General features: G+C 64.4%; 202 protein-coding genes (2 of these 202 cut by a window edge). 124 read left to right on the top strand and 78 right to left on the bottom strand.

All coding sequences use genetic code 11. From position 1 onward, the window contains the following. A protein-coding gene (locus NHH88_12695; protein USX16581.1) for an ornithine cyclodeaminase family protein crosses the window boundary here: on the top strand, positions 1-524 show its 3' portion. 418 nt of this gene lie to the left of the window's left edge; the window shows 524 of its 942 coding nt (coding positions 419-942); its start codon lies beyond the left edge, outside the window; it ends in the stop codon at positions 522-524. 11 nt (positions 525-535) lie between these two features. On the opposite strand, the gene NHH88_12700 is transcribed toward NHH88_12695, so the two are convergent. Genes NHH88_12700 through NHH88_12730 form a run of 7 tightly spaced genes read right to left on the bottom strand, consistent with a single transcriptional unit; the run spans position 536 to position 5,749 of the window. Further along, on the bottom strand, positions 536-1,504 hold the full coding sequence (locus tag NHH88_12700; GenBank protein ID USX16582.1) for a hypothetical protein: 969 nt from the start codon (positions 1,502-1,504) through the stop codon (positions 536-538). A gap of 41 nt (positions 1,505-1,545) precedes the next feature. After that, a complete protein-coding gene (locus NHH88_12705; GenBank protein ID USX16583.1) occupies positions 1,546-2,511 on the bottom strand; it encodes a hypothetical protein in 966 nt (321 codons plus the stop codon). 45 nt (positions 2,512-2,556) lie between these two features. Beyond that, a complete protein-coding gene (locus tag NHH88_12710; GenBank protein USX16584.1) occupies positions 2,557-3,516 on the bottom strand; it encodes a hypothetical protein in 960 nt (319 codons plus the stop codon). 47 nt (positions 3,517-3,563) lie between these two features. Further along, a complete protein-coding gene (locus NHH88_12715; GenBank protein ID USX16585.1) occupies positions 3,564-3,995 on the bottom strand; it encodes a hypothetical protein in 432 nt (143 codons plus the stop codon). Continuing rightward, positions 3,992-4,870 (bottom strand): curli production assembly/transport protein CsgG, encoded by an 879-nt coding sequence (locus NHH88_12720; protein USX16586.1) that lies wholly within the window; start codon positions 4,868-4,870, stop codon positions 3,992-3,994. Before NHH88_12720 ends, NHH88_12715 begins: the two co-directional genes overlap by 4 nt. Further along, positions 4,867-5,316 (bottom strand): curli assembly protein CsgF, encoded by a 450-nt coding sequence (locus tag NHH88_12725; protein USX16587.1) that lies wholly within the window; start codon positions 5,314-5,316, stop codon positions 4,867-4,869. The genes NHH88_12720 and NHH88_12725 overlap by 4 nt, the downstream gene beginning before the upstream one ends. Before the next feature lie 16 nt (positions 5,317-5,332). Next, on the bottom strand, positions 5,333-5,749 hold the full coding sequence (locus NHH88_12730) for a curli production assembly/transport protein CsgE (GenBank protein ID USX16588.1): 417 nt from the start codon (positions 5,747-5,749) through the stop codon (positions 5,333-5,335). Positions 5,750-5,972: 223 nt separating this feature from the next. On the opposite strand from NHH88_12730, the gene NHH88_12735 reads away from it, so the two are divergent. Beyond that, the gene (locus NHH88_12735) at positions 5,973-6,305 is read left to right on the top strand and encodes an SMR family transporter (GenBank protein USX16589.1); all 333 of its coding nucleotides are present in this window, start codon (positions 5,973-5,975) and stop codon (positions 6,303-6,305) included. 213 nt (positions 6,306-6,518) lie between these two features. On the opposite strand, the gene NHH88_12740 is transcribed toward NHH88_12735, so the two are convergent. Beyond that, positions 6,519-7,541 carry a DJ-1/PfpI family protein gene (locus tag NHH88_12740; protein ID USX16590.1) on the bottom strand — a complete coding sequence of 341 codons (1,023 nt, stop codon included), beginning with the start codon at positions 7,539-7,541 and terminating at the stop codon, positions 6,519-6,521. Between the two features lie 140 nt (positions 7,542-7,681). Here NHH88_12740 and NHH88_12745 point away from each other — a divergent pair, with 140 nt between their 5' ends. The 9 genes from NHH88_12745 to NHH88_12785 all read left to right on the top strand — a co-directional run bounded on the left by NHH88_12745 (position 7,682) and on the right by NHH88_12785 (position 16,770). Then, the gene (locus tag NHH88_12745; GenBank protein ID USX16591.1) at positions 7,682-8,788 is read left to right on the top strand and encodes an S-(hydroxymethyl)glutathione dehydrogenase/class III alcohol dehydrogenase; all 1,107 of its coding nucleotides are present in this window, start codon (positions 7,682-7,684) and stop codon (positions 8,786-8,788) included. 70 nt (positions 8,789-8,858) lie between these two features. Further along, the gene (locus NHH88_12750) at positions 8,859-9,542 is read left to right on the top strand and encodes a transglycosylase domain-containing protein (protein ID USX17332.1); all 684 of its coding nucleotides are present in this window, start codon (positions 8,859-8,861) and stop codon (positions 9,540-9,542) included. A 153-nt stretch (positions 9,543-9,695) separates the two neighbouring features. After that, positions 9,696-10,271 (top strand): TerD family protein, encoded by a 576-nt coding sequence (locus tag NHH88_12755; protein USX16592.1) that lies wholly within the window; start codon positions 9,696-9,698, stop codon positions 10,269-10,271. 215 nt (positions 10,272-10,486) lie between these two features. Continuing rightward, on the top strand, positions 10,487-11,533 hold the full coding sequence (locus tag NHH88_12760) for an ATP-grasp domain-containing protein (GenBank protein ID USX16593.1): 1,047 nt from the start codon (positions 10,487-10,489) through the stop codon (positions 11,531-11,533). Then, a complete protein-coding gene (locus NHH88_12765) occupies positions 11,530-12,708 on the top strand; it encodes a phosphoribosyltransferase family protein (protein ID USX16594.1) in 1,179 nt (392 codons plus the stop codon). The genes NHH88_12760 and NHH88_12765 overlap by 4 nt, the downstream gene beginning before the upstream one ends. Further along, entirely contained in the window at positions 12,686-13,438 is a 753-nt protein-coding gene (locus NHH88_12770) for a hypothetical protein (GenBank protein USX16595.1), read from the top strand. Before NHH88_12765 ends, NHH88_12770 begins: the two co-directional genes overlap by 23 nt. Further along, positions 13,435-14,595: a cysteine protease StiP family protein gene (locus NHH88_12775; protein ID USX16596.1), complete on the top strand. Its 1,161-nt coding sequence runs from the start codon at positions 13,435-13,437 to the stop codon at positions 14,593-14,595. The genes NHH88_12770 and NHH88_12775 overlap by 4 nt, the downstream gene beginning before the upstream one ends. Then, a complete protein-coding gene (locus tag NHH88_12780; GenBank protein ID USX16597.1) occupies positions 14,588-15,529 on the top strand; it encodes an HpcH/HpaI aldolase/citrate lyase family protein in 942 nt (313 codons plus the stop codon). The genes NHH88_12775 and NHH88_12780 overlap by 8 nt, the downstream gene beginning before the upstream one ends. 5 nt (positions 15,530-15,534) lie before the next feature. Continuing rightward, the gene (locus NHH88_12785; protein USX16598.1) at positions 15,535-16,770 is read left to right on the top strand and encodes a TerD domain-containing protein; all 1,236 of its coding nucleotides are present in this window, start codon (positions 15,535-15,537) and stop codon (positions 16,768-16,770) included. A gap of 222 nt (positions 16,771-16,992) precedes the next feature. Here the strand turns inward: NHH88_12785 and NHH88_12790 are convergent, their stop codons facing one another. The 3 genes from NHH88_12790 to NHH88_12800 form a co-directional block, all read right to left on the bottom strand. Then, entirely contained in the window at positions 16,993-18,384 is a 1,392-nt protein-coding gene (locus NHH88_12790) for a chemotaxis protein CheW (GenBank protein ID USX16599.1), read from the bottom strand. A gap of 3 nt (positions 18,385-18,387) precedes the next feature. Continuing rightward, the gene (locus NHH88_12795; GenBank protein ID USX17333.1) at positions 18,388-20,421 is read right to left on the bottom strand and encodes a PAS domain-containing methyl-accepting chemotaxis protein; all 2,034 of its coding nucleotides are present in this window, start codon (positions 20,419-20,421) and stop codon (positions 18,388-18,390) included. 224 nt (positions 20,422-20,645) lie between these two features. Beyond that, the gene (locus tag NHH88_12800; GenBank protein USX16600.1) at positions 20,646-21,788 is read right to left on the bottom strand and encodes a DSD1 family PLP-dependent enzyme; all 1,143 of its coding nucleotides are present in this window, start codon (positions 21,786-21,788) and stop codon (positions 20,646-20,648) included. Between the two features lie 96 nt (positions 21,789-21,884). Here NHH88_12800 and NHH88_12805 point away from each other — a divergent pair, with 96 nt between their 5' ends. Then, positions 21,885-22,796 (top strand): LysR family transcriptional regulator, encoded by a 912-nt coding sequence (locus tag NHH88_12805; GenBank protein ID USX16601.1) that lies wholly within the window; start codon positions 21,885-21,887, stop codon positions 22,794-22,796. An 8-nt stretch (positions 22,797-22,804) separates the two neighbouring features. Here NHH88_12805 and NHH88_12810 read toward each other — a convergent pair whose 3' ends face one another. The 3 genes from NHH88_12810 to NHH88_12820 all read right to left on the bottom strand — a co-directional run bounded on the left by NHH88_12810 (position 22,805) and on the right by NHH88_12820 (position 24,677). Beyond that, a complete protein-coding gene (locus NHH88_12810; protein ID USX16602.1) occupies positions 22,805-23,764 on the bottom strand; it encodes a sensor domain-containing diguanylate cyclase in 960 nt (319 codons plus the stop codon). Between the two features lie 163 nt (positions 23,765-23,927). Beyond that, positions 23,928-24,446, bottom strand: a complete 519-nt coding sequence (locus NHH88_12815; protein ID USX16603.1) for a hemerythrin domain-containing protein — start codon at positions 24,444-24,446, stop codon at positions 23,928-23,930. Positions 24,447-24,479: 33 nt separating this feature from the next. Then, positions 24,480-24,677, bottom strand: a complete 198-nt coding sequence (locus NHH88_12820) for a hypothetical protein (GenBank protein ID USX16604.1) — start codon at positions 24,675-24,677, stop codon at positions 24,480-24,482. 239 nt (positions 24,678-24,916) lie between these two features. Between NHH88_12820 and NHH88_12825 the strand changes: the two genes are divergently transcribed. From NHH88_12825 to NHH88_12850, 6 genes are all read left to right on the top strand, one after another. Continuing rightward, positions 24,917-26,929, top strand: coding sequence for an ATP-binding protein (locus NHH88_12825; GenBank protein USX16605.1), 2,013 nt, complete (start codon positions 24,917-24,919; stop codon positions 26,927-26,929). 247 nt (positions 26,930-27,176) lie between these two features. Beyond that, positions 27,177-30,149, top strand: a complete 2,973-nt coding sequence (locus tag NHH88_12830) for a DUF4982 domain-containing protein (protein USX16606.1) — start codon at positions 27,177-27,179, stop codon at positions 30,147-30,149. Positions 30,150-30,224: 75 nt separating this feature from the next. Beyond that, the gene (locus NHH88_12835) at positions 30,225-30,935 is read left to right on the top strand and encodes a GntR family transcriptional regulator (GenBank protein USX16607.1); all 711 of its coding nucleotides are present in this window, start codon (positions 30,225-30,227) and stop codon (positions 30,933-30,935) included. 44 nt (positions 30,936-30,979) lie between these two features. After that, complete coding sequence (locus tag NHH88_12840; protein USX16608.1) at positions 30,980-31,621, top strand: TetR/AcrR family transcriptional regulator; 642 nt, start codon at positions 30,980-30,982, stop codon at positions 31,619-31,621. 117 nt (positions 31,622-31,738) lie between these two features. After that, positions 31,739-32,584 (top strand): oxidoreductase, encoded by an 846-nt coding sequence (locus tag NHH88_12845; protein ID USX16609.1) that lies wholly within the window; start codon positions 31,739-31,741, stop codon positions 32,582-32,584. Between the two features lie 21 nt (positions 32,585-32,605). Then, on the top strand, positions 32,606-33,607 hold the full coding sequence (locus NHH88_12850; protein ID USX16610.1) for an NADP-dependent oxidoreductase: 1,002 nt from the start codon (positions 32,606-32,608) through the stop codon (positions 33,605-33,607). A gap of 134 nt (positions 33,608-33,741) precedes the next feature. Here NHH88_12850 and NHH88_12855 read toward each other — a convergent pair whose 3' ends face one another. Further along, positions 33,742-35,073, bottom strand: a complete 1,332-nt coding sequence (locus tag NHH88_12855; GenBank protein USX16611.1) for an MFS transporter — start codon at positions 35,071-35,073, stop codon at positions 33,742-33,744. A 42-nt stretch (positions 35,074-35,115) separates the two neighbouring features. Continuing rightward, entirely contained in the window at positions 35,116-35,760 is a 645-nt protein-coding gene (locus tag NHH88_12860; protein USX16612.1) for a 4-carboxy-4-hydroxy-2-oxoadipate aldolase/oxaloacetate decarboxylase, read from the bottom strand. 102 nt (positions 35,761-35,862) lie between these two features. Here NHH88_12860 and NHH88_12865 point away from each other — a divergent pair, with 102 nt between their 5' ends. Further along, on the top strand, positions 35,863-36,765 hold the full coding sequence (locus NHH88_12865; GenBank protein USX16613.1) for a LysR family transcriptional regulator: 903 nt from the start codon (positions 35,863-35,865) through the stop codon (positions 36,763-36,765). Positions 36,766-36,832: 67 nt separating this feature from the next. Here NHH88_12865 and NHH88_12870 read toward each other — a convergent pair whose 3' ends face one another. From NHH88_12870 to NHH88_12880, 3 genes are all read right to left on the bottom strand, one after another. Continuing rightward, a complete protein-coding gene (locus tag NHH88_12870) occupies positions 36,833-37,528 on the bottom strand; it encodes a Crp/Fnr family transcriptional regulator (GenBank protein ID USX16614.1) in 696 nt (231 codons plus the stop codon). 141 nt (positions 37,529-37,669) lie between these two features. Next, positions 37,670-38,386, bottom strand: a complete 717-nt coding sequence (locus NHH88_12875) for a succinate dehydrogenase iron-sulfur subunit (protein ID USX16615.1) — start codon at positions 38,384-38,386, stop codon at positions 37,670-37,672. A gap of 28 nt (positions 38,387-38,414) precedes the next feature. Beyond that, positions 38,415-39,434: an SDR family oxidoreductase gene (locus NHH88_12880; GenBank protein USX16616.1), complete on the bottom strand. Its 1,020-nt coding sequence runs from the start codon at positions 39,432-39,434 to the stop codon at positions 38,415-38,417. Positions 39,435-39,673: 239 nt separating this feature from the next. Here NHH88_12880 and NHH88_12885 point away from each other — a divergent pair, with 239 nt between their 5' ends. The 9 genes from NHH88_12885 to NHH88_12925 all read left to right on the top strand — a co-directional run bounded on the left by NHH88_12885 (position 39,674) and on the right by NHH88_12925 (position 52,123). Beyond that, the gene (locus NHH88_12885) at positions 39,674-40,900 is read left to right on the top strand and encodes an efflux RND transporter periplasmic adaptor subunit (protein USX16617.1); all 1,227 of its coding nucleotides are present in this window, start codon (positions 39,674-39,676) and stop codon (positions 40,898-40,900) included. 11 nt (positions 40,901-40,911) lie between these two features. Further along, positions 40,912-44,256 (top strand): efflux RND transporter permease subunit, encoded by a 3,345-nt coding sequence (locus tag NHH88_12890; protein ID USX16618.1) that lies wholly within the window; start codon positions 40,912-40,914, stop codon positions 44,254-44,256. Then, on the top strand, positions 44,253-45,677 hold the full coding sequence (locus tag NHH88_12895) for a TolC family protein (protein USX16619.1): 1,425 nt from the start codon (positions 44,253-44,255) through the stop codon (positions 45,675-45,677). Before NHH88_12890 ends, NHH88_12895 begins: the two co-directional genes overlap by 4 nt. Positions 45,678-45,802: 125 nt before the next feature. Continuing rightward, positions 45,803-46,387, top strand: coding sequence for a PEP-CTERM sorting domain-containing protein (locus NHH88_12900; GenBank protein USX16620.1), 585 nt, complete (start codon positions 45,803-45,805; stop codon positions 46,385-46,387). Between the two features lie 68 nt (positions 46,388-46,455). Beyond that, the gene (locus NHH88_12905; protein ID USX16621.1) at positions 46,456-47,691 is read left to right on the top strand and encodes a cyanophycinase; all 1,236 of its coding nucleotides are present in this window, start codon (positions 46,456-46,458) and stop codon (positions 47,689-47,691) included. 208 nt (positions 47,692-47,899) lie between these two features. After that, the gene (locus tag NHH88_12910) at positions 47,900-50,476 is read left to right on the top strand and encodes a TonB-dependent receptor (protein ID USX16622.1); all 2,577 of its coding nucleotides are present in this window, start codon (positions 47,900-47,902) and stop codon (positions 50,474-50,476) included. Between the two features lie 73 nt (positions 50,477-50,549). Next, complete coding sequence (locus tag NHH88_12915) at positions 50,550-51,023, top strand: DUF4262 domain-containing protein (protein ID USX16623.1); 474 nt, start codon at positions 50,550-50,552, stop codon at positions 51,021-51,023. Positions 51,024-51,112: 89 nt separating this feature from the next. Further along, complete coding sequence (locus tag NHH88_12920; protein ID USX16624.1) at positions 51,113-51,454, top strand: YciI family protein; 342 nt, start codon at positions 51,113-51,115, stop codon at positions 51,452-51,454. A 123-nt stretch (positions 51,455-51,577) separates the two neighbouring features. Then, a complete protein-coding gene (locus NHH88_12925; GenBank protein USX17334.1) occupies positions 51,578-52,123 on the top strand; it encodes a M23 family metallopeptidase in 546 nt (181 codons plus the stop codon). Positions 52,124-52,271: 148 nt separating this feature from the next. Here NHH88_12925 and NHH88_12930 read toward each other — a convergent pair whose 3' ends face one another. Further along, on the bottom strand, positions 52,272-52,778 hold the full coding sequence (locus NHH88_12930; GenBank protein USX16625.1) for a MarR family transcriptional regulator: 507 nt from the start codon (positions 52,776-52,778) through the stop codon (positions 52,272-52,274). A 22-nt stretch (positions 52,779-52,800) separates the two neighbouring features. Between NHH88_12930 and NHH88_12935 the strand changes: the two genes are divergently transcribed. The 8 genes from NHH88_12935 (at position 52,801) to NHH88_12970 (ending at position 63,945) form a co-directional block, all read left to right on the top strand. Further along, positions 52,801-53,523, top strand: coding sequence for a siderophore-interacting protein (locus NHH88_12935; GenBank protein ID USX16626.1), 723 nt, complete (start codon positions 52,801-52,803; stop codon positions 53,521-53,523). 96 nt (positions 53,524-53,619) lie between these two features. After that, on the top strand, positions 53,620-54,237 hold the full coding sequence (locus NHH88_12940; GenBank protein ID USX16627.1) for a TetR/AcrR family transcriptional regulator: 618 nt from the start codon (positions 53,620-53,622) through the stop codon (positions 54,235-54,237). A 108-nt stretch (positions 54,238-54,345) separates the two neighbouring features. Further along, entirely contained in the window at positions 54,346-54,591 is a 246-nt protein-coding gene (locus NHH88_12945) for a hypothetical protein (protein USX16628.1), read from the top strand. A gap of 300 nt (positions 54,592-54,891) precedes the next feature. After that, positions 54,892-55,446: a gluconokinase gene (locus NHH88_12950; protein USX16629.1), complete on the top strand. Its 555-nt coding sequence runs from the start codon at positions 54,892-54,894 to the stop codon at positions 55,444-55,446. Between the two features lie 102 nt (positions 55,447-55,548). Continuing rightward, positions 55,549-58,602, top strand: coding sequence for a TonB-dependent receptor (locus tag NHH88_12955; protein ID USX16630.1), 3,054 nt, complete (start codon positions 55,549-55,551; stop codon positions 58,600-58,602). A gap of 21 nt (positions 58,603-58,623) precedes the next feature. Next, positions 58,624-59,988 (top strand): GntP family permease, encoded by a 1,365-nt coding sequence (locus tag NHH88_12960; protein USX16631.1) that lies wholly within the window; start codon positions 58,624-58,626, stop codon positions 59,986-59,988. A gap of 11 nt (positions 59,989-59,999) precedes the next feature. Next, positions 60,000-63,053 (top strand): SMP-30/gluconolactonase/LRE family protein, encoded by a 3,054-nt coding sequence (locus NHH88_12965; protein USX16632.1) that lies wholly within the window; start codon positions 60,000-60,002, stop codon positions 63,051-63,053. Next, positions 63,043-63,945, top strand: a complete 903-nt coding sequence (locus NHH88_12970) for an alpha/beta hydrolase (GenBank protein ID USX16633.1) — start codon at positions 63,043-63,045, stop codon at positions 63,943-63,945. The genes NHH88_12965 and NHH88_12970 overlap by 11 nt, the downstream gene beginning before the upstream one ends. A gap of 131 nt (positions 63,946-64,076) precedes the next feature. Here the strand turns inward: NHH88_12970 and NHH88_12975 are convergent, their stop codons facing one another. After that, positions 64,077-65,057: a hypothetical protein gene (locus NHH88_12975; GenBank protein ID USX16634.1), complete on the bottom strand. Its 981-nt coding sequence runs from the start codon at positions 65,055-65,057 to the stop codon at positions 64,077-64,079. Between the two features lie 79 nt (positions 65,058-65,136). After that, positions 65,137-65,319 (bottom strand): DUF3606 domain-containing protein, encoded by a 183-nt coding sequence (locus NHH88_12980; protein USX16635.1) that lies wholly within the window; start codon positions 65,317-65,319, stop codon positions 65,137-65,139. Between the two features lie 270 nt (positions 65,320-65,589). Here NHH88_12980 and NHH88_12985 point away from each other — a divergent pair, with 270 nt between their 5' ends. The 4 genes from NHH88_12985 to NHH88_13000 are packed head-to-tail and all read left to right on the top strand — an operon-like array spanning position 65,590 to position 69,893. Further along, positions 65,590-67,740: a TonB-dependent receptor gene (locus tag NHH88_12985; GenBank protein USX16636.1), complete on the top strand. Its 2,151-nt coding sequence runs from the start codon at positions 65,590-65,592 to the stop codon at positions 67,738-67,740. A gap of 1 nt (position 67,741) precedes the next feature. Next, positions 67,742-68,038: an iron uptake protein gene (locus NHH88_12990; GenBank protein USX16637.1), complete on the top strand. Its 297-nt coding sequence runs from the start codon at positions 67,742-67,744 to the stop codon at positions 68,036-68,038. A gap of 9 nt (positions 68,039-68,047) precedes the next feature. Continuing rightward, positions 68,048-69,583 carry a PepSY domain-containing protein gene (locus NHH88_12995; GenBank protein ID USX16638.1) on the top strand — a complete coding sequence of 512 codons (1,536 nt, stop codon included), beginning with the start codon at positions 68,048-68,050 and terminating at the stop codon, positions 69,581-69,583. Beyond that, positions 69,576-69,893 carry a DUF3325 domain-containing protein gene (locus tag NHH88_13000; protein ID USX16639.1) on the top strand — a complete coding sequence of 106 codons (318 nt, stop codon included), beginning with the start codon at positions 69,576-69,578 and terminating at the stop codon, positions 69,891-69,893. The genes NHH88_12995 and NHH88_13000 overlap by 8 nt, the downstream gene beginning before the upstream one ends. Positions 69,894-69,909: 16 nt before the next feature. On the opposite strand, the gene NHH88_13005 is transcribed toward NHH88_13000, so the two are convergent. The 8 genes from NHH88_13005 to NHH88_13040 all read right to left on the bottom strand — a co-directional run bounded on the left by NHH88_13005 (position 69,910) and on the right by NHH88_13040 (position 78,014). Next, complete coding sequence (locus tag NHH88_13005; protein USX16640.1) at positions 69,910-70,092, bottom strand: DUF3606 domain-containing protein; 183 nt, start codon at positions 70,090-70,092, stop codon at positions 69,910-69,912. Between the two features lie 144 nt (positions 70,093-70,236). Then, positions 70,237-71,400: an FAD-binding oxidoreductase gene (locus tag NHH88_13010; protein ID USX16641.1), complete on the bottom strand. Its 1,164-nt coding sequence runs from the start codon at positions 71,398-71,400 to the stop codon at positions 70,237-70,239. Beyond that, the gene (locus tag NHH88_13015) at positions 71,401-72,777 is read right to left on the bottom strand and encodes an FAD-dependent oxidoreductase (GenBank protein USX16642.1); all 1,377 of its coding nucleotides are present in this window, start codon (positions 72,775-72,777) and stop codon (positions 71,401-71,403) included. It abuts the gene before it with no gap. Continuing rightward, positions 72,759-73,067, bottom strand: a complete 309-nt coding sequence (locus tag NHH88_13020) for a (2Fe-2S)-binding protein (protein ID USX16643.1) — start codon at positions 73,065-73,067, stop codon at positions 72,759-72,761. The genes NHH88_13015 and NHH88_13020 overlap by 19 nt, the downstream gene beginning before the upstream one ends. After that, on the bottom strand, positions 73,064-74,920 hold the full coding sequence (locus tag NHH88_13025) for an ABC transporter ATP-binding protein (protein ID USX16644.1): 1,857 nt from the start codon (positions 74,918-74,920) through the stop codon (positions 73,064-73,066). Before NHH88_13025 ends, NHH88_13020 begins: the two co-directional genes overlap by 4 nt. Continuing rightward, complete coding sequence (locus NHH88_13030) at positions 74,917-75,714, bottom strand: ABC transporter permease (GenBank protein ID USX17335.1); 798 nt, start codon at positions 75,712-75,714, stop codon at positions 74,917-74,919. Before NHH88_13030 ends, NHH88_13025 begins: the two co-directional genes overlap by 4 nt. Before the next feature lie 59 nt (positions 75,715-75,773). After that, a complete protein-coding gene (locus NHH88_13035) occupies positions 75,774-76,730 on the bottom strand; it encodes an ABC transporter permease (protein USX16645.1) in 957 nt (318 codons plus the stop codon). A 9-nt stretch (positions 76,731-76,739) separates the two neighbouring features. Further along, a complete protein-coding gene (locus NHH88_13040) occupies positions 76,740-78,014 on the bottom strand; it encodes an FAD-binding oxidoreductase (GenBank protein ID USX16646.1) in 1,275 nt (424 codons plus the stop codon). A gap of 315 nt (positions 78,015-78,329) precedes the next feature. Between NHH88_13040 and NHH88_13045 the strand changes: the two genes are divergently transcribed. From NHH88_13045 to NHH88_13060, 4 genes are all read left to right on the top strand, one after another. After that, a complete protein-coding gene (locus NHH88_13045) occupies positions 78,330-79,817 on the top strand; it encodes an aldehyde dehydrogenase family protein (protein USX16647.1) in 1,488 nt (495 codons plus the stop codon). A gap of 220 nt (positions 79,818-80,037) precedes the next feature. Further along, positions 80,038-82,200 (top strand): TonB-dependent siderophore receptor, encoded by a 2,163-nt coding sequence (locus tag NHH88_13050; protein USX16648.1) that lies wholly within the window; start codon positions 80,038-80,040, stop codon positions 82,198-82,200. Between the two features lie 17 nt (positions 82,201-82,217). Continuing rightward, the gene (locus tag NHH88_13055) at positions 82,218-82,970 is read left to right on the top strand and encodes a DUF4198 domain-containing protein (GenBank protein USX16649.1); all 753 of its coding nucleotides are present in this window, start codon (positions 82,218-82,220) and stop codon (positions 82,968-82,970) included. A 16-nt stretch (positions 82,971-82,986) separates the two neighbouring features. After that, positions 82,987-83,364 (top strand): hypothetical protein, encoded by a 378-nt coding sequence (locus NHH88_13060; GenBank protein ID USX16650.1) that lies wholly within the window; start codon positions 82,987-82,989, stop codon positions 83,362-83,364. Positions 83,365-83,498: 134 nt separating this feature from the next. Here the strand turns inward: NHH88_13060 and NHH88_13065 are convergent, their stop codons facing one another. Then, positions 83,499-84,428, bottom strand: coding sequence for a glyoxylate/hydroxypyruvate reductase A (locus NHH88_13065; protein USX16651.1), 930 nt, complete (start codon positions 84,426-84,428; stop codon positions 83,499-83,501). 227 nt (positions 84,429-84,655) lie between these two features. Here NHH88_13065 and NHH88_13070 point away from each other — a divergent pair, with 227 nt between their 5' ends. Further along, positions 84,656-85,321 (top strand): haloacid dehalogenase type II, encoded by a 666-nt coding sequence (locus tag NHH88_13070; GenBank protein ID USX17336.1) that lies wholly within the window; start codon positions 84,656-84,658, stop codon positions 85,319-85,321. 50 nt (positions 85,322-85,371) lie between these two features. On the opposite strand, the gene NHH88_13075 is transcribed toward NHH88_13070, so the two are convergent. Further along, positions 85,372-86,937 (bottom strand): ABC transporter substrate-binding protein, encoded by a 1,566-nt coding sequence (locus tag NHH88_13075; GenBank protein USX16652.1) that lies wholly within the window; start codon positions 86,935-86,937, stop codon positions 85,372-85,374. A gap of 285 nt (positions 86,938-87,222) precedes the next feature. On the opposite strand from NHH88_13075, the gene NHH88_13080 reads away from it, so the two are divergent. Beyond that, positions 87,223-88,443: a heparan-alpha-glucosaminide N-acetyltransferase domain-containing protein gene (locus NHH88_13080; GenBank protein ID USX16653.1), complete on the top strand. Its 1,221-nt coding sequence runs from the start codon at positions 87,223-87,225 to the stop codon at positions 88,441-88,443. A 2-nt stretch (positions 88,444-88,445) separates the two neighbouring features. On the opposite strand, the gene NHH88_13085 is transcribed toward NHH88_13080, so the two are convergent. From NHH88_13085 to NHH88_13110, 6 genes are all read right to left on the bottom strand, one after another. Continuing rightward, entirely contained in the window at positions 88,446-88,829 is a 384-nt protein-coding gene (locus tag NHH88_13085; GenBank protein ID USX16654.1) for a cupin domain-containing protein, read from the bottom strand. A 19-nt stretch (positions 88,830-88,848) separates the two neighbouring features. Then, on the bottom strand, positions 88,849-89,808 hold the full coding sequence (locus NHH88_13090; GenBank protein ID USX16655.1) for a M14 family metallopeptidase: 960 nt from the start codon (positions 89,806-89,808) through the stop codon (positions 88,849-88,851). Beyond that, a complete protein-coding gene (locus tag NHH88_13095; GenBank protein USX16656.1) occupies positions 89,805-91,304 on the bottom strand; it encodes an NAD-dependent succinate-semialdehyde dehydrogenase in 1,500 nt (499 codons plus the stop codon). The genes NHH88_13090 and NHH88_13095 overlap by 4 nt, the downstream gene beginning before the upstream one ends. A 142-nt stretch (positions 91,305-91,446) precedes the next feature. Further along, positions 91,447-91,944 (bottom strand): Lrp/AsnC ligand binding domain-containing protein, encoded by a 498-nt coding sequence (locus NHH88_13100; protein ID USX16657.1) that lies wholly within the window; start codon positions 91,942-91,944, stop codon positions 91,447-91,449. Positions 91,945-92,028: 84 nt separating this feature from the next. After that, the gene (locus tag NHH88_13105; GenBank protein ID USX16658.1) at positions 92,029-93,408 is read right to left on the bottom strand and encodes an aspartate aminotransferase family protein; all 1,380 of its coding nucleotides are present in this window, start codon (positions 93,406-93,408) and stop codon (positions 92,029-92,031) included. Positions 93,409-93,547: 139 nt separating this feature from the next. Then, entirely contained in the window at positions 93,548-94,408 is an 861-nt protein-coding gene (locus NHH88_13110) for a GNAT family N-acetyltransferase (GenBank protein USX16659.1), read from the bottom strand. Between the two features lie 266 nt (positions 94,409-94,674). On the opposite strand from NHH88_13110, the gene NHH88_13115 reads away from it, so the two are divergent. Continuing rightward, positions 94,675-95,046, top strand: a complete 372-nt coding sequence (locus NHH88_13115) for a copper resistance protein CopC (protein USX16660.1) — start codon at positions 94,675-94,677, stop codon at positions 95,044-95,046. 1 nt (position 95,047) lies between these two features. Then, positions 95,048-95,956 (top strand): CopD family protein, encoded by a 909-nt coding sequence (locus tag NHH88_13120; GenBank protein ID USX16661.1) that lies wholly within the window; start codon positions 95,048-95,050, stop codon positions 95,954-95,956. Between the two features lie 124 nt (positions 95,957-96,080). Here the strand turns inward: NHH88_13120 and NHH88_13125 are convergent, their stop codons facing one another. After that, positions 96,081-97,265: an ABC transporter substrate-binding protein gene (locus NHH88_13125; protein ID USX16662.1), complete on the bottom strand. Its 1,185-nt coding sequence runs from the start codon at positions 97,263-97,265 to the stop codon at positions 96,081-96,083. Between the two features lie 205 nt (positions 97,266-97,470). On the opposite strand from NHH88_13125, the gene NHH88_13130 reads away from it, so the two are divergent. Continuing rightward, a complete protein-coding gene (locus NHH88_13130; protein USX16663.1) occupies positions 97,471-98,562 on the top strand; it encodes a porin in 1,092 nt (363 codons plus the stop codon). A 198-nt stretch (positions 98,563-98,760) separates the two neighbouring features. On the opposite strand, the gene NHH88_13135 is transcribed toward NHH88_13130, so the two are convergent. Then, on the bottom strand, positions 98,761-99,600 hold the full coding sequence (locus NHH88_13135) for a helix-turn-helix domain-containing protein (GenBank protein USX16664.1): 840 nt from the start codon (positions 99,598-99,600) through the stop codon (positions 98,761-98,763). A gap of 174 nt (positions 99,601-99,774) precedes the next feature. Between NHH88_13135 and NHH88_13140 the strand changes: the two genes are divergently transcribed. The 7 genes from NHH88_13140 (at position 99,775) to NHH88_13170 (ending at position 105,776) form a co-directional block, all read left to right on the top strand. After that, positions 99,775-100,440: a 3-oxoacid CoA-transferase subunit A gene (locus tag NHH88_13140; GenBank protein USX16665.1), complete on the top strand. Its 666-nt coding sequence runs from the start codon at positions 99,775-99,777 to the stop codon at positions 100,438-100,440. A gap of 5 nt (positions 100,441-100,445) precedes the next feature. Then, positions 100,446-101,108: a CoA transferase subunit B gene (locus NHH88_13145; protein ID USX17337.1), complete on the top strand. Its 663-nt coding sequence runs from the start codon at positions 100,446-100,448 to the stop codon at positions 101,106-101,108. A gap of 15 nt (positions 101,109-101,123) precedes the next feature. After that, positions 101,124-102,326, top strand: a complete 1,203-nt coding sequence (pcaF, locus tag NHH88_13150; GenBank protein ID USX16666.1) for a 3-oxoadipyl-CoA thiolase — start codon at positions 101,124-101,126, stop codon at positions 102,324-102,326. A gap of 97 nt (positions 102,327-102,423) precedes the next feature. Then, positions 102,424-103,290, top strand: a complete 867-nt coding sequence (locus NHH88_13155) for a branched-chain amino acid ABC transporter permease (GenBank protein USX16667.1) — start codon at positions 102,424-102,426, stop codon at positions 103,288-103,290. 44 nt (positions 103,291-103,334) lie between these two features. Further along, positions 103,335-104,327 (top strand): branched-chain amino acid ABC transporter permease, encoded by a 993-nt coding sequence (locus tag NHH88_13160; protein USX17338.1) that lies wholly within the window; start codon positions 103,335-103,337, stop codon positions 104,325-104,327. After that, positions 104,324-105,082 carry an ABC transporter ATP-binding protein gene (locus NHH88_13165; protein ID USX16668.1) on the top strand — a complete coding sequence of 253 codons (759 nt, stop codon included), beginning with the start codon at positions 104,324-104,326 and terminating at the stop codon, positions 105,080-105,082. The genes NHH88_13160 and NHH88_13165 overlap by 4 nt, the downstream gene beginning before the upstream one ends. Next, the gene (locus NHH88_13170) at positions 105,075-105,776 is read left to right on the top strand and encodes an ABC transporter ATP-binding protein (GenBank protein USX16669.1); all 702 of its coding nucleotides are present in this window, start codon (positions 105,075-105,077) and stop codon (positions 105,774-105,776) included. Before NHH88_13165 ends, NHH88_13170 begins: the two co-directional genes overlap by 8 nt. A 100-nt stretch (positions 105,777-105,876) precedes the next feature. Here the strand turns inward: NHH88_13170 and NHH88_13175 are convergent, their stop codons facing one another. From NHH88_13175 to NHH88_13190, 4 genes are all read right to left on the bottom strand, one after another. Then, positions 105,877-106,338, bottom strand: a complete 462-nt coding sequence (locus NHH88_13175) for a cache domain-containing protein (GenBank protein USX16670.1) — start codon at positions 106,336-106,338, stop codon at positions 105,877-105,879. A gap of 92 nt (positions 106,339-106,430) precedes the next feature. Further along, a complete protein-coding gene (locus NHH88_13180) occupies positions 106,431-107,375 on the bottom strand; it encodes a PDR/VanB family oxidoreductase (protein ID USX16671.1) in 945 nt (314 codons plus the stop codon). Between the two features lie 5 nt (positions 107,376-107,380). After that, a complete protein-coding gene (locus NHH88_13185) occupies positions 107,381-108,400 on the bottom strand; it encodes an aromatic ring-hydroxylating dioxygenase subunit alpha (GenBank protein ID USX16672.1) in 1,020 nt (339 codons plus the stop codon). Between the two features lie 22 nt (positions 108,401-108,422). After that, positions 108,423-109,601, bottom strand: a complete 1,179-nt coding sequence (locus tag NHH88_13190) for an ABC transporter substrate-binding protein (GenBank protein ID USX16673.1) — start codon at positions 109,599-109,601, stop codon at positions 108,423-108,425. Positions 109,602-109,729: 128 nt separating this feature from the next. Here NHH88_13190 and NHH88_13195 point away from each other — a divergent pair, with 128 nt between their 5' ends. The 3 genes from NHH88_13195 to NHH88_13205 all read left to right on the top strand — a co-directional run bounded on the left by NHH88_13195 (position 109,730) and on the right by NHH88_13205 (position 111,715). Next, positions 109,730-110,629, top strand: coding sequence for a LysR family transcriptional regulator (locus NHH88_13195; protein USX16674.1), 900 nt, complete (start codon positions 109,730-109,732; stop codon positions 110,627-110,629). A 124-nt stretch (positions 110,630-110,753) separates the two neighbouring features. Beyond that, positions 110,754-111,119 (top strand): DUF4844 domain-containing protein, encoded by a 366-nt coding sequence (locus NHH88_13200; GenBank protein ID USX16675.1) that lies wholly within the window; start codon positions 110,754-110,756, stop codon positions 111,117-111,119. Between the two features lie 176 nt (positions 111,120-111,295). Further along, positions 111,296-111,715, top strand: a complete 420-nt coding sequence (locus tag NHH88_13205; GenBank protein USX16676.1) for a DUF4177 domain-containing protein — start codon at positions 111,296-111,298, stop codon at positions 111,713-111,715. Here the strand turns inward: NHH88_13205 and NHH88_13210 are convergent. After that, complete coding sequence (locus tag NHH88_13210) at positions 111,708-112,232, bottom strand: MarR family transcriptional regulator (GenBank protein USX16677.1); 525 nt, start codon at positions 112,230-112,232, stop codon at positions 111,708-111,710. The genes NHH88_13205 and NHH88_13210 overlap by 8 nt on opposite strands. A gap of 130 nt (positions 112,233-112,362) precedes the next feature. Here NHH88_13210 and NHH88_13215 point away from each other — a divergent pair, with 130 nt between their 5' ends. The 3 genes from NHH88_13215 to NHH88_13225 are packed head-to-tail and all read left to right on the top strand — an operon-like array spanning position 112,363 to position 115,578. Then, the gene (locus tag NHH88_13215) at positions 112,363-113,415 is read left to right on the top strand and encodes an aromatic ring-hydroxylating dioxygenase subunit alpha (GenBank protein ID USX16678.1); all 1,053 of its coding nucleotides are present in this window, start codon (positions 112,363-112,365) and stop codon (positions 113,413-113,415) included. After that, positions 113,412-114,374: a PDR/VanB family oxidoreductase gene (locus NHH88_13220; protein USX16679.1), complete on the top strand. Its 963-nt coding sequence runs from the start codon at positions 113,412-113,414 to the stop codon at positions 114,372-114,374. The genes NHH88_13215 and NHH88_13220 overlap by 4 nt, the downstream gene beginning before the upstream one ends. Before the next feature lie 19 nt (positions 114,375-114,393). Continuing rightward, the gene (locus tag NHH88_13225) at positions 114,394-115,578 is read left to right on the top strand and encodes an ABC transporter substrate-binding protein (protein USX16680.1); all 1,185 of its coding nucleotides are present in this window, start codon (positions 114,394-114,396) and stop codon (positions 115,576-115,578) included. Between the two features lie 63 nt (positions 115,579-115,641). Here NHH88_13225 and NHH88_13230 read toward each other — a convergent pair whose 3' ends face one another. Then, on the bottom strand, positions 115,642-116,505 hold the full coding sequence (locus tag NHH88_13230; GenBank protein ID USX16681.1) for a MurR/RpiR family transcriptional regulator: 864 nt from the start codon (positions 116,503-116,505) through the stop codon (positions 115,642-115,644). Positions 116,506-116,764: 259 nt separating this feature from the next. Between NHH88_13230 and NHH88_13235 the strand changes: the two genes are divergently transcribed. Both NHH88_13235 and NHH88_13240 read left to right on the top strand, forming a co-directional pair. Further along, positions 116,765-118,030: a C4-dicarboxylate transporter DctA gene (locus NHH88_13235; protein ID USX16682.1), complete on the top strand. Its 1,266-nt coding sequence runs from the start codon at positions 116,765-116,767 to the stop codon at positions 118,028-118,030. Then, complete coding sequence (locus NHH88_13240) at positions 118,027-119,049, top strand: porin (GenBank protein ID USX16683.1); 1,023 nt, start codon at positions 118,027-118,029, stop codon at positions 119,047-119,049. The genes NHH88_13235 and NHH88_13240 overlap by 4 nt, the downstream gene beginning before the upstream one ends. Before the next feature lie 18 nt (positions 119,050-119,067). Here the strand turns inward: NHH88_13240 and pcaD (NHH88_13245) are convergent, their stop codons facing one another. Genes pcaD (NHH88_13245) through pcaH form a run of 4 tightly spaced genes read right to left on the bottom strand, consistent with a single transcriptional unit; the run spans position 119,068 to position 122,961 of the window. Further along, the gene (pcaD, locus tag NHH88_13245) at positions 119,068-120,330 is read right to left on the bottom strand and encodes a 3-oxoadipate enol-lactonase (protein ID USX16684.1); all 1,263 of its coding nucleotides are present in this window, start codon (positions 120,328-120,330) and stop codon (positions 119,068-119,070) included. A gap of 7 nt (positions 120,331-120,337) precedes the next feature. Continuing rightward, positions 120,338-121,717, bottom strand: a complete 1,380-nt coding sequence (locus tag NHH88_13250; GenBank protein ID USX16685.1) for a lyase family protein — start codon at positions 121,715-121,717, stop codon at positions 120,338-120,340. Positions 121,718-121,735: 18 nt separating this feature from the next. Then, positions 121,736-122,257: a protocatechuate 3,4-dioxygenase gene (locus NHH88_13255; protein USX16686.1), complete on the bottom strand. Its 522-nt coding sequence runs from the start codon at positions 122,255-122,257 to the stop codon at positions 121,736-121,738. A gap of 11 nt (positions 122,258-122,268) precedes the next feature. Next, the gene (pcaH, locus tag NHH88_13260) at positions 122,269-122,961 is read right to left on the bottom strand and encodes a protocatechuate 3,4-dioxygenase subunit beta (protein ID USX16687.1); all 693 of its coding nucleotides are present in this window, start codon (positions 122,959-122,961) and stop codon (positions 122,269-122,271) included. Between the two features lie 139 nt (positions 122,962-123,100). On the opposite strand from pcaH, the gene NHH88_13265 reads away from it, so the two are divergent. Beyond that, positions 123,101-123,874: a helix-turn-helix domain-containing protein gene (locus tag NHH88_13265; GenBank protein USX16688.1), complete on the top strand. Its 774-nt coding sequence runs from the start codon at positions 123,101-123,103 to the stop codon at positions 123,872-123,874. On the opposite strand, the gene NHH88_13270 is transcribed toward NHH88_13265, so the two are convergent. Beyond that, a complete protein-coding gene (locus NHH88_13270; protein USX16689.1) occupies positions 123,871-124,764 on the bottom strand; it encodes a helix-turn-helix domain-containing protein in 894 nt (297 codons plus the stop codon). The genes NHH88_13265 and NHH88_13270 overlap by 4 nt on opposite strands. 118 nt (positions 124,765-124,882) lie before the next feature. Between NHH88_13270 and NHH88_13275 the strand changes: the two genes are divergently transcribed. Both NHH88_13275 and NHH88_13280 read left to right on the top strand, forming a co-directional pair. Beyond that, positions 124,883-126,052, top strand: coding sequence for a 4-hydroxybenzoate 3-monooxygenase (locus tag NHH88_13275; GenBank protein USX16690.1), 1,170 nt, complete (start codon positions 124,883-124,885; stop codon positions 126,050-126,052). Positions 126,053-126,286: 234 nt separating this feature from the next. Then, on the top strand, positions 126,287-126,997 hold the full coding sequence (locus tag NHH88_13280; protein ID USX17339.1) for a Crp/Fnr family transcriptional regulator: 711 nt from the start codon (positions 126,287-126,289) through the stop codon (positions 126,995-126,997). Between the two features lie 36 nt (positions 126,998-127,033). Here NHH88_13280 and NHH88_13285 read toward each other — a convergent pair whose 3' ends face one another. Further along, positions 127,034-127,228 (bottom strand): hypothetical protein, encoded by a 195-nt coding sequence (locus NHH88_13285; GenBank protein USX16691.1) that lies wholly within the window; start codon positions 127,226-127,228, stop codon positions 127,034-127,036. Positions 127,229-127,402: 174 nt separating this feature from the next. Here NHH88_13285 and NHH88_13290 point away from each other — a divergent pair, with 174 nt between their 5' ends. Genes NHH88_13290 through NHH88_13300 form a run of 3 tightly spaced genes read left to right on the top strand, consistent with a single transcriptional unit; the run spans position 127,403 to position 131,431 of the window. Continuing rightward, the gene (locus NHH88_13290) at positions 127,403-129,676 is read left to right on the top strand and encodes a TonB-dependent receptor (GenBank protein ID USX16692.1); all 2,274 of its coding nucleotides are present in this window, start codon (positions 127,403-127,405) and stop codon (positions 129,674-129,676) included. Beyond that, complete coding sequence (locus NHH88_13295; GenBank protein USX16693.1) at positions 129,676-130,638, top strand: fatty acid desaturase; 963 nt, start codon at positions 129,676-129,678, stop codon at positions 130,636-130,638. The genes NHH88_13290 and NHH88_13295 overlap by 1 nt, the downstream gene beginning before the upstream one ends. A 4-nt stretch (positions 130,639-130,642) precedes the next feature. Then, positions 130,643-131,431 (top strand): PhnD/SsuA/transferrin family substrate-binding protein, encoded by a 789-nt coding sequence (locus tag NHH88_13300; protein ID USX16694.1) that lies wholly within the window; start codon positions 130,643-130,645, stop codon positions 131,429-131,431. A gap of 100 nt (positions 131,432-131,531) precedes the next feature. Here the strand turns inward: NHH88_13300 and NHH88_13305 are convergent, their stop codons facing one another. Continuing rightward, positions 131,532-132,497, bottom strand: a complete 966-nt coding sequence (locus NHH88_13305) for an aliphatic sulfonate ABC transporter substrate-binding protein (GenBank protein ID USX16695.1) — start codon at positions 132,495-132,497, stop codon at positions 131,532-131,534. Here NHH88_13305 and NHH88_13310 point away from each other — a divergent pair. The 22 genes from NHH88_13310 (at position 132,496) to NHH88_13415 (ending at position 157,675) form a co-directional block, all read left to right on the top strand. Beyond that, complete coding sequence (locus NHH88_13310; protein ID USX16696.1) at positions 132,496-132,660, top strand: hypothetical protein; 165 nt, start codon at positions 132,496-132,498, stop codon at positions 132,658-132,660. The genes NHH88_13305 and NHH88_13310 overlap by 2 nt on opposite strands. Positions 132,661-132,711: 51 nt before the next feature. Then, complete coding sequence (locus NHH88_13315; protein ID USX16697.1) at positions 132,712-134,301, top strand: flavin monoamine oxidase family protein; 1,590 nt, start codon at positions 132,712-132,714, stop codon at positions 134,299-134,301. A gap of 25 nt (positions 134,302-134,326) precedes the next feature. Beyond that, positions 134,327-134,827: a RidA family protein gene (locus tag NHH88_13320; GenBank protein ID USX16698.1), complete on the top strand. Its 501-nt coding sequence runs from the start codon at positions 134,327-134,329 to the stop codon at positions 134,825-134,827. A gap of 113 nt (positions 134,828-134,940) precedes the next feature. After that, positions 134,941-137,244, top strand: coding sequence for a TonB-dependent receptor (locus NHH88_13325; GenBank protein USX16699.1), 2,304 nt, complete (start codon positions 134,941-134,943; stop codon positions 137,242-137,244). A 73-nt stretch (positions 137,245-137,317) separates the two neighbouring features. Then, entirely contained in the window at positions 137,318-138,244 is a 927-nt protein-coding gene (locus NHH88_13330) for a LysR family transcriptional regulator (GenBank protein ID USX16700.1), read from the top strand. Between the two features lie 129 nt (positions 138,245-138,373). Then, the gene (locus tag NHH88_13335) at positions 138,374-139,231 is read left to right on the top strand and encodes an ABC transporter permease subunit (protein USX16701.1); all 858 of its coding nucleotides are present in this window, start codon (positions 138,374-138,376) and stop codon (positions 139,229-139,231) included. Positions 139,232-139,233: 2 nt separating this feature from the next. Further along, entirely contained in the window at positions 139,234-140,097 is an 864-nt protein-coding gene (locus NHH88_13340) for an ABC transporter ATP-binding protein (GenBank protein USX16702.1), read from the top strand. 2 nt (positions 140,098-140,099) lie between these two features. Further along, entirely contained in the window at positions 140,100-141,338 is a 1,239-nt protein-coding gene (locus tag NHH88_13345; protein ID USX16703.1) for an acyl-CoA/acyl-ACP dehydrogenase, read from the top strand. After that, positions 141,335-142,450, top strand: coding sequence for an LLM class flavin-dependent oxidoreductase (locus tag NHH88_13350; protein USX16704.1), 1,116 nt, complete (start codon positions 141,335-141,337; stop codon positions 142,448-142,450). Before NHH88_13345 ends, NHH88_13350 begins: the two co-directional genes overlap by 4 nt. 13 nt (positions 142,451-142,463) lie before the next feature. After that, positions 142,464-143,432 carry a D-isomer specific 2-hydroxyacid dehydrogenase family protein gene (locus NHH88_13355; protein USX16705.1) on the top strand — a complete coding sequence of 323 codons (969 nt, stop codon included), beginning with the start codon at positions 142,464-142,466 and terminating at the stop codon, positions 143,430-143,432. Positions 143,433-143,449: 17 nt separating this feature from the next. After that, positions 143,450-144,319, top strand: coding sequence for a class II aldolase/adducin family protein (locus NHH88_13360; protein ID USX16706.1), 870 nt, complete (start codon positions 143,450-143,452; stop codon positions 144,317-144,319). A gap of 552 nt (positions 144,320-144,871) precedes the next feature. After that, positions 144,872-145,138 (top strand): TonB family protein, encoded by a 267-nt coding sequence (locus tag NHH88_13365; protein ID USX17340.1) that lies wholly within the window; start codon positions 144,872-144,874, stop codon positions 145,136-145,138. Between the two features lie 14 nt (positions 145,139-145,152). After that, positions 145,153-145,950 carry a protein TolQ gene (gene tolQ / locus NHH88_13370; GenBank protein USX16707.1) on the top strand — a complete coding sequence of 266 codons (798 nt, stop codon included), beginning with the start codon at positions 145,153-145,155 and terminating at the stop codon, positions 145,948-145,950. Between the two features lies 1 nt (position 145,951). Further along, a complete protein-coding gene (locus tag NHH88_13375; protein USX16708.1) occupies positions 145,952-146,374 on the top strand; it encodes a biopolymer transporter ExbD in 423 nt (140 codons plus the stop codon). A gap of 25 nt (positions 146,375-146,399) precedes the next feature. Continuing rightward, positions 146,400-147,413, top strand: coding sequence for an ABC transporter substrate-binding protein (locus tag NHH88_13380; protein USX16709.1), 1,014 nt, complete (start codon positions 146,400-146,402; stop codon positions 147,411-147,413). A 34-nt stretch (positions 147,414-147,447) separates the two neighbouring features. Then, a complete protein-coding gene (locus NHH88_13385) occupies positions 147,448-149,952 on the top strand; it encodes a TonB-dependent receptor (protein USX16710.1) in 2,505 nt (834 codons plus the stop codon). Further along, the gene (locus NHH88_13390) at positions 149,942-150,943 is read left to right on the top strand and encodes an ABC transporter substrate-binding protein (protein ID USX16711.1); all 1,002 of its coding nucleotides are present in this window, start codon (positions 149,942-149,944) and stop codon (positions 150,941-150,943) included. The genes NHH88_13385 and NHH88_13390 overlap by 11 nt, the downstream gene beginning before the upstream one ends. A 33-nt stretch (positions 150,944-150,976) precedes the next feature. Further along, on the top strand, positions 150,977-152,317 hold the full coding sequence (locus NHH88_13395; GenBank protein USX16712.1) for an LLM class flavin-dependent oxidoreductase: 1,341 nt from the start codon (positions 150,977-150,979) through the stop codon (positions 152,315-152,317). A gap of 28 nt (positions 152,318-152,345) precedes the next feature. Further along, positions 152,346-152,927 (top strand): cysteine dioxygenase, encoded by a 582-nt coding sequence (locus tag NHH88_13400; GenBank protein ID USX16713.1) that lies wholly within the window; start codon positions 152,346-152,348, stop codon positions 152,925-152,927. Positions 152,928-152,959: 32 nt separating this feature from the next. Further along, positions 152,960-154,579: a rhodanese-like domain-containing protein gene (locus NHH88_13405; GenBank protein ID USX16714.1), complete on the top strand. Its 1,620-nt coding sequence runs from the start codon at positions 152,960-152,962 to the stop codon at positions 154,577-154,579. 179 nt (positions 154,580-154,758) lie between these two features. After that, the gene (locus NHH88_13410) at positions 154,759-156,477 is read left to right on the top strand and encodes a methyl-accepting chemotaxis protein (protein ID USX16715.1); all 1,719 of its coding nucleotides are present in this window, start codon (positions 154,759-154,761) and stop codon (positions 156,475-156,477) included. A gap of 172 nt (positions 156,478-156,649) precedes the next feature. Continuing rightward, on the top strand, positions 156,650-157,675 hold the full coding sequence (locus tag NHH88_13415) for an aldo/keto reductase (GenBank protein ID USX16716.1): 1,026 nt from the start codon (positions 156,650-156,652) through the stop codon (positions 157,673-157,675). Here the strand turns inward: NHH88_13415 and NHH88_13420 are convergent, their stop codons facing one another. The 4 genes from NHH88_13420 to NHH88_13435 all read right to left on the bottom strand — a co-directional run bounded on the left by NHH88_13420 (position 157,676) and on the right by NHH88_13435 (position 164,257). Continuing rightward, complete coding sequence (locus NHH88_13420) at positions 157,676-159,697, bottom strand: TonB-dependent receptor (protein ID USX16717.1); 2,022 nt, start codon at positions 159,695-159,697, stop codon at positions 157,676-157,678. A gap of 7 nt (positions 159,698-159,704) precedes the next feature. Further along, positions 159,705-160,199: a hypothetical protein gene (locus tag NHH88_13425; GenBank protein USX16718.1), complete on the bottom strand. Its 495-nt coding sequence runs from the start codon at positions 160,197-160,199 to the stop codon at positions 159,705-159,707. Continuing rightward, positions 160,196-162,580, bottom strand: a complete 2,385-nt coding sequence (locus tag NHH88_13430; GenBank protein ID USX16719.1) for a M1 family metallopeptidase — start codon at positions 162,578-162,580, stop codon at positions 160,196-160,198. Before NHH88_13430 ends, NHH88_13425 begins: the two co-directional genes overlap by 4 nt. A gap of 144 nt (positions 162,581-162,724) precedes the next feature. After that, positions 162,725-164,257 carry a carboxylesterase family protein gene (locus NHH88_13435; GenBank protein ID USX16720.1) on the bottom strand — a complete coding sequence of 511 codons (1,533 nt, stop codon included), beginning with the start codon at positions 164,255-164,257 and terminating at the stop codon, positions 162,725-162,727. A 166-nt stretch (positions 164,258-164,423) separates the two neighbouring features. On the opposite strand from NHH88_13435, the gene NHH88_13440 reads away from it, so the two are divergent. Next, entirely contained in the window at positions 164,424-164,792 is a 369-nt protein-coding gene (locus NHH88_13440) for a response regulator (GenBank protein ID USX16721.1), read from the top strand. A 144-nt stretch (positions 164,793-164,936) separates the two neighbouring features. On the opposite strand, the gene NHH88_13445 is transcribed toward NHH88_13440, so the two are convergent. Together NHH88_13445 and NHH88_13450 are read right to left on the bottom strand one after the other, a co-directional pair. Further along, complete coding sequence (locus tag NHH88_13445; GenBank protein ID USX16722.1) at positions 164,937-166,619, bottom strand: alkaline phosphatase family protein; 1,683 nt, start codon at positions 166,617-166,619, stop codon at positions 164,937-164,939. 106 nt (positions 166,620-166,725) lie between these two features. After that, entirely contained in the window at positions 166,726-167,640 is a 915-nt protein-coding gene (locus NHH88_13450) for a LysR substrate-binding domain-containing protein (protein USX16723.1), read from the bottom strand. 113 nt (positions 167,641-167,753) lie between these two features. Between NHH88_13450 and NHH88_13455 the strand changes: the two genes are divergently transcribed. The 8 genes from NHH88_13455 (at position 167,754) to pcaD (NHH88_13490) (ending at position 174,694) form a co-directional block, all read left to right on the top strand. Continuing rightward, positions 167,754-168,863 (top strand): muconate/chloromuconate family cycloisomerase, encoded by a 1,110-nt coding sequence (locus tag NHH88_13455; protein USX16724.1) that lies wholly within the window; start codon positions 167,754-167,756, stop codon positions 168,861-168,863. A gap of 137 nt (positions 168,864-169,000) precedes the next feature. Beyond that, the gene (gene catC, locus NHH88_13460; protein USX16725.1) at positions 169,001-169,291 is read left to right on the top strand and encodes a muconolactone Delta-isomerase; all 291 of its coding nucleotides are present in this window, start codon (positions 169,001-169,003) and stop codon (positions 169,289-169,291) included. Positions 169,292-169,321: 30 nt separating this feature from the next. Then, the gene (gene catA / locus NHH88_13465) at positions 169,322-170,242 is read left to right on the top strand and encodes a catechol 1,2-dioxygenase (GenBank protein ID USX16726.1); all 921 of its coding nucleotides are present in this window, start codon (positions 169,322-169,324) and stop codon (positions 170,240-170,242) included. Between the two features lie 14 nt (positions 170,243-170,256). Further along, on the top strand, positions 170,257-171,627 hold the full coding sequence (gene benA, locus NHH88_13470; protein ID USX16727.1) for a benzoate 1,2-dioxygenase large subunit: 1,371 nt from the start codon (positions 170,257-170,259) through the stop codon (positions 171,625-171,627). After that, positions 171,624-172,103: a benzoate 1,2-dioxygenase small subunit gene (gene benB / locus NHH88_13475; GenBank protein USX16728.1), complete on the top strand. Its 480-nt coding sequence runs from the start codon at positions 171,624-171,626 to the stop codon at positions 172,101-172,103. The genes benA and benB overlap by 4 nt, the downstream gene beginning before the upstream one ends. A gap of 15 nt (positions 172,104-172,118) precedes the next feature. Then, the gene (benC, locus tag NHH88_13480) at positions 172,119-173,144 is read left to right on the top strand and encodes a benzoate 1,2-dioxygenase electron transfer component BenC (GenBank protein USX16729.1); all 1,026 of its coding nucleotides are present in this window, start codon (positions 172,119-172,121) and stop codon (positions 173,142-173,144) included. Next, positions 173,141-173,926, top strand: a complete 786-nt coding sequence (locus tag NHH88_13485) for a 1,6-dihydroxycyclohexa-2,4-diene-1-carboxylate dehydrogenase (protein ID USX16730.1) — start codon at positions 173,141-173,143, stop codon at positions 173,924-173,926. The genes benC and NHH88_13485 overlap by 4 nt, the downstream gene beginning before the upstream one ends. Positions 173,927-173,929: 3 nt before the next feature. After that, on the top strand, positions 173,930-174,694 hold the full coding sequence (gene pcaD / locus NHH88_13490) for a 3-oxoadipate enol-lactonase (GenBank protein USX16731.1): 765 nt from the start codon (positions 173,930-173,932) through the stop codon (positions 174,692-174,694). A 3-nt stretch (positions 174,695-174,697) separates the two neighbouring features. Here the strand turns inward: pcaD (NHH88_13490) and NHH88_13495 are convergent, their stop codons facing one another. Both NHH88_13495 and NHH88_13500 read right to left on the bottom strand, forming a co-directional pair. Next, positions 174,698-178,285: a pectinesterase family protein gene (locus NHH88_13495; GenBank protein USX16732.1), complete on the bottom strand. Its 3,588-nt coding sequence runs from the start codon at positions 178,283-178,285 to the stop codon at positions 174,698-174,700. 26 nt (positions 178,286-178,311) lie between these two features. Further along, the gene (locus NHH88_13500) at positions 178,312-178,926 is read right to left on the bottom strand and encodes a VPLPA-CTERM sorting domain-containing protein (protein ID USX16733.1); all 615 of its coding nucleotides are present in this window, start codon (positions 178,924-178,926) and stop codon (positions 178,312-178,314) included. A gap of 440 nt (positions 178,927-179,366) precedes the next feature. Here NHH88_13500 and NHH88_13505 point away from each other — a divergent pair, with 440 nt between their 5' ends. Next, a complete protein-coding gene (locus tag NHH88_13505) occupies positions 179,367-179,987 on the top strand; it encodes a hypothetical protein (protein ID USX16734.1) in 621 nt (206 codons plus the stop codon). Positions 179,988-180,150: 163 nt separating this feature from the next. Here the strand turns inward: NHH88_13505 and NHH88_13510 are convergent, their stop codons facing one another. Next, positions 180,151-180,918: a glycoside hydrolase family 6 protein gene (locus NHH88_13510; GenBank protein ID USX17341.1), complete on the bottom strand. Its 768-nt coding sequence runs from the start codon at positions 180,916-180,918 to the stop codon at positions 180,151-180,153. Between NHH88_13510 and NHH88_13515 the strand changes: the two genes are divergently transcribed. The 6 genes from NHH88_13515 to NHH88_13540 all read left to right on the top strand — a co-directional run bounded on the left by NHH88_13515 (position 180,869) and on the right by NHH88_13540 (position 188,756). Beyond that, the gene (locus NHH88_13515; protein ID USX16735.1) at positions 180,869-181,030 is read left to right on the top strand and encodes a hypothetical protein; all 162 of its coding nucleotides are present in this window, start codon (positions 180,869-180,871) and stop codon (positions 181,028-181,030) included. The two genes, NHH88_13510 and NHH88_13515, sit on opposite strands and share 50 nt — an antisense overlap. Positions 181,031-181,404: 374 nt before the next feature. Then, complete coding sequence (locus tag NHH88_13520; protein ID USX16736.1) at positions 181,405-182,940, top strand: efflux transporter outer membrane subunit; 1,536 nt, start codon at positions 181,405-181,407, stop codon at positions 182,938-182,940. Between the two features lie 61 nt (positions 182,941-183,001). Further along, positions 183,002-184,150, top strand: coding sequence for an efflux RND transporter periplasmic adaptor subunit (locus tag NHH88_13525; protein ID USX16737.1), 1,149 nt, complete (start codon positions 183,002-183,004; stop codon positions 184,148-184,150). Between the two features lie 13 nt (positions 184,151-184,163). Further along, positions 184,164-187,241, top strand: coding sequence for an efflux RND transporter permease subunit (locus NHH88_13530; protein USX16738.1), 3,078 nt, complete (start codon positions 184,164-184,166; stop codon positions 187,239-187,241). Between the two features lie 38 nt (positions 187,242-187,279). Further along, positions 187,280-188,326 carry a GGDEF domain-containing protein gene (locus NHH88_13535; protein ID USX16739.1) on the top strand — a complete coding sequence of 349 codons (1,047 nt, stop codon included), beginning with the start codon at positions 187,280-187,282 and terminating at the stop codon, positions 188,324-188,326. 13 nt (positions 188,327-188,339) lie between these two features. Next, positions 188,340-188,756: a hypothetical protein gene (locus tag NHH88_13540; protein ID USX16740.1), complete on the top strand. Its 417-nt coding sequence runs from the start codon at positions 188,340-188,342 to the stop codon at positions 188,754-188,756. A 54-nt stretch (positions 188,757-188,810) separates the two neighbouring features. Here NHH88_13540 and NHH88_13545 read toward each other — a convergent pair whose 3' ends face one another. Then, positions 188,811-189,554 (bottom strand): glucose 1-dehydrogenase, encoded by a 744-nt coding sequence (locus NHH88_13545; GenBank protein ID USX16741.1) that lies wholly within the window; start codon positions 189,552-189,554, stop codon positions 188,811-188,813. A gap of 63 nt (positions 189,555-189,617) precedes the next feature. Here NHH88_13545 and NHH88_13550 point away from each other — a divergent pair, with 63 nt between their 5' ends. Then, entirely contained in the window at positions 189,618-190,205 is a 588-nt protein-coding gene (locus tag NHH88_13550) for a TetR/AcrR family transcriptional regulator (protein ID USX16742.1), read from the top strand. Between the two features lie 11 nt (positions 190,206-190,216). On the opposite strand, the gene NHH88_13555 is transcribed toward NHH88_13550, so the two are convergent. The 5 genes from NHH88_13555 to NHH88_13575 form a co-directional block, all read right to left on the bottom strand. Further along, the gene (locus NHH88_13555; protein USX16743.1) at positions 190,217-191,674 is read right to left on the bottom strand and encodes a beta-lactamase family protein; all 1,458 of its coding nucleotides are present in this window, start codon (positions 191,672-191,674) and stop codon (positions 190,217-190,219) included. Between the two features lie 215 nt (positions 191,675-191,889). Next, entirely contained in the window at positions 191,890-194,058 is a 2,169-nt protein-coding gene (locus NHH88_13560) for a TonB-dependent receptor (GenBank protein USX16744.1), read from the bottom strand. Positions 194,059-194,208: 150 nt separating this feature from the next. Further along, complete coding sequence (locus NHH88_13565) at positions 194,209-194,535, bottom strand: hypothetical protein (GenBank protein ID USX16745.1); 327 nt, start codon at positions 194,533-194,535, stop codon at positions 194,209-194,211. 88 nt (positions 194,536-194,623) lie between these two features. After that, on the bottom strand, positions 194,624-195,325 hold the full coding sequence (locus tag NHH88_13570; protein ID USX16746.1) for a response regulator transcription factor: 702 nt from the start codon (positions 195,323-195,325) through the stop codon (positions 194,624-194,626). Between the two features lie 26 nt (positions 195,326-195,351). Then, the gene (locus NHH88_13575; GenBank protein USX16747.1) at positions 195,352-195,759 is read right to left on the bottom strand and encodes a hypothetical protein; all 408 of its coding nucleotides are present in this window, start codon (positions 195,757-195,759) and stop codon (positions 195,352-195,354) included. A gap of 231 nt (positions 195,760-195,990) precedes the next feature. Here NHH88_13575 and NHH88_13580 point away from each other — a divergent pair, with 231 nt between their 5' ends. The 6 genes from NHH88_13580 (at position 195,991) to NHH88_13605 (ending at position 203,577) form a co-directional block, all read left to right on the top strand. Continuing rightward, positions 195,991-196,266 carry a XapX domain-containing protein gene (locus NHH88_13580; GenBank protein ID USX16748.1) on the top strand — a complete coding sequence of 92 codons (276 nt, stop codon included), beginning with the start codon at positions 195,991-195,993 and terminating at the stop codon, positions 196,264-196,266. Then, the gene (locus tag NHH88_13585) at positions 196,263-198,194 is read left to right on the top strand and encodes an amidohydrolase (GenBank protein ID USX16749.1); all 1,932 of its coding nucleotides are present in this window, start codon (positions 196,263-196,265) and stop codon (positions 198,192-198,194) included. Before NHH88_13580 ends, NHH88_13585 begins: the two co-directional genes overlap by 4 nt. Before the next feature lie 2 nt (positions 198,195-198,196). Next, positions 198,197-198,607, top strand: coding sequence for a DoxX family protein (locus NHH88_13590; protein USX16750.1), 411 nt, complete (start codon positions 198,197-198,199; stop codon positions 198,605-198,607). Next, positions 198,594-199,250 carry a DUF1275 domain-containing protein gene (locus tag NHH88_13595; protein ID USX16751.1) on the top strand — a complete coding sequence of 219 codons (657 nt, stop codon included), beginning with the start codon at positions 198,594-198,596 and terminating at the stop codon, positions 199,248-199,250. Before NHH88_13590 ends, NHH88_13595 begins: the two co-directional genes overlap by 14 nt. Positions 199,251-199,487: 237 nt before the next feature. Then, positions 199,488-201,614, top strand: a complete 2,127-nt coding sequence (locus NHH88_13600; GenBank protein USX16752.1) for an EAL domain-containing protein — start codon at positions 199,488-199,490, stop codon at positions 201,612-201,614. Between the two features lie 13 nt (positions 201,615-201,627). Further along, positions 201,628-203,577, top strand: a complete 1,950-nt coding sequence (locus NHH88_13605; protein ID USX16753.1) for a diguanylate cyclase — start codon at positions 201,628-201,630, stop codon at positions 203,575-203,577. Here the strand turns inward: NHH88_13605 and NHH88_13610 are convergent. Further along, complete coding sequence (locus NHH88_13610; GenBank protein USX16754.1) at positions 203,574-204,212, bottom strand: response regulator transcription factor; 639 nt, start codon at positions 204,210-204,212, stop codon at positions 203,574-203,576. The genes NHH88_13605 and NHH88_13610 overlap by 4 nt on opposite strands. Positions 204,213-204,380: 168 nt before the next feature. On the opposite strand from NHH88_13610, the gene NHH88_13615 reads away from it, so the two are divergent. After that, entirely contained in the window at positions 204,381-205,379 is a 999-nt protein-coding gene (locus NHH88_13615; GenBank protein USX16755.1) for a LysR family transcriptional regulator, read from the top strand. An 81-nt stretch (positions 205,380-205,460) separates the two neighbouring features. Here NHH88_13615 and NHH88_13620 read toward each other — a convergent pair whose 3' ends face one another. The 4 genes from NHH88_13620 to NHH88_13635 all read right to left on the bottom strand — a co-directional run bounded on the left by NHH88_13620 (position 205,461) and on the right by NHH88_13635 (position 211,388). Then, the gene (locus NHH88_13620; protein ID USX16756.1) at positions 205,461-206,426 is read right to left on the bottom strand and encodes a tetratricopeptide repeat protein; all 966 of its coding nucleotides are present in this window, start codon (positions 206,424-206,426) and stop codon (positions 205,461-205,463) included. Between the two features lie 49 nt (positions 206,427-206,475). Then, positions 206,476-207,735 (bottom strand): D-amino acid dehydrogenase, encoded by a 1,260-nt coding sequence (locus tag NHH88_13625; GenBank protein USX16757.1) that lies wholly within the window; start codon positions 207,733-207,735, stop codon positions 206,476-206,478. An 11-nt stretch (positions 207,736-207,746) separates the two neighbouring features. Beyond that, positions 207,747-209,642, bottom strand: a complete 1,896-nt coding sequence (locus NHH88_13630) for a DUF885 family protein (protein ID USX16758.1) — start codon at positions 209,640-209,642, stop codon at positions 207,747-207,749. A 150-nt stretch (positions 209,643-209,792) separates the two neighbouring features. Next, on the bottom strand, positions 209,793-211,388 hold the full coding sequence (locus NHH88_13635; protein USX16759.1) for an FAD-dependent monooxygenase: 1,596 nt from the start codon (positions 211,386-211,388) through the stop codon (positions 209,793-209,795). A 130-nt stretch (positions 211,389-211,518) separates the two neighbouring features. On the opposite strand from NHH88_13635, the gene bla reads away from it, so the two are divergent. Together bla and NHH88_13645 are read left to right on the top strand one after the other, a co-directional pair. Next, positions 211,519-212,412 (top strand): class A beta-lactamase, encoded by an 894-nt coding sequence (gene bla, locus NHH88_13640; GenBank protein USX16760.1) that lies wholly within the window; start codon positions 211,519-211,521, stop codon positions 212,410-212,412. Between the two features lie 30 nt (positions 212,413-212,442). Further along, positions 212,443-212,988: a hypothetical protein gene (locus tag NHH88_13645; GenBank protein ID USX16761.1), complete on the top strand. Its 546-nt coding sequence runs from the start codon at positions 212,443-212,445 to the stop codon at positions 212,986-212,988. Positions 212,989-213,021: 33 nt separating this feature from the next. On the opposite strand, the gene NHH88_13650 is transcribed toward NHH88_13645, so the two are convergent. The 3 genes from NHH88_13650 to NHH88_13660 all read right to left on the bottom strand — a co-directional run bounded on the left by NHH88_13650 (position 213,022) and on the right by NHH88_13660 (position 218,690). After that, entirely contained in the window at positions 213,022-213,735 is a 714-nt protein-coding gene (locus NHH88_13650) for a polysaccharide deacetylase family protein (GenBank protein ID USX16762.1), read from the bottom strand. A gap of 32 nt (positions 213,736-213,767) precedes the next feature. Continuing rightward, positions 213,768-214,430, bottom strand: a complete 663-nt coding sequence (locus tag NHH88_13655) for a PEP-CTERM sorting domain-containing protein (GenBank protein USX16763.1) — start codon at positions 214,428-214,430, stop codon at positions 213,768-213,770. Positions 214,431-214,631: 201 nt separating this feature from the next. Continuing rightward, complete coding sequence (locus NHH88_13660; protein ID USX16764.1) at positions 214,632-218,690, bottom strand: amino acid adenylation domain-containing protein; 4,059 nt, start codon at positions 218,688-218,690, stop codon at positions 214,632-214,634. 141 nt (positions 218,691-218,831) lie between these two features. Between NHH88_13660 and NHH88_13665 the strand changes: the two genes are divergently transcribed. From NHH88_13665 to NHH88_13690, 6 genes are all read left to right on the top strand, one after another. Further along, positions 218,832-220,331 (top strand): AMP nucleosidase, encoded by a 1,500-nt coding sequence (locus NHH88_13665; GenBank protein USX16765.1) that lies wholly within the window; start codon positions 218,832-218,834, stop codon positions 220,329-220,331. 363 nt (positions 220,332-220,694) lie between these two features. After that, the gene (locus tag NHH88_13670) at positions 220,695-222,632 is read left to right on the top strand and encodes a TonB-dependent receptor (GenBank protein ID USX16766.1); all 1,938 of its coding nucleotides are present in this window, start codon (positions 220,695-220,697) and stop codon (positions 222,630-222,632) included. 1 nt (position 222,633) lies between these two features. Then, the gene (locus NHH88_13675; protein ID USX16767.1) at positions 222,634-223,299 is read left to right on the top strand and encodes a YfiR family protein; all 666 of its coding nucleotides are present in this window, start codon (positions 222,634-222,636) and stop codon (positions 223,297-223,299) included. Next, positions 223,296-226,400 (top strand): response regulator, encoded by a 3,105-nt coding sequence (locus NHH88_13680; protein ID USX16768.1) that lies wholly within the window; start codon positions 223,296-223,298, stop codon positions 226,398-226,400. The genes NHH88_13675 and NHH88_13680 overlap by 4 nt, the downstream gene beginning before the upstream one ends. Beyond that, the gene (locus tag NHH88_13685; GenBank protein ID USX16769.1) at positions 226,397-229,042 is read left to right on the top strand and encodes an EAL domain-containing protein; all 2,646 of its coding nucleotides are present in this window, start codon (positions 226,397-226,399) and stop codon (positions 229,040-229,042) included. Before NHH88_13680 ends, NHH88_13685 begins: the two co-directional genes overlap by 4 nt. A gap of 103 nt (positions 229,043-229,145) precedes the next feature. Beyond that, a complete protein-coding gene (locus tag NHH88_13690; GenBank protein ID USX16770.1) occupies positions 229,146-229,814 on the top strand; it encodes a PEP-CTERM sorting domain-containing protein in 669 nt (222 codons plus the stop codon). Between the two features lie 50 nt (positions 229,815-229,864). Here NHH88_13690 and NHH88_13695 read toward each other — a convergent pair whose 3' ends face one another. After that, entirely contained in the window at positions 229,865-230,338 is a 474-nt protein-coding gene (locus tag NHH88_13695) for a hypothetical protein (protein ID USX16771.1), read from the bottom strand. A 186-nt stretch (positions 230,339-230,524) separates the two neighbouring features. Further along, a protein-coding gene (locus NHH88_13700) for an IS3 family transposase (GenBank protein USX16772.1) crosses the window boundary here: on the bottom strand, positions 230,525-230,686 show its end. Its footprint extends 705 nt past the window's final position; only the last 162 of its 867 coding nucleotides appear in the window; the start codon falls outside the window, past its right edge; it ends in the stop codon at positions 230,525-230,527.

Consider the following 230,686-nt stretch of genomic DNA (forward strand, 5'->3'; position numbering starts at 1 on the left):
CGCCGGCCATCGCCACCGTACGGCAACTGGACGACATCATGGTCTGGGACATCAACGCCGCCGCCGCCGCGCGGACGGTGCAAGCGTTGCTGGCGCGGGGCTTGCCGGCCCGCGTAGCGCCTGCGCTGGAACCGGCCGCGCGCGCCGCCGACATCATCACTTGCGCCACGCTCGCCAGCGAACCGTTTCTGCGGGCCGAATGGCTGGCGGCGGGCAGCCACGTCGATCTGGTCGGCGGCTTCACGCCGCAGATGTGCGAGGCCGAGCCGGCGTGCTTCGCCGGCGCCTGCGTCTGGGTGGACACGGCCGAAGCCACGCAAAAGTCCGGCGACATCCTCAACGCCATCGCTGCAGGCTGCTTAAGGAGCGAAGACATACGCGGCGACCTCGCATCGCTGGCGCGCGGCCAAAACGCCGGCCGAACATCGCCCGAGCAACGTACGGTCTTCAAAGCCGTTGGCACGGCGCTGGAAGACCTCGCCGCCGCGAAGCTGGCCTTCCGACACCTTCGTGACGCAACGTAACGCCTACGCACTCAATGCTGATAAATGCCGGCGCTGTTGCCGCTGCCCGTCTGGGTGATGCTGGCGACAAAGCCCTCGCCGATCTGCGTTATCCAGGCCGTGTTCGTCATCCCGAGGGCGACGCCGGTCTGCATCGTGGAGGCCATGTTGAGGCCGCCCAACTGGGTAATGATCGAGCCGTTCGAACCGGCGGTCTGGCTGACGGTGGCGGTGTTCGCGTTGCCCGTTTGCGTCGTCGCCGCGCCGCCGGACTCGCGGATGTCGGTGACCGCTATATTTCCGGTACCGCTTTGGGTGATGTAGGCGTCGGTCGCGAAGCCCGTCGCCGTCATGCTGCCGCGCGCCTCGTTGTCGGCGCCGTTTTGGCTGATCATCATGCTGGAGTAGTGAGCATCGTCGAGGGTGACGAAAGCGCGGTTGTCGGTGCCGACTTGCTGGATCGGCAATCCCGCATGGCCTGAGAAGGTCCGGCTGACGCTGATGACATTGTCCGATCCTTGCTGCTGCGGGCGGAAGCTGAACGCCAACACGCCGTTGGCCTGGTCCTCGATCACGTTGCGCTCGCCATGCTGTTCGACCCGGATGGTCGATTCATATGCGCCGTTCTGCAACAGCGTGGCGCTGTTGCCCGTGCCGGACTGGTTGATGTACGACCAGCCGAAAAAGCCGCCTTCGCGATGCTGCAACGTGAGCCGGTTGGCGTCGCCCAGTTGGCTGATCTCGACGATCATGTGTGGCGTTTGGCTGAGCATGACGCCGCCGGTGCGGCCGGCGGGATCGCCGATCACGTTGTTATTGCCCGTCTGAACGATGGCGAGGGTGGTTTGTTCGCCGGTCTGGCGCTGCTCGACGTAGGCTTGATTGCCGCTGCCCGTTTGCGCGACGGTGGCCGTGGTGGGCTCCTGGGCGAACGAGGCGGAGACGGTCAGCGCCAGGGACAGCGCCAGGCCGACGGCGACGGCGGATTGTGGATGGTTCATGATAGCTCCTTGCGTTGCTGAAAACATTGGGGAAGGGAGATTCAGCGCTGGTGGATGGCGGCATGGTTGCCGCTGCCGCTCTGCGTGATGCTGGCCGAGAAGCCGTCGCCGGTTTGCGTGATCGATGCGGTGTTTCGCGTGTCGAACGCCGGTGAGACGGGGCCGGTCTGCGTGATCGACGCGGTGTTGGCATTTCCCGTCTGGGCGATCGTCGACAGGTTGGAATTGAGACTCTGGAGCACGCTGGCCCGGTTGCCGTTGCCCGTCTGCGTCGTGGTGGAACCGTTGTCGGTCCCGCTGGCCACCAGCGCCGCCTGGTTGCCGGTCCCGCTCTGCTCGATCAAGCTATTCCCGGTGAACAGGGTGTTGGTTTGGCTGGCGGTGGCGTGGTTGTCCATCCCCAGTTGGCGGATGTCAACGAACGAATAGTCGGCCCAGTCCTGCGTGACCGCCGCCCGGTTGCCGCTCCCTTCCTGCATCACGTCCGGCCCGCCGAAGCCGGACCAACTGCGCGTCAGTCTGGCCACGTTGTCGGAGCCGGTCTGCGATGCGGTGAAGCCGAAGGCATGGATTTCGGTGCCGGCCGCGTCGATCAGGTTGCGGTCGCCGTTCTGCTCGATGCGCATCACCGATCGGTAAGCGCTGTCTTGCTGGATCGCGGCGAAGTTGCCGTTGCCGGTCTGAGTGACAAAGGCCACATCGAAATCGCCGGAGGCCTGCCCGAACGCCGCCTGGTTGCCGTTGCCCTGTTGGCTGATGGTGACCTGTATGCGGTCGGTGTCGCGTTGCAGGATGCCGCCGGTCCGGCTGCCCGGGTCGCCGACGCGGTTGTAGTTGCCATTCTGCATAACGGTCACCAGCGATTCGCTGGTGACACGATGCTGTTCGATGTAGGACTGGTTGCCGATGCCGTTTTGCGTGAGGGCGGCGCTGGCCTGATCCTGTGCGAAGGCGTGGGAAGCGGCCAGCAACAAAACGGCGGCGACGGTGAACATGGCGGACTTCATGGCGGCTCCTTGCAGTCGATGAGGGGAAGGGTCGGCATGGCCGGCTCAATGTTGATAAATGCCGGCCGCGTTGCCGCTGCCCGTCTGGGTGATGCTGGCGACAAAGCCTTCACCGATCTGCGTGATCCAGGCGGTGTTGGGCAGCCCGGCCGGCGGCGCCAGAAGGCCGGTTTGCGTGATGGAGGCCGTGTTGAGGTTGCCAAGCTGGAGGATGGTCGAATCGTTCGAGTACTGGCTCTGATTGACCGTCGCGATGTTCTGGTGGCCGGTTTGCGTGGTAATCGAAACGATCTGGGTGCCGTCGAGGTTGGCGGTGGCCTGGTTGCCGTTGCCGGTCTGCTCGATGAGCAATCTGGTCGACAGGGTGTCGATGTGGTTGAGGGTGGCCTGGTTGTCCGTGCCCTGCTGGATGATGCTGGCCTGGGAGAAGAACGCGTTATCCTGGGTGACCGTCGCCTGGTTGCGGTCGCCTTGCTGGACTACGATCGGTCCCGAAAAGCCGGACAGGCTGGTGGTCACGATGGCGAGATTGTCGGCCCCTATTTGTACGGCGGTGGCGCCGGTCGCGAGACTGTCGCCGTTGCGGCTGTCGATCAGGTTGCGCTCGCCCTGTTGCACGATGGTTTCGACCGATTGATAGACGTTGCTCTGGACAACGGTGGCGACATTGCCCACGCCGGACTGGTCGAACATGGCGAGATTGCGGTCGCCGACGCTTTGCAACATCGTCGCCTCGTTGTTGTCTCCCGACTGGGTGACCGTGATCGCTGAGCCGTTCGTATCGCGCTGCAGGATGCCGCCGGCCCGTGCGACCGGATCGCCCACGGTGTTGTAGTTGCCGGCTTGCGTGACGGAGACGTTGGCGCTGGTGGCGCGATGCTGTTCGACATAGGATTGGTTGCCGACACCGCTTTGGGTGAGCGTGGCGGTGTTCGGGAACTGCGCGGACGCGCTGGACGCGGCCAGCAGCAAGCCGGCGGCGACGGTGGAAAGTGCGTATTTCATGATGGCTCCTTTCTAGTGGTGAACGGTGGCGGAGGCAGGCGGGATCGTCAGTGCTGAATGAGGATCGCGCGCTTGCCGTTGCCGGTCTGGGTGATGCGGGCGCTGGCATCGTTGCCGTGCTGTTGTATGTGTGCGCTGTTGGCGTTGCCGTGCTGATCGACGAGGGCGCTGTTGCCGGTGCCGCCTTGGACGACGGTGGCCTCGTTGCCTTTGCCGTTCTGTTGGAGCTCGATGCTGTTGGCGGATCCCTCCTGTACCACGGTCGCCGCGTTTTCCCTGCCGCGCTGCGCTGCCGACAGCCGGTGTTCTCTTCCGCGCTGCGTGGCCGCGATCGTGTTCATGGCGCCGTGTTGCCCGACCGTGGCCAACGATCCGCCGTTCAGCAAGCCACCGGACGGCAACTCCGAACCGGCCAGGTCGCCGGCCGTGGCCAACCGGGCGGCGAGGAGGGCGGCCACCAAAGCCAGCCGCGCGCTCATGGCATCCCCCCGGCCGCGTGGTAGCGGGTATCGCGATCCGTGGCATAGCGCTGCACCACCGGATCGGACCAGCGCGCGGGGTCCTGCAGCGCCCAGTGGCCTTCGCGCACGCCCTGGACGATCAGATGGGCCACGCCCGCCTCGATCGCCTCGTTCACGCATAGCTGGGTTGGTTCATTGCGCGTCATGCCGGCCTCCAGCTCCAGCAAATCCTTGACGTTGACGAACTTGAACACGCTCGGATGGATTTCATAGGCGTAGACGGTCTTGGTGGTCGACACGCTTTGCAGGATCTGGCCGCTGCGGATATCGATGGTGCGCAGGCTCACGGTGACCTGATCGACCCGGTACTGCGTGCTGACGCCGATGCCGAGGAAGCGTGCGCCGGCGCCGCCGGTGCGCACATTGCTTTCGAACGCGGTGATGCCGCCCTCGATCAGCACGGACGCCGCCAGCAGCGGTGGAATTTGCACCGCCGGCGTGCCGGCCGGTTGCGGCATTTCCAGCGCGCGCACGATCTTGCGTTCGGTCAGCAGGTTCTGCAGGTTTTCGCGCTCGACCGGAATGAACCAGCCCGATTCCTTGAGCGCCTTGATCAGCATCGACGACGCCCCTTGCGTGACGGCCGTGGAGAACGAGCTGTCCGGCGCCGGTTTGTATTGCCCGGTCTGGTCCCTGATGCCATACACGGCCACCGCCACCTTGCCTTTGGGCGGCGGCAGTTTGCGCAGGTCGCCGGTGGCGGCGGTCGACGGCGTCAGTTGGGCGTCCTCGCGCGCGACCGACGGCGGATGGGTGATGGCGCAGCCGGACGACAGCAGCAAGGCCGCGACCGCCGCCGCGAGCGGCGCCGCGCGCCGCGTCATGGTGTTCATTGCGCCACCTCGAACGAGGTCGAGGCGCCGGTCGCCTTGTCGGTGGTGGTGATGCGCAGCATGCCGCCGCCCAGGTCGACCACGTTGATGGTGAAGTTCTGGGTGGAGAAGGTGCCGGGCACGAGCTTGCCGTCGGCGCCGGTCAGCTTGGAGGTGGCGGCCGCCGCCAGTTGACTGAGCACCGTGCGCTCGAGCGTCTGGTTGAACTGGGCCAGCGGCGACTGGTCCAGCATCGAGCGCCCCAGCCCGTCCTTGCCGACGTGCTTGTTGGTGGCGGTGGCGGTGGCCAGCAGATGCTGGCCGTTGGTCGGGTAGCCGCCGAACGCCGGGTTCACCGGCTGGTAAATGATGTCGGTGGCGCCGGCGCCGCCGGCCAGTAGCAGGGGGAGGACGGCCGCAAGGCAGGCGGCGGTCCGGGCAGGGCGGGTCGATCGGATCATGGGCATGGCGGGCTCCTGGGTGTCAGAATTCATCGGGGGCCAGGTCGGCGTCCCCGATCAGCTTGCGCTCGACGTCGGTTTGCAGCACGGTTTGCCAGACTGCGTCGGCCGCGTTCTCGCTCAGCGAACGGATGGCGGCGCGGGCCGGTGGCAGGCGGGTTTGAAACACGCGCCGTTGCGCGAAGCCGATCCACACTTCGCTGCCCAGGCGCGCCGATGGGCGTTCGTTGATCGACAGCGAGTAGTGCTCGCTGCCTTCCTTGTCGCGCCAGGCGGCCAGAAAATACTGCGAGAAATCATTGCCGGCGATGGTAATGGTTTGCACGGTCACGACGCCCGCCGCCGGCTCGGACTCGGGATCGGCGGCCGTGGCGGCTGCGCTCCAAACGCCGCCCAACCCTAACAAGGTCGCGGCGATGACGATGTGACCAGTTGACATGTGAGCTCGCTGAGATTGGGGGGGCGGAAGGTGTGAAGTTCAGTATAGGAGCCGAGTTCCCTCGCAAATTTGACGACGATCATGCGGGCTCGTCGAGCGTCAAGAAGGCGGCTGCAATTTGTAGGGCGGAAATTACTTGATTTGCGCACAGCCTCGCAGGTTTGAACAGACTGGTTTCGAGGGCGAAACTTATGCATACTGGCCACTCAACAGGAGGTGCAGAATGAATAAATGGCTGATGCTGGGTATTGCTATCGTCGCGGAAACTATCGCGACATCGGCGCTGAAATCGAGCGAGGGGTTTTCAAAACTGGTGCCGTCGGCGATCGTGCTGGTCGGCTATGGCGTGGCGTTTTATTTCCTGTCGTTGACTTTGCGCTCGATACCGGTGGGCATTGCGTATGCCGTGTGGTCGGGTGTGGGGATCGTGCTGATCACGGCGGTCGGCTGGGCGTTCTTCGGACAGAAGATGGACGCGCCGGCATTGATCGGCATGGCGCTGATCATCGCCGGCGTGGTGATCATGAACGTATTCTCGAGCGCGGGCGCGCACTAAGCCGCGACCCGGGGCGTATAAATTCACGCGGAGACGGTATGTATTTTCGAACGCCGGCGCGCACTAAGTCGCGACCCGGAGCGTGTAAATTCGCGAGGAAACACGTAGGGCGGATTAGCGAAGCGTAATCGGCCATGCAGGCGTCGCCAACGGCTCAAAGATGGCCGATTACGGCGTTCCGCCTAATCCGCCCTACGTGTCTCCGTTGATCAGTTAATTGCCCGGTACGATGCCCGTCGTGGCGAACCGCTCCCGGTACAGCTTGGGCGTGATGCCGAGCTTTTTCTGGAACACGCGCCGCATGTGCGCTTCGTCGCTGAAGCTGGCGCGCGCGGCCACCGTTTTTATCGGCAGCGCCAGATCCGCCAGCAGCTGCGTGGCGCGCTCGAAACGGCACGCCTCGATGAACGCTTGCGTGCTCAACCCCACCTCTTGCTGGAACACGCGCGTGAAGTGCCGCTCGCTCATCATCGCCCGCTGCGCCAGCTGCGCGACCGACAACCGCTCATGTAAATTGTCCAATATCCAGTTCTGAATATCGCGGATGTTGGGCTTGGCCGTGCGCTCGCTCAGCAAATGCGCGCTGAACTGCGACTGCCCACCCGGCCGCTTCAGATACACCACCATTTCGGTCGCCACCTCCAGCGCCAGGTCGCGGCCGAAATCCTCTTCCACCAACGCCAGCGCCAGATCGATGCCCGCAGTCACGCCCGCCGATGTCCACAGATTGTCCGAGCGAATGAAAATCGCGTCCGCTTCCACCGAGATCGACGGAAAGTCGGCCTGCAGCCGGTCGGCGACGCTCCAGTGCGTGGTGGCGCGTTTGCCGTCCAGCACGCCGGCCGCCGCGAGGAAAAACGCGCCCGAACACAAGGCCGCGAGCCGCTTGAGGCGCGGCGCCGAGGCCGCCACCCACTCGACGATGTCAGGCCCGGCGGCAAGTGCGGCCTGGATGTGGCGTGCGCCGACGACGATGGCGTCGTCCGGCAGGGCCAACGGGCTCAGCGCCTTGGTGGCGTCGAGCGACATCAGGGTATCCGAGCGCACCGGGCCGATCGCGGTCGAGGCGATGCGCACGTCGTAGCCGGGCGCGCGGCCACGGCGTTGCAGGTGGAGGTTGGCGTACTCGAAAACGGACATCGGTCCGATCGCTTCCATCGCCTTGAAACCGGCATAGACGACGATATCAACTGTCCTCGCGACCGTACTGGCTGCCGTCGCTGGCTTGGCGTTCATGTGTTTGTGGTCACTGTTGGTCCTTAAAATCCGGTCATTATGGCACCATTTCCGGCCATTCTCGTCCGTGCGGGGGCGCTTGGCCCGGTGCGGGCGGCACAATGGCGGGCTCCAATATCGTCTTATCACGGGAACTGACCATGAAAACCAAAGCTGCCATCGCGTGGCGCGCCGGCGCGCCGCTGACCATCGAAGAAGTCGACCTGCAAGGCCCCAAGGCCGGCGAGGTGCTGATCGAGCTGAAGGCCACCGGCATTTGCCACACCGATTACTACACGCTGTCCGGCGCCGATCCGGAAGGCATCTTCCCCGCCATTCTCGGCCACGAGGGCGCCGGCATCGTCGTCGATGTCGGCCCCGGCGTCAAGACCCTGAAAAAAGACGATCACGTGATTCCGCTGTACACGCCGGAATGCCGCGAGTGCAAGTTCTGCCTGTCGCGCAAAACCAATCTGTGCCAGGCGATCCGCTCGACCCAGGGCCGTGGCCTGATGCCGGACGCCACCAGCCGCTTCTCGCTGGACGGCAAGCCGCTGTTCCATTACATGGGCACTTCCACTTTCTCCAACTACATCGTGGTGCCGGAAATCGCGCTGGCCAAGATCCGCGAAGACGCGCCGTTCGACAAGGTGTGCTACATCGGTTGCGGCGTGACCACCGGGGTCGGCGCCGTGCTGTTCTCGGCCAAGGTGGAGGCGGGCGCCAACGTCGTCGTGTTCGGCCTGGGCGGCATCGGCCTGAACGTGATCCAGGCGGCGCGCATGGTCGGCGCCGACAAGATTATCGGCGTCGATATCAACCCGGCGCGCCAGGAGATCGCGCGCAAGTTCGGCATGACGCATTTCATTAATCCGAACGAGGTCGAGAACGTCGTCGACAGCATTGTGCAGCTCACCGACGGTGGCGCCGACTACAGCTTCGAGTGCGTCGGCAACACCACGCTGATGCGCCAGGCGCTCGAGTGCACGCACAAGGGCTGGGGCAAGTCCTTCATCATCGGCGTGGCGGCGGCGGGGCAGGAGATTTCGACCCGGCCGTTCCAGCTGGTCACGGGACGCGAGTGGCGCGGCTCGGCCTTCGGCGGCGCGCGCGGCCGCACCGACGTGCCGAAGATCGTCGATTGGTATATGGAGGGCAAGCTCAATATCGACGACCTGATCACCCACCGGCTGCCGCTGGAGCGCATCAACGAAGGTTTCGATTTGATGAAAAGCGGGGAGTCGATTCGCTCGGTGGTGCTGTATTAATTAGTATGACAGCGGCCTGCGCCGCAGCGTAGAATTGGCATCTTTTGCTCAGTACAAGGATGTCATCGTGATGCGTTTCGCGTGCAAGACCGTGTTGGCGATATTCCTGCTGGCGGCCGCCTATTTGGGGCTGGTCGCCGTCTGGGCGTCGACATCCTTCAACGCCGTCATGCAGGCGGTGCCCGCGCCGCCGATGATGCCGCTTTCCGCGCGCCAGACCGCCATCCTGTTGCGGGTCGAGGACCCCACTTTCTTCAAACATTCCGGCGTGAGCCTGGCCGAGGGGCAGGGCGTGGCCACGATCTCGTCGGCGGTCGCGCGCGACCTCTATTTGTCCGACCGGCATTTGTCCGGCGTCTCCGGCGTGTTGCAGCGCTTTTACAGCCGCGTTTTCGATTGCTGCAAGAAGTTCGACCTGGGCCGCGACGTCATGGCGTTTGTGTTGAACGCGAAGCTGCCCAAGCGTAACCAGTTGGCCCTGTATGTGGCCGACGTTTACATGGGCAGCCAGGACGGCAAGCAGGTCATCGGGTTGTCGATGGCATCGTCAACCTACCTTGGCAAGCCGCTCGATGAGGTGAGCGAGCCGGAATTCATCGGTCTGGTGGCGATGATCAAGGCGCCGAACCAATACCATCCGATGTTGCATCCAGAGCAGCATGCCGCCCGCGCAATGCGGATTCAAACGTTGCTCGATGGAAAGTGCAAGCCGGACGGCTGGTTCGATACCGTTTATGACGCCTGCCAGCAATAGTTAATGTAAGATCGATCTAAAGATTCTATTCGGACAGTATTGATTTTCGCGCAAATGTCGCCACATACTTGGGGATGAAATTTAAAGGCCGTTCCGCGACATCCCGTCGCCGGACGAGTGTTGATAATTTGAAACTTTAAATGGGAGACCAGTATGGCGATCAGTTTGCAAAAAGGCGGTAACGTCAACCTCAGCAAGGAAGCACCCGGCCTGACCAAGGTCGTTATCGGCCTGGGCTGGGACCCACGCTCCACCGACGGCGCGGCGTTCGACCTGGACGGCAGCGCCTTCATGCTCAAGGCCGACGGTAAAGTGCGCGGCGATAGCGACTTCATCTTCTACAATAACCTCAAATCGACCGACGGCTCGCTGGTCCACAATGGCGACAACACCACCGGCCAGGGCGACGGCGACGACGAGACCCTGACCGTCGACCTGTCCGCCGTGCCGGCCGATATCGACCGCCTGTCCTTCTGCGTGACCATTCACGAAGCCGAACAGCGCAAGCAAAACTTCGGTATGGTGGGCAAGGCCTTCATCCGCTGCCTGAACGCCAACGGCAACGCCGAACTGGCCCGTTACGACCTGTCGGAAGATAGCTCTGTGGAAACGGCAATGATTTTCGGCGAGCTGTATCGCGCCGGCGCGGAGTGGAAATTCAAGGCGGTCGGCCAAGGATTCAAAGGCGGCCTCGGCCCGCTGGCGCGCTCGTTCGGCGTCAACGCTTAACACCTAGCAACTAGTATTCAACGGCGCCCGTCGCGCGCCGCACGTGCAAACCGGGAGGCGCTGGCCTCCCGGTTTGCACGTGCGCGCAAGGTCTACGCGCATGCGCGCCGCACACACGCTGTTTTTCACCATCGTTACATCATTGTTTTACATGAGGATTGCATGAGCATTTATCTGAGCACGGGACCGCACACCTTTTTGTCCGGGGCGTTCCTGTGAGCGCGCCGGAACGGGTTTGCCGCGTCTGGTATAACAGCGCCTTCTCGTCCATCGCGAACGTGCTCACGCTCATCCGCGAGGCCGACCACGCCGGTCGGTTCCATACCATTTACACGCACCCGCACGCCCATACCCCGGCGGCCGGCGCCGCGCACGAGTTCCACCTCGAGCCCAAAGGCCTGACGGCGGCCGAGTATGTCGACTGGTGCCTGGAATTCTGCCGCGAGCACAAGGTGGACGTGTTCGCGCCGGCCAAGCACGCGTCCGCGCTGAGCGCGGCGCGCGGGCGCTTCCTCGAGCATGGCATCCGCGTGCTCAGCGCGGCCGCCTCCGACAAGCTCGACATCATCGACGACAAGGCCGCCTTCTACGCCGGCGTGGATCTGCCGCTGGCGCCGCCGCCGGAATTCCGCATCTTCAAGGACATCGCCCAGTTCGAGGCCGCCCACGCGGAGCTGCGTCCGCTGCACAAGGAGCTGTGCGTCAAGCCGGCGCGTTCGGTCTACGGCCTCGGCTTCAGCGTGCTGGACGAGGAGCGCAGCAGCGCCGCGCTGCTGCTGGCCGGAACCAGCTACCGCATCGGCCTGGGCGACCTGCGCCGTGGCTTGGCCGAGCTGGAAACCTTCCGCACCATGCTGCTGATGGAATACCTCGACGGCTACGAATACAGCGTCGATTGCGTCGGCGCCAACGGCCATCTGGTCAGCGCGGTGGCGCGCAAGAAGCTGCCGCAGCCCGGCTACGGCCAGGTGATCGAGGTGCGCGCCGACATCGTCGAATCGTGCGCCAAACTGGCGGCCGATTTCGGCCTGAGCGGCATGTTCAATGTGCAGTTCCGCGAAGGCCAGGGCAGCTTGCGCCTGCTGGAGATCAACGCCCGCGCCTCGGGCGGCATCGGCATGGCTTGCCTGGCCGGGCCGAACCTGCCTTACCTGGCGTTGATCAGCTTTGTTGACGGCCATACAGGGTTCACGCCCGAGCAACTGGCGGTGCGCGACGGCATGCGCGTAGGCGAGCTGGGCACGGCGGTGGCATTGCCATGAACGGGCCTTCGCCATTCCTGGGCAGCGTCGAGGTGGAACTGCCGACCGGGACGCTGGAGCTGCGCGTCACCGGCAGCGAGTTTCCGCCCGACAGCCTGCTGGGCTTTGCCGCGCGCGACAACGCCAAGCGCGGCTTCCTGTTCCTGAGCAAGGTGCTGGGCAAGCACTGGCCGGTCACGCCGCAGCGCATGGCCGAGATCCACGAGAGCCTGGCGGCCGGCGTGCCGGAGCTGCCGGGACCGGTGGTATTCATCTCGATGGCGGAAACCGGCATCGGCCTGGGGCAGGGCATGTTCGAGGCGTGGCAACGCGCGCATCCGGACCAGCCGGCGCTGTTTATGCACACCACCCGCTACCGGGTCGGCAATGAACCGCTGATCGAATTCGAGGAGGCGCACAGCCACGCGCCGCGCCAGTTCCTGCACTGGCCGGCCGATCCGGCGCAGCGCGAGTTGTTCGCAGGCATGCGCTCGCTGGTGCTGGTCGACGACGAAGCCAGCACCGGTAACACCTTCGTCAACCTGCTGAATGCTTGCCGCCAGGTGCAACCGGACATTGGCCACTTGCATCTCGCTGTGATCACCAACTTCATGGGCGAGCAGGGCGTCGAAGCCTTGGCGCAACGCTGCGCCTTGCCGATGACCCTGGGCGCTTGCATGCATGGCAGCTACCGCTTCACGGCAGGTACGATGGAATCGGGCGCGGCGCCGGCGCAGCGTTTCGACGCCCATGCCGAGCGTGGCGCCAGCGACCAGTTCGGCCGTCGCGGCCGCACCACGGCGTTGCGCCTGCCGCAGGCGGTGGTGTCCGGCCTGGCCGCCGACATCGGCGCCGGCCACAAAGTGCTGGTGCTGGGCACGGGCGAGTTCATGCACGCCGCCTATGCGCTGGGCGCCGGATTGGTGCGCGACGGCGTCGAGGTGCTGGTGCAGTCGACCACGCGCTCGCCGATCCGCCGCTGGGGCGCGGTGGCGCACACCTTGGCATTCGCCGACAACTATGGCGAAGGCATCCCCAATTTTTTGTACAACGTCGCCCCCGGTCAGTACGACCATGTTTTTATTTGCCACGAGACGCCGCCCAACGCCGCGTTGTTCGAGCTGGCCGCGCTGCTCAAGGCGCGGCTGTTCCATTTTAAGAGTGAGGCCCTGATTGAAGAAATTCCTGTTTGCTGACCTGGACGACACACTGTTCCAATCGCTGGAAAAGTGTTCCGGCCGCGACGACCTCGAACCGGCCGCCGTGCTCAAGGACGGGGTCGCCTGTTCGTTCACCACGGCCGGCCAGCGCGCGATGTTCGAGTTCATGAATGACGGCATGACCATCATTCCCGCGACCGCGCGCAACCAGGATGCCTACAGCCGCGTCAAGATCGACTTCACCAGCTACGCCGTGATCAACTACGGCGGCGTGGTGCTGCTGCCCGACGGCAGCGCCGACCGTTCGTGGCTGGAACGCATGCGCCCGGCGATGCTGGCCGCGCAGGACGGCCTGGCCGAACTGGGCCGCCTGATCGACGCCTACGTCGAAGCCGCCGGCCAGAGCAGCCGCACCCGCATCGTCGAGGATTACTCGATTCCGTTCTATCTGCTGATCAAGGATGCCGACAAGATCGCCGCCCGCCTCGAGCCGATCGAGCGCGAGGTGGTGATTCCGTGGCTCGAGGCGCGCGGCCATGACTATTTCCTCCACCGCAACGCCAACAACCTGGCCATCCTGCCCAACGCGCTGAACAAGTCGCACGCGGTCGCCTACGTCACCGAGCTGCTGCGCGCCGAGCATGGCGCTATCCTGACCTTCGGCATCGGCGACAGCCGTTCGGACGCGCGCTTCATGGCCGCGTGCGACTACGCCATCGTGCCGCGCGGCACGCAACTGGCAGGGGTCGCCCTGGAGCCGCTATGAATTTCAGCGGCAGCTACCACGGCGACGACGTGCGCTTCCTGCTCAAGCCGCTGGCGCTGGCCTCGTTCGTCGACGTGCCCGACAAGGAACGCCTGATCCAGTCGGGACAGCGCCATTACAGCGAAATGCTGTCGCGCGAGTCGCTGCCGTCGCCGCGCTACCTGGACGTTTTCGGCCAGGCCTGCACGGCCAACCTGGAGCGCATGGCGCGCGACTGCGTGACCCTGGCCGGCCTGATCGCGCGCCGCCGCGCCGGACCGGTGACCCTGGTCTCGCTGGCGCGCGCCGGCACGCCGGTCGGCGTGGTGCTCAAGCGCCTGCTGGGCGGCGTGTTCGGCCGCGAGGTCGCGCATTATTCGCTGTCGATCATCCGCGACCGCGGCATCGACCAGGTCGCGCTGGAGTACATCCTGGCGCAGGGCCACGCGCCCGAATCGATCGTCTTCATCGACGGCTGGACCGGCAAGGGCGTCATCGCCGGCGAGCTGCACGCCAGCATGGCGGTGTTCAACGCCCGCCACCGCTGCGCCATCGACAGCGGTCTCTATGTGCTGTCGGACCTGGCGGGCGTGGCCGCCCGCGCCGCCGGCCATGACGACTACCTGATCCCGTCGAGCATCTTGAACGCCACCGTGTCCGGCCTGGTCAGCCGTTCGATCCTGAACGACGAGATCGGCCCGCAAGATTTCCACGGTTGCGTGTACTACGCCGAGTTCGAGCCGCAGGACCAGTCGCGCGTGTTCGCCGACCGCCTGGTCGAACTGGCGCAACAGTGGGCCGAAGGTCCGGCCGCCATCGACGCGGTCATCGGCCCGGCAAGCGAGCCGGCCAGCGCGACGACCGCGCCGAATGTGGCCGACCTTGAGGCCGCCACGGAGGCCGCCCGCGCGACGGCGGCGCAAGTGTCGCGCGACTACATGGAGACGGCCATGCGCGTGCACGCCATCGCCGATCGCAACTTGATCAAACCCGGTCTGGGCGAGGCGACGCGGGTGCTGCTGCGGCGCTCGCCGGACAGACTGATCGTGCGCGACGCGGCCAGCGCCGACGTCGCCCATTTGCTGGTGCTGGCACGCGAAAAAGACGTGCCCGTGCAACTCGATCCGGAGCTGCCTTACCAGGCCGTTTCCATCATCAGGAGTATCGCCGATGGTTAAGACACTAGGGGCTTCGCTGTACGTGCCGGCGACCCACAAATATCTGATGGACGTCGCCAGCGGCACGCGCCTGGGCAATGTGCGTTCGCTGATCATGTGCACCGAGGACGCGGTCGCCGACCGTGAGCTCAGCTACGCGTTGTTCAACCTGTCGCTGGTGCTGGCCAACATGCCGGTGGCGAGCCAGGCCGAGCGCTTCGTGCGCGTGCGCAACCTCGACGTGATGACGCGCGTGCTGGCCATGCCCGGCGCCGACAAGCTGACCGGCTTCGTCATCCCCAAGGCCACCCAGTACAACCTGCCGATGTACCTCAACCTGGTGCGCGACACGGCCCACATGCTGATGCCGACGCTGGAGACGGCCGAGGTGTTTTACGACGCCGAGATGCACGCGCTGCGTCATCTGATCAGCTCGCCGGGCATCCGCGAGCGGGTGGTGGCGCTGCGCATCGGCGGCAACGACCTGCTGGCGCTGCTGGGCTTGCGCCGGCCGCGCAACATGACGATCTACCGCACGCCGCTGGGCCCGGTGATCGGGCGCCTGGTGACAACGTTCCGGCCGCACGGCTTCGCGCTGACGGCGCCGGTGTTCGAACATCTGGACCTGCCGCAGCTGCTGGACGAGGAGGTCAACGAGGACCTGGCGCACGGCATGGTGGGCAAGACGGCGATCCATCCGAGCCAGATCGATCCTATTGAGAGCCATTACCGCGTTTCCGCCAGCGACCTGGAGGAGGCCTCGGCCATCCTGCGACCGGACAGCCCGGCGGTGTTCGCGATGAACCAGTCGATGTGCGAGGTGGCGACCCATCGGGCCTGGGCCGAGAGCACGCTTGAGCGCTCGCGCCTGTTCGGGTCCCATCCGGGACAGGGGCAGGAGTCGATGCAGTCCGCAACTTCGCCGGTGCTAACGAGTCAAACTATTCTGAGGTGATCGAAATGAAACAATTCTCGCGTGGACAAAAGAGCAAACTCGACGACCTGGGCTGCGGCCAGTCGTTCAACGTCGATGTGGAACTGAAGATAGGCGGCACCAGCGCCGACGTCTCGTGCTTCGGCCTCGATGCTTCGGAGCGGCTGTCGGACGACCGCTACATGGTGTTTTACAACCAGCTGGCCAGTCCCGGCGACGCCGTCAAGCTGAGCATTTCGGGCGACCGCTCCAGCTTTGCCGTCAACCTGGCGGCGCTGCCGGAGTCGATCTCCAAGCTGGTGTTCACGGCCGCCATCGACAGCGGCGCCATGCGCTCGCTGAGCCAGGGCAGCGTAACGGTCGGCGGCGTGGCGCAGTTCCCGCTGGCCGGCGCCGACTTCCAGGATGAGAAGGCGGTGATTCTGGCCGAGATCTATCGCAAGGACGGGCTGTGGCGTTTCGGCGCCGTGGGGCAGGGCTTCAATGGCGGGCTGTCGGCGTTGCTGACGCATTTCGGCGGCAGCGAGAGCGCGTCGTCTTCCGCTGCGGCGCCTTCAGCCGCGCCCGTTCCGGCTCCAGCACCGGCGCCTGCGCCGCAGGCCAAGGTGTCGCTGTCGAAGATCACGCTGGAAAAGCGTGGCGACAAGATCTCGCTGGAGAAATCGGCGTCGCGCGGTTTCGGCCGTATCCACGTCAATCTGAACTGGGCGCGCTCGGGCGCCGTCGCGCCGGTGGAAAAGGGCGGCTTCCTGTCCAAGCTGACGGGCGGAATGCGCTCGTCCAAGGGGCTGGATCTGGATCTGGCCTGCATGTTCGAGCTGAACGACGGTTCCAAGGGCGTGGTGCAGGCACTGGGCAACAGCTTCGGCAGCTTCGACGGCAAGCCATACATCCAGTTGGCCGCCGACGACCGTACCGGCGCCAATGTGGATGGCGAGAATCTGACGATCAACGGCCAGCGTTTCGACGAGATCAAGCGTGCGCTGATTTTTGCGTTCATCTACGAGGGCGCGCCGAACTGGGCGGCGACCGATGGCGTGGTGACGATCAATGTGCCGGACCAGCCGCCGATCGAGGTGCGTCTGGACCAGGGCGCCAGCCAGCGCATGTGCGCGATCGCGATGATCGAGAATATCGGCGGCAAGCTGCAGGTGACCAAGCTGGTCGATTACATCATGCCGGAGGGCGGCAAGAGCATGCACGAGGTGATGGATCGCAAGTACAACTTCGGCATGAAGTGGGTGGCGGGTAGCAAAGGCTGATAGCCTGGAGGGTGCTCCGATCTGAATCACGTAGGGCGGATTAGGCGGAACGCCGTAATCGGCCATGCATGCGTCAACGCGACGCATGCATGGCCGATTACGCTACGCTAATCCGCCCTACGTGTTTTAGATTTTTTCGGGGTATCAGGTCATCTCGGGGTATCAGGTCATTTCGGGGTATCAGGTCATTTCAGGTTGTTCAGGTCATCTCCAGCGCTCGGGTTATTTCTGGTTCGCGAGGTCCACGGTGCGGTAGCTGACCCGCTCGGTGCCCTCGCCGGTGGTGATGAACTCCACCGGCCCGGCGCCGGCCAGCGACATCCGGTACAGCCAGCCCGTATGGGGCGGAATCAGCAGCAGCACGTGCCGCACCACATACCCCGCATATCCGCTCGGCCCCTTTACCACAATAATCCGCGCGCTGGGCTTGGCCGACGACGGCTCCGGCCCCGTGCGCAGATCCATCAGCCGCACCGCCTGTCCGCGCCATTCGATGTTGGCCGACAACCTCTCCAATCCATCCATATGCTCGGCCCGCAAGGGCAGGATCTCTTCCATCGCATCAATCGACGCCGCCAACGCCTGATCGGTCTGAAACACGATATACGCGCTGGTGTTGGCGCGCTGCGCCTCCCGCTTGTCCTGGGCCGGCGCGGCGGTCTTGCTGATGCTGGCCTCCGGCGTCCTGGCGAACAGCAGCGCCGTGTCGATGACGCGGATCTCGCCGGTCCCCTCCTCGAAGATGGTGACGGCAATGCCGCCGTCCGACACGTCCGCGCCGACGATCGCCAACGGCCGCAACTCGATCGCCTCGCGCACCAGCAAGCCGAGCGTCAGCCCGTCGCGCTGCACGATGGCGAGCAGGCGGGCTTGCCCTACCTCCGGCTGGCCGAGCAGGGCGCTCACGTTGATCACCGGAATGGTGCGATCGCGCCATTTGCAATACCGGTTGCTGCCTGCCGTGCCGATGGCGAGTAGTTCGGGTAGCGGTATGACCTCGGCCAGCTCGGCCGCCGGCAGCGCCACCCGCACGTCCCCCACCGCCAGCAGCGCGCTCAGCACTTTCTCGTCTTCCGGCTGCGCATATTGGGTCGATGGAGCCGCTTCAGCGTCGCCGTCCCCGTCGGACGCATGCCAGGCCGACGCCAGCGCGATCAACCTGCCGACATCGAGGATGCTGAACACCAATCCCATGTCCGCCGATTTGACGACCGTATGGAACACTTCCTCGCTGTCGTCGTCATGGTGGACCTGCGACAAGCTCTGCGGTTCGACATCGGTCAAGCCACGGATGCTGTCGACCTTGAGGCCGATGGTGCGCCGGCCGTCGCTGAGCATCATTACGCGCTCGGCGATCTCCACGTCCGCCGGCGGCGCGCCCAGCTCCACCCAGCGCGCCAAGTCGACGACCGGCACCAGCCTCCCGACGTGCTCGGCAACGCCGCACAGCGCGCCCTGGCGGCGCGGCAGCGCGGTGAGCGCGCCCTTGGCGGGGATGGCCTGCAGCACCGCGTCGATGGCCACGCCGATGTTGATCGCGCCGACCGCGGCTACCGCCAGCCTGACCGCGCCAGCAGCCGACGCCGACGCCGTCGCCAATTCTTTAGCCGCCATGCCTTAGCGCTCCGTGGCCATGCTCTCCAGCTCCGTCAGCAACGATGAGGCGTCCTGCGTCGCCGCCGCCTGCGCCGACGTCGACGCGTGGATCTGGTCGATCGACGCGCTGGTCTTGGCGACCGACTGCACGATGCGCTCGAACGCGGCCTCGACGTCGCCCGACAGCCGCGTGCCTTCGCCGACCCGGTTGACGGTCTCGTTGATCAGCTTGGCGATCTCGCGCGTGGCCAGCGCCGATTTTTCCGCCAGCTTGCGCACCTCGTTGGCGACCACCGAGAAGCCGTAGCCATGCTCGCCGGCGCGCGCGGCCTCGATCGCGGCGTTGAACGCCAGCAGGTGGGTTTGGCCGGCGATGTCGCTGATGGTGTCGATGATTTCATGCACCGCGCCCGACGATTGCTGGATGGCGACGATCGCGTCCTTGGAGCGCGCCAGCAGTTTGCTGCCGTCGGCCGCCTCGGACTGGGTCTGGCCGGCCAGGCCGGCGCTTTGCTGCGAGCCCTGCGCGATGCCGGCGATCGACAAGGTCAGCTCGCCCAGCACGCCGGAGATGGCTTTGACCTTTTGCGTGACCATTTCCTCGCGGTTGACCTGCTCGGTTACGTCCATGGCGAACTTGACCACTTTGTAGGCCTTGCCGTTGATGTCGAGAATCGGGTTGTAGGTGGCCAGGATCCAGATCTCGGCGCCGTGCTTGCCGACCCGCTTGAAGCGGCCCGCCTGGAATTCCCCCTGGCCGAGGTTGGCCCAGAAATTCCGGTACTCCGCGCTCTTGATCAGTTCGCCGTCGCAGAACATGCTGTGGTGTTGGCCCATCACTTCCTCTTCCACATAGCCCATGGTGCGCAGGAAGTTGTCGTTGACCGAGATGATGTTGCCGCGCATGTCGAATTCGATGACCGCCTGCGAGCGGCCCAGCGCGTCGAGCTTGCCCTTGGTCTCGGCGCTGAGCATTTTTTGCTTGGTGATGTCGGTGGCGAACTTGACCACCTTCACCGGTTTGCCGTCGGCGTCGAAGATCGGGTTGTACGACGCCAGGATCCACACTTCCTTGCCCGATTTGGTGACGCGCCGGTACTCGCCGGCGTTGAACTCGCCGCGTCCGAGGCGTTCCCAGAACGCCACATACTCGGGCGAGTGAATGAAGGCGGGGTCGCAAAACATGCGGTGGTGCTGGCCGCGCACCTCGTCGAGCGAGTAGCCCATGACGGCCAGGAAGTTGTCGTTGGCCGACAGCACCTTGCCGTGCAAGTCGAATTCGATGACGGCCTGGACCCGGTCGACCGCTTGGTTCCTGCCTTCGAAGTTGGCGTTGCGCATTTTCTCGGCCGTGATGTCGGTGGCGAACTTGACCACCTTGAACGGCTTGCCGTCGGCGCCGAAGATGGGGTTGTAGGTCGCCTGGATCCAGATGGCGTTGCCTTGCTTGCCGATACGTTTGAACTCGCCGGCGTGGAATTCGCCCTGGGCCAGATGGGACCAGAAGCTGCGGTACTCGTGCGAACGGCTGAACGCGCTCTCGCAGAAGATAGAGTGGTGCTTGCCGACCACCTCGTCGCGCTCGTAGCCCATGGTCTTGAGGAAGTTGTCGTTGGCGTGCAGAATGCGGCCGGTCAGGTCGAATTCGATCTCGGCCTGCGCGCGGTCGACGGCGATCATCTTGCCCTCGAAGTCGGCGTTGCGCAAGGTCTGCTCGGTGATGTCGGTGGCGAACTTGATCACCTTGAACGGCTTGCCGTCGGGACCGATGACGGGATTGTACGAGGCCTGCAACCATACCGGCGCGCCGCTTTTGTTCAGGCGCATGTATTCGCCGCTGCTGGGGCGGCCCGCCGCCAGCTCCAGCCACAGGTCGCGATACCCGTCGGACGCGGCGAATTCCGGGGTGCAAAACATGCGGTGGTGCTTGCCGACGATTTCTTCCAAGGTGTAACCCATGGCGTCGAGGAAGTTCTGGTTGGCGTGGGTGACATTGCCCTCCAGATCGAATTCGATCAGCGCCTGGCTGCGGTTGATGGCGTCGAGCACCGACATGGCGACGCTCAAACGTGAATCGCAAGTACCGATCTCTTCAATAGAACTGTGCATGATTGCCTGACCTGTGGAAACTTCGCTATGGATGGCTAAGTGTAGCTGCGAAGAAACCCACAGGGCGAGCAAAAGCCGCCGGGGTTTTGCCGGCGGAGTCCGCATGCGTTGCTATCTCGCGTCAATTTCTCATCTGGAAAAACAATCGTTTTGCAAGTAATCGATCGGCGTCACCAGCCGTGCAAGCGGGGCCAGCGGGCGATGCCGCCGTCGCTGTCGAGCCCGTGGTATTCCGGATATTGCGCGCCGGTGGCGCAGGCGTGGTTGGGCAGGATGCGCAACTGGGTGCCGATAGGAAAGCGCGCGGCGATCTCGCCATCGACGCCATCGAGGTCGGGGCGTAGCGACAGGATGCCGTGCTCCTGGTTGGCGCCGCTGAGCACATAGCCGGCGATCGGCCTGCCATCGATGTCGCACACCTGGCCGTAGCCGAAATCCTGTTTCTGTTTTTGCGTGCCACGGTCTCGGCTCATGGCCATCCAGCCGGCATCGACGATGGCCCAGCCTTTTTCCTCCTGATGGCCGATCACCGTGGTCAGCACGCTCAGCGCGATCTCGTCCATCGCGCACACGCCGATGTTGTGCATCACCAAATCGAAAAACACATAGACGCCGGCGCGCACCTCGGTCACGCCGTCGAATGACTGCGCCGACAACGCGGTAGGCGTCGAGCCGATGCTGACGTTTGCGCAGGGCAGGCCTGCGGCGCGCAACCGTTCGGCCGCGCCGACGCAAGCCTTGCGCTCCTGCTCGGCCATGGCGACGAGCTTTATCGGATCGTCGAGCTCGTAGCTGGCACCCGCGTGCGTCATCACGCCGCCCAGCAGCATGCCGCCTTCATGCAGGTGGCGCCCGACTTCGATCAAGGTGTCGAGCTCGGGCCGAATGCCGGACCGGTGGCCGTCGCTATCGATCTCGATCCAGACTTCGAATTGCATGCCGTGTTGCTTGCCGAAGCGCACGATGGTCTCGGCCGAGGCCAGGCTGTCGGTGATGATTTTCAGGTCGCAGCCGCGCTGGCGCAAGGCCATCGCCTGCGGCAGCTTGCTGCCCACCATGCCGACCGCGTACAGGATATCGGTGGTGCCGGCCTCGAAGAACCGTTCCGCCTCCAGCAAGGTGGAGACCGTGATGCCCCGCGCCCCGGCGGCCAGTTGCATGGCCGTCACGGGCTCGCTCTTGCTGGTCTTGATGTGGGGACGGAAGTTGACTTCCATCTTGTCCATCCTGGTTTGCATGCGCGCGATGTTGCGTTGCATGCGCGGGACATCGATGATGGCCGCAGGCGTGTTGAGACCGGTAAGCGCCGACATATTTTCTCCTTGATGAATGAACCTATGGCGCTAATGTAAGTCTTATTCGTCAACTTATGTTTAAATGGAAGCCAATAAAAGCTTAAGCAAAATTGAATGATCAAGATAGAAGACCTGCGGTTGATGGCGACCCTGGCGCGCAGCGAGTCGCTGAGCGAGGCGGCCAGGGCGCTGAATGTCACGCCCTCGGCGCTGTCGATGCGCTTGCGCGGCCTGGAGCGTGAGCTGGGACTGTCGCTGGCTACCCGCACCGCGCGCATGCTGACCTTGAGCGTCGACGGCGAGCTGCTGGCGCAGGACGCAACCGCGCTGCTGTCGCGCCTTGAGCAATTGCCGGACCTGTTCGAGCGTGGCGCGCAGAGCGTCAAAGGCAAGCTGCGGGTGGCGGCGCCTTTCGGCTACGGACGCCAGCATATCGCGCCGTTGGTCGTGCGGCTGGCCCGGTTATATCCCGAACTCAATGTTCAACTGGATCTGCGCGAGACGCCCTGGCCCGAGCGCGCCGAGGCCGACATCGTGTTCCACATCGGCAGTGTGCGCGATTCGTCGTGGGTGGCCCGCACCATCGCCGAGAACGAGCGCTGGGTATGCGCCAGTCCGGCCTATCTCAACAAGCACGGCGTGCCCCGCACGCCGCGCGATTTGCTGAATCAATCGTGCATTTGCATCCGCGAGAATGGCGAGGACGTCACCCTCTGGCATTTCCGAAAGGAAAAGGGCACGGCGGACGGGCGCCTCGGCGCGCGCGAATCGGTGCGCATCCATCCGGCGATGCAAAGCAACGACGGCGGCACCGCGCGTTATTGGGCCGAGCAGGGGCTGGGCCTGGTGTTGCGGTCGCAATGGGATGTGGAGGAGGCCGTGCGCAAGGGCATGCTGGTGCGGGTGCTCGAGGAATGGCAATTCGATGCGGCGCCGATTTTGATACTGATACCGTCGAGTAAAAATATGCCGTCGCGAGTGCGGACGGCCTTCGATTTCTTCGTGGAAGCGCTGCGCCCGGCGTGACCTTGCCGCTACTTCTTGGCGGCCTTGATCGCGTACATCCGCGCATCGCCGTCGGCCAGCAGCGCTTCGATCTGCCGGTGCGCGGATGGTTCGAATTCGACCATTCCGCAGGAAAACGCCAGTGCGTAGCCGCGTCCGGCTTCCTCGTTGTACCGGTCGATAACGTCGGCAAACTTGTCGATCACCATTGCCGCGTCGGCCTCTCCGGCGCTGGTCAGCAGCACGACGAATTCGTCGCCGCCGAGTCGGGCGAACAGGTCGGTGTTGCGGAAGGTCTTGCGCATGGCGTCGGCAAAAGCGACCAGCGCGCGGTCGCCTTCGGCGTGGCCAAAGGTGTCGTTGATGGGCTTGAAACCGTCCAGATCGAGGAACGCCAGCGTCGCCGGCGCGCCCTGCCTGGCGCAAAAGTTGAGGCTATATTGCGCCATTTGCATGAAGCCGCGGCGGTTGGAAATGCGGGTCAGCTCGTCGGTGGTGGCGGCCTGGAAGGCGGTGAGTTCGTCCTCGACCATGGATGCCAGGTCGCGCAAGGCGACGGCGTCGTCCTCGTCGAATTCGTGCGGCTCGGCGTCGATGATGCAGAGCGTGCCTATCTTGAAGCCGCCGGCCGAGCGCAGCGGGCAACCGGCATAGAACCGGATATGCGGCGCACCGGTCACCAGCGGATTGTCGGTGAAACGCGGGTCGGCGAGGGTGTCGCAGATGAGGAAGATATCGTCGCCGAGGATCGCGTGGCCGCAAAAGGATATATTGCGCGGCGTTTCGCAGGCCGGCAGGCTCTCGTTCGATTTGAACCACTGGCGGTTTTCGTCGATGATGCTCACCAGCGCGATGGGCACGCGGAACATGCGCTTGGCCATGCGCGTGAGGCGGTCGAAACGCTCCTCGGCGGGGGTGTCGAGGATGTTGAGCGAGCGCAGCGCGCTCAAACGGCTGGCTTCGTTGTCGGGTATGGCGGGTGCTTGCAACCGGATCTCCTGGCGTCGTGTTACGGCTTGATGCCGATTCTACACAAGCGACTTCCCGTGGGCCAGAGAGGCCGGCAAAAGTGTTGCTATAAGGCACGCCGCCCCGGCTTGCGGGAAGCGGGGGCGGCGCACGGCCCGGAAGGGCCGATTGGGGTGGATGCGCTTAGTGCGGCAGGGAAGGGATCGGCAGTTCGACTTCTTCCTTGCGGGCGGCGATGGCCTCGCCCAGCGCGGCCATGTCGAGCTTGGCTTTGCGCGCCTTCGGGAACATTTCCTTCTCTTCTTCTTCGACGTGGTGCTCGATGTACTCCGACAGCACCTTGACCTTGGCGTCATAGAGGTCGTCGCCTGGCTCCATCTCCAGGATTTGCGCGATCAGGTCTTTGGCGGACGCGTGTTCCACGGTGGCCTCGTCGACCAGATCCTCGGCGTCGCCGCTGGCTTCACGCACGGCGGTGTAGAAGATCTCTTCCTCGGCGGTCGCGTGTTTGGTCAGTTCCAGACAGATCTGGGTAGCGAGTTTCTTTTTGCTAGCCGTCGAACGATCGCTCAGGTTCTCGTATTTTTCAAACAGTTCCTTGACGTTTTTATGGTCCTGCGTCAGCAGTTCGATGGCGTCGATGGAGTCGGTGCCCTGTGGCGCGCGGGTCGCTTTGCTCTTGGCGGTAGTCGTGGTGCTCATGTCGTTTGCCTCGTATCGGTAAGGGTGGAATGGTTATTTCGATTTCGAGCCGGAGGAAGACTTGCCGGCGGTCGGCTTTGCCGACGATGCGCTGGCCGATGCTTTGCTGCCGGACGTGGCGGACTGGCTGTTGCCTTTGCTGGTGCTGCTGTTGCCGGAGTTTTTGGCGGTGCCGGTTTCTTCCAGCTTGCTGTTGCCGCCGTTTTTGCCGCCTTGGGTTGGTTTGCTCATCATCTTCTCCTGGGATTTGACTGCAGTTTTACCGCTTAAGATTTCGCACTGAATTAGCAATGAAAAACTTTGCTATACGTCCATAGTAGACGCGCACTCAGCAATCGGATGTAGGAGCATTCCCTGTGTCGGTGTAGGTCGTGTTACCCAATAGTAGCGTGCGTCAATGCTACAATTAGACACTCTGTTAATCCACGCATCGCGTCCGTGCCCGGGCCGTATTCCTTAAAGAAATCCGCATGACGTTTGAGACTTCCCTAATCGTTCAATCGTTGCCGTTTGCCATCCTCGTGCTCGACGCCACACCGGATTTCGTGATCCGCCACGCCTCGGATGAATACCTCGCCGCCACCCTCACCACCCGCGCCGATCTGATCGGCCGGCCCCTGTTCGAGGCGTTCCCTGGGGACACGGCCGAAGCCGAAGGGCCGATACGCCTGCGCGCCTCCCTCGAATCCGTGGTGCGCACCGGCCGCACGCATGCGATGGAAGTACAGCGCTACGATGTGCCCGACCGGGGCGGGGATGGCTTCATCGTCAAGTCGTGGCTGCCGACCAACATCCCGGTACCCGGCGAGGACGGCCGCGTGCGCTTCATCCTGCACCGCGTCTACGACCTGACGGCGATCCTCGCAAGCGAGGACGGGCAGGGCGTGGGCAGCCAGCCTGAACATTTGACCCGTTCCTTGCAGGACTTGCGGCAGCTGGCCGAACTGATGCGCGAGGGGGAGGGCCGGCGCCGCAACGCCGAGGCGCGCGCGACGGAGGCGGGCGAACGCCTGGAACTGGCCGTCGCCGCCGGCGAGCTGGGCACGTTCTACTGCCCCATGCCGATGGGGAAGATTTTCTGGAATGACAAGTGCAAGGAACATTTTTTCCTGCCCGAGGACGCCGAGGTCGACTTCGACATCTTCTATAGCCGCATCCATCCCGACGACCGCGAGCGCACCCGCGCGGCGGTCGACGCCAGCATCGCCGGCAAGAAGGGGTACGACGTCGAATACCGCGTGCTGGCGCCGGACGGGCGCGACCGCTGGCTGCGCGCCAAGGGCCGCACTTATTACGACAGCGACGGCGCGCCGACCCGCTTCGACGGCATCACCATCGACATCAGCGACACCAAGCGCATCCAGGCCGAGCTAGCGCGCAGCAACCAGCAGAAGGACGATTTCCTGGCGATGCTGGCGCACGAGCTGCGCAACCCGCTGGCGCCGATCACCGCCGCCGCCGACCTGCTGGCCATCGCGCCGCCGGAGCCGGCCCGCATCGCCCGCATGAGCGAGGTGCTGTCGCGCCAGGCGCGGCACATGTCGGCCATGCTGGACGATCTGCTCGACGTCTCGCGCGTGACGCGCGGCATGGTCGAGTTGAACAAGACCCTGATTGATTGCAAGCAGGTCGTCGCCGCCGCGCTCGAACAGGTCAACCCGCTGATCGAAAAGCGCGGTCATAAAGTCAGTACGCAGATCACCTACGAGCAGGCGCGGGTGGTCGGCGACGAGAAGCGGCTGGTGCAGGTGCTGGCCAATTTGCTCAACAACGCGGCCAAGTACACGCCGGCCCGGGGCGCGATCGAGCTGGCGTTGCGGGTCGACGGCGGCGAAGTGATTGTGACGGTGGCCGACAACGGCGCCGGCATCGCCGCCGACCTGCTGCCGCATGTGTTCGAACTGTTCGTCCAGGGGGCGCGCACGCCGGACCGGGCGCAGGGCGGGCTGGGCCTGGGACTGCCACTGGTCAAGAGTTTGGTTGAGCTGCACGGTGGCCGCGTCGTCGCCAGCAGCGGCGGGCCGGGCGCCGGCAGCGTGTTCGAAGTTCGGCTGCCGCGCCATCAGGTCGCCGATGCGGGCGACGGCGCCCAAGGCGGGATGGCGCCGCAGGCGGGGCAGGCGCTGCGCATCGTCGTGGTCGACGACAACGCCGACGCCGCGTGGACCTTGGCCACCTGCCTGCGGGCGGTCGGCCACAGCGTCGAGGAAATGACCAACCCGCGCGCGGCGCTGGCCATCCCGGCGGACCGGGTGCCCGACGTGTTCCTGCTCGATATCGGCATGCCCGACATCGACGGCCACGAACTGGCGCGCCGCCTGCGCGGCCAGCCGCACACGGCGGGCACGCGGCTGATCGCCGTCACCGGCTACGGCAACGTCGAGGAGAAGGCGGGCGGCAAGGGACACTTCGACCGCTATCTGGTCAAGCCGGTCAATTTCGGCAAGCTGATGCAGTTGTTGGATGATGTGATGGCCACATAATTCAGGTAAATCAGGTAAATCACGGTAAACACGTAGGGCGGATTAGCGAAGCGTAATCGGCCATGCCTGCGTCGCCGATGGCGCAGGCATGGCCGATTACGGCGTTCCGCCTAATCCGCCCTACGTATCCCCGTCTTTGCTCAGCTTGTTGATCATTGCGTCTGGAGGGGTTTTGCTGCGTCGCTAAAATGCTAATATTTTAGTGCGGGCGGCGTGGTGTCGGCCCTATCCCTCATTGAAAGCGCATATGACCCGTCGACGTTTCCCGGCCACGACCCTGCCGGCGTTCTTGATCACCTGCTGCATCGCGCTGCCGTTCCCGGCGCAGGCCGAGCGCCTGACCTATAACTTCAATCCCGACTGGCGCCTGGCCGTCGCCGATCCGGCCGACGCGGCGCAGGCGGGCTTCGACGACCAAGCCTGGAAGCGCGTGACCCTGCCGCGCGCCTGGAACGAGGACGACGCCTTCGGCAAGGACATCGTCGACCAGTCGACCGGCGTGGCCTGGTACCGCAAACGCTTCACCCTGCCGGCGGCCGCGCGCGGCCAGAAGGTGTTCCTGGAATTCGAGGGCGCGCGCCAGGCGGCCGAGGTGTACGTCAACGGCAAGCGCATGGGGTTGCACGAGAACGGCATCAACGCCTTCGGCTTCGACATCACCGCCGCGCTGGTCGACGGCGAAAACACGGTCGCGGTGCGCACCGATAACAGCTGGGACTACCGCGAGAAGGCCACCGGCCAGCGCTACCAGTGGTCGGACAAGAACTTCAACGCCAACTACGGCGGCCTGTCGAAGAACGTGCGCCTGCACGTGACGGACAAGCTGTATCAGACCTTGCCGCTGTATTCGAGCCTGGGCACCACCGGTGTCTATGTGTACGCGAGCGACTTCGATATTCCCGGACGTAAGGCGACGGTGACCGCCGAATCCCAGGTGCGCAACGACTACGACCAGCCGCGCAGCTTCACCTACGAGGTGCGGATACGCGACCGCGAAGGCCGTCAAGTGGCCGCTTTCGGTTCGCCCGCGCAGACGCTGGCGCCGGGCGCGACGACGGTCGTCAAGGCCAGCGCGCCGGTCAAGGACCTGCACTTCTGGAGCTGGGGCTACGGCTACCTGTACGACGTGCAGACCATCCTCAAGGTCGACGGCAAAGCGGTCGACGAGCTGGCGACGCGCACCGGTTTCCGCAAGACCGGCTTCGCCGACGGCATGGTCAAGCTGAACGACCGCGTGCTGCAGATGAAGGGCTACGCGCAGCGCACCTCCAACGAGTGGCCGGCGATCGGCATGTCGGTGCCGGCCTGGCTGAGCGATTACAGTAATGGCCTGGCGCTGGCCAGCAACGCCAACCTGATACGCTGGATGCACATCACGCCGTGGAAGCAGGATGTCGAATCGCTCGACCGGCTTGGATTGATGCAGGCGATGCCGCCGGGCGATTCGGAGGCCGACGTCACCGGCCGGCGCTGGGAGCAGCGCATTGAGGTCATGCGCGACGCAATCATCTACAACCGCAATAGCCCGAGCATCATCTTCTACGAAAGCGGCAACCGTGGCGTTAGCGAGCCGCACATGCTGGAGATGAAGGCGCTGCGCGACCAGTTCGACCCCCATGGCGGGCGCGCGTCCGGCAGCCGCGAGATGCTCAGCGCGCGCCTGCAGCAGGTGGCCGAATATGGCGGCGAGATGCTGTACGTGAACAAGAGCGCGCGCATCCCGATGTGGGCGATGGAGTATTCACGCGACGAGGGCGCCCGCAAGTTCTGGGACAATCTGACGCCGCCGTTCCACAAGGACGGCGACGGCCCGCTGCACAAGGGCCAGGACGCCAGCGTCTATAACCGCAACCAGGACACGCACGCGATCGAGAACGTCAAGCGCTGGTACGACTACTGGCGCGAGCGGCCCGGCACCGGCACGCGCGTGTCGTCGGGCGGCGTCAATATCGTTTTCTCGGACAGTAACACCCACCATCGCGGCGCCGAAAACTACCGCCGCAGCGGCGAGGTCGATGCGATGCGCATACCGAAGGACGGCTTCTACGCGCACCAGGTCATGTGGGACGGCTGGGTCGACGTCGAGAAGCCGCGCGCACATATCGTCGGCCATTGGAACTACGCCGCCGGCACCACCAAGGCGGTGACGGTGATCTCCAGCGCGGACAAGGTGGAGCTGCGCTTGAACGGCAAGCCGCTCGGACAGGGGCGCCAAAGCGAACGCTTTTTGTTCACGTTCGACGACGTGGCGTGGCAGCCGGGCGAGCTGAAAGCGGTGGGCTTCGACGCCGCCGGCAAACAGGTGTGCGAAGCCGTGCTGTCGACGGCCGGCGCTCCGGCCGCGCTCAAACTGACGTCTATCACGTCGCCGTCCGGCCTGCAGGCCGATGGCGCCGACCTGGCGCTGGTACAGGTGGAGGTGGTGGACGCGCAGGGACGCCGCAATCCGGTCGCGCTGGACACGGTCAGCTTCGATCTGCAAGGGCCGGCCGAATGGCGCGGCGGCATCGCGCAGGGACCCAACAACCACGTGCTGGCCAGGACCTTGCCGGTCGAGGGGGGCGTGAACCGGGTGCTGATCCGCACCGCCACGCAGGCCGGCAAGATCGTCGTGCGCGCCAGCGCGCCCGGTCTGACAGGCGCCGAGCTGGCGCTCGATACGCTGCCGGCGGCGTCGGGGAACGGCTTGTCGACGCGTTTGCCGGGCGCGGACCTGCCAGTGCATCTGGAGCGCGGACCGACGCCGGCCACGCCGTCGTACAAGGTGACGCGGGTGGCGGTGCAACCGGCATCGGCGGAAGCGGCCAGCAACGCGGCCGATGTCGCCAACTCCTACGACGATGACGAAACCACCAAGTGGGTCAGCAAACCGGGGGAGGGCACGCCGTCCATCACCTACCGGCTGGCGCAAGCGGCCACCTTGAAAGAGATCGCGATGAAGCTGTCGGGCTGGCGCGAACGCAGCTACCCGCTCAGGATCTCGGTCGACGGGGAGGTGGTTTTCTCCGGCATGACGCCGAAAAGCCTGGGCTACGTGACCCTGCCGCTCAAGCCGCGCCGGGGCAGCGTGGTCAAGGTGGAGCTGAACGGCGTGGCCGAGGAGGGCAACGCGGTCAAGATGACGGAGGTGGCCAACCAGGCGATCGTCGACACCGGCGCCAACACCACGCCCAAGGGGGTGTTGTCCATCGTCGAAATCGAGTTTTACCGGGCGCCGTGAGCCGGGCCGCAGGGCCGGAGGGTGATGCTGATATGTTAATATATGAGCCCTTATCACACGCCAGTCTCTCCCTCTATGGCTTTGCAATCGCTGCCGGGTGCTTTTTCCTTGGATCGCACACGTAACGCCACCGCGCAGGTGTTTGAACATTTGCGCGAAAAGATCGTCACCAATGTGCTGGAGCCGGGCACCGTGCTCGCGCGGCAGCAACTGGCCGATTACTTCAAGCTGTCCATCACGCCGATCCGCGACGCGCTGCTGCGCCTTGAGGAGGAGCGCCTGGTGGACATCTATCCCCAGCACCTGACGCGCGTGAGCGCCATCGACCTGACCTCGGCGCGCCAGGCGCACGTGCTGCGGCTGTCGGTGGAGCTGGAGACCGCGCACCAGTTGTGCGGGCGCCGTCCGCCGGCCCTGGACGGCGAACTGGCCGACCTGCTGGCGCGCCAGCGCCTGGCCCTCGAGCGCGGCGACCTGGAAAGCTTCGCCCGCGCCGACCTGGAATTCCACCGGACTTTGTACATGGCGGCCGACGTTGCCGACTTATGGCATCTGGTTCGGCGGCTGAGCGGCAATCTGGATCGCCTGCGCCGCCTGCATCTTCCCCTCAACAGCAAGGCCCAGCGCATACTGGACGATCACGGTGAGATCGCCGGCGCCATCGCCGCAGGTGATTCGGAGCAGGCGCGCAACGCCGTGCGCCGCCATCTGTCGGGCACCCTGTCGGAGCTCGACGCGCTGCGCGAGAAGTATCCCGACTTCGTGTTGCCGCCTGTGCAAGGGTAATTCGTCAAAATAACGCGGGTTGGCGCGTTGCCGAAAAATGGTATATGATGATCGTCATGCAGAAGGATAAATCGACCAGCCCCCCGGCGAAAGCCAAGACGCCACAGTTGCGCGCCACGCAGGCCCGCAAGGAAGTGACGCACGAGCGCATCGTGGAAGTCGCTTCGCGGGCGATCCGCCGCAGCGGCTACGACGGCACCGGCGTGGCGGATATCATGAAGGAAGCCGGGCTGACGCACGGCGGCTTCTACGCGCACTTCGCCTCGCGCGAAGCGCTGCTGGCCGAAGCGGCAGACCGCGCGCGCGCTGAAGCCCTGGCCTGGACGGACCAGCTGTTGAAAGCCGCGCCGGAGGGGCAGGCCTTGCAGTCGCTGGCGGAAGCCTATTTGTCGGACGAGCATTTGAACGGCGTCGAACGCGGTTGCGCGGTCTCCGCGCTGGGATCGGAGATGCACCGCCAGGCGCCGGAAGTGCGGCACGTGGCCACGCGCCACATCCAGCAGTTGATCGATATCGTGGCGCGCGAAATACCGGAAGGCGGCGATCGCAGCGCGCACGACGAGGCGATGGTGAGGATCAGCACGATGGTCGGCACGGTGGTGCTGGCCAGGGCGGTGGACGATCCGGCGCTGGCGAAATCACTGCGCGAAGCGGCGCTCAAGTATTTTTCACCGGTGGGCGATTAAAGGTTGCCCACCAGGCGGCGGCCGTCCCGGCCGTTTTTTTTAAACCATAATATGATGATCGTCATATTTTATTTTAGTACCAACTCCCGCGAATGGGATCACAATGAGGGCATCACCATGAACAATAAGATTGCAATCGTTACCGGCGCCTCGTCGGGAATCGGCGAGGCAACGGCCGAGTTGCTGGCCCAAGCCGGTTATACGGTCTACGGCACCAGCCGCAAAGGCACATCGACATCGCAGCGCGGCTTCGAGATGCTGGCGCTGGACGTCACCAGCGACGAATCGGTGGCGGACCTGGTGGCCGAGGTGATGCGCCGCCACGGCCGCATCGACCTGCTGGTCAACAACGCCGGTTTCGGCGTGGCGCCGGCGGCGGCTCAGGAGAGCAGCATGGCGCAGGCGCAGGCCATCTTCGACACGAACTTCTTCGGCCTGGTGCGGATGACGCGCGCGGTGTTGCCGCACATGCGCCGGCAGCGCGAGGGGCGCATCCTGAATATCAGTTCCGTGCTCGGACTCGTGGCGATACCGTATGCGGCGCTGTACTGCGCCACCAAGCACGCGGTCGAAGCCTATTCGGAGTCGATGGACCAGGAGTTGCGCACCCAGGGTGTGCGGGTCTCGCTGATCGAGCCGGCGTACGTGAATACGCCGTTCGACGCCAACCAGTTGCAGGCCGACGCCCAACTGCCGGAGTACCGCGCGCTGCGCGCCTCGCTGGCGGACTTCGTGAAGGAATCGATGGCGAAGTCCGACCGTCCGCAGGTGGTGGCCGAGACGGTGCTGAAGGCGGCGCGCGACGCGCGTCCGAAGGTGCGCTACACGGCTGGCGCGGTGGCCGGGCGTTTGCGGGCGTTGCGCCGGTTCGCGCCGGCCGCGCTGGTGGAGGCGGCCATCCGCAAGGATATGAAGCTCGACTCGCAGCCGCCGGTCGGCCCCGTCGCCGCCGTGCTGGAATAAGAACGATCACCGGAGAGAGACATGAAGGCATTTATTATTGACCGTTACGGCAAAGCCGATGTCGTGCGCGCCAGCGAGATGCCAGAGCCCGAGCTGCGCGCCGACGACGTGCTGGTGCAGATCCACGCGGCCAGCGTCAATCCGCTGGACCTGAAAATCCGCGACGGAGCATTCAAGCTGCTGCTGCCATATCGCCTGCCGCTCATCCTGGGCAACGACATGGCCGGCGTGGTGGTGCGCGTGGGTGCTGGCGTGCGCCGCTTCAACGTCGGCGACGAGGTGTATGCGCGGCCCGACGACGACCGTATCGGCACGTTCGCCGAATTCATCACGATCAAGGAGGACTCGCTGGCGCTCAAGCCGAAGACCTTGACGATGGAGCAGGCTGCGGCGATGCCGCTGGTGGCCCTGACGGCGTGGCAGGCGCTGGTCGAAAAAGGCCGGCTGAAAAAGGGCCAGAAGGTACTGATACACGCCGGCACCGGCGGTGTGGGGACGGTCGCCATCCAGCTGGCCAAGCATCTGGGCGCCACCGTCGCCACGACCGCCAGCGCGGCCAACGCGCCCATGCTGAAACAGCTGGGCGCCGACATCGTCATCGACTACAAGAAGGACGATTTCGCGCTGCGGCTGCGCGACTACGATCTGGTGCTCGATTCGCAGGGCGGCGTGACGCAGAAAAAATCGTTGAGCGTGCTCAAACCGGGCGGCAAAGTCATTGGTATCGCCGGCCCGCCGGACCCGGACTTCGCCAAGGCGCACGGCGTGAACGCGCTGGTGGGGCTGGTCATGCGCATGCTCAGTTACGGCATCCGCAGCAAGGCCAAGGCGGCCGGCGTCAGCTACTCCTTCCTGTTCATGCGCGCCAGCGGCGAGCAGCTGCGGCAGATCGCGGACCTGATCGACGCCGGCGCCATCCGCCCGGTGGTCGACCGGGTGTTCCCGTTCGACGAGACCAAGGAGGCGCTGGCCTACGTCGAAACCGGCCGGTCGAAGGGCAAGGTCGTCATCAAAATACGATGATACCAATGCTGCATTGCCCGATCCGTTGCGGAGCCACGTAGGGCGGATTAGCGAAGCGTAATCGGCCATCGGCGAGCCGCCGACGGCGCATGGATGGCCGATTACGGCGTTCCGCCTAATCCGCCCCACGTGATTTACCTCAGTTTAAGGGGTTCGGAGATCGTCAACACCACCAGGAAGGTGAGGCACGATATCGCGGCCATGAAGCCGAACACATAGTCCCAGCCCAGGCTATCGAGCAGCATGCCGACGATCCACGGCGTGGCCGCGCCGCCCAGTTGTCCGCCCATGTTCACCACCGCGTTCGCGGTGGGGAATTTCTCCTTCGAGACGAACGCCATCGGATACACCATGTACGCCGAGTAGCCGATGCTCAGCAAGATGCCGGTCAGGAACAGCAGGAAACCGTAGGTGACCGGGTCGGCCGGCGCGTTGATCAGCACATACATCATGACGGCGGTGGACGCCGCCGAAATCAGCATGCCCGGTTTGCGGCGTTTATCGAGCACCCGGTCGGCGAACAGGCCGCCGAGGATGTTGCCGACCACCGCGCCCACCCACGGGGCCGCCGCGACAAAGCCCATATTCATCACCGAGAAATTCTTCACCGTCAGCAGATAGGTCGGTATCCATGCCAGCAGCACACTGGAGATGCCCAGCTGGCAGCAGTAACCCAGCGCGCAGCCGATGATGTTCCACGATTTGAGCACGCCGCCGGTGGTGTCCAACACCTTTTCGTCGCGCACGCGTATCAGTTTGTCGAGCCATGGAATCGGTCTGGAAGCGGCGCCCTGGCTGCGGCTATTTTTGCCGCCACCGTCCTCGGTGATGCGCGCCAGCTCCGCGCTGTTGACGAAGCGGCTCTCCGACGGCTGGTTGGCGACCAAAAAATACCACAGCACCGACAGCAGAATGCCGGGAATGGCGAACAGGATGAACACTTCCTTCCAGCCCCACGCGGCGATGATGGCGGCGCCGAGGATGGGCGTGATCACCGGCCCGAATTTAACCGACGACAGGAAGATGCCGGTGGCCGTGCCTTTTTCACGCGCGGGGAACCAGTTGTTGATGGTGGAGGTGACGCCGATCGGCAGCGGTCCCTCCGCCACGCCCAGCGCAAGGCGGCACACCTTCAATGCCAGCAGCGAGCTGACCATGCCGGTCAGGCCGGTGGCGATCGACGTCAATATCATCGAGATCGTGAACACCTTGCGGATGCCGAAGCGCGACAGCAGCCAGGCCGACGGCAGCTGCGCCAGTCCGTAGGCGATCAGGAACAGGCTGACCAGGCCACCCGCCTCGGTATTGGTCATCGCGAACTCCTTGCGCAGGAACGGCAGCGCGACGCCAAGATTGGCGCGGTCGGCGGCGGCGATGGTGTAGATGACGAAGAACAGCGCGGCGACGAACCAGCGGTATTTCGTTGGCCGAGCGGTGTCCTCCACCGTAATGGATTTGCTATGCATGATGTCTCCTGGTTTTGTGTTTTTTGGGGATTGCGCTATGGGTTAGCGCAGATTCAGGCGCTGCAACGTCTCGGCCAGGTCCAGCAGATCGACGGTCGTGGCGCCGTTTCTGATCTGCTCGCGGTAGGCCGCTTCCTTCTCTTCGCGGGCGCGGCCCGCCGCCAGCACCGCGTCGGCTTCTTCGCGCGCCACGACCACCAGGCCGTCCTGGTCGCCGATGACGATGTCGCCGGGTTGGATTTGCACGTCGCCGATGATCACGGGGACATTGATGCGGCCCGGCTGATGCTTGCCCGTGCCCTTGATCGACAGACCGCGCGCGAAGACGGGAAAGCCCGCCGCGATGATGGCGGCGGCGTCGCGCACGGCGCCGTTGATGACCAATCCGGCAAGGCCCATCTTCATGGCCTGTTCGGTGAAGACGTCGCCCCACACGCCGGCTTCGAGGAAGCCCTTGGCGTCGACCACCAGCACGTCGCCCGGCCGTGCCTTGAGCATGGCGTAGTGCAGCATCAGGTTGTCGGCGGGACGGGCGTCCACCGTGAAGGCCGGGCCGGCGACGCGCATGGCGGCGTCGATGGGTTTCATGCCGCTGTCGAGGGCGCCTTTGCCGCCTTGGGCTTCGTGCACGGTGGCGGCGCCGAGTTCGCGCAATCCGCGCAGGGTATCGGGACTGGTCGGGTTCATGGGGTGTCTCCTTGTGGTTATGGTTGTGTTGACCTTGCAAGGAGTTTTATATAAAGTGATTTAGATATCAAACATCGATTTTTGAGCCTTGGATCAAAAAAAATGAATATGACCCTGAAGACGATGCGCTACTTTTGCGAGGTGGTGGAGGCGGGCAGCGCGGCCAACGCTGCCGAGCGACTGTTCGTTGCGCCGACCGCCATCAGCATGCAGCTGGCGCAATTGGAGTCGCAGTTGGGGGGAGAGTTGTTCGACCGCTCGCGGCGGCCGATGGCGCTGACGGACCTCGGTAAGTTCTTCTATCCGCGCGCGAAAGAGCTGCTGCTGCAGATGTCGCGGCTCGATAGCGAGGCGCGCGGCATCGCCAGCGGCAGTGGTGGTTCGCTCTCGATCGGTTTCACGCGTTCGTCCACGTTCTCGCTACTGCCGCGCGTGATACGCCGGTTCCGCGCCGCCTATCCGGAGGTGCAGCTCGATCTGGTGGAGGCCTTGTCCGAATACCAGCCGGCGCAACTGCGGCAAAACCGCATCGATGTCGGATTGTCGCGTTTCATCGGCGACTTCGAGGCGCCGGACGATTTGACGCACGCGGTCAAGCTGGATGATCCGCTGGTGGCGGCGCTGCCGATCCACCATCCGTTGGCGCGGCGCAAATCGGTGACGGCGGCGGCGCTGGCCGAGGTGCCGTTCATCCTGTATCCGAAAGATCCGCTCAGCCCCTTCGGGCAGCAGATCGTGGCGATATTGAAGGCCGCCGGCGGCGCCGAGCCAACGGTGGCGCATGGCGCGGTGGAGATTTACACGGCGCTGGCGCTGGTGAGCGCGGGGCTGGGCGCGACCTTGGTGGGGCGTTCGATCGCCGACAATAAGCGCAACGACGTCGCCTTCATACCGGTGCGCGATATCCACGCCAGCACCACCGTGGTGGCGGTCACGCGCAACAACGAAAGCAGCAAGCTGGTGGCCGCCTTCCTGGACATCGTCCGCGAGAGCGAAAGTCCGTAGGCGGCGGGTTCCGTGCGGATGGAGCGGTCTATGTGGACCAGGATGGTTTTATAAGACATGCCGCCTCCTATGAAGAAATAGCGATCGCCCGCAGCGCATCGGCATCGAGTAACTCGATGCGGCGGTTCTGGACTTCCAGCAGGCCGGCCGCGCGAAACTGCGTCAGTTGACGGCTCACGCTTTCCAGCGCGAGCCCGAGGTGGGATGCGATGTCGTCGCGCGACATGCGCAGTTCGAACGCCGGCGCCGGTGGCGCCGGCGCTTGGTGGCTGGACGCCAGGTCCATTAAAAAAGCGGCCAGCCGCTGCGGCGCCTTGGCGTTACCGAGCAATAGCATGTTGGTTTGCTGGCGTGCCAGCTCGGTGCCGAACAGCGCGTGAAAACGCAGCAGCAGCGTGCTGCGCTGCTGTATCAGGCTGGTGAGCATCGCGTACGAGATCGCGCACACCGTGCTGTCGCACAGCGCGACGGCGTCGCAGCAGTAAGCGTGCGACGACAGCGCGTCCAGACCGAGCAATTGTCCCGGCAGGTAAAAACCGAGCACCTGCGGGCGGCCATCCGGCATCGGCCGTTCGGTTTTGATCTGGCCGCTTGATACGATATATAGATGTTCGAGCGGCATGCCGCGCCGATAAAGCCGTTCGTGCCGCTTGAGGTGTTGGCGGCGCGCGACCGTGTGTTCAAAGCTGTGCAGTTCCGAGGAATCGAGACCAGCCGGCAGGCAATGCTCGCGTGTGGGACATTCGCGGCAGGTGGAAGACAAGCCAGTGCTGGTCTGTTCGGAGCGGGGTACGGCTGAGGTGGACGGCAACATAGCTAGGATCTGAGGCAAGGTATGGGTAGCCTAGCAAGTCTCAAATCAAAAAAAATTGATCTGCGTCAAATTCCTCCCCCTTCGCACACGCTAAATCATACGCCGCACCAGCAGATCGCGGATTTCGCTGATCGCGGCCGCCGGATTGAGTTCCTTCGGACAGACGTCGGTGCAGTTCATGATCGTGCGGCAGCGGAACAGGCGGTAGGCGTCGCTCAGGTCATCGAGCCGTTCCGACGGGATGCTGTCGCGCGTGTCGGCGATGAAGCGGTAGGCCTGCAGCAGCCCGGCCGGGCCGACGAAACGGTCCGGATTCCACCAGAAGGTGGGGCAGGCGGTGGAGCAGCAGGCGCACAGGATGCACTCGTACAATCCGTTGAGTTTTTCGCGGTCTTCAGGCGACTGCAAGCGCTCGCGATCGGTTGGCGGATCGTGATTGACCAGGTAGGGCTTGATCGAGTGGTACTGCTTCCAGAATTCGCTCAGATCGACGATCAGGTCCCGCACCACCGGCACGCCCGGCAGCGGCCGCAGCACGATGGGCTGGCGCGTCGTCGCGATCGGCGCCACGCAGGCCAGGCCGTTCTTGCCGTTGATGTTCATCGCGTCCGAGCCGCATACGCCCTCGCGGCAGGAGCGCCGGAACGACAGGCTGTCGTCGATGTCGCTTTTGATCTGCATGAGCAGGTCGAGCACCATCGTGCCCTTGTAGCCGGCCTGCACAGTGTAGTCCTGCATGCGCGGCGGCTCTCCGGTGTCCGGGTCGTAGCGGTAGATTTTCAGGTGCACGGGACCGTTTTGTGCCATATTTTTTCTCCTATCTCAACCAGGGATGTCAGCGCGGCGCGCGCGCCAGCAGCTTCCACGCGGCGAACGCCGCGCCGCCGAACAGCAGCGCGGTCGTCAGCGGGCCGGAACGCAGGGCGATCGCGGTGTAGGGCGAGCGCTCGTGAACGCGGCTGTACCGGGTGCCCAGCCGCTGCTGCAACTCGTGGCTGTCGGGCGCGTATAAGGTGTCGCGCCGGTCGGGCAGGGCCGGGCGGTCCGATTGCTGCTGCTTGAACATGGTCGCCTTCATATAACGGTCGAAAAGGCGCGGCATGTGAAAGCTGCCGACCGCGATCATCTTCGCGGCGCCTCCCACGTAGACGTCGCGCTGCGGGTGCTGGGCGGCGTGCAGGATGGCGCCGGCGACGACCTCCGGCGCGTACAGCGGCGGCGGCAGGCGCGGCTCGTGTTGCAGGTAGTTCTTGGCGTGCACGGTCAGCATGGTGTCGATGGCGGCCGGCTTGATCAGGGTGACCGAGATCGGCACCCCGTCCTTTTCGATCTCCATGCGCAGCGAGTCGGTGAACCCCTTCACGGCATGCTTGGAGGCCGAGTAGATCCCCTGCAGCGGTATTGCGCGGTCGGACACCTCGCTGCCGACGTTGATCAAGGCGCCACCGTCGCGCTTCATGCGGCGCAGCGCCTCGAGCGAACCGTGCACCACGCCCCAGAAATTGGTCTGGAACAGGCGCTGCCGGTCTTCGTCGGTGACGTCCTCGTGACGGCCGAAGATGGAGACACCGGCATTGTTGACCCAGGTGTCGATGCGGCCGAAGCGGTCGATGGCGGCCTGGCCCAGCTTGGCGACCTCGTCGCGGACACCGACGTCGGTGGGCACGGCCAGCGCCTGCGCGCCGCGCGCGCCCAGCTCCTCGGCCCGCTGGTTGAGGGCCTCGGCGTTGCGCGCGGCCACCACCAGGCTGGCGCCGCCGTCGGCCGCCATGCGCGCCGTCGTCAGGCCGATGCCGCTGGTGGCGCCGGTGATCACTATGACTTGCTCGGACAGTCTTTTCAAAGGAACTTGCATGATCGCTCCGCACGTGAAGTGTGACGAATATTTTGTCACGGGGGATGAGCTGTGGTGTAGGACTGGCGCTTGGTGCCCGGTAGGAGGCGAAATGACGGGCTTTTCGGCTTTTTCCGAACGCTGTAGTCCCTTTGGCGGTTAAAGTTAATGACAAGCCAATATTTTTTTGTCAGAATTCAGTCACTTAATTTAGTATCAACCAGCAACTTACCGCTTGTCACCGTTATTGGGAGTCAACGATGGAAATTCTGGCCGTACTGTCACGCTCGGGCTGGGCGAAAAATTCCTTCATGTGCGGCCTCGTGCTGACCTTGGCGGCCTGCGGGAAGGGCGACGACGGCGGCCAGCATGCCGGCGGTCCGCCGCCTGTGTCGGTGGCGCCGGTGGTCCAGCGCGAGGTGCAGGAGTTCGACGAGTTCACGGCCAGGCTGGAAGCGCCGGACACGGTCGACATACGCTCCCGCGTGGCCGGGATGCTGACCAAGGTGCATTTCCGCGAGGGCCAGGTGGTCAAGAAGGGCGAGCGGCTGTTCACCATCGATCCGCGTCCGTTCGCCGCCGAGGCGGCGCGGCTGGAGGCCCAACTGCTGGCCGCGAAAACCCAGGGTGAATTGAACAGGACCGAGTTGGCGCGCGCGGAAAAGCTGGTGTCGGTGCGTGGCGTCAGCCAGCAGGAAATCGATCAACTGCGCGCGGCGCTGGCGAGCGCCCAGGCCAACGTCAAGGCGGCCGAGGCGGCGCTGTCGCAGGCCAGGCTCAATCTCGAATTCACCAACATCACGGCGCCGGTCACGGGCCGCACCTCGCGCGCCAACATCACCGAGGGTAATCTGGTCAGCGTCGGCGACCCGGTGCTGACGACGGTGGTGTCGAGCGACCGTGTCTACGCCTACTTCGACGCCAGCGAGGCGATCTACCTGAAATATATGCGCTCGGCGCGCGAAGGCTCGCGCGGCTCGTCGCGCGACACGCCCAACGAGGTGCGACTGGGCCTGGCCAACGAGGAGGGCTTCCCGCACGCGGGCAAGATGGACTTCGTCGACAATCGCCTCAATCCGGCCACCGCCTCGATGCGCGGGCGCGCCGTGTTCGACAACAAGGACGGCTTGTACACGCCGGGGTTGTTCGCGCGCCTGCAACTGGTCGGCAGCGGCAAGTACACGGCGACGATGGTGCTGGACCGCGCCATCAGCACCGACCAGACGCGCAAGGTGGTGCTCATCGTCGGCAAGAACAACATCGTCGACCAGCGCGAGGTCAAGACCGGCGCGCTGATAGGCGGCATGCGCGCCGTCACCGGCGTCAAACCCGGCGAACTGGTGATCGTCGACGGCCTGCTGCGCGCCATGCCCGGCGCCCCCGTCACGCCGCAGCAGCTCAAGGTCGACGACAAGGGCGTGCCGATTCCGGCGCCGCCCCCTGGCGCTCCGGCCGCGCCGGCCGCTCCCGCCACCGCCAAGAGCTGAGGGGCGCACGCATGGATATCTCACGGTTTTTCATTGATCGTCCGCGCTTCGCCACCGTTCTTTCGCTGTTCATTTTCCTGGTCGGCGTGCTGGCCATTTTCCAGCTGCCGATTTCGGAGTATCCGGAAGTGGCGCCGCCGCAGATCGTCGTGCGCGCCCAGTTCCCGGGCGCTAATCCGCGCGTGATTTCGGAAACCGTGGCCGCGCCGCTGGAGGAGCAGATCAACGGCCTGGAAAACATGCTGTACTTCGAAAGCCGCGCAACGGCCGACGGCAGCATGGCGCTGACCGTGACGTTCAAGATCGGCACGGTGCCGGAGCAGGCCGAGACGGCGGTGCAGAACCGCATCAACCGCGCCTTGCCACGGCTGCCGGAGATCGTTCGCACCATCGGCGTGACGACCGAGAAGCAGTCGCCCAACCTGACCATGGTGGTGCACATGGTCAGTCCCGACAACAGCCACGACGCGCTCTATCTGCGCAACTACGCCAACCTGAACGTGCGCGACGATTTGCTGCGCATACCGGGCATGGGATCGGTGCTGCAATTTGGCGCGGGCGATTACGCGATGCGCGTGTGGCTCAATCCCCAGCAACTGGCGGCGCGCGGCATGACCGCGGGCGACGTGGTCGCGTCGATCCGCGAGCAGAACGCGCAGGTGGCGGCCGGCGTGGTCGGCTCGCCGCCGTCGCCGGACGACACGGATTTCCAGTTGCAGGTCAACGCGCAGGGCCGCCTGATCACGGAAGAGGATTTTTCCAACATCATCGTGCGCAGCGATCCGGCCAACGGCGCGGTGGTGCGCATCAAGGATATCGGCCGCGTCGAGATGAGCGCCAGTACTTATTCGCTGCGTAGTCTGCTGAACAATAAGGAGGCGGCGGCGATCGCCATCTTCCAGGCGCCGGGATCGAACGCGCTGCAGCTGTCGGACGACGTGCGGGCGACGATGGCGCGCCTGAAGGCCAACTTCCCCAAGGGTGTCGACTACGACATCGTCTACGATCCGACGCGCTTCGTGCAGACGTCGATCGAGAAAGTGGTGCACACGCTGATCGAGGCGGTGCTGCTGGTGGTGCTGGTGGTGATCATCTTCCTGCAAACGTGGCGCGCCTCGGTGATTCCGCTGCTGGCGGTGCCGGTGTCCATCGTCGGCACCTTCGCGGTGCTGCTGTTGCTGGGGTATTCGATCAACACGCTGACGCTTTTCGGGCTGGTGCTGGCGATCGGTATCGTCGTCGATGACGCCATCGTGGTGGTGGAAAACGTCGAGCGCAACATCGCCGATGGCCTTACGCCGCACGCCGCCACGGTCAAGGCGATGAACGAGGTCAGTGGCCCGATCATCGCCATCGCGCTGGTGCTGTGCGCGGTGTTTATTCCGCTGACGTTCGTACCCGGCCTGTCCGGCCAGTTCTACAAGCAGTTCGCCGCGACCATCGCCATTTCGACGGTGATCTCGGCGTTCAATTCGCTGACGTTGTCGCCGGCGCTGGCGGCGCTGCTCCTGCGGCCGCACGACGCGCCCAAGGACCGCCTCTCGCGCGGCATGGACAAGGTGTTCGGCCGCTTCTTCCACTGGTTTAACTGCATGTTCCAGCGCCGCAGCGCGGCTTACAGCCGGGGCGTGACCGGTCTGCTGGGGCGCAAGTCGCTGGTGCTGGTGGTGTACGGCGTGCTGCTGGTGCTGACAGGGCTGCTGTTTACGCGCATTCCGAGTGGTTTCGTGCCGGCGCCGGACAAACAGTATCTGATCGGCGTGGCGCAGCTGCCGGCCGGCTCCTCGCTGGCGCGCACAGAGAAGGTGATCCGCGACATGAGCGACATCGCGCTCAAGGTGCCGGGCATCACCGATTCGATCGCCTTCCCGGGATTGTCGATCGCAGGTTTCTCGGCCTCGCCGAACGAGGGCATCGTCTTCTTCGGCCTGGCGCCGTTCGACAAGCGCACCTCCGGCGACCTGTCGAAGGACGCGATCCTCGGCAAGGTCAATGGCGCGATCCAGCAGATACAGGGCGCGCGCATGTTCGTGGTGCCGCCGCCGGCCGTTGACGGCCTGGGTAACGCGGGCGGCTTCAAGGTGCAGGTGCAGGATCGCGGCAGCCAGGGTGAGCAGGCGCTGTATGGCGCCGTCTGGGGCGTGCTCGGTCAGATCTACGGCAATCAAAAATCGAGCATCGGCACGCCTTATTCGACCTACGACATCAACGTGCCGCAGCTGTTCGCGGACGTCGACCGCACCAAGGCCAAGCAGATGGGCGTGCCGCTGCAGGACATCTACGACACCTTGCAGATCAATCTGGGCTCGCTGTACGTGAACGACTTCACCCGCTTCGGCAAGACCTACCAGGTGGTGGTGCAGGCCGACGCGCCGTTCCGCTCCCGCGCCGACAGCATTGCGCGGCTGGAGACGCGCAATTCGGCCGGACAGATGGTGCCGCTGGGTTCCGTCATGCAGGTCAATCCGACCTTCGGTCCGACCCGGGTGACGCGCTATAACGGCTTCCCTTCGGCGGACATCAACGGCGCCGCCAACCCGGGCTTCTCCAGCGGACAGTCGGAGGCGGAGATCGAGCGCCTGGTCAAGAGCCTCCCGCGCGGCATGTCGTACGAGTGGACCGACCTGGCTTACCAGGACCGGCTGACGCGTTCCGTGACCTTGCCGGGGCTGGACATCAAGATACCGACCCTGGGCGCGGTGCTGTTCCTGTCTGTGGTGCTGGTGGTGCTGGTGCTGACGGCGCAGTACGAGAGCTGGAGCCTGCCGCTGGCCATCATCATGATCGTGCCGATGTGTATTTTGTCGGCGTTGTTCGGTGTGTGGCTGTCGCACTTCCCGCCGTTTGGGCAGGCGGGGGATTTGAATCTGTTCACACAGGTGGCGCTGGTGGTGCTGGTCGGCCTGGCGTGCAAGAACGCGATTTTGATCGTGGAATTCGCCAAGGAGCTGGAAGAGCAGGGCAAGCCGATGGTGGACGCGGTGATCGAGGCCTGCCATTTGCGTCTGCGGCCGATTTTGATGACGTCGATTGCCTTCTGCGCCGGCGTGATACCGCTGATCCTCGGCAGCGGCGCGGGCAGCGAGATGCGCCGCGCGATGGGGATCGCGGTGTTCTCCGGCATGGTCGGCGTGACCTTGTTCGGGATTTTCCTGACGCCGGTGTTCTACGCGCTGCTGCGCAAGGGCACCGAGAAGCGTCGCGCGCATGCGGAAGAACTGCGGCGCGAAATCGACGCCGCCGCGCATCCGTTCCATGCCGGTGTCGATGATGCCGGTCCTGCGGGGGCGCCGGGCGCACCGCATGTCGTGAAGCCTGCGCCTTCCGCGCACGAACCACGCAAGGAGGACTTATGATGACGTCGCGCCGCATGGCATCCCTGCGTCCGGCCGGTCTGGCCGTCGCTGTTGCGCTGGCGCTGGCCGCCTGTTCGAGCGCGCCGCCCGCCAAGCATTTCGAACCGGTGCTGGGCGCCGGCTTCACCAACACGCCGGCCAGCGCCAGGGCCGAGGAGCCGGTCAGCCAGTTCTGGCGCGGCTTCAACGATCCCTTGCTGGACAGCCTGGTGGAGCGCGCGCTGGCGGCCAACACCGACGTGCGTTCGGCCGCAGCGAGCCTGCGCGAGGCGCGCGCGCTGAACCGCTTCGCCGACGCCAATCTGTTGCCCAGCATTGGCGTGAGCGCGGGCGCCGCGCGCATCAGGGGACCGAATGACGCGGGTGTCGTCAGCACCAACAACAACTACTCCGCCGGGCTGGATGTCAGCTGGGAGGCCGATTTGTTCGGCCGCCTGGGCGACGCCCGTCGCGCCGCCGAGGCCAATGTGCTGGTCGGCGCGGCCGGCGTGCGGGCGGCGCAGGTGAGCGTGGCGGCCGAGGTGGCGCGCAACTACTTCGACCTGCGCGGCCTGCAGGAGCAGTTGCGGGTCGCCGTCTCCTCGCTGGAGACGCAGAACGAGGCGCTCAAGCTGGTCGACGCGCGGCTCGATGTTGGCCGTGGCACGGCGCTCGACAGCGAACGCGCGCGGGCGCTGGTCAAATCGACGGCGGCCAATATCCCGGCGCTGGAATCGGCGCTGATACGCACCCGCTACCGCATCGCGGTGCTGTGCGGCCAGCAGCCGACGGCGCTCGACGCGGAGCTGGAGCCGGTCAAGCCTTTGCCGGGCTTGCAGGCGGTCGAGTTGTCGGCGATCGGATCGCCGGCGGCGATGCTGCGGCGCCGTCCCGACATCCAGTTGGCCGAGGCGCAGGTCAGCGCGGCGGCGGCGCAGGGGGGCGTGGCGCGCAGCGCGCTGTTCCCGCAGATCGTGCTTGGGGGGACGTTGGGACAGAATGCGCAGCATCTGAGCGAACTGGCGAAGGGGCCGGCCTATGTCTACAACCTGGGCGCGCAGCTGACGTGGAATCTGCTGGACTTCGGGCGTATCCGCGCGCAGATCGCCGCCGCCGACGCGCGCAACGATGGCGCGATGATCGCGTACGAGCGCGCGGTGCTGACGGCGCTGGAAGAGACAGAGGGCGCGCTGGCGTCGTACACGCGCAGCCAGCGTCAGGCCGCGTTGCTGTATGAGTCGGCGCAGTCGTCGGAGCAGGCCGCGCTGATTGCGCGTGAGCGTTTCGCGGTCGGCTCGACCGACTTCCTGACGGTGCTGGACGCCGAGCGCGAGCTGCTGGCGGCGCGCGACAGGCTGGCGCAGTCGCAGGCGGGAGCGGCCACGACGCTGGTGGCGGTGTACAAGGCGCTGGCGGGAGGATGGGACGTGCCGAGCCAATAAAGTGTGACGCGAACCCATGTTTTTTTTACATCGAACGATTTGACGGCACAAGTTAGTTATACAATTACTACGCGTTGTGTACCCAGTCTTCTGCGTTTGATCGTATTTATTTACGGGGAAAAATCATGCCAAGGTTAAATTATGTGCGGCGCCTGATGGCGCTGGTGATTGTGACTGCGGCAATGGGTTTCGGCTTCGCGAAAGCAGAGGGGACCAGTCCTGTTCCGTACCAACTGCTGATACATACGGACGACATCCCGAATTTTGACGAAAGAGGTTCCGCGAGTAATGTGGTGTGGGACTTTTACGTTGGGTCAGGAGCTTCAATTACCAGCCTCAAGTGGGATGTGAACGTGACGAGTTATGTCGGCAGCTACTTGTCCGAAATGCAAATCACCTTCAGCGATTCCCTGGGCACAGGCGTCACTTTCACGCCCGGCGATGGCGATGATTTTGACGGGACAGCAGACTACGCGGGCTTCCAGAACCTGGGCGACCTGGGACAGATTTTTGCAGTGGGTGCCGATGGCATTTTGCGCGTCGAGTTTCATGACGGATTCAAGGACCTTGCGTTTGACGAACCGGAGGGCAGGTGGAACTACGGCACGCTGTCCGTTGGTGTTTCTCCCGTGCCTGAATCACCTGTCTTTGCGATGATGCTGGGTGGGTTGTTGTTAGTCTCGGCCGTTCTCAAGCGGCGTCGTTGTTAGATCCCAGTACTTCATAGTTGTTCCCGCAGAGTGGCCAGTTCCTCAACGATCGCTACCGGAGTTCGAAAATGTTGACACGCTTTTTCTACCAGTGGATCATCCGGATTTTTTCAAATCAAGGCGCGATAATACTCGCAATGGCATCGGTTTTTTTTGCCGGTCCTGTATATGCTGGAGCAAAATTCGAACCGGCGAAACCAATCGCACTCTATTCCTATTTCGCAACGGGTGATGTGAATGCCGTTGTGACAGCACCATCGGTCCTGCCGACGCCATCATTTGTACTGATGGGTGGAGGGCCCGACGTAGATCCCGCCTTCCGATGGCTGATCCAACGGGCAGGCATCGGACCAGGTACCGGGGGAAGATTTGTGGTCATTCGGGCCACCGGAACAGAGGCATATAACCCCTACATATTTTATAGCGATGAGACGCTGTCGACCTCTAATACAATCGCTGACATGTGGGTGGGCGGCGCCTCCCTGGGCCTGACATCGGTGGAGACGCTGGTGATTCCGAGTGTGAATGCGGCGAATAGCCCGGCCGTCAATGCCATCCTGGCTAAGGCCAACGTCGTGTTTATCGCGGGTGGCGATCAGAGTGATTACATCCGTTTTTGGAAAGGTACGGCCCTCGAACAGACGTTAAAGACATTGATGCAGAAAAATGTCCCTGTCGGCGGCACCAGCGCGGGGCTAGCAGTGCTAGGACAGTTCGATTATTCCGCACTCTATAAATCTGCCACGTCGGAAGCGTCGATGCTCGATCCTTACTCCAAGGACATCACTTTCGACCCAAATCCCTTGAGTTTGCAAGGCGGTTTTATCGCACCGCCGGCGTTGGCAAGTATGATTTTCGATTCCCATTTCGATAGCCGCGATCGCATGGGGCGCTTTATCACCTTTATTTCAAGAATAGTGGCGCCAACGACAACGCCGGGCGGCACCTTCGGATGCATCGGCGGCGTGCTGCCCGCATCCTCCAGCGGCAATATGACCGCGCGCGGCATCGGCATAAGCGTCGAGACTGCATTGCTGGTCCAAGGAAATGGCAACGGGAATCCGGTTACAGCCAAGCGGGTCACCAACCCTTCGACGACAACGGAAAGTGCGGTGTATTTTGTTCGTCCCTCCGTTCCGCCAAGTGTATGCAAATCCAAAACACCCCTGACAGTCCCCAATGTCGAAGTGAAAAAGCTGGCGGACTCGAATACAGTTTTTAATATCACGGACTGGACAGGCGTACCGCTGTATAAACAGCTGGACGTCACCTCCGGCGCGCTGTTTCCTGCGGACTGGTACTGAGGGGCGCGCTGATTGGCGCCGCCCGTGGCGAACACGGAATATTTAAAACGATAATTACCTGGGAGGGAATTGAATGCCATATGAGCGCGGGAACCGGCCGGTTCCAAAGTGTATCGCCGTACGAATACTGGAGGCCTTTGGCCGCACGGCCACGGCCGGTTTGCTGGCCACGCTGGGCGTTCCGGCCGCCGCGCAAGATGCGCAACCAATGCCAAAAGTTGAAATAACCGGCTCTTCGATCAAGCGCCTCAATGCCGAAACCGCGTTGCCGGTGCAGTTAATTACCCGTGCCGACATCGAGAAAAGTGGGACCACCACGGCGGCTGAACTGCTGTCGAAGGTGTCCGCCAACGCGGCCGCGCTGACCGATGGCGCCAGTTTCAGCGACATTGCCGGACAGCGTGGTTTCAACGGCGCCAACCTGCGCGGTATCGGCGTGTCGTCAACGCTCGTATTGCTTAACGGCCGGCGCCTGGCCAACTTTGCCTCGCCGGGCGGCAACGCCGGCGTCGACCTGAACGCGATTCCGTCGGCGGCGATCGACCGGGTCGAAGTGCTCAAGGACGGCGCCTCGGCCATCTATGGGACGGATGCGATCGGCGGCGTGATCAACTTCATTACACGGCGCAATTACGAAGGCGCCGACGCCAGCGCCTACTATGCCGACACCCAGCACGGCGGCGCGCGCAAGGCGATGGCAACTTTGTCGGGCGGCATCGGTAATCTGGCGACCGATCGCTACAACGTGATGGGCGTGCTCGATTACCAGGATACGGGCAGCCTGCGCTCGTCGCAGCGCAGCTGGATCGGTTCGGCCTACCAGCCCGATATCAATCTCGATTCGGGCAGTTCGAATACGTTTCCCGCGAACTTCCGCCGCACGCGCGCCAACGGCACCAGCGCGACCGGCCCCCGGATGAATCCAAGTGCGCCGGCCTGCAATCCGCCGGCAACCGTCTACGCGCCGGAGAGCTTCGTCGGCGCGGCTGCGTGCATGTACGATTACATGCAAGACACCGAGCTCTTCCCGGATTCGAAACGCGTGTCGCTGCTTGCGCGTGGCCAGTTCGCGCTCGACAAGGACACAACCCTGTACGGCGAATTGCTCCTCAACAAAACGTCGACCACCTACCGCATCAGCGCATTGACCATCTCCGGCGAGATTTATCCCCTGGCAGGACAGTACTATCCACATGCGCTAGTGACAACCAATAAAACACCGCTCAACGTCAATATGCGCCTGAGCGAAGGCGGACCACGAACCAACGACATCGATGCCACTGCCACGCGCTTGGTGCTCGGCGGCAAGGGGATAGCGCTGGGCTGGGATTACGACATGGCGCTCAATCACAGTGTCAACAAGGTCGACGACCAGTATGTCGATGGGTACGTCCAGACGACGATGTTCGATAACGCTTTCGCGTCCGGCATCATCAATCCTTTCGGACCCTCCGGTCCTGAAGGGCGGGCCCTGCTGGCCGCCGCCAAGGTCAACGATCTGGCGCGCCACTCGCGCGGCACGACCGATTCGTTCGATGTCAAGGCCACGCGCGACCTGTTCGAGATGGCTGGCGGCAGCGCTGCCGTTGCGATCGGCGTTGAGTACCGGCGCGAAAAAATGGCGTTTACGCCGTCTGCATTGCTGATGGCGGGGGAAATTCGCGGCGAAGGCACGGCCACGCCGTTTTCGGGCGGACGCAACGTCAAGGCCGCGTATGCCGAGTTCAACCTGCCTTTGCTGACCAGCCTGGAGGCCCAGTTGGCGTTGCGCCATGACCGCTACAACGACGTGGGCTCGACGACCAATCCGAAGGTCGGCGTGCGTTGGAATCCGATGAAGCAGTTGGTGGTGCGCGGCTCGTATGGCACCGGCTTTCGCGCGCCGTCGCTTGCCGACCTGTACAGCCCTGTGCGGCTGGGCCAGGCCAACGGCATCTACAACGACCCGCTCGGCTGCATCAAGGTCGGGGCCATCGATAATACCGAAAATCCCGATTACTGCGGCCTGCAACCGGATAAGCTCAGGGGTGGCTCGCCGCAGCTGCGCCCGGAGGAGTCGAAGCAGTATTCGCTGGGCCTCGTGCTCGAACCGCGTCGCGACCTCACGGCAACACTGGACTATTGGCGCATCAAGAAAACAGATGTGATTGTCTCTCCGGAAGGGTCTTACTTCACCGATCCGGTGCGCAATGCCGCCTTCATCATCCGCGGCGAGCCCGACCCGGAACTGCCAGGTATACCTGGCCCGATCCTGTCGATCGATTCGCGGCTGCGCAATATCGGCGCGCTGGAAACCTCGGGCGTCGACCTGGGCTTCAACTGGCGCTCGCCGGCCACCGGCCTGGGCAGATTGGGTGTCACGCTCAACGGCACTTATGTGTTCGACTACAAAACGCGCGAGGCGGCCGACGGCCCCGATCTCAGCGCGCTGGGCGTGTACACCAACGACCAGGTAATCCAGCGGTGGCGTCATACGGTGAGCCTGGACTACGACCGTGGCCCGCTCAGCATGACACTGCAGCAAACCTTCCTGAGCGGCTATCGTGACCAAAACTTGCTGGCCGATGGGTCGGTCCATCGCGTCGACTCCTATTCCTTGCTCGACCTGACCGGCGCGTACCAAATTTCGACGGCGCTGAGGCTACGGGCCGGTATCAAGAACCTGCTCGACAAGAATCCGCCGCGCTCGAACCAGTTGTTCAGTTTTTCTGTCGGTTACGATCCCAGTTATACCGATCCGCGCGGGCGTCAGTTCTTCACTGCGCTGGCTTACTCGTTCAAATAGGGTATGGAAGGCATCGTGATGCAGGTCGGAACGAACCGCCTCGGCGGGCTGGCGGTGTTGATCAGGTAAAAATATGGTTCGCAAAACCGCAAGTGACACGCAAGAGAAAAAAGTGCTCGACGATATAGAGGCGTTCGGGTGGCATTGCGTGAACGTATTAGCCGAGGAGGGTCTCCCAGGCTTTTCGTTCAGTGTCGGGAACTACCATTCGTATAAGCACCCGGAGTTCATCATCTTTGGGCTGAGACCGGAGGTGGCACACCAAATATTGAATCTTGCACTTGCTGGATTGAACGACGGGGCCATTGTTGATCTGTCAGCGCCCACCGATGAGCTTCTTAACGGAAACTCATGCGTGTTCGTCAAGGTGCCCGAAGCCGAATATCATGAACATGTGGGCTTCTGCCGCTGGTATTACGAAGGGAATTCCTTTCCTCTTTATCAAATTGTGTGGCCCTCCAAGAATGGATATTTTCCGTGGCACGCAGAGGCAAGCGAGGCGTTCCGCGCTGCGCAGCCCGTGCTTGCCCACAGCGACGGCGCATGAATCTGATGCGTTGCGTGCAGCAAATGTCCGCTCTGGCGGGGGAACCGCCCTGTATGATGGTCTCCCGAGAAAAAATCAGGTGACTAACCATGACTAAATTTCTTATCTCCTTTCCAGCGAGTGCGATGGATGTTCCTGACGAAGACATGGCGGCTGTTTCCGAGGCGTCGCGTAAGGTGATCCGAGATGCCAAGGCTGCCGGCGTTTATGTTTTTGCCGGGGGCATCAATAGTGAAGTCGCCTCGCTGATGGTCGCAGCTGATGGGAGCTGCACCGACGAGACCTATCGGCAAACCAAAGAATTCGACGGAGGATTTTGCGTACTTGAGCTCCCGTCCAGGGCAGCCGCTGTCGATTGGGCGGCCAGGCTTGCTTCAGCCTGCCGTTGTGCACAGGAACTTCGTGAGTTCTACTATGATCCAGAGAGCTGAACTGAAGTTTGCGTAAGCTTGCCGTCCTTTCTGCCGGCGGGTTTGCAAGCCGTTGCGTCAAGTCTGGGAATGCACCGTTCCGTCCCCATCTGGTTGGTATTCACCGACCACACCGGAACTGATATGCGAATTTTCCTGCGCGCGCTCGTGATTGCCGTCGTCCTCATTCTCGGCCACGGTTTGCTGGAGCCAGCCATTGAACGGGCGCTCTATCCGATGCGCCTGGCGGCGATGCCCAAGCCCGGGCAACTGGCGATGCCGGTCGAGGGCGTGCAAGCGGTTGCGCTGCGCGACACCTGGGGGGGCGCTCGCGGCACGGACCGCAAACATGAAGGCATCGACATTTTCGCCGAGCGCGGCACCCGCGTGCTGTCGAGCACCGAGGGCATAATCCTAAAGGTCGGCACCAACAACCTCGGTGGCCGGGTAGTGTGGGTGATGGGGCCGGGCGGCCAGCGGCATTACTACGCCCACCTCGATCGCTATGCGAACGTCGAGGCGGGCATGCACATCGAGGCTGGCCGGGTGTTGGGCTTTGTTGGCAATACGGGCAATGCGCAAAGCACGCCGCCGCATTTGCACTACGGCGTGTACGACCTCGGTGGTGCGATCAACCCGTATCCGTTGCTGCGCGCCGAACCTCTTATGGCTGGGGGCGTGTCCGAATGACAGATGTGACCCTGGCCTTGCTGCAGTCGCTTCGATGCCTTGCCGGTGGCTGCGCATGCATGGCCGATTACGCGCTGCGCGCTCTAAGGCCTAGGGCAGTAGGCCGCCTCTTCGATGGGCCTCGGGGCGGATTGGCGGGCCCCGCCCGCTAATCCGCCCTACGTGTCTCCGCAGGTTCGGCGCGTTCAAGGTTCGTTCGCACGCGCTGCAATAGTGACAGCAGCTGCGCGCATTCTTCGTCGCTCATGCCGGTGACGGCAAGGTTCGATACCTCCGCTCCCAGCGCCTGCAAACCCTGGATTACCGTTAAACCTTCTTCAGTTAGCCGTAATCGCGCGCTGCGTCGGTCGTTTTCATCGACCTGCGCGTCAAGCAGCTTCTTGTCGCGCAACCCGCGCATCAGGCGCGCCAGCTGCGCCTTGTCGCGCCCCGAGTGCGCCACCAGCTCGCTCTGGCTGGCGCCAGGATGCCTGGCGAAAAAGCCCAACACCTTGTATTCCATGTGCGTGAGCTCGTGCCCGGTGTCGCGCAGGCTGCGCAGCTGCATCGACCGGTACATGTGCATGAGCGTGTGGATCGAGTCGAAAACGGCCTCGGCCGGACCGCTGCCAAATTGGTTGACAACGTTAACTTGTTTCTGTAGATTGGAGGACATTGTCAACTAAAAGGTGATTTGCATGAATGATAAACGTATCCAGCGTGTTCGTCACGAACTCAAGCCGCGCGAAGTCACGGTCAGCGATGTGAAGCAACTGGCGCCGAATTTCGTTAGCGTAACATTCAAAGGCGAGAGCCTGCACGATTTCGTCTCTTTGTCGTATGACGATCACGTTAAATTTATCCTGCACGACGCCGCCGGCGAGCGCGTGATGCGCGACTATACGCCGCGCCATTACGACCGCGACGCCCGCGAGCTGACCCTCGAATTCGCGCTGCACACCGAGGGCCATATGACCGATTGGGCGCGCCAGGCGCGGGTCGGCCAGCAGGCCGTCATCGGCGGCCCGAAGGGATCGATGATCATCCCGGCCGACTACACCTGGCAGATCCTGGCGGGCGACGCCACCGCCTTGCCGGCGATCCGCCGCCGCCTGGACGAGTTGCCGGCGTCCGCCGACGTGCTGGTGCTGGTGACCGGCGAGGAAGCCGCGGCGCTGAAGTTCGCCAGCGCCGCGCGCCTGCGCGTGCAGCTGGTGCCGACACCGGACGATATCGTCGAGGCGTTCCGCGCCATGCAGCTGCCCGAGGGCGACGGCTTTATCTGGTGCGCGGGCGAGGCGCAGATGGCCAAACAGGTGCGCGATATCCTGTTTGTCGACAAGGGCTTTTCGCGCGAGGCTGCGCGGATTTCGGCGTACTGGAAGAAGGGCGCGTCCGCCCATCACGAAAACCTCGAATAATCGATCAGGGAACCGGCGTCCCGGGTGACTGTTGAGTCTGTTGTTAGTGCTGACCATACCCTAAAATGTACCTTCAGGTTCGGATATGGGGTTTGCATGAAAGTACGTACGGAGGCGCGCCGCCAGGCGATCATCGAGGCGGCGGCGAAGCTGTTCCAGGAGGCGGGCTACGAAGGCGCGTCGATGAACGAGCTGGCCAAGCGCCTGGGTGGTTCGAAGGCGACGCTATACGGATACTTCCCGTCGAAGGAGGAGTTGTTCGGCGCCGTCGTCAGGACTGTCGCCACGACGCAGCTGTTCGACGCGACGCGCGAGCTGGCGGCCAATGTGGTCGGCCGCACCGCGCTGGAGATGGCGCTGATCCACTTCGGCGAGCGCATGCTGCACGTGCTGACCAACGATAAGAAGGCGGTGGCCGTCTATCGCATGGTGGTGGCCGAGGCGGGACGCTCGGACGTGGGGCAGCTGTTCTACGACGCCGGGCCGAGCGAATCGATCACGGCCCTGGCGTCGGTGCTGGAGGCGGCCATGGAGCGCGGCGAGATCCGGCGCGCCGACGCGCGGGTGGCGGCGCTGCAGTACACGGCGCTGGTGACGGCCGAGGTGACCGCCCGGATTTTCCAGCAAGACCCGCCGCAGCTGGCGCTCAAGGAGATCCAGCAAATGGTGACACGGGCGGCCGATTTGTTCTTCGCCGGTATGACGCCGCGATGACAAACCCATAGTAAAAAATGATGTGGCTAAAATGCCCAAAGTGAGAGAACGCACGCACCGGACTGGTGCAACAAGCGCACAATACCTGTCTTGTTGAAGGAGATTATCATGTCCAGTAGCCACACTTTTCGTCCCGATCTGGTGTCGTCGGAAATCGTCAAAACCGGCATCGAACTGGCGGATCGGGAAGGGCCGGACAGCGCCGCCGCCTACCTGAGCGAGCGCGGAGTGCTGGAGCCGGTGATCAACAGGGTCATCGCCGAGCCGGCGCATCGCCGCAACATGGGCCGGCTGCGCGGCAAGGATGAGAGCTTGCTGGCGGAAGAGGCCTCGCGGTACAAGTTTATCCGTTGAGCGGCTGATCGCACGGCTGACCCGGCTGTTGCGGGTCCGCCACGTCCATGTTGCACTGCCGCGAGCTGTTTAGCAGGTGTCGCCGTACCTTTCGACGGTCGCCGCGTGCTGCGATGCAATAATAATAATCCTTTACAAAATCCTCTGTTGCGCTAAAGTTCACCTACCGATGATAACGCTAACTTGATGTTGGCCGACATCCCCGGATAAATTCCCAATTCAGACAAGAGTCCGCGCCCCGATCTAGGGCGCATAACTCAGAACTGAAATGATAGCGCTAACTTCAACTTGGAGAGATGGATGGAAAGTTCCGGCAGCCCGCAGGACAGCGCGATACGCTGGGTCGTCATGGGCGTGAGCGGCTGCGGCAAGAGCACGATCGGCCAGGCGCTGGCGACGGCCCAAGGCGTCCCGTTCGTCGAGGGCGACCAGTTCCATCCGGCGGCCAACGTCGCGAAGATGTCGGCCGGACAGCCGCTGACCGACGACGACCGCGCCGATTGGCTGCTGGCGCTGCAGGCGAAGGTGGGCGAGGCGCGTCTGGCCGGCGTCGGCCTGGTGCTGTCCTGCTCGTCGCTGAAGCGTCGCTATCGCGACCTGCTGCGGGCGGCCGATCCGGCGCTGCGTTTCGCCCATCTGAGCGGCGCGCGCGAACTGATCGCCGACCGCATGCAGGCGCGCGTCGGGCATTACATGCCGTCGTCGCTGCTGGACAGCCAATTCAAGGATCTGCAACCGCTACAGGCCGACGAGGCCGGAATCACCTTGGCCATCACGGCGCCGCCGGCGCAACTGGTCGCACAGATACTGGCCAGCGAAGGCAGGGCCGCGTCCAGGGGCGACGGATTGGAGTAACGGAATACGGGGGAAGCAAAACGCAGCAAAAGGCAGCAAAACGCAGCGGACCGTCAGCAGTACCGCGCGCAAACAACTACAGACCAAGAACCGGAGACTAAAATGACTACACCTACACGTAACACCATCATGCGCCTGGCCGTCGCCAGCGCTTGCAGCTGGATCGCCTTATCAGCCCAGGCCCAAGCCCAGGTCCAGGCGCAAGCCCAGACCGAGGCTCAAGCTCAAACCCAAACCCCGCCGGCCGGCGCCGACGCGCAGGTCGCCACAGCGCAGGACACCGCTCCGGCGGCGGCCCAAGCCCAAGCCCCTGCCGCGCCGGAAGCGGCGGCGCCGGTGGAGAATGTGGTTACCGTGTCCGGTTCGCGCATCGCCGCGCGCGGCTTCACGCAGCCGACACCGACCACCACCTTGAGCGCCGACGACCTGGCCAAGGGCGCGCAGCCGAATATCTTCAACAGCATCGCCGAACTGCCAGCGCTGCAAGGCAGCACCGGCCGCACCACCAGCACCAACAGCACCAGCAGCGGTGTCCAGGGTTTAAGCTCGCTGAGTTTGCGCGGCCTGGGCGCGATCCGCACGCTGACACTGCTGGACGGCCAGCGCGTGGTCGGCGCCAACGTCACCGGCGTGACGGACGTCAGCCAGTTCCCGCAACTGCTGATCAAGCGCGTGGACGTGGTGACCGGCGGCGCCTCGGCGTCGTATGGCTCGGACGCCATCGGCGGCGTCGTCAACTTCATCACCGACAAGCGCTTCCAGGGTTTCAAGGCCAATGTGCAGGGCGGCATGACCACCTACCACGACGACAAGAACGGCACCTTGCAGGCCGCGTGGGGCAAGTCCTTCATGGACGACCGCCTGCACGTGCAGGTCAGCGGCGAATACGGCCGCCAGAAGGGCATCGAGTCGCCGGGCTTCGGCGAGGTTGGTCCGAACGGCCGCACGTGGTATCAGAATCCGGCCTTCCAGGTCCGTCCGCTGTCGCAGACCAACGACGGCAAGCCGCAGTACTATTCGGTGCTGCACGCGCAGCAGTACCAGTACGCCAAGTATGGCCTGATCACCAACGGCCCGCTGCAGGGCACCGCCTTCGGCGCGAACGGCCAGCCTTACCAGTTCAACTACGGTTCCAACGGCGTGCCGACCGGCACCGGGGCGGTGACCGGCTGTATCAATCCGCTGTGCGTCGGCGGTGACTTGAGCGGCAGCGTCGGCGCCGGCACCAACCTGGCGATGGACCTGACGCGCCAGGTGGCCTATACGCGCGTCGGCTTCGACATCAACCCGGATCATGAGATCTACATGACGGCCAATTTCGGCAAGGTGAAGTCGGCCTTCTCGCCGAATCCCGGCGCCGCCAAAAACGCCAACCTGACTATCCAGTGCAGCAATCCCTACCTGCCGGCGTCGATCGCCGCCGCTTGCGCTGCCAATAACATCACCAGCTTCCAGTACGGAACGGCCAACGCCATCTTCCCGGAAAATATCAACGTCCACCCGACGCGCCAGATGGAGCGCGTGGTCGTCGGCGGCACCGGCAAGTTCCAGTTGATGGGCAAGGAATGGTCGTATGACGCCTACGCCGAACATGGCGCCAACAAGACCGACATCATCGTCAACGACATGACGCTGAACGCCCGCTACAACGCCGCCATCGACGCCGTGCGCGGGCCTGACGGCACTATCGTCTGCCGCAATCCAATCGCCGCCGCATCCGGCTGCAAGCCGCTCAACATCATCGGCAACAACCCGGTCGACGCGGCCACCTGGAATTACATCGCGCCGGAAAACGGTCCGCGCCAGCACACCCGCCAGACCCAGGATGTCGCCAGCGTCAACTTCAGCGGCGAGGCGTTCGAGTCGTGGGCAGGTCCGATCGCCGTGGCCACCGGCGCCGAATACCGCCGCGAACACTATAAGGTCACCGGCGACCCGTACGGCAACGGCATCTTCCCGGACAGCCAGAACACCGCCCAATATCCAGCCGACCCGCTGCTGAACACCACCGTCGGTAACAACTGGTACGCCGGTAACTACCACAACGCCCAAGGCACATACAATGTCAAGGAAGCGTATGTGGAGTTCAACGTGCCGGTGCTGAAGTCCGCCACCTGGGGTGAAGCCAACCTCAATCTGGCCGACCGCCACACCAAATACAGCACCTCGGGCCATGTGGAAAGCTGGAAGCTGGGCGCCAACTGGAAGACCGGCATCGACGGCCTGCGCCTGCGCGCGGTGACATCTAAAGACGTGCGCGCACCGAATCTGAGCGAGCTGTATGCGGCGCAGGTGGTGGTCAACAACGTGGTCGCGTACCAGGGCAACACGATCGCGATCCAGCAGCGCACCGTGGGGAACACCCGTCTGCGTCCGGAGATCGCCCGCAACAACACCGCCGGTATCGTGTTGACGCAGCCATCGTGGGCGCCGGGCTTCAGCGCCTCCATCGATTACTTCGACATCAAGGTCGAAGGCGTGATCTCGGCGCTGACCGCGCAGCAGGAGGTCGATCTGTGCGTGGCCGGTAATCAGGAGATCTGCGGCGCGATGGTGCTCAACAGCCCTGTGGCGACCAATAACTACGTGACGGTGCAGGCGTTCAACCTGGCGTCGCTGCGCGTGAAGGGCTATGACCTGGAAGGCGCCTACCGCATGAATCTGAAGGGACTGGGCATCCCGGGCCGCCTCACCTTGCGTGCGCTGGTCACCCGTAACATCAGCTTCCTGACCGACCCAGGCGTCGTCGGCACGATTCCTTCGGAAGGCGCGGGCGCCAACCTGGGCGCGACGCCCAAGTGGAAGGGCTTGGCCTCGCAGTCGTGGGATACCGACAAGTACAGCCTGACCCTGACCGAGCGTTGGATCAGCAAAGGCGTATACAGCAACGAGTACATCGAGTGCCAGACCAATTGCCCAGTCTCGACGACGATCCACCCGACCATCTTCGACAACAAGATGAAGGGCGCGTTCTACGTCGATCTGGGTGGCACGTACAAGCTGGGTGACAAAACCACCGCCTACTTCAAGATCGATAATATCGGCAACGTCGATCCGGCGCCAGCTCCCCAGGCCAACCTTAGCTACGGTATCAACCCGCAGCTGTACGATGTGCTGGGCCGCGTCTACCGCGTCGGCGTTCGCTACAACTTCTAACCTCAACCCGAGGGCGCCGTCATGAACATTACCAGTCCGTTGGCGGCGCTGTTCGGCGTCACGCCAGCCGTCTGGGGCATGCTGGCCGTCGGCTTGTCCGTCGGCCTGCTGACCCTTTTGATCGCCTGGGGCAAAGTGCAGCCGCTGCTGGCGTTCGTGGTGGCCGCGCTGGCGGCGGCGCTGTTGCTCGGCATGCCGCTGGATACCATCCCCAAATCGATCGACAAGGGGATCGGCGACCTGCTTGGATCGCTGATCGTCATTGTCTGCCTGGGCGCGGTGTTCGGTAAGCTGATCGCCGACAGCGGCGCCGCCCAGCGCATCGCCAGTTACCTGATAAGCGTATTCGGTTCGGCGCGCATGCCGGTAGCGCTGACACTGACCGGCTTCGTCGCCGGGATTCCCCTTTATTACAACGTCGGTTTCGTGCTGCTGGTGCCGCTGGTTTTCTCGCTGGTGTATCAGAGCGGTCGGCCTGCGGTGGCGCTGGCGATACCGCTGCTGGCCGGGCTGTCGATCGCGCATGGCTTCCTGCCGCCGCATCCATCGCCGACCGCGCTGGTGGCGCAGTTCCATGCCGATATGGGCCGCACCTTGTTCTACGGGATGATCGTCGCCATACCGACGCTAATCATCGCCGGTCCGATCTTTGCGATGACCTTAAAGCGCATTCACAGCGAGCCGGCGCCGATGTTCCGCGCCGGGTTGCTGGAGGAGGCGCAGCTGCCTGGTGTCTTCAACAGCTTCGCCACGGCGCTGCTGCCGGTCTGGCTGCTGGCCGCCGCCACCGCGCTGACCATGGTGCCAACCGAGGACGCGGCGCTGAAGTCGGTCATCAACTTCATGGCCAACCCGATGATCGTGATGCTGATCGCGCTGGCCGTGGCGCTGGTGACGCTTGGTCTGGCGCGCGGTAAAAGTCTGCCGGCGCTGATGGCCGGCGCGCAGGACGCTTTGCGCGACATCGCGCCCATTCTGTTGGTGATCGCAGGGGCGGGCGCGCTGAAGCAGGTGCTGGTCGATTCCGGCGTGAGCGGGGAGTTGGGCAGGCAGCTGGGCGGCCTGCCGGTGCCGCCGCTGGTATTGGGCTGGCTGGTGGCCACCCTGATACGTATCTGCCTTGGCTCGGCCACGGTGGCGGGACTGACGGCTGCCGGCATCGTCGCGCCGCTGGTGGAAAGTTCGGGCATCGATCCGAGCTTGATGGTGCTGGCGATCGGCGCCGGCAGTTTGATGTGCAGCCACGTGAACGATTCCGGATTCTGGATGTTCAAGGAATACTTCGGCCTGTCGCTGAAGGACACCTTCCGCTCGTGGACGTTGATGGAGACGCTGGTTGGCGTCTTCGGGCTGATTTTCGTGTTGCTCCTATCGATCTTTATCTAAGGACTAAGCAAATGAAATTATCTTTAACGCGGTTGCTGATGGCGACCGTGGCGATGCTGGCCGTCCCGATGAGTGGTGCGCAGGCCGCATCTAAAGCTGGACCTCCGGCGTCGGTTTCCGTCTATCAGACCATGCCGGACGACGCGTTGGCCGTCAAAGTCCAGGCCACCGGCGACGGGCGCACCGACGACACGGCGGCGATCCAGAAGGCCGTCGACAGCGCCGCCAACAAGGGCGAGGGCGGCGTGGTGTTCCTGCCGTCGGGCCGCTACCGCATTACGCGCACCATCCTGATCCCGCTGGCGGTGCGCCTGTATGGCGTCGGCGCCACACGGCCGGTGCTGGTGCTGGGCGAGCGCACGCCCGGATTCCAAAAAGGCGTCGCCAACATGGTGGTGTTCACCGGCGGCGACCAATACACGGTCGGCAAGGTGCCGGTTCCCGTGGTGAGCGCGGTGCCGTTCAGCGAGACCGTGCGCGACGCGAATTCGTCGACCTTCTATTCGGCGATGAGCAATGTCGATTTTGAAATCGGCGACGGCAACCCGGCGGCGGCCGCCGTACGCTTGCGCACCGCGCAGCATTCGAACCTGAGCCACATCGACTTCCACATTGGCTCGGGACTGGCCGGCATCTACCAGGTCGGCAACGAGGGCTTCAACCTGAAGTTCTACGGTGGGCGCTACGGCATCCTGTCGGAGAAGACTTCGCCGGCCTGGCAGTTCACGCTGATGGATTCGACCTTCGAGGGCCAGCGCGACGCGGCCATCCGCGAACACGAAGCCGGCCTGACGATGATCAACGTCTCCATCCGCAATACCAAGGTGGGCATCGAGATCGATCGCGGCTACGGCGATTGGTTGTGGGGTAAGGATGTGCGCTTCGAGAACGTGTCCAGGGCCGCGATCATCATTTCGAACGAGGACAACGTCTACACCCAGGTCGGTTTCGACAATGCGGTCGCGCGCAATACGCCGGTATTCGCGCAGTTCCGCGACAGCGGCAAGAAGATCGCCGCGCCCGGCCCGATTTACCGCGTGGGTGAATTCAACTACGGCTTGATGCTGCCGGGCGTGGGCAGCACCGGCAAGTTCGGCACCAATTCCAGGATCGCGCCGTTGAGCGCCATGCCGGCCGCGCCCAAGCGCGTGCTGCGCGCGCTGCCGCCGACCACGCAATGGGCCAACGCCCGCGCCCTCGGCGCCAAGGGCGACGGCCAGACCGACGATACGGCGGCCATCCAGAAGGCCATCGACAACAACCGCGTGGTGTACCTGCCGCTGGGCTTTTACATCGTCAACGATACGATCCGCATGAAGCCGGACACCGTGATCGTGGCGCTGCATCCGGGCCTGACGCAACTGGTTCTGCCGAACGGCTCGCCGCTGTACGCCGGCGTGGACGGACCGAAGGCGCTGCTGGAAAGCGCCAAGGGCGGCGACGCCATCGTCTCCGGCTTCGGCCTGGCGACCGGCGAAGTCAATCCGCGCGCGGTCGGCCTGCTGTGGAAAGCCGGCGAGCAGTCGCTGGTCGACGACATCCGCATCCAGGGCGGCCACGGGACGCGTCTTTATGATGGCGTGCGCCGCGATCCGTATCAAAAGCGCGCAGACTTCGATCCGACCGCGCACTGGGACCGCCAGTATCCGAGCATCTGGGTGACCGACGGCGGTGGCGGCACCTTCGTCGCGGTCTGGTCGCCGAGCACCTTCTCGCAGGCCGGCTTCTACGTCTCCGACACCAAGACGCCGGGCCGCGTCTACGAGCTCTCCGCCGAGCACCATGTGCGCGCCGAGATCGTCCTCGATAACGTGGAAAACTGGGAGTTCCTGGCGCCGCAAACGGAGCAGGAGGTACGCGACGGCATGGACGCGGTGTCGCTGGAGATCCGCAATTCGCGCAACATCCTGTTCGCGAACTATCACGCCTATCGCGTCACCCGTTCGATCAAGCCGGCGCCGGCCGCCGTGAAGATGACCAATTCGAGCGATATCCGCTTCCGCAATGTGCACGTCAACGGCGAGAGCGGCTACGCCACCTGCGACGCCAATGGCTGCGACACCTATCTGCGCGCCAGTAAATTCCCGTTCGAGAACGCGTTGCTGGACGTTACGCACAAGCTGGAAGTGCGCGAACGCGAATTCGCGATGCTGGACATCGTCGCCAACCCGGTGGCGCCGCCGGCCAACCCGGTCAAAGTGGAGAAGCTGGAAGAGGGCTTTTATTCGATCGCCGGTGGCGTGGTCGATGCCAAGGGCAAGCTGTATTTCGTGGACCGCCGCTTCCAGCGCATCTACAGCTGGTCGAAGGACAAGGGCTTGGTGGTGGTGCGCGACGCGCCGCTCGATCCGATCAATCTGGCCATCGACAACAGCGGGGCGTTGATGGTGCTGTCCTCGCATGGCTTCGAGGGCACGGTGTATTCCTTCCATCCGGACCGACCGGCCGGCGAGGTCACGGTGATCAAGCCGACCCCGGTGAAGGCGCATGCCGGCGCCAAGACCGTGGTGCCGGTAAATTTCTGGCAGAACGGCGAATTCCGCGACCAGCTCAATCCCGAGACGTACGAGTTCACCACCTTGGCAGAGATGTTCGCGCGCGACGTCGCGCTGCCGAAAAAACGCGAGTATGTGTCGCCGGACGGCACGCTGGTGCTGCCGGCTTACCGCATGTTCCAGCAGGGGCAGCCGAACCATCTGGGCTGGCGCTTCTCGGATTCCCTCGATACCCATGGCCTGGTGTCGGCCGGCCGCAATGGCCGCGTGGTGTTCACCAACGGCTCCGAGAACCGCACCTTCAGTGGCGTGATCGGCACTGGTGGCGGCATCACCGATCTTAAACTGGCGGCCAATCGCGGCGGCGAGAGCGCCGCCGTGGACGCGGCGGGCAATGTGTATGTGGCCAACGGCCAGATCTTCGTCTATGCGCCCTACGGCAAGGAGATCGGCCGCATCGACGTGCCTGAGCGCCCGCTGCAATTGATTTTCGGCGGCGAGGGCGGACGCACGCTGTTCATCCTGACCCACCGCGCGCTGTACGCGACCGGAGGCTTGAATGGCGCTTAAACGTGTAGGCCGTGCGGTATTGGCGCTGCTGGTGGCTGTCTGCGCGCAGGCCGGCGCGCAGCAAACGCATATGCTTTGGCCGGACGGCGCGCCTGGATCGGAAAAGCGCCATGGCGAGCCGGAGACGGTGCAGAACACCTACGTCAGCAACATCCACGATCCGTCGCTGACGGTGGTAAAGGCCGACGCGCGCCACGCCAACGGCGCGGCCGTCATCATCGCGCCCGGCGGCGGGCATCGCATGCTGGTGTGGATGAACGAAGGCATGGTGGCGGCGAAGTCGCTGAACCGCGTGGGCGTGACGGCCTTCGTGCTGAAGTACCGGCTGGCGCGCGACCAGGGCTCCAGCTACAGCATCGAGAACGACGCCGCCGCCGATCTGCGGCGCGCGGTGCGGTGGGTGAGGGCGCACGCGGCGGAATTCGGCGTCGATCCGAACCGGCTTGGCGTGATGGGATTCTCGGCCGGCGGGGAGCTGGTGTCGCTGGTGGCCGACAATCCGGCTCCGCCGGTGTCGGCGGGCGCCAAACAGGATGCGGTCGACAAGCAAAGCGGGCGGCCCGACTTCCAGGTGCTGGTGTATCCGGGGCCGCTGGGCGTGCCGGCGAAGGCGGTGCAAAACGCGCCGCCGGCCTTCATCGTCGCCGGATCGGCAGACAAGTGCTGCGGCCCGCCGGCGGTGGCGCTGTATCAGCAACTGGTGGCGGCGGGCGTTTCAGCGGAGCTGCATATGTATGCGGACACGGACCACGCGTTCAACATGGGGCAGCGTTCGGAGAGGCTGTCGGATGTGCATTGGCCGGATCGCCTGTCCGACTGGCTGTCCGACAGCGGCTGGCTGGTCCCGCATGGAGGCAAGGCGCCGCAAGGGGTGCCATCGCCTACTCAATGAAGGTTCGAAACGCTTATGTTGTCGGTGAAGGTGGCGCTAAAGGAACTTTTTTGTTGACCTGATCTCGCTCTCAAATTCGGGAACGCCGGAAGAATGCATATTGTTCGCGGCCTCGACTTCTCCTTTGTCGTTTAGCTAGTTGGAGTGCGGATCAGCAGGAGCGCCACGAAGGCCGCAACCATTAATAATAATGTGAGACAAATTTCACGCAGGCTCAAGGCCGGCTGTCTGTATCTTTCTATAAGCTTCGCGTGGCGATCTTTTTCGACACCTATTTTCATGCCGAAATTGGCCAAGTGGATGCGCCGCCACACGTTGATGGTGCGCTCATCCACCACCATTGGTAACCATGTGGGGAAGCGCAATAGCATAAGTTCCAAAAATGGCATGTCTATGCCGAGTTGTAGGTCGTCAGGAGTTTCCTGATCGCTCAGACGTTGGAGTATTTCGCCCTGAACCAGTATTTCGTCTGCGGGCTGTGCCGCATACATCAGGTATTCTTCGAGCGCCTGATTTACTAGAAAGCCTGAATGACCGAGCAGTCTTAGAGCGCGTCTGTCAGCCATCCATCCGAACAGTTTGGCGGCAGCGACCAGCAACGTTTTATTTCCCGGTGCCCATCCCGCCGCGAGGCGCCTCGCCAGCAGACTTTCGAACATTGTTCGTGCCTCCAGGTTGATTAACCGGCTGTCTGTGCGATGCCGTTCTAACGCGGCTTCCCAATAAAATTCTTCTTGTGCGTGCAGGCTAGTCGACAGCCGGCCACATACGTCCTCGAAGTTCGCGAATACAGCCGCTGCAAGTTGCGCCGCGTCTTCTGGATTTTGCTGCAGTTGGATGGATGATGGTGGTGCAGAGCGAAACCTGACCGCCGCTTGGCGGGGACGAAAGTCGGGCACGGTCGCATTATTGACATTGCCAACCGGCCCTCGATCGAGCCACGCCAGCGCGGCATCATAGGCTTCGCGCAACGCTTGGAAGCTCGCGGCGTCGGTTTCCTGGTCGATCTGTTTGAGTTCGTGCGAATAGGCCCGCCGCACTGCTTGCTTGTCAGTATCGGAAGTAAGGCCTAAACGGGTAAGAAAAACCGGTGTGTCGCCATCGGCAAACATGCACGTCCCTGCAATTGGTTAATGAATATTTCCACTTGGAATTTTAACCTAATTGAATGTGGGTTGTGCTTTTATAAATCTATGCGGACAACCGTCGCCTCACTTCGTAGACGTTGCGGCCCACTTCGCGCACCACTTCGAGCAACTTGGCCGGCGGGACATCGAATTCGTCGGCCCAGTAGCGCACCGCTTGTGTGAGCTTAGGATTGATGGTGGTCTGGAAGCGGAAGTCCGCCGGACTGGAGCTAGGGTGTGGCTGCATGATGTTAAATAAATAGTATCGGGTTTCACAATGGTGGCAGCGATTCGGGCGCTCTACCGTGTATTACCGCACTTATGGCTGCAAATCGGGCGCTTGACCAAACAGAAAGATTTCCTGATAATGGTAATCATTCTTATTTGCAAGCCACGCGCGTTTCCCGGCGCTAGCCAGCACACCATCTGCCCACCGATCGCCGGCGATTTCCTCGGATTTCTTCTTGACCCATGTTGGTCGGTACGGGTGGTTCCATGTACCGGAGAGCCAAGCCCTGTGAAATCCCTGAATCCCACGTTGTATCCGCGCGCGCGCTTGCCGGGCGCCATCATCGCCGTGGTCGCCGCCTTGTCGGCGCCGCACACCTCCGCCCAAGTCGCCGCGAAGGCGGTTGACGACGCCGCCGTGCCGGCGGTGCTGGTGTCGGCTTCGCGCTCCAATATCGCCACCAACCAGGCGCCGCAAACGGTGGTCATCATCAAGCAGGAGGAGATCGAGCGCCAGATGGCGATATCGGGCAATTCCTCCGATGTGTTGAGCAGCGTGCTGCCTTCCTATACGCCGAGTCGCGGCAAGATGAACGGCTCCGGCGAGACGCTGCGCGGCCGCACGCCGCTGTTGCTGGTCGACGGCGTGCCGCAATCGAACCCGATGCGGCCGACCGGCCGCGAGGCGCACACGATCGACTTTTCGATGGTGGAGAGGATCGAGGTGGTGCAGGGCGCGAACGCGATCAATGGACTGGGCGCGACCGGCGGTACCATCAACATCATCACCAAGCGCCCGGAGAAGGGCGCGTTCAACCAGTCGATCGACGTGCAGACCACACTGCCGACCAGCGATGTGGGCTCGGAGACGGCCAGCTACAAGACCGCCTATCGCCTCGATGGCCGCAACGACAAGTTCGAATACCTGTTCGCCCTGTCCTACGAGGACCAGGGCCTGTACCTGGACGGCAAGGGCCGTTCGATCGGCACCGACAACACGCAGGGCGATCTGATGGACTCGCGCACCTACGATGTGCTGGCGAAGCTGGGCTACTGGATCGACGACGACCAGCGCCTGCAGGTTTCGGTCAACCGCTACAAGATCAAATCCAAGGCCGGCTACCTGGCCGTGGCGGGGGACCGCGTGCGCGGCATTCCCACCACCTCCATCGAGGGCACGCCGCCCGGCACGGCGCCGTGGAACGACGTGTGGACCTCGAGCCTGAGCTACCGCCACGCCAACCTGGCGGGCATGGAGCTGTCGGCGATGGTGTTCAACCAGGAGTTCGAGGGCCTGTTCGGCGCGGATATCTCGGCGACCTTCCAGGACCCGCTGATCGCGCCAACCGGCACGCTGTACGATCAATCGCGCTCGGTCGCCTCCAAGTACGGCAGCAAAGTGGGGCTGAGCCGCGACGATCTGCTCAACGGCCGCCTGAAGCTGACCGTCGGTTTCGACACGCTGTTCGACAAGGGCAAGCAGGACCTGTATCTGACCAGCCGCACCTACGTGCCGCAATCCGAATACCGCAACCTGTCCTTGTTCCTGCAGGGTGAATACAAACTGCTCGATACGCTGACGATGCACGCCGGCGTGCGCAAGGAGAAGGCCGATCTGGAGATCGACACTTATCGCACGCTGGCGCAGTACCGGCGCGTGCTGGTCCAGGGCGGCACCATCGATTTCAACGAGACGCTGATGAACGCGGGTCTGGTGTGGAATCCGGTCAAGGACGTGTCGCTGTTCACCAGCTACTCGGAGGGCTTCGGCATGCCGGATATCGGCCGCGTGCTCCGCTCGATTAACACCGTCGGCCAAAGCGTGGCCAACATGCGCGACCTGCAGCCGATCCTCACCAAGAGCGTGGAAGTGGGCGGACGCTATCACAGCGGCGCCTGGGATCTGGATGCAAGCCTGTTCCGCTCCGATTCCGATTTCGGCACGCGCGTGGTGCCGATCAACGGCGCCTTCATGATGGCGCGCGAGAAGACGCGCATCGAGGGCGTGGACCTGAGCCTGGGCCACCGCTTCACCAAGGCGCAACGCGCCAAGCTGTCCTACGCCTACACCAAGGGTCGTTACGACAGCGACGAAAACGGTACGCTCGACGCCAAGCTGGATGGCCTGAACGTGGCGCCGAATCGCCTGATCGCCACCTGGAGCGCGGACTGGAACGGCAAGTTCTCGACCTTCGTGCAGGCGCAGCACGCGTTCAGCCAGTCGTTCGACGATCCGGCCAAGGAGTTCGGCGGCTACACGCTGGTCGATGCGAGCGCCAACTACAAGCTCGGGAAAAATGGCGAACTGCGCATGTCGATGGCCAACCTGTTCGACCGGAGTTACATCACGTACTACTCGCAAAGCGCGCTGGTGGAGCCGAGGCGCTACTTCGCGGGTCGCGGACGCACCGTGAGCCTCGGCTACGCGCTGCGATTCTGATATGTCCGACCAGCGTCCCGGCCTTATGCCGCGCGCCGCCGTCACAGCGCTGCGTGTGCTGGGCGCGGTCGGCGGTGGCTATGCGTTGACGGCGTTAACGGTGGCCGTCGGCGCGGTGGCGCTGTCCCGCGCAGGCATGGCGCGCTCGGAGGCTGTGGCGCTGGCGGCGATGCTCGGGTTTGTGCTGTATCTGGCGTTGCTGCTGTGGGGCTTCAGCGTGCGTCATGTGGGCCGCCTGTGGCTGGCCTTTTGCTGCGGCGCGGCCGTCATGTGGGCGCTATGGCGCTTGCTGGCCTGAGGGGCGGGGATGGGCGATACCTTCACCAAATCGATGGCGGCGCTGCACACGTGGGCAGGCGTGACGATCGGCGCGCTGTTGTTCGCCATCTTCTGGATGGGGACATTGAGCGTCTTCAGTAACGAGATCGATCGCTGGATGCTGCCCGATACGCGCCTCGAGGTCCGGGAGGCGACGACGGCGCCTTCGCTGGACCGCATCGCGCAAGCGGTGCTGCCCAGCGTGCCGGCCGGCGCGCGGCAGTGGCGCGTCGATCTGCCCACCGCGCGCGCGCCGGTGATGGAGTTCTCCTATCGCGGCGCCGACGGAGTGGAACATGCCCGTCTGCTCGACCCGTCCAGCTACGCCTTTCTGCCGCCGCAGGGATCTGCCGGCGCCACTGGCTTTATCGTGCCGTTCCATTATCACCTGCATCTGAACTGGATGGAAATCGGCAAGTGGCTGGTCGGCGTGGCTGCGATGACGATGCTGGTGATGCTGGTGTCAGGCGTGATCGTCCACAAGAAAATCATCGCCCAGTTTTTCACCTTCCGTCCGCGCAAGCGCTGGCAGCGCAGTGCCCTGGACCTGCACAATCTGACCGGGGTGCTGGCGTTGCCGTTCCATTTCGCGATCGCCCTGTCGGGCCTTGTCATCTTCATGACGATCTATTTTCCGCAATCGTATTACGGCGCCTATGGCAGTACCGCGAAGGACAAGGCGGCGTTCACGGCGGAGGCCTACGGGCGCTACACCCGCAAACCGGCGAAGGCGCCAGGGACCCTGGCGTCGCTGGACGCCATGCGCGAACGCGCGGAGCGGGAGTGGCGGGGCGGCCAGCCGTATTTTGTGCGGGTGTGGAATCCGGGCGACGCCAACAGCTACGTCGAATTGCGCCGCTCTTATGCGCACGACATGACGATGAACCTCGACCAGATCTATTTCGACGCCACCACCGGCGAAGTGCTCGCGCGCTTCGAGGCCGGACCGGTGATGACGGTGCAGCGCTTTTTCTCGGGTTTGCACTTCGTCCGCTTCGAGCGTTGGACGTTGCGCTGGCTGTACTTTTTTGGCGGCATATCCGGTTGTGTGATGATAGCCACCGGTTTTTTATTCTGGCTGGAAGGGCGGCGTGCCCGTCATGCGAAGCATGGACTGGCCGGGGTGGCGATCGTGGAAGGCCTGACCATCGGCAGCGTGACCGGTATTTTGCTGGCGACCTTGGCCTTTTTTGTCGCCAATCGTTTGCTGCCGGCGGACGCAGGCTACGCGGGAGTGGATCGCGCGGGGATGGAAATCCGCGTGTTCTATGTGGTGTGGGTACTGGCGTTTTGTCACGCCTGGTGGCGGCGGGCTTGCGCGTGGCGCGAGCAGTTGTGGGCCATCGCCGGGTTAGCTGTGCTGGCGGTGGGCTCGAATTGGGCCACGACTGGCGAGCATGTGCTCAAGGCATTGGCGCAAAGCCAGTTTGCCGTCGCCGGCATGGACTTGGGATTGATGGGTACCGCTTTGCTGGCGCTGATGGCGGTCAGGAGGCTAAAGGTCGGGAGGATACAAGGTGCTTGAGTCGCTGACCATGCTGGGCGCGGCGGCGATGTCGTATGTGGCATTCGCCTGGCTGGCGCTGTCGCAGGAGGGGCACTGGCGCGCGCTGCCGGGCAATGCCGACCAAACCCCGCCGGCCGCGCATGTGCTGCGGCGCTGGCGCTGGTGGGCGGCGTGTGTGCTGGCCTGCGCGTACGCGCTTTGCCTGTGGGGCCACGGCCCGAGTTTCGGGACCGTGTTGTGGATGCTGCTGTCGGCGGCCGGCGCGATGGCGGTAGCCTTCACGCTGAGCTGGCGCGCACGTTGGCTGCGCGCGCTGGCTTTTCGGTGAATAGTCGCTGTCCGACTTAGGTCGACAGGCGTTTGCGCACTTCGAGCAGGTTGCGGCCCACTTCGCGGACCACTTCGAGCAGCTTCGATGGCGGCACGTCGAACTCACTAGCCCAATAGCGCACGGCCTGCGTCAGGTTGGGATTAATCGTATGTTGGCAGCGGAAATCCGCTTCGTTGGCGTTTTGATATGCTTGCATGATGTCTCATTTATTGATAGTGCGACGTTGATCAAATGGCACCGATTGCGTTGTCCTGCACTGCTATAACGCATGGGATGCCGATTCGGATGACAAAAGGCGCAAAAAATATTTGAGAGATCCTTGCTTGTTTTTCCGCTAAGGTTACGCCGCGGCTTGCGCGACCGGCGCCTGGGCCGGGGTGGCATAGCGCGCGATGCTGAACGGGGCGATCGGCGTGTCGGTGGCGCCGGTGGCGATCAACTCGGCCATCGTTTCGCCGACACCGGGTCCGATCTGGAAGCCGGCGCCGCAAAAACCGAAGGCGTAGTGCAGCCCCGGCGTGGTCGCGCTGGGACCCATCACCGGCAGGTCGTCCGGCATATAGCCTTCCACGCCACTCCATACGCGGATGATATTCAGTTTCGTCACCACCGGCGCCAGGCGCGCCATCTGCTTGAACTGCGTGAGCGTGTGCTCTGGCAGCACCGGCGCGGTGCGCGGCTCCGTGGTCGAATTGGAGCGCCCGCAGCCGCCCATGACGATGTTCCCGCGCTTGACCTGGCGGAAGTACAGCGTCTCTTCCAAAGTGGTGGCGGCGACGCCGATCGACGGTCCAACGATGTAGGGCATGGGCTCGGTCACCGCCATCTGCGGGCCGCGCACCACCAGCGGCACCGGCTCGTTGAACTGGGCGGACATCTTCGCTCCCCAGGCGCCGCTGGAGACCAGCATCACGGGCGCGGTGAACTCGCGGCCGTCGGCGCAAACGGCGCGAAAATCCACGCCGTCCTTCGACAGCGACTTGACCTCGGTATTCTCGTGGATGTGCGCCCCGGCCCGCGCCGCCGCCCGGCCGAACGCCGGTGCCGCGAGACGGGGATTGGCATGGCCGTCCTCCGCCGACAGCGAGCCGGCGATCACCTCCGGCCCTAGGAAGGGATAACGGCTGCGCATCGCGGCGGTCGACAGCAGTTCCAGATTGAGGCCGTAGTCGCGCGCCTCGCGGGCGTAGACCTCCATCCGGTCCGCGCCTTCCTGGCCGTAGGCACAGCGCAGGTGGCCGGCGCGGACCAGTTCCGCGTCCTCGCCCAGTAGTTCTGGAAGTCGCAGCCACACCCGGTGCGCGCGGTTGGCCAGCGGCAGCTGCGACAGGAAACGTCCCTGCCGGCGCACGTTGCCGAAATTGACCCCGCTTGCCTGCTGGCCCACCAGCCAGCGCTCCAGCAGAATGACGGAGACGCCGCGCTGGCGCAGGAAGAAGGCGGTGGAGGCGCCCATGATGCCGCCGCCGATGATCAGGACGTCGGCCTGTGTTGGATTGCTCATTTAACTCTGCTCCTCGCGGGTCCGGAAGGATAATGGTTTGACAGGCGCCTGGCCGCGCAGCCGTCCGACCCGCTCCAGCGGCACGCCGGCGGCGTGCGCTATGATCTCGGCGCCGGCGTTGGCGCAGTAGCGCCCCTGGCAGCGTCCCATCCCCACGCGGCTGAAGGCCTTGGCGCGGTTGGCCTCGTGCGCGCCCATGTCGTTGACGACGCGGCGCAATTCACCGGCGGTGATGCATTCGCAGCGGCAGACGATGGTGTCGTCGGGCAGGGCGGCGGCTTGCGTTGCCGGCCACGGGAAGGCCTGCACCAGACCGCGGCGGAACGATTCCATCCTGGCTTGTTCGCGGCCCAGCGCGGCGACGCGGCCGGCGTCCGTGGCGTGGCCAAGGTCGGCCAGCGCGGACAGTGCGGCCAGACGCCCGGCGTTCTCCGCGCCCTCGGCGCCGAGGATGCGGGCGCCGTCGCCGGCCAGGTAGACGTTGGCCACGGAGCTGCGGCCTTCCATGCTGACCTGCGGGAACCACTGGCGTGTCTCGTCGTCGTAGCGGAAGGCGCAGCCGGCCAAGTCGGCCAACTGGGTTTCCGGGCGCAGGTGATAGCCCAGCGCGATGGCGTCGCACGCCAATGTATGCGCCGCGCCGCCGGCGTCCCGGTAGGAAAGCCCGGTGACGCCTTCTTCCGCGCTACCGCCGATGGAAACCGGCGTTATCCCGGACAGCACCGGCACGCCGGCCTTGCGCAGCGCCGCGATGTACGACAAACCCTGTTGCAGCAGTCGCGGGCGCGCCAGCAGCTTGGGCAGAGCGGCGATCTGGTGGCGCAGGCGCGAGGTATCCAGCACGGCGGCGATGTTGGCGCCGGCCTTCAGGTACTGCATCGCCACCAGGTACAGCAACGGGCCGCTGCCGAGGAATACCACCCGGCCGCCGATGGAACAGCCTTGCGATTTAAGGGCGATCTGCGACGCGCCGAGACTGAACACGCCGGACAGCTCCCATCCCGGCACAGGCATCAGGCGGTCGGTGGCGCCGGAGCAGACCACCAGCGCCGAATAGGGCAGCTTTTCGGTGCGGTGGTCGCTGACCACGTGCAGGTGGCCTTCGGAGATATTCCACGCCAGCGTCTCGGGCCGGTAGTCGATCTTGTCGCGCAGGGCGTCGAAGCTTCGGTGCACGGCTTGCGCGCGCGCGGCTTCGCTGCCGTACAGCGACTCATAGCTGCGGGTGAAATGTTCCGGCTGCCGGCGATAAATTTGGCCGCCGTCGCGCCGACCCTCGTCGATGACGATGGGACGCAGGCCGGCGGCCACCAGTTCCTCGGCCGCGCGTACGCCGGCCGGGCCGGCGCCGATGATGATTACGCCTGGTTGAGCCATGCCGCCTCCGTGTTCCGTGTGACGATGCGCAGGCCGTCGCGCACCTCGGTCGAGCAGGCGCGCAGACGGTCGCCCTGCTCGGTCCATACCCAGCAATCCTGGCAGGCGCCCATCAGGCAAAAACCGGCGCGGCGCCCGTCGTCGAATTCGGAACTGCGCAAGGTGCGGGCGACGCTCATGATGGCGACCAGCAGCGTGTCGCCGTGCAGCGCCTGCGCGGGGCGTCCGTCGATGTAGAAGTGAACCGGCGCGCGGACGGTTTCCGCCAGCCGGACAAAGCGTGGATTCATGCGACTTCCTCAAAACGTTGTAGGGGCGCTTGCAGCGGGATCAGCGCGGCGGGCGTGTGATGGCAGAGTATCTCGCCGCCATTGGGCAGTTGCTGGCGTGGCGGCGGCAGGCGGTTGCACAAACCATCGATACGCACGCCGCAGCGCGGCAGGAAGCCGCACAAGGCGGCGTCCGGGACGGCCGGCAGCGGAGCAAGCGTAGGAAGATGGGCGGCGCCGCGCGCGCAGACGGTGTCGAGCCAGCCCATCTCCAGCTTCGGCACCGACGATACCAGCAAATGCGTGTAGGGGTGGAAGGGCGCGTCGCCCAACGCCGCGCGTGGCCGCGATTCGACCTTCTGGCCGGCGTACAGCACCACGATCTCGTCGCAGATGGCGCGCACGGTGTTGATGTCGTGGCTGATGAACATGTAAGACACCTTCAATTCCCGCCGCAGTTCCGCCATCAGGTCGAGGATGGCGGCGGCGACGACGGTGTCGAGCGCGGACGTGATTTCGTCGCACAGGATCAAATCCGGCCCGGCCGCCAGCGCGCGCGCCAGGTTGATGCGCTGTTTCTGGCCGCCGGACAGTTCGCCCGGCAGGCGATCGGCGATGGAAGCCGGTAGCTTGACCAGGTCCAGCAGCTGTAGCACGCGTTTGCGGCGTGCGTCGCCGCGCAGATGCAGATAAAAGCTCAATGGACGCGCCAGGATGGCGCCGATGCTATGAGCCGGGTTGAGCGCCGTGTCGGCGTTCTGGAACACGAACTGCACCCGCTGGTGCTGTTCGCGCGTCCTGCCATGACTGCCGTCGGGCAGCGGCGCGTTGTCCAGCAGTACCTGTCCGCGCGCGCTGGGCACCATGCCGGCCACCACCCGCGCTAAGGTAGTTTTGCCGGAGCCGGATTCGCCGATGACGCCGACCGTGGCGCCGCGTTCGATGGTCAGGTCGATGTCGGTCAGGATGCGCTTGGCGGGCAGGCCGTCGCGGCCGATCGGGCCGTAGCCGGCGCAGAGGCCGCGAATTTGCAGCAGCGGCACCGGCATGCGCACCGGCTCGGACGCGATGACGCCGATATCGCGTTCCACCGGTTCGGCCGCCGCCAGCAGGCAGCGGGTGTAGTCGTGGGCCGGCGCCTCCAGCACTTGCGCGGTTTCGCCGTTCTCGCGGATCTCGCCGTCGCGCAGCACGACGATGCGGTCGGCCATCTGCGCCACCACCGCTAGGTCGTGCGACACATACACCGCCGTGGTGCCGAGCTGGCGCACCACGTTGCGGAAGGCGCGCAGCACTTCGATCTGCGTCGTCACGTCCAGCGCGGTGGTCGGCTCGTCGAGGATCACCAGCGCCGGGTCGGTGATGAAGGCCATCGCCGCCATCACCCGTTGCAGCTGGCCGCCCGACACCTGGTGCGGATAGCGCGCGCCGATATGCTCCGGATCCGGCAGCGCCAGGGCGCGGAACAGCTCCACCGCCTTGGCTTCTGCCTTGGCTCGGGTCAGCGTGCGGTGGATGGCGGCGCTTTCGACCACCTGGTCCATCAGGGTGCGCGAAGGATTGAAAGACGACGCCGCGCTTTGCGCGATGTAGGCGACTGTGCGTCCGCGCAGGCCGGACAGGCCGGCGTCGTCGAGCTCCAGCACTTGCTTGTCGCCGATCCGCACGCTGCCCCCGGCGATGCGGCAGCCGTTGCGCGCATAGCCCATCAGCGACAGCGCGATGGTGGTCTTGCCGGAACCGGATTCGCCGATCAGGGCCAACACCTCTCCTTCATTGATGGCGAAATCGACGCCCTTGACGATGGGGAATTCGATGCCGGCGTCGTTGCGCGCCACCACCCGCAGGCCTTCCACTTGTACCAATGGCTTCATCGTGCGTCCCTCCGTTTGCCGCGCAGGTTATCGATCAGCAGGTTGACGCCGATGGTCAGGCTGGCGATGGCCAGCGCCGGCATCAGCACGGCCGGCGCGCCTTCACTGAGGCCGCCAATGTTCTCGCGCACCAGCGACCCCCAGTCGGCGTCCGGCGGCTGCACGCCGAGGCTCAGGAACGAGAGGCCGGACAACAGCAGCACGGTGAACACGAAGCGCAGGCCGAAGTCGGCCAGCACCGGACGGATCATGTTCGGCAGGATCTCGACGCAGCCGATATAGGCCATGCCTTCGCCGCGCGCCTTGGCCGCCTGTACGAAGTCGAGCGCCTGCACGTTGACGGCCAGCGCGCGGGCAATGCGGTAGGCCCCCGGCATGAAGCCCAGGGCGGCGGTGATGATCAGCAGCGGCACCGAGGAACCGAACGACGCCACCATCATCAGCGCGAACATTTTGCTGGGGATGGAGATCAGCGCGTCCAGGGCGCGGCTCAGGGAGGCGTCGAACCAGCCGCCGGCGACCGCCGCGTAGAGGCCGAGCAGCGTGCCGGTGGCGCTGGCCAGCACGGTCGCCGCCAGCGCCAGCGCCACCGTGTAGCGGGCGCCGTACAGGATGCGGCTCAACATGTCGCGGCCAAGGTAGTCGGTACCGAGCGGGAACTGCCAGCTGATGGAGCCGAAGACGTCCGGGTCGACGATGGCCGAGGCGTCGTGCGGCGACAGCGATGGACCGGCCAGCGTGACGATCAGCCAGAAGACCACGATGGCCAGGCCGAGCAGGGCGGCCGGCGACATGGTCGACCAGGCGCCGGCGACCGCGCGGACAAACGGGAAGGAGGCAAGGGTGGAGCTGCTCATAGATTGCGTAACCTCGGGTTGGACAGGATGGCGCAGATATCGGCCAGCATCACCAGCAGCAAATAGGCGCCGCAGAAGATCATCGCGCAGGCCTGCACCAGCGGAATGTCGCGGGTGGTGACGGCGTCGATCATCAGGTTGGCGATGCCGGGGTAGTTGAAGATACTTTCGACAATCAGCACGCCGCCGAGCAGGTACGACAGGCTTAGTGCCACGGCGTTGGCGATCGGGCCGATGGCGTTCGGCAGCGCGTGCATCAACACGATGCGCACGGGACGCGCGCCCTTGAGCCGCGCCATTTCGACGTAGGGCGAGCGTAACTGGTCGATGACGGCGGCGCGCGTCATGCGCGCCATCTGCGCCACGATCACGCAGCACAGCGTGAAGACCGGCATGGCGTAGGCCCGCAGGAACTGGCCCAGTGTCTCGATGTCCGCCGTGTGCGACAGCGCCGACAGCCAGCGCAGCTTGACCGCGAACAGCAGCACCGCCAAGGTGGCGATCAGGAATTCCGGCACCGACACGAGGGACACGGCCAGCATGTTCATGCCCCGGTCGAAGCGCGAGCCGCGAAACATCGCCGACAGTATGCCCAGCGACAGCGCCAGCGGCACCGAGACCACAGCCGTGGCGCCGGCCAATACCAGGGAGCTTGGCAGACGGTCGCCGATCAGCGCGGAAATCGCCTGGCCGTTCACCAGTGAGACGCCGGCATCGCCCTTCAGCATCTGGATCAGCCAGTGCGCATAGCGCTGCGGCGCCGGCTGATCGAGGCCGAACTGCACGCGCAGCGCGGCCACCGCTTCCGGAGTCGCGGCCTGGCCCAGCGACTCCTGGGCGGCGTCGCCGGGCAGCAGGTTGGTGATGCCGAAGACGACGATCGAGACGATCAGCAAGGTGAGGGCGCCGATGCCGAGGCGGCTGAGGAGGAGTTTGACTATGGTGGTATTCATCGTCGCGCCTCAGTGCAGGATGTCTTGCAGCTTGTACCACGCCCCGACCATCGGCAGGAACCACGGCTTGCCGGAGTAGCCGGGGATCGCCGGCCAGTCCAGGTCGCGCCACGGATTGCTCTCTTTTTTGCCGGCCATGATGTCGGCCATCTGGCGGCCCATGTGCACCGACATCTGCACGCCATGGCCGCTGTAGCCCAGCGAGTAGAACATGCCTTCGTGTTCGCCCGCGCGCGGCAGGCGGTCGGCCGTCATGTCCACCAGTCCTCCCCAGCAGTAGTCGATGCCGGTGTTGGCCAGCTGCGGGAACAGGCGCACCATGGTGTCGGCCAGTATGCGGCCGCTCTTGGTGTCCGATTTCGGGTTCGACAGCGCGAAGCGCGCGCGCCCGCCGAACAGCAGGCGGTTGTCCGGCGTGAGGCGGAAGTAGTTGCCGATGTTTTTGGTGGTGACGTAGTTGCGGCGGGTCGGCGTGATCTCGTTGATCAACTGTGGCGACAGCGGCGCGGTGGCGATGATGAAGCTGCCGACCGATACCAGGCGCCGGCGGAAGTAGCCGAACGGCCCCAGGCTGGAATTGCCGGTGGCCAGAAACACCTGCGCGGCCTCGATGTCGCCGCGCGCGGACTTGAGCCGGAAGCCGCCGGTGGTGCGCTCGATGGCCTGCACCGCCGCGTTCTCGTAGACCCGGGCGCCGGCACGCACCGCCGCCTGCCCCAATCCGACGCCGAATTTACCCATATGCATCTGCGCGCCCTGTCGCTGTAGCAGGCCGCCGTAAAAACCGCTGGAACCGATTTCGTCGCTCATGCGCTCCGGCGTCACCAGTTCGACGTTCGGATCGACGCTGGTGCGCAGGCGCTCGTGAACCCGCACCAGCTTCTCGTAGTGTTCCGGCTTGGCCGCCAGTTTGAGTTTGCCGCAGCGCTGGAAGTCGCAATCGATCGCTTCGGCGGCGATGATCTCTTCGACCGTGACGACGGCCGCGTCGTAGGCTTCGTAGTAGGCGCGGGCGCGGCCCTCGCCAAGGCGGGTCGACAGGTCCGCGTAGTCGTGCGCCAGGCCGGTATTGCATTGGCCGCCGTTGCGCCCCGACGCCTCGCCGGCGATGCGGCCCGCTTCGAGCAGGATCACCGACGCGCCGCGCCTGGCCAGCTCCAGCGCCGCCGACAGCCCGGTAAAGCCGCCGCCAACGACGACAACGTCCGCCCTTGGAGGGACAGGTCCGTTGGCGGCGCCGAGAAACCGTGGCGCCGTGTCGAGCCAGTACGATTCAAGCTTCATGCATCTATCCTTGGTTGGACGTTTTGTTAAAACCATTACACCATAGCCACGCCTGCGCAATATCCTGAATTTTCGCGCCGGGGAGACAGAATGCGCGGTTTTGCCCGCCGTCGGCAGCACAGATTGCTGCGCCTCCCGCACCCCTCGAGCAGCGCCGCCGTCCCTTCTCGCGCCTCGCAGCAGGAACGGCGGCTGCGCCCAAAACTACACAAGCTTGCGCCATCCACGGCCGGACCGGCGGCATTAAATGCTGCGCTCCCGCGCTTAGCATGGGGTTATGCAGTTTTTATTCCACTTATCAAAAGGATACGCCCTATGCACAGCTTCAATCCGGACCTGGTGAAGGTCTCCAGTTCTCATTTCATCGGCGGCGTCCATGTGGCGGGCCAAGGGGCGGCGCTCGACCTGGATGTGCGCCGACCTTCCGATAACCATGTCTATGCCGGCCTGCCGGTGGCCGATGCCGATGTGGTGGATATGGCCGTGCAAAACGCATGGCAAGCTTTCAAAAAAAGTAACTGGGCGCGCCAGGCGCCGCGCGAGCGAGCCCGCATCATGCGGCGTTGGGCCGATTTGATCGAGGCCGATGTGGCGCATTTGGCCGCGTTGGAGGCGGTGGGTTCTACCCGTCCGATCGCCAACGCCGTGGCCTGGGATATTCCGTTCACCGCCGAAGGACTGCGTTTCTTCGCGGAGTTCGCCGACAAGGTGGGTGGCGACGTGGCGGCCACGCGCAGCGACGCGCTGGGCATGACCATCGCCGAGCCGTATGGTGTGATCGGCGCCATCGCGCCGTGGAACTTCCCGCTGGTGATGGCCTCCTGGAAGATAGGGCCGGCGCTGGCCGCCGGCAACGCGGTGGTGCTCAAGCCGTCCGAGTTGACGCCGTTTTCCGCGATCCGCCTGGCGGAGCTGGCGATCGCCGCCGGCATGCCTGCCGGGATATTCAATGTAATCCAGGGCGACGGCCGCACCACAGGTGATGCGCTGGTGCGTCATCCGCGCATCTCCAAGGTGACTTTTACTGGTTCCACCCGTACCGGCTCGGCTATCATGGCTGCATGCGCGGAGAGCGGCACCAAGCCCGTGACCTTGGAGCTGGGCGGTAAAAGTCCGCAGCTGGTGTTCGCCGACGCGCCGGATCTGGACCGGGTGGCGAAGATGGTCGCCGGCGCCATCACCGGCAACGCCGGACAGGTGTGCGTGGCCGGATCGCGCCTGATTGTGCAGCGCGGCGTCGCCGACCAACTGGTGGATGGCATCGCGGCGGCGTTCAAGGCGCTGCGGCCCGGCCACACGTGGAGCGGCGACACCACACTGTCGCCTATTATCAGCCGCAAGGACGCGCTGCGCATCGATGGCGTGGTGCGGCGCGCGGTGGAGGCGGGCGCCAATATCGCCGCCGGCGGCGGGCTGGCGGAGGTCGAAGGCGAGGGTGGCTATTATCAGCCGACGATACTGACGGGCGTCGGGTCGGACATGGAGGCGGTGCGCGACGAGATCTTCGGGCCGGTGATGACGGTGCAGGTATTCGACGACGACGACGAGGCGCTGGCGCTGGGCGATCATCCGGCATACGGACTGGCGGCCGGCGTGCACACCGCCGATATCGGCCGCGCGCTGCGCTGCGCGCGCGAGCTGGAGGCGGGCACCGTGTGGATCAACCGCTACGGCCGCAGCGACGATTACGTGCTGCCGACCGGAGGCTTCAAACGCTCGGGCATGGGCAAGGATCTGGGCCGGCAATCGTACGAGGCGAACCTGCGCTACAAGACGGTGCTGGTCGATTTCATGCGCCAATAACGGGCGCCGGGCCGCGCCGCTTTGGCGCATCGCGGCGCGCGCGGCACCGTGGCGGTGCGGGTGGCTTCAGGTCAGCAAGCTGTGCTGATTGCAGGCGGCAAAACAAATATTTCTGTTTTGTGACAAGGTGATTACAGGACAAACCGGTGGGGTGCGCATGTTGTAATCGAACTCAGTAGACGCATAAACAAGTACCTCCACACCTTACCAGGAGTTCGTCATGTATCCCACTCGTCACTGTACCTTGGCCCTGTTCCTGGCCGCGACTTATCCGCTGTCTTCCCTTGCGGCGGATGCCGATCCCGGCGCCGCCGACGCTGTCGTAGATGTGTCGGCGGAGGGCGCGGGGCAGGCCGATTCGCCGGCCGGCAGGGAAGTGGTGGTGGTGAGCGGCTCGCGCCAGAACTACCGCGCGCTGTCGGCGACCGGCGCGACCAAGACCGATACCCTGCTCAAGGACCTGCCGCAAAGCGTGCGCGTACTGACGGCCGACCTGCTGCGCGATGTCGGCGTGACCAATCTGGCCAGCGCGCTCGATCTGACCAGCGGCATCTCGCGCCAGAGTAACCTGGGCGGCCTGTGGGACAGCTACGCGATGCGCGGCTTCACCGGCGATCCCAATTTCGGCTCGGACTACCTGGTCAACGGTTTCAGCTCCAGCCGTGGCTACAACGGCCTGCGCGACTCGGCCGGCACCGCCAGCGTGGAGGTGCTCAAAGGACCCGCGTCGGCCCTGTACGGGCGCGGCGAACCTGGCGGCACCGTCAACATCACGACCAAGAAGCCACGCTTCGAACCTTCGTATGAACTGGACGTTTCGATTGCAAGCCACCAGACCTACCGCACCGCGCTCGACCTGACAGGTCCGATCAGCGAGAACCTGGCTTATCGCTTGAATGGCGCCTACGAGAAGGGCGACAGCTTCCGCGACACCATCGAAACCGAACGCTCGTTCCTGTCGCCGTCATTTATCTGGCTGATCGGCGACCATACCCGCGTTTCCTATGAGGTCGAGGCCAGCGAGCAGCGCGTGCCGTTCGACCGGGGCGTGCTGGCGGTTGGAGGGGTGCTGGGGCTGATCCCGAATTCGCGCTTCCTCGGCGAGCCGGCGGACGGACCGACGGTCGTGAAATCGCTGGGCCACCAGGTCTTCGTCGAACATGAATTCAATGAACGCTGGAAGCTGCAAACCGGCGTCTCGTACCGGGACAGCGAGTTGAAAGGCGCGTCCAGCGAAGCGAGCGCGCTGCAGGCAGACGGCCGCACCGTGCGCCGCCAGCACCGCAGCCGCGATTACACGGCCATCGACGCTTCCGGCCGCATCGAGGTCGTCGGCAAGTTCGACACAGGGCCGGTGACGAATAATGTGCTGGTCGGCGTCGATGCTTACAAATTCAATGACCGCCGCATCCAGCTGCGCCGCAATCCGAGCGCCGCTTTCCCCTACGCGATCGATATCTACAATCCCGTCTACGGCGGCGTCTCCGACGTGATGACGATGTCGATCAACACCAAGGAGGAACAGCGTGCGCACGCCGTCTACGCGCAGGACCAGATCGACCTGACCGCCCAATGGAAGGCGTTGCTGGGCGTGCGCTGGGACAGCTACGACCAGACGGTGACGAACTTCCGCAACGGCGCGTCGAACAAGCAGTCGCTGAGCGCCACCAGCCCCCGCGCCGGCTTGGTGTATCAGCCATTGCCGGTGCTGTCGTTGTACGCGACCGCCTCGAAGGGCTTCCGTCCCAACAGCGGCATCAGCATCGACAACCAGGCCTTCGCGCCTGAGGAGAGCAAATCCTATGAAGTAGGCTCGAAGCTGGAGTCGGCCGACGGCAAGCTGACCGGAACGCTGGCCGTCTACAAGATCACCAAGGAGAATGTGCTGACCACCAATCCGGCGAACACCGACTTCTCGATCTCCGCCGGTGAGGTGGGCAGCAAGGGCATCGAGTTGGATCTGTCGGGCGAGATCGCGCGCAACCTGCGACTATCGGCGGCCTACGCGTACACCGACGCCACCGTGACCAAGGGCGATAACACGATCCGCACCGGCAGCCGTTTCCCGAACGTGCCGAGGCAGAGCGCCACCATCGTGCTGACGCAGGCGTTCGACGTCGCCGGTGGCAAGGCGACCATCGGTGGAGGACTCAATTACGTGGGCGAGCGCTTGGGCGACGTGGCTGTCTCCAGCAATTTCAAGCTGCCCGCTTACACCACGGCCAGGTTGATCTCGTCCTGGTCGCCGACCAAGAAGCTACGCCTGTCGCTGAACGTCGATAACCTGTTCGACAAACAGTACTACGCAAGTTCGTATAGCCAGCTGTGGGTATCGCCTGGCACCGATCGCACCGCGACCTTGAACCTGCACTACAAATTCTGAATAGGAGCATCGCCAGCATGATGACATTGAAAAAAATGGCCTGCGCGGTTTGCACGGCTGCCTTGTTCGCCGCTGTTGTCGCTGTGGCGCCGGCCCATGCGCACGGCATCTGGTTCGCTCAGCGCGCCACACAACTGGCGTTCTTGTACGGCGTGGGCGCCGACGATCTGGATTCGCTCAAGCGGCTGCCGCAGGTGACCAGCGTCGGCGGGTATGACGCCGAGGGCAAGCCGGTCGAGACCTCGTTGCAGCCGGATGGCCGGCTGGTGTTGGTCAATCTGGATAATCAGCCGGCGGTCGTGACGGCGGTTCTGGATAACGGCACGTGGACCAAGACGCCGGATGGCGTCTTCCATAAAAAGGGCAGGGACGAGATCCCCAAGTACATCATCAGCGAGCATACCTACAAATATGCGGTGCATCTGCGTAAACCGTTGAGCAAGCCGCTGGGACCTTTGCCGAATCAGATTTTGCAGATCGTTCCGGTGGAGGCGGCGCTGCCGGCGATGCTGGGGGAGCCGATCAAGCTGCGGGTACTGTTCAAGGGTAAGCCGCTGGCCGGCGCGCAGGTGTTGCAGGACATGGTGAACGATCCCGACGCGGAACCGGTGTTGTCGGGCGCCGATGGCACCGTCACCATTAAAGTACGCAATCAGGGGCTGAACGTGATCGCGGCGATCTATCGGGGGCCTTCCGAGCAGCCGGCTAAGTTTGACAGCAGCGAGTATCTGGCGACATTGTCGTTCGTGCTGGCACATAAACCTGAATGACATGGAGGGAGCGACGATGAAGAAGATCTTGGGCACAATGGTGCTTGCGGTGGCCGCGCTGACAAGTGGTTATGCAGCTGCGCACGGAACGCCGGTAGCGCATCATGGCGGGCTTGTGCAGGCTGTCGGTGAAACCTGGCTGGAGCTGGTGGTGAAGGGCGATCAGGTCGAATTGTATCTGCAGGATGATGGCGACGATATGCCGAGTGCCGAAGTGACGGGGAAGGTGACGTTGGCGACTGCGGCGGGTAAGCAGGAGTTCGCGCTCAAGCCGGCTGGCGGCAATAAGCTGGAAGCGAAGGCGCCTGGCGCCGCCAAAGCCGGAAAAGTGTCGGCGCTGTTGACGATGGCGGACAAGAAGACACGCGTCAGCACCACCTTCGACGTGAAATGACCCCGGAAACACGTAGGGCGGATTAGGCGGAACGCCGTAATCGGCCATGCATGCGCCGTCGGCAGCGCATGCATGGCCGATTACGCTACGCTAATCCGCCCTACGTGTTTTAGATGAGGTTTCGGTTGGTGGCACTAGTACCCGCGCTGCCGGTCGACGACGTCTTGCAGCGGCTCGCCGGCCATGTGCCGGCGCAGGTTCGCCAGTAGCACCGGGGCCGCCGTATCTGGCTGCGTCATGCTGGCGATGTGCGGTGTGATCAACACGCGGGGATGGCGCCACAGTGCGTGATCTTCCGGCAGGGGCTCCGGATCTGTGACGTCGAGGATGGCGCGCGATAAATGGCCGGAATCCAGCGCCGACAGCAGCGCGTCGTGGTCCAGATGCGGACCGCGTGCGGTGTTGATCAGCGCCGCGCCGCGCGGCAGCCGGGACATCAATTGTGCGCCGAGGATGCCGCGCGTGGCGTCGGTCAGCGGCAGCAGGCAAATCAGCACGTCGCAACGGCTCAAAAATTCGGACAAGCTGCCGTCGCCGGCGAAGCATTCTACGCCGTCGAGGTTTTTTCGCGAGCGGTTCCAGCCCACCCGGCGGAAGCCGAAAACGCCGAGCCGCTCCAACACCGCCTGTCCCAGCACGCCCAGTCCCATCACGCCGACCGTGCGCGTCGACGCCGGCATTACCGGAATCGGCCGCCATTCGGCACGTGACTGCATGTCCGCGTAGTCGAGCAGATTACGGTGCAAGGCCAGCACCGACATGGTTGTGTACTCGATCATGCCGTTGACAATGCCCGGCTCGACCATGCGCACCACCGTCACGTGTTCCGGCACGGCGCTGAAATCGATATGATCGATGCCGGCGCCCGAGGCGAACAGCACCTTCAGGTTGGGCATCGACGCCAGGAATTCCGTGCCTGCCTGCCACGAGACCAGGTACTCGACGTCATTCAAATCCCCAGTATTGTCAGGCCAGGTGCGGAAATCGATATCCGGCGCCCGGGTGGCGAAAAAGCGCGCCCAGACCTGCGTGCGGGCGGCGTCCGATCGGTACAATACACTCATGAATACGTTCCCCGTGGTGCTCTATGGAGGTTACAGTATAAAGAGAGCCGGCGGTATTAGCTGCGGTTATCGCGGGCGCCACGCGGCAAATCGTGCTGATTCGGCCCGCATAAAAGCCGTTTTGCTGCGCGGGCGAGGGCATAGTCGGCACCTCTGGCGGCGCCAGGTTGGATATCATGGATATGTCGCGATATCAGACCATCATCAACGAAAGGGCAACCATGAGCATCACCTTCAGACCGAAATACATCAGCTTCGATTGCTACGGCACCTTGATCTACTTCCAGATGTCGCCGATGGCGCGCAAGTTGTTCGCCGACCGTATCAGCGCCGACGACATGGATCAGTTCTGCAGGGATTTCTCGGCCTTCCGCTACGATGAGGTGCTGGGCGACTGGAAGCCGTACTACGAAGTGGTTTATAACTCCGTGCTGCGCACCGCCAACCGCTGGAAGGTGCCGTTCCGGGAGTCCGACGTGGCCGAGATCTACGCCGCCGTCCCGACCTGGGGACCGCACCCGGACGTGACCGAAGGCCTGGCCAAGATCGCCGACAAAATCCCGCTGGTGATTCTGTCGAACGCGATGGACGCGCAACTGGTGCACAACGTGAAGAACCTGGGCGTGCCGTTCCACCGCGTCTACAGCGCGCAGCAGGCCAAGGCCTACAAGCCGCGCCTGACCGCGTTCGAGTACATGATCGATCAACTGGATGCGAAGCCGGAAGACTTCCTGCACGTGTCGTCGTCGATGCGCTACGACCTGATGTCGGCCAACGACATCGGCATCAAGGATAAGGCCTTCGTCAATCGCGGCCACGAGCCCGGGACGCCGTTCTACAAATACCAGGAAATCAGCGACATCGGCGGCCTGGCAGGACTGGTCGGCCTGTAACGGACCGCTTGCGGACTATTTCAAGCGGCGCCTCGGGCGCCGCTTTTCGTTTATGCCTCCAGCCAGACCTGCTCGGCGCAGGTATAGCCCATGAAGGACCCCAGGGGATGCGAGGAGGCGCCGCGCACCTTGCTGCTGAAGGCTTCCAGATTATTGATGAACAGCGGGATGCCTATGCCGCACTTCTGGTGCACGAGCACCTGCATGTCGGCATAAAACTGCTTGCGTTTTGCCTCGTCGGTTTCGGCGCGCGCCAATAACAGCAGCTGGTCGAACTGCTCGTTTTGCCAGCCCGATTCGTTCCACGGCGCGTCCGACTTGAAGAACTGCGTGAACAGCATGTCCGCGCTAGGACGCGGGTTGATGTTCCCGAAGCCCATCGGGGATTTCATCCAGTGGTTCGACCAGTATCCGTCCGCCGAGATGCGCTTGACCGTCAGCTTCAGCCCCGCCTTCATGGCCGATTGCTGCATCAGCATCGCCATGTCGACGGAACCCGCGGCGGCCACCGAGGCCACCAGCGGCAAGGTCTGGCCCAACGCGCCGGCGCGCGTCAGGTGGTAGCGGGCGCGGTCCGGATCGTAGGGCCGCTGCGGCAGGCCGGCGAAGTAGAAGCGGTTGCTCGGCGCCAGCGGCTGGTCGTTGCCGATGACGGCATAGCCACGGAAGGCGGCGCGCTTCATCTGCTCGCGGTCGATCAGATATTTCATGCCGAGCGTGAAATCGGGATGGCGGCCGAAGCCCAGGTTTTGGCGGATCACCAGGTCGGTGTAAAGGCCGGATTGGCTTTCCAGGACCATGTAGCCGGGTTCGCCGTTGATCCGTTTGGTCGAGCGCGGATTGACTTCGTTGACCCAATCGACATCGCCGGACAGCAGCGCGTTGATGCGCGCCGATTCATCCGGTATGCCGAACAGCGCCACCTCGTCGAGGTAGGGCAGGCCCGGTCTCCAGTAGTTTTCATTGCGCACGCCGATGGTGCGTACGCCGGGCGTGAACTCCTTGCAGCGGAAGGCGCCGGTGCCGTTGGCGGTGGTGAAGCTGGTGGTGCCGTCCTGGATGATGACGAAGTGCGAGGTCGCCAGGATCACCGGCAGGTCGGCGTTGGCGCCGGTCAGCGTGATCTCCACCACCAGCGGATCGATCGCGCGCACCGACGCGAACTGCTGCGCCACGCCGCGCACCTTGGAGCCGATGGCCGTATCGCTATGGCGTTTGAGCGAATAGACCACGTCGGCGGAGGTCAGCGCTTTGCCATCGTGGAAGACCACGCCCTTGCGCAGGCGGACCGTCCACGTGATCGCGTCGTCGGTGGCCATCTCCTCGGCCAGCGCCATTTGCGGCGCCAGGTGCACGTCGAGCGTGGTCAGGCCACTGAAGAACATATGCGCGCGCAGATAGTCGGTCGACAGCGCGCCGCGCGCCGGATCGAGCGTGTCGGCCGTGGAGCTGGACTGGGTGGCGATGGTCAGCTGGCCGCCTTTGCGCGGGGCCGGCGCCGCCGACAGAAGGCCGGATGCCGACAACATCACGCCGCCGGTGGCGAGACGGCGCAGCATGTCGCGGCGGGACAGGGGGGAGGCGGGATTCTGGTGCGGGGAAAGCGTGGAATTCATCGATGCGCCTCTGAGCTTGGTCATGAATGTTATTACATCATATTTATGTCGCGGAATTGTCGCGTTTCGCGTGGCCGCCAGCGCACAAGCGGCGGTTTTCCATGGGCGGATCAGCATAGATTGCCGGCCGTAGAAAATGCCGTCGCGCGGCTTACATAGGCGCCGAAACGTCATCGGCGGCGGATAACAAAGCAGAAAAACCCGTAGCCGCTCCGTACAATATTGACATGGTGGCGGAGCGATGGTGGCCGCCGGACTTCTTTTCAACCTTACAGAGAATCGACTATGGACCACACCAGCACTTTCAAACCGGGCTACCCGGACCGGGTCAAGCCGCCCCAGGCCGCAGTCCTGGACCCGGCGGCGCAACTGGTCAAGTCGCGCATCGCCGTGATCGACGTGCTGCGCGGCCTGGTGATGTTGATCATGTTGTTCGACCATGTGCGCGAAGCGATCTATCTGCACGTGCCGATCAGCGATCCGATGACCGTCGACAGCATGCCGCCGGACCTGTTTTTCACCCGCGCGGTGGCGCACTTTTGCGCGCCGATGTTTGTGTTTCTGACCGGCCTGTCGGCATGGCTGTACGCGCATCCGGCAGCCGGTCCGCGCGATGCCACCGGCTTCCTGTTCAAGCGCGGGTTGCTGCTGATGGTGCTGGAACTGGTGGTGGTCAATTTCGCCTGGGTCGGCAAGTTCCCGCAGCCGGTGATGTATCTGCAGGTGATCTGGGTGATCGGACTGGCGATGATCTTCCTGGCGCTGGTGCACAAGTTGCCGCTCAAGTTGCTGGGCGCGGTCGGCGCGCTGATCGTGGCCGGCCACAACGCGCTGACCTGGATCAGCTTTGAACCGGGCAGCATCGCCTACGACGCCTGGACCTTGCTGCTGCATCGCGGCTTCCTGGTCGCCGACGGCGCGGTCAAGGTCAAGGTCACTTATCCGCTGCTGCCCTGGATAGGCGTGATCCTGCTGGGCTATGCGGCCGGTCCGCTGTATGCGCGGGCAATGGCGCCGGAGCGCCGCCGCCAGCTACTGCGTCTGATCGGCGGCGGCGCCTTGCTGCTGTTGCTGGTGCTGCGCGGGTTTAATATCTACGGCGAGGAGCTGCCCTGGGTGCAAGGCGAGACGGCGGTCCAGACACTGATGTCCTTCCTGAACTTCACCAAGTATCCGCCGTCGCTGGATTTCGTGCTGATGACGATAGGGACCGGAATGCTGGTGCTGGCGTGGCTGGAACCGCACGATAATTGGTTGACCCGCGCTTTCGCGACCTTCGGCGGCGCGCCGATGTTCTATTACCTGTTCCATCTGTTGCTGTTGCTGTACATGCAGAAGGCGCTGGTCATGATGTTCGGCGCCAATCACGGCACCCGTTTTGGCGTCGATTCCCTGTGGCCGGTGTGGGTGGTCGCAGTTGCGTTGATGCCGGTGTTGTACGTGCCGTGTAAGGCCTTTGCAAACTTCAAGCGCACCTCCAAACAGGCCTGGGTGCGCTACTTCTAATGTCAGGCGGTCGCGGAGTCCTTCAGCTCCGTGACCACCCAGAATTTACTGGCCGCTTCGACGATCTCGAAGATGCCCTTGAACCCCGGTGGGATGACGCCAGTGTCGCCGGCCAGGAACTGGCGCGGATTGCCGCCGTCGGGTTCCGAAATGATCACGCGGCCGGTCAGAATGTGAAACAGCTCGTGCTTGTCGGCGCCCAGCGCGATGCGGTAGATGCCTTCGCCGGCTTCCCAGGTGCCGGCGCGCACGCCGTGCGTGTCGTTGGCGAAGTATTCGCGGGCGATGCGCAGCGGATTGCCCTTGATGCGATTGGCCTCGTCCGGATGCTGCGATGTGACCTCGGGCGCGATGTCGCTGAAGCGGATAACGGAATTGCTTTGCATGGTTTAATCTCCTTTTGGGTTAATCGAGTAGTTGGCCGAGGCGCACCACTGTGACACCGGCGCGCAACTGGCGCAGCGACGGCATGACCAGCACGCAGTTTGGATAGGGTGTGCGCACGGGCGTCCCGCCATCCCAGCCGATGATGGTGCCGGCGTCGGCGAAGGTTTCCAGGCCGGTGTATGCGCCGGCGAAGCGGAAATCGGTGCCGCTGGCGACCACCGGTTCTGTCACGCGGATCACCTTTTGCGACGGCGGGTGCGGTTTGAGCCAGCCCGGCGGGATATCGGTGGCGTCCAGGTTGCCGCACAAAAGCAGGAATCGCGCGCAGCAGTTGCGTGCCACGTCGACGCCGGCCGCCTCCCAATGCTGGCCGCTTTCCACCAGCAGCGCGGTGTGCGGCTTGGCCGGATCGCCGAACTGGCCGTAGTCGCGCATGCGGCGGCCCTCGGGATGACCCTCGTCGCTGATGATGTGTTCCGGTACCCCAAGCTTGATCGCCATGTCTATGCCTTTTTGCAGCGGGCCGCTCACCGTCAGCGGCGCGCTACGCTCGTGCATCGAGTGCAGGTCCAGCAGAAAATCGACCTGGTCGACCAGCGGGCGCAGGGCGCGGGCGCGGCGCAGCTCCGACGAATCCAGCGTCATGTCGTCGAGCGTGGACGGCATCCAGACCCGGTTCAGGTCCTGGTCGACGAAGCGCGAGGCGTCCGGCCGCTCCGGATCGAAGCGCAGATAGGCGTCGATATTGGCGAACGATAGCGCCAGCCGGCCGCGCCGTGGACGCAGGCCGCTGTCGATCAGTGCCTTGACGGCGATCGCACCGGACACCTCGTTGCCGTGGGTGAGGGCGTTGATCATCGTGTGCGGGCCAGGAGCGCCGCTGTCGTAGGTGTAGACATACGGGACGCCGGTATTGCCCTCCGCGTAAGGCGTGAGGTCGGGGAAGTCGATTTCGATCGGGTAGGTTTCCATGGTCATTGCTTTAGTCCTCCAAGACAGAGATATTTGGTGTGCATGTAGTCGTCGAGCCCATAGCGCGATCCCTCGCGGCCATAGCCGGATTCCTTGACGCCGCCGAACGGCGCCGATTCCGCCGCCAGCGCGCCTTCGTTGATGCCGACGATGCCCGTCTCCAGGCGGTCGGCCACGCGCCAGACGCGCGAGACGTCGCGCGCGTAGAAGTACGCGGCCAGGCCGAACGGCGTGTCGTTGGCGGCGGCGACCACTTCGTCCTCGGTGGCGAAGCGGAACAGCGCCACCACCGGACCGAAGGTCTCCTCGTGCGCCAGCAGCATGTCGTGGCTGGCGCCGGCCAGCACGGTGGGCGCGTAGTAGGTGGATGCCTGGGAGCCGACGCCCGCAGGCTGGCGGCCGCCGCACAGCACTTCGGCCCCGCGCTCCACGGCGTCGGCGACGTGGGCCGCGATCTTGTCGAGGGCGCGGCGGTTGATCATCGGACCGATTTGCGAGGCCGGATCGGACGCGGGGCCGACCACCAGCGCCGACACGCGCGCCGTCAGCAACTCGGCGAAGCGCGCGTAGACGCCATCCTGCACGTAGACCCGGTTCGGGCTGACGCAGGTTTGGCCGCCGTTGCGGAATTTGGCCACCATCAGCCCGTCGACGGCATCTTCGAGATTGGCGTCGTCGAAGACGATGAAGGGGGCGTTGCCGCCCAGTTCCAGCGAGAGTTTCTTGAGCGTGGCGGCCGAGTCGCGCGCCAGGCTTTTGCCGACGGCGGTGGAACCGGTGAAGGTGATCTTGCGTACGCGCGCGTCCCGCAGCCAGGTGCCGACGACGGCCGGTGTGTGCTCGCGCGAGGCGGTGACGATATTCAGCACGCCTGGCGGGATGCCCGCTTCGTGCGCCAAGGCCACCAGCGCGAGGGCCGTCAACGGCGTATCCTCGGCCGGCTTGGCGACCACCGTGCAGCCGGCGGCCAGCGCCGGGGCGATTTTGCGGGCGATCATCGCCAGCGGGAAGTTCCAGGGTGTGATGGCGGCGACGACGCCTGCCGGCTCCTTGACCACCATCAGTTTGCGGCCGCGCGCCGGCTCAGGGATGATGTCGCCGTATGCGCGAACGGCTTCCTCGGCGAACCATTCGACGTAGGAGGCGCCGTAAAGCACCTCGCCGCGCGCCTCGGCCAGCGGTTTGCCCTGTTCGCGCGAGATCAGGCGCGCCAGGTCTTCCTTGTTGGCCAGGATCAGGGCGTGCCAGCGCTTGAGCAGCGCCGCGCGCTCGCGGGCGGTGCGCGCACGCCAGCCTTCGAAGGCTAGCGCCGCGCTGTCGGCGGCGTCGCGCGCGTCGGCTTCATCGCTGTCGGGCACCTCGGCGAAGGCCAGGCCGTCCGCCGGATTGACGACCGCGTAACGCGAACCGGCGCGGCCGGGCCGCCAGGCGCCATCGACGTAGTTACCCTCGCAAAGCAGGTCGCTCCGCTCCAGCGTCAACGTTAAATTTGGATAGGTCATGGATATGCACTCGGTGTGGTGGACTGAGGACCATGGTAGCGGCGGAGCGCCGGAGGAGGGGGCCGTTGAGGGCCGGGCGAAGCGGGGGAAATTGCGAATATCGCGCGGCGGCGGCAGAATATGCCGCGCCGCTTTCGGGCGGTCAGGAGCTCTGCGTGAACAGCTTGTCGACAGGGTAGTAGCCCTTGGTGAACGGCGATTTGATGACGATGTAACTGAAGTATTTCTCGATGCCGATATGCTGGTCGAGCAATCCTTCGATGATGGTCTGGTAGTGCACCACGCCGGTGGTGACGAACTTCAGCAGGTAGTCGAAACCGCCGCTGACCAGGTGGCACTCGACCACCTCGTCGATCTTGCGCACGGCCGCCTCGAACTTGGTGAAGTCCTCGCGGCGGTGGTCCGACAGCGTGACCTGGGTGAACACCAGCTGCACGTTGCCGATCTTTTCCAGCTCGATGTGGGCGCCGTAGCCTGTGACATAGCCGGCCTTTTCCAGCCGCTTGACGCGGATCAGGCAAGGACTGGGCGACAGGCCGACGGCATCGGCCAGATCAACGTTGGCAATCCGGCCACTCTGCTGCAGGTGGGACAGGATGCGGATGTCGATGCGATCCAGTTTAAACGCGCCTTCTAACATGATCTCCCTTGTTCGGCCGGCAGCCTTGGGGTGGCTTCCGGCTTGATTGTAGCATGATGGTTTTAGCGGGAACAGCGGCCGGCGTCAGGCCATCGCCCGGCGCACGTCCGGCTGTTCCAGCACCTGGTCCAGCGTGTTCTTGAGGCGCTCGAACATGATCGCGAATTCGTCGGCGGTGTAGCATAGCGCCGGCGCGAAGCCGAGGATGTTGTCGCCGAAGGCGCGGAAGATCAAACGGTTTTCATAGGCCGCCGCCGTGATCCGCTCGTGCAGGCGCAGCGCCGGGTCGAACTGGCGTTTGCTGCCCTTGTCGGCCACCAGTTCCAGCGCGCCGAGCAGCCCCCGGCTGCGGGCGTCGCCCACCAGCGGATGGTCGAGCAGTGCGCGCAGGCCGCCCTCGAACAGCGGTGTTTGCGCCGCGCCGTTGGCCAGCAGTCCGCCCTCGTGGTACAGGCGCATCACCTCCAGTCCGATGGCCGCGCTCACCGGGTGGGCGGAGTAGGTCTGGCCGTGGCCGACCACGATGTCGGGACCGGCGCCGTCGGCGATGGACTGGTAGATCGCGTCCGACATCATCAGGGCGCCCATCGGCGCGTAGCCGGCGGTCAGGCCTTTGGCCAGTGTCATCATGTCCGGCTCGACGTCTTCCGCCGCGCAGGCGAAAAGGGGGCCGGTGCGGCCAAAGCCGGTGATCACCTCGTCGACCACGAACAGGATGCCCAGTTCGCGGCAGGCGTCTGCCATCGCCTTGAGCCAGCCCTTGGGCGGCACCACCACCCCGCCCGAGCCCTGTATCGGCTCGCAGAAGAAGGCGGCGACGCGGTCCGCGCCCAGTTCCGCGACCTTGGCGCGCAGGTCCGCGACCGAGGCCGCGATCAGCGCCTGCGGATCGTCGCCGACCGGGCTGCGATAGGCGTAAGGCGACGGCAGGTAGTGCTGGTTGGGTTGCGGCAGATTGAAGTGGCGGTGGAACACGGGCAGCGCGGTCAGGCCGGCGCCGATCGAGGACGAGCCGTGATAGCCGCGCTGCAGCGAGATGAACTGGTCGCGTTGCGGCTGGCCCCTGGAGTTGTTGTAGTAGCTGATGTAGCGCAGCGCGGCATCGATCGCGTCCGATCCCCCCATGGTGAAGTACACATGCCGCAGCGACGCCGGCGCCAGTTCGACCAGCCGCGCAGCCAGCTCGATGGCCGGTTCGGACGAGAAGCTGAAGTAGCCGGTGGCGTAGGGCAGGCGCCGCATCTGCTCCGTCGCCGCCGCGACGATGCTCTCTTGGCCGTAGCCGGTGTTAACGCACCACAGGCCGGAGAAGGCGTCCAGCAGTTCGCGTCCCTGGTCGTCGCGCAGCCACGCGCCCCGGCCGGAGGCCAGGATGGTCGGGCCGCGCTTTTCATGTGCGCGGAAGTTCGAGACGGGGTGTATCAGGTGTTGGCGGTCCAGGTCGGCCAGGGAGGTGTCGGTCATGATGAAATCCATGTGGTGGTATGACTCCATGTTAGGACCGTTGTGTCAGCGGGTGCTTGCGGAACCGGCCCCGCCGGGCACGCGTTCGTTGCGTATTTTTTGCCGGCGCAGCATTTTCTGCCGCGCCGTCGCCAGGCCGTCAGGCGAGCGCCTGGCTGATGACGGCGAACTGCCGCACGCCGGCGTCGGACAGCGGCGCCTCGCCGCGCACCATCGCCACCACGCTGTCGACCTGCACCAGACCGAGTTCGTTCAGCCAGGGACTCAGGCCGCTCCAGCCGGTGACGTCGATGCGCAGGAAGGCGCCGCCGTAGGTGCCGGTCCAATGGCTGATCAAGGCCTTGGCGCGGTCGATATCGGGCGCGATCACCGGGCCGATGGCGTAACCGTGGCCGAAGCGGCGCAGCATGGCGCAGCCGATCACTTCGTCGTAGCGGTCGATGACGACGGTTTCGGCGACGTCCTGCATCGCCGCCAGCACGGTATTGCGCGGCATGCCGGCGGCGCGCGCGCCCAGCGCGGCCAGGCGGGCGCCATCGCGCGAGCCGAGTGGGCGTATGCGCTCGCCCGGCTGCAGCGGCATCAGCGGCGATTTGAACACCGTGCCCTGATGCTGGTGGATTTCGCCGGTCTGCCTGAATCCCATTTTTTCGTACAGCGGTTTGCCCGCTTCGGTCGCGTGCAGCAGCACGTTGCGGTTGCCCAGTTCATTCATCACCATCGACATCAGCTTGCGGCCGATGCCCTGGCCCTGGCGCGCGGCGTCGACGATGACCATGCCGAGCGATGCGAACTCGGTGCCGTGGCTCCAGCACATGGCGGTGCCGACGATGCCGTCGCCGTCCTCGGCGACGAAGCCGGCGCCAAGGCGCAGCATGAAGCGCCAGTCGTCCAGTCGGTGCGGCCAGCGCACCGACAGCGACAGGCGGTGCGCCGCCTCGGCGTCGTTGTCGGTGATGCGGCGATAGCTGACCGCCGTCGCGGATAGTTGGTCTGTCACGGTAACTCCTTTTCACATGCCGCTGATTCGGGGGCGGCGAGCAGCCATGCTAACCCAGGCCGCGCGGGCCGCGCCAGCACCGCGAGAAGAACGCTAGGAAGTCGCGGCGCGGGCCGCTGTTTCGGCACAAACTACCGAATGGGGCGGCGTTTTTTTGCATTCCTGTCGAGTGTGATTTCGCGGCCAGAAAAGGCTTGACCTTCCTATGGGGGAAGCTTGTAAAGTGAACGTCATGTCTACCCCATCTTCATTGAAAAGGAATCATCATGCACCGTCTCCAATCCGTGGTTTTGAGCGTCGTCCTGGGCGCCGCCACGCTGGCAAGTCCGCTGGCCATGGCGCACGCCACCATGCAGCTGTCGGAGCCCGCCGCCAACGCGCAGCTGGACAAGGCACCCGGCGCGATCACGCTGACCTTCAATGAGGACGTGGAGCCGGCGTTCAGCTCCATAGTTCTGCAGGATGCGACCGGCAAGGCTGTTCCGGATATCGGCAAGGCGGCGGTCGACGCGGCCAACAAGCGGCTGTTGAAGCTCGATCTGCCCGCGCTCAAATCCGGCGGCTACATCGTGCGCTGGGTGGCGGTCGGCCCGGACGGCCATCGCCGCAACGGCCAGTACAATTTTTCGGTGAAGTGAGTTGACCGCCACGGCGACACTGCAGACGGCCGGCGCGCTGCTGCTCAATCTCGCCCTGGCATGGATGCTGGCGGCGGTATTGGCGGGCCGCTGGCTGCGCGCTGGCGGCCAGGCCGGCGAACAGGCATGGGCGCAGAAGGCGCGCGCGTCGCTGGATAAATCGATGCCCATCGCGGCATTTGTGGGACTGCTGGCCAGCTGCGCCGCTTTGTGGGCCGCCGCCGCCGCGATGGCCGACGTGCCGCTGGGCGAGGCGGCGGATGCGTTCTCGATGCTGCTGTCGCGCAGCGCCTATGGCCGTATCGGCGCGGCGGGCGGCATCTGTCTGTTGCTGGTCATCGCGCTATATTGGTTCGGCCGGCGGCTGGCGGGACGCGACTGGATCTCGCTTGTTCTATTGGGCGGTTTCGCCTTCAGCCGTGCGGGCAACAGCCATGCGGCGGAACACGGCTTGTTCAGCGCCGGCGTGTTGGTCGAGTGGCTGCATCTGCTGCTGATCTGCGTGTGGGTGGGGGCGGTGGCGGTGGCGGGCTGGCTGGTATTGCCGCTGGCATCATCGAAATCGAGCGCACCGGCGCGCTATCTCGAACTATTGTCCGATGCGGCGACGTTCGCGCTGGCTGGCATCGCGGCCAGTGGTGTCTACAACGCGTGGCGGGTGTTCGGCACGTGGGCGCAGGTGGGAACGGGCGCTTACGAGACAACGCTGGCGGTCAAGCTGCTGCTGGTGGCGCTGGCCGTCGCGGCGGGTGGCTACAATAAATTCATCGGCTTCCCCGGTGCGGCTGCCGGACGGACGGGGGCCATGACGCGTATTACCGGCCTGCTGCAAATAGAATCAGTGCTGCTCGCCGGCGCTATGTTGGCTGCAGTGATACTCGCGGCCATGCCGCCGCCGGGGAGCACGTAGGGCGGATTAGCGGAGCGTAATCGGCCATGCATGCGCCGCCAGTGGCTCATGGATGGCCGATTACGGCGTTCCGCCTAATCCGCCCTACGTGGTTCAGATGGTATCTTGCTTTACCGGCGCTGCTTTATTTACCCGGGTCCTTCTGATTGGCGAACTGGTCGAACTCCACGTTGTAGACCTCATTGCCGATCTTTTCGACTTTGCGCACATAGACCGTCTGCACGATATCGCGGGTTTGCGGATCGATCGAGATCGGGCCGCGCGGGCTATTGAGCTTGATGGTCTTGAGGACCTCCATCGCCTTGTCGCCGTCGATTTTGCCATTCAGCTTGCGGACCACTTCATAGATCGCGGCCATGCCGTCATACGCCGCCACGGCCATGAAGTTCGGGCGGCCGCCATTCGGGTTGGTGGCCGCAAAACTCTTCAGGAAGGCGGCGTTCTCCGGCGACTTGTGCGCGGCCGAATAGTGGAAGGTGGTGATCACGCCCAAGGTGGAATCGCCCATCGCCGGCAGCACGTGATCGTCGGTCAGATCGCCGGTGGCGATGACCTTGATGCCCGCTTCGGCCAGGCCGCGTTCGCGATAGCCCTTCATGAAGGCGATGCTTTGCTCGCCGGCTGGCACGAAGATGAACACCGCATCCGGCTTGGCGTCCTTGATGCGCTGTATGTAGGGTGCGAACTCCGGATTGCGCAGCGGGACGCGGATCGATTCGGTGACCGTCCCGCCGCCCTTGACCAGTTCATTCTTGAACGCGGCCTCGGCATCGATGCCGGGACCGTAGTCCGCCACCAGGGTGACGACCTTCTTGATATTGTTCTTCACCGCCCACGTTGCCATCGGCGCCGAGACTTGCGGCAGCGTCATGGAAAAGCGGGCGATGTAGTTGGATTTGGTGGTGATGATCGACGTGGCCGCGTTCATGATGATCATCGGCTTCTTGGCCTGTTCGGCGATCGGCGCCACCGCCAACGCCTCCGGCGTCAGGCCGAAGCCGGCCAGGAAGTCGACCTTGTCGCGCACCACCAGCTCCTGCGCCAGGCGCTTGGCGATTTCCGGCGACGGGCCGGTGGTGTCCTTGACGATGATCTCGATCTTCTTGCCGGCGACCGTGGCGCCGTTCTGCGCCATGTAGGCTTTGATGCCGCCTTCCATTTGCTTGCCGTAGTCGGCGAAGGGGCCGGAGAACGCGGCGATCACGCCGACCTTGATGGTGTCCTGCGCGCGCGCCAGCGGCACGGCGGCCAGGGTGATGGCCGCAACTGTCGCAAGTGTCGCAATATTTACAAATTTTTTCATCGTCATGCCGGTCTCCTGTCTGGTTCTGTTTTTGTCTATGTGGGGCGATGCGAAGCGCCATGTCGCGACCATTTTAGTGTCGTTTTGTGGAGTCATCGCACCCGTTCTCTTTCTTGACAACGTCCCGCCACAATCATAGTATCCAATTTATGTGCGATTAACAACCTATTGTTCGATAATCGCACATCCAATAAAATAACAGGAGACAGTAATGAAAAACAGTATCCGTTGCGCCGTGGCGCTTCTGGCAGGCATGGGCGCATCCGCAGCGATGGCGCAATCCAACGTGACCGTGTATGGCCTGCTCGACACCGGCCTGGTTCACGTAACCAACGTCAATGCCGCCGGCGATTCCGTGACCAAGATGCCTTCGCTGACGGGCTCCTTCCCGTCGCGCATCGGCTTCCGCGGCGTCGAGGATCTGGGCGGCGGGCTGCAGGTGGTCTTCACGCTGGAATCGGGCCTGGCGCTCGATACCGGCACCAGCCAGCAGGGCAACCGCCTGTTCGGCCGCCAGGCATCGGTGGGGTTGAAAGGCGCCTTCGGCACCGTGACCCTGGGACGCCAGATCAACATGACTTACATCGCCGGCCAGAAGGCCGACGTGATGGGTCCGAACCTGTTCGCGATCGGCAGTATCGATCCGTATCTGCCGAACGCGCGCAGCGACAACGCCATTGGATACCTGGGCAACTTCAATAACTTCGTGGTGGGCGCCACCTATAGCACCGGGCGCGATACGTCGGCCGCCGGCGGTCCAGCGGCCACCGGCTGCGCCGGCGAGGTCGCGGGCAATTCGAAGGCCTGCCGCCAGGTCACCGCGTTGTTCGGCTACGAGTTACCTGCTTACGGCCTGAATGCGTCGTACGACATCCTGTACGGGAACACCGGTGCTGCCGCCGGCCTGACGAGCAGCGACAACAGCGACAAGCGCATCACCGTCAACGGCTACTTCAAGGTCGGCGAGGGCAAGATCGGCGCCGGCGTGGTGGATCGCACCACGCGCGCGGTGACGGGGCTGACGGAGTCGGATCTGTACTTCCTGGGGGCGAGCTATCCGGTCACGCCATTGACCACGCTGGATGCGCAGGTGGCCAAGCGCGACGTGAAGAACAGCAGCGCGGATGCGACCATGCTGGTGGCGCGCTTGACTTACTACTTCTCGAAGCGGACCGCCGTGTATGGCGGCATCGGCCGCATGAAAAACAGCGGTTTGTCGGCGATCGCGCTGGATGCCGGCGGCACCGTTGGCGTGGGCAAGACGCAGAATGGTGTGATGGGCGGCTTACGTCACAGCTTCTGACGCGGCATTGGCGGCTCGTGGCGGATTACGGCGTTCCGCCTAATCCGCCCTACGTGGAACCGTGGTATGCGTTGGCCGCTATTCAATCGTGAAGGCCCGTAATGTGGCACGCGGCGGGCGATCAATCGCGGAGACACGTAGGGCGGATTAGCGCAGCGTAATCCGCCATGCCGGCGTCACCACCGGCTTCCGGACAAATTACGGCAGCAGAATCGCCAACTCCTGCGCACCGCGCAGCAGCACCGGCAGGAACTCCTTCTCCAGCTGCTTGACGCTGACCCGGGCCGCTTGCGCGCCCACGTTCAGCGCCGCCAGCACCTGGCCGGAGGCGCCGCGCACCGGTACCGCGATCGAACGCAGGCCCAGTTCCAGCTCCTCGTCGTTGATCGCATAGCCGTCCCGCCGTACGTCGGCCAGGATTTCGCGCAGGCGCTTCTGGTTGACGACCGTGTTCTCGGTCATCGCACGCAGCTTGGTCTTGGCCAGATACTGCTCCAGCTCAGCGGGCGGCAGATGCGCGAGCATCACGCGGCCCAGCGAGGTGCAATAGGCCGGCAAACGGCTGCCCGTGTTGAGCGCCACCGACATCACCCGCGAGGTGGACGCACGCGCGACGTACAGCACCTCGCCGTCCTCCAACACCGCCATCGAACTCGATTCATTGAGCGTGCGGCTGATGTCGTTCAGGTAGGGCTGGGCCGACACCGTCAACGGCGTCGACGACAGGTAGGAGTAGCCAAGCGTGAGCACCTTGGGACGCAGCGAAAAATTATTCAGCTCGGCGTCCACATAACCCAGTTCGCGCAGCGTGTGCAGGCAGCGGCGTACCGCCGCGCGCGGGATGCCGGTTTTCTGGCTGATGTTGGCGATGGTCTGCGGCTTGCGCGAATCGCTGAAGGCCTGCACCACGGCCAGGCCGCGGGCGAGGGAAGTCATGAAACTGGGATCGGTCATCGCGTCGATCTGCTCGGCGATGGTCGGTTCGCGCTCATCATCCGCTTCGGCGGCGCGGGTTTCGGTGGTGGTGGCTTTTGACATGGCGTGATTTTAATGCAGACGGTGGATTTAATTGGCGTTTTTTCTTGACCACGGCATGCGCAAGTTCTACACTGGCTGTGCGGTAATCAATCATTAGTTCGATTATCGCACAAGACGAAAAATAAAACACATAAGTAAAACGACAAGCAGGCGACGAATCATCAAGGCAAAGATATGATCGATAAAACTTTTGAATCACTGGAGCGCGCGGTGGCCGACATCCACGACGGCGCGACCGTCATGATCGGCGGCTTCGGCAACGCGGGCATGCCATCGGCGCTGATCGACGCGCTGATCGCGCAGGGCGCGCGCGAACTCACCATCGTCAACAACAACGCCGGCAATGGTGAAACCGGACTGGCCGCGCTGCTCAAGGCCAAACGGGTGCGCAAGATCATCTGCTCGTTCCCGCGCCAGGCCGACTCCCAGCACTTCGACGCGTTGTACCGCGCCGGCGAGATCGAGCTGGAATTGACGCCGCAGGGGAATCTGGCGGAGCGCATCCGCGCCGCCGGCGCCGGCATCGGTGGCTTCTTCACGCCGACCGGCTACGGCACGCTGCTGGCCGAGGGCAAGGAGACGCGCCTGATCGACGGCCGCCATTACGTGCTGGAGTCGCCGATCCACGCCGACTTCGCGCTGATCAAGGCGCTGCAGGGCGATCGTTGGGGTAATCTGGTCTACCGCAAGACCGCGCGCAACTTCGGCCCGATCATGGCGATGGCGGCCAAGGTGGCGATCGCGCAGGTGCGCAAGGTGGTGCCGCTGGGCGAACTCGATCCCGAAGTGATCGTCACGCCGGGTATCTTCGTTCAACGCGTGGTGCAGGAGGCGGCGTGAGTAACATTAATAACCGATATAGCCGCGACCAGATCGCGGCCCGCGTGGCGCAGGACATTCCCGAAGGCGCCTACGTCAACCTGGGCATCGGCTTGCCGACCAAGGTCGCCAATTACCTGCCGTCCGAGCGCGAGGTATTCCTGCACAGCGAGAACGGCCTGCTGGGCATGGGACCAGCGCCCGCGCCGGGCGAAGAGGATGAAGACCTGATCAACGCCGGCAAGCAGCCGGTCACCCTGCTGACAGGGGGAGCCTACTTTCACCATGGCGATTCTTTCGCGATGATGCGTGGCGGCCATCTGGACGTCTGCGTGCTGGGCGCCTTCCAGGTGTCCGAGCACGGCGACCTGGCCAACTGGCATACCGGCGCGCCGGATGCGATACCGGCCGTCGGCGGTGCGATGGATCTGGCGATCGGCGCCAAGCAGGTGTTCGTGATGATGGACCATCTGACCAAGACCGGCGAGAGCAAGATCGTCGACCAGTGCACCTATCCGCTGACGGGCGTCGCCTGCGTCAACCGCATCTATACTGACATGGCCGTGCTGGATGTGACGCCCGACGGTCTGGCGGTGCGCGAGATGGCGCCCGGATTGACCTTTGAAGAGTTGCAGGCCGCCACCGGCACCAAGCTGCTGCCGCCAGCCATCGCCAACAACAGAATTTAATACGAGGATCGAAAAATGAACGAAGCATATATCTGCGACGCGATCCGCACCCCGATCGGCCGTTACGGCGGCGCGCTGAAGGACGTGCGTGCCGACGACCTGGGCGCGGTGCCGCTGCGCGAACTGATGAAGCGCAATCCAGGCGTGCAGTGGGACCAGGTGGACGACGTGATCTACGGCTGCGCCAACCAGGCGGGCGAGGATAACCGCAACGTCGCGCGCATGTCGGCGCTGCTGGCCGGGCTGCCGGAGCAGGTGCCCGGCACCACCTTGAACCGTCTTTGCGGCTCCGGCATGGATGCCGTGGGCACGGCCGCGCGCGCGATCCAGGCCGGCGACGCCTGCCTGATGATCGCCGGCGGCGTCGAATCGATGACGCGCGCGCCTTTCGTAATGGGCAAGGCCGATTCGGCTTTCTCGCGCAGCGCCTCGCTGCAGGATACGACGATGGGCTGGCGCTTCGTCAACAAGAAGATAAAGGAAGCCTACGGCACCGACACGATGCCGGAGACGGCGGAAAACGTCGCCCAGGATTTCAGCGTCAGCCGCTTGGACCAGGATGCGTTCGCGTTGGCGAGCCAGGAGCGGGCCGCGACCGCGATCGCCGCTGGCGTTTTCGAGCGCGAGATCGTGCCGGTGTCGATCCCGCAGAAGAAAGGGGACCCTGTCGTCTTCGCGCAGGACGAGCATCCGCGCGCGACGACCATGGAAGCGCTGGCCAAGCTGAAAGGCGTGGTGCGTCCCGAAGGCAGCGTCACCGCCGGTAACGCCTCCGGCATCAACGACGGCGCCTGCGCGCTGTTGATCGCCAGTGGCGACGCCATGCAAAAGCACGGCCTCAAGCCGCTCGCGCGCATCGTCGGCATGGCCACCGCCGGCGTGGCGCCACGCGTGATGGGCATCGGCCCGGTACCGGCGGTGCAAAAGCTGCTGCGCCAGACCGGGCTGACCCTGGAACAGATGGACCTGATCGAATTGAACGAAGCATTCGCCGCACAAGGCCTGGCCGTGCTGCGCGAACTGGGTTTGAATGCCGACGATCCGCGTGTGAACCCCAACGGTGGCGCGATCGCCCTGGGCCATCCGCTGGGCATGAGCGGCGCGCGCCTGGTCACCACCGCCACCTATCAGCTCCATCGCAGCGGCGGCCGCTACGCGCTGTGCACCATGTGCATCGGCGTGGGGCAGGGCATCGCGATGATCATCGAAAGGGTGTAAAGCCGCTGTGATTTAATGTAATTCCAAGTGCAGGAGACAAAATGAACAAGCAAAAAAACGGCGTCAATGAGCGCCTTGCGTATCGCCGGAGGCAGCCATGCTAGGAAATCTCGCCGGCGTGCTGTTTGACGGCATCGCCTATGGCAGCCTCCTTTTCCTCATCAGCGTCGGCCTGTCGGTCACGATGGGGATGATGAACTTTATTAACCTGGCCCACGGCGCGTTCGCCATGCTGGGCGGGTATGTCAGCGTGATGCTGCTGTCACGCCTTGGCGTGCCGTTCCTGGCGTCGCTGCCGCTGGCGTTCATCGCCTCCGCCGTGGTGGGGCTGGTGCTGGAGCGGACGCTGTATCGCCGCCTGTACAAGGCCAGTCACCTCGATCAGGTGCTGTTCTCCATCGGCCTGACCTTCATGTCCGTGGCCGCTGCCACCTTCTTCTTCGGACCAACGCAGCAGCCGGTCACCTTGCCGGCCTGGCTGCATGGACAGGTATCGCTGTTTGGCCTCGATGTGGGCGCCTACAGGCTGTTCCTGATCGGTATCGTGGTATTGATCACCATCGCGCTTGGACTGCTGATCGAGCGCACCCGCTTCGGCGCGCAGATCCGCGCTTCGGTCGACAATCAAACCGCGTCGGCGGGCCTTGGCATCAACGTCAGCCTGGTGTTCAGCCTGACCTTCGCGCTGGGTTCCGGCCTGGCCGGCCTGGGTGGCGGCCTTGGCATCGACGTGCTGGGCCTCGATCCGACCTTCCCGATCAAATACATGGTCTACTTCCTGCTCGTCGTGGCGGTGGGCGGCGCCGGCACCATCAAGGGGCCGTTGCTGGCAGCGCTGATACTGGGCGTGTTCGACGTCGCCGGCAAATACTATGTGCCTGAAATCGGCGCCTTCGTCATCTACGCGCTGATGGTGGTGCTGTTGATCGTCTTCCCCGCTGGCCTGGTGCGGAGGAAAGCATGAACGCCTTTACCGAAACCGCAACTGCTCCCATCGCAAAGACCGTCATGACGCCACTACAGAAACGCCAACTGAACCTGCCGAACGACCGCTGGAAGCCGCTGGAAATCGTCTTCTGGCTGATGCCGGTGGCCGCGTACTTCTTCTTCCCCGGCTATCTGGTGCTGATCAGCCAGATCATGATCATCGGCTTGTTCGCGCTGTCGCTGGATCTGATCCTGGGCTACGCCGGCATCGTCTCGCTGGGACATGCAGCCTTCTTCGGCCTGGGCGCCTACACCGCCGGTTTGCTGGCGGTGCATGGCTGGGGCGAGCCGCTGAGCGGCCTGCTGGCCGGCGCGGTGGTGGCGGGCGTGTTCGGCTTCGTCACATCGTTCCTCGTCGTGCGCGGCCAGGATTTGACGCGGTTGATGGTCACCATGGGCATCTGCCTGATGCTGCACGAAGCGGCCAACAAGGCGTCCTTTATCACCGGCGGCGTCGATGGCCTGTCCGGCATGATGGTCGGTAAGCTGTTCGGTGTGTTCGAATTCGATTTGAACGGAACGGTGGCCTTCTGGTACAGCTTTGCTGTGCTGTTCATTCTGTTCGTGGTGCTCCGCCGCGTGGTCAAGTCACCGTTCGGTTTGAGCCTGATCGGCATCCGTGAAGGCGTGCGCCGCATGCCTTCGCTGGGCGTCAACGTCAATCGCCGCCTGATCGCCATCTTCACCGCCGCCGCTGCCATCGCCGGCGTGGCCGGCGCGCTGCTGGCGCAGACGACGCAGTTTGTCGGACTCGATGCGCTGGGCTTCCCGCGCTCGGCCGAACTGCTGATCATGCTGGTGCTGGGCGGGACCGGGCGCCTTTACGGCGCGCTGATCGGCGCCGCCGTGTTCATGGTGGCGCAGGACTATATCGCCGGCCTGAATCCGGCCTACTGGCAGTTCTATATCGGCCTGCTGCTGGTGCTCATCGTGCTGTTCGCGCGCGGCGGCATCCTGGGTGGCCTGGAGAAGATCGCCCAGCGTTTCAAACCATCCCGTAAGGAGCAGGCATGAGCCAGGACACCACACTGCGCACCGAAGGCCTGAGCAAGCGCTGGGGCGGATTCGTCGCCAACAGCGATGTGACGTTGACCTTCGAGCCGGGCGCGCGCCACGCGCTCATCGGCCCTAACGGCGCCGGCAAAACCACCTTCATCAATCTGCTGACCGGCGGCTTCATGCCCAGCAGCGGCAAGGTTTATCTGGGCGGCGAAGACATCACCAATCTGCCGCAGCACGAGCGGGTACATCGCGGCATGACGCGCACCTTCCAGCTCAACACCCTGTTCGCGGGGATGACGGTGCTGGAATCGGTGGCGCTGGCCATCAGCGAGCGTCGCGGCTTGCAGTCGGTTTGGTACAAGACGGTGGAAAACCATTCGGACGTCATCGACGAGGCGATGGAGCTGCTGGCCACCTTGAAACTGACCGACCAGGCCAACAGCATCACCCGCAGCATGGCCTACGGCAAACAGCGGCTGGTGGAGATAGCGCTTGCGCTGGCGACCAAGCCGCGCATCCTGCTGCTGGACGAACCTGCGGCCGGCATCCCTTCGGCCGAAAGCAAGGAGCTGTTCGAAGTGCTGACGCAACTGCCGCGCGATGTGACGGTGCTCTTCATCGAACACGATATGGGGCTGGTGTTCCGCTTCGCCGACCGCATCACGGTCATGGTGGGCGGGAAGGTGCTGACCGAGGGCACGCCGGAGGAAATCGCGGCGGACCCGCGAGTGAAGGAAGTGTATCTGGGGGAGGCCGAACATGCGTGAGTTACTGGCGCTCGATAAAGTCACCGCCGGCTACGGCGAGTCTATCGTGCTGGAAGATGTGTCTTTTACGATGAATGAAGGCGACAGCCTGGCGCTGTTGGGCCGCAATGGCGTGGGCAAAACCAGCCTGCTGGTGACGTTGATGGGATTGACTCGGCTGCACGGCGGCGGCATCCGCTGGGACGGCAACGACATCGCGCGCATGCCGACGCACAAGCGCTCGCGCTCGGGCCTGGGCTGGGTGCCGCAGGAACGCCATATGTTCCCGTCGCTGACGGTGGAGGAGCACTTGACCGTGGTCGCCCGTCCGGGTCCGTGGAATTTGCAGAAGGTGTATCAGATCTTCCCGCGCCTGTTCGAGCGCCGCACCAACATGGGCAACCAGTTGTCCGGCGGCGAGCAACAGATGGTGGCGATCGCGCGCGCGCTGATGACCAATCCGCGCATCCTGCTGCTGGACGAGCCGATGGAGGGCCTGGCGCCGATCATCGTGCAGGAGCTGGTGCGGGTGATCCGCAAGCTGGTGGAGGAGGAGGGCATGTCAGTGATCGTGGTGGAGCAGCATGCGCGTCTGGCGCTGTCGCTGACCAAGCGCGCCATCGTGCTCGATCGCGGCCGCATCGTTCATGACTCGGACAGCGCCAGCCTGCTGGCCGACGGCGACAAGCTCGATAAGCTGGTGTCGGTGGCCTAAAGCGAGAAGGCACCCTGTGTGCTTTCACCTATGCGCTTGCGTCACCTCTTAGGGGTCGGACCCGCATGGGTCCGACCCCGGTCGGCCTTGCGGGTTATTCTTATTTCTTGTAGATGCCGACGCCGACGGTGTACTTGCCGGCCGCCAGTCGGATGTAGGAGGTCTTTGGTTCCAGGGCCTTGGTCACCGGATTGACCCAGGTGTAATCGACCCAACCTGGTTTGTTCGACATCGCGACGTCGAGCATATCCTTGGTGAAGCGCTTGCCGTTGGCGTCCTTCAGTTCCGACATGTCCTTGCCGTTCATTTTCGGATTGGCGGCGTGGCAGGTCATCTTCATTTTCTCGTCCTGGACGAAGACGTACAACTCGCCCTGGATGTAGCCTCCCTTGGGATCGGCAAAGTCCTTGCAGGCTTCTTCCGCGCCCTTTTTCTCGATGTTGGCGACGGCCTTGTCGACCAGTGCGATCACTTCCGCCTTGGATGCGTTCTGCGCGAACGCCGGCAGCGCGGCGGCCAGCATGATGACCGCCAGCGAAGGGACGAGGGTGGATGATTTCATGTTGTCTCCTGTCTTGTTATGGATTGTTTTCCGGTGTTCCGGTACAAACCATGTTAGCGCAACAGGTGTTTGCTTGACAGGAGGAAATGCGATTAGAGGTCGAGATACAACACTGGCGTAAGCGATCGCGAAACGCACGGCATGAAGCAGGCATTGGCCTGCTTTTCCGCGTCGCTCAACACCGAGTCGAGATGTTCGGGCCGGCCGTCCAGTACAACGGTGCGGCAGGTGCCGCAGACGCCGACTTCGCACGAGCAGTCGATCGCGATGCCGGCATCGTGCAGGCACGCGAGCGCACTGCTACCGGCGCGGACGTCTACGTCGCGCCCGGAGCGCACCAGCCGCAAGGTGAAAGGCGCCTCTCCCGCAGCCGGCGATGGAGCGCCGAACGATTCCTTGTGTACCGAATTGGCCCCGAAGCGCGCCGCGCCCAAAGCGATGACTGCGTCCATGAACGGGGCGGGACCGCATGTGTAGACTGTGGTTTCCGATACAGGTGCGGCCCGCATCATGGCCTCCATTCGGGCCGCGTTGTCCTGTGGCGTCAGGCCCGCGACCACGACGACGTGGGCGGCCAGTGGGCCGTTCTCCAATTCATCCATGAAGGCAATCGCTTCTTCGCCGCGAACGAAGTACGCCAGCTGGAAAGGCCGGCCGGCGCGCTGCAACGCGTAAGCCATCGACAGCAGTGGCGTGATGCCGATGCCGCCGGCGAACAGCAGGTGCATGCCTGTCGAAGGCCGCAGCGAGAAGGCATTGCGCGGCTGGCCTAGCGTTAGCGTACGGCCTTCGGCAGCCTGCTGATGCAACCACTCGGAGCCGCCGCGCGAGTTCGGATCGCGCCTGACTGCAATTCGGTAGCTGTCGCTTGAGGGCTGGCGGCAGCATAGCGAGTATTGCCGTGTCATGCCATTGCCAAGGGTGACGTCGATATGTGCCCCAGCTTCGTATCGCGGGAGCATTGAGGCGTCGGCGGCGCGCAGTTCGAAGATGCGGACGTCCCCGCAGTCCTCGATCGAAGTGATGATCGCTTCCATCCTTGTCACGCCTGTTCGGCGATGTGCAGCGCGATGATGCGGCGGGCGCGATTGGCCCCGGCGTCGACATGGATGTCCACCATCGGCGCATCGGAGAACTGCTGCATGTTGCGATACTGCGCCTCGATGATCACGCGGTCCTCCTCGAAGGTTTGCTCGGTCTGGCGGTAGACCAGTTCCGCGTTGTCCGGCTGGTCTGGATGGGCGGAGCTGGCCATGGTCCAGAAGTAGTGCGAGGTGGTGTCCGTCTCCGGCGTGATGCCGTGGAAGCCGCGCATATGGAAACCGCCGCGCAGCGGATCGTCGAGCGGTTCGGCGCCGGCATCGACGGCGCCGGTGAAGATCTGCAAATGGCTACCTTTGAAGTCGATCTCCTGCCAACGGTCGATCGCGCCCTTGAACGGCCAGGCGGCGGAGTAGGTGGCCGGCGGCTGCGAGGCTTTCATCCATCGCACCACGCGCACATTGTCGCCCTCGGAAGTCACCGTGGTCGGCGCTTCCATGTGGGTGCGGGCGTTGCCGCCGATGGTTTTGCCGTGCACGTAGCCGACGTGGCTGAGGTCCAGCAGGTTGTCGTGGATTAGCTGATACGGCGCCTGGTAGTGGAAGGCGCCGCCCTTGTAGCGGTAGCGCGGATCGTCGTGCGCGGGCACCTCGGGTGGAGGGCTCGGCGGCTGGCTGTCGGCATCGGCGCCGAACCAGATCCAGATCACCTGGTTGCGTACCGCCGACGTATAGGCCTTGACCTTGGCCTTGCCGGGGATTTTCACCTGGCCCGGAATCTCGATGCAGACGCCGCTGGGCGCATACAGCAGGCCGTGGTAGCCGCAGCGGATGCCGCCGCCGTCGATGGAACCGCAGGAGAGTGGGACGCTGCGGTGGCAGCAGCGATCCTCCAACGCGGCGATCTCGCCGGCGGCGGTGCGGAACAAAACGATGGGCTGATTGAGTAGCGTGCGCGCCAGTGGTTTGTCCTGCAACTCCCACGCGAAGCCCGCGACGTACCATTGATTCAGAGGGAACATGACTTTACTCCTGTGGATTGATTTAGTTGGGTTTGGCGGGATCGCGCACGCCGTCGTAGCGGTCTATCTCGACGGCGCCGTAGCGGCCGTCGGCCAGCTTGTCGATGCGGCGTATGTAGATCGTCTGGACGATGTCGTTGGTTTTGTCGTCGATGCTGACCGTGCCGCGCGGGCTTGCGGCCTTATAGCCTTTTAGCGCGGCCATGAAAGTAGGGCCGTCGGCGTTGCCTTTGGTGCGGGTCAGGGTGGCAGCGATCAAGGCCATGCCGTCATAGGCGGATGCGGCCTGGAAGTTGGGCTTGAAACGGCCGTTGACGGTCTTGGCGAATGCCGCCGTGAAGGCGGCGTTGTCGGCGCCGGGACGGAACGACGAGTAGAAACCGGCGGTGTAGATACCGTTCATCGCCTCGCCGGCGGCGTTCAACACGTCTTCGTCGGCCCAGCCTTCGCCGCCAAGGAAGCGGATACCGGCTTTATCCAGCCCTTTCTCTTTGTAAGCCTTCATGAACGAGACCATGGGCTGGCCGTTGGGCAGGAAGACGTGGATGGCGTCCGGCTTGGCGTCCTTGATGCGTTGCAGGTAGGCGCTGAAGTCGATGGTGGTCAGCGGCACTTTGACGCTGTCGACGATGGTGCCACCAAGCGCGGTGAAGCTGCTGCTGAACCAGGTGTGCGCGTCATGCCCCGGCGCGTAGTCCGCGACGATGGAGAACACGCGGCGCGAGCCGGTCTTGTAAGCCCATTCGGCCAGCGGCTTGACCGACTGTGCGATGGTGTAGGAGGTGCGCGTGATGTACGGCGATCGGGTGGTAATGGTCGACGCGGCGGCATTCATGACCACCATCGGTTTCTTTGCGCGGTCCGCCACGGCGGCCGCCGACATGGCGTTGGGCGTGAAAACGAAACCTGCGAGGATGTCGACTTTGTCGCGGCTGATTAATTCGGTCGCCAGGCGCTTGGCGACATCGGCCTGGGCGCCCGTATCGTCCTTGTAAATGACTTCCAGCTTCCTGCCGGCGACGGTGTCGCCGTTCATGCGCAGCCAGGTATCGATACCGGCCTTCATTTGCTCGCCGCTAGGCGCTGCCACACCGCTCAGCGAGGTGATGACGCCGATGCGCACCGGCTGCGTTTCCGCCGCATGACTGTGCAAAGAGATGGATAGCAGGGCGCCCGCCAGCGCAAGTCGAATGCGATACATGGTTGTCTCCGTTGTGGTTGTTTTACGGCTTTGTTGTGAGGCTATGATCACGCAAGTAGTCGTATTTGAAAATAGAATTTACTGCATAATGTTTATGCGATTTTCAAATTGAGGTGGGAGACAAAAACATGGCGGCATTCGATCTGAACCTGTTGCCGGTGGCGCTGGCCATCCATGAGGAGCGCAGTGTCAGCGGCGCGGCGCGCAAGCTTGGTATGAGCCAGCCGGCCGTCAGCGTGGCGCTGAATAAATTGCGCAAGGCCCTTGGCGATCCTCTGTTCATCCGTACGGCGCACGGGATGGAGCCGACGCCGCGCGCACTGGCTTTGGTCAGTCCCACCAGGGATATCCTGCAGCGGCTCGAGACCGGGGTGCTGGCCAGCGTGCAGTTCGATCCCGCCACCACCGAGCGCAAATTCACGGTGGCGCTGTCGGATATCGGCGAGATGACTTTTTTACCAAGGTTGCTCGACCGCTTGAGGCGGGACGCCCCGGGCGCCAGCATCTGTTCCGTGACGATGCCGCCGCGCGAGTTGGCGCTGGCGCTGGAGCAGGGCGATGTCGACCTGGCGGTCGGCTATTTTCCGGATCTGAAGAACCGGAATTTTTTCCAGCAGCGCTTGTTCTCGCACTCATTCGTTTGTCTCCTCAGCTCCGTGCATCATCAGCGCCGCCGGACGCTGAGCATGAAGCAGTTCCTGGAGATGGGCCACGCGGTGATACGCGCCGAAGGCCGCAGCCAGGAATTGTTCGAGCAGTTCCTGATACGCCGGCGGATACGTCGCCGCGTGGTGCTGGAGACGCCGCACTTCATGTCGATTCCGTTTTTGATCTCGGCCGGCGACCTGGTGGCGACGGTGCCGCGCGCGGTGGGGGAGAGCTTCGCGCAGTTCGCCGCCATCAAGTTGATGGAACCGCCGATGGAGATACCGCGATTCGATCTGAAGCAATATTGGCACCGCAAGTTCGCCAAGGACGGCGCCAACGCGTGGCTGCGTTCACTGATCGTGGAGCTGTTCGCCGACTAATTGTGCAAATGCGCTTTGACCATCTGAATTTCCGAATAGAGTTTATACTTGTAAAAAAAGTAATTTTACGACTCCGGCTTGCCCAAGCCGCTACCCACCAAGAATAGAAAGTTAAAGTCCCCGTATGAATTATGACCCGCTGTCCGAAGTTATTGATGCGCCTATCGAGGTTGATGAATCGACGGTGATAAAGTTACACATCTTGAAAGCGGTAGAAAAGTTTGCTTCCCTTCCCGGAGAAAATACGGCTGCAGAGAAGGCTCGCCTGTCAACGGTTCTCAACGACTTGCTGGGTCGATTGATAAGTGGGATTGAGGCCAATCCAACAAAGCTATGGGTTCTCACCGAATTCCAACGCTCGCTAAAACTGGTTGAGGGCGAGGATACCGAAGGGCGCGAGCATTTTGGCACTGAACTGGAATCCATAATGGACGTTTTAGATATCGAAAGTTCCGATGGTCTACTTAGTGCCCACCTCGGTGGAATTTGACGGCGAACGGTCAGAAGCGGACGTCTCCTCAGCAGAAACTAGACGAAATTATGCAACTGTCATAACGTTGTCGCATGTTTGCCGTGTTTTTGCCGTAACTGATTCGTGGCGGTTTCTGAAGGTTTCAGGAATTATGCAAATGCCTCTCATAAACAATGTCCTTGAATAGCACAAAAATGAATATCAACTCCGCGTTAGTTAAGCAACTTAGGTCAGAGAAGTTCTGGTCGCAGGAGGAACTGGCAAGTAAGTCAGGTCTAAACCTGCGAACGGTGCAGCGAATCGAGAAGGAGGCCACGGCTTCGCTGCAATCGAAGAAGGCGCTGGCCGGAGCATTTGGAGTTGCTGTCAAGAACCTTGAATACCAGGAATCGTTATCTATGCAAACTTACGAATACAAGACTCTGGACATTGAGTGGAAGCAAGGTTTTTTATCCAGCCTCAAAACGCCTCAGCTGCCCGACCTTACGCCGACCCTGAACAGAGAGGGCCTGGAGGGCTGGCGTTTGGTACAGGTCGTTTTACCTGATCTTTTATTCGGGGGGAAATCCGTAGAGAAAGTGGTAGCAATCTTTGAACGACCGATATCTACGTGAACGGCAGCTCCGGGGGCGAAGCCGCCGCGCTCGATGCCGATGCGCCGGAGGGTACAGTCAACGGCGCCCGGCTTTGCTCATTGTTCTCCTGCACCAGCTTTGTCAACAATTCCATGAACTTCAGCTGCTCCTCGCTGCTCAGCGGCGCCAGAAGACGGCGGCGCAGGCGTTGCGCGCCAGGGATCATATCGTCCAGCAGCTGTTGTCCCGCGCGGGTAATGGTCAGCGCGCGCTGGCGGCGGTTGGTCGGAATGACCTTGCGTTCCAGCAGACCTTTTTCCTCCAGCCGCGCGCACACGGTCGCACCGGTGGAGGTGTCGATGCCGCTGCTGGACGACAGCGAGACCTGGTCGATGCCCGGATTGCCGGCCAGGTTGCGCAGCATCGCGTACTGCACCGGCGTCAGTTCGCCGCCCATCTCGTCGTAGAAAATCGACACCGATATCTGCTGCGCGCGGCGCAGCAAGTGCCCGGGATGTTCGTATAAATTGGTCAAAGTGCTTTCGGTTTCTGGCATGGCGTATCTCTGCTTGTGCGGCGCAATACGAAAAGAATTGGGCCTGGGTGTTTACTTCCGCGTTTTCCGGTCTATACTTTACGATATTCAGTACACTGAATGTTAAGCTGAAAACCAACAAGGAGACAAGATGTACCCAAAAAACACCTGGTACGTGGCTTGCACGCCCGACGAGATTGAAACCAAACCCTTGGGCCGCCAGATCTGCGGCGAAAAAATCGTTTTCTACCGTGGCGCCGAGGGCAAAGTGGCGGCGGTGGAGGATTTTTGTCCGCATCGCGGCGCGCCGCTGTCGCTGGGCTTCGTGCGCGAGGGGCAGCTGGTGTGCGGCTACCACGGCCTGGAGATGGGCTGCGACGGTAAGGTCATCAGCATGCCCGGCCAGCGTGTGCGCGGCTTCCCCTGCATCCGCAGCTATCCGGTGGAGGAGCGCTATGGCTTCATCTGGGTCTGGACCGGCGACAAGGAACTGGCCGATCCGGCCCTGATCCACCATCTGGAATGGGCTGACAATCCGGAATGGGCTTACGGCGGTGGCTTGTATCACATCCAATGCGAATACCGCCTGATGATCGACAACCTGATGGACCTGACGCACGAGACCTATGTGCACGCGTCGAGCATCGGCCAGAAGGAGATCGACGAGGCGCCGGTCAACACCCGCGTCGAGGGCGAGGAAGTCATCACCAGCCGCTATATGGAAAACATCATGGCGCCGCCGTTCTGGCGCGCGGCCCTGCGCGGCAACGGCCTGGCCGACGATGTGCCGGTCGACCGCTGGCAGGTTTGCCGCTTCACGCCGCCGTCGCACGTGATGATCGAGGTGGGCGTGGCACACGCCGGCAATGGCGGCTACGACGCCGATCCGAAGTTCAAGGCGTCCAGCATCGTGGTCGACTTCATCACGCCGGAGACGGAAACGTCGCACTGGTACTTCTGGGGCATGGCGCGCAACTTCAAGCCGGAGGACAAGGAATTGACGGCGACCATACGCGAAGGGCAGGGCAAGATCTTCGCCGAAGACCAGGAGATGCTGGAGCTGCAGCAGCAGAACATCCTGCGCCATCCCGATCGCAAGCTGCTGATGCTGAATATCGACGCCGGCGGCGTGCAGTCGCGCCGTCTTCTGGATCAGTGGATGGAGAAGGAGAATGCGCCACGGACGCCGGAGCAGGCGGCATGAGCGCCGGCTTGCTGAACGTCCGTGTCGAGCGCCGCATCAGCGAGGCGGAGGATATTTGCAGCTATGAGCTGGTCAGCGCGGATGGATCGCCGCTGCCGGCCTTCAGCGCCGGTTCGCACATCGACGTGCATGTGGGGCCGAATCTGGTGCGTCAGTACTCGCTGTGCAATCCGCCGCACGAAACCCACCGCTACCTGATCGGCGTGTTGCGCGATCCGGCGTCGCGCGGCGGATCGCAAGGCATGCACGAGAATATCCATGCCGGGGCGGCGCTGACCATCAGCGCGCCGAAAAATCACTTCCCGCTGGTGGAGGCCAAACGCAGCCTGCTGCTGGCCGGCGGCATCGGCGTGACACCGGTGCTGGCGATGGCGGAAGCGCTGTCGGCCCAAGGTGCGGACTTCGAGATGCACTACTGCGCGCGTTCGCCCGAGCGTACGGCCTTCCGCGAGCGCATCGCCGCTTCACCCTTCGCCGAGCTGGTGCACTTTCACTACGATAGCGGCGCGTCCGAGCAAAAGCTGGATCTGGCCGCGCTGCTGGCAGGATTGGATCGCGACACCCACATCTATTTTTGCGGTCCGGCAGGCTTTATCGACTACGTGAAGGCGACTGCCGCTGCGCAGAAGTGGCCTGAGGCGCAGCTGCACCTTGAGTACTTCGGCGCGGCAGCCGTTGATACCGGTGGCGACCAGGCCTTCGAAGTCAAGCTATCGTCCACCGGCGCGAGTTACACTGTTCCCGCCGGGATCACCGTGATGCAGGTGCTGCGCGACGCCGGCGTGTTTGTGGCGGCTTCCTGCGAGCAGGGCGTGTGCGGCACTTGCCTGACACGCGTGATCGAAGGCGTGCCGGATCATCGCGATTTGTATTTGACCGAAGAAGAACAGGCGGCCAACGACCAGTTCACCCCTTGCTGTTCCCGTTCCAAAAGCCCCACCCTCGTGCTCGACCTATAAAAAACAAGAAGGAGACACCATGTCAGAGAATATCAATACGCATCGCCGTCACATCCTGCTGGGCGCTGCCGCCTTGTCCGCCGGCGTGCTGCCGGCCGTCGCCGCAGCCGCCGAGCCGTTGAAGGTGGGTCTGATCGTGCCGATGTCCGGACCGTTCGCTTCCACCGGCCGCCAGATCGAGGCGGCCGTCAAGCTGTTCATGCAGCAGAACGGCTCCACCGTCGCCGGGCGGCAGATCGAAATCATCCTCAAGGACGACGGCGGGGTGGCGCCGGATGTCACCAAGCGTTTGGCACAGGAACTGGTCTCGCGCGACAAGGTGCAGGTGCTGGCCGGCTTCGGCCTGACGCCGCTGGCCTTCGCCGCCGCGCCGGTGGCGACGCAGGCCAAGGTGCCGATGATCGTGATGGCCGCCGCGACGTCGGTCATTCCGCAACACTCGCCGTATATCGTGCGCACCGGATTCACGCTCGCGCAGGTGACCGCGCCGATGGCGCAGTGGGCCGCCAAGAACAAGATGAAGACCGTGGTGACCCTGGTGAGCGACTACGGTCCCGGGCTGGACGCCGAGAAGGTATTCGTCAAGGACTTCAACGAGGGTGGCGGCAAAGTGGTCGAGAGCCTGCGCGCGCCGTTGCGCAATCCCGATTACGCGCCGTTCCTGGCCAAGGTGAAGGACTTGAAGCCGGACGCGTTGTTTGTGTTCGTGCCTTCGGGCGAGGGCGCGGCCGTGCTCAAGCAGTTCACCGAGCGCGGTCTGGCCGGCGCCGGCATTCGTTTGATCTGCACCGGGGATGTATTGGACGACGACCTGATGGCCAGCATCGGACCGGCCGCGGCGGGTGTGGTCAGCAGCCATCATTATTCGGCCGCGCATCCGTCTGCGGAGAACAAGGCGTATGTCGAGGCGTTCGGCAAGGCGAACAAGGGGATGCGGCCCAACTTCCATTCGGTCGGCGCGTATGACGGCATGCATCTGCTGTATGCGGCGCTCAAGAAGACCGCGGGCGACAGCAACGGTGACAAGCTGCTGGCGGCGATGAAGGGCATGGAGTGGACCAGCGTGCGCGGTCCGGTCAGCATCGATGCCGGCACCCGTGATATTGTGCAAACGGTTTATATCCGCAAGGCCGAGGCCACCGGCGGCTCCTTCTTCAACGTGGAGTTCGACAAGGTCGATAAAGTGCGCGACCCGGGCGTGTGATTCGTTGCTGATCCACGTAGGGCGGATTAGCGCAGCGTAATCCGCCAAGAGCCGCCACGAGGGTCACAATTCGTTCAGTTGCGCATGCAGCTCTTCGATCTTAATGAGGCGCTGGCGGCCGGCCTGGCCGGTCTTGTCGATCAATTGCGACGCCAGCACATGGCACAGCGCCATCACCGCCGCATGATTATCCAGCGGGGTGGCGCTGACCGTATCGCACTTCAACACCCAGGTGGCGCCAAGGTCGCTGTGATTCGACGAATCGGTGATCAGCACCGTCTTCACGCCTGCCCGCCCCACGGCGGCGATCAGCGCTCCCAGTCCGGGCGTGCGCCTGCGTAGTCCGAACACGATGAAAATATCGTTCGGCTGCAGCCCAACCAGATACTCCGCCATCGTTTCCCCTGATACCGGAAGTAGATACACGTTGCTGCGAAACTGGATGAACTGCCAGCGCAGATACGCGGCAAAAAAATAGTTGTTTCGTTGGCCGAACACGCGCACCTGCCGCGCCTTGGCGATCGCGGTGCCGACTTCGCCCACCTGTGTCGCCGACATGCCCGCGAAAGTGCGCTGGATGTTTTGCACGCTGGCCGACACATGGCGGTCGAACGGACCGCCATCCTTTCCTCCCTCGTCCGATTCGCGGCGATCCATCAGATACAGCGGCGAACCCCAGTCCTTGCCTTCGCGCGCCAGGCGGCGCATCTGGTCGTAATTTTCATAGCCCAGCCGATGGACCAGTCGCGTCATCGTCGCGTTGGATACCCCCGCCATACGCGTCACCTCAGAAGCCGAATAGCTGGCCAGCTGGCCGGGCGACTCCAATATCACATTCGCCAGGCGCTTTTCGGCCTGCGGCAGCTGATCCAGATGCTGCTTGATCGTCGTCGAGAGGCTGTCTATGAAAGGAGTTTTTTTTGTCATTGATCGCATTCCAGGGATAAGCGCGTAAGGATCACCCGCCGCAGCGCCAATATACACCGCCACGGCGTTTGCGGTTGTCGGCGGAATGCGACTACGCCGCGCATATTTCGATGCAAGCGACAGGAAAATGTTGACGCTGGATGAAAAACAATTTTCAATGAATTAAGAAGTGAAAAACAATTATCAGAGATCGAACGGGCTTGAGAAAAGAAACCAAAGGTATTTTTTGTGCGTGTTGAATAACTAGGGAGGGATTGCAATGCGGTTTTTCAAATCACTGTTTGGCCAGATCATCGTCGCAATGTGCGCGGGCATATTGCTGGCGGTGTTCTACCCGGATATCGGTCGGAGTCTCAAGCCGCTGGGCGATGGGTTCATCAAATTAATCAAGATGATCGTGCCGATGATCGTGTTTTGTGTGGTGGTGCAGGGCATCCACGGCGCGGGCGAATTACGCAAGGTCGGACGGGTGGGACTGAAGGCCCTGATCTATTTCGAAGTGGTGACGACGATCGCCCTGTTGCTGGGCATCGTGCTGGCTTATGTCTTCCACCCGGGAGCGGGCATGAACATCGATGCCACCACGCTCGACGCCAGCTCGCTGACCAGCTATGTCGATAACGCGGAAGGCGTGCGCAAGGCCGGTCTGGCCGAATTCATGCTCAAGCTGATTCCCACCACCGTTGTCAGCGCCTTCACTTCCGGCGACGTGCTGCAGGTGCTGTTGTTCTCCATTATATTCGGCTGCGCGCTGTCGCTCATTGGCGAGAAGGCGCAGCCGGTGGCGACCTTGATCGACGGCCTGGCCACCGCCTTCTTCAAGTGCATGTCCTTCATCATCAAGCTGGCGCCGATCGGCGTGTTCGGCGCGATCGCCTTCACGGTCGGCAAATACGGCATCGGCTCGCTCAAGCAGCTGGCCATGCTGGTGCTGCTGTTCTACGGGGCAGTGATCATCTTCGTGTTCGTCATCCTCGGTGCCATTTTGCGGGCGGCCGGTTTCAACATCTTCAAGTTGATCGGCTACCTGCGCGAGGAACTGCTGATCGTGCTGGGCACCGCTTCCTCCGACAGCGTGCTGCCGCAGGTGATGCGCAAACTGAAGTTCATGGGCATCAAGGATTCCACCGTGGGACTGGTTATCCCCACCGGCTACTCCTTCAACCTGGATGCGTTCTCGATCTACCTGACGCTGGCCGCCGTTTTCATCGCGCAGGCCACCAACACGCCGCTGGCGACGGGTGACCTGGTGTCCATCCTGGCGATCGCGTTGATCACTTCCAAAGGCGCGCATGGCGTACCCGGTTCCGCCATCGTGATCCTGGCCGCCACGCTGACGGCGATACCCGCCATTCCGGTGGTCGGCCTGGTGCTGGTGCTGTCGGTCGATTGGTTCATCGGCATCGCGCGCGCAGCCGGTAATTTGATCGGCAATTGCGTGGCGACGGTGGTGGTGGCGGTATGGGAGAAGGATATCGATCGCGAGCGGGCGCACGCGGTTTTAAATGGAAAGGAAAAAGCATGAAGAAATCGTTTTTTGCGCTGGCGATGTTGGCGGCTGGCGGCGCTGCGCAGGCACAGTCCGGGGTTACCGTGTATGGCAACATCGATCTGGGCGTGTCGAAGAAGACCGGCGGCGCGTTGACCGAGGGACGGCGCGATAACAACCGGCTTGGTTTCAGGGGCGTGGAGGATCTGGGCAACGGCTTGAAAGCTTTGTTCCAGCTGGAGATACGCTACGATCCGGATATCGGGACCGTCGAAGGGGTATCGCGTCCGCTGTTCCAGGGGCAGAGCCGCGTCGGTCTTCAGGGCGATTTCGGTACGGTGCGGATCGGGCGCGGCTTGACCGCTTACCAGGACTCGAACGTTGCATTCGAGCCGTTTCGCGGCACGCCCAGCACCGCCGGCTTTGAGACCGACTTGATGGTGGCGGGCTACAACAGCCAGCCGCTCGATCCGGCCGGGTCGTCGGCGAATCGTTTTTCAAATGCGGTGTTCTATAATTCGCCGGTTTTGGCGGGGTTGCAGCTCAATGTCACCGTCGCCAGCAAGGAGGCGCTTGGCAATCCGGTGCTGATCGGGCGCGGAACGGCAGCGGCTCCGCAGTATCCTGCCAATTCGAAATTGAACAGCAATCCATATTCGGCCACGTTGGTGTACAAGGCGGGCATGTTCGGGGCGATGCTGGCATCGGAACGGAATGCCGCCGAAACCCGTTTGTGGTCGGTGGCGGCCTCGGTTCAGCCAAGGCGCGATCTGAAGCTGATGGCTTCTTATCAGAGCCAGGACCAGGATCGCACCGTGGCTTTTAATTCGGTGACCAAGGCTTGGGTGGTGGGGGCGAATCTGGATATCGGCCCTGGAACGCTGTTGGCCGGTTATGGCCGCAAGACGCCCGATGGCGTCGTGCCGACCAAACAGATCGGGGTCGGGTATGAGTACAACCTGTCGACGCGGACGTTCCTGTATGCCGATGCGTCGCAGCGCAAGGCTGCGACGTCGGTGAATTTTTATGGTGTCGGGATACACCATAGATTCTAAGGCGCCTCCCCGGTCAGTCTAGAGGTCCGCGATGAACGAGCGGACCGTTTGGCTGAACGCTTGCGGTTGCTCGATGTAGCTTAGGTGCGAGGCTTCCTTCAGTATCTCCAGCTTCGCGCCTGCGATGCCGTCCACCAGCGTTTGCGACATGTCGATCGGCGTTCCCTGATCCAGCTCGCCCGCGATCACCAGGGTTGGAGCCTGGATCGCCGCCAGACGCGCGGTCGTGTCGACCGTGCCGACCGCGTTGCAGCAGCCGGTGTAGCCGACCGTGTCGGTCGAGACCACGCGGCGGCGGAAGCGGGCGACGGTCGCCGCATGATCGGCGCGGAAGCCATCGTGGAAGTAGCGCCCCATGACGGCATCGGCTATCGCTTCGATGCCGCTCTCGTTCACGGTGGCGATGCGCTGCTTCCAGGCGTCGCGCGCGGCTTGCGGATAACCCGACGTGGTATTGGCCAGCACCAGCGAGCGCACCAGCGAAGGATGGCGCAACGCCAGCTCCTGGCCGACCATGCCGCCCATCGACAAACCCACCCACACAACAGGCCCCGTATCGAGCTCGCGCAGTAGCGCGGCCGCGTCGTCGGCCAGATCGGCCATGGTGTACGCGCCCGCCGGCGACTCCGAGCTGCCATGGCCACGGTGATCGTAGGCGATGACGCGGCTATCTTCCGCCAGCTGGTTCGCCAGCCCGTCCCACATCGTCAGGTCGCAGCCGATGGCGTGGCTCAGCACCACGGTGTGGCGCGGCGCCTTGCCGTTGCGCGGTTCGCGCACGGTGTAGTGCAGCGATGGCTTGGCTTGGGTGCTACCTTCGCGGCCGACGCCGGGGTGGCTGGCGTTGGTGGGCGCGGCAGGTTCGAGTTCGTAGCCGATCTGCGGGCCGACTTCGCGCAGGATCACCAGCGCGTGCGTGAAGGCGGTGTTCGCGGCAGGCACACCCGCGTAAATGGCCGATTGAATCAGCACTTCCTTCAATTCGTCCGGCGTCAGGCGATTGGCTTCGTCGCCCAGCAGCGCGGCGCGCACGTGCAGGTCGAACTCCTCCCAGCGCCCCAGGGCGATGGTGATGGAGAGGACGATGGCGCGGCGGGTTTTCTGTTCCAGGCCCGGACGTCCCCAAATCTCGTTCCAGGCGAAGCGCGTGATCAGGTTCTGGAAATCGGCGTTGAAGTTGTTGGCGTTGCCGAGGGACCGGTCCACCCACGCGTCGCCCAGGATGGCGCGGCGGTTGTTCAGGCCACGTTCGAAGTCGTGGTCGATGGGATCGTAGCTCATGGTGTCTTCACTTTTGGTTGAGCGTGGCGATATCGCCACGCAGGCTTTGCAGCTGTCGTTGCGCAAGCCGCTGTGCGGGCGCGGTGGCGGCGACAGGATCGAACAGCGTGCGCAGATGCGCCGCATCGACGTTGGCGCGCAGCTTGTCGTCCTGTTTCACCGCTTCCTCCAGTACGTCGGCGAGGTGGCGCTGGCTGGACAGCGCCTCGCCGGTCATTTTTTCCAGCAGCGTGTGGGCCGCCTGCTTGCCGATGGTGGCCGCCAGATAGACAGATGCCGCCTCGGCGAACACCAATCCTTGCAGCGAATCGATATTGCGCAGCATGCGCGCGCCGTCGATGTGCAGGCCGGCGAAGGCGTCGTTCAGTGCTTGCAGCGCGCCGTGGGCGCTCAGGAACAGGTTGGGCCACTCGGCGAGTTCCGCCTGCCAGTTACCCAGGCCCCGCTCATGTTGCTGACCCATGCTGGCCAACAGCGCCGCCGCGTGCTGCGGCGTGCGCGTGGCGGCGGCCAGCGCGATCATCGCCGATACCGGGTTGCGCTTGTGCGGCATGGCCGACGATCCGCCGCGTCCATTGCCGGACGGTTCGGCCATTTCGGCGATTTCGCCTTGCGCCATCAGGCTCAGGTCCGTGGCGATCTTGCCCAGGCTACCGGACAACACCGCCACCTCCAGCCCCAAACGTACCCACTCGTCGCGCTGGGTGTGCCAGGCCGCATCGGCCACCTTGAGTTTCAGCGCGGCGGCGACACGGTTGGCGACAGCAGGACCTTGTTCTCCCATCACCGCCAGCGTGCCGACGGCGCCGCCCAATTGCAGTTGCAGCGCGCGCGACGCGCTTTCGCGCAGGCGCAGGCGCGCACGCACTAGGGGGGCCAGCCAGCCGGTCAGTTTGAAGCCGAAGCTGGTCACCTGGGCCGGCTGCATCAGGGTGCGGGCCAGCACCGGCGTCGCCAGATGCCGCTCCGCCAGTTCCAGCAGATGGCCGGTCAGGTCGTGCAGGCCGTCGTCCAGCAGTTGCAGCGCGTCCCGTGTGGCCAGCACCATGGCGGTGTCGATGACGTCCTGGCTGGTGCTGCCCCAATGGACCTTGCCGGCGGCCTCCGCGTCGTATAGCGCCACTGTCTTGGTCAGTTCCTTGACCAGCGGGATGGCAAGGCTGCCGGCGCGGCGGCCGGCGTTGATGATGGCGGGGATGTCATAGAGCTGCGCGTTGCAGACGCCGGCAATGGCGCGCGCCGCCGACGGATCCATCATGCCTTCATCGGCCTGGGCCTGCGCCAGCGCTTCCTCGAAACGGAACATCGCCTGCACGATGGCCGCGTCGTCGAACACGGCGATCATGTCGGTGGTGGTCAGGAAGCTGTCGAAAATCGATACACTCACTGCTGCTCCAGTTCTGGTTCAAACATAGTCGAAGAAGGCGGTTTCCTGCGCGCCCTGCATGTGGATGTTCCAGCGGTACTGGCCATCGGCGGTTTTGACCGCGAGCAGGGTGGGGCGGCGCGCCGCCGGAATTTGCTCAAGTATCGCCGATTCCGCGATTCCGGCGTCGTCTTCCAGGAAAACGGCGGTGAACTGGTGCTTAACCAAACCGCGCGCGAACACGGTGATATAGGCCAGCGGCAGGCCCGGCGCCTGCGGGATGGCCGACAGGCGCAAAGTAAACTCGCCCTGTTCGCCGCTTGGCACGCGGCGGAAGCCGGCCAACGGCTGAGATGCTTCCGCGTCGGTTGCCGCTGGCTGCCATGCTTCGATCTGCGCGTCGTTGATCGCCACGCCGTCGCCATCGTAGATGGTGCCGCTGATGGTGATGACGTCGACCGGTTTGGCGGCGTCGCTGAGGTCCACCGCCCATTGCCATGCCGCGTGCGAAAACGGGCCGATGGTCTGCGATGTGGTGATAGGTTTTGCTGGATTGGTCATGTCGGTTCCCCTCAGATGCCGGTTGGCGTGGCGTCGCGGCCGCGCAGCACGATGTCGAATTCATAGCCCAGCATTTCGGCGCCGACCGTGTGCTCAAGGCTGAAGCGCGAGATCAGTCGCTGGCGCGCGGCCAGGTCCGGAATGCTCTGGAAGATCGGATCGTAGTCGAACAGCGGATCGCTGGGGAAGTACATCTGCGTGACCAGGCGCTGTGCGTACACGTTCCCGAACAGCGAGAAGTGGATGTGCGCCGGGCGCCAGGCCTTGTCGTGGTTACCCCATGGGTACGGGCCCGGTTTGATGGTGACGAAGCGGTAGCGGCCATCGTCGTCGGTCATCATCTTGCCCCAGCCGTTGAAGTTGGGGTCCAGCGGCGCGTCGTGCTGATCGCGCTTGTGGCGATAGCGGCCGGCCGCGTTGCACTGCCAGACTTCCAGCAGTGAGTTGCGTACCGGTTTGCCGTCTTCATCGAGCACGCGGCCGGTGACGACGATCTTCTCGCCCAGCGGTTCCGATTCGCCGTGCGCGGTCAGGTCCATATCGTTCGGCAGCAGGATGCGCGGCGACGGTGCGATGTTTTGCGTTACCGGGACCGGCGCGACGATGCGCAGTGCGGGCTGCACCGGGCCGCGTTTAAGGGTGGATTTATATTCCGGGTAAATCAGCTCCGGATAGACGCCGGGCGCGATAGCATCGAATTTCACTGCAGGTCTCCTGAAGTAGGTTTGTTCTGCAGCTGATGGTACGAAAGCGGGCCTGCCATCACAAGCCACCATGGGCGTGTTATATTCGCTATACGCACAATTTGTGCGAATATCGCCCAAATCCACATTTTTCTCTGTCATGAGCACCGAAAACGACGTTCCAGCCAAGCGCGATATGATCGCCGGCCTCGAAAAAGGCTTGCAGGTGATCGAGGCGTTCGACCAGGAGCGCGGCCGCCTGAGCATCGCCGAAGTGGCCGAGCGCACCGGCCTGACACGCGCCGCGGCGCGTCGCTACCTGATCACGCTCACGCATTTGGGTTATATGCGGCATGAAAACAAGCTGTTCTCGCTGACGCCGATGGTGCTGCGGCTCGGCCAGTCCTACCTGCATTCGGCGCGCCTTCCGCGTCTGGCGCAGCCGCTGTTGTACCGGCTTGCGTATTCGGTGGGGGAGGCCGCATCGGTCGGCGTGCTCGATCACGATCAATTGGTGTGCGTGGCGGCGGTCAGCGCCGGACAGTTGGTGTCCGCCACCCTGCAGCCCGGGACCCGGGTGCCGGCTTGGTGCACCGCGAATGGCCGCGTGCTGTTGGCCAGCCTGCCGCAGGACCAGCTGGACGCTTTTCTGGCCCGCGTGCGGCCGGAGCAGATCACCGAGCATACGATCGTCAGCAAGGAGCGGTTGGCGCTGGAAATCGCGCGCGCCCGGGCGCAGGGCTACGCGCTGGTGGACCAGGAGCTGGAGCTGGGACTGCGCACGATGGCCGTCCCGTTGAAAAATTTTCGCGGCGACGTGGTGGCGGCCATGAACATCAGCGTCCACGCGGCGCGCATGCCGCTCGACCAGATGGTGGAACGCTGCCTGCCGGCGCTGATCAAGATGCAGGTGGAGTTAAACGCCTTGCTTTAGTCATTCTTGCGGAATTCCTTGGGCGTGAGGCCCATGCGTTTTTTGAACAGGCGGCTGAAGTACGCCGGATCCTGAAAGCCCAGCTCATAGGCGATGCTGGCGATGCTGGCCGGGACGTAGGTCAGCTTGCGGCACGCCTCCAGCATCAACCTGTCCTGCGTGATGTCGAACGCGGATTTGCCGGACAGCTTGAGGCACAGGCGGTTCAGGCGCACCGGCGACGCCTTGAGCACGTCGGCATACTGGCCAACCTGCCACTGCTCCTTGAAATGACGTTCCACTTCCGCCCTGAAGCGGCTGAACAACTCAAAGTCGCCCCGGCCCGACTGGTCGGCGAAGCGGTGGTCGGCCTGCACGCGCACCAGCAACAGCAGGGCGGCGCGCGCCAGCCACTCCAGCATCAGCGTGTGGCCGTATTGCGGCCAGGCCGCCTCCGCCAGCAATTGCTGAAGCAGCGCCTCCAGGCGCGTGCGCACCTCCGGCAGCTCCGCCAGATCGATGGCCAGCGGCTCGACGAACAGGGTGGAATACAAATCGCCCTGGTTGTCGGCCCCCGAGAAAATCACATTCTGGTCCACCGTCAGCACGTAACCCTGCGCCTCGGGCGAAAAGTCGAAGCCGTGCACCACCGACGGATGGATGGTCAGCACGGCCGGGCCGCGCCGCTCCCACAACGCGTCGTTGACGCTGGCGCGCACTTCGCCGCCGAATAAAAAAAGTACCTGAAACATCCCGGGATGGGTGTGGTTATCGATATGCCAGTCGTACATGCGGCTGCGCGTCTCGATCAGCTCTATGTGGACGAATTCAGCGTTCTCCGTGCGGGTTTGCTCGCCGTAGAGGGCAAACTTTGGTATCTCGGCGAGTGGTTCTTTGGCTGGGGAGGGCATGGTCTGGAATCCGATGTTTGTCGAAATAGTACAAGTTTTATGCCGTTTCATCCATTTTTTTTAGAGCGGGGCGGCGCTACGATGGCGGCATGCACTTATAACCATATCGGAGACAACCATGCGTACCCAAGTAGCCATCATCGGCGCCGGCCCGGCCGGCCTGCTGTTATCCCATTTGCTGCACCTCGACGGCATCGAGTCGATCATCGTCGAAACCCGCTCCCGCGCCGACATCGAGGCCACCATCCGCGCCGGCGTGCTGGAACAGGGCACCATGGATATCCTGAACGACTCCGGCGTCGGTGAACGCATGCGCGGCCAGGGCGCGCTGCACCACGGCTTCGAGCTGGCTTTCGGCGGCAAGCGCCATCGCATCGACCTGACGGGTCTGACCGGCAAGGCCATCACCGTCTATCCGCAGCACGAGGTGATCAAGGACCTGGTGGCGGCGCGCCTGGCCGCCGAAGGCCAGATCCTGTTTGAAGTAAGCGAGGTGGCGCTGCACGGCGTCGACACGCAAACGCCGTCGGCCACCTTCATGCACGGCGGCGAGGCGCGTTCCATCGAGGCGGATTTCGTGATCGGTTGCGACGGCTATCATGGCGTCAGCCGCCCGGCGATGCCGGCGCAGGAGCAGCGCAAGAACTTCCAGCGCATCTATCCCTTCGGCTGGTTCGGCATCCTGGTCGAATCGGCGCCGTCGTCCGAGGAACTGATCTACGCGCAGCATGAACGCGGCTTCGCGCTGGTGAGCACCCGATCGCCGACGGTGCAGCGGCTGTACTTCCAGTGCGACCCATCGGACCACGTCGACAACTGGTCGGACGATCAGATCTGGGCGGAGCTGCATGCGCGCCTGGAAAACCACGACGGCTGGAAGCTCAACGAGGGGAAGATCTTCCAGAAAAATATCATCGGCATGCGCAGCTTCGTGTCGACGCCGATGCAATCGGGCCGGTTGTTCCTGGCCGGCGATTCGGCGCACATCGTGCCGCCGACGGGCGCCAAGGGCATGAACCTGGCCGTCTCCGACGTCAAGCTGCTGGCGCGCGGGCTGGAGCAGTTCTACAAGAAGGGCAGCGACGAGAGGCTTGCAAGCTACACCGACGATGCGCTCAAGCGCATTTGGCGCGCGGAATATTTTTCATGGACGATGACCCGGCTGCTGCATTCCTTCGCGGAGTCCACGCCGTTCGAGCGCGAGATGCAGCGCGCGGAGCTGGAGAATATCGTCACTTCGCGCGCGATGGCCACGGCGCTGGCGGAGAACTACGTCGGGGCGTTTTAAACCCCACTTGGGGCAGGGTAGGAATACAAGAGAGACTGCGTAGGACTGGGATGACAAAGTGCTATGTTCCTAGCCTACATATGCTTCCTACGCGCTCCTATGAGCTAGCGCACATAGCGGGGATATAGTGTATCCATCAGGTCGGCAACGATCTACCGGAATAAAACACACTATAAGAGGCTCGCCATGCAACAAGCTACTCACAACACCGCTACCGGCAACGCAGTACTGGCAATGCACGCAGTTACCCCTGCCGCTGCCCCGTCGCCTGCCATCAGCATCGTCGGCGCACAGCAGAACGAACTGCTGCGGGCCCTGTCGCGTGAGGAGCTGGTTAGCCTGTTCGACCACCTCGAACTGGTGCCTCTGACCGCCGGCAAACACTTGTTCGACTTCGGCGACAAGATGGAATACGCCTTCTTCCCGACCAACGCCATCGTCTCGCTGCAATATGTGACCGAAGACGGCGGCGCGACCGAGATCGCGGTCGTTGGCCGTGAAGGCGTGGTTGGCGTGTCGATGTACGAAACCGAACGCGCCAACTGCTCGGCGGTGGTGCAGAGCGCCGGTTACGGCTACCGCATCAAATCGGCCGTGCTGCGCGAAGCCTTCTTCAGCGGTGGCGCCCTTGCGCAGCAGCTGATGCGCCATACCAGCGCGCTGTTCGCCCAACTGGCGCAAACGGTGGCCGGTGTTCGTCACGGCAGCATCGAGCAGCGCCTGTGCCGCTGGCTGCTGGAACGCCTGGACCGCTCCACTTCCAATGAACTGAAAGTGACGCAGGAGATGATCGCCAATATGCTGGGCGTGCGCCGCGAGAGCATCACCTGCTCGGCGGGCAAGCTGCAGGAAGAAGGTTTGATCGAATACCGTCGCGGCACCGTGACCGTTCTGGATCGCGGCGGCATGGAACGTCGTGCCGGCGGTTGCTACGTCGCCGCGTAACAGCTTCTCTATCCGTACTTCTTCGCTTCAAACTTCTTAGTGCAGGTACCTCGGCGCATGCTGGAGTTGATCCAGCTTGCGCTGCACCAGAGAGTACCAGGCCATCGCCCATTTGGACGCCAGCATCGATTCCTCCACCGTCGGCGCGGACATGGTTCGCTGAACCGCCATCATCTGGCGATGTAGGGCGCGCGCGGCGGGCGTATGTTTGGGGGCTTTTGAAGTATCCATGGGTCTTATTGTGGCCTCGCCACAAAACTCCGGCTGTGCGGTGTACCACGTTGGCGCACAGCTACTTTCTTTTCCAATTTTCTTCTAAGCAAGCTCGTTTATCTTCCTTTCCCAGTCTTTTTAGGGTCTATATACTGTTTTCTCATGGTATAGCCTGCTTAAAAAGGAAAAATGATGGGGAAGAGGGATTATCGGGTCGCGGCCGTGTTGTCGGTTGGCGTCATCGCTGGCGCTCAGGCGCAGACATCAGCGCCGCCGCAGGATGGCGACCGGATAGAAAAAGTGGAGGTCACCGCGACGCGTTCCGCCAGCGCGGTCGACGTGCAGCAGGTGCCGGCGGCGATCACGGTGCTCAAGCCGGACAATCTGACCAAATATGGCCTCGGTAATCTGACAGATATCGCCAGCCTGGTGCCGGCGATGTCGGTCCAGGAGCAGGGGCCGGGCATCAACAACATCACAATGCGCGGCTTGGTCGTGCGGGGCATCGTCCCATCCGAGGTGCAGGATGCGTCGCTGGTCGCGGTGTACATCGACGACATGCCGGTGACACTGAAATCGTCCAATCCGGACCTGAAGGTGCTGGACCTGGAGCGCATCGAGGTGTTGCAAGGCCCGCAGGGAACACTGTTCGGCGCCGGCGCGATGGCGGGCGCGGTCCGCCAGATCACCCAGAAACCCGATTTGACCGACTTATTCGGCTCTGTGGAGGCGGTGGGCTCCAGTACCTCCAAATTTGGTGGTGCAAATCACAACCTGCGCGGCATGGTCAACCTGCCACTGAAAAGCGATGTGCTGGCACTTCGCCTGACCGCCTATACGGGCAACGACTCCGGCTATATCCGCAACCAATATAACGGTGCCATCACCAACGCGGTCTCCACCAACCAGGGCAGGGCCGCAGTGCGCTTGAAGGCCTCGCGCGACCTGGTGATCGACGCCAGCGTCACCGCCTCCAATGTCAAGGCTGGCGTCAACGACGCCTACGGCGATCTGGCGCCTTACACCACCTTTGCCCTCATCCCGCAGACCAGCAACGACAAACTGCAGCTGTATAACGTCGGCGTCAATTACGATTTGGGCGGCGCGCAGCTGGTTTCCTCGACTTCCTACCTGCATCGCGACACGCTGTACGTGACATCGGCCCAGTATCCGGCGACAGCGTTCATCTTCGGCGGACAAAATCCGCTGATGCAGGCCGCCTACACGATCGGTAACAAGGTCGAGGACTTTGCGCAGGAGTTCCGCGTCAATTCCAAGGGCGAAGGGCCGTTCAAGTGGACCGCCGGCGCCTTCTTCGAGAAGGGCAAACGAAATACGCTGCAGGATGAGCCGACGGTCGGTTTCGATGCGCGTTACGCCGCGACCCGCAACTTCCCGGGCTATAACTCGCAGATCAATGAACTGGCTTTCAATCCGGACGATTTCTTCTCGGGTGCGCAGAACACCAAATCGCGCCAGGCGGCGTTGTTCGCCGAAGCGACTTACACCGTCTGGGAAAAGCTGGACTTGACGGCCGGTGTTCGGCTGTTCCGTGGCACGCAGGACTTCGATCTGCGTTTCAGCGGCCTGTTCGGGAATTTGGTCGGCGCCACGCCGGCCGCGCCGGTCGGGCAGCCGACACTCAGCAACAGCAGCGCGACGTCGAAAGGTGCCAATCCGCGCTTCGTTGCCGCCTACCGTCTCGACCCGGACCACACACTCTACGCCTCGGCGGGCAAGGGCTTCCGCTATGGCGGCAACAACCAGCCGGTGCCTTTCAACTTCTGCGGCATCAACGCGCCGACCACTTTTGAACCGGATAGCCTCTGGAACTACGAGGTCGGCTCGAAAAACACGCTGCTCAACCACCGCATGACCTTCAACGCCAGCGCCTATGTGATCGAATGGAAGGACGTGCAGGTCTTCAACCGCCTGCCTTGCACCTACTACTTCACGCAAAACGCCGGAAAGATCCGTAGCGAAGGCCTGGAGCTGGAAACAGCCTTCAAGCTGACGCGCCGCGCATCGGTGGGGTTGAGCGCTGCGTACAACCAAGCCTACGCCACGCGGACCGTGGTCACCGGCATCGCGGCGCAGAACATCCCCGAAGGTAGCCGCGTGCCGTACGCGCCTCGCTTGTCGGCCACCGCGACCGCCAGCTACAGCATTCCCGTGCGCGGTTCGGACGAAGTGGGCATCTCCGCCAGCTATGCGTATCGCGGCGACGCCTACACCAACTTCGCGCCGGAGCAGGGCAGTTATGCGCGCATTCCGTCGTCGAACACGGTCAACGCCACGGTAACGTACAAGACCGGCGCCTACGAGGTCGGCCTGTTCGGCACCAACCTGACCAACGGCGCCAAGGTGAGCGACGTCGTACCCAACAACATCGCCATCCAACCCGGCAATCTGGTGTACATGGCGCGTCCCCGCACCGTGGGACTGCGCGTAAAAGCGAGATTCTGATGTTGAAGCAGCGGCCCTCCGAGTATATCGATGCGCGTCAGCGCGGCGAGGTCGCTGCGGAACGGGGCCGCTTGCTATGGCTGGGCGAGTGGCCGACCTGGATGCTGATCGCCGTCATCCACGGCGGCTGGTTGCTGACGCTTGCATTTTGGCGTGAAATCGGCGCGGTGCCCGCCACGCTGCTGATGATCTGGTGGTGCGCCTGGTACATGTCGTTGCAGCACGAGCTGATACACGGCCATCCCACCCGTTGGCCGGCGGTGAACCGCCTGTTCGGCTATCTGCCGCTGGCGGTCTGGTATCCGTATGGGTTGTACCGGGATAGCCATCTTCGCCACCACAACGACTTTCATTTGACGATGCCGGCGCTGGACACCGAGAGCAATTACGTCGCCCCCGCGCGGTGGGCGGCCATGAGCAAGCCTTTGCGCGCGCTGCACTGGTTTAACAAGACCTTTTGGGGACGAATGCTCGTCGGACCCGCGCTGGCTGTCACCGGCGCTTGGGTCGAGGCGGTGCGCGAGCCGTTGCGCGGCGACTGGCGCAACGTGCCGATGTGGCTCGGGCATCTCGTCATGCTGGCGGCGATGTTGTGGTGGGTGCGGTCGGCCTTCGGCGTCGAGCCGCTGTACTATTTGTTGGCGATCTCGTATCCGGCACAATCGCTGGCGATGGTGCGTTCCTACTATGAACACCGGCCGGCGGCGGATCACAAGCAGCGCATCGTGCTCAACGAAGCCGGCTTTGTTTGGCGCGTGCTGTTCCTGAATAATAACCTGCACCTGGTTCATCACGACCTGCCTTCAGTGCCGTGGTATTTGCTGCCGCGTGTCTACAAGGCGCGGCAACTGGCTTACAATACGCGCAGTGGCGGCTTTCATGTCCAGGGTTACGGACGGTTGATGCGCCGCTTTGGTTTCGGCGCGATCGACGCGCCGGTTCATCCCCATATGCCGGATTAGCCAAATGACCTGGATAGCCGCTCTGCCGATGTACAACGTCTCCGCGCGGCTTGGGCAGGCGTATGAGGACTTGCTGGTGACCCTTGCGGAGGAGACCGGGCAGGCGGTGTCGCTGGAATCGCCTTCGGACTTGCCGGCGTTTTGGCGGCGGCGTGATCTGCTGCTTAGCCAGACTTGCGGTTATCCCTATATGACCCAGTTGCGCGGCGAGGTGACATTGGTCGCCACGCCTTGCTACGATTTCGCCGGGTGTTCGGGTAGCGATTATTCGAGCGTGATCGTGGTGCGCGAGGGGGCGGAGGTCGATGTGCTGGCCGATGCGGTCGGGATGGTCGCGGTGGTCAATGATTTGAACTCCAATAGCGGGATGAATGTGCTGCGCCATGCGGTGGCGCCGCTGGCGCGGGGCGGGCGGTTTTTCGGCAGGGTGATTCAGTCGGGTAGCCATGCCGCCAGCGTGCGCATGGTGCGCCAGGGCGCGGCCGATATCGCGGCGGTCGATTGTGTCACCTGGGGGTATCTGACGCGGGAGGATTCCGGGGCGATGAGGGGGCTGAAGGTGTTGCGGTATTCGGTGGCGTCGCCTGGGTTGCCTTTGGTTGCGGGTGGCGCTGTGGAGCAGGAGTTGGTGCTGCGGCTGCGCGGGGCTTTGTTGCGGCCCGGTGCGAGGTTGCGGGAGTTGATGGAAGTGTTGAGTATCAGCGGCTTTGAATATCGTGGCGATGCCGATTACGAACGCATTCTTCAGCTTCAAACGGAGGCAGAGGCGGCGGGTTATCCGGGGATCACGTAGGGCGGATTAGCGAAGCGTAATCGGCCAATGCGTGCGCCGTCGACGGCCCACAGATGGCCGATTACGGCGTTCCGCCTAATCCGCCCTACGTGTCTCCGCGCTATTTAGCGCCGCGCCACAGCGGCACGGCCGTCGCATCCAGCTTGCGCGGCAGCAGGCTCTCGCCGTAAAACGCATCCGCAATCCGCTGCTGCTCCCCCAGCGCATCCTTCTGCACCAGCCGCACATCGTAGCTGCGCCGGCTATTGGCCAGTTCCACCGTCTTCGCATCCAAGCCCCACGCCGGCGCCAGGAGCTCGGACGCCTCCTTCGGCGACTGCTTGACCCACTTCCCGGTCTTGCGCAAGGCCTCAAAAACCACCGCCAGAACATCCGAACGCGCCTCCGCATAGCTGGTCGCGGCCAGATAGTAGCGCTGGTAGTCGGCGATATTGCGGCCGTCCGCCAAAATCTTCACCGACGACTGCCGCTGCACGCCGGCCAGGTACGGGTCCCAGGTCACCCACGCTGCGACACTGCCACGCTCGAACGCCGCGCGGCCATCGGCCGGTGTCAGATACGCAGGTTCGATATCCTTGAAACGCAAGCCCGCCTTGTCCAGCGCCGCGATCAGCAGATAGTGGCTGCCGGCCGCCTTAGTCAGCGCGATCTTCTTCCCCTTTAAATCAGCCACCGTCGCATACGGCGCGTCGGCGCGCACGACGATCGCCTGTGCAGATGGTGACGGCGACTCCTGCGCAAAATAGGTTAGCTGCGCGCCGGCCGCCTGCGCAAAGACGGGCACGGTGTCCGCCACGTCCGCGCTCAAATCCACGCCGCCGACATTGAGCGCCTCCAGCAGCGGCAGGCCGCTGGAGAACTCATGCCAACTGACTTTGACGCCCAGCGGCGCGAGATCCTGTTCCAGTTGGCCGCGCACCTTGAGGATGGTGAGCAGGGTGGATGACTTCTGATAGCCGATGCGCAGCGTCGACGGTTTTTGCGCCATCGCAGGCAAGGAAGCCAGTGGCAGCAAGGATGTCAGCGCAAACAGGGATAGCACGGTACGGCGGCGCGGGGTGAACATGAAGGCTCCGGAAGTTGGTTATCTTTCGATTGTAGGTCGCCTGTGGCAGGCGCCGGAACGAATGGTTTCGCGTTTGGATATAGTGCCAGCAGATATCGTCCGCGTAAATACATTATTCTCAAAATTCATATTTGAATATGATAAACAATTAGTTTCTACATAATTATCCGCGTCATAAGATCGCTCCAACTTGACCAATTTGTGGAGCTGATTTATGACAGTATCGCGTCGGACCTTCCTCGTGCAACTTGCTGCGACCAGCGGCTACGCCGCCGCAACCGCCGCGATGACGACCCTGGGATTGGGCGCGCCGGCGATCGCGGCTGCCCGCCAAACCGCCGGCTTGCAGTTGACGCCCGGCTCGGGAAAAGGCTTGCGCGTCCTTGTGCTGGGTGCGGGCATCGCCGGCCTGGTGTCGGCCTACGAATTGCGTAAAGCGGGCTACGAGGTGCAGGTGGTGGAAGCGCGTGACCGCGTCGGCGGCCGTAATTGGACCATCCGTAACGGCACCCGCATCGAGTACGATGATGGTACCGCGCAGACCGCCGAATTCGAGCCGGACCACTATTTCAACGCGGGGCCGGCGCGTTTGCCCAGCCATCACCAGACCATCCTCGGATACTGCCGCGAGTTCGGCGTCGAGCTGGAGGCGGAGGTCAACACCAGCCGCAGCGCCTATTTTCTGCCCGATGCGGCCAAAGGCGGCCAGCCGATCCAGCTGCGGCGCGCCATCAACGACGCGCGCGGCCATATCTCCGAGCTGTTGGCCAAGTCGGTCAATCGCGGCGCGCTGGATCAGGAGCTGAGTACAGACGACCGCGCGCGGCTGGTCGAATTCCTCAAGGTCTATGGCGACCTGACGCCGAAGGCGGAGTTCAAGGGCACCGAGCGTTCCGGCTATAAGGTCTTTCCGGGATCGGCGGAGCAGGTGGGCGAACGCCAGGAACCGCTATCGCTGGAGGCCTTGCTCGACCCGGATCTGTGGACGTCGCTGATTTTCGACGAACTGCTGATCTTCCAACCGACGATGCTGCAACCGGTCGGCGGCATGGACCGCATCCCGCATGCGTTCCACGAACGGCTGAAGGATGTCGTGAGGCTGAACACCGAGGTCAAGGCCATTCGCAACAAGCCGACCGGCGTCGATGTCACGGTGCGCGACCGCGCCAGCGGCAAGGCGCAGGTATTGTCGGCCGATTTCGCCATCACGACTTTCCCTTTGCCGGTGCTGGCGCTGGTCGACACCAACTTCTCGCCGGAGGTGAAAGCCGCGATCTCCGGCGTCCACTACGACACCGCCAGCAAGATCGCCTGGCAGTCGCGCCGCTTCTGGGAGACGGATACCCATATCTACGGCGGCATTTCCATCGTCAAGCACGAGACAGGGCTGATCTGGTATCCCAGCGGCGGTTTTCATAAGGCCAGCGGCGTGCTGGTTGGTTGCTACAACATCGGCCAGGCCGCGCGCGACTTTACCGCCAAAACCCTTGCGGCGCAATTCGCTTCTTCGCGCGGCGTTATCGACCGCGTGCATCCGGGACGGGGCGCCGAACTGCAGCGCCCCGTCAGCGTGGCCTGGCACAAGGTGCCGTACAGCCTCGGGTCGTGGGTGCATTGGGCCACGCCGGCGGAAAAGGAATACACATTGCTGAATAAGCCGGAAGGGCGCGTCCACTTCGCCGGCGAGTACCTGAGCCAGATTGGCGCCTGGCAGGAGGGTGCCGCGCTGTCGGCCCACCATGCGATCGCCGCCATCGCACACCGCGTAGCCGCCGGCGCCACCGTCGCCAAGCGCGCAGCCTGATTTTTTTCACTAGAGAGAGCACACCATGAAAACCACCGCAAAAGTACTATTCGCAAGCCTGTTGTTGTCCAGCGCCGCCGCGCAAGCGCAGCAGATCAAGCGCACGCCCATCCCCAATTCCAATTTCCCTATCTCGGTCGCCGTCACGGTGCCGGCAAACGCGGAAACCATCTATTTCAGCGGCGTGCTGCCGGACGTCGCCGACACCGCCGCGCCGAAGGGAACGCCGGCCGCCTATGGCAGTACCGAGACGCAGACCGCGTCGGTGCTGCGCAAGCTGCAGGCCGCGCTGGCGGCAGAAGGCCTGACCTTCGGCGATGTCGTCTCGCTGCGGGTGTTCCTTGTGGGCGATCCGAAGCTGGATAACAAGCTCGATTTCAACGGCTTGAATACCTCCTTCGGCCAATTCTTCGGTACCGCCGCGCAGCCGGCCAAGCCGGCCCGTACCGCCTTGCAGGTCGCCGCGCTGCCGCTGCCTGGCGCCCTGGTGGAGATCGACCTGGTCGCCGCCCGCGTCAAGCCATAACTTTTTATATCCTCCAGGAGCTGAACCGCATGAATCAACCGTCATCGATCCGACCACGCCTTCGTCCCGTAGCATTGGCCATTTCGTTGTTGTACGCGGCCGCGTCACCCGCCATGGCAGCCGAAGCCCAACCCGAAACGGCGGCGCTGGCCGCCGCCATCGTGCAGGATGTCGTCGTCACCGGCACCCGCGATATTCAAAGGTCGGCCGGGGAAAGCCTCAGTCCCATCGATGTGATCAGCGCCAAGGATTTGCAGCGCACCGGCCAGACCGATCTACGCGACGCGCTGGTCAAGCTGCTGCCGTCGATCAACCGGCTGGCCCAAACCGGCGACGCCGCCAACCTGACCAGCGCGTTGACCTTGCGCGGCCTCAGTCCCAATCACGTTCTGCTGCTGGTGAACGGTAAGCGCCGCCACACGTCGGCCAACATCACGGCGGATGCCGGCTCGCAGCAGGGCGCCACGCCGGTCGATATCGACCTGATACCGGTCAGCGCCGTCGACCATATCGAGGTGCTGCGTGACGGCGCGGCGGCGCAATACGGCTCGGACGCCATCGCCGGCGTGATCAACGTCATACTCAAGTCGTCAAGCCAGGGTGGCAGCGTGACCGCCACGGCCGGCGAATACTACAAACATGACGGCTTCACACTGGGCGGCGCGGCCGATATCGGTTTGCCGCTTGGCGCGGACGGCTTCTTGCACCTAAGCGCGGAATACCGGCGGCATGAACACAGCATGCGCAGCGGCGCCGACGAGCGCACCGGCACCTTCGTCAACCGCACACTTGGCGATCCGCAGATCCGCCGCGAATCGTTTGGCGCCAACGCCGGCGTCGTGGTCAACAAGGATGTCGAGCTGTATGCCTTCGGTACCGCCGCCCACCGCACGGGCGGCAGCTATCAGAACTACCGGCTGCCATCGCGCTTGCCGCAGGTGTATCCCAACGGTTTCAGTCCCATCGAAACCAGCAACGAGACCGATGCCGCGCTGACCGCCGGTATCAAAGGTACCGATCTGGCGGGGTGGCGCTGGGACCTGAGCGCCAGCTACGGCATCGACAACGTCAAAATCAACATGGTCGATTCCGCCAACACCGATTTATACGCTGCCACCGGCGCCACGCCCACCAGCTTCCATCTGGCGCAGTACAAGAATAGCCAGCAAAGCGTCAACGCGGATCTGGCGCGCTCGCTGGATACCGGTTTTCTGCCTTCGACGTTGAGCGTGGCGCTGGGCGCCGAGTTTCGCCGGGAGACTTACGAGGTGGGGGCGGGCGACGAGGCGTCCTACTTCGGCAGCGGCTCGCAGGCTTTGCCCGGGCTCTCTCCTGTCAGTGCCGGCAAGCACTCACGCAATATCGGCGCCGCCTATGTCGATTTTTCGACCAAGCTGACCAGCCAGTGGGAGGCCGAACTGGCCGGCCGCTATGAACACTACAGCGACGCCGGCAGCACCCGCAACGCCAAGGTCTCGACGCGCTATGAGTTCAATCCGCGCTTCGCGGTGCGGGGTACCGCCAGCACCGGCTTCCGTGCGCCATCGCTGGCGCAGGCTAATTACACCAGCCTGGCCGTCTCGCCCACCACGGCCGGCGGCCAGTTGGCTGTCAATTCGGAGGCGGCCCGCAAACTGGGCGCTTTGGCGCTGCGTCCGGAAAAGTCGCGCAGTTTTAATCTGGGCCTGGTCGCCGAGCCGATAGAAAATCTGCATGTGACGGTCGATGCCTACCGCATCCTGATCCGCGACCGTATCGTCCAGGGTGGCACGTACACCGGCCAAGCGGCCATTGACGCGCTAACGGCGGCCGGCATCAGCTTACCGAGTGGCTTGTCGTCGGTGAGCGCCAGCTACTACGCGAACGGTGTCGATACCCGCACTCAAGGAGTGGACTTCGTCGCGGGCTATCCAACCAACCTGGGAAGCCTGGGCCGCGTCGACTGGGACTTCAGCGCCAACATCAACACCAGTAAGGTGACCAAGGTCGCCAACGACGGCAATGGACAGACCTTGCTCAACGCCCAGCAGGTCGGCTACCTGACCACGGCCACGCCCAAGAACAAGCTGATTATCGGCGGCGTCTGGACACTGGACGACTGGAGCGTGAGCCTGCACGCCACCCGTTACGGCAAGACCGCGACCGAGGCGACATTCTATTCTGGACCGAATATCTACTCGACGACGGTGTTCAACCATATAGAAAACAAGCCGAAGACGCTGACAGACCTGGAAGTCCGCTACGCGGTGACGAAAAAACTACAACTGGCCGCCGGCGCGACCAATTTGTTCGACGTGTATCCGACCAAGGTGCCACCCGCTAGCCGTTATCTGGGCGTCTACCAGTACGATACGGCGGCCGCGCAGATACCGTTCAATGGCGGCTATTACTATGTCAGGGCGAACTACAAGTTCTGATTAGGGGTTAATATGGCGTCTGTTTTTGCAGGGCTAATTCGATACTTACATCGATACTTACGCCAATACTTACATGAAAATAGATGACATCAGTGCGTTCGTGGCGGTGGTGCGCAGCCAATCGGTCAGCGCCGCCGCCGAAACGTTGGGGTTGACCCAGTCGGCGGTCACGCGCCGCGTGCAGAACCTGGAACAGGAGCTGGGCGTGGAGCTGCTCGACCGCAGCGTCAAGCCGCCCAAACCCAGCCTGATGGGCAAACAGGTGTTCGAGCAGTGCGGCAAAGTGCTGCTGGAAGTCGACCGCCTGCGCGACCTGGTGCAGGTGGACCAGGCGCCCACCGGCGTGTTCCGCATCGGCGTCATTCAAACCATCGGCGACGTAGTGCTGCTCGATACTCTGCAAAAGCTTAACCGCACCTTCGACGGCTTACATACGGAGGTGACGTCGGGGTGGGGTTCACAACTGGTCGAACGGGTCGCCAACGCGGAGATCGACGCCGCCGTGGCGCTGTTCCCGGCCACGAAGGTGTTGCCCGAAGGGCTGCGCGGGCGTACGCTTGGCCGCATCGAGCTGGTGATCGTCGCGCAGAAGGGCGCCATGCCCAAGCGCAGTTACAAGCTGCGCGACATTTTCAGTACCGGCTGGGTGCTCAATCCGGACGGTTGCGGCTTCCGTGCCGGGCTGGCGCGCGCGTTGATGGAGCAGGGGCTGTCGTTCAAGATCAATCTCGAGACCTTCGGCACCGATCTGCAACTCGGACTGGCGGCCAGCGGACTGGGACTGGGGCTGATGCCGCGCCCCATACTGGAGCGCAGCCGCCACCGATCGCAGCTCGATATCGTCAACGTGGTGGACTTCAAGCCGGTGCTGGATATCTGGCTGGTGCAGCCTTTGCAGCCAGGCCCGGTGCAGCATGCGATCGATTTCTTCGCGCAGGCGGTGCAGCACGCGTTCGCCGAGGCGCCGCTGAAGGCGGTACCCAAGGTGGCCGCGCGCTAGTTTGTAATTATTCCTGAAAATCATATATCAATAGTCGAAACAATTAGTTTTGACATAATCATTTGCTACCTATACTAGATTTCAACGGCTCGCAAAGCCTTCGAATCCTCAGCATAGGGACGCAAAGACATGTCGGTTTCAACTCCTGCCTACGGCGGCGCGACAGCACCAGTATCGGCGCCCGCATCAGCTCCTGATGCGGCGCCTGCCAAAACCAAGCCTTCCGTTCTGCTCTCCGTGTTGCGGCGCGCGGCCAGCCCGCTGGTGCTGCTCGCGCTGTGGGAAGTGGCTTCGCGCACCGGCTTCCTGCCGGAGCGGGTGCTGGCGGCGCCGTCGCAGATCTTTGTCACGCTGGGCGAGTTGATCGCATCCGGTGAAATGGGCAGCAACGTGTGGGTGTCGCTGCACCGCGTTCTCACCGGCCTGTCGGTGTCGCTCACCTTGGGCACCGCGCTGGCGCTGATCGCCGGCCTGTCGCGCCAGGGCGAGGTGGCGGTCGATTCGACGATGCAGATGGCGCGCACCTTGCCGTTCCTCGGCCTGGTCCCGCTGTTCATCCTGTGGTTCGGCATCGGAGAGTTCACCAAGATCGCGCTGATCGCCTTCGCCACCACCTTCCCGATGTACTTGACGCTGTACAGCGGCATACGCGGCATCGATTCCAAGCTGGTGGAGGCGGCGCGCCTGTTCGGCCTGAGCTACCCGCAACTGATCGTCCATGTGATCCTGCCCGGCGCCTTGCCATCCTTCCTGGTAGGCCTGCGCTACTCGCTGGGTGTCAGCTGGCTGTCGCTGGTGGCGGTGGAGCAGATCAACGCTACGGCGGGCCTGGGCTACCTGATTAACAACGCCCGCGACTTCATGCGCACCGACGTCATCGTCGTCTGCCTGCTGGTCTATAGCCTGCTGGGCCTCGCCACCGATCTGCTGGTGCGCGCCATCGAACACTATGCGCTGGCCTGGCGTCCGACCTTCATCAAGGACTGAGCATGCAAACCATACAACTCGACCGCCCCGGCGCGGGGATCGCCGCACGCAACGACGGCGCCTCCAGCTTCCGTCCGGAAGCGCCGGTCCCGCCGCGCACTCCGGTGCAGGCACGCCTGCTGAGCAAGCACTTCGGCCCCAACGTCATCCTCGACCAGCTCAATCTCGACATCCGCGCCGGCGAGTTCGTCGCGCTGCTGGGCCGCAGCGGCTCCGGCAAGACCACGCTGCTGCGGGCACTGGCCGGACTGGATCGGATCACCTCCGGCACACTGGAGGTTCCGCAAGCACGGGCCGCCGTGTTCCAGGAGCCGCGCCTGATGCCGTGGAAGCGCGCCTGGCGCAACGTCACATTGGGACTGAAGATCGACCAGCCGCGCGAACGCGCACGCCGGGCGCTGGCCGAGGTTGGACTGGACCATCGGGAGAACGCCTGGCCGGCGACGCTGTCCGGCGGCGAAGCGCAGCGCGTGGCGCTGGCACGGGCGCTGGTGCGCGAACCGCAGTTGCTGCTGCTCGACGAGCCGTTTGCCGCGCTGGACGCGTTGACCCGCATCCGGATGCACCAGCTGATCCTGGCGCTGTGGCGCCAGCACCGGCCGTCGGTGCTGCTGGTGACGCACGACGTCGACGAGGCGGTGTTGCTGGCCGACCGCGTGCTGGTACTGGAAAAGGGCCGCATCGTCTCCGACATCGCGATCACCCAGCCGCGTCCCCGCAGCGCCGAGCGGCCGGAATTCCAGCGGGTTCGCGCCCAGCTGCTGCAATTGCTGGGCGTGGAAACCGATGCTCCATCGCCGGTGCGCGAGCCGGAGCTGCAGGTACCGGTCCACACTCCGTTCAACTTCAGTAACTTCTCGATCTGATCATGACCACATCCGTCCTCCGCCTGCCAGTCATCGATCCCGCCCATCAGCTGGATAGCCCCGAATTCGCCGCGCTGCTGGAGGGCCTGAGCGCCGAATTCGCGGCCACCGCCGAACGGCATGATCGCGACGCCAGCTTCCCGCACCAAAATTTCGAACGCCTGCACGAACTTGGTTTGCTCGGCCTGACAGTGCCGCGCGCCCTCGGCGGCCTTGGCGCCAACCTTGCGCAGACCGCGCGCGTGGTGGCCGCCGTGGCGCGCGGCGAGCCATCCACAGCGCTGGTGCTGACGATGCAGTATCTGCACCATGCGTCGGGCCGGCAGTCGAAGTGGCCCCCGCACCTGCTGCAGCGTGTCGTCGAAGAGACCCTGCGCGATGGCGCGCTGATTAACGCGCTGCGCGTGGAGCCGGAACTGGGCACGCCCGCGCGCGGCGGCCTGCCCGCGACCACCGCGCGGCGCACGCCGGAGGGCTGGCGCATCAGCGGCCGCAAAATCTATTCGACCGGAATACCGCGCCTGACCTGGCTGGGCGTTTGGGCCCGTAGCGACGATCCGGAGCCGCTGGTCGGCAGCTGGCTGGTGCGGCGCGACACGCCGGGCATCACCGTCATCGAAAACTGGGATCACCTGGGCATGCGCGCCACCGGCAGCCATGAGGTGGTGTTCGACGATGTGCTGGTGCCGCTCGATCATGCGGTGGAAGTGGCGCCGGCCGGCGCCGCCCCGGATCTGGATGCCTCGCTGCTGCTGTGGATGTCGGTGCTGCTGTCGGCCATCTACGATGCGGTCGCCCGCGCGGCCCGCGACTGGCTGGCAACCTGGCTGGAAGAACGCGTTCCGGCCAACCTTGGCGCGCCGCTTTCGACCTTGCCGCGCTTCCAGGAGGCGTTGGGACAGCTGGATGCCTGGCTGTTCTCCAACCGCGTGCTGATTGAGGCCGCCGCCAACGGCGCGGTGCCGGCATCGGATGCCTTCCGCATCAAATACCTGGTCACCAACCAGGCGATCCAGGTGGTGGAAAAAGCGATTGAGTTGAGCGGAAACCCCGGCCTGTCGCGCGCCAACGCGCTGCAGCGCCACTACCGCGATGTGCTGTGCAGCCGTATCCACACGCCGCAGAACGACACCATTTTAGTCAACAGCGGCAAGGCGGCTTTCGCCGCCCACGCCGCAAAGAAAACCTCCTCGTCCGGCGTGGCCGGTATTTCATCCATCACTGCAAAGGAAGCATCATGAGCATCGAATTCATCGGCTTTAGCGCCACCCAGGAAGTCTCCGAAACCGTGCTGCCGCAGGGTTCCGTTGTCAACAAGAGCTTCCTGGGAGCGGTGGCCCGCGCCCACGAATACGCCGGTTTCGACCGCGTGCTGGTGGCCCACAGCAGCGCGTCGGTGGACGGCTTCCAGGTCGCCTCCTATATCGCTTCTCAGACGCAGAAACTGGGCATCCTGCTGGCCCATCGCCCCGGCTTCGTGTCGCCGACCCTGGCGGCGCGCCAGTTCGCGACGCTGGACCACTTCAGCGACGGCCGCCTGGCGGTACACGTCATCAGCGGCGGCGACGACACCGAACAACAGCGCGACGGCGACTTCCTCGATCACGACCAGCGCTACCAGCGCACCGACGAATACCTGGACGTGGTCCGCAAAACCTGGACCTCGGAGGGACCGTTCGACCATGAAGGCCCGATCTACCGCTTCAAAGGCCAAAACGCCGGCGTGCGTCCACTGAACAACCAGCACATCCCGGTCTACTTCGGCGGATCGTCCGAGGCGGCCATCGAGGTCGCCGGCAAGCACGCCGACGTCTATGCGCTGTGGGGCGAATCGCTGGCCCAGGTGGCGGAGACTATCGCACGGGTGCGAGCCGCCGCCGCCAAGCATGGCCGCGCCGACAAGATCCGTTTCAGCCTGTCGCTGCGCCCCGTGCTGGCCGCGACCGAGGACCAGGCCTGGGCCAAGGCGGACGCGATCCTGGCCACCGCCACGGAGCGGGTCAAAGGCAATACCTTCTTCAGCCAGCGCCCGCAGCAGCCGCAGAACGCAGGCTCCCAGCGCCTGCTCGACACCGCCGCGCAGGGCAGGGTGGTCGACGAGCGCCTGTGGACCGGCATCGCGGCGCTGACCAAGGCGGCCGGCAATTCCACCGGCTTGGTGGGTACGCCGGAACAGGTGCGCGATGCGTTGCTCAAGTACTGGGAACTGGGCGTGACCACTTTCCTGATCCGTGGCTTCGATCCGATCCAGGACGCCCTGCAGTACGGCCGCGAGTTGATTCCCCTGGTGCGCGCGGCGGTCGCCGGGCGCGAAGCGCAGCAAGCCGGCCAGCCTTCCCGCCTGGCCGCCTGATACGGAGTAGTCGATGAGCCAAACGACCAGCTTGAAGAACGGCGACATTATCGTCGCCAGCCAGTTCGACCCCAAGGTCAACGCGCTGCTGGCCCAGCGTACCGGCCTCGCCGTGCGCGATGTGCCGCCCGGTCCGCTGACCGCGCTGCCGCAGGGCGCGGACGTCCTGTTCGCGCTGCCCGCGCCGAAAGGCCAGACGCTGTTGCAAACACCAGCGCCGGCGGGGTGGAGCGAGGTGCGCTGGGTGCAACTGGCGTCGGTCGGCATCGACTACTACCCCGATTGGCTGTTCGACGGACCTGTGGTCACCTCGGCGCGCGGCACCGCCTCGGTGGCGATCGCGGAATACGTGCTGGCGGCGATCTTCACGGCCGCCAAGCAGATTCCGGATATCTGGCTGGAGCAGGCCAGCGACTGGCGCCGCCTGTCGCTTGGCCTGGTGCAGGGGACCACGTTGGGCCTCTACGGCTTCGGTTCGATCGGCCGGGCGCTGGCGCAGCGGGCGCTCGCGCTGGGCATCAAGGTGGTGGCGCTGCGCCGCTCCGACGCGGCATTCGGTGTCGAAGGCGTCGAGCGGGTCGACTCGCTGGATCAACTGCTGGCGCGTTCGGACCACCTGGTGCTGGCGGCGCCATCGACCGCCGAAACGCGCCACGCCATCAGCCGCGCCGCGCTGGCCCATGCCAGGCCCGGTCTGCATCTGATTAATATCGCGCGCGGCAATCTGGTCGACCACCAGGCGCTGCTCGACGCGCTCAACGAAGGCAAGGTGGCGCTGGCGACGCTGGACGTCACCGATCCCGAGCCGCTGCCGGCCGGCCACGCGTTCTACGGCCATCCGCGCGTGCGCCTGTCGCCTCATATTTCGCCCAGCACCGACCAGATCGTGCCGGCGCTGATCGACAAGTTCGTGCTGAACCTGGACCGCTTCCGCAGCGGCGAACCATTGACCGACGTGGTCGACACCGCGCGCGGCTACTGAACCTACAAGGAACCATCATGAGCAGCTCATCACCACTGTACTCGGCGCCGCTGTCGCGGCCCCACCTGCGCCAGGTCGGCAAAAACACACCGCGTCCGGCGATCTACGCCGCGCCGCGCGACGCGAATGGGGCCATCATCTTCGCCGAGCCGCCGCCGCCACCGACCATCGAGGCCCAGCGACAGTATCGCAAGGAGCGGCTGGCCGTCTCCTTCCGCCTGTTCGCGCGCTATGGCTACGACATGGGCGGCGCGGGACACATCACCGCGCGCGACCCGGAATTTCCGGACCACTTCTGGGTCAATCCGGCCGGCGTCTACTTCGGCCACATACGCGTATCGGACCTGATCCTGGTCAGCCACGACGGCAAGGTGGTCGAGGGCGACGGCCTGCTGAACCGCGCCGCGTTCGCGATCCACTCGGAGCTGCACAAGGCGCGGCCGGACGTCATCGCCGCCGCCCATTCGCACGGCCTGTATGGCAAGGCGTTCGCCGCGCAGGGCAGGTTGCTCGACCCGCTGACCCAGGATTCCTGCGCGTTCTACCAGGACCACGCGATCTTTTCGGACTTCAGCGGCGTGGTGCTCGATTCGAGTGAGGGCGAACGCATCGCCGCCACCTTGGGCCAGCGCAAGGCGGTGATCCTGCAGAACCATGGCTTGCTGACGGTTGGCGCGTCCGTGGAGTCGGCTGTGTGGCGCTACATCGCGTTCGAGAATGCCGCCCAGGCGCAGTTGTTGTCCGAGGCGGCCGGGCCGACCAAGCCGATCCCGCACGAGGTGGCGCTGCACACGGCCGGCCAGATCGGTTCCGACGCCGGGGGCTGGTTCAGCTTCCAGCCGCTGTGGGACGTGATCACCCGCGAAGAGCCGGACCTGTTCGACTAATCAAGGAGGACCATCATGTCTAGCGCCACATTGTCATTGAACGACGCATACCGGGCGGACCAAGGGGGTGCAGATTCGCCGAGTGTGGGATTCGCCACGTCCTATCTGCACACGGCGGCCGCGAAACCGGCGGGTTGGCTGCGCAGTCCCGGCGCCGCCGGCACGGTGCTGGTGCATGGTGCGGCGCTGCTGGCCATCTGGAGCTTTTCCAGCGCTGTCGTCAAACCTCCGGTGGCGCCGCCGGTGGTGGAGCTGATTCGGTTGCAGCCGGAGCCCAAGAAGGAACTGGCGCCGCCCAAACCGGAGCCGGTGAAGGAAAAACCGGTGCAACTGGCGCCGCCCAAACCGGTGGCCCAGCCTTTGCCGACGCCGAAGACGGTGGAGACATCCGCCGACAAAGCCGAGACCTATACGCCGCCCGCGCCGCCGGTGCAGGCCGCGCCCATAGGCCCGGTGAAACCGGTGGAGCCGGCACCGCCACAACCGCCGGCTCCGGCGCCGGTGGCCGCCGCACCGAAGCAGATCAGCACCGAAGGCATTCCGACCGATTATGTGAACCAGGTCTACGCCCGTATCAACAGCAACACCGATTATCCGCGCGAGGCGAAGATGCGCCGCCAGCAGGGCAAGGTCGCTTACCGCCTGACCCTCAACCCGCAGGGCGCGCTGATCTCCTTCGATATCCAGTCGTCCGGCGTGGAAGCGCTGGACGAGGCGGCGCGCGACGCGATTCGGCGCGCGGCGCCATTCCCCCGGTTGCCCGATCTGGGTGGCAGCACGTATCTGCTGGCCGGGAACATCGTCTTCAAAATTAACTAGTCAAGGAAAACGCCATGAGTGCTACCCAAGTTGTCGCCCAGTCTGTTGCTCATCTGTCGCCGTTGCAGCTGTTCGAACAGGCAGACTTTATCGTTAAATCCATCATGGTGGTGCTGGTGCTGGCGTCGCTCGCCAGCTGGGGCGTCATCATCGACAAGCTGCTGCGCTTTTCGCGTCTGCGCCGCAATGCCATCGCCTGGACCGGCGCATTGGCCGGACAGCGCTCGCTAACACGGCTGGCGCAGGAGCTCAAACAGAATACGCAGGACCCGTTCGCCCGCATCTATCACGCCATCGTCGACGAGTGGAACACCAGCCATCGCCAGCATCTGCATGTCGATGCGGCGGGACGCGACAGCCTGAAGGAGCGCATCAACCGCGTGGGGCAGATCAGCAGCAACGTCGAGGTGGAGGAGCTGCAAAAGGGCTTGTCGATACTGGCGACAGTCGGTTCGGTCGCGCCTTTCGTCGGCCTGTTCGGCACCGTCTGGGGCATCATGAACGCGTTCCAGGGCATCGCCGCCAGTAACAGCACCAGCCTGGCCGTGGTGGCGCCGGGGATCGCCGAGGCCTTGTTCGCCACCGCGCTAGGCCTGGTGGCCGCGATTCCCGCCGTCGTCGCCTACAACCGCGCATCCGGTGACTTGAACAGTTACGCCGCACGCCTTTCCACCCTGGTCGGACTGGTGGAGGTGCAGCTGTCGCGCCAACTGGAAGCGGGGGAGGCACTGGTGGAGACTATCGACGCGGCGCCGGCCAAGGCTGACCGCGCCGCGCGCAACGTCACGCCGCTGGCGGCGCAGGGAGCCTGATATGGGCGTCCGTTTATCCTCAGGCCCGGCCCACCGCCCTGGTCCGGTCAGCGACATCAACGTCACGCCGCTGGTCGATGTCATGCTGGTGCTGCTGATCGTGTTCATGGTGGCGGCGCCGATGATGACGGCCGGCGTCAAGGTCGATCTGCCGACTTCGAGCGCCAAGCCGCTGGAGGAGCCCAAGCCGCCGATCGTCGTCAGCATCGACGCCAGCGGCACGGTCTTCGTCAACCAGACCGCCGCCACGCCGGACACGCTGCTGCAGCTGATGGCGCAGGAAGCGGCCGGCGACAAGGAACGCCGCATCCACCTGCGCGGCGACCAGGCGCTGGCTTACGGCCGCATCGTCAAGACGATGGGAGCGCTGAACGATGCCGGATATGCCCGCATCGCGCTGGTCTCGGAAGCGCCCGCGCCCTAAACACACACATTACAGAGGCTGAAAAATGGATTCGATCACTTCGAAGGGCGACACTCGCCGTCAATTTCTGCGCCGGAGCGCGCGATTGGGCGCCGGCGCCGGACTGGCCGCGCTGCTGGGCGGCTGGAGCAACGCCACCCGCGCTGCGGCCGCGCAACTGCGCGATACCACGCTGCGGGTAGGTACGTACAAGGGTGGCGACTCCTACTACTTCAACGAGGCGGGCGTGGCCGCCATCCCGTACAAGACGGCGTTGGCCGAATTCGCGGCCGGGAACCTTATCGTCGAAGCATTGGCGTCGGGCTCCCTGGATTTCGGCTCCATGAGCGAAATCCCGCCGATCTTCGCCGCCGCCAGCGGCACGCCGCTGAAGGTGATCGCCGTGCTGCGCGGGGACGTCAACAACCAGGTGGTGCTGGTGCCGAAAAACTCGTCCATCACCGATCCGGCCCAATTCAAGGGCAAGCGCATCGGCTATGCGCGGTCGACCACCTCGCACTACTTCCTGCTGCAGCTGTTGAAAGAAAACGGCCTTGGGTTCAAGGACATCCAGCCGGTGGCGCTGCCGCCTCAGGACGCCTTCGCGGCCTTTAAAAGCGGGCAGCTCGATGCGTGGGTGATCTATGGCCTGGTGGTGGAACTGGCCAAAAGCCAGGAGGGCGCGCGCGTGCTGCGCACCGCCGACGGCTACCTGTCAGGTAACTATGTCATCAGTACGTCGCCGCAGGCGATCGCCGATCCGCTCAAGCACGCCGCCATCGGCGACTACCTTCAGCGCTTGGCCAAGGTCTATGAATGGATCAACCGCAATCCAAAGCCTTGGGCGGCCAAGAGCGGGCGGATCGCCGGCGTGTCGCCGCAGGTCTTCCTCAACCAGGCCACCCAGCGCAGCCAGCCCTACAAGCTTGTGGGCGTGGACGACGCGGCGATCAAGTCGCAGCAGCAGGTGGCCGATGTGTTTTCCGATGCCGGCCTGCTGGCGCGCCGCATCGACGTCAAACCAATCTGGGACCGCAGCTTTGCCAAGTACCTGGCCTGACCAAAATAACCGCAACGACATAGGGAATCAACGCATGCAGCACTATAAGAACAATCAACCAAAACTGAAGGCTCTGCGCCTGGCGCTGCTGACGACCGGCCTGCTGGGAGGCGCCGGCGCGTTGGCGCAGACCAGCGTGGGGCAGGTGCAGGACGTGGTGGTCACCACCGGCGTGCGCGGCGAGGCGCGCACCGTGGCGGACAGCCCGGCGCCGATCGACGTGATCAGCGGCGAGCAATTGATCCACACCGGCCGCGCGGAGCTGGCCGAGGCGCTGGGACGGCTACTGCCGTCGTTTAACTTCGGGACCAACCAGGCGGGCGTCAACTCGGTGGTGCGGCCGGTCAGCAACCGTGGCCTGGGACCGGCCTACACGCTGGTACTGGTCAACGGCAAACGTCGTCACAACTCGGCGCTGCTGACCAACGGCGGCGGCGACACCAGCGGTGTGAACGCGATCGATCTCGATACCATTCCACTCAGCGCCATCGACCATATCGAAGTGCTCAAGGACAGCGCTGCCGCACAATACGGCTCGGACGCGGTCGCCGGGGTGGTCAACGTCATCCTTAAGACGGGTAACCACGGCGGCCAGATTTCGGCCAGCTATGGAGAGTTGAAGAGCGGCGCTGGCGACCTGTCCAACAAAAAACTGGAGGGCGGCGTCGGCTTCGCGTTGGGCGACGACGGTTTTGTCCACATCGCGACCGCGCTGCGCAAGCGCGGCCAGTCCTGGAACAACTTCCCGTCGAAGAACCTGGTCGCTTATTCACCCGCGTCGAATCCCAAGAACGCGACCTGGAACCGCGACGGCGCGCACAACGGCGATCCGGGAATCGAAGCCTACGATCTGGCCTTCAACGCCGAGAAGCCGTTCAACAAGGACATCACGCTGTACGCGTTCGGTACTGCCGGCACACGCAACACGGTGGCGGGCAATAACTTCCGTCGTCCAAACGGGCTGGCGACGATAGCGCAGGTCTACCCGGACGGCTACTTCGCGCTGAATAATATGAGCGCCTTCGACTTCCAGTTGAACGCCGGCGCGCGCGGGCGAACCGCCGGCTGGAACTGGGATATCAGCACCGGCTACGGCAAGAACCGCGCCCGCCAATACAGCAACCTGACCTTGAATCCCTCGTTGGGGCCGACGTCGCCGACCAGCTTCGATAACCTGGCCGTCTATCAGTTCGAACAATGGACCACCAACGAGGACTTCACGCGCGCATTCGACATCGGCCTGAAAAAGCCGTTGCAGTGGTCGTGGGGCCTGGAACAGCGCGTCGAGCGCTTCACCACCTATGCCGGCGATCCGCTGGGGTACATCAACGGCGGCTACATCTTCAAACCCGGCGACCAGGAGGGCAATCCGAATGTCGGCAAGCCGGCCGCCGTCGGTGCGCAGGCCGGCGTGGCGTTGTCGCCTGCCGACGCGACCAGCATCCAGCGCACGGTGCTGGCGATCTACAACGACATCGGTTTCTATCCGATAGAGAACCTGTTCGTCGATGGCGCGGTGCGCGCGGAGCATTACAACGACAGCGCGGGCAACACCGCCAGCGGCAAGATCAACAGCCGCTACGACTTCTCGCCGACGTTCGCGGTACGCGGCACGGTTGGTTCCGGGTTTCGCGCGCCTTCGCTGACGCAATCGGGCTACTCGCAGACAGACAACCGCACCAACATCAACCCGGTCACCGGGGTGGTGGAACCCAGCTTGTCCAAGCTGCTACGCAACGATTCGGCTTTGGCCCGCCAGTTCGGCGCGCGCGATCTCGATCCCGAGAAGTCGGTCAACTTCGGCATCGGCCTGGTACTCAAGCCTGCCGATAACATCAACATCACACTGGATGGCTACCAGGTCAAGGTCAAGGATCGCATCATCCGCACCGGCTACATGTTCGGACCCGCCTTCGCGCCGACCCTGGTGGCCGGTGGGCTGACCGGCACCGAGTGGGTGCAGTACTTCGCCAACGGCGTCGATACCCGCACGCGCGGCACCGACCTGGTAGCCGACATCACCAGCGACTACGGCAGCTATGGCCTGGTGCGTTGGGGCGCGGCGGTCAACTGGAATCGCACCAAGATTACCAATATCAAGGCTACGCCATCGGAGATCACGGGACTGGGCGCCAATCCGGGCGGCAGCTCGGTGTGGTTCGGCTACTCGGCCGGCGGCGGCATCGGCGACCTGACCGCAACCCCCAAGACCAAGCTGATATTGTCGGCGCGCTGGTTCATCGGGCCGGTGGAGGCGAACCTGCAAACCACCCGCTACGATTCCTCCACGTGGCAGACCACCGCCGATCGAACCAAGGACTATCACTTCGGCGCCAAATGGCTGACCGACCTCGATGTCAGCTATGCCGTCACCAAGCGCGCCAAGCTGGTGGTCGGCGCGGCCAACCTATTCGACACCAAACCGGATCGCAACGGCCCGGGCGACGCCAATTCCGGCAGCAGCGGCTTTGTCTACGGCCCCGCGCCATTCGCGCCGAGCGGCGCCTACTACTATGGCAAGGTCACTTATGACTTCTGATCCCAATCGCATCCGGCGTTTGCTGGCGATGCTGCCGGCGGCGGCGCTGCTGGGCGCCTGCGGCAAGGCAGGCGATGCCGGCGAAGCGGCAAGCACCGGCGCTCCCGTCGACCTGTCCAAAGTGACTGTGGTGTTGGGCGACCAGGTCAAGCTGCTGCGCACCAAGGCGGAAGCGGCCGGGGTGCTCACCGACGTGCCTTACAAGATCCAGTGGGCCAGCTTCCAGGGCGCCGCGCCGCTGTTCGAGGCGGTGGTGTCGGGCGATGTCGATACGGCGATGGCGGCCGACACGCCAGCCCTTGCGGCGGCGGCGGGAGGTGCGCGCGTCAAGGTGGTCGCGGCCAGCGTGTCGTCGCCGACCGGTGTGGCGATACTGGTACCCGCCGGATCGCCTATCAAGTCGGTGGCCGATCTTAAAGGCCGCAACGTCATTGTCTCTTCGGCGCGCGGCAGCGTCGCGCATTATCTGCTGTTTGGCGCGCTTCGCGAGGCGGGCCTCAAGCCGGACGATGTCACCACTGGCTTTCTGCTGCCGAGCGACGCCGCCGTCGCCTTCTCCAGCGGGAAGATCGAAGCCTGGGCCACCTTCGGCACCTACCAGGCCAACGCCGAGATTCATGGCGCGCGGGTGTTGCGCGATGGCGTGGGCATCAATTCCGGCATCGGCGTGATCGCCGCGTCGAATGCCGCGCTGGCCGATCCGGGCAAGCGCGCCGCGTTGGCCGACGTGCTGCGTCGCCTGGCGCTCTCCAACACCTGGGCCAACGCGCACCCCAAGGAGTACGCTGAAGTGTTCCAGCGCTTGACCGGTTTGCCGGCCGATGTGGTCAAGTTGGTGGTCGATCGCGACCGCCCGCAGCTACGCCCGGTCGATCAGCAGATCATCACGCAGCTGCAGCAGGTGGCCGATACATTTTTTGAAGCGAAGCTGTTCCCGCGCCGGGTCGATGCCAGCCGGCTGGTCGACAACACACTTTTCCGGCCGGCTTAACTCCCTTTTTCATCCCATATCAGGAGCACCGTCATGACTACATCCCAACCATCGCGTCAACTCAAACTCGGATTCATCCTGCACGGCGTCGGCCCAGGTTGGGGCGACTGGCGCCATCCCGATGCCGATCCGACCGCCAGCACCAATATCGATTTCTACCTGCGCCAGGCCAAGCTGGCGGAGGAGGGCAAGTTCGATTTCCTGTTCGTGGCCGACAGCGTCCACATCACCGAGAAATCCAGCCCGCACTACCTGAACCGCTTCGAGCCGCTGACCATCCTCTCGGCGCTGGCAACCGCCACGAAGAACATCGGCCTGGTGGGCACGCTGACGGTCAGCTACAGCGAGCCATACACGGTCGCCCGCCAGTTCGCGTCGCTGGACCATATCAGCAAGGGTCGCGCCGGCTGGAACGTGGTCACGTCCTGGCTATCGGGCAGCGCCGAGAACTACGGCAAGCCTACGCACCCGCCGCACGAGGTGCGCTACCGCATCGCCGCCGAGCATCTGCAAACCGTGCAGGGGCTGTGGGATTCGTGGGAGGATGACGCGCTGGTGCACGACAAGGCCAGCGGCCAATTCATCGATCCCGAAAAATTGCACACGCTGCACCACCAGGGCGAGTTCTTCTCGGTGCGCGGTCCTTTGAACATCAGCCGTTCGCCGCAAGGGCAGCCTGTGATTTTCCAGGCCGGCGCTTCCGAGGACGGACGCAATTTCTCGGCGCGTCACGCGGAGGCCTTCTTCACCGAGGGATCGAACTTCGAATCGTCGCAGGCCTACTACGCGGACATCAAGAAGCGCGCCGCCGCCTTCGGCCGTCCGGCCGGCAAGCTGGCGGTGTTGCCGGCGCTGCGCGCCATCGTCGGCAAAACCGAGGAGGATGCGCAACGCCTCTACCAGGAAGCGGTGGCGCTGGTCCGCATCGAGGATGCGCTGGTGGCGCTGGCGCGCTCGTTTAACGAACACGACCTGACGCAGTACCCGCTCGACGGACCATTCCCGGACATCGCCCAATACGGCGCTGAGAGCAATCGCAGCGCTTCCGAGCGCATCATCCGCACCGCGCGCGACGAAAACCTGACTTTGCGCGAGACCGCGCTGCGCTACGCCAGCCCGCGCAAGGAGTTTGTCGGCACCGGCGTACAGGTGGCCAACGCGATCCAGCACTGGTTCGATGGCGGCGCCGCCGACGGGTTTATACTGTTTGAATCGCTGCCACGCCAGCTCGACGCGTTTGTCGCCGAGGTGGTGCCGGTGCTGCAGCAGCGCGGCCTGTTCCGCCTGGACTACGGGCACACCACCTTGCGCGGCAACCTCGGGCTGGACGTTCCGGAAAACCGCAACACCGCCGCACGCCGCCAGGCCGCCTGACAGGGGTGACTTAGATGAGGAGACTTAAATGAGTGCATCACCAGGTTTTGAAACGCCGGCCCGCCTGCGGCATTTCGTCGAGGCGCTGGACTCCCTGCTGGGGCAGGGCTACGAAACGGACGAAACGCGCATCGTCGCGCAGGGCTCCAAACTGCTGCGCGAACTGATCGCCCATGACGATTGGCTGCCGCAGCAGGCCGCGCTGCCCGACCCGCAGTACTACCGCCAATATCTGCTGTATCGAGATCCGGCGGCGCGGTTCTCGGTGGTGAGCTTCGTCTGGGGACCGGGCCAGTCGACGCCGATCCACAACCACACGGTATGGGGCCTGATCGGCCTGCTGCGCGGCGCCGAGATCTCGCAGGACTACCGCCGCCGCGCCGACGGCCTGCTCGAAAAAGTGGGCGAGCCGCAGCGGCTCGAAACGGGCGTGGTGACGGCCGTATCGCCAACGCTGGGCGACATCCACCAGGTCTTCAACGCCTACGACGACCGCATCTCGATCGGCATCCACGTCTACGGCGCCGACATCGGCGCAGTCGATCGCAGCGTGTTCACGCCGGAGGGCGCGGTCAAGCCTTTCCGCTCCGGCTACGCCAATGCCGCCTGATCGCCACACACAATCCAAGGAATTCGAAAGCCATGACTAAAAACCTGCTTCAAACCGGCCTGCTTGGCTTCCCTTACCGCAGCCCGCAGCAAGTGCGCGAAGACCTGCTGGCGCGACGCGAGATCGCGCTGCTCGACGTGCGTGAGGAGGATCCGCACGCGCAGGCGCACCCGCTGTTCGCCGCCAACCTGCCGTACGGCCGCATCGAGCTGGATGCCTACGCCAAGCTGCCGCGCCGCGATGTGCACATCGTCGTGCTGGATGGCGGCGAGGGCCTGGCCGTATCCGCCGCCAGCCGTCTGCGCCAATTGGGCTACACCGACGTTTCGCTGCTCGCCGGCGGCGTCGCCGGCTGGCAGGCCGCCGGCGGCGAGTTGTTCCGCGACGTGAATGTGCCCAGCAAAGCCTTCGGCGAGTTGGTGGAGGCCAGGAACCACACGCCATCGCTGTCGGCGCCGGAGGTGAAGGCGCTGATCGACGGCGGTAAAGATATCGTCATCCTCGATGCGCGCCGCTACGACGAGTACCAGACCATGAGCATCCCGGGCAGTTTCAGCGTTCCAGGCGCCGAGCTGGCGCTGCGCGCGCGCGAGCTGGCGCCGAACCCGAAGACACAAATTATCGTCAACTGCGCCGGCCGGACCCGCAGCATCATCGGTACACAATCGCTAATCAACGCCGGAATTCCGAATCCGGTTGCTGCACTGCGCAACGGCACCATCGGCTGGACATTGGCCCGCCAAAAACTGGAACACGGCCAGTCGCGAAGCTATCCGCCGGCGTCCGATACGAACCGGCTGACGGCCGCCGACGACGCCAGATCGCTGGCCGACCGCACAGGTGTGCGCCGCCTCGATCGCGCGGGGCTCGATCAACTGCGGGCCGACGCCACCCGCACCACCTATCTGTTCGACGTGCGCGGTCCGGCGGAATTCCGCGACGGCCGCCTGCCTGGCTTTCGCTCCGCACCGGGCGGTCAACTGGTGCAGGAGACCGAACAGTTTGCGCCGGTGCGCGGCGCCCGCATCGTGCTGGCCGACAGCGACGGCGTGCGCGCCAACCTCACCGCGCACTGGCTGGCGCAGATGAACCACGAGGTCTATGTGATCGACGGTCTGCAAGCCACCGACTTCAACGTGACGGAGGCGTGGACCGACGAACTTCCGCCACATCCCGAAGTACGCGAAATCGGCGCGGAGGCGCTTGCGCAATGGCTCGCCGACGCGCCGGAGGAGACGGTGCTGCTCGACTTTACGTCCGGGGTCAATTATCAAAAGCGTCATATTCCCGGCGCATGGTTCGCGCTGCGCTCCGAATTGCCGGCTGTCGTAGCGAAGCTTTCGCCCGGCGCCAAACGCTATGTGCTCACCTGCGGCAGCAGCCTGCTGGCGCGCTACGTGGCCGGCGACGTCCGCGCGATGACCGATCTGCCGGTGTATGTACTTACCGGCGGGACGACGGCATGGGCAGCCGCCGGGCTGCCGCTGGAGGAGGGGCCGACGCGCCTGGCGTCGCCGCTGATCGACCGCTATCGCCGCCCCTACGAGGGCACAGACAATCAGGACGAGGCGATGCAGGCCTATCTCGATTGGGAGTTCGGGCTGGTCGAACAGCTCGGACGCGACGGCACGCACGGGTTTGTGGTTTTCTGACTAATCTTCCTTGCAACAAGCGCAACGCAATGCGTCACTTAATGGATGCATGCGTTGCGTTTTGGTTGCGGCGCAGCGTAAATTTCCTCATTGTTGTCGTGTGGTAATAGGGTTCCGGTATACTTGAATGTAGCCGAGCAACAATCGAATCTTTTAACACTTCTATGAGAAAAGTCACCATGACTATTACCAAGCGCTTGATTCTGACCCTGTCATTGGCGCTACTGGCGCTGATCTTTGTCGGCTTCACCGGCCTGAATCAATTGTCGCGCGCCCAAGCGCGGCTGGACCTGGTGCAAACCCGTTTAGTCCCCAGCATCGCGGGCCTGAACGAAGCCAAAGGCTACCTCGCCGATAGCCGGCTGGCCGGCTACCGTCTCTCCGTGTTCTCGAATCTTCCGGATAAAACGGCGCTGGACAAGGCGTACAACGACGCCCACGCGAAGTTCGACACGGTCATCGCGACCTACGAAAAAGAGCGCATCTTCGATGAAACCGACCGCAAACTGCTCGAGGCGGACAAGGCCAACATGGCCGCCTACCGCCAGGCGCTGATTCCGTTCCTGGCCGGCGCCCACTCCGGCGACATGGATGCGGTGCGCGCCACGCTGATGCCCGGCACGCCGCTGGCTTTGACGGCCGGCGCACTGAAAAAAGGATTCGACGACCACATCGCCTATAACAACAAGCTGAGTGACGATATCCGCACCGAGAGCACCGCCGCCTACACCTTCGCGTTCCGCCTGATGCTGTCGGTGATCGTGCTTGGCCTGCTGGTGACAGGCGCGCTCGCGTGGCAACTGTACAGCATCATCAGGAACAGCCTTGAAAGCATCCGCAGCACCCTGGTCAACGTCAGCCAGTCGCTGGACCTGACCCAGAAAATCCCGGTCCAGCGCATGGATGAAATCGGCCACACCGCCGTCGCCTTCAACAAGCTGCTGGAGCAGATCGCCGGCGTGATCGACACCGTGCGCGCCGCCACCAGCGCGGTCGGTACGGCCTCGCAGCAGATCGCGTCGGGTACCGGCGACCTGTCGAACCGCACCTCGTCGCAGGCGGCCTCGCTCGAGGAAACAGCAGCCAGCATGGAGCAATTGACGTCCACCGTCGGCCAGAACGCCGACAACGCGCGCCAGGCCAACCAGCTGGCACGTTCTGCCTCCGACGTCGCGGCGCAGGGCGGCAGCGTGGTCGAACAAGTCGTCGTGACCATGGGCTCGATCAACGAATCGTCGCGCAAGATCGTCGACATCATCTCGGTCATCGACGGCATCGCCTTCCAGACCAATATCCTGGCGCTGAACGCGGCGGTCGAAGCGGCGCGCGCCGGTGAACAGGGCCGTGGTTTCGCGGTCGTTGCCACCGAAGTGCGCAATCTGGCGCAGCGCTCGGCGGCGGCGGCAAAAGAGATCAAGGCGCTGATCGACGACTCGGTCGAGAAAGTCGGTTCCGGCACCAAGCTGGTCGAGCAGGCCGGTTCGACGATGAACGAAGTCGTCTCCAGCATCAAGCAGGTGACCGACATCGTCGGCGAAATCAGCGCCGCCACGCAGGAACAGAACGACGGCATCGCCCAGGTGCACCAGTCGATCACGCAGATGGACGAGACCACGCAGCAGAATTCGGCCCTGGTCGAGCAGACCGCCGCCGCCGCGCAGACCCTGCGCGATCAGGCGGATGCACTGGAACGTGTGGTCAGCGCGTTCACGATCGGCGCGCAGCAGGTTGGCTACACGCCGCCGCCGGCACGTCCTGTCGCGCGCAGCGCGCCAGTGGCGAAGAAGCTGCCTCCGAAGCCGGTTGTGAAGGCGGCCGCCAAGCCATTGGCATCGCCGACGCAGAAGGCCAAGACCACCGCCGCCGCGACGTCGAGCGGGGAGTGGGAAGAGTTCTGACCGTAGAAGTGGCTTGACCGTATAACCACGTAGGGCGGATTAGGCGGAACGCCGTAATCGGCCATGCATGCGTCAACGTGGCGCATGCATGGCCGATTACGCTACGCTAATCCGCCCTACGTGTTTTTTTTGTACGGGCTACAATCGAGAACCAATGTTCTGGAGGGTAGCCATGAATCACAATCGTTTGGGAAAATCAGGTTTGCGCGTGCCGGAGCTCAGTTTTGGCACGGCGACTTTTGGAGGCGGCAACGACTTCTTCAAAGCCTGGGGCAACACCGATGCCGGCGGCGCTTCGCGCCTGATCGATGTATGCCTTGAACACGGCGTGTCGATGTTCGATACCGCCGACGTCTATTCCGACGGCCTGGCGGAGGAAGTGCTCGGGCAAGCCATCAAGGGCAAGCGCAACCGCCTGCTCATCTCCACCAAAGTCACTTTCCCCGCCGGCGATGGCGCCAATGATTTCGGCTCCTCCCGCCAGCATCTGATCGATTCCGTCGACAAGTGCCTGCAACGCCTTGGCGTCGAGCACATCGACCTGCTGCAGCTGCACGGCCAGGACAACAACACCCCGGTCGAAGAGACGCTGTCCACCCTGGACCAACTGGTCCGCGAAGGCAAGGTGCGTTACATCGGCGGCTCCAATTTCTCCGGCTGGCACATGATGAAATCGCTGGCGGTGTCGGACCGCTATGGCTATCCGCGCCACGTCGCGCACCAGATCTACTACTCGCTGCTGAATCGCGACTATGAATGGGAGCTGATGCCACTGGCCGAAGACCAGGGCCTCGGCGCGATGGTCTGGAGCCCGCTGGGCTGGGGCAAGCTGACCGGGAAGATCCGGCGCGGACAGCCGGCAAGGCCGGGCACCCGCGCGCACGACATCGCCGGCACCGGCCCGCATTTCGAGGAAGAGCGCCTGTTCCGCATTGTCGACGCGCTGGACGTGGTGGCCGAACAAACCGGCAAGACGGTGCCGCAGGTGGCGCTGAACTGGCTGTTGGGGAAGAAGACCATCTCCAGCGTCATCATCGGCGCCCGCGACGAGCAGCAATTGATCGATAACATCGGCGCCACCGGCTGGCGTTTGAGCGCGGAGCAGAACGCGTTGCTGGAAGCGGCCAGCGAGGTCTCGCCAGCCTATCCGGTGTGGCACCAGCGCGGATTCCCGATGCTGAACGAACGCGCGGGCTGATTAGAACGTCTTGATCAGTGTCGCCCGCAGCGAGCGCGATTCGATGGGGTGGAAGTGGATGTCGGTCACCGGCTCCGCTTCGCCCTTCAATTGCGACGCGTAGTAGTAGTCGATGGCGGAATCGCGGCGGTTGGTCAGGTTGAACGCCTCAAGTTCCAGCGACAGGTCCTTGTCGATCTTCCAGCCGATCCGGCCGTTCAGGGTCATGCTGGAATTGGAACGTACGCTGTTGTCCTCGATCAGCGGACGTGGACCGAAATAGCGCAGCTTCAGCGAGCCGGAAAACGGCCCGCCGTCGTCGACCGTCACCGCCAACTGGCCGGTGCCTTCGATCGCACCGGCGATGCCGTTGCCGTCCGGCGCGTCGCCGCGCGTGCGCGCCCGTGCATAGGCCAAATCCAGATCGACCGACAGCCATTTCAGCGGCTTGTAGTAGTTCGAGAATTCCACGCCGTAGCGGCGGCTCGGCGGACCCGCCTCGGTGGTGCCGGCGTCGCCGACAAAGGTCAGCTCGGAATCGAAATCCAGACGATACAGCGACAGCGACGATTGCAGGCCTGGCAGCCAGGTGGTGCGCGCGCCCAGTTCCATGCCCCGCGAACGCACCAGCGGCGAGACCTTGCCGGTCGCCAGTCCGGTCTTCGGATCGATGGTGATGGTGGCGCCGCGCGCGTCGTTGCTGTGGAAGCCAGTGCCGATATTGGCGTACAGCTCGGCCGTTTTCCAAGGCCCATAGATAACGCTCAAGCTGGGGCTCACCAAGTGGTCGTTCGCGGTGCCGGAATTGGCCGCCAGGTCGCTGGAGACATCGAAGCGGTAGCCGTCGATACGCGCGCCGGCCACGGTGCGCCATGCGTCGTTCCAGCGCGTGCTGTTCTCGACGAACAGCCCGGCGCTGGACTCGACGATGTGGTCCTGGCGCGTGGTGGAAACGCGTTGGCGCGCCTGCGTGTTATACAAACCGTTGAAGATATTGTCGTTTTGCAGTTGCAGGCCGATGGTGGTTTCGCTGTTCCAGCCATCGCCGTGCTGGTGCCAGCTATGGCTCGCATTCAGGCCGCTGGTGACGCGCTTGTCCGGCTGCGCGAACTGGTCGCCCCGCACCGGATCGTCCATGAAGTAGGTGAAGTTGGAGAACAGATCCAGCTGATTGGCGATGACGTAGGCGTTGACCTTGGAGGAGCTGTCCTGCGTCGTACGGCGCCACGCGCCCGAGAGGCTGTAGCGGTGCGCCTCGCCGCCGTCGGTGGGATCGATGGCGCCGTAGCGGCCAATGTGGCCATCCCGCACCGCGCGCTGCGGAATCTGGTCGGTGGCGCTCCAGTCAGTGCGGTAGGCCATCAGGCTGACGTTGAAGCCGTTATTGGCGTAGCCTTCGCTGTAGCGCAGCACCGCGTTGAGCTTTTGGTAGTTATCCGGGTTTTCGTACGGGCCGTCGTTGTGCAGCACTTCCAGCGCGTACAGCAGGCTGCCGCGCGGCAGTTCGACGGAGTCGGCGAGCAGCGCGCGGCCATAGCCGTTCTGGCCGGCCGACACGCTGGCCAGGCCTTGCGTCAGCCGGTTGGCGTACACCACGGACGCCGTGCCTGCGGAAGCGAAGTCGCCTTCCTCGGCGGAGTAGGGGCCTTTTTTGTAATCGAGCCGCACCGCCAGTTCCGGTATCAGGAAATTGAGATCGGTCCAGCCCTGGCCATGCGCGTGGCTGCGCTGGTTGACGGGCATGTCGTCGACCGTGGTGCGCAGGTCGGTGCCGTGATCCAGATTGAAGCCGCGCAGGTAGAACTGATTGGCCTTGCCTTCGCCGCTATGCTGGCTGACGATCAGGCCGGGCATCGCTTCCAGCAGTTCGCCGGGGCGGTAGACGGTGCGCGCGGCCAGCTCCTTTTGCGACACGCTGCCCGAGCTGGCGGCATCGGCCAGGCCAAGCTGGTTGGCGCGCGAGCCGTCGATGGTCACCCTTTGCAGCAGGTCGTCGGCGTGGACGGGTGAGTGGAAGGCGATCGCCGCCAGCGCCAGGGGCATGAGCCGCTTAACGGGCGGTTTGATCGATGCTGTCTTGATCGAAAATGAGGGTTTGGATGACGCCATCTGTTTGCAGGTTCACTGTGTTCTTTTGCGAAGGCAGGAAGTCTATCAGCAGGGCGTTGTGAATGCGAGTGCGGGGTTTGAGTTTCGTGCCGGCGATTTCCTGGAGGATGACGACGCTGTCGGCGTCGGCCTTCACGCCCACCCATTGCAGCGGCAGGCGTTTGTTATCCGGACCGGCGAGCTGGAACTGCTTTTCGACGTAGCGGCGCAGCGGCTGTTCGCTGTCCGCCTGGCCCAGGTCGAAACTGCGGCCGTACAGATTGGCGAGCAAGGTGGAAACATCGTGCGACGTGTAGGTGTGCACGATCTCCGTGTTGCCGGTACGGTCGTTGTAGCTGATATCGGCTATGCCCATGTGAAAATTATGGGCGCCGGCCGCCGTGCAGGCGAGTGCCATCACGGCGGCGGCCAACGTGCGTAAGGCGCGCAGCGTCATTCGCCCGCCGCGTCCTTGTCGCCGGTTTCCTTGCCCGACTTGTCGTCCTTGCCCTTGAGCGGCGTATTAAAGTCGCGCATCAGGTTATTGCGGTCACGTTCGGTCTTGAACAGCTCCACGCGCGACTGCGTCGGCTTGCGCGGCCAGGCGTTGTTGCTGGTGTCGATGTCGGCGGTTTCCCAATACGGGTCCTGCACCAGACCGACCATCGGCTCGTCGGTGACGATCAACTTGGTGATCTTCTTCGGCGAGAAGCGCCACACTTCGGCGGGAACGCGCTCGATGTACTTCTTGCCGCTCTTGAGTTCAATCTCCAGCACCAGCGGCATCACCAGGCCGCCGATGTTCGAGAAGTCCACCAGATACAGGTGCTTGCCCTGGTCCAGCAGCTTCTTCTCCCACGGCTCCAGCTTCTCGATCGCTTCCGCGTAGCTGTTGCGGTCCTTGTTGGTGACGGTGAACTCGTCATGCTCGTTGTAGAAATCCTTCAGCTCCGGATGGCTGTCCAGCCGCTTGGGCATGGCCTTGTTCAAGCGCTGCGACACCGAAACCGGCTCCGCCTCCTTCTGCGCCTTCTTCCAGGCCTTTTCCTTTTCCGGGTCCTTGGTGCTCACACCGTATTCGCTGATGCCGTCGACACTGATGTCGACCGCGTCGGTGGTGTAGAACCAGCCGCGCCAGAACCAGTCAAGGTCGGTGCCGGAGGCGTCTTCCATCGTGCGGAAGAAATCGGCCGGGGTGGGGCGCTTGAACTTCCAGCGGTTGGCGTACTCCTTGAAGGCGTAGTCGAACAATTCACGTCCCAGGATGGTCTCGCGCAGGATGTTGAGCGCGGTGGCAGGCTTGGCGTAGGCGTTGTTCCCGAACTGCAGCAGCGACTCCGAGTTGGTCATGATCGGCACCTGGTTCTGGCTGCGCATGTAGTCAACGATGTTGCGCGGCTCGCCGCGGCGCGACGGATAGTCCTGCTCCCACGCCTGTTCGGCCAGGTATTGCACGAAGGTGTTCAGGCCTTCATCCATCCAGGTCCACTGGCGCTCGTCCGAGTTGATGATCATCGGGTAGTAGTTGTGGCCCACCTCGTGGATGATCACGCCGATCAGGCCATACTTGGTCTGCTGCGACCAGGTCAGCGCGCCGGTCTTCTTGTCCTTGGTCGGACGCGGACCGTTGAACGAGATCATTGGGTATTCCATGCCGCCCACCGGGCCGTTGACCGAGATCGCCGTTGGATACGGGTAGTCGAAGCTGTACTTGTTGTACTGCTCGATGGTGTGGATGATGGCCTGGGTGCTGTACTGGCCCCACAACGGATTGCCTTCCTTCGGATAGTAGGACATCGCCATCACGTTGCTGCCGTCCTTTTTGTAGCCCTGCGCGTCCCAGATGAATTTGCGGCTAGACGCCCACGCGAAGTCGCGCACGTTGGCGGCCTTGTAGTGCCAGGTCTTGGTGGCGGTGCTGACCGATTTCTCCGCCTTCTCCGCTTCTTCCTGGGTGACGATGAGTACCGGCTTGGTGGCGGTCTTCGCCTTGGACAGGCGGTCGCGCTGTGCCGCGCTCAGTACCTCGCCGGGATTTTGCAGGTCGCCGGTGGAGGCGACCACGTGGTCGGCCGGGACGGTCAACTGGACGTCGTAGTCGCCGAATTCCAGCGTGAACTCGCCGGCGCCGAGGAACTGTTTGTGCTGCCAGCCCGTCACGTCGTAATAGGCCGCCATGCGCGGGAACCATTGGGCGATTTCGAACAGGTCGTTCTTGTCTTCCTCGAAGCTCTCGTAGCCGGAACGGCCGCCGAGCACTTTTTGCTCGTTGATGTTGTAGGACCAGTCGATATTGAAGGCGTAGCTCTGACCCGGTTTCAATGGCGTTGGCAGGTCGATGCGCATCATCGTGCGGTTGATCACGTACTTCAGCGGCTGGCCGCCGGCGCTCACGCTCTTGATCTTGAAGCCGCCGTCGAAGTCACGGCCCGCCAGCACACCGCGCAAACCTTCGAACTTGTAGCCGTCGTCCGGCGTCGGCGGCTTGGTCCACGCTTCGCGCGACGGCTGCGTCATCATCATGCGCGCATCGGAGTCTTTTTTGTAGATGTTCTGGTCCAGCTGCACCCACAGGTAGCTGAGCGTATCGGGGGACTTGTTGTGGTAGCGGATTTGCTCGCTGCCGGTGAGCGAACGTTTGGCTTCGTCCAGGGTGGCGCGGATGGTGTAGTCCGCGCGCTGCTGCCAGTAGGCGGCGCCGGGGGCGCCGGAGGCGGTGCGGTAGGTGTTGGCGCTGGGGAGAACCTCGTCCAGCTGGCGGAACTTGTCATCGAAAGGTTCCGCCGCGAATGCGGACACCGTCAAGCAAATGGCGACGAAGCCGAATGTTTTGCGCATATTCTGTGTTCCTGATCTTTGTCAGAAGAAAAGGAACTAGTGTATAGCAAGTTTTCAAAGTATCACCGGCAGATACAATAAAATACAATCGATGATACGGTTTATATTATTTACGTGAACCGTGCTCGCCGCCGCCTGTTTTGGTCAGTGTTTTTTTTGCATCTGGGCGTCCTGGAACTGGAAGCGGGCGTCGTCGTTGGCGGTGACGGCGCGCGATGTCGCGTCCAGGTGCATCACGCGGGAACCCGCGCCGCTGCTGGCTTGAGGCCATTCCGGCAGGCCCGCGCCATTCGGATTGCCGGTCTTGATGAAGTTGGCGAAGTAGCCTTGCATCACGGTCGACAGTGCGCGGTCTTCGTCGGTCCACGCATATACTTTATTCAGGTTCAGGTTACCCATGGCGTATTCGATTTCGGCCGAGTGGGCTGCGCCCTGGTCGCCGGGACGTGGGCGGCTGTAGTAATAACGATACACAGGCTTGCCGCTGGTGCGGGCGTGCGTGTCGATCCACTTCCAGGTACCGTAGTTGATGAAGCGGTCGCTTGCCAGCGCGGTTGCCGCTTGGGCGACGTCGCCGCTGTAGGCCTGCTGCGCGGCCGCCGCTTGGTCGCCGTAGAGTTTTTGCAGCGCGGCGGCGAAGTTCTCGGTCGTCGGCTCGCTATCGCCCAGGATCTGCTTGTAGTGGCCTTCTTGCGAATTCCAGCCTGCCAGCAGCGGTATGCGCGCCTGTTTGCCGTCGGCGTACAAGGAAGTAGGGAGATTCGGCAGCACATAGCCGTCTTGCACCGCGAAGAACCATGTTCCCGGTTTTTTTGTCGCATCCAGCAGCTGCTGTGCGGGCATGGCGCGCAAGGCGGCCAGCGTCGGCGCGCCTGCCGATTCCGCAAAGGCGGCGCCAATCTTCTCGGCCATCGCCAGCGGCTGCGGCGCCGCGCCAAGCAGGGCGCCGCTCTCGCCGATCGCGCCGGCGATCAAATCCTTGGCCATAGGGTTGATCATCTGCGCGCTGACCGAGAATGAGCCGGCCGATTCGCCGGCGATGGTCACGCGCGACGGGTCGCCGCCGAAGGCCGAGATATTATCCTTCACCCATTTCAGCGCCGCCGCCTGGTCCATCAAGCCGTAATTGCCCGATGCCTTGTTCGGCGATTCCGCAGTTAGTTCGGGATGCGCCAGGAAGCCGAACACGTTGAGGCGGTAGTTGACGGTCAAGGTGACGATGCCTTTGGCCGCCATGCTCTCGCCGTCATAACGGGGCTCGGAGCCGTCGCCGGTGGCGAAACCACCGCCGTAGAAGTACACCAGCACCGGCAGCTTTTCTTTCGCGGATTTGGCAGGTGTCCAGACGTTCAGGTACAGGCAGTCCTCGCCCATGCCGTCGGAGCGGAACACCATGTCGCTATACAGCGGCAGCTGCATGCCGCGCGGGCCGAAATGGTCGGCCTTGCGCACGCCTTTCCACTTTTGCGCCGGCTGCGGCGCCTTCCAGCGCAAATCGCCCACCGGCGGCGCGGCGAACGGGATGCCTTTATAGGATGCCACGCCGGAGGCCTCCAGCGTGCCTTGCACCACGCCCGTGGCGGTGGTGGCGCGCGGCGCGCTGGCCGCCGCAGCGTAGGCGGTGAGGGAAGAGGTGAAAACGCCGGAGGCGACCAGCAGCAAACCGAATTTATTCATGTCTTTTTTGGCCAAAAAGGAAGGAGTGGCAACTATAGCTGGAAGCCCTTCCATTGGCGACCGATTTTCGATTTCGCGGCCGTTCGGCGAGGGTGTGATAGCGAACATACATTGCGTTTAGGCATTGTTAGGATGGCTCATCGAACTCATCAATAACGAGGCAAACATGGCAAACGCAAATCAAGTACTGGTCGTCGACGACAATATCGACGTGGTGGAGTCGTTATCGGCGCTGCTACAGTGCCACGGCTACGAGACGTCGGCCGCGCACAATGGTTACGAGGCGTGCGACTCGGTGCGCGATGCGATGCCGAAGGCGATCATCATGGATCTGGGGATGCCGTGGATGGATGGCTACGGCGCGGTGCGGGCGATACGTCGCATGCCCGGGACGCAGGCCTTGCCGATCATCGCGTTGAGCGGTTCGGCCGATAGCGAGTCGGCGCGAAAAGCTGTTGCGGCCGGGTTCACCCACCATTTTTCTAAACCGCTCAATTTCGAGCATTTGAATCAGTATCTGGCGAGTCTGAATTAATTCGCTGGCGGTCCGCAAATGGCGGATTACGCTGCGCTAATCCGCCCTACGTGATTGTGTTGTACATTGAGCATCCGATTCGTCGCGGAGACACGTAGGGCGGATTAGCCGGAACGGCGTAATCCGCCGTGATCCGCCTGCGGCTTAACGCAAGGTCTCGGTCAGCACCCGTCCCTCGGCGCCTGCCGGCGGGCGCACCCGGAGGATGTTGGCCAGGGTCGGCGCGATGTCGACCACTTCCGCGTACTGGCCGTAGTTACCAGGCTTGACCCAGCGTTTGCCCATGATCAGAAGCGGCACATTGGTGTCATACGCGTACGGCGAACCGTGCGTGGTGCCGGTGTCGCCGTAGCCGAAGTACCAGTATGGCTTGGTGACCACGATCAAATCGCCCGACGCCTCACGGTTCCACGCGCGGCGCATCAACGTCGCCATGCGCGTGCCTTGCACCGCGCCGCTTTCGAACTGCGTGCGGGTAAATACGTCGGCGATGCCTTTTTGCTGCAGCAGGAATTGCGTAGCGGCGTTTTCCACGTCCTCGCGACGCAGGCCGCTCTTGTCGATCTGCGCGTAGTCCAGGTGCACGCTAGGCAGGGACCATACGGTCAGCAGCTTGGCGCCGCCGAATTTATCCGACAGGTGCTTGCCCAGATCCTTCATCAGCTGATCGCCCTTGATGCGCTGCGCATCCAGATGACGCGATTGCGAGAATTCGGCCGTGTTGGCGAATCCGTGGTCGGCCGTCAGCACCACCAGCACATTGTCCATGCCCACCCGCTTGTCCAGATAGGTGAAGAACTGCGCCAGCATGCGGTCTACCCGCTGCAAATGGTCGTGCGACAGTTTGCTCTCCGGGCCGAAGGCGTGGTTCACATAATCGTGCGCCGACAGGCTGACGCCCAGCAGATCCGGCACGCCGGCCGGATTGCGGCCGAGGTTTTCGCCCTCGATCGCTGCTTGCGCGAAGTCCAGTGTCAATTGATCGAGGAACGGACCGGTTTTCAGGTTGTTGTAGTAGCCGGCGTCGATCTTGCCGCTCTCGCTGTAGTAAGTGTAGGGCAGGCGGTTGTGGCCACCCGGCTTGGCCGGGGTCAGTTCCTCGCTGGCGTCGCCGGCGTATGCCGCTTCCGGCAGCAGCGGCGTCCACGCCTTGCCGTAGTAGCGGTCCTGCGGCTTGGTCGCCTGGTACGCCTGCACCCAAGCCGGGTGCGATTTCATATAGAAGGTGCTGCTGGCGAAATTGCCGGTTTGTTCCATGTACATATACGCGGTGCCGGTTTTACCCGCCAGCAGAATCGCGCCGCGATCCTTGCCCGAGACGGCGACGACCTTGCTACGGTCACCGGTTGCGTAGCGCAGCTGGTCGCCCAGCGTGTCGACCCGCAGCTTGGTCGGCGCGGTGCCGTCGCTTGGATCGGTGTGCTCGCCGATGTAGGTGTAGTTGGTGTCTTCGGTGCAGTAGACCGATTTTTTGGTCACCGGGTCGATCCAGTTGTTGCCGACGATGCCGTGGACGTAGGGGTAGGCGCCGGTCAGCACGGCGCTATGGCCGATCGCGGTGACCGTCACGCCGTGCGCCTGGTGCGCGTTGCTGAACGAGGCACCCTGGTCCAGCAGCCGGCGGAAACCGCCCTCGCCGAATTGGTCGCGGTAGCGCTGCACCTGTTCATTCGGCAGCCCGTCCACCACCAGTACGACGACCAGCTTGGGCTGGGTGGCGGCGGTGGCCTTGGTGGCCTTGGCGGCCGGCGCGGCGATGGCGCCGGCGTGCAGGGCAAAACAGGTGGTCGCGATCGCGAGTACGGGCAGGGACAGTTTCTTCGTCATGTTGATTCGTCGTCAGGTGAGAGGTAGGCAAAACCGCATGGATATCGTGCGCCCCGGTATGCTACATCATTCTTGTGACTATGACATGACCGGATTGAAGGCCGGGCTATAGCGATTCACGTATATACGAGATGCCGCAACGGTCGTAGACGTCGTAAATCGTATTGAGCATATTGCGCAACTCCTCCGAGGTGTCCATCTTGCGGACGCTGAACATCACCGGAGATACCGCGTGGCGGTCGGTGAGGGCGCGGTAGGCGACGTTGTTACGCTTCATGCCTTGTACACTGTCCGGCACCACGGCCACGCCTTCGCCGGCGGCGACCAGGCCGATGGCGATCTGCAGTTCGCGCACCTCCATGATCTTGTGCGGCAGGATGGAGCGTTCGCTGAACACGCCCAGCACCTGGTCGGCGAAGCTGGGGCGCGGCGCCTTGGGATAAACGATCAGCGTTTCCATTAACAGGTCCACCAGGCTGAGAGGGGTGTCCGACAGCGCCAGCGGATGCCCAGCCGGCAGCGCGACGATCAGCCGCTCCTCACGCAGCACGATGCGGCGGATATTCGGGTCTTCGCTCTTCACCCGGCCGAAGCCGACGTCGATGATCCCTTCCTTCAGTGCCTTCAACTGCTGCATCGTCGTCATCTCGTGAAAGGTCACTTCCACCGTCGGATACTGCTCGCGGAAGTGCCGCACGATGTCCGGCAGAAGGCCGTACAAGGTCGATGCGACAAACCCCATCGACAGCGAGCGGTCGATCTTGCCCACCCGTTGCGTCATGGTTTTGAGCTCGGCCGCCTTGGCTAGCAGCTCCTGCGCGTGGGCGTGGAAGAAGGTCCCGGCCTCGGTCAGGCGCAGCGGACGCGATCCCTTTTCGATCAGTTCCACCCCTAGTTCCTCTTCCAGCTGCTGGATTTGCCGGCTTAGCGGAGGCTGGGCGATGAACAGGCGCTTGGCCGCCCGCGTGAAGTTCTTCTCCTCGGCGACGGCGACGAAATAGCGCAGGTGGCGTAGCTCCATAAACAACCCTCTTTTATACCTAATGGGTATGGAGATCATACCAACTCAGTGTTGGACGCCCCCGTTTGATGGGCATATTGTGTACCTATTCCGACTCATTATACAAATTAAATATGATCCAGAGCATAGAAGTCATCCTCGCCGACGTGCCGACGATACGCCCGCACAAGCTGTCGGTGGCGACGATGAACACGCAAACGCTGGTGCTGGTCCGGGTCCGCTGCGCCGACGGCGTCGAGGGTTGGGGCGAGGGCACCACCATCGGCGGCCTGAATTACGGCGAGGAGAGCCCGGAGAGCATCAAGGTCAATATCGACACCCATATCGCGCCGCTGCTGATCGGCATGGAGGCGAGCCAGGTGGCGAAGGCGATGGCGAAGATCCGCAAGGTCATTCAGGGCAACCGCTTCGCCAAATGCGCGATCGAAACCGCGCTGCTGGACGCGCAGGCACGCCGGCTCGGCGTCCCGCTCAGCGAGTTGCTGGGTGGCCGGGTGCGCGACGCGTTGCCCGTGGCCTGGACCCTGGCCAGCGGCGACACCGCCAAGGACATCGCCGAGGCGCAGATGATGCTGGAGTTGAGGCGTCACCGCATTTTCAAGCTGAAGATCGGCGCCCGCGCCGTCCGGGAAGACGTGGCCCACGTATTGGCGATCAAGAAGGCGCTGGGCGATGCGGTCAGCGTGCGGGTCGACGTCAACATGGCCTGGAGCGAGCTTGAAGCGGTGGAGGGGATCGCGGCGCTGGAAGCTGGCGGCGTCGATCTGATCGAGCAGCCGGTGAGGGCGGAAAACGTCGCGGCGATGGCGCGGTTGGCGCAGCGCTATGCGGTGGCGCTGATGGCCGACGAGGCGTTGCAAGGTCCGCACGATGCGCTGGCGCTGGCCAACGCCGGTGCCGCGGACGTTTTCGCGGTCAAGATCGCGCAATCGGGCGGTTTGATTCCGGCGGCGCAGGTGGCGGCGGTGGCGCAGTTGTCGGGCATCGCCCTGTATGGCGGGACGATGCTGGAAGGCGCTATCGGCACGGCCGCCTCGGCGCACCTGTTCTCGACGTTTGGCGATCTGTCGGCCGGCACCGAGTTGTTTGGGCCGCTGCTGCTGACCGAGGAATTGCTGCGAACCCCGCTGGTGTACAAGGATTTCATGTTGCAGGTGCCGACCGGCCCCGGGTTGGGTGTGGAAATCGACATCGACAAGCTCGAACGCTTGCGCCGCAAGTGATCACGTAGGGCGGATTAGCCGGAACGGCGTAATCCGCCGTCTATGCGCCGCCGACGGAGCACGTAATGGCGGATTACGCTTCGCTAATCCGCCCTACGTGGATCCTAGGTCTTTTAGATGTATTAGAGGAGACAAATATGCTGTTCCACGTCCGTATGGATGTCCAACTGCCACCGGCCATGCCGGCGGCGCAGGCGGACGAACTGAAAAAGACCGAACGCGAACTGGCGCAAAGCCTTCAGCGCAGCGGCAAATGGCGCCACCTGTGGCGCATCGCCGGGCAGTACGCCAACGTCAGCATGTTCGATGTCGACAGCGTCGACGAACTGCACGCGCTACTGACCTCGCTGCCGCTGTTCCCGTATATGCAAATCGAAGTAATGCCCATGTGCCGCCATCCGTCCTCGATCCGCGACACCGACGCCTGACCTACACGATCACACAACAAGGAGACTAGCATGACCCATAACGAAATCGACACCCTGGTAAAGAGCTGGATCATCGACACCGCCACCGGCCCGGTGAACCCGCGCGTGCAACAGGTGGTGTTCGGCCTGGTGAGCGCGCTGTGCAAAACCATCGAAGATATGGACATCCAGTCCAGCGAATTCTGGAGCGGACTGGAATATCTGCGTGAATCGGCCGTGCGCAACGAGCTTGGCCTGTTGGCGCCCGGCCTGGGACTGGAACGCTTCCTCGACATCCGCGCCGATGAAGCCGAAGCGAGGGCCGGACTGGCGGGCGGTACCCCGCGCACCATCGAAGGCCCGCTGTACGTGGCCGGGGCGCCCGAAAGCAAAGGCTTTGCGCGCCTCGACGACGGCACCGAAAGCGACAAGGCCGAAGTCCTGTTCATGCAGGGCACCGTGCGCGACGAGCAGGGTGTGCCGGTCGCCGGCGCCAAGGTCGAGGTCTGGCACTGTAACCTGATGGGCGGCTACTCGTTCTTCGACCAGACGCAATCGCCGTTCAACCTGCGCCGCACCATCATCGCCGATGGCGAGGGCCGCTACCAGTTCCGCAGCATCCTGCCGGTCGGCTACAGCTGCCCGCCGGATGGCACCACCCAGCGCCTGCTCGATCAACTGGGCCGCCACGGCCACCGCCCCGCGCACATCCACTTCTTCATCAGCGCCGAAGGCCAGCGCAAGCTGACCACCCAGATCAACATCGACGGCGACGAGTTCCTGTGGGACGATTTCGCCTTCGCCAGCCGCGAGGGCCTGGTGCCTGCCGTGCGCAAGGTGACCGAGCCGGCCGCCATCGCGGCCAAGGGGCTGGATCAGCCGTACTCCGAAATCGACTTCGATTTCCGCCTGTACGCCGAACGCCAGCAGGCGCCGGCGGCCGAAGTGCAGCGCGTGCGCGTCGCCGCCTGAGGGGAGATGCGATCATGATTCCGATTCACGTCGAGAAGAAGGCCGGGCCGAAGAACCTGGACAACTATCTGGTCGAAGACCACGAAAAGGGCGATTACCGCCTCCATCGCAGCGCCTTCACCGATCCCGAGCTGTTCGAACTGGAGATGAAGCATATCTTCGAGGGTAACTGGATTTACCTGGCCCACGAAAGCCAGATCCCGAACAACAACGATTACTACACGACGCACATCGGCCGCCAGCCGGTGTTCATCGCGCGCAATCGCCAGGGCGAGCTCAATGCCTTCATCAACGCCTGCACCCACCGTGGCGCGCAGCTGTGCCGCCACAAACGCGGCAACAAGGCCACCTACACCTGCCCGTTCCACGGCTGGACCTTCAACAACAGCGGCAAGCTGCTGAAAGTGAAGGACCCGGAAGGCGCAGGCTATCCGGATTGCTTCAACAAGGAGGGCTCGCACGACCTGAAGAAGGTCGCGCGTTTCGAGAGCTACAAGGGCTTCCTGTTCGGCAGCCTGAATGACGACGTGCTGCCGCTGGCCGAGTTCCTGGGCGAGGCGGGCAAGATCATCGACATGATCGTCAACCAGTCGGCCGACGGGTTGGAAGTGTTGCGCGGTTCGTCCACCTACACCTTCGAGGGCAACTGGAAACTGCAGGCAGAGAATGGCGCCGATGGCTATCACGTCTCGGCGGTGCACTGGAACTATGCGGCCACCACCAACCGCCGCAAGGACCTGAACGAAGTCCGGCCGGACAATATCCGCGCCATGGACGCCGGCAATTGGGGGAAGCAGGGTGGCGGCTTCTATGCCTTCGATCATGGCCACCTGCTGTTGTGGACCCAGTGGGCCAATCCGCAGGACCGGCCCAACTATCCGAAGCGCGCCGAATACGCCGAGCAGTTCGGCGGCGCCACGGCCGACTGGATGATCGAGCGCTCGCGCAATTTATGCCTGTACCCGAATGTGTACCTGATGGACCAATTCGGCTCGCAAATCCGTTTGCTGCGCCCGATCTCTGTCGACAAGACCGAGGTGACGATCTACTGCATCGCGCCGAAGGGCGAATCCGACGAGGCGCGCGCGCGGCGCATCCGCCAGTACGAGGACTTCTTCAACGTCAGCGGCATGGCCACGCCGGACGATCTGGAGGAATTCCGCGCCTGCCAGCAAGGCTACAACGGCCGCGCGCTGGAATGGAACGACATGTGCCGGGGCTCGACGCACTGGGTACAGGGCGCCGACGCGGCAGCCAGGGAAATCGGCCTGGCGCCCGTCCTGAGCGGCGTCAAGACCGAGGACGAGGGCTTGTACACAATCCAGCACCGTTATTGGCTGGACGTGATGAAAAAGGCGATCAAGGCCGAAGGAGAGGCGGCATGATCGACAAAATCAGCGCCTTCCTCTACAAGGAAAGCCGTCTGCTGGACGACAAGCAGTGGGACGAGTGGCTGGAATGCTACCACCCGGACGCGCAGTTCTGGATGCCGGCGTGGGACGACGACGATGAATTGGTCAGCGATCCGCAGCGCGAGATCTCGCTGATCTACTATCCGACCCGCCAGGGCCTGGAGGACCGCGTGTTCCGCATCAAGACCGAGCGCTCCAGCGCCACGATGCCGGACACCCGCACCAGCCACAATATCGCCAACGTGGAAATCGAGTCCTGCGAGGATGGCCGCTACACGGTGCGCTTCAACTGGCACACGCTGAGCCATCGTTACAAGACGGACTTCAGCTACTTCGGCATGTCGCGCTACGTCATCGATTTTTCCGGCGAGCGCCCGCTGATACTCAATAAGTACGTGGTGCTCAAAAACGATTACATCAACCAGGTGATCGACATCTACCACTTATAACACCAGGAGACGACGATGAGCTACAACATCGCCCTGCAGTTCGAGGACGGGGTGACCCGCTTCATTTCATGCAACGAGAATGAAAAGCTGGCCGACGCGGCCTACCGGCAGAAGGTCAACATTCCGCTGGATTGCCGCGACGGCGCCTGCGGCACCTGCCGTGGCTTCTGCGAGTCCGGCCGCTACGACATGCCGGAATCGAGCTATATCGAGGACGCGCTGGAGCCGGAAGACGCGGCGAAGGGCCACGTGCTGGCGTGCCAGATGAAGCCGACGTCGGACTGCGTGGTGCGCATCCCGGCCACGTCGGCCGCCTGCAAGACGGGCGTGTCGCGCTACACCGGCAACCTCGGTGAGGTGAAGCAGCTTTCCAGCACCACCATCGGCTTCTCTATCAAACTGGATGCGGCGGCCAGCCTGGACTTCCTGTCCGGCCAATACGTCAATGTCGACGTGCCGGGCACCACGCTGACGCGTTCCTATTCCTTCAGCTCCCCACCGGGCGGTCGGCAGGTCGATTTCGTCGTTCGCAATGTGCCGAACGGCCGTATGAGCGAGTTCCTGTCGCACCAGGCCACGGCCGGGCAGGCGATCAGCTTCTCCGGGCCGTATGGTAGCTTCTATCTGCGCGAGGTGGCGCGGCCCTTGCTGCTGCTGGCCGGTGGCACCGGCATCGCGCCGTTCCTGTCGATGCTGGCGGTGCTGGCGGCGTCTGGCTTCACCCAGCCGGTGCGCATGGTGTTCGGCGTGACCAACGATGTGGATTTGGTCGGGCTGGAGGCGCTCGAACGCATCGCCGCCGCGCATCCGCAATTCACCTACCGCACCTGCGTGGCGGCGCCGGAAAGCGCGCATCCGCGCAAAGGCTACGTCACGCAGCATGTGGACGAGGAATGGCTCAATGGCGGCGATGTCGATGTCTACCTGTGCGGACCCGTACCGATGGTCGACGCGGTCAAGCGCTGGCTGGGCGAGTGCGGCGTCACACCGGCCAACTTCTACTTCGAGAAATTCTCGGCCAGCAGCGAGGTGGCGGCATGACGCGCGCGCGACGTTTCGAAGGCCGCACGGTGATCGTCACCGGCGCGGCGCAGGGGATCGGGCGCGGCGTTGCGCTGGCGCTGGCGCAGGAGGGCGCACAACTGGTGTTGGCCGACCGCTCGCAACTGATCGAAGAGGTGCTGGCTGAGGTGCGCGCAGACGGCGCGAAGGCGGTCGCCGTCAACGTCGACCTGGAAACGTGGGAGGGCGCGGAAAACATGGTGGCCGCCGCGCTGGCGGCGTTTAGCGCGGTCGATGTGTTGATCAACAATGTGGGCGGCACCATCTGGGCCAAGCCTTTCCAGGAATACGCGCCCGAGCAAATCGAGGCCGAGATCCGCCGCTCGCTGTTTCCGACGATGTGGTCGTGCCGCGCAGCGCTGCCGCATATGGTGGGGCGGCAGCGCGGCGCCATCGTCAACGTGTCGTCGATCGCCACCACCGGTATTTATCGCGTGCCTTACTCCGCCTCCAAGGGCGGCGTCAACGCGATGACGGCGGCGCTGGCGATGGAACATGCGCAGGACGGCATCCGCGTCAACGCGGTGGCCACCGGCGGCACGGAGGCGCCGCCGCGCAAGGTGCCGCGCAATCCGCAGCCTTTGAGCGAACAGGAACAGCGCTGGTACCAGGGCATCGTCGACCAGACCATCGCCAGCAGCTGGATGCACCGCTATGGCAGCATCGCGGAGCAAGTCAATGCGATCCTGTTCCTGGCGTCGGACGAAGCGTCGTACATCACCGGCACGGTTTTGCCGGTCGGTGGCGGCGACCAGGGGTAGCCCATGCCGGTCGCAAATGGAATCCATTACGAAACCGAGGGCTTGCCGGGCCTGCCGGCGCTGATCTTCTCCAATTCGCTCGGCACGACACTGGAGATGTGGGACGCGCAGGCGCGCGAATTCGGCAAGCACTATCACGTGATCCGTTACGACACGCGCGGACATGGCCGCTCGTCCAGTCCCGCCGGCCCGTACACGCTGGCGCAGCTGGGCGGCGACGTGCTGGCGCTGATGGACTATCTGAGTATCAGCCATGCGCACTTTTGCGGGCTGTCGATGGGCGGCTTGACCGCGCAGTGGCTCGGTGTGTATGCGTATGACAGAATGGACAAGCTGGTGATCGCCAATTCCGCCGCGCGCGTCGGCACGGCGGATGGCTGGGGACAGCGCGCACGGACGTCGCGCGAAGAGGGATTGGCCGGCATCGCCGATGGCGCGGCCGGCCGCTGGTTCACGCCGGATTTCATCGCCCGCGAGCCCGAGCAGGTGGCGGCGCTGGTCGAGACCATCCGGCAGGGCAGTGCGGACGGCTACGCCGCCTGCTGCGAAGCGCTGGCCGTGGCCGATCTGCGCGATCAAATCCACACGATACCCAACGCGACCTTGATCATCGCCGGATCGCAAGACCCGGTGACGACCACAACTGACGCCGCCTTCATGCAGCAACAGATAAAGGACGCGGCCACCGTCACGCTGGCCGCGTCCCATATCTCGAACATCGAAGCGCCTGAAGCCTTCAACCAGGCGCTTGCGACCTTCCTTCGGTAGTTATCAAGGTTGCGGGTCCCAACCCGCGCCGCCGTTCCAGGCCGCGAAAACCAGCGCGCGGTTGGCGAAACCGGCGGCGACATCCGAGGCGCTCAGTTGGAAGCCGCCCACGCGCGCCGCCAGGTTGATCGGATCGCCGCCCAACGTGGTGCTGCCGTACTCTCGCCAGCCGCTGGCGGCCGTCGGCACGACCGGATTTGGCGCCGGTTGGCCGTTGACGCCAGCGCCTGCCCAACCGGCTGCGGCAACATGGCTATCCATCTTCGTGTTGATGAAGGCGATGTTGTCCCACGTCGCGGTGCCGCCCGGGCTGCGCGCCAGCCAGGTGGCGCCGTCCGGCACGTCGCCGTGCAGGGGGCCCGGACCGGGACCGTGCGTCAACCGGCTGTTAAGGAAGACGAAGCCCTTGTCCGTGGCGTTGGGCACGCGCGCCTGCAAGATGTAGCCGCCGCCGGTGGCGCTGGTGGTGTCGCCAACGGAGCGGATCTCGCTTTCCTCGAACAGGGCCGCGCGGCTGCCGCCCCAGATGAAGTCCACATTCCCCGCCACCAGGCTGCGGTAGAACCAGGCATAGCCCTTCAGGTTCAACGTATCCTGCTCGCTGAGGAAGGCGGCGTTCTTCGCCACCAGCCGGCCGCTGTCGTTGTTGAAGTAGATCGCCTCCGCCTGCGCCGAGATGGCGCTGGAACGCAGCGTCGTGTTGCGCAACGTGAGCGTGTCGATGGTCAGGATGTCCGCCGCCTCCACCAGCATCACCGAACGGCCGCCGGATGTCGCCGAGCTGTCGGGCGACTGGCTGCCGCCGGTGCCGCTATTCAGGCTGTCGTAGTTGGTGTACTGGATGACGGCGCCGTCGCGGCTTTCGCCGACGATGGTGACGTTGTTCTTGCCCCGCAGGTAAAGCAGTTCCGTGTACGTGCCGTTGCGCACCGTGATTGTCAGCGGATCGTTGGCCGCCACGTCCTTCATGGCGTAATTGAGCGCCGCCTGCACGGTGCTGAAGTCGGCGTCGTCGGCCGCGCCCACGGTCACGCTGGCGCTGCCCGGCGCCGGTCCCGCCGTGCGGGTGGTGAACGACCAGTCGCCCAGTTTGCCGATGCCGACGAACGGTATGCCGCCCAGCGAGGCGCCGGTGAACACGCCGTTGGAGATGGCGACATAGTATTCCGTGCCGTATTCAAGCTTGTTGCTGTGCGGTTTGATGGTCACCGTGTTGCCGTTGATGGTGATCGGCGTGGTATTGACCTTGCGGATCGCCGCCTGGCCGGCGTAGCCCAGCATGTCGGTCTCGCCGGACAGGCGGATGACATCGACCAGCGCGTCGTCGGCCTTGCGGAAGATGCGGATGCTGCCGCCCGCACCCAGCGTCGGCGGGCTGTCGAAGGTCACTTTGAGCGCGGAATCGACGTGGGCCGATGGCGCGGCGGCGGCCGGTTGCGTGGCGCCGTTCAACGGGTAGGCTTGCGACGGCTGCACGAACTGGGGGCTGATGGTGGCCGCGATGGTCCGCTGCAGCGTGGGGTCCGAGCCGCTGGTGACGGTGATGGTCGCGGTGCCCGCGCCGACCGGCGTGATGGTCAACTTGCCATCGCTGGTGGCGACGGCGGCCACGCCCGGTTTGCTGGAAACCGCATTGAAGGTGTCAGCCGCGCCATCCGGCTTGACGGCGTTGACGTTGACGGTCAGCGGCGTGTCGCCCACTTCGGCGATGTAGGTCAGCGACGCCGGATTGAGCGTCAGCTGCGAGGGCTTGAGCGATGGGTCGCCGATGCGCACGTCGTCGATCTGGAACGACTTGTTGGTTGTGTACAGGCCGACCAGGCCGCGCTCCGCGAACGAGGCGTCGGTGACGGTGCCCAGCGCTTCGCCATCCAGGTAGACCGTCAGCGAGGTGCCGATCATTTCGAAGCGCACGGTGTAGAACTGCGCATCCATCGCGATGGGCTTGCGCACCTGTTTGGGACGGGACAAGGTGGCGTTCAGCATGCGGGCGATTTCGACCTGCGTAGTGGCGGTGCTGTTCTGCACATTCAAGCCGCCGCCATACCAGTTGGTCGCGTCCTTGTAGCGGGTGATCAGATACAGCTGCTTGTTGCCGGTGGTGCTGTTGGTCATCGGCTTGATGCGTGCCTCGACGTAGTAGTCCGCCGATGGCACGGCGCCCAGCGCGCTTGGCTTGAGCAGCGCCAGCACGCCGCCGGTCGATGCGGCGGTGTACTGCATCACCAGATTGGTCGCGCCGACGCTTTCCGCCTTGACGCTAAAGCTGCCGTTGGCGCCCGCGACCGGCAACAGGTTCCAGTTGGCGGTGCCGCCGTTCTGGAAGTCGTCGCAGAAGTAAAGGCCCGACGGCGGGCAGTTCAGGGTAACGGTGGCGTCGGGCGTGACGTCGCCGCTGCCGCTGATGGCGGTCGACAGCTTGCCGCCGCCGGACTGCGCCAGCGCATTGGCCTTGACCAGCGCCAGCGGACGCGCCGCATAGGCATACGGCGTCGTGAAGGCGACGCCGTTCGGCACCGAGCATCCGGTCAGCGTGGCGCCGTTGAGCGCCGACCCGGTGTCCTTGAAGGCGCCGGGGACGGTGCCGCCTATTGGTTCGATGACATCGTCGCAGCGGACAGGAACGCCGGCGGCGCCGGCGATGTCGAACACGTTATTGTGCGACACGATCTGCGACGCGTGGCCCACGCCGATCGAATATTCGTGTGGATAGACCGGGTTCGCCTTGCTGCCGACGAAGTAGTTGTTGAACATGTGGATCTGGCCATAGCGCACACGCGGCGCGCGGCTGACGATGTCGCGGAAGACGTTGTTGCTAAAGCTGATACGCAGCTTGCCCGCGTCTGCCGGGTCGTTGTCGCTGGAACCAATCAGGTTGTTTTTACGGTGCTGGCCGAAGACGTTGTACGACACCGTCACCAAGTCCGACGCCTTGGTGATGTCGACAGCCCCGTCGTGGCACTGCTTGATCTGGCCATTCTCGATCGGCAGTTTGTCGTCGGTCATGGCGCCGTCGGTAAAGGTGTTGTGATCGATCCAGACGTGATCCGAGGTGGTCACGCCGATGGCGTCGAAGGCCGCATTCCAGTTGCCAAGCGCGCCGTCGTTCGGGTCCCAGATCGGACCGACATCGCAGGGGTTGACGATCTTCAGGTTGCGCACGATGACCTGGGACACGCCGGCGACGACGATATGGCCGTTGACGATGCCGGCGCCGGCGCCTTCGCCGATCAGGGTGGTGTTGCTGGGCAGGCGTATCAGCCCCCGGCTGGCCTGGTCGCCGGTGTTCGCGAACGGAACGCCTTCGCTCATGTCGATGGTGCCGCGCAGCTTGACGATCTTGGGGTTGGCGGCGCCGCGCCGCAGCGCCGCCAGCAGCTCGGCGCGATTGGTGGCGGTGTAGATCTGCGACGGGATCGCAGCGGAACCGCCGACGGTGCCGCCGGCCTGGCCGGCGAAGCCGTCGGCGGGCGCCGTTTGCAGCGCGGGATCGATGGCGGCGGCGCCGGCGGCGGTTGCGGCCATCAGCGACAGCAGGACGGGCAATGAACAGGACAGGCGTAACGCGGCCCTGAAGCGAGTCAGTTTCATGTAAAGCTCCTTGTAAAAGGGCGTTGTTAGCGTGGCGACGTGCCGGTATTGCTGCCACCGGAGCGGCGACGGCGGGCCAGCATGCCGACGCCGGCCAGGCCCGCCATCATCATCCAGGCGGTTGCCGGTTCAGGCACCGCCGCCACCGGTCCTTGCAAGGCGATCCGGGTGGTCAGCGCGCTGAAATCGCCGTTCCACGTCACATCGGACAGATCGATCGAGATGGTGTGGCCGTTGACGATGTTCAGCACCGGCATGCCGGTGGTGATGCCCGCATCGAGCACGCTGAAGCCGACGATGGGCGCGGCCAGGGTGGTGCCGAAATCGAAGGTGGCGCTGTAGGCGCCGACGGGGAGGGCGCCGTTGTTGAAGATGGTCAGGCGGCCGTCGGGCGCGAAATCGAATCCCAGCAGGAAGTCGCTGGTGAGGAATTCGGTGCCAGGCTCGATCGGATCGAGACCGCTGACATTGCTGCCCGCTTCATCGGCGAACAGGTGGTCGGCGCCCAGCATGCCGCCGGGTTGGCCGTTGTAGCTGGCGGTGATGATGGCGTTGTGCAGCGGATCGGCGCCCGCGTGCGCGGCGCCGGCGGCCAGCGCGAAACATGCGGCGGCCACGGCTTTGTGTAGTGAGGTGTGCATTTTGTCTCCAGATATTGAGTTCAACAACGCCGGTCTTTGCCGGTCGCCGATCGGCACACCTCGCGTATGCCGTGCCACCGCGAGGAGGACGCAGGAAGCGCCGAGCTCGTGGTTGGTCAAAAATCTGTCGTAAAGGTAGTGCGGAAGGTCGCGCACAGGACGGCGATGTAAGTTTGCCAATTCCTGCAATCAATTCTACGGTGGTCTGACCAATCCCGCAAGGTGGACTGGCCAATAAAACAACATCGGCTAGCACCTTGCAACTTGCATCTATGAATAGAAACTATGACAATCGAAAAGCGATAAATTTTAACGATCAGAGCAGTGTTATTTCGTGTGAAAAATCAACTATTTAGCGCTGGAACCCGCTAAAAATGGTGCCTGCGGGTAAATTTATTGATAGAATTGTGCTGTGAGGAATCTCCCAACAGGAGTCGATGATGATTATGATAAATGCCATAGGTGGCGCCACCCGGTTTGCAGCAGTTGTTGCAGAGGCCGCGCTCGACCCGAACAAAAAGCCTGATCCATCGAACGATTCGCAAAGTTTCGAGCTGAACGCATCCGTGGCCTCTTATTTGTCGCTGCCTGGGTTTAACGCGCCGACGCAAGTCGATTCCAGCGAGGCCAGCAACACCGTCAGCGCCGCCGAGAAGGCCAGCGCCATGGTCAAGGCCGTGACCGAGTCGGATGACACCGGTCTGAAGGAAGCCTTGAAACAATTCGACGACGGCCTGAAACGTCTGGCCATGCGTCCGGAAACACAGATCTTCCAGGCGAAGTTTGGCCTGGACAATGGCATGCCGGAGAACCTGGTTTCCCCCGAGCCGCTGCCTGGCGTGGGCGAAGACGGCGTGCTGGGCGTGGGCAGCAAGGAACACGCTGCCGCCGACCTCGACAACGACGGCAAGATCAGCGAAGACGAACGCCGCCGCTATCAGTTGCCGATCACCTATCGCAGCAGCGAGCGCTCGACCGACGCGCTGGTCGACGGCCCATCGGCGTTCTCGCTGACCGAAGCCAATCGCGCCTACGGCGTGGTGGCGGCCGCGCTGGCCTGATTCCGACACTTTCGGTATCCATAAAAAAGGCTTTGCCGTCGTGGCAAAGCCTTTTTTTTTCGCGTACACCAACCCGTACTGCCAACCGGGGTCGGACCCCTCTGGGTCCGACCCCTAAGTGGCAACGCAAGCGTCTCGCTAAAGTGTGCTGGGTTTGTATTAATCAATAGCCGTAGATCAGCTTATAGGCCAGGTCCGGCGAGAACGCGCCGGCCGCCGCCGCGCAACCGTCCGCCTCGCCCGGCGACTTGATCCACAACGTCATTTCCGGCTGGCTACCCGCCGCGTTGATGCGCGACGGCACGCCGATTTTGCGGCCGGCCGGATCGCACCACTGCGTGCCGTTGGGGCCGTTGCCGTTGCGGCTGGTATCGACGATGAACGGTTTGCCATAGCCTTTTTGCTGTTGCAGCGCGTTGCTGACGGCCACGCCATAGGCGTTGCTTTCCGCATCGGTGCGGTAGTTCGACACGTTCAGCGAAAAGCCGTGGGCGTTGGCGATGCCGGCGTTGGCCAGCCGGGTCGCCGCTTCGGCCGGCGCCAGCCAGCTGCTGTTGCCGATGTCGAGATACAGCGAGGTGCGCGTCGCCAGGTTCTTGAACTGCGTCACCGCATACTGGAACAGTTGCACGCGCGCCGCCTTGCCGTTCGCGTCGAGACAATCGAGCTGCGGCAGCGCGTCAGGTTCGAGCACGACGATCGCCTGGCGGTTGCCGAGCGCGGTGGCGAAGGCGCGTATCCAATCCTGGTAGGCCGCCAGCGAGCCGGCGCCGCCGGCGCTGGCCTGGCCACAATCGCGCGCGGGAATGTTGTAGGCCACCAGGACCGGAATCTTGTTGGCGGCGGCCGCCGCACCGACGTAGTTGCCGACGGCGGTGCCGATGTTGCCGCTCCAGCCGCCGAACCATTTGGCGCCCGGTTGGTTGGCGATGCGGCTGGCGATATCGGCGGAACGGCCGTCGCTCGGATTGTTCCTGGCCCAGACCGCCGCGCTCGACTGCGGATCGACGTACAGGCTGGAGGAGGCGGCCGGCGGCGTCTGATTGGTCGGCGTCGTCGTGTCGACGCAGTTGGCGCCGTTGACGGTGATCGCGCCCGGCGCCGGTTAGGTCACGGTGCAACTCGGGGCGGCGCTGGCGGCGCCGCTGCCGATCAGCAGCAGGAAGGCCAGGGGTGGCTTTGCCGCTTTCAGTATGCTTTTAATCATAATTTCCTCAGAGTCGTCCCGTGATCGCGGCGACAGGTTTGTCGGCACCTACGCGGGAATTGTCAAAAATTATACCCAGATGTTTCAATTGCAGCCGCACAACACAATGCCGCACTGACAACAAAAAAGACAACGGTTTCATAAAAAATGAACATGTGGTCAAATGCCTATCTGACGATTTTGCGATATTGGACATAACGGGAGCTTGTTATGGCAAAACAATATAGTGGTTTGGTCTTGCGCGGGTGTGCGTGGGCGGCTCTGGCGGCCGGCTTGAGCGCGTGCGCGCTGGGCCCCGACTTCCAGACACCGGCGCCGCCGGCGGCCGCCACGGACGGCTACACGCCGACCCCGCTCGCGGCGCGCACCGCGTCCGCGCCCGCATCCCCCACCGGCGGCGCGGCCCAGCAGTTTTCGATGGGACAGGACATCCCGGCCCAGTGGTGGACGGTGTTCCGCTCGCCGGCGCTGGACCAGTTGATCCGCAACGCGCTGGCGCAGAACCCCAACATGGCGATGGCCGAGGCGACCTTGCGCCAGGCGCAGGAAAACTATGCCGCGCAGGCGGGCAACCTGGTCTGGCCGGCGGTCAACGGCCAGCTCGGCGTGTCGCGCCAGAAGGCCAACGCCGCCAGCACCGGCGGCGCGCCCGGCGTCTTCAATCTGTATAACGCCTCGGTCAACGTGTCGTACACGCCGGACGTCTTCGGCGCCACGCGCCGCACGCTGGAGGCGGCGCGGGCGACGGTCGATTACCAGCGCTTCCAGGTCGAGGCGACCTACCTGGCCTTGAGCGCCAACGTGGTGACGACGGCGATCCAGGAGGCCTCGCTGCGCGCGCAGATCCAGGCCACGCGCGAAGTGCTCGACGCGTCGAACAAGCAGCTCGGCGTGATCGAGAAGCAGTTCGAGTACGGCGCCATCCCGCGCACCACGATCCTGAGCCAGCGCAACCAGGTGGCGCAGGTCGCGGCCACCTTGCCGCCGCTGGAAAAAGCGCTGGCGCAAAGCCGCCACCAGCTCTCGGTCCTGGCAGGCAAGCTGCCCAGCGAGGCCGGCATGCCGGAATTTTCGCTCGATTCCCTGACTTTGCCGGAGACGCTGCCGGTGTCCTTGCCATCGGCGCTGGTGCGCCAGCGGCCCGACATCCGCGCCAGCGAGGAACTGCTGCACCAGGCCAGCGCGCTGGTCGGCGTGGCAACGGCGGCGCAATATCCGCAGTTCACCCTGAGCGGCAGCTACGGCGCCTCCAGCCCCACCTTCGGCAACCTGCTGGAAGCCAATAGCGCGGTCTGGAGCCTGGCAGCCGGCCTGGCTGCGCCTATCTTCAACGGCGGCGCCTTGAGCGCCCAGCGCCGCGCAGCCGAGGCGGCGTACGACGCGGCCGCCGCGCAGTACCGCGCGACCTTGCTGACGGGGTTCCAGAACGTCGCCGACAGCCTGCGCGCGCTCGACTCGGACGCGCAGGCGCTCAAGGCGCAGGCCGAGGCGGAGGCGCTGGCGGCCGAATCGCTGGCGCTGGCCACGGAACAATACAAACTGGGCGCGATCAGCTATCTGTCGCTGCTCGACGCGCAGCGCAGCTATCAGCAGGCCCACATCAACCTGGTGCAGGCGCAGGCCGCCCGCTACGCCGATACGGCGGCGCTGTTCCAGGCGCTGGGCGGCGGCTGGTGGAACCGCGCCGACGGCGTGCCGGCCGCAACGCCGGTGTCGGCCGCGCCGTCGATCAGCAACAGCCCGTAGCGCCCATCTTAAAAGCGGCACCGTACTTCTTCGGACATCCAAAAACGCAGGAGACTGATTCATGACCAAGCGTATGCTCATCATGGTAGGGTGCGTCATCCTACTGATCGCCGTACTGGCATTCGGAAAATACCTTCAGATTCAAAAGCTCATCGCCAGCTCGCCCAAGCCGGGCGCGCAGGTGGTCACCGCCATCAAGGTGCCGGCGGTGGAATGGCAGCCGCAGCTCACCGCCGTCGGCACCTTGGTGCCGGTGCGCGGCGTCGACGTGACGACGGAGATCGCCGGCCTGGTACGCAAGGTCAATTTCAAATCCGGCGACGAGGTCAAGGCCGGCCAGGTGCTGTTCGAGATGAACGCCGAATCCGATATCGCCCAGCTGCGCTCCCTGCAGGCGGCGGCCGACCTGGCGGCGACGGTGCTCAAGCGCGACAAGCTGCAACTGGCGGCGCAGGCCATCAGCCAGGCGCAGGTCGACAACGACGAGGCGGACCTGAAGAGCCGCAAGGCGCTGGTGGCGCAGCAGCAGGCGCTGGTCGACAAGAAAACCATTCGCGCGCCGTTCGCCGGCAAGCTGGGGATCACCGCCGTCAATCCGGGCCAGTACCTCAATCCCGGCGACGTGCTGGTGACCCTGCAAACCATCGACACCGTGTATGCCGATTTCTTCGTGCCGCAAAAGCAGATCGCCGGCCTGTCGATCGGCCAGAAGCTGAATCTGACCAGCGACGCCTGGCCCGGCGTGGCGTTCCCCGCCAAGGTGACGGCGATCAGCCCGAAAGTCGATGCGGCGACCCGCAACGTGCAGGTGCAGGCGACGGTGGCCAACGCCAAGCGCCAGCTGTTGCCGGGCATGTTCGCCAACGTCAGCCTGGATCAGGGCGAGGTGAAAAAATACCTTACCCTGCCGCAGACCGCCATCACCTACAACCCGTACGGATCGACCGTGTTCGTGCTGGCGCCGGCCAAGGCGGAGCAGGGCAAGCCGCCGCCAAAAGACGACAAGGGCAATCCGCAGCTGGTGGCGCAGGAGGTGTTCGTCACCACCGGGCCCACGCGCGGCGACCAGGTGGCCGTCCTCACCGGCATCAAGGAAGGGCAAACCATTGTCACCAGCGGCCAGCTGAAACTGAAGAACGGCACGCCGGCCGTGATCAACAACACGGTGCAGCCGGCCAACAGCCCGAATCCGACGCCGCAAGAACAGTGAGGACGGACGCGCCATGAACTTTACCGACATCTTCATCAAACGGCCGGTGCTGGCCAGCGTGGTCAGCCTGCTGATCGTGGTGCTGGGCCTGCGCTCGCTGTTCAGCCTTCCGATCAACCAGTATCCCAAAACGCAAAACGCGGTGGTCACGATTTCAACCACCTACTACGGCGCCGACGCGGCCACCGTGGCCGGCTTCATCACGCAGCCGCTGGAATCGGCGATCGCGCAGGCGCAGGGCATCGACTACCTGTCCTCGTCGAGCAACAGCGGGGTGTCGACTATCACCGCCACCTTGTTGCTCAATTACGACTCCAACCGGGCGCTGACCGAGATCACCACGCAAGTCAATTCGGTGCGCAACCAGCTGCCGCAACAGGCGCAGCAACCGGTGCTGACGGTGCAGATGGGCCAGACCACGGACGCCATGTACATGGGCTTCTACAGCGCCACGCTGCCCACCAATAACGTCACCGACTTCCTGGCGCGGGTGGTCAAGCCCAAACTGGACTCGATCCAGGGCGTGCAGACCGCCGAGCTGCTGGGCGCGCGCCAGTTCGCGCTGCGCGCCTGGCTGGACGCCGGCAAGATGGCGGCCCACGGCGTGACGGCGGCGGAGGTCAGCGCCGCGCTGGCGTCGAACAACTACCTGGCCGGCCTGGGCTCGACCAAGGGCCAGATGGTCAGCGTGCCGCTGACCGCCGGCACCGACCTGCACACGGTGGAGGAGTTCAAGGCGCTGGCCGTCAAGCAAAGCGGCGGCGCCATCGTGCGGCTGGAGGACATCGCCAACGTCACGCTGGGGTCGGAGAATTACGATTTCAATGTCGCCTTCAGCGGCGTGCGCTCGGTGTTCATCGGTATCAAGGTGGCGCCGGAGGCCAACATCCTCGACGTCGCGAACCGGGTGCGCGAGGCTTTCCCGGCGATCAAGGAGCAGCTGCCGACGGGTCTGACGGGGGAGATCGTCTACGATTCGACGGAGTTCATCAACACCTCCATCCATGAAGTGGTCCTGACGCTGGTGGAGGCGCTGGTGATCGTGACGGTGGTGATCTACCTGTTCCTGGGCAGCCTGCGCGCGGTGATCGTGCCGGTGATCGCCATGCCGCTGTCGCTGATCGGCACCTTCTTCATGATGCTGATGCTGGGCTACTCGATCAATCTATTGACGCTGCTGGCCATCGTGCTGGCGATCGGCCTGGTGGTCGACGACGCCATCATCGTGGTGGAAAACGTCGACCGCCACATGAAGGCCGGCATGAAGCCGTTCGACGCCGCCATCCTGGCCGCGCGCGAGTTGGGTAGCCCGATCCTGGCGATGACGGTGGTGCTGATCGCCGTCTACGTGCCGATCGGCTTCCAGGGCGGCCTGACCGGCGCGCTGTTCACCGAGTTCGCGTTCACCCTGGCGGGGGCGGTGGCGGTATCGGGCATCGTCGCGCTCACGCTGTCGCCGATGATGTGCGCCTACTTCTTCGATCCTAAACAGGACCAGGGAAAATTCGTCAAAGCGATCGACCGGGTGTTCGGCAAAGTCCACGATGGCTATCTGCGGCTGTTGCGTAGTTTGCTCAACACCTGGCCGGTGCTGATCGTGCTCGGCGTGATACTGAGCGCGCTGCTGGGCGTGATGTTCACGATGTCGCAGTCGGAGCTGGCGCCGGAGGAGGACCAGGGCATCGTGCTGTCGCAGGTGGTCGGCGCGCCGACCGCCACCTCGGACCAGATGCAGGCCTACGCCAAGCAGATTTTCGATATCGCCAGGGCGCTGCCGGAATACGACCAGATGTTCCAGATCACCGGGGTGCCGACCACCAACGCCGGCATCGGCGGCGTGCTGTTCAAGCCGTGGGACAAGCGGTCCCGCTCGGCGGCCGAGATCCAGCAGGAACTGCAGCAGAAATGGGGCAATGTCGCCGGCGGGCGCGTGGCGGCGTTCCAGTTCCCGGCGCTGCCGGGCAGCTCCGGCCTGCCGGTGCAATTCGTCATCACCACCACCGAGCCGTTCGAAAACCTGAACACGGTGGCGCAGGCGGTGCTGGCCAAGGCCACCAAGGACGGCAAGTTCTACTTCGCCGACGTCGACCTGAAGATCGATTCGCCGCAGGCCAGGGTGGAGGTGGACCGCGACAAGCTCAGTACCCTGGGCTTGACGCAGCAGGACTTCGGCAACGCCATGGCGGCGGCGCTGGGCGGCGGCTACGTCAACTACTTCTCGATCTCCGGCCGCTCGTACAAGGTGATTCCGCAGGTCCGCCAGGTCGACCGCCTCAATCCGTCCGATGTGCTGAACTTTTATATCAAAACGCCCAGCGGCGGCATGATCCCGGCCAGCACCGTGGCCAGCATCAAGTACAGCGTGCAGCCGGAATCGGTCACTCGCTTCCAGCAGCTCAATTCGGCCACCATCTCCGGCGTCAGCGGGGCGTCGCAGGGCGAGATCCTCGAGTACCTGCGCAACACGGTGCGGGAGGTGGCGCCGTCCGGCTACTCGATCGACTATTCCGGCTCGTCGCGCCAGTTCATGACCGAGTCGGGCGGCTTCGTCATGACCATGGCCTTCGCCGTGATCATCGTGTTCCTGGCGCTGGCGGCGCAGTTCGAGAGCTTCCGCGACCCGATCGTGATCCTGTTCTCGGTGCCGATGGCGCTGTTCGGCGCGATGACCTTCATCTTCCTCGGTTTCGCGTCGATCAACATTTATACGCAGGTCGGGCTGGTGACATTGATGGGACTCATCTCCAAGCATGGTATCCTGATCGTCGAAGTGGCGAACCACTTGCGAGCGGCCGGAAAGAGCAAGCGCGAAGCGATCGAGGAAGCCTCCGCCACCCGTCTGCGGCCGATTTTGATGACCACGGCCGCCATGGTGTTCGGCGTGGTGCCGCTGGTGATCGCCTCCGGCGCCGGCGCGGCCGGACGGCACGCGATGGGACTGGTGATTTTCACCGGGCTGTCGATCGGAACGTTGTTTACGCTGTTCGTGGTGCCGGCCGTGTACATGCTGCTGGCGGGGGAACACAAGGCCGAGGCGCCTGCCGGGGAACGTCCGGCGCCGCCGGCGCCGGCGCACGCACCGGTGTCATAAAAAAATAGAAAAAAATTACAGAGACGACGACTACCTTTATGCCTGAATTAGAGAAGATGTTTGGCGGCCGGCTGGCCTGGGTGTCGGCCCGCCGCAAGCGCAGCAAGGAAGAAGTCATCCTGTTGTTGATGTGCTCATTGAGCATACCGAGCATCCTGCCGTTCGGTATCTACCGGCTGCTGCAAGGCAGCTGGATCTCCGCCGCCGTCGACCTGGCGCTGGTGGCGGCGATGCTGGCGGTGATCGTCCACGTTCTGCGCACCGGCCGTTACAAGGCCGCCAGCCTCGGTGTGACGCTGTTCTATTCGGCCGGCATGCTGGCCACCATCCACCTGCGCGGGCTGTCGCTGGTGTACTGGGTCTATCCGACCATGATCGCCGCCTATTTCATGCTGCGTCCCGCCGTGGCGCTGGCGATCAACAGCGCATCGATGCTGGTGCTGGTGGCGATCCTCACGCGCGAGCTGGAGTTGCTCAATCTGTTCACAGTGGTGGTGACCATTTCGCTGGTCAACCTGTTCGCCTATATTTTCTCGTATCGCACCGGCCTGCAAAACCAGGAGCTGCATACGGAGGTCGAGCGCGACTTCCTGACCGGTGTCGGCAACCGGCGCGCGCTGGATGGCAAACTGGAAGCCTACGCCGGCGAGCGCAGGCCGCATCTGGAATCGAGCCTGCTGCTGCTGGACCTCGACCACTTCAAGCAGGTCAACGACCGCCACGGGCACGCTGCCGGCGACAAGGTGCTGATACGCCTGTGCGATTTGATGCGAAGCCATACCCGCTCCTCGGACCAGATCTTCCGCTACGGCGGCGAGGAATTCGCCATCGTCGCCACCGGCGCCGGTCTGGGCGCGGCCAGTCGTCTGGCCGAAGGCTTGCGCGCGGCGGTCGCCGACGAACCGCTGATGGAGGGGCATCCAATCACCGTCTCGATCGGCGTGGCGGGCATGGACAAATCCGGCAAACCGGCCGACTGGCTGATGCGCGCCGATAAAATGCTGTACGCCGCCAAGCAGGCCGGCCGCAATACCGTTCGGGTGGACAACCCGGCGACGCCGGTGGAGAATCGGGAACGGGTGTAAAAACGGAGGCGGCATGCGGCGCATGATCATGGCGGGGATGATGGCGGTGCAGGCGGTTGGCACTCCGGTTCATGCGCAGCAGGGGCCGGAGCCCGAGCCGCCGATACCCACTGTGCTGGAACCGGCGCCCGCCGGGGAGCCGACCGGCTTGACCGATGCGATCATCCAGAAAGCCGTGCGCGAGACCGTCGCCGAGTATGCGGATTCCAAAAACGGCACAAGCCCGGGCATCAACCGCGATGCCGGCGCGCTGAGTGCGGGCAAGACGGAAAGCATCATGAGCGCCGCGTTCGACCAGGCCAAAGTGCCCGATTGCCTGCATGCCGACGCCCTCAAAAACCAGCCGGCAAGGATAGGCATCATCGGCGTCGTCGGCCCGTACGCGCTGCCCTGGGTGATCGCGGCGGCGCTGCGAGGCAAATGCTTGTGAGGGGTGGTAAACCGGAATCGCCGAAACTGCCGTCACCCCGGCGCCAGCCAAGGCCTAAACCGCGATCACACCGCCATCGACAAAAAGTTCATGTCCAGCGACAAAGCTGCTCTCGCTCGATGCCAGGAAGAGGACTGCTCGTGCCACCTCGTCCGGTTCACCCAAGCGCCCAAGCGGAACGCTTTTATTGAGCGCCTCTTCGACTTCCGGTTGCGCGTCGAGGTAGCTCCGTATCATGCGTGTTTCTGTTCCACCAGGCGAGACCACATTCACGCGGATGCCGCGCTGCTGAAGGTCGTTCGTCCAGCTTCGGGCGAACGAGCGCACCGCCGCCTTGCTGGCGTTATAAAGAGACTGGCCTGGCAGCCCTTTACTGCCGGCGACGGAACCGTTGAGGACGACAGCACTTCCCGCTGCCATCAGCGGCAATGCTTTCTGCACAGTGAACAGCACGCCCTTCACATTGACGTCGAAGGTCGAGTCGAAAACCGTATCGTCGATCGCATCGAGCGGAGCGGCCTCGTAAATGCCCGCATTGGCGAACACGACGTCGACCCTTTGGTGGTCGCGCTGGATCCGTTCGTAAAGCCGGGCGACATCGGCGGAGTTGCTGACGTCACCTTGCACGCCCACCGCCCCGTGGCCGATCTCTTTGACGGCCTCGTCGAGTAATTCTTGCCGGCGCCCCGTGATGTACACATGCGCACCTTCGCTGGCGAAAAGTTTCGCCGTTGCGAGGCCGATGCCATCGCTGCCGCCTGTGATCACCACGACCTTGTTTTCAAAACGGTTCGTCATTTTTCGGTACCTTTCTCAATAAGTGGAGGATTGCTCCACTTATAATATGGAGGTATCCTCCGTTTGACAAGCAAAAAAGGAAAAAAATTGAATGATGAACCTGCCCTCCGGGCTGACGCGCAAAAAAACCGCGAACTTATCCTGTCTGCCGCCGAGGAGCTTTTCCTGGAAAAAGGGGCGGATGTTCCGCTGGAGGAAGTTGCCAAGCGCGCAGGCGTCGGTATCGGTACGCTGTATCGTCGCTTTCCGACGCGGGAGGCACTTTTGGCCGCTACAAGCAATGAGCGTTTTATGTCGCTGGCGGAGACCAGCCGTGCGCGCGACGCGGATCTCGCTCCAGGCGAGGCGCTGCGCGCTTATCTTGAGGAGCTCGCCAGGAACACGAGCATTTATCAGAGCCTTGCCGCTTCGATCGGGACTGTTATCCAATGCGGGACGCCAGGATGTCATGCGATCACCGCGGAAGGGCATCGCCTGCTTCAGCGTGGACAAGAAGCAGGCGCCATCCGCCGCGATGTCACTTTCGACGATTTCATTTACGTGTTGACTGCCATTTCCATCGCAGTCGAAAATGACGGTTCATCGAAATCGCGTATTGGGCATCTGGTGGACCTGTTCCTGAATGGCATAAGCGTTAAAGGTCCGGATTAACCACCGATTCTCTACAGAGCTGCATCCGGTTCCAGCGCCGCGATGATGGCCGCCAGAAGTGCCTGCGGCTGGTAGTTCAACCGCTGCGGCGTCAGGCCTAGCCGCACCAACACCAATCCTTTGGAAGGAACGATGGCGATGGACTGGCCGTCGTGGCCCAGCATCCAGTAGGTGTCCGCCGGCAGCTTGAAGGGCAGGTCGGGGTTTTGTCCCGGGGGCGTCGCGCCTTGCGGCCCGTGGCGCCAGACCTGGCCCTGGCCGTATTGGCCGCCCGATGCCGGCGCCGGCTGCCACATGGCCTCCACGAAGCCGGCCGGCAGCATGCGTTTGCCCTGCCAGACGCCGTCCTGCAGCAGGAACTGGCCGAAGCGCGCCCAATCATGGGTGCTGGCGAACATATAGCTTGAACCAACCAGGTTGCCGCGCGCGTCCGCTTCGATCAAGGCGCTGCTCATGCCCAGCGGCGCGAACAGCCGATCGTGCGGCAGCGACAGCACGGCCGGCGACGTCGGACCGTTTTTGGCGGGGAGGGCGCCGTCATTCCCGGTTGCGCCGGCGGCGGCGCGCTGCCAGATGCGCGACAGCAGCAGCGCGGTGCCGCTCGAATCGCTCCATACCGTGCCCGCCGGCTGCAGCAGCGGCTGGGCCGCCGCGTAGGCCGCCATGTCCGGCTCCAGATACAGCATGCGCGTGAGGTCGGAGACGCCGCCATAGGTCTCGTCGAATTGTAGGCCGCTGCTCATCGCCATCAACTGCGGTAGCGTGATTTGCGAGCGGCCATCCGCGCCGGCCGGCCAGAAGCCGCTTTGTTGCGGCGCTAGTTTGCCTTCGGCGATCTGCATGCCCACCAGCGCGGCGTTGACGGTCTTGGTCAGCGACCATCCCGGCAGCGGCGTGCGCAAGGCGAAGCCGTCGCCGTAGCGCTGCGCCACCAGCCGGCCGCGATGGATCACGGCGATGCCGCGCATCCCAGGCCCGGACAGCGCGTCCTGGTTCACCAGCGCCTGCACCGCCGGCGCGGTATCCGCCATCGAACCGGTCGGCCACGGCACGCTGGGCGATGGCGACCAGATTTTGATGGGCACAAAATTATAGAGCGAGGCCCGGGCCGTGTCGCCGTCCGGCACGACGGCGCAGCCGGTGCCGGGACGATAGACCGCGACACCGCCGCCGATCACGCCGAACAAGTCCGCGCGCACCACCTTGCGCTGCTGGTCGATCCGTACTTCCAGGTGTTCGAGGATGGGATGGCCCGGCGCCTGGACGTCGTGCGCCAGCACGCCGGCGCTATCGCGGCCGGCGACGAAGACGTTGGAACAGACGGTTTTGGCGGCGTAGGCGGCGCCGATGCGCAGCAGCTCCGGCGGATTGGCGATCAGCGCCCACGCGCCGATGGCCAGGATGATCAGGATGGCTCCGACGGCAAGCAGCAATCGGAGCAACAGCCGGGGGAATGCGCGAGACGCCATCTACACCCTTGCCGTCAGGGTCCGGCGAGTGCTGTGGTGACCACAACGATCACAACGATCACAACGAACAAAATAAGGGCAGGGCATGTCATCTTCCGCGAAAGGCTTCGCTTTGATTATGCCTATATCGATTGCGTAACACAACGGGCACACACTGGCGGGCACGAAGAAATCGAGGCGGGCGCCGGTGTTGCTCCCGGCGCCCGCACTCATGGTCAGAAACTGGTCGACAAGCCCGCGTACAGCGTGCGGCGCGCGCCGTACTGCGGCGCGCCGACGCCGACACCCGAACCGTCGCGCAGCAGGTACGATCGGTCGAACACATTGATCACCGCCAGCCGTCCCTCGACATTGCCGACCGGGGTGTTCTTCCAGTTATGCGTCAGCGACAGGTTGGCCGTCACGTAGCCGGGCAGGGCGCCCGAATTCGGCGCGCCGCCGTCCGGCGTCATGCGCAGGCCGCTGCCATACAGGACGTCGCCGCTCACTTGCGAGTCGCCGAAGTGGTAGTGCGCCCCGCCCGAGACGGTGTAGGTCTGGTCATGGTCGACGAAGATGTAGTGGTTGGAGATGTACGCCAGTTCGTCCGGCGCGAACAGCGACTGGCCGGAGGTGATGTTCTCCGCCTTGGCCTTTTGCGACGTCACGTTCAGGAAGGCGCCCCAGTCCTTCTCGCTGTAGACGGCCGACAGCTCCAGCCCCTTGGCGTAGCCGTGTTCATAGTTAAACGGCGACAGGATCAGCGCCTGGCCGAACTGGCCCTCGTCGAGCATGTTGTGGATCTTCTTGTAGTAGGTGTCGGCAGTCACCGTCAACTGCTCGCTGAACTTGTGGCTCAAGCCGACGTCGTAGTAGTTGGTCCGTTCCGCCTTGACGTTGTCCGACAGCGGCACCTCCGGCGCGTTCGACGTGCCGGCGTACTTGTTGATGCTTTCCTGGGCGGCCAGTTCCTGTGGCGGCGGCGTGAAGTAGCGCGAATAGCCGGCGTGCAGCGAAGTGTCCTTGGCCACCTGGTAGGCGAGGTTCACGCGCGGACTCCACTGATGCTCGTTGATGAAGGCGGACACTTTGTCGTAGCGCAGGCCGTAGTTCAAGGTTAGCGGCGCGCTGATATGCCATTCATCCTGCAGGTAGATGCTCGACAGCTTGCCGATCTGGCTGCTGTTGTCGATGATGGTGCGGGGATCGGTGCTGGCCTGCGTTCCGTCGGCGTTCATGTCGAACACGGAGACGCTGTTGTCGCTATGGGTGTTCTGGCGCGAGTAGGCCAGTCCGGTGCGCAGGGTGTGGCTGTCGTTGAGCTTATAGCTGGCGTCGAACTGCACGCCGCTGGAGGAGTTCGAGCGCAGGGTGTCCGAGCCGACGCCGTTGTAAACCAGGTCGCCCACCGGGTCCGGCGTGTAATGCAGTTCGGAGTATTGATGGAAGGCCGAGGCCTGGTAATTCAGGTCGCCGAGGCTCTTTTGCAGCGACAGCACCAGGAAGCGGTTGACCTCCCGCTGGCGCTCGTCGAGCTGGGACGACGGCAGGGTGCTGGTGCCGGCGACGGCGTCGCTTTGGCCGGTGAGCGAAAACGCCGGCGCCTGGTCCGGATTGTTCGGGATCTGGAAGCGGCCGTTATAGGTGCCGAACATCAGGCCCAAACGGGTCTGGTCGTCGAGGAACCAGGACAGGCTGCCGAACGATTTGGCCTGCTTGGTCTCGTTGTGAATGGCGTCGCGGGTCGGCAGCGGATTTTCGATGCCCATTTTATTGGTCAGATAGCTGCCCGACAGGTAGTAGTTGAAGGCGCCCTGGTTACCGAAGAATTCCGCGCTCGGCGCGACGTAATCGTTACTGCCCACCAGCACGCCGACGCGGCCGCCGGATTTGCCGGTGCCTTCCTTGGTCTGGATATCCACGATGCCGGCCGTGCGCAGGCCGAATTGCGCCGGCAGCGCGCCGGTGATGAAATCGGTCTGCTGCACGAAGCGGGTGTCGATCGACTGGCCGAAACCGGTGATGCTCTCCGGCAGCTGCACGCCATTGACGCGGTACTGCACGTTCGCGTGGTCGTCGCGCACGTGGATCGAGCCGGACGCCTTGGAGTCCTGGGCCACGCCGGGAAGGCGCAGCAGCACTTCGTTGAACGGCGTGTTGTCGCCCTGGCCAAGCTGCTCGATCATGTGGCGGTCGATCGAGTAGACGGTGGTGCCGACGTTGGGCGAAAGGTCGATGCGCGCGCTTTTCAGGTGGGCGACGATGTCGACTTGCTGCATCGGCGCGGCGCTGCCGTCGTCGGCGGCGGTGGCGGCGACATTGGCGTCGTCGGCGTGGGCGTGGGAGGCGTAAAAGGCGGCGGCCAGCAGCAGTGGCAGGGTACGAAGTTGTGGGGTGCGTTGCATGTTCAATCCTTGAATGTTCAGGCGCGCGCGGCCGCCGGCCCGCCGCAATGTATCGAAGCATGTCAAAACATGTCGAAACGTGTCGGGCAGGCGCGCGGCTGCGCAAATTCGCGCAATGGGCGTTACGGGTGGTACAAGTAACAGGCGTGACTAAGGTCGGGAGAGAACAGCGAAAGGAGGGGCGTGCGAAGGAGGCGTGAGGTAGCTGGCGCTGGCGATCCAGGCCTGGCGCGGCAGCGCGGTGACGGTGTAGCTGACCAGCGAGGCCACCGGAACCACCACCGCCGGTGGCGGCGGGGCGCCGAACGGCATGTCGGTGATCTCGCACGCCGCGCAATCGTCCCTGTGAACATCGGTGTAGGCGTGCGTGTGCGACGCCGCCCCGATCAGTTGCAGCGCCAGGAACACCAGCACGAACAGCATTACTACGCGCTGGTAGCGCGTGTTGCGATGTTGTGTTGCCGGGGAAAGGGTCATTGCGTGCATAGCCGCGATTTTACAGGGCTTATGCGCAAACAGACAACGCATATTCGCGTTCCCCCGCGATTGCAGGGGAAGGGCGCCGTCAGTGCTGGCTATGGACGCTGTCGCCGACCAGTCCCCGGCGCGTGGCCAGCACCACCGCGTGGGTGCGGGCGGTGGCGCCAAGTTTGTCGAACAGGCCTTTGACGTGCGTTTTGACGGTGCCGACGCCGATCCCCAGCTCGCGCGCGATCGACTTGTTGCACTGGCCCTGGGCGAGCAGCTGCAGCACGTCGGTTTCGCGGCTGGTCAGGCCGATGCGGGTAAAGCTGTCGGCCACGCAGCGGCTCAGGTCCGCGCTCAGGTAGCGCATGCCCCGGCTCAGCGAACGCACCGCCGCCAGCAGCTGGTCGGCCGGGCTGTTTTGCAGCAGGTAGCCGTGCACGCCGGCCATCATCGCCGTGCGCACCTCCCACTCGCGGTCCAGCTGCGTGACGATCAGCACCTTTGGCAGTTGCTCGAGCTGGCCGTGCGGGGCGTCGGCGCGGCGGCGCATATATTCCAGCGCGCCCTTGTGGTCGACGATGACGACGTCGGCGCCGCAGTGCAAGGCATCATCGGCGACGGAGGAGCTCCTGATCGAGATGTCCGCGCTTGCCCCGAGCAGGGCGGCCAGGCCGGCGTTGACGATGGCGTCGGCGTGCGCCACCAGCACATTGATTTTTTCGCCCTGATGGAGGATGGCGGCGTTCCCATTGCTACCTCCCACGGCCGTTTGCGGCCAGGTTTTGCTATCGAATCGCATGTCGTTACTCCCAAATGAACGTCTGACTAAAATCGGTTGTGGTCCGCCGGACTGGCGGGCAGCACCAGCCGGCGGCGGCCGAACAGCCGCGCGTCCGCCGCGTACGCCCCAGGCCCAAGCAGCACCAGCGCGGCGGCGGTGAAGGCGCCGACGATGCACGGCGAGGCTTGCGTCCAGCCGGCATGGCCAAGACAGAACAACTGGCAAAGCGAGGCGATGGCGCCCGCCACCGGTGTCAGCATGCCCAGCACCAGCAGCACCGCCAGCAATACCGACAACAAGGCCGCCAGGCCGTCCGGCAGTGTCGCCCGCCACCAGGGCGCAGCCACGGGGGACAGCGTTTCCGACAGCAGTTGCAGCGCCACGGCCAGCCGCAATAGCAGCAGCCCGACGCCGGCGCCGCCGCGCGGAAAACTGGTACTGAATCCACGCATGTCTGTCGGCCCTCGCTGGTTTGCATTTCTGGCAGCCAGCTTAAGCTTTTTCGCAGCTTTTGCCACGACCCGATCCGGGGTGGAGGACATACCCAGATCGGGGTATGTTCAAACCCCACCGCATGTGACATTGTTCGGGCAACATCACCGCCGCAGGGGGTGTCCCTGGCATAAAGGCAGGGGCGCGACTTGCGGTTCAGGGAGTACAGTTTTAGCTTTAAGGAGTCAGCCATGAAAATTTACATCGTCTCGATCGCCACCGGCCTGCTGGTCGGAATCATCTACGGATTCTTGAACGTGCGCTCGCCGGCGCCGCCGGTCATCGCGCTGGTCGGCTTGCTGGGCATACTGCTCGGCGAGCAGGTGCCGCCGTTGCTGCGCCAACTGTGGCAACCGGCGCAGGCGCAGGAAAAACAGGTGTCGTGGATCGAAGACCACGTCAAGCCGCATTGCTTCGGCCAGTTGCCGGGCGCGCAGGCGGAAGATCAAACGAAAAGGAAAGCATGATGACCCAAGCCACCCACACCAGTCCCGACCTGATTTTGCACCGGGGCCTGTTCACCACCCTGGACCGTTCCAACCCGCACGCGGAGGCGGTGGCCATCAAGGACGGCCGCTTCACCCACGTCGGCCGCGCCAACGAGATCATGGCGCTGGCCGGTCCCGCCACCCGCGTCATCGACCTGCAGGGCAAGCGCGTGCTGCCAGGCCTTATCGACAACCACTGCCACATCATCCGTGGCGGCCTGAATTTCAACCTGGAGCTGCGCTGGGACGGCGTGCGCAGCCTGGCCGACGCGATGGAGATGCTCAAGGCGCAGGTGGCGATCACGCCGGCGCCGCAATGGGTGCGGGTGGTGGGCGGCTTCACCGAACATCAATTCGCCGAAAAGCGCCTGCCGACCATCGCCGAATTGAACGCGGTGGCGCCGGACACGCCGGTGTTCATCCTGCACCTGTATGATCGCGCCTTGCTGAACGGCGCCGCCCTGCGCGCCGTCGGCTACGACAAGAACACGCCGGCGCCGCATGGCGGCGAGATCCTGCGCGACGCCGCCGGCAATCCGACCGGCCTGCTGCTGGCCAAGCCCAACGCCGCCATCCTGTACCAGACCCTGGCCAAGGGACCGAAGCTGCCGCTGGAATACCAGGTCAACTCGACCCGCCATTTCATGCGCGAACTCAATCGCCTCGGCGTGACCGGCGCCATCGACGCCGGCGGCGGCTTCCAGAATTATCCCGAGGATTACCAGGTGATCCAGCAGCTGTCGGACGCCAAGCAGTTGACGATACGGCTGGCCTACAACCTGTTCACGCAAAAGCCGCAGCAGGAAAAAGAAGATTTCCTCAACTGGACGCAAAGCGTGACCTACCAGCAGGGTGACGACTACTTCCGCCATAACGGCGCCGGCGAGATGCTGACCTTCTCGGCGGCCGACTTCGAGGACTTCCGCCAGCCGCGCCCCGACATGCCCGACAACATGGAAGACGACCTGGAAGGCGTGGTGCGGGTGCTGGCGCAGAACCGCTGGCCGTGGCGCATGCACGCCACCTACGACGAGACCATCAGCCGCGCGCTCGACGTGTTCGAGAAGGTCAACCAGGACATTCCGCTGGCGGGCCTGAACTGGTTCTTCGACCACGCCGAGACCATCTCCGACCAGTCGATCGACCGCATCGCGGCGCTGGGCGGCGGCGTCGCCGTGCAGCACCGCATGGCCTACCAGGGCGAATACTTCGTCGAGCGCTATGGCCACGGCGCGGCCGAGGCCACGCCGCCGGTCAAGAAGATCCTGGAGGCGGGCGTGAAGGTCTCCGCCGGCACCGACGCCACCCGTGTCGCCTCGTACAACCCGTGGGTGTCGCTGGCCTGGATGATCACCGGTAAAACCGTGGGCGGCATGCAGCTGTACCCGCGCGCCAATTGCCTGGACCGCGAAACGGCGCTGCGCATGTGGACCGAGAACACCACCTGGTTCTCGAACGAGGTGGGCAAGAAGGGCCGCATCGAGGTGGGCCAGCTGGCCGACCTGATCGTGCCGGACAAGGATTTCTACGCCTGCGCCGAAAGCGAGATCTCCGACATGAGTTCGCGCCTGACCATCGTCGGCGGCAAGATCGTCTACGCGGCGGGGGAGTTCGCCGCCTACGACGAGGCGCCGCCGCCGGCCATGCCCGACTGGTCGCCGGTGCGCCGCTTCGGCGGCTACGCTGGCTGGGGTGAACAGATCGGCAACAACCGCGCCGCCCTCAAGGAGCTGGAGCAGCGCAAGCGCCAGCAGGCGCAATTGCGCGAGCAGCAGGCCGCCTGCGGCTGCGCCAGGCAGTGCAATGTGCACGGCCACCAGCATGGAACCGCGTGGACCAGCAAGCTGCCGATCTCAGACCTGAAAAGCTTCTGGGGCGCGCTGGGTTGCGCCTGCTGGGCGGTGTGACGATGGCGTTTCCTCCATTTTTGCGCGCGCCCTGGGTGCGCTGGTGCGGCCTGCTGCTGCTGTGTTCAGCGTATCTGCAGGGCGGCATCGTCAAGCTGACCGACTTTAGCGGCGCCGTCGCCGAGATGCAGCACTTCGGCGTCTCGCCGGCGGCGCCGATGGCCGCCGTGGTGATCGGCGGCGAGATCGGCGCCTCGCTGATGATACTGGCCGGGTTCTATCGCTGGCTGGGCGCCGGCTACCTGGCGGTGTTCACCCTGATGGCCACCTTCATGGCCAACCGCTTTTGGGAGGTGACCGGGCCGGCGCGCTTCATGGCCGAAAACGGCTTCTTCGAACACCTCGGGTTGACCGGCGCCTTCGTGCTGGTGGCCTGGTACGATATTCAGAAAGGTAAGGATGGAACGCGGTGATATCAAACAAGGCGTCACGCTCGGCTTTTTGGCTGGCTACGTCGACACGCTGGGCTTTATCGGCCTGTTCGGATTGTTCACGGCGCACGTGACGGGCAACTTCGTGCTGATCGGCCGCTCTGCGGTGCAGGCGGCGCCGGAGATTTTCCTCAAACTGCTGGTGTTCCCGGTGTTCATGCTGTTCGTCGCCATCGCGCGGCTGCTGATCCTGCACTGGCAACGCACGGGCGGCAAGCAGCTGCGCAACAGCTTCCTGACGCAGCTGCTGCTGATGGCGGCGACGGTGGCCTGCGCCTGGGTGGCGGCACCCATCGTCTCGGCCGACGCGCCGCTGAGCATGGCGACCGGCATGCTGTGCGCCGGCGCGATGGCGGTGCAGAACGCCTACGGCAAGCTGCTGCTGGGTAAATCGGCCGCCACCACCGTCATGACCGGCAACGTCACGCAACTGGTGATCGACCTGGTGGACTCGGCACGCGGCGACCCCGACGCCATGGGCCGCTGCAAAAAGCTGGCTTGGCCGGTGCTGGCCTTCGCGCTCGGCTGCACCGGCGGCGCGCTGATGTTCGTCGCGGTCGGCTTCAACGGCCTGATATTGCCGTGTGTGTTGTTATTGTGGCTCGCCATCGCCGCGAAAGATTGATACATTTCGTCACCGTAGTCCCCGCCAATTCTGCTGTAAAGTGCGCCACCGCTGGGGCGGTGGCGCGCGCTTCCCGCCGCCCCATCCCCATCCCCACCGTGCCCTAGGGAAAACCCTACGCCGGTATCAGCATCGCCCGATATTCTCCCGATTATTTCCTTGTTATTATCAAATTGGAATGTAAATTTCCATGCGGTACATTGACCCGCGACGACGCGGTTACAACCAAGGATATTCATGTTATTCGGAAGCTGCGGCGTGATGCGCAGGCTGGCAAAGAGCTGCAGGTGCCGCCTGGCGCTGTGGACGCTCACCATCCGCGACAGCTTTGTCGTGCTGTTGCCGCTCACCTTCATGGGCGTGACCGCGACCCTGTTCGCCAACGCCCCGTTCCCGGCGATGCGCGAGCTGCTGGTCGCGGTGCTCGGGACCGGGTGGCGCGCGGTGTTGGACAGCGTCGTCAACGCCAGCTATGGCGTGTTCGGGCTGGCGCTGGCGGTGGTGGTGGCGGTCCGGCTGGCGCGCCGCCTCGCCGCCGACGAGGCCGACGAAGCGCTGCCGGAGGCCTGGGTCGGCATGGCCGCGTTGGTCAACTTCATGCTGTGGATGTTGATCGCCGACACGCCCGTGATGGCCGCGTTGGGCCGCGACTCGATGCTGCAGGGCCTGATGATCGGCCTGGCCACACCGGAACTGTTGCGCCCGCTGACCAGGATCTTCAGGGTGGCGCCAGACTACGACGGCGATCCGACGTTCTACTGCGCCGTGCGCATGACCCCGCCCATGGTGATCCTCGGCATCGTCGTCATGCTTGCGGCCGAGGCCGCCAAAGCGCTGCCGCCGCCGGGCGTCGGCTGGCTGGCCGCGCTGCCGTCGGCGATCCACACCTGGATCGACGCCGACTGGCTGCTCAGCATGTTGGTGCTGCTGGTCAGCCATTTGCTGTGGTTCATCGGCATCCACGGCAACAAGTTGATGGACCAGCAGGCGCAAGCGCTGTTCGGGCTCGCCGGCGCCCCCTACGATCCGGCGCTGGCGTGGCGGCCGCTGCTCGACACCTTTGGCCTGATGGGCGGGGCCGGCGCCATCCAGGGCCTGGTGCTGGCCTTGTTCATCGTCGCGCGCGAGGGACCGTTCCGGCGCCTGGCCGTCGCGTCGGCGCTGCCGTCGCTGTTCAACATCGGCGAACTGCTGATCTTCGGTCTGCCGATCGCCCTCAACCCGGTCTTCCTGTGGCCGTTCCTGCTGGCGCCGCTGGCGCTGACCTTGATGGCGCTGGCCGCCGTGCATGCCGGCGCGCTGCCCTTGCTCGACGTGATGGTGCCATGGACCACCCCGCCTTTTCTGTCGGGCTATCTGCTCACCGGCTCCTGGCGCGGCCCGGCGCTGCAGCTGCTCGGCCTGCTGGTCAGCACTTTGATCTACCTGCCGTTCGTGCGCCGCGCCGAGGCGCGCCGGGTGCGCGCGCAAACGCTGGCCTTCGACGCCACGATCAGGGCCATCGCCATCGAGGGCCAGCCGCAGACGCAGTCGGTGCCACGCACCGGCGAGATGGGCCTGGTCGCCCGCGGGCTGTTCGCCGCGCTCTCGCGCGACCTCGGCGGCACTGCGCTGACCCTGGAATTCCAGCCCAAGCACGATCAACGCGGCGTCGCCGTCGGCGTCGAGGCTTTGCTGCGCTGGCGCCACCATCGCCACGGCCCGGTGCGCGCCGACGTCGCCGTCACCCTGGCCGAGGAGGGAGGATTGATCCGCAGCCTGGGCGCCTGGGTGCTGGAGGAGGCGTGCGCGCGCAAGGCGCAGTGGAACGCGCTCGGGCTGTCGCACATCACGATGGCGATCAACGTCTCGCCGCTCCAGCTCGACGACCCGCAGTTGCCGGCGCTGCTGGCCCGCTGTCTTGACCGCTACCGCCTGGCGCCGGGCGAGATCGAGCTGGAGATCACCGAGAGCCAGGCCATCCCGGTGCAGCAGGTGGTGGACCAGAACCTGGCGCAGATCGTCGCCATGGGCGTGTCGCTGGCGATGGACGATTTCGGCATGGGTTACTCGTCGCTGCTGCACATGCGGCGCTTCTCGATCCACGCCATCAAGATCGATGGCTCGCTCACGCGCGACGTGCTGGCCAATCCGACCAGCCGCGACATCATCCACACCATCGCCACCCTGGGCCGCGCGCGCCATGTCGAGGTGGTCGCCGAGTTCGTCGAAACGGTCGAACAGCGCGACGTGCTGGCGGCGCTGGGCTGCGACGTGTTCCAGGGGTATCTGTACAGCCCGGCGCTGCCGGCGGCCTCCTGCGTCGAATACCTGCTGGCCAACGGCGCCGCGCGCGCCGCCGACAACGCCTCGCTGTGCGTTTGAAGGAGAACACCCAATGACGCCCCTGGACGCCACCCACACCTCCGACAAGCGCTCGCTGACCGCGCGGGCGCTGCGCCTGGCCTTGTTGCGCATCGGCCTGGTGTCGCTGTGCGCGGGGGCGGCGTCGTACTACATCAATATGCGCTCCATCGAGGAGGCCGTCACCAGGCAACTGCTGCTGTCGACCGAGCAGACCTTGCAGCGCGAATCGCTGCCGTTCCGCGAAATCCGCACCTTGCAACAGAATTTTCTCGACGAGTTCCAGAGCGTGTACACCCGCGCAGGCATGGCCGCCGGCCTGGTGCGCGACTTCGGCCTGATTTTCCATCGCCACGAGGACGGCTCGTACACCCAGCGTCCGCAATTGTTCGAGGGCGCGGCGCTGGCCGACGGCCGCCGTTACGCCTGGATGTCCGCCACCTACGCGCCCGACATCCCGCCCGACGACGACACCAAGGCGCGTTTCGCGCTGTCCTACATCCTGTCCCACAAATACGGTTCCAGCGCCAGGGGGCGCCTGTTCAACTTCTATGGCGTGGTGCCCGAAAAAGGCTTCCCCATTTACCAGGATGCCGACATCGCCAAGGTGTTCAAGTACGCCGGCCCGGACGCGCTCAAGCTGGAGACCTACGAATTCTACCGGCGCGGCTTCGGTTCGTCCGGCAACGGCACGCTGTTCACCCATATCTATTGGGACTACTCCAACAACGTCTGGATGACCACCATCGCCACGCCCGACGTGGCCGGCGCCGACGGCAAGCACCGCATCCTGGCCTGCGTCGACGTGCCGCTGGACGACCTGATGAAGCGCACCGCGCGCCCCGTCATCGACGGCGCCTACACCACCATCCTGGTGGCCGACGGCGAGGGCACCTTGCTCTACCATCCCGCCTACATGGACCAGGTCAAAAGCAGCGGCGGCTCGGCCTCGATCCGCTCGCTCAAGATCGCCCACGACTACCCGCTGCTGGCGGCGGTGCCGTCGCTGGCTCCGGGCAAATCGACGGTGGTGCGCGAGCGCGACGAGATCATCGCCATGGGCGTCATCCCGGGCACGCCGTGGGTGCTGGCGGTGCATTATCCGCGCGTGCTGATGCGCGCGGCGATCCTGGACAACCTGGCCATCGTGATCGCCCTTGGGCTGTTGACCTTGCTGGTGGAAATTTTCCTGCTGCGCTCCATCCTGCACAAGCACGTGGCCGTTCCGCTGTCGCGGCTGATGCAGGCGACGCGCCGCCTCGGCGTGTCGCGGGAGCGCCTGGACCGCGATTCCCTGCCGACCCAGTCGAACGACGAGATCGGCGAGCTGGCGCGCGACTTCGCCAACATGGCCGACCGCATCCAGGACGCGCACGCCCAGCTCGAGGTCAAGGTGCACGACCGCACCTCCGCGCTCGAGGAAGCCAACCGCCGCCTGCGTGCGCTCAGCACCACCGACAGCCTGACCGGCCTGGCCAACCGCCGCCATTTCGACGAGATGTTCGCCAGCGAGTGGCGCGGCGCCCAGCGCGCCGGCACCTTGCTGTCGGTGGCGTTGATCGATGTCGACTGGTTCAAGCGTTACAACGACCACTACGGCCACCAGGCCGGCGACGAATGCCTGCGCGACGTGGCCGGGGCCATGACGGCGCACGCGATGCGGGCCGGCGATATGGTGGCGCGCTATGGCGGCGAGGAATTCGCCCTCATCAGCACAACCCACCTGGACGCCGACGCGGCGTGGCGGCACGCCGGGGCGCTGTGCGTGGGCGTGGCGGCCATGGGACTGGCGCACGCGATGTCGCCGCTGGGCCGGGTGACGATCAGCGTCGGCGTGGCGATTACCGCGCCTTCCGAACTTGGCGGCGCCGAGGAGTTGCTGAAGCAGGCCGACCTGGCCCTTTACCGCGCCAAGCAGCAGGGTCGCAACCAGGCGGTGCTGGCCGGCGGTTCGGCGGGGGAGGGCGGCCAGGCGCCCGGCTAGATGGTGATGATGCCGCGCTTGAGGGCGATCGTCACCGCGTGGGTGCGGTCGTTTGCGGCCAGTTTGGCCAGCACGTTCTTCATGTGCGCCTTGACGGTTTCCTCGGAAATCGACAGGTGCTCGGCGATGCGGCGGTTCGAGTTGCCGCCGGCGGCGTGATTGAGCACCTCCATTTCGCGCGGGCTCAACGGTCCCTGGCCCATGTGCTGGGCCAGTTCCATGGCGATTTCCGGCGGAATGCGGCGCTGCCCCATGTGGACGCCGCGCACGGTGTCGATCAGTTCGCGCCGCAAGGTGCTTTTCAGCAGGAAGCCGCTGGCGCCACCCTGCACGGCGCGCAGGATCTGGGCGTCGCCTTTATAGGTCGTCAACATGATGATGCGGGCGCCGCCGTGTTCGCGGCGGATCTGCTGCAGCGCCGTCACGCCGCACATTTCGGGCATGGCGATGTCCATGATGGTCACGTCCGGACGCAGCGCCTCGTAGCGTTCGACGGCCTCGCGGCCGTTGTTGGCCTCGCCGACCAGACGCATATCGTCCTGGCTGGCGATCGCCTCGCCGAGGCCGGCGCGCAGCAGCGGATGGTCGTCGACGACCAGCACGGTGATGGGACGGGGTGCGTTGCTCATTTCCATGTTGTGGGGGATGCGATGTTCCGACTAGTTCGGGCGATAGCGCCCGGGCCTGCGATTGTGGTGTGCAATGCAACACAAAGTATGCACTTTAGCAAAAAATGGCACAATAGCTCGTTCGGCAAATGTCTTTTGCAGTTTCCGCAAACTGGCCGTCATGGGGAGAAATGGATGATCGATGCCTTGCAGTGCCTGATCGCGGTGGTCGAGCACCGCAGCCTGTCGCGGGCGGCGGTGCAACTGGAAATGGCCGTGTCGTCGGTCTCGCGCAAGCTCGACGCGCTGGAGGCGCAGCTGGGCGCGCGGCTGCTGGTGCGCAGCTCGCGCCATGTGGTGCTGACCGACGCCGGCGAGCGCTTCCTGCCGCGCGCCCGCAATATCCTGGCCGAGCTGGCGGAGGGACAGGCGGCGGTGCAGGAAACCGAAAGCGAGCCGCGCGGCCTGTTGACGGTCACCGCGCCGGCCGGCTTCGGGCGGCTGCACGTGGCGCCGGCCATCGCCACGTTCCTGCGGCGTTATCCCAGGCTGCAGGTGGATTTGCACGTCAGCGACAGCGTCGTCGACCTGGCTTCGCGCCGGGTCGATGTGGCGGTGCGCGCCGGCGTGCTGCCGGACGGCGACCTGGTGGCGACCCGGCTGGCGCCGCAGAACCGCGTGGTCAGCGCCAGCCCGGCGTATCTGGCGCGGCATGGCTGGCCGGCCGCGCCGGAGGATTTGCTGAACCATCAGTGTTTGTCGATGGTCGGCAAGTCGCCGCGCGCGTGGTGGCGCTTCGAGGGCGTCAATCAACACCAGCCGCTGGACGTGAAAAGCGCGTTGCGCTGCGACGATACGGATACGCTGATGCACGCGGCGATCGCCGGGGCGGGGCTGGTTCATCTGGCCAATTGGATGGTCAGCGAGGCGATCGTTGCGGGCAAGCTGGTGCCGGTGTTTCCGATGGCGCCGCTGCAGCGGGGCGCTTCGGCGGCCAAGCACGATCCGGCCGAATCGGCGATCCACGCGGTGCACATGCCGGGGCGCTCCAACCAGGCCAAGTCGCACCTGTTGATCAGTCATTTACGGGAGTATTTCGGCGAGCCGCCGTATTGGGATGTGGCGATGGAAGCGGCGGGTGCGACCAAGCCCCGAGACGTTGGAGGGATCGAGGAAACACGTAGGGCGGATTAGGCGGAACGCCGTAATCGGCCATTTATGAGCCGTCGACGGCGCATGCATGGCCGATTACGCTTCGCTAATCCGCCCTACGAATTAATTCCACTCGTCGCCACCGCCGCCGGCGTCGCCGCCGCCGGAATCGTCCCAGCCGCCGCTGACGCCGAAGTCGGTGCCGCCCATGTCGTCATTCTGCACGATGTTGCTCTGCGCCGGATCGTCATAGACGATGTCGTTGCGTCCCTGGTCGTTGGCGGCGTTGCCGCCGTTTTCATGACCGCCGGTGAACTGGCGCGCGATCGCCTCGCCGGCCACCAGGCCCGCGCCCAGCGCAGCGCCTGTGGCCAGGCCGCCGACGATGCGCGAGCCCATGCCGCTACCCTGCGGCTGCTGGCCGTAGCCCGGACCATAACCCTGCTGCGGATAACCGCCGCCTGGAGGATAGCCCGGCGGCGTGCCGCCAGGATTGAAGCCCTGGCCACCCTGGTTGAACCCGCCGCCGCCCATGCCGCCCGCGCCGCCTTGCTGCGCGCGGCGCGACATGAAGCGCGAGGCGATAAAGATGAAGCCCACCAGCAGGCCGCCCATCAGCAGGACGGTGCCCCACGGGATGCCGCCGCCTCCGTTCGAACTGGAGCCGGCGCTGGCGCCGTTGGCATAGCCGCCGTTGTTATAACTGCTCTTCTCGGCCGCCGGTTTGTGCTGCGTGAAATTTTCTTTCGGTTTGGCCTCGCCGGCGGCGATCACTGCGCGCAGTTTGCTGACGGCGGTGGCGTCGACCTTCGGCAGGCCCGGCGACAGGCGTTCGGCCGTTTCCAGCGACTTTTGCGCGGCCGCGAACTTGCCTTGCTTGGCCAGCAGTTCGGCTTCGACGAAGTGCGCTTTGGCGCTGTTCGGATGCTCCTTGAGCACCTGGTCCATCATCGCCTGCGCTTCGGTGAATTTTCCGGCTTCGGCGGCGACATAGACATCGTGTACGGTGGGAGCCGCCGCAAAGACCGGCGCCGCCAGCGCCATCGCGCCGGCCAGCAGGGTGATGCTTGCTAAGGATTTTGCCTTCATGGTCGATCTCCAGTGGAAACTACGGAACTACTTTCATAATGATGGCAGTTTAGGCCATTTTCAAGGGAACGGCGGTGCGCTGCGCCACAGAGCGCAAATTGGCCTCGACGGTGGCGGCGATGATGTCGGCCGTCGCCGCCGACAAGGTCCAGCCCAGGTGGCCGTGGCCGGTATTGTAGAAAACGCAAGGAAGCTTGCCCTGGCCGACGCGCGGCATCAGGTTGGGCATCATCGGCCGCAAGCCCGCCCACGGCGTGATGTTGCGCGTGGAGACGCCGGGGAAGCGCTGCCGCACCCAATCGACCAGCGGGGCGATGCGGTCGGCGCGGATGTCGCGGTTGAAGCCGTTGAATTCGGCCGTGCCGGCCACGCGGAAGCGGTCCTCGCCCAGCCGGCTGGTGACCAGCTTGGCGGCGTCGTCCTCCAGGCTCACGGTGGGGGCGGCGGCGCGGCTGGCATCGTCGTCCAGGTGGACCGTGATCGAGTATCCCTTGACCGGGTAGACGTTGACCCGGTCGCCCAGCATGGCCGCCAGTTCGCGGCTGGCGGTGCCGGCGCAGATCACCACGCCGTCGTAGACGCCGATGTCCGGCACGCCGTCCTGCAGCACGCTGACGCAGGCGCCGCGCGCGTCCGCGCTCAGGCCCACCACCTGCTGGCCGAAGCGCAGGCGCACGCCGAGCCGCTGCGCCGCCTGCGCCAGCCCGGTGGTGAATTTGTGGATGTCGCCGGAGCTGTCGCTCTCGGTGTAGTGGCCGGCGTAGTAGTCGCCGGCCAGGGTGGGCTCGATCGCGCGCATCTCTTCAAGCGTGACGGTGCGCCGGTGCACGCCGCCCCGCGCCAGCAGCAGCGAGACGTCTTCGCCGTGGTCGAAGTCGGCGCGGTCGCGGTAGATGTGCAGGATGCCGGCGCGTTTGAGGTCGAAGTCGATGCGCTCCTCCTCGGCCCAGCTGAACAGATGCTCGCGCGCCGCCACCGCCAGTTTGGCGATGGCGACGGTGTTTTCGCGGTAGTCCGGCATGGCGGCGATGAACTCCGCCAGCCACGACAGCTTGTGCCAGCTGGGTTTGGGGTTGAGCAGCAGCGGCGCGTCCTTGCGTAGCATCCACTTCAAGCCCTTGGCCACGGTGGCGCCGTGGTTCCACACCTCGGCGTTGGAGGCCGACAGCTGGCCGCCGTTGGCGAACGAGGTCTCCATCGCCGGATAGCGATGGCGCTCGAGCAGCGTGACGCGCAGGCCGCGCCGGGCCAGCGCGTAGGCGGTGGTGACTCCGGTGATGCCGCCGCCGATGACTGCGATGGTCTTCATGGCGGTCCGGGTCAGGCCTTCTTGAGCCCGGCGATGTAGCGGTCGATCACCGTCGGCAGCACCGTCAGCGGCACGCCGCAGCTTTGCACCAGCGCGTCGTTGAAGCCGGGCAGGTCGAACTTCGGTCCCAGCGCCGCCTTCGCGCGTTCGCGCTGGCGCAGGATCTCGTTGTGGCCCACCTTGTAGCCGCAGGCCTGGCCGGGCGACACCGTGTAGCGGTCGATTTCGCTGGTCATGGCCTGTTCGCCGCGGCCGGTGCTCTCGACCAGGAAGCGGATCGCCTGTTCGCGCGTCCACTTCATCGCGTGCATGCCGGTGTCGACCACCAGACGGCAGGCGCGGAACTGCTGCGCCTGCAGGTAGCCGATCTGGCTGAACGGATCGTTGACGTACAGGCCGAATTCGTCGACCAGCTGCTCGGCGTACAGCGCCCAGCCCTCGATGAAGGCGTTGAAGCCGATCAGCGAGGAGATCAGCGGCAGCTCGTCGTGGTGTTCGGCCAGGTAGGCGCCTTGCCAGGCGTGGCCCGGCAAGCCTTCGTGCGCGGTCAAGGTGGCGATCTCGGACTTCGGCCACAAGGTGGTCGACTTCAGATTGATGTAATAAATTGCCGGACGCGAGCCGTCCAGCGACGCGAAGTTCATGTAGCCGAGCGGCGCGCCCGACTCGATATCGACCGGCACCCGCCTGACCTCCAGCGGCGCCTTCAGTGTCATGTTGGAGATCTTCGGCATCAGCGCGCGCACCGCCTCGACGCGGTCGTTGCAATAGGCGATCAGCTCCTCGCGGCCCTTGTCGTTGTCGGCGTAGAAGCGTTTCGGGTCCTTCGACAGCGCCAGCAGGCGCGCGCCGACGGTGCCTTGCGTGATGCCCTGGGCCTTGAGGATGGCGTCGATGCGCGACTGCAGCATCTTGTTCTGTTCCAGGCCGACCGCGTGCACTTCGCGCGGACTGAGGTTGGTCGAGGTGCCAAGGCGCAGCGCCCAATCGTAGTAGGCCGCGCCGTCCGGCAGGCGGTGCACGCCGGCGACGTCGGTGGACTTGGACGTGGCGCGCGTGAAAGTGGCGATCTGGCGCTCCAGCGCCGGGTAGACCTGGGTTTCGACCAGCGCCGTGACGCGCGCGTTCCAGTCGCCGGCGATGCCCAGCTTTTGCGTGCGCTCGGTCAGCGAGGTGACCAGCTTTTGCTGCGCGATCGCGGTCTTGCGGTAGTCCTGCAACTGGGCCAGCGCGGCGCGGGCGATGAAGTTCGGCGGCAGGATGCCGCGCCCGGCCTGGTCGGCGATGCGGGTGCTTTCCTGGTCCAGCATGCGCGCCATGCCGGTGACGCGGTCCAGATAGGCCTCGGCGTCGGCGGCGTCGGCGATCTGGTGCTGCGAGTGCAGGAATTCCGGGAGCCGCGTGACCGCGCCGTCCTGCTGCGTGACGGGAAAGGGCGAGGTGCCGCCATTGAAGCCGGCGGCGGCGCCGCCGAAGGAGAAGCGCAAGCCTTCCAGGCCCTCGTTGGCGGCGTAGCGGATGGTGTCGTAGCGGAGCTGGGCCTCGGCGCCCAGCTTGGCGCGGTCGATGCCCGACAGGCGCTTGAGCATCGACTTGACCTGTCCGGCCCAGGCGGCGTCGCCGGAGCGGCTGACGTTTTCCAGCTGCGATTTCAGGCCGGCGCGCTCGCCCTTGTCCAGGCCGAGCGAGGTGGCGGTGGTCGGCGACAGGCGCAGGATTTCTTCTGCGAAATTATCGATCAGTTTGGTGAACGGGGCGTCGCCGGCGGCCGGGGCGGCCGGGGCAGCCGGGGTGGCGGCTTGCGCGCGCGCCATGCCGGGCAGCAGGGGCAGGGCGCCGACGGCGGTGGCCGAAAGGGCGGACAGCAGCAGGTCGCGGCGTGTGAAGTTCTGGGACTTGTTGCTCATGACTTCCTTTTATTGTTTGTTGGTAATGCGGGCCGAATCTGCGGACGAGCGTTTTCAACAATACTCATCGGTCGGCAGCCGGCGCGACGCTGACCATAGCGCGTCAGCCGGAAAATTGTCAATGAGTATTGTGTGCCGGTTAAGGGCGATTTAATACAGGGACGGCGATTCCGGGGACGGGTCCGATATCGAATGTGACCCCGCATGCGGCGGCGCGGACCCTTCCGGATCGGCCGGGAAAGTCAGCTGGAAGCGGGCGATCAATTCGCGCAGCGCGTCCAGTTCCTGGCGCGGCAGCGCCAGCGCCACGTGCATGTCCGGGCGGATCAGGTAGGCCGCGTCCTCCAGCAGGCCGGCCTCGCCGGCGGTCTCGGTCCACGGCCAGGCGTGCAGCGGCAGGTGCAGCATGCGGGCCGCCGCGGCGAGCAGGGGATCGGTTTTGCCGTAGACGTGCAGTTGCCAACCCAGGCTGCGCAGCGGGGCGAAATTGTCGCCGCCATCCGCTTGCGGCACCCACGGCAGGCGGTCGCCGCCGATGATCTCGCCGGCGCGCCCGCCGCTCAGCAGGCTGTCGGGATAGTGGATCTGCACCTGCGACACTGTTTTGAACAAGGTGCGGCGCGCGGTGGTGAAGCCGGTCAGCATCGGGAACACATGCGGCACCACCCAGTGGCGCAACAACTGGCCGCCGGCGCCCTGCGACACCACCAGCTGGAAGGCGCGGTCGGTGGTGGTGACCAGCTTGCGGGCGAAGGCGAGCCGTTCGGCCTGGTAGGTGTCGAGCAGCGCGCCGTGGGCGCCGGCCCGCAACACCTGCGCCAGCTTCCACGCCAGGTTGACGGCGTCGCCGATGCCGGTGTTCATGCCCTGGCCGCCGGCGGGGCTGTGGATGTGCGCGGCGTCGCCGGCCAGGAAGCAGCGGCCGACGCGGAATTGCGACGCCACCCGGTGGTGCACGCGGTAGGTGGAGAACCAGTTGAGTTGCTCGACCTTGATGCCGAGCAACGGTTCCAGCACGGGGCGCACGTCGTCGAAATTGGGCTCGGGCTGGCCCTGGACCGGCTCGGGCATGATGCCGATCAGGCGCTGCATGCCGCGCGAGCGCACCGGCAACATCAGCGCGAAGGTGTTGGCGCCCAGGTGGCCGACCAGGTCGACATTGGGCGGCCCCCCGGTCTTGACGTCGGCCACGTAATATAGATGGTCGTAGGTGCCGCCGCCGAAACCGACCTGGAGCGACTCGCGCACGCGGCTGCTGGCGCCGTCGCAGCCGCACAGGAAGGCGGTATTGCAGGCGATGCGCTCGCCGCCACGCTGGAGCACGGCGCGCACGCCCCATTCGTCCTGCGTGAACGATTCAAGTTGGGTGTTCCAGTCGACTTCCACGCCCTGCGCGCGCAGTTGCTCGACCAGGAATTGTTCATGGTCGTCCTGGGGGAATGCCAGCACGAAGGGATAGGGGCTGATGCCGGCGCCGACGTCCTTGAGCGGCAACCGGGCGATATCGTGGCCGTCCTCGCGCAGGTGGATGGCCTCGATGCGGATGCCCAGATCGACGACGGCGTCGCCGAAACCCATCTGGCGATAGAACTCGAGCGTGCGCGCATGCACGGCCATCGCCCGGGAAGCCTGGCCGGGGCCGCTGTTTTGGTCGATGATGCGCACGGCGACACCGTGCCGCGCCAGCCGGAGGGCAAGCACCAGGCCGGTGGGTCCGGCGCCGACGATGAGAACTTGAGGAACCATCAACCCAGTTTACCTGCCCGCGCGAATGCGGCGCGCGCAATTGACGGCGGCGGGATAGCACTGGCTAGTTGGGTGAATTGGTATTATATTGGACAACATTGTTATTCCTTACCACCCACATCCACCCGATATGAGCCATTCCGCCACCCGCCGTACCTTGTTGCTGGCACTCGCCGCGGCACCACTTGCCCGCGCCCACGCCACGCCGACCGCCCAGACTGCCCAGACCGCCCCCATGCCGCCGGATATGCGGCTGGTCCGGCTGGAGGCCGCGTCCGGCGGACGCCTGGGCGTGGCGGCGTGGAACACGGCCGACGGGCGGCAGCTGTTCCATCGCGCCGATGAGCGCTTTCCGTTCTGCAGCACCTTCAAGATGATGCTGTCGGCGGCGGTGCTGGCGAAGGAGCCGTCGGTGCTGCAACAGAACATCCGGTACGACAAGGCCGAGCTGGTGGCGCATTCGCCCATCACCGAAGAGCACCTCGACGGCGGCATGACCATCGAGGCGCTGTGCGCGGCCACCATCCAGTACAGCGACAACACGGCGGCCAACCTGCTGATCCGTCACCTGGGCGGACCGGAGGAGGTGACCGCGTACGCCCGTTCGATCGGCGACCGGCAGTTCCGCCTGGACCGCTGGGAAACCGCGCTCAACAGCGCCATCCCCGGCGATCCGCGCGACACCACCACGCCGGCGGCGATGATGGCGTCCTTGCACAAGCTGACCCTGGGTAACGCGTTGCCGCCCGCCAAGCGCAAGATCATGACGGATTGGCTGATCGGCAACACGACCGGCGCCACCCGCATCCGCGCCGGCGTGCCGTCGAGCTGGAAAGTGGGCGACAAGACCGGCGCCGGCGACTACGGCACCATCAACGACATCGCCATCTTGTGGCCGCCTGGCAATAAACCACCGATCGTGCTGGCCGTTTACCTGACGCAGCCGGGCAAGGACGACAAGACGCGCCCCGAAATCCTCGGCCAGGCGGCGAAGATTGTCATCGATGCCTTCAAGGTCGGCTAAACTACGGCCCTTAACACTAGTGGGCCACCCATGACGAACAAAAAACAGCCGCCAGCCAAAAATCCCGCCGAGGCGCCGCCGGGCCGCGCGCCCAATCCCTTCCTCAACGCCGAGTTGTATGGCCGCATGCGCGACTACACCGAGCGCGACGCGGCGTTTTCCAAGGAGTTGAAGGCGATCGGCGAGAGCGGCGCCGGCAAGCGCAGCACGGACGCGCGGAAGGCGCCGTCGCTGGCGGTGCTGCGCGGCGTGGTCAAGAAGGGCTTGCCGTTGTGGACGATGCTGGACCGCATCGTCGAGGGTGTCGAGAGCGGCCTGTGGGAACCGTGGCTGACCGCCTACGGCTTCGAGCTGCGCGGCGTCAACTACGCCAAGACGGGCGAGCGCAACGCGCGCCTGGCGCTGGACATCAGCCTGGGTTCGAAGGCGCACACGGCGTTCGCCAACGCCGGCGTCGGCAACTGGCGCAGCCTGGTGGTCGAGGATTGCGCCCAGGTGCAGATCGACAAGCCGACCGAAAAGGCGCCGGCCAAGGCCCACGCCATCTTCTTCCTGGACGCGCCGGCGCAAAGCTAGGGCGGCATGCGTCTCAGGGGCGGGGGATGCGGCTTATTTTTCCCACTCGAGGTGGACCACCTTGTAGCCCTTGTCCTTTAGCAGCCTGAGCAGCGAAGGCAGGGCCTTGACCGTTGGACCGTTGGCGTCGTGCATGAGAATGATGCCGCGCCCGGGTTTGGTCAGGTTCTCGGCCAGCCGTACCATCAGGACTTCGGTCGTGTCGTTTGGCAACCAGTCGTTGATGCCCAGGTCGATCGACATGACGGTGACCTTGGCGGCCTTGAGGGCGGCCAGCATCGTCGGCGTTTCTTCCAGATACGGGAAGCGGTAGGCCGGCGCGGACACGCCGAACGCGGCCTGATAGGCGACCTGGTTCTTGCGCAGGTCGTCGAGTTGCTGTTGCGCGCCGAGTTCGGACAGATGCGGATGCGTGTTGCTGTGCAGGCCGGTCGAGTGGCCCTCGGCCGCGACGCGCCGCGCCAGCTCCGGCGAACGCGCCAGCCGGTCGCCGATCATGAAGAACGTCGCTTTCACACATTGGTCGGCCAGGGCCGCGAGCACGGCGGGCGTGCCCGACGGTTCCGGTCCGTCGTCGAACGTCAGCACGACCTCGCCTTTTTCCAATGGCAGGGCGGCATGCTGATACGCGCCGTATAGCGCGCCGTCGCGGGGGAGTTTGATGGTGCGGCTGGTGCCGAGTTTGTCGGCACCGCATTCGGCGGCAAGGGCGGGGGCTGCCAGCGAGGCCAGCACGCCCATTGCCATGAACTTTACAACTTTTCCGACGATAAACATTTTCAGGCGGCGCGCTTGCGGCGGCGGGCCATCACCGATACCAGCGCCACGCCGGCCAGCATCATGGCGTAGGTTTCCGGCTCGGGGACGGCGTTCACGGCCAGCTGCTCGCCTTCGATCATGGCGGCGGGGCTAAGCATGTTTTCCAGGCCGCCGGTCCAGACGCCCGCCTCGGTCGACAGCGCGTAGGGGGCGGAGTTTCCGGTGGTCCAGGTCGCCGAGGTGCCGACGGCGGAGCCGGTCAGCCAATAGGTGCCGGCGCCCAGCGTCCAGTTCAGGTTCGACAGGGTGGCGTTCGACAGCACGCCGGTCAGGTCGCTCGAGTAGAGGAGCTTGCCCGATGGCAGTTGCTCGAAGTCGCCGGGGATGGGGAAGCCGGTGGAATCCTGCTTGACCGACGCCATGATGCCCAAGGTGAGCTTGCCCAAGCCGCTTTCGTTATCGATCGCGGTACGGATCGAGGTGATTTGAGTCTCGGCGGTCAGCGTGAAACGTACGGCGTGGCTCTGTTCGTAGTGTATTCCATCGACGTCGGTGCCGTTGTCGACATTGTACTTGAGGAAATCAAAGGGGCCGAAGCTGTCGAAGACGACGGCCGCGTGCGCCGAGCTGGCCAGCAAGCCGATAACGAGCATTGGAAGGGCAAAAAAGCGTTTTGGTGACATGACAAACTCCGTAATTTCAAACAAGTAGGAAAAGCACAATACCATTATTGCATGCCGACTTGTTAATTGAAATCATGAAATTTATTGCTGTCGTGAAATCGTCACGTTGTTATTTAACACATTTGCCGTTGCGGTGGCGTACGCAAGTGCGCGCGCCACCGGCGCAGCGGCCACGGTGGTGTTGTAACTATTGACTTGATACTAACTGGCCGGCGCCGCCGGGCAGCCGGACCAGTTGCCGCTGGCCGGAATATGCTCGCCTTTCATGACCAAGGTCAATGCGCCGAGGCGGGCGTTGTCGCCCACCACGGCGCTGTACAGCACCGCGCTGCGCGGTCCGAGATAGACGCGCGCGCCGATGACCACCTCGTCGATTTTCATCACCCGGTCCTCGAACAAATGGGTCTGCGGGCAGGTGAGGGCATTGAGTTCGCTGTGGTCGCCAATGCGCACGCAGTCGAACTCCGTGATGTCGGTGGTGTCCAGGTAGACGCCCTTGCCGATTTTCGCGCCCATCAGGTTGAAGGCCAGCGGCAGCCATGGCGTGCCGCGCAGATAGCGCATGAAGTTGGGCACGGCGATGCCCTCATACAGGTTGGTGACGCCTTCCGACAGCCAGACGAACGGCGTCCACATCGGCGCCGAGCGCTTGCGATAACGGCCGATCAGTATCCATTTGAGCAGCGCCACGAAGACATAGTTGCCGACGCCGTAGACCAGTCCCGCCAGGGTCAGGTCCCAGATCACCTCCGCCCAGCGGCCGGCGCCGGCCGCCGGCATCACCTCCAGCACCAGGGTGTAGCCGACCGCGATCACCAGCGCGTGCGGCGCGACGATGCGGAACGCTTCGATCAGGCCGCGCCCGAGCCGGCGCATGGCCGAAGGGTGGAACGTCAGCGATTCCGGATAGCCGCTGGTCTGCTCGCGCGCGGGCAGGTTGATCGGCGGGGAGCCGAGCCAGGTGTCGCCGCTGTTCATCCGAGCGTTGTCGGGCGCGCGCGAATGCACGCCGATCAGCACCCCCTCGGGCAGCACCGTGCCGTCCGGGATGTAGGCGCCGTTGCCGACGAAGCTGCGGTTGGAGACCACCGTCGGCTGCATCGTCATCCAGCCGCCGTCGATCTCCTCGTCGCCCAGCATGACGGCATCGGCGATGAAGGTCTCGTCGCCCAGGGTCAGCATGTCCGGCACCACGCCCAGCGCGGTGGAGATCTCGGCGTCCTTGCCGACCTTGGCGCCCAATAGTCGATACCAGTACGGCGCGAACACGGTGGCGTAGATGCCGTGCAGGACCTGCAGGCTCGATTCCTGGATCTGGCTGACCAGCCATTTGGCGCAGTAGGTATTGCTGTGCACCGCGAAGCGGCCCGGCGTCAGTTTCGGCAGCACGGTCCAGCGGATGCCCGCCGACAGCAGCGCCGTGAGCAGGATCAGCACCGCGCTGGCGGGGAAGGCCAGCACGAAGTAGCGCAGCAGGCGGATGCCCATGCCGTCGCCCTGGATCGCCGGCATCACGCCGATTTCGTCGAACCAGTCGATCAGCACAAAGCTCGGGAACACCGGCATGAAGAACAGGGTGACGATCAGCAGGATGCCGGCGACGAAGAACAGGCCTTCGCCCAGGCTGCGCGCGCGCGTGAGCCGGGGGCGGGACGGCAGGCGCGCGGGATCGAAGGCGCCGGTGTCGCGCGCGGGGGAGCCGGCCCACATGCGGCCCGCCGGCACCCGGGCGCCATCGCCCAGCGCCGACTGGCCGTCCAGGTGGCCCTGCGCCTCGACATGGGTGTTCCCTTCGAGGATGGCGAAGGAGCTGACGCAGGCGTCGCGCTCCAGGGTGATGCGGCCCAGGCGCAGCACGCCGCGCTCGACGCGGGCGTTCTCGAAATTGACGGCGTTGCCGATGCTGGCGTTGTCGGCGATGGTCAGCAGGTCCGGCGCGCGCACGCTCATCGAGCCTATCGTGACGTCGCGGCCGATCTTCGCGCCCAGCGCGCGCAGCCACCAGGCGTTGAGCGACGAACCACTTAATAGATACGCGGGCGCCGCCTCGACCAGGCGGTCGGCCAGCCACCAGCGGTAGTAGGTCAGCCCCCACAGCGGATAGTCGCCGGCCTTGATGCGGCCCGCGATCAGCCATTTGCCGCCGATGGCGATGGCGAACTCCATCACCGTCGCCAGCAGGAACACGCCGACCGAGGCGGCGATCGCGCGCTTGACCGAATCGCCCGGATCGCCGGTGAAGAAGTGGTAGGTGAAGAAGGGCGCCAGCCACTGCGCCATGCGCAGCGCCACCAGCGCCGGCATCACGGCCGCCTGGGCCAGGCCGCAGGTCCAGCGTTTGAGGGCGGCGGGCGGTGTCCATTCCGCTTCCTCCTTGCCGGCGCTGTGCGCCTCGCCGAGTACGCGCGCGATCTTGCCGACCTCGCGCTGCTGATAGATGTCGCGCACGGTCACGTGGGTGTAGCGCGGATCGGCGCGCAGGGCCGACGCCAGGCGCGCGGCGAAGAACGAGTGGCCGCCAAGGTCGGAGAAGAAGTCGGCGTGGCGCAGGATAGGCTGGCCTGGGAACAGTTTGCCCAGGGCGGCGAACAGCGCTTCCTCGGCCGGCGTTTCGGGCAGGTCGGAATCCTGGGCGCCGCCGGCCGGCGCGGCGCCGAGCGGCGTGGCCTTCAGCGTCTTGCGGTCGATTTTGCCGGAGGTCAGGCGCGGCATGGCGTCCAGGATTTCGTAGCGTCCCGGGACCATGTAGGGCGGCAGTTTTTCGGCCAGGTCGGCGCGCAGGGCGCGCGGGTCCAGCGTCGCATTCGATCCGACTCCGGCTTCGGCGACCAGATAGGCGACCAATTGGTCGATGCCGTCGTCCTTGCGCAGCAGGACGGCCACGGTGCCGACGCCGTCGGCCTGCGCCAGCAGCGCCTCGATCTCGCCCAGCTCCACGCGGAAGCCGCGTATCTTGACCTGGTCGTCGGCGCGGCCCAGGCACACCACTTCGCCGTCGGCCGCGATGCGCGCCAGGTCGCCGGTGCGGTACAGGCGATCGTCATGCCGGCCGCTGGACCAGGGATTGGACAGGAATTTTTCCACTGTCAGATCGGGGCGGCCAAGGTAGCCGGCCGCCAGACCGGGGCCGGTGATGCACAATTCGCCGATCTCGCCGCGCGGCAGCAGGCGCAGGGGCGCGCCCGGCGCGGCGTCGGGATTGGCCTCCGCATTGGCATCGATCACCAGCAGGCCGTAGTTCGGCAGCGGCGTGCCGATGGTGACCGGGTGGCCCGGCCGCAGGCGCGCCAGGCTGGCGGACACCGTGGCCTCGGTCGGACCGTAGGTGTTGAACATCTGGCGGCCGTCGCGCGACCAGCGCTCGACCAGCGGTTCCGGGCACATCTCGCCACCGAGGTTGATCAGCCGCAGGCTCGGCACGTCCTGGTTGAACAGCGCGAGCAGGGTGGGGACCGCGTGCAGCACCGTGACCTGGTGCTGGTCGAGCATGCGCGGCAGCGTTTCGGGGTCGCCGCTGATTTCCTTGGGGCCGATCCACAAGGTGGCGCCGGCCAGATAGGCGATCCAGATCTCCTCGAACGACATGTCGAAAGCCACCGAGAAGCCTTGATACACCTTGTCGGCCGCCGTCACGCCCAGCACCGCGTTCTCGCTGCGCAGGAAGTGGCAGATGCTGCGCTGGGTGATCAGGATGCCTTTGGGCTTGCCGGTGGAGCCGGAGGTGTAGATCACGTAGGCCGGCAGGTCGGGCGAGACCTCGCCGCGCCGCGCCACGGGAGACTGGGCCGGGGCCAGCAGCGCCTCCGCCGTCCACACCGGGCGGCCGATGCCGGCCAGGCGCGGCGCGAAGGCGGCACAGGTCAGCACGCCGGCGCCGTCGGCATCGTCCAGGCACACTTGCAGGCGATCGACCGGCGTGTCCTCGTCGACCGGCAGCCACGCCGCGCCGGCCTTGGCGATGCCGGCCTGCAGCACCAGCAGTTCGATCCCGCGCGGCAGCCACAATCCGACGATCCGGCCCGGCCGCACACCGGCCTCGATCAGGCGGCCGGCCACCAGATCGGCCTGCGCATCGAGTTCGCGGTAGGTGAGCTGGCGGTCGCCGGAGATCAGCGCGATCTGGTCGGGGGCGCGGCGGGCGGTCGCCTCCAGCAGGTCGGCCAGGATTTCGTCGCGCAACAGGTCGCCGTTCTGCTGGCCATAAAGAATGTCGGGATGGGATTGTGGGAGCGTAAGGCAGGGTGTTGCTGGCTGGTTCATGCTGAAACTTTTGTGATGGCTTGGAGTTATTGTACGGTACGCCTATATCTTCCTCGCTGGGGAGAATGCAAGTTCTGCTTACAGCCTTTACAATAGGAAATAAGAACCCCTGATTCATTCGCCGTTTCAAAAAGGAGTCGCATGTTACCGAACCGTCCTCATATCGCCCCGATGCAATTTGACGATCCGATTGCCGCTTACGAACAGGTTCTGGCCATTTATGACGCCAACATCGCCCATCTGCGCGATGCCATGAAACGCTTTGTCGCCGGCGAGGACCTCGGCGAGCACGTCCGTGCTTGTTATCCCTTCGTGCGCGTCCATACCGACACCGTGGCCCGCGCCGATTCGCGGCTGGCCTTCGGTTTCGTCGCCGGCCCCGGCACCTACGAAACCACGTTGACGCGGCCGGACCTGTTCGCCCGCTACTACCAGGAACAGTTCCGGCTGCTGCTCAAGAACCACGGCCACCACCAGCAGGTGCGGCTGGAAGTGGGCACCAGCGCGCAGCCGATCCCGATCCATTTCTCGTTCGCCGAGCACGAGCACATTGAAGGCAGCATGACGGCCGAACGGCGCCTGTTGATGCGCGATGTCTTCGACTTGCCCAATCTTGCCGCGATGGACGACGGCATCGCCAACGGCACCCACGAGCCGCCGCCGGGCGAAGCGCATCCGCTGTCGCTGTTCACGGCGCCGCGCGTCGACTACTCGCTGCAACGGTTGCGCCACTACACCGGCACCTCGTGCGAGCACTTCCAGAAGTTCGTGCTGTTCACCAATTACCAGTTCTATATCGACGAATTCGTCAAGCTGGGCCATGAATTGATGGCGGCGGCCGGGCCGGAACACGACTACATCGCCTTCGTCGAGCCGGGCAATATCGTCACGCGCCGGGTCGGCGAGTCGGTGCAGGCGATCGACGCGCTCGGCGCCGCGTTGCCGCGCCTGCCGCAGATGCCGGGCTACCACCTGATCCGCGCCGACGGCGCCGGCATCTCGATGGTCAATATCGGCGTCGGCCCGGCCAACGCCAAGACCATCACCGACCACATCGCCGTGCTGCGTCCGCACGCCTGGCTGATGCTGGGCCACTGCGCCGGCCTGCGCAACACGCAGGAGCTGGGCGACTACGTGCTGGCGCACGGCTATGTGCGCGAGGATCACGTGCTCGACGAGGATTTGCCGCTGTGGGTGCCGATTCCGCCGCTGGCCGAGGTGCAGGTCGCGATCGAAGCGGCGGTGGCCGAGGTGACGCAGCTGACCGGGCACGACCTCAAGCGCATCATGCGCACCGGCACGGTCGCCAGCACGGACAACCGCAACTGGGAACTGCTGCCGCAGCGCACGCCCGAGCGGCGTTTCAGCCAAAGCAGGGCGATCGCGCTGGACATGGAAAGCGCGACCATCGCCGCCAACGGTTTCCGTTTCCGGGTGCCGTACGGGACCTTGTTGTGCGTGAGCGACAAGCCGATGCACGGCGAAATCAAGCTGCCGGGCATGGCCAACAAGTTCTACCGCGACCGTGTCGACCAGCACCTGCGGATCGGCATCCGCGCCGTGGAAATGCTGCGCGACTTGGGCGTCGACCGTCTGCACAGCCGCAAGCTGCGCAGCTTTACCGAAGTCGCCTTCCAATAACCCCCCCCAACCCCGGGGTCAGGTCCGACATTCGGACACGCACTCAACTGTGCTGCGCCTTCTTTGACGAGGCCGTGTCCGAATGTCGGACCTGACCCCGCTGTGGGTTTTTGACGAGCTCGTGTCCGATTGTTCCGATTGTCAGACTTGACCACGGCGTGGTTTTCCGCGAAACGCGGTGTTGCATTCCTGCCTATCCTTCCTGAATCTTGCACTAAAACATAAATTCCTGCGGGAAAGCGTGGCCAATGTGGCTATAATTTCTGTGTACGGGCAGCCATTCGGCGGTGCGGGGCGCTCGTCCAGGACAGGGCGCCGGCTCGGCGGGCGGCGGCGAGCGTGCGGCAACCGCAGGGGGGCGCGATGGCTGGAAGAGTCGACTTTTCAAAGGTTTTACTCGTTGCGACGGTGCTTTGCGCGACATCGGCGCGGGCCAGGGTGGCCGATGGCAGTGTCATCGCCGACATGTCGCTCGAACAGCTCAGCGATGTCGTCGTGACGTCCGTGTCGCGCCAGGAGGAACGGCTGGGCACCACGGCCGCGTCGGTGTTCGTGATCAACGCTGGCGACATCCGCCGCAGCGGCGCGCAGTCGCTGCCGGAGGCGTTGCGCCTGGCCCCCAACCTGCAGGTGGCGCAGGTCGACGCGCGCAACTGGGCCATCACCGCGCGCGGCTTCAACAACGCCTTCGCGAACAAACTGCTGATGCTGATCGATGGCCGCAGCGTCTATACTCCGCTGTTTTCCGGCGTCTTCTGGGACGCGCAGGACCTGGTGATGGAGGACGTCGAACGCATCGAGGTCATCAGCGGACCCGGCGCGACGATCTGGGGCGCGAACGCGGTCAACGGCGTCATCAACGTCATCACGCGCTCGTCGGCCGACACCCAGGGCGGCCAGCTCAGCGCCATCGGCGGCGACCGCGACCAAAACGCCTCCGTGCGCTACGGCGGCAAGATGGCCAACGGCGGTACCTATCGCGTCTACGGAAAGTACCAGAAGCTGAACGATACCTTCGGCGCCAACGGCCTCGACACCAACTTCGGCATGGAACGCGCGCAGGCCGGTTTCCGCGCCGACTGGGCCTTGGCCGAAGGCGCGCTGAGCGTCTCCGGCGATGCCTACCAGGGCCACTTGGGCCAGTTCCGCCGCTTGCCGGTACACACCTCGGGCGTCAATCTGATCAGCCGCCTGACCCGCAAGCTCTCGCCCGACGCCAACCTGCGCCTGCAGGTCATTCTGGACCACTCCGAACGCAACCAGCCCGGCGCCTTCATCGAGCGCCTGTCCACCCTGGACCTCGACGCCCAGCACGACCTGCGCCTGGGCGAGCGCAACGTGCTGACCTGGGGCGGCGGCTACCGGCACAGCCGGGACCGGGTGACGAACGGGACCGAGTTTGCGTTCCTGCCCGGCGACGTCGATCTGCATTGGGCCAATCTGTTCGCGCAGGACGAGTACGCCGTCACACGAGACCTCAAGCTGACCGCCGGCGCCAAGGTCGAACATAATAAATACACCGGCGCCGAATACCTGCCCAGCCTGCGTCTGGCGTGGACGCCGGCGCCGGGCCAGTTGGTCTGGAGCAGCCTGGCCCGCACCGTGCGCGCGCCGTCTCGGTTCGACAGCGACCTGTACTTTCCAAGCCAGGCGGTCCCCGCCGGCGGCGGGCGCATGGTGTATATCTATGGCGGCGGCCCGAACTTCCAGTCCGAGGTGGCCAAGGTGGTCGAGCTGGGCTACCGCGCCCAGCCGCTGCCGACGCTGTCCTATTCGGCCACCGCCTTCTACAGCCGCTACGACAGATTGCGCACGCTGGAGCCGCAAACCAGCCCGACGGCCCCGGCGTTGTTCGAGTTCGAGAACCGGGCGCAGGGCGACGCGCGCGGCGTCGAGCTGTGGGGCACGTGGCAGGCCGCGTCCGCCTGGCGACTGAACGCCGGGCTGGTGGTGCAGCGCGTGAACCGGCGCCTGCTGCCGGATAGTCTGGATGTCAGCGCCACCAACCCACAGTTGTCGGACAACGACCCGAGCCACCACTGGCTGCTGCGTTCCTCGTACGACCTGACCGACCGCAGCGCGCTGGACCTGACCTTGCGCCGCATGGGCGCGCTGCCGTCGCCCGCCGTGCCGTCCTATTACGAACTGGACGCCCAGTGGATGTGGCAACCGCAGCCCACGCTGGACGTGGCGCTAATCGGGCGTAACCTGCTGCACCATTCCCACGTGGAGTATGGCGGCGGGGGCGGTCGCAGTATGATCGAGCGCGGCGTGCAGCTGAAACTGACGCTGCGTTTCTGACGTGGCGACCACCGGCGCCCCGGCACGCGCGCACGGCGCCACCGCGGCCCCGCCGTGGCGCCGGTCGCCGCCGCCGTGGTTGTCGTGGTTGCCCTCGTGGTTGCCATCGCTGCTGTTGCTATCGTTGTTGGCGCTGCTGCTGTCGATGTCGACGCTGCCTTCGCCGGCCGCCGCCGCCGGGGACACCGATCCGTCGCGCGTCGCGGCGCAGGTGAAGGCGGCCTATATCTACCGCTTCGCCGAGCACATCGAGTGGCCGCCGGCCGCTTTCGCCGACGATGCCGCGCCGCTGGTGATCGCCGTGGTGGACGCCGACCAGGTCGCCGCCGAACTGAACCAGCTGCGCCAGACCCGCCAGATCAAGGGGCGTGGCGTGACCGTGCGCACCCTGCGCGCCGGCGATCCTGCCGGCGCCATCCAGGTGTTGTACATCGGCGCCCAGGACGGCGCGCGCGTCAAGCGCACGCTCGAGGCGGCGGCGACCCCGGGCGTGCTGGCCATCACCGACGGCGCCGGCACCCTGGCCGCCGGCAGCGCCATCAGCTTCGTGCCGGTCGACAACCGCATCCGTTTCGACGTGTCGCTGTCGCACGCCGAGCGCAGCGGCCTGAAGATCAGCGCCAGGCTGCTGGCGGTGGCGCACAAAATCGAGGGGGGACGACAATGAAGCTGAGGATACGCTCGGTGCGCCACAAGTTGCTGCTGCTGGTGCTGGTGACCAACCTGTGCGCGCTGGCGCTGGCCGGCGCCAGCCTGCTGTACCGCGACCTGCGCGAAAACCGCGCCACCACCGTGCGCGAGCTGACCTCGATCGCCGCCATCCTGGGGCAGGGCAGCGCGCTGGCGATCGAATTCGACGACGCCAAGGTGGCCACCGAAAACCTGGCGCTGTTGCGGGCCAACCCCAACATCCTGACGGGCGCCATCTACACCGCCGGCGGCAAGCTGTTCGCCGCCTACCGGCGCGACGCCGCCTCGCCGGCCGCGCCGGCGAGCATGGCCCCGGCCGACGGCGCCGAATTCGGTGGCGGCGAACTGACGGTGGTCCAACGCATCGCCGACCGCGACACGGTGCATGGCACCGTCTACCTGCGCGAACGCTACGACCTGGCAGCCTGGCTGCGCGGCTACCTGGCCATCCTGGCGACGGTGCTGCTGGGCAGCCTGCTGCTCGGCCTGGCCCTGTCGTCGCTGCTGCAGCGCTGGATCTCGGGACCGATCATGGGCGTGAGCGAGGTCGCGCGCCAGGTCATGCGCGAACGCGACTACCGCCTGCGCGCGCCCAAGGACAGCGAGGACGAGGTGGGGCAGCTGGCCGACGCCTTCAACGGCATGCTGCAAACGCTGGAGCACGAGATCACCGAGCGCGCCGCCGCCGAGACGGAGGTGCGCGCGCTCAACGCCGGCCTGGAGGAGCATGTGGCGGCGCGCACCAACGAACTGCGGGTGGCCAACGCGGCGCTGCAGACGCGCACCGTGGAGGCCGAGGCGGCCAGCCGCGCCAAGGCCGATTTCCTGGCCAATATGAGCCACGAAATCCGTACGCCGATGAACGGCATACTGGGACTGGCCTACCTGCTCGACCAGCGTCCGCTCGACGCCGACGCGGCCGACCTGGTACGCAAGATCCGCAACGCCGGGCGCTCGCTGCAGGCCATCATCAACGATATCCTCGACTTCTCCAAGATCGAGGCCGGGCGGCTGGAGATCGAGCGCGTGCCCTTCAACCTGTCCGACGTGCTCGACAACCTGGCCAGCATCATGGCCGCCAGCGCCGGCGACAAGGATGTGGAGTTGACGATCGCGCCGCCGCCGCCGGCCATCGGCCAACTGGTGGGCGACGCGCTGCGGCTGGAGCAGGTGCTGATCAACCTGACCGGCAACGCCATCAAGTTCACCGAGCGCGGCGCCGTCGGCATCGGCCTGACCTTGCTGGAGCATGACGACCAGCGCGCCGTGCTGCGCTTCGCCGTCACCGACACCGGCATCGGCATCGCCGAGGAAAAGCTGCAGCACATCTTTTCCGCCTTCAGCCAGGCCGACACCTCGACCACGCGGCGCTTCGGCGGCTCCGGCCTGGGACTGACCATCTGCCGTTATCTGGTGGAGCACATGGGCGGCGAGATCGGCGTGACCAGCACGCCGGGGAGCGGCAGCGAGTTCTGGTTCACCATCCCCTTCGAGTGCGTGGCCGCCGGCCATGTCGAACCGGCCGAGTTGAGCAACCTCGATGTGCTGGTGGTCGACGACAGCGACATCTCGCGCGACAATATCGCGCTGATGGCGCGCGCCTTGGGGTGGCGCGCCAGCCAGGCCGTGTCCGGCGCGCTGGCGCTGGATTGCGTGCACCAGCGCCACCTGGCCGCCGGCGGCTTCGACGCGCTGCTGCTGGACTGGCAGATGCCGGGCATGGACGGCATGCAGCTGGCGCGCCAGATCCGCGCCAGCTATCCGGACGACGCCCAGCCGGTGCTGATGATGGTGACCGCGTATGCCCGCGACGAGTTGCTGCGGCACGACGACATCGGGCTGGTCGACGGCATCCTGACCAAGCCGGTGACCAGCTCCTGCCTGTACAACGCGCTGGCGAAGGCGCAGGCGCGGCGGCGCCAGGGCGCGCGGGGCGACAGCGCGCCGGAGCGGTCGGCCAGCATGCGCATTGCCGGCGTGCGGGTGCTGGTGACCGATGACAGCGACATCAACCGCGAGGTGGCCTCGCGCATCCTGAGCGCGGAAGGGGCCACGGTGAGCCTGGCCTGCGACGGCCGCGAGGCGGTCGACTGGCTGCTGCGGAACCCGGACGCGGTCGATATCGTGCTGATGGATGTGCAGATGCCCGTGATGGACGGTTACGAGGCGACGCGGATGCTGCGCCAGTCGCCGCTGTTCGACGACCTGCCGATCGTGGCGCTGACGGCGGGCGCCTTCAAGAGCCAGCAGGAGGAGGCGCGGGCGGCCGGCATGGACGCGTTTGTCGCCAAGCCGTTCAATGTCGATGAACTGATGGAGGTGGTTCGGAGCCTCGCGCGCGGCGCATCGGCGCGCAACGCGCCGGCGGATGCGCAGGCGCCCGGCCTGGCCTCGCCCTCGCCGGCGGCGCTGGAGATGGCGTCGACGCCACCGCCTTTACCTTCGGTCGCGCCGCTGGCCGGCATCGACATCGAGCGCGCGCGCCTGGTATGGAGCGAGTGGGAGCCTTACAGCGCGGTGCTTGGCCGCTTCGCCGACGACTACGGCGACGTCGCCGACCGGCTCGATGCGGAACTGGCGGCCCGGGGCACGGCCGGCATGGACGCCTTGTGCCATCAACTGAAAGGGGTGGCCGGCAATCTGGCGTTGCCGGAGATATCCCGGCTGGCGGGGGAGCTGCAAAAGGCGGCCACGCACGGCGGCGACGCCGCCGGGTTGATCGCGCAATTGCGCGGCGCGCTGGCCACGGCGCTGGAATCGATCGCCGCGCTGGCGTCGCAGGTGGAACGCGGCGCGGCGGCACGGGCGGCGCCGCCCACGGCCGCCAGGATCGCGGCGGACGACGCGCCCCGGTCCTCCCCATCCACCGAGGAACTGCTGGCCGCCTTGCTCGCATGCCTGGACCAGGACAACCCCGACGTCGCGGTGCCGTTGTTGGCGGAGTTGGCGCCGATGCTGCCGGCGGACGCGGTAGCGGCCGTGCGTTCGCGGCTGGACCAGTTTGACTTTCGCGGCGCCGAGGCCGAGGTGCGGGCGCTGATCGCACTGGCGCCGGGCGGCGCGGGGGAGGCGCGATGACAGCGCCCATCCTCATCATTGACGACGAACCGAGCAACCTCGCCACGCTGCGCGCCATCCTCGGGCAGGACCACGTGCTGGCGTTCGCGCGCAACGGCGCCGAAGGCTTGGCGGCGGCGCGCAAGCACAAGCCGGCGCTGATCCTGCTGGACGTGCAGATGCCCGACATGGACGGCTATACCGTCTGCCGCCAGCTCAAGGCGCAGGCCGACACCAGCGACATCCCGGTGATCTTCGTCTCGGCCATGAGCGAGGTGGTCGACGAGGCGGCCGGTTTCGCCTGCGGCGCCGTGGACTACATCGTCAAGCCGGTGTCGCCGGCGCTGGTGCGCGCCCGCGTGCGCACCCACCTGTCGCTGGTCAACGCCAACCGGCTGGCCCACTATGTGCGCGAACTGGAATCGCACCAGCAGAAAATCGCAAGACTCAGTCGTATCAAGACCGTCCTGAGCGGCATCAATTCGGCGGTGATACGCATCCGCGACCGCGCCGCGCTGTATGACGAGGCCTGCCGCGTCGCCGCCGAGGACGGCGGCTTCGACACGGCGTGGATCGCCCTGCGAGACGGCGACGGCGGCGGCATGCGCGCCGCCGCTTGGCGCGGCACCGATGCGGAACGGCTCGAGCGGCTGCTGCAAGCGATGGCGCTCGAACCGAGCGATGAACTGAGCGTGCCACGGCGCGCGCTGGCGCAGGCGCGCGCGGTCTGCTGCAACGACCTGCGCGCCCCGGGGCAGGAGGGGGCGGCCTGCCGCGACGCGCGCGAACACGGCTTCCTGTCGCTGACGGCGATACCGCTGATGCAGGGGACTGCGGCGGCCGGGGTGATGGTGCTGTACGCGCGCGACGCCGGCTATTTCGACGCCGAGGAGCTGATGCTGCTGGACGATCTGGCCGGCGACATTTCCTTCGCCATGGAGTACATTGCGCAGGAGGAGCGCGTCAACTACCTGTCCTATTACGACCCGGTGACCGGGTTGCCGAACCAGGCGCTGTTCCACGACCGGCTGGGCCAGATCATCCAGTCCGGCAAGCACGAGGGCGGCCACGCCTTCGTCTTCATGATCAACCTGGACCGCTTCAAGCGCCTCAACGACACGCTCGGCTCCCGGGTCGGGGACCAGGTGCTGCGCATCGTCGCGCAGCGCCTGGTCGACGGCCTGGGGCGCCCGTGCACAGTGGCGCGGCTGGCCGGCGACAGCTACGTCGTCGCCGGCGCCTGCGGCGCCAACGAGAATTTGCTGCCGGTGATCGAGCACGCGGCCGAATTGATCGGCCAACCGGCGCAGGTGGACGGCAACGACATTCGTCTGAGCGTCCACGGCGGCATCGCCAGCTATCCGCGCGACGGCGCCGACGCCGAGACGGTGTTCCGCCACGCCGAGGCGGCGCTCAAACAGGCCAAGGCAAGCGGCGAGCGGCTGTCGTTTTATTCGCCCCAGTTGAACGCGGCGATGATCGCCAAGCTCGAACTGGAAACCATGCTGCGCCGGGCCAGCGAGCAGCGCCAGTTCGTCATGTACTACCAGCCCAAGGTCGACCTGCGCACCGGCCGCGTAGCCGCCGCCGAGGCCCTGATACGCTGGATACACCCGGAGCGCGGCATGGTGCCGCCGGCGCAGTTCATCCCGCTGGCCGAGGAGAGCGGCCTGATACTCGATATCGGCACCTGGGTGATCGCCGACGTCTGCGCCCAGCAGGCCGCGTGGGCGGCGGACGGCGTGCCGGTGGTGCCGGTGGCGATCAACCTGTCGGCCCTGCAGTTCGGCCAGGGCGACCTGGCCGCGCAACTGGCGGACCGGTTGGCGGCGCATGGCCTGAGCAGCAATCTGATCGAGCTGGAACTGACCGAGTCGCTGGTGATGCACGATCCGGCCGGCGCCGAGAAAACCATGCGCCAGCTGCGCGCCCTGGGGCTGCAGCTGTCGCTGGACGATTTCGGCACCGGCTATTCGTCGCTGGCGCACCTGAAGCGCTTCCCGTTCAACAGCGTCAAGATCGACCGCGCCTTCATCACCGACATCACCACCAATCCAGACGACGCGGCGATTGCCTCGGCCATCATCGCCATGTCGCACAATCTGCGCATGCTGGTCATCGCCGAAGGGGTGGAGACGGCGGCGCAATTCGAACAGTTGCGCCTCAAGGGCTGCGACCAGATCCAGGGCTATTATTTCAGCCCGGCGGTGCCGGCGACTGCGTTCGAGGCCATGCTGCGCGCCGACACGCATATCGACCTGTCGTCGACGGCGGAGGTGCGCGAGCTGACGCTGTTGATTGTCGATAGCGAGGCGTCGCTGGTGTCGGCCGTCAAGCGCGCCTTGCGTTCGGAAGGCTACCGCATCGTCACGGCGGGCAGCGCGGAAGAGGCGCTCGATGTGCTGGCGCGCGTGCCGGTGCAGGTGATCCTGTGCGAGCACCGGCTGCCGGGCATGAACGGGCCGAAGTTCCTGGCCATCGCCACCCGGCTGTATCCCGACACCATGCGCTTGATATTGAGCGGTTACACGGAGTTGGAGTCGGTGCTGGAGGCGGTCAATCGCGGCGAAATCTACCGCTTCCTCACCAAGCCCTGGGACGATGTGCAACTGCGGCAAAACATACGGGATGCGTTCAAGCGGCACCAGCCGACGTTGCCCTGATCGCGGGCGGGGGAGTAAAAAATGGAATGTATTTGCAAAACGCCATGCTAATATCGCTGCCGATTTACCATGCGAAAACACAATAACATTCTTTGGAGACTACATGACTGCATTTAAAACGCTGACCGCCAACGCTTTGCTGGCCTGCGGCGCCATCCTCGCCGTCCAGGCCCAGGCCCACGCCACGATCGTGGATTTTGAAGACGTGCCGGCCTATATCGAGGAAGATTTTTCCTCGAACGGCTTCGATTTTGTTCTGGCCGGGGAGGGGGCTACCGTCACCCCCACGGGTACATTCTGCGGTCCGCAATGCCCGGACAACGGCACCCAGTATGTCGTCGCGCCCTATGGCACGGACTCGGCGTCGCTGACGATGACGAAGACCGGTGGCGGCGTGTTCGGCCTGTCCGGCTTCGACGGCGCCGGCGGCTTCAACTTCGGCGAAGGCTCCACCTTCATCCCCAATCAGATCGACGTGACCGGCGTGCTGGCGGGCGGCGGAACCGTGTACCAATCCTTCCAGATCGATAAATCGACGGGCAGCAGCGGCGGTCTCAATTTCACGTCGTATGCCTTCTCGTCGAGCTTCAGCAACCTGGTGTCGGTCCGCTTCAGCAGCAGCGGCAGCGCGATCTCCGACTTCAACGGTTTCTCGGTCGATAACGTCAACGCCACAGCCGTCACGGCCGTTCCCGAAGCGGAAACCTACGCCATGCTGTTGGCTGGCCTTGGCATGATGGGCTTCGCGGCACGTCGCCGCCGCAAAGCCTAACGCGGTTCGCGCGCGCGGCGAACCGGCTGGAATCCCGGTAAGGTTGGGATCTATTCGGTTTGCGATCGCGTCGCCAGCGCCACGATCGCGGCGCCGGCGGCGACGATGAGCGCGTCTTCAATCAGTCCGCTGCGGGTTTGGCCGATGCTCGCCATGGCCCGCTTGCGGCCCGCCAGCGTCAGATAGGCGAGGGGTACGGCGGTTGCCACCGCGACCGCCGCGCCGGTTTTCTCCTTGCCCTCGGGCGCCAGGGCCGCACCAGCAATCCCGGCGCTCGCCACCCTTGCCAGCAATCCCAAAAAGACGGTCCGGTCAGGCGCCGTCTTCATCTTGTCCCCCAGTAGTTCACCCGCCCCCATGGCCAATGCGCCGTACTTGAACAACGGGCGATCCAAAAGTACCAGTTTTCCGCTGGTGTGACGGTGCGCGAGACGTGCTGCCGAAATGGTGGCCATCGGTGTCATCGATCGTGCACTCGCGACGGCGCCGATCAAAGCGGAAGGAAGCAGGCTGCTAAGTTTCATCTTGTGACTCCTGGTTGGTCGAGATTGTTGATTCCGGTAATCCGTGCCAGGAAAAGTCTAGCATTCGCGCGGGGCATTACGGCGCGCGGCGGAACGGTCATCCGTCGCGTTGGGTGCGGTAAGCCACCATACGGATGAGGCTGTGTCCGAATGTCGGACCTGAGGTGTTCCGGGTTTCGCGGACAGTTAATGAAGCACACGAAACTGCGCTTCAAAGGATGCAGGCGTTTGATAGCCCAAGGTCTGATGCAAGCGCATCCGATTGTAGTACACCTCGATGTAATCGCGAACCACGCCCAGGGCCTCGGCTCTCGTTGAAAAGAGTTGCCTATGCATGGTTTCGTTTTT

The organism is Oxalobacteraceae bacterium OTU3CAMAD1, assembly GCA_024123915.1.
GTDB lineage: Bacteria > Pseudomonadota > Gammaproteobacteria > Burkholderiales > Burkholderiaceae_D > Rugamonas.

What these genes read in the sequence shown, in the direction of transcription:
- NHH88_12935 (USX16626.1), top strand. Translation starts at nt 52,801, where the DNA reads ATGAATGATAAACGTATCCAGCGTGTTCGTCACGAACTCAAGCCGCGC.
- NHH88_13385 (USX16710.1), top strand. Translation starts at nt 147,448, where the DNA reads ATGCAGCACTATAAGAACAATCAACCAAAACTGAAGGCTCTGCGCCTG.
- NHH88_13290 (USX16692.1), top strand. Translation starts at nt 127,403, where the DNA reads ATGGGGAAGAGGGATTATCGGGTCGCGGCCGTGTTGTCGGTTGGCGTC.
- NHH88_13155 (USX16667.1), top strand. Translation starts at nt 102,424, where the DNA reads ATGCTAGGAAATCTCGCCGGCGTGCTGTTTGACGGCATCGCCTATGGC.
- NHH88_12765 (USX16594.1), top strand. Translation starts at nt 11,530, where the DNA reads ATGAACGGGCCTTCGCCATTCCTGGGCAGCGTCGAGGTGGAACTGCCG.
- NHH88_13595 (USX16751.1), top strand. Translation starts at nt 198,594, where the DNA reads ATGGAACGCGGTGATATCAAACAAGGCGTCACGCTCGGCTTTTTGGCT.
- NHH88_13300 (USX16694.1), top strand. Translation starts at nt 130,643, where the DNA reads ATGACCTGGATAGCCGCTCTGCCGATGTACAACGTCTCCGCGCGGCTT.
- NHH88_12830 (USX16606.1), top strand. Translation starts at nt 27,177, where the DNA reads ATGACCCGTCGACGTTTCCCGGCCACGACCCTGCCGGCGTTCTTGATC.
- NHH88_12720 (USX16586.1), bottom strand. Translation starts at nt 4,870, where the DNA reads ATGAACACCATGACGCGGCGCGCGGCGCCGCTCGCGGCGGCGGTCGCG.
- NHH88_13295 (USX16693.1), top strand. Translation starts at nt 129,676, where the DNA reads ATGTTGAAGCAGCGGCCCTCCGAGTATATCGATGCGCGTCAGCGCGGC.
- NHH88_12840 (USX16608.1), top strand. Translation starts at nt 30,980, where the DNA reads ATGATGATCGTCATGCAGAAGGATAAATCGACCAGCCCCCCGGCGAAA.
- NHH88_13605 (USX16753.1), top strand. Translation starts at nt 201,628, where the DNA reads ATGACGCCCCTGGACGCCACCCACACCTCCGACAAGCGCTCGCTGACC.
- NHH88_12790 (USX16599.1), bottom strand. Translation starts at nt 18,384, where the DNA reads ATGGCGGCTAAAGAATTGGCGACGGCGTCGGCGTCGGCTGCTGGCGCG.
- NHH88_12965 (USX16632.1), top strand. Translation starts at nt 60,000, where the DNA reads ATGAAATTATCTTTAACGCGGTTGCTGATGGCGACCGTGGCGATGCTG.
- NHH88_13350 (USX16704.1), top strand. Translation starts at nt 141,335, where the DNA reads ATGAGCATCGAATTCATCGGCTTTAGCGCCACCCAGGAAGTCTCCGAA.
- NHH88_12700 (USX16582.1), bottom strand. Translation starts at nt 1,504, where the DNA reads ATGAACCATCCACAATCCGCCGTCGCCGTCGGCCTGGCGCTGTCCCTG.
- NHH88_13095 (USX16656.1), bottom strand. Translation starts at nt 91,304, where the DNA reads ATGACCTATCCAAATTTAACGTTGACGCTGGAGCGGAGCGACCTGCTT.
- NHH88_13190 (USX16673.1), bottom strand. Translation starts at nt 109,601, where the DNA reads ATGTATCGCATTCGACTTGCGCTGGCGGGCGCCCTGCTATCCATCTCT.
- benA (USX16727.1), top strand. Translation starts at nt 170,257, where the DNA reads ATGATTCCGATTCACGTCGAGAAGAAGGCCGGGCCGAAGAACCTGGAC.
- NHH88_13215 (USX16678.1), top strand. Translation starts at nt 112,363, where the DNA reads ATGTACCCAAAAAACACCTGGTACGTGGCTTGCACGCCCGACGAGATT.
- NHH88_12915 (USX16623.1), top strand. Translation starts at nt 50,550, where the DNA reads ATGGTTCGCAAAACCGCAAGTGACACGCAAGAGAAAAAAGTGCTCGAC.
- NHH88_13560 (USX16744.1), bottom strand. Translation starts at nt 194,058, where the DNA reads ATGCAACGCACCCCACAACTTCGTACCCTGCCACTGCTGCTGGCCGCC.
- NHH88_12890 (USX16618.1), top strand. Translation starts at nt 40,912, where the DNA reads ATGGATATCTCACGGTTTTTCATTGATCGTCCGCGCTTCGCCACCGTT.
- NHH88_12730 (USX16588.1), bottom strand. Translation starts at nt 5,749, where the DNA reads ATGTCAACTGGTCACATCGTCATCGCCGCGACCTTGTTAGGGTTGGGC.
- NHH88_13425 (USX16718.1), bottom strand. Translation starts at nt 160,199, where the DNA reads ATGACGCTGCGCGCCTTACGCACGTTGGCCGCCGCCGTGATGGCACTC.
- NHH88_13205 (USX16676.1), top strand. Translation starts at nt 111,296, where the DNA reads ATGAATATCAACTCCGCGTTAGTTAAGCAACTTAGGTCAGAGAAGTTC.
- NHH88_12845 (USX16609.1), top strand. Translation starts at nt 31,739, where the DNA reads ATGAACAATAAGATTGCAATCGTTACCGGCGCCTCGTCGGGAATCGGC.
- NHH88_12945 (USX16628.1), top strand. Translation starts at nt 54,346, where the DNA reads ATGTCCAGTAGCCACACTTTTCGTCCCGATCTGGTGTCGTCGGAAATC.
- NHH88_13015 (USX16642.1), bottom strand. Translation starts at nt 72,777, where the DNA reads ATGGCTCAACCAGGCGTAATCATCATCGGCGCCGGCCCGGCCGGCGTA.
- NHH88_13265 (USX16688.1), top strand. Translation starts at nt 123,101, where the DNA reads ATGAGCACCGAAAACGACGTTCCAGCCAAGCGCGATATGATCGCCGGC.
- NHH88_13180 (USX16671.1), bottom strand. Translation starts at nt 107,375, where the DNA reads ATGGAAGCGATCATCACTTCGATCGAGGACTGCGGGGACGTCCGCATC.
- NHH88_13670 (USX16766.1), top strand. Translation starts at nt 220,695, where the DNA reads ATGGCTGGAAGAGTCGACTTTTCAAAGGTTTTACTCGTTGCGACGGTG.
- NHH88_12755 (USX16592.1), top strand. Translation starts at nt 9,696, where the DNA reads ATGGCGATCAGTTTGCAAAAAGGCGGTAACGTCAACCTCAGCAAGGAA.
- NHH88_12865 (USX16613.1), top strand. Translation starts at nt 35,863, where the DNA reads ATGAATATGACCCTGAAGACGATGCGCTACTTTTGCGAGGTGGTGGAG.
- NHH88_13310 (USX16696.1), top strand. Translation starts at nt 132,496, where the DNA reads ATGAAGGCTCCGGAAGTTGGTTATCTTTCGATTGTAGGTCGCCTGTGG.
- NHH88_13630 (USX16758.1), bottom strand. Translation starts at nt 209,642, where the DNA reads ATGAGCAACAAGTCCCAGAACTTCACACGCCGCGACCTGCTGCTGTCC.
- pcaF (USX16666.1), top strand. Translation starts at nt 101,124, where the DNA reads ATGAACGAAGCATATATCTGCGACGCGATCCGCACCCCGATCGGCCGT.
- NHH88_13075 (USX16652.1), bottom strand. Translation starts at nt 86,937, where the DNA reads ATGAATTCCACGCTTTCCCCGCACCAGAATCCCGCCTCCCCCCTGTCC.
- NHH88_13050 (USX16648.1), top strand. Translation starts at nt 80,038, where the DNA reads ATGTATCCCACTCGTCACTGTACCTTGGCCCTGTTCCTGGCCGCGACT.
- NHH88_13635 (USX16759.1), bottom strand. Translation starts at nt 211,388, where the DNA reads ATGGTTCCTCAAGTTCTCATCGTCGGCGCCGGACCCACCGGCCTGGTG.
- NHH88_13320 (USX16698.1), top strand. Translation starts at nt 134,327, where the DNA reads ATGAAAACCACCGCAAAAGTACTATTCGCAAGCCTGTTGTTGTCCAGC.
- NHH88_13380 (USX16709.1), top strand. Translation starts at nt 146,400, where the DNA reads ATGGATTCGATCACTTCGAAGGGCGACACTCGCCGTCAATTTCTGCGC.
- NHH88_12835 (USX16607.1), top strand. Translation starts at nt 30,225, where the DNA reads ATGGCTTTGCAATCGCTGCCGGGTGCTTTTTCCTTGGATCGCACACGT.
- NHH88_13500 (USX16733.1), bottom strand. Translation starts at nt 178,926, where the DNA reads ATGCACACCTCACTACACAAAGCCGTGGCCGCCGCATGTTTCGCGCTG.
- NHH88_12910 (USX16622.1), top strand. Translation starts at nt 47,900, where the DNA reads ATGCCAAAAGTTGAAATAACCGGCTCTTCGATCAAGCGCCTCAATGCC.
- bla (USX16760.1), top strand. Translation starts at nt 211,519, where the DNA reads ATGAGCCATTCCGCCACCCGCCGTACCTTGTTGCTGGCACTCGCCGCG.
- NHH88_13455 (USX16724.1), top strand. Translation starts at nt 167,754, where the DNA reads ATGATCCAGAGCATAGAAGTCATCCTCGCCGACGTGCCGACGATACGC.
- NHH88_13255 (USX16686.1), bottom strand. Translation starts at nt 122,257, where the DNA reads ATGACCAATCCAGCAAAACCTATCACCACATCGCAGACCATCGGCCCG.
- NHH88_12750 (USX17332.1), top strand. Translation starts at nt 8,859, where the DNA reads ATGCGTTTCGCGTGCAAGACCGTGTTGGCGATATTCCTGCTGGCGGCC.
- NHH88_13330 (USX16700.1), top strand. Translation starts at nt 137,318, where the DNA reads ATGAAAATAGATGACATCAGTGCGTTCGTGGCGGTGGTGCGCAGCCAA.
- NHH88_13610 (USX16754.1), bottom strand. Translation starts at nt 204,212, where the DNA reads ATGGAAATGAGCAACGCACCCCGTCCCATCACCGTGCTGGTCGTCGAC.
- NHH88_12980 (USX16635.1), bottom strand. Translation starts at nt 65,319, where the DNA reads ATGCAGCCACACCCTAGCTCCAGTCCGGCGGACTTCCGCTTCCAGACC.
- NHH88_13130 (USX16663.1), top strand. Translation starts at nt 97,471, where the DNA reads ATGAAAAACAGTATCCGTTGCGCCGTGGCGCTTCTGGCAGGCATGGGC.
- NHH88_13105 (USX16658.1), bottom strand. Translation starts at nt 93,408, where the DNA reads ATGACCGACACCTCCCTGGCCGACCTGGACCGCCAACACCTGATACAC.
- NHH88_13440 (USX16721.1), top strand. Translation starts at nt 164,424, where the DNA reads ATGGCAAACGCAAATCAAGTACTGGTCGTCGACGACAATATCGACGTG.
- NHH88_12970 (USX16633.1), top strand. Translation starts at nt 63,043, where the DNA reads ATGGCGCTTAAACGTGTAGGCCGTGCGGTATTGGCGCTGCTGGTGGCT.
- NHH88_13615 (USX16755.1), top strand. Translation starts at nt 204,381, where the DNA reads ATGATCGATGCCTTGCAGTGCCTGATCGCGGTGGTCGAGCACCGCAGC.
- NHH88_13060 (USX16650.1), top strand. Translation starts at nt 82,987, where the DNA reads ATGAAGAAGATCTTGGGCACAATGGTGCTTGCGGTGGCCGCGCTGACA.
- NHH88_12920 (USX16624.1), top strand. Translation starts at nt 51,113, where the DNA reads ATGACTAAATTTCTTATCTCCTTTCCAGCGAGTGCGATGGATGTTCCT.
- NHH88_13435 (USX16720.1), bottom strand. Translation starts at nt 164,257, where the DNA reads ATGAATAAATTCGGTTTGCTGCTGGTCGCCTCCGGCGTTTTCACCTCT.
- NHH88_13020 (USX16643.1), bottom strand. Translation starts at nt 73,067, where the DNA reads ATGAATCCACGCTTTGTCCGGCTGGCGGAAACCGTCCGCGCGCCGGTT.
- NHH88_13025 (USX16644.1), bottom strand. Translation starts at nt 74,920, where the DNA reads ATGAAGCCATTGGTACAAGTGGAAGGCCTGCGGGTGGTGGCGCGCAAC.
- NHH88_13355 (USX16705.1), top strand. Translation starts at nt 142,464, where the DNA reads ATGAGCCAAACGACCAGCTTGAAGAACGGCGACATTATCGTCGCCAGC.
- NHH88_12850 (USX16610.1), top strand. Translation starts at nt 32,606, where the DNA reads ATGAAGGCATTTATTATTGACCGTTACGGCAAAGCCGATGTCGTGCGC.
- NHH88_13345 (USX16703.1), top strand. Translation starts at nt 140,100, where the DNA reads ATGACCACATCCGTCCTCCGCCTGCCAGTCATCGATCCCGCCCATCAG.
- NHH88_12740 (USX16590.1), bottom strand. Translation starts at nt 7,541, where the DNA reads ATGAACGCCAAGCCAGCGACGGCAGCCAGTACGGTCGCGAGGACAGTT.
- NHH88_13030 (USX17335.1), bottom strand. Translation starts at nt 75,714, where the DNA reads ATGTCGCCGGCCGCCCTGCTCGGCCTGGCCATCGTGGTCTTCTGGCTG.
- NHH88_12905 (USX16621.1), top strand. Translation starts at nt 46,456, where the DNA reads ATGTTGACACGCTTTTTCTACCAGTGGATCATCCGGATTTTTTCAAAT.
- NHH88_12860 (USX16612.1), bottom strand. Translation starts at nt 35,760, where the DNA reads ATGAACCCGACCAGTCCCGATACCCTGCGCGGATTGCGCGAACTCGGC.
- NHH88_13100 (USX16657.1), bottom strand. Translation starts at nt 91,944, where the DNA reads ATGTTAGAAGGCGCGTTTAAACTGGATCGCATCGACATCCGCATCCTG.
- NHH88_13515 (USX16735.1), top strand. Translation starts at nt 180,869, where the DNA reads ATGTTGCCGCTCCAGCCGCCGAACCATTTGGCGCCCGGTTGGTTGGCG.
- NHH88_12710 (USX16584.1), bottom strand. Translation starts at nt 3,516, where the DNA reads ATGAAATACGCACTTTCCACCGTCGCCGCCGGCTTGCTGCTGGCCGCG.
- NHH88_13390 (USX16711.1), top strand. Translation starts at nt 149,942, where the DNA reads ATGACTTCTGATCCCAATCGCATCCGGCGTTTGCTGGCGATGCTGCCG.
- NHH88_13185 (USX16672.1), bottom strand. Translation starts at nt 108,400, where the DNA reads ATGTTCCCTCTGAATCAATGGTACGTCGCGGGCTTCGCGTGGGAGTTG.
- NHH88_13090 (USX16655.1), bottom strand. Translation starts at nt 89,808, where the DNA reads ATGACCATGGAAACCTACCCGATCGAAATCGACTTCCCCGACCTCACG.
- NHH88_12930 (USX16625.1), bottom strand. Translation starts at nt 52,778, where the DNA reads ATGTCCTCCAATCTACAGAAACAAGTTAACGTTGTCAACCAATTTGGC.
- NHH88_12995 (USX16638.1), top strand. Translation starts at nt 68,048, where the DNA reads ATGGGCGATACCTTCACCAAATCGATGGCGGCGCTGCACACGTGGGCA.
- NHH88_12925 (USX17334.1), top strand. Translation starts at nt 51,578, where the DNA reads ATGCGAATTTTCCTGCGCGCGCTCGTGATTGCCGTCGTCCTCATTCTC.
- NHH88_13275 (USX16690.1), top strand. Translation starts at nt 124,883, where the DNA reads ATGCGTACCCAAGTAGCCATCATCGGCGCCGGCCCGGCCGGCCTGCTG.
- NHH88_12900 (USX16620.1), top strand. Translation starts at nt 45,803, where the DNA reads ATGCCAAGGTTAAATTATGTGCGGCGCCTGATGGCGCTGGTGATTGTG.
- NHH88_13280 (USX17339.1), top strand. Translation starts at nt 126,287, where the DNA reads ATGCACGCAGTTACCCCTGCCGCTGCCCCGTCGCCTGCCATCAGCATC.
- NHH88_12795 (USX17333.1), bottom strand. Translation starts at nt 20,421, where the DNA reads ATGTCGGTGCTCGACGCCATCAACCGCAGCCAGGCGCTGATCGAATTC.
- NHH88_13590 (USX16750.1), top strand. Translation starts at nt 198,197, where the DNA reads ATGGCGTTTCCTCCATTTTTGCGCGCGCCCTGGGTGCGCTGGTGCGGC.
- NHH88_13505 (USX16734.1), top strand. Translation starts at nt 179,367, where the DNA reads ATGATTATGATAAATGCCATAGGTGGCGCCACCCGGTTTGCAGCAGTT.
- NHH88_12705 (USX16583.1), bottom strand. Translation starts at nt 2,511, where the DNA reads ATGAAGTCCGCCATGTTCACCGTCGCCGCCGTTTTGTTGCTGGCCGCT.
- NHH88_13045 (USX16647.1), top strand. Translation starts at nt 78,330, where the DNA reads ATGCACAGCTTCAATCCGGACCTGGTGAAGGTCTCCAGTTCTCATTTC.
- catC (USX16725.1), top strand. Translation starts at nt 169,001, where the DNA reads ATGCTGTTCCACGTCCGTATGGATGTCCAACTGCCACCGGCCATGCCG.
- catA (USX16726.1), top strand. Translation starts at nt 169,322, where the DNA reads ATGACCCATAACGAAATCGACACCCTGGTAAAGAGCTGGATCATCGAC.
- NHH88_13360 (USX16706.1), top strand. Translation starts at nt 143,450, where the DNA reads ATGAGCAGCTCATCACCACTGTACTCGGCGCCGCTGTCGCGGCCCCAC.
- NHH88_12955 (USX16630.1), top strand. Translation starts at nt 55,549, where the DNA reads ATGACTACACCTACACGTAACACCATCATGCGCCTGGCCGTCGCCAGC.
- NHH88_12975 (USX16634.1), bottom strand. Translation starts at nt 65,057, where the DNA reads ATGTTTGCCGATGGCGACACACCGGTTTTTCTTACCCGTTTAGGCCTT.
- NHH88_12950 (USX16629.1), top strand. Translation starts at nt 54,892, where the DNA reads ATGGAAAGTTCCGGCAGCCCGCAGGACAGCGCGATACGCTGGGTCGTC.
- NHH88_13655 (USX16763.1), bottom strand. Translation starts at nt 214,430, where the DNA reads ATGTCACCAAAACGCTTTTTTGCCCTTCCAATGCTCGTTATCGGCTTG.
- NHH88_13115 (USX16660.1), top strand. Translation starts at nt 94,675, where the DNA reads ATGCACCGTCTCCAATCCGTGGTTTTGAGCGTCGTCCTGGGCGCCGCC.
- NHH88_13005 (USX16640.1), bottom strand. Translation starts at nt 70,092, where the DNA reads ATGCAAGCATATCAAAACGCCAACGAAGCGGATTTCCGCTGCCAACAT.
- NHH88_12780 (USX16597.1), top strand. Translation starts at nt 14,588, where the DNA reads ATGGTTAAGACACTAGGGGCTTCGCTGTACGTGCCGGCGACCCACAAA.
- NHH88_13175 (USX16670.1), bottom strand. Translation starts at nt 106,338, where the DNA reads ATGAAATCATCCACCCTCGTCCCTTCGCTGGCGGTCATCATGCTGGCC.
- NHH88_13545 (USX16741.1), bottom strand. Translation starts at nt 189,554, where the DNA reads ATGACGAACCGTTTTGAAAACAAGGTCGTGGTGATCACAGGCGGCAGC.
- NHH88_12825 (USX16605.1), top strand. Translation starts at nt 24,917, where the DNA reads ATGACGTTTGAGACTTCCCTAATCGTTCAATCGTTGCCGTTTGCCATC.
- NHH88_13690 (USX16770.1), top strand. Translation starts at nt 229,146, where the DNA reads ATGACTGCATTTAAAACGCTGACCGCCAACGCTTTGCTGGCCTGCGGC.
- NHH88_13140 (USX16665.1), top strand. Translation starts at nt 99,775, where the DNA reads ATGATCGATAAAACTTTTGAATCACTGGAGCGCGCGGTGGCCGACATC.
- NHH88_12815 (USX16603.1), bottom strand. Translation starts at nt 24,446, where the DNA reads ATGAGCACCACGACTACCGCCAAGAGCAAAGCGACCCGCGCGCCACAG.
- NHH88_13665 (USX16765.1), top strand. Translation starts at nt 218,832, where the DNA reads ATGTTACCGAACCGTCCTCATATCGCCCCGATGCAATTTGACGATCCG.
- NHH88_13035 (USX16645.1), bottom strand. Translation starts at nt 76,730, where the DNA reads ATGAATACCACCATAGTCAAACTCCTCCTCAGCCGCCTCGGCATCGGC.
- NHH88_12800 (USX16600.1), bottom strand. Translation starts at nt 21,788, where the DNA reads ATGTCGGCGCTTACCGGTCTCAACACGCCTGCGGCCATCATCGATGTC.
- NHH88_12855 (USX16611.1), bottom strand. Translation starts at nt 35,073, where the DNA reads ATGCATAGCAAATCCATTACGGTGGAGGACACCGCTCGGCCAACGAAA.
- NHH88_13335 (USX16701.1), top strand. Translation starts at nt 138,374, where the DNA reads ATGTCGGTTTCAACTCCTGCCTACGGCGGCGCGACAGCACCAGTATCG.
- NHH88_13210 (USX16677.1), bottom strand. Translation starts at nt 112,232, where the DNA reads ATGCCAGAAACCGAAAGCACTTTGACCAATTTATACGAACATCCCGGG.
- NHH88_12895 (USX16619.1), top strand. Translation starts at nt 44,253, where the DNA reads ATGATGACGTCGCGCCGCATGGCATCCCTGCGTCCGGCCGGTCTGGCC.
- NHH88_13575 (USX16747.1), bottom strand. Translation starts at nt 195,759, where the DNA reads ATGCGTGGATTCAGTACCAGTTTTCCGCGCGGCGGCGCCGGCGTCGGG.
- NHH88_13485 (USX16730.1), top strand. Translation starts at nt 173,141, where the DNA reads ATGACGCGCGCGCGACGTTTCGAAGGCCGCACGGTGATCGTCACCGGC.
- NHH88_12725 (USX16587.1), bottom strand. Translation starts at nt 5,316, where the DNA reads ATGCCCATGATCCGATCGACCCGCCCTGCCCGGACCGCCGCCTGCCTT.
- NHH88_13240 (USX16683.1), top strand. Translation starts at nt 118,027, where the DNA reads ATGAAGAAATCGTTTTTTGCGCTGGCGATGTTGGCGGCTGGCGGCGCT.
- NHH88_13410 (USX16715.1), top strand. Translation starts at nt 154,759, where the DNA reads ATGACTATTACCAAGCGCTTGATTCTGACCCTGTCATTGGCGCTACTG.
- NHH88_13195 (USX16674.1), top strand. Translation starts at nt 109,730, where the DNA reads ATGGCGGCATTCGATCTGAACCTGTTGCCGGTGGCGCTGGCCATCCAT.
- NHH88_12785 (USX16598.1), top strand. Translation starts at nt 15,535, where the DNA reads ATGAAACAATTCTCGCGTGGACAAAAGAGCAAACTCGACGACCTGGGC.
- NHH88_13125 (USX16662.1), bottom strand. Translation starts at nt 97,265, where the DNA reads ATGACGATGAAAAAATTTGTAAATATTGCGACACTTGCGACAGTTGCG.
- NHH88_13340 (USX16702.1), top strand. Translation starts at nt 139,234, where the DNA reads ATGCAAACCATACAACTCGACCGCCCCGGCGCGGGGATCGCCGCACGC.
- pcaD (USX16731.1), top strand. Translation starts at nt 173,930, where the DNA reads ATGCCGGTCGCAAATGGAATCCATTACGAAACCGAGGGCTTGCCGGGC.
- pcaD (USX16684.1), bottom strand. Translation starts at nt 120,330, where the DNA reads ATGAGCTACGATCCCATCGACCACGACTTCGAACGTGGCCTGAACAAC.
- benB (USX16728.1), top strand. Translation starts at nt 171,624, where the DNA reads ATGATCGACAAAATCAGCGCCTTCCTCTACAAGGAAAGCCGTCTGCTG.
- NHH88_13535 (USX16739.1), top strand. Translation starts at nt 187,280, where the DNA reads ATGCCTGAATTAGAGAAGATGTTTGGCGGCCGGCTGGCCTGGGTGTCG.
- NHH88_13085 (USX16654.1), bottom strand. Translation starts at nt 88,829, where the DNA reads ATGCAAAGCAATTCCGTTATCCGCTTCAGCGACATCGCGCCCGAGGTC.
- NHH88_13570 (USX16746.1), bottom strand. Translation starts at nt 195,325, where the DNA reads ATGCGATTCGATAGCAAAACCTGGCCGCAAACGGCCGTGGGAGGTAGC.
- NHH88_12880 (USX16616.1), bottom strand. Translation starts at nt 39,434, where the DNA reads ATGCAAGTTCCTTTGAAAAGACTGTCCGAGCAAGTCATAGTGATCACC.
- NHH88_12960 (USX16631.1), top strand. Translation starts at nt 58,624, where the DNA reads ATGAACATTACCAGTCCGTTGGCGGCGCTGTTCGGCGTCACGCCAGCC.
- NHH88_13065 (USX16651.1), bottom strand. Translation starts at nt 84,428, where the DNA reads ATGAGTGTATTGTACCGATCGGACGCCGCCCGCACGCAGGTCTGGGCG.
- NHH88_13445 (USX16722.1), bottom strand. Translation starts at nt 166,619, where the DNA reads ATGACGAAGAAACTGTCCCTGCCCGTACTCGCGATCGCGACCACCTGT.
- NHH88_13170 (USX16669.1), top strand. Translation starts at nt 105,075, where the DNA reads ATGCGTGAGTTACTGGCGCTCGATAAAGTCACCGCCGGCTACGGCGAG.
- NHH88_13270 (USX16689.1), bottom strand. Translation starts at nt 124,764, where the DNA reads ATGCCCTCCCCAGCCAAAGAACCACTCGCCGAGATACCAAAGTTTGCC.
- NHH88_13430 (USX16719.1), bottom strand. Translation starts at nt 162,580, where the DNA reads ATGCGCAAAACATTCGGCTTCGTCGCCATTTGCTTGACGGTGTCCGCA.
- NHH88_13695 (USX16771.1), bottom strand. Translation starts at nt 230,338, where the DNA reads ATGAAACTTAGCAGCCTGCTTCCTTCCGCTTTGATCGGCGCCGTCGCG.
- NHH88_13040 (USX16646.1), bottom strand. Translation starts at nt 78,014, where the DNA reads ATGAAGCTTGAATCGTACTGGCTCGACACGGCGCCACGGTTTCTCGGC.
- NHH88_13305 (USX16695.1), bottom strand. Translation starts at nt 132,497, where the DNA reads ATGTTCACCCCGCGCCGCCGTACCGTGCTATCCCTGTTTGCGCTGACA.
- NHH88_12715 (USX16585.1), bottom strand. Translation starts at nt 3,995, where the DNA reads ATGAGCGCGCGGCTGGCTTTGGTGGCCGCCCTCCTCGCCGCCCGGTTG.
- NHH88_13625 (USX16757.1), bottom strand. Translation starts at nt 207,735, where the DNA reads ATGAAGACCATCGCAGTCATCGGCGGCGGCATCACCGGAGTCACCACC.
- NHH88_13200 (USX16675.1), top strand. Translation starts at nt 110,754, where the DNA reads ATGAATTATGACCCGCTGTCCGAAGTTATTGATGCGCCTATCGAGGTT.
- NHH88_13220 (USX16679.1), top strand. Translation starts at nt 113,412, where the DNA reads ATGAGCGCCGGCTTGCTGAACGTCCGTGTCGAGCGCCGCATCAGCGAG.
- NHH88_13315 (USX16697.1), top strand. Translation starts at nt 132,712, where the DNA reads ATGACAGTATCGCGTCGGACCTTCCTCGTGCAACTTGCTGCGACCAGC.
- NHH88_13405 (USX16714.1), top strand. Translation starts at nt 152,960, where the DNA reads ATGACTAAAAACCTGCTTCAAACCGGCCTGCTTGGCTTCCCTTACCGC.
- NHH88_13650 (USX16762.1), bottom strand. Translation starts at nt 213,735, where the DNA reads ATGGCAATGGGCGTGCTGGCCTCGCTGGCAGCCCCCGCCCTTGCCGCC.
- NHH88_12805 (USX16601.1), top strand. Translation starts at nt 21,885, where the DNA reads ATGATCAAGATAGAAGACCTGCGGTTGATGGCGACCCTGGCGCGCAGC.
- NHH88_13420 (USX16717.1), bottom strand. Translation starts at nt 159,697, where the DNA reads ATGCCCCTGGCGCTGGCGGCGATCGCCTTCCACTCACCCGTCCACGCC.
- NHH88_12885 (USX16617.1), top strand. Translation starts at nt 39,674, where the DNA reads ATGGAAATTCTGGCCGTACTGTCACGCTCGGGCTGGGCGAAAAATTCC.
- NHH88_13160 (USX17338.1), top strand. Translation starts at nt 103,335, where the DNA reads ATGACGCCACTACAGAAACGCCAACTGAACCTGCCGAACGACCGCTGG.
- NHH88_13685 (USX16769.1), top strand. Translation starts at nt 226,397, where the DNA reads ATGACAGCGCCCATCCTCATCATTGACGACGAACCGAGCAACCTCGCC.
- NHH88_13555 (USX16743.1), bottom strand. Translation starts at nt 191,674, where the DNA reads ATGGCGTCTCGCGCATTCCCCCGGCTGTTGCTCCGATTGCTGCTTGCC.
- NHH88_13495 (USX16732.1), bottom strand. Translation starts at nt 178,285, where the DNA reads ATGAAACTGACTCGCTTCAGGGCCGCGTTACGCCTGTCCTGTTCATTG.
- NHH88_13235 (USX16682.1), top strand. Translation starts at nt 116,765, where the DNA reads ATGCGGTTTTTCAAATCACTGTTTGGCCAGATCATCGTCGCAATGTGC.
- NHH88_13055 (USX16649.1), top strand. Translation starts at nt 82,218, where the DNA reads ATGATGACATTGAAAAAAATGGCCTGCGCGGTTTGCACGGCTGCCTTG.
- NHH88_13010 (USX16641.1), bottom strand. Translation starts at nt 71,400, where the DNA reads ATGAGCAATCCAACACAGGCCGACGTCCTGATCATCGGCGGCGGCATC.
- NHH88_13600 (USX16752.1), top strand. Translation starts at nt 199,488, where the DNA reads ATGTTATTCGGAAGCTGCGGCGTGATGCGCAGGCTGGCAAAGAGCTGC.
- NHH88_13585 (USX16749.1), top strand. Translation starts at nt 196,263, where the DNA reads ATGATGACCCAAGCCACCCACACCAGTCCCGACCTGATTTTGCACCGG.
- NHH88_13135 (USX16664.1), bottom strand. Translation starts at nt 99,600, where the DNA reads ATGTCAAAAGCCACCACCACCGAAACCCGCGCCGCCGAAGCGGATGAT.
- NHH88_13645 (USX16761.1), top strand. Translation starts at nt 212,443, where the DNA reads ATGACGAACAAAAAACAGCCGCCAGCCAAAAATCCCGCCGAGGCGCCG.
- NHH88_13540 (USX16740.1), top strand. Translation starts at nt 188,340, where the DNA reads ATGCGGCGCATGATCATGGCGGGGATGATGGCGGTGCAGGCGGTTGGC.
- NHH88_13395 (USX16712.1), top strand. Translation starts at nt 150,977, where the DNA reads ATGACTACATCCCAACCATCGCGTCAACTCAAACTCGGATTCATCCTG.
- NHH88_13680 (USX16768.1), top strand. Translation starts at nt 223,296, where the DNA reads ATGAAGCTGAGGATACGCTCGGTGCGCCACAAGTTGCTGCTGCTGGTG.
- NHH88_13325 (USX16699.1), top strand. Translation starts at nt 134,941, where the DNA reads ATGGCAGCCGAAGCCCAACCCGAAACGGCGGCGCTGGCCGCCGCCATC.
- NHH88_13520 (USX16736.1), top strand. Translation starts at nt 181,405, where the DNA reads ATGGCAAAACAATATAGTGGTTTGGTCTTGCGCGGGTGTGCGTGGGCG.
- NHH88_13415 (USX16716.1), top strand. Translation starts at nt 156,650, where the DNA reads ATGAATCACAATCGTTTGGGAAAATCAGGTTTGCGCGTGCCGGAGCTC.
- NHH88_13400 (USX16713.1), top strand. Translation starts at nt 152,346, where the DNA reads ATGAGTGCATCACCAGGTTTTGAAACGCCGGCCCGCCTGCGGCATTTC.
- tolQ (USX16707.1), top strand. Translation starts at nt 145,153, where the DNA reads ATGAGTGCTACCCAAGTTGTCGCCCAGTCTGTTGCTCATCTGTCGCCG.
- NHH88_13165 (USX16668.1), top strand. Translation starts at nt 104,324, where the DNA reads ATGAGCCAGGACACCACACTGCGCACCGAAGGCCTGAGCAAGCGCTGG.
- NHH88_12735 (USX16589.1), top strand. Translation starts at nt 5,973, where the DNA reads ATGAATAAATGGCTGATGCTGGGTATTGCTATCGTCGCGGAAACTATC.
- benC (USX16729.1), top strand. Translation starts at nt 172,119, where the DNA reads ATGAGCTACAACATCGCCCTGCAGTTCGAGGACGGGGTGACCCGCTTC.
- NHH88_12820 (USX16604.1), bottom strand. Translation starts at nt 24,677, where the DNA reads ATGAGCAAACCAACCCAAGGCGGCAAAAACGGCGGCAACAGCAAGCTG.
- NHH88_13660 (USX16764.1), bottom strand. Translation starts at nt 218,690, where the DNA reads ATGAACCAGCCAGCAACACCCTGCCTTACGCTCCCACAATCCCATCCC.
- NHH88_13525 (USX16737.1), top strand. Translation starts at nt 183,002, where the DNA reads ATGACCAAGCGTATGCTCATCATGGTAGGGTGCGTCATCCTACTGATC.
- NHH88_13230 (USX16681.1), bottom strand. Translation starts at nt 116,505, where the DNA reads ATGACAAAAAAAACTCCTTTCATAGACAGCCTCTCGACGACGATCAAG.
- NHH88_13375 (USX16708.1), top strand. Translation starts at nt 145,952, where the DNA reads ATGGGCGTCCGTTTATCCTCAGGCCCGGCCCACCGCCCTGGTCCGGTC.
- NHH88_13080 (USX16653.1), top strand. Translation starts at nt 87,223, where the DNA reads ATGGACCACACCAGCACTTTCAAACCGGGCTACCCGGACCGGGTCAAG.
- NHH88_13450 (USX16723.1), bottom strand. Translation starts at nt 167,640, where the DNA reads ATGGAGCTACGCCACCTGCGCTATTTCGTCGCCGTCGCCGAGGAGAAG.
- NHH88_12990 (USX16637.1), top strand. Translation starts at nt 67,742, where the DNA reads ATGTCCGACCAGCGTCCCGGCCTTATGCCGCGCGCCGCCGTCACAGCG.
- NHH88_13580 (USX16748.1), top strand. Translation starts at nt 195,991, where the DNA reads ATGAAAATTTACATCGTCTCGATCGCCACCGGCCTGCTGGTCGGAATC.
- NHH88_12745 (USX16591.1), top strand. Translation starts at nt 7,682, where the DNA reads ATGAAAACCAAAGCTGCCATCGCGTGGCGCGCCGGCGCGCCGCTGACC.
- NHH88_12940 (USX16627.1), top strand. Translation starts at nt 53,620, where the DNA reads ATGAAAGTACGTACGGAGGCGCGCCGCCAGGCGATCATCGAGGCGGCG.
- NHH88_13225 (USX16680.1), top strand. Translation starts at nt 114,394, where the DNA reads ATGTCAGAGAATATCAATACGCATCGCCGTCACATCCTGCTGGGCGCT.
- NHH88_13565 (USX16745.1), bottom strand. Translation starts at nt 194,535, where the DNA reads ATGACCCTTTCCCCGGCAACACAACATCGCAACACGCGCTACCAGCGC.
- NHH88_13530 (USX16738.1), top strand. Translation starts at nt 184,164, where the DNA reads ATGAACTTTACCGACATCTTCATCAAACGGCCGGTGCTGGCCAGCGTG.
- NHH88_13620 (USX16756.1), bottom strand. Translation starts at nt 206,426, where the DNA reads ATGAAGGCAAAATCCTTAGCAAGCATCACCCTGCTGGCCGGCGCGATG.
- NHH88_13285 (USX16691.1), bottom strand. Translation starts at nt 127,228, where the DNA reads ATGGATACTTCAAAAGCCCCCAAACATACGCCCGCCGCGCGCGCCCTA.
- NHH88_12875 (USX16615.1), bottom strand. Translation starts at nt 38,386, where the DNA reads ATGGCACAAAACGGTCCCGTGCACCTGAAAATCTACCGCTACGACCCG.
- NHH88_12775 (USX16596.1), top strand. Translation starts at nt 13,435, where the DNA reads ATGAATTTCAGCGGCAGCTACCACGGCGACGACGTGCGCTTCCTGCTC.